The following is a 195,693-nucleotide window of genomic DNA, read 5'->3' on the forward strand; positions in this document are numbered from 1 at the left end:
ATGGAAAGATGGCTCTCCAGCTGGGCGCGCAGGCCGCCTACCGCCTGCAGCACCAGCGGAAGCTGGTCTTCCGGCGTCATCCGCAGGCCACGATGGAACGACGACTCCACACCGGCGCTGTCGAGCCGTTCCTGAATCTGCGGACGTGCCCCGAACACCACCACCAGACGTACGCCCAGACTGCTCAGCAAGGCGATGTCGTGAATGATGTTGATAAAGTTGTCGTGGGCAATGGCATCGCCGCCAATGGTCAGCACCACCGTGCGCCCGCGATGGGCATTGATGTACGGGGATGAGTGGCGGAATCCGTGCAGCCAGTCGTTGGATTTCAATCGTCTCTCCTGATGACCTGTCTGTTACAGGCAGAACTGTTGGATCAATCCCCTGAGGATCTTCACGGTAGGCTCCAGCTGCGACAGTTCCAGAAACTCGTCGGGCTGGTGCGCCTGGTCAATCGAGCCCGGCCCCATCACCAGGGTTTCCAGACCCAGCCGCTGCAGCCAGGGCGCCTCGGTGGCGAAGGCGACCGCATGGGCCGTGTGCCCGGTCAGTTTCTCGCAGGCACGCACCAGTTCCGCATCGGCCGGCGTCTCGAACGGCGGTACGCCATCGAACAGGGGCTCGAACGCCATGGTCAGTTCGCGCCGCGCGGCCACCGGCTGAATCTTGTTCAGAATGGCCTGGCGCAGACTGTCCATATCCATGCCCGGCAGCGGTCGCAGATCGAAGTGCAGCTCACAGCGGGCACAGATGCGGTTGGGATTATCGCCACCGTGGATGCACCCCAGGTTCAGCGTCGGCACCTGCACCGCGAAATTGGGGTTCTGGTATTGTTCCTGCCAGGCGGCGCGCAGCGCCAGCAATTCGCCAAGGGCTTCGTGCATCCCTTCCATGGCATTGCGGCCCAGCGCCGGATCGGAGGAATGACCGGACTGACCCTCAAAGGCCAGTCGCTCCATCATGATGCCCTTGTGCATACGCACCGGTTTCAGCCCGGTCGGCTCGCCGATCACCGCATAGCGGGCTTTCGGTCGCCCGGCTTCCGCCAGCGCCCGGGCACCGTTCATCGAGCTTTCCTCATCCGCGGTGGCCAGAATGATCAACGGTTGCTTGAGCGGTTGGCCGGCAAACGCCCGCGCCGCCTCTATGGCCAGCGGGAAGAAGCCTTTCATGTCGCAGGTACCCAGCCCGTACCAGCGGTTGTCCCGCTCGGTCAGGGTGAAGGGGTCGCTTTGCCAGCGCTTGTCGTCGAACGGCACCGTGTCGGTGTGCCCCGACAGCACCAGTCCGCCCGGGCCGCTGCCCAGGGTGGCAATCAGATTGTATTTGCCCGGCATGTCGGGCACCGGCATCGTTTCAATGGCAAATCCCAATGGCTCCAGCCAGCCGGCCAGGGTCTGCACCACCGCTTCGTTGCTGTGGTCCCATTCCGGCGTGGCACTGCTGATGGAAGGCAGGGAGATGAGCCTGGCCAGCATGTCGCGGATGCCCGGCACGCTCCCGGTGTTCGTTGTCTCAGACATAACACGCTTCCCCGATCCGCTGTGGGATCAACGGGCCTGGCCGCGCCGCCAGACCTCCAGTGACTCAATGGCGCGAATAACGATGGGGTAGGCAACTTCTCCGCCACCCACCACGCGGGCAATTTCCAGTGTCGTTTCCCCCACACTGGCCAGCCGGCCCTCCACCACATTACCGTTCGACAGGGTCACCTTCACGGTGTGCCCCGCCCAGCGAGCGGCGTCCGCCACCTCCCCGGGGTACCAGCCGGCGACCGGACGGCCTTCGCCTTCCGGGACCACGGGCTGAACCGCCTCGCCGGCAACGTCGGGCTCCGGGGGAGCCACCGCCCTCAGGTAAACATCGGGCACGGTCTGCCCATTGTAGCTGACCTGCAGCATGCCCGGCGCGGGCTGCTCTGCCTGGTGCACCGGAACACCCATCACCGGGCGCGAGGGGTTGAGCGCCAGCGTCACTTCGCCCCCCTCGGTCAGCCACTGGCGGTAGAGCGCCAGCAATTGATCGCTGGCCTCGAAACCACGGGCGTTCAGGCCCTGACGAAAGGCCTGCATCACGATGGCGGTCCACTGCTCGGTGGTCACTGCCGATTCCCGGGCACAATAGGCCGCAATTCTGCGCATCAGGCCGCCGTCCCGCAGCGTGACCCGGGCCGGGCCGTCCGCCGTCTGCGCCAGCGCACCCGGATTCAGCAAGTCCAGCCGCGCCCCCGGCCAGCTAACCTCGAGACTGCCAGCGCGGTCGGTGGTGACCTCCAGATACAATTGATCAGGCTGCTGGTGAATCAGTACCTCACCGGCAATACCCTCTATGCCCATCCGCATCAGGTCGCCGCTGCCCAGCTGCTGCCGGTGATCCGGACCGCACACCGGCACAAACAGCGCCTCACTGGTGTTGCCGGCGGCGGTCACCCAGTTGCGGAACATGGTGGCTTCCAGAACGAGCGCAAGCTGCTCGCCCCGCACTGTCCAGGCCGGCGGCAGGTTGCCCGGGTCGATCAGTGCCATCAGCAGATTCACCGGTGAACCGGCATCAAAGCTTACGCGACCGGCTTCCAGCGGCCCCGCCAAGCGGAAATCCTGGTAACTGGCGCCGCTGAGCAGCAACCGGCCTTCAATGCCGGAACTGATGGTGCCGCGCTCAATCACCCCCAGGTGCTCAAACGCTTCCCGTGCTTCGGCCAGGCGCTGATCCGCCAGCCACCAGACCGCCGCCTTGAACAGCAGCCAGCCGAACACTACCACCACAACCACAAAGCTCAGCAGGCGTTTCATCAATACATCCTCTTGCCCGGCAGCCAGCGTATGCCCGGCCGGGCTACCTCTTCGAAATTCGCGGCAGCACCCGATCAGTTACGGGAAATCAGAGTGCCAACACCCTCATCGGTGAATATCTCAAGCAGGGTGGCGTGGGCAACCCGACCGTCGATGATGTGTGACGTACGCACGCCGTTTTCCACCGCACTGAGGGCACAGCGAATCTTCGGCAGCATACCGCCGTGGATGGTGCCGTCTTCGATGAGGTCGTTGACCTGCTTGGCGGTCAGGCCGGTCAGCACCTTGTCGTCCTTGCTTTTCAGGCCGGACACGTTGGTCAGCAGGATCAGCTTTTCCGCCTTCATGGCCTCGGCCACCTTCCCGGCGACCAGATCGGCGTTGATGTTGTAGGACGCGCCATCCGGGCCCACCCCGATGGGGGCAATTACCGGAATCACGTTGCTGCGGGTCAGCATGTCGATGACTTCGACGTTCACGCTGGCCACCTCGCCCACGTGGCCGATGTCGATGATCTCCGGCCGCTCCAGTTCCGGGGAGCGGTCAAACACCTCCAGCTTGCGGGCGCGGATCAGATTGGCGTCTTTGCCGGTCAACCCGACCGCGGTGCCGCCCTGGGCATTGATCAGCGAGACGATTTCCTTGTTGACCTGGCCGCCGAGCACCATTTCCACTACATCCATGGTCTCGCTGTCGGTCACCCGCATGCCGTTGACGAAGCGGGACTGGATGTTCAGGCGTTCCAGCAGGCCGCCGATCTGCGGGCCGCCGCCGTGCACCACGATCGGATTGATACCCACCAGTTTCATCAGCACCACATCGCGGGCGAAACTGCTTTTGAGTTCCTCGTTTTCCATGGCGTTGCCGCCGTATTTGATGACCACGGTTTTTCCGGTAAAGCGCTGAATGTAGGGCAAGCCCTTACTCAGTACCGACGCCACCTGCATTGCTGTTTCACGATCCAGTGCCATGTTGCTGCCTTTGCCTTTCCAAACGGTCTGTGTGCGTAATTTCGACGATGTTACTGCCAAGCCGGCGCCATCATAAGCGGGCGATCAGAAGTCGGCCACCAGATCCGGCGCCACCTTCATCAACTGGTCCCGGAACACCTGTTTGATGCGCTCCAGCGCCTCTTCGGTTTCTCCCTCGAATCTCAGCACCAGTACCGGCGTGGTGTTCGACGCCCGGCACAGCCCCCAGCCATCGGCGTAATCCACACGGATACCGTCGATGGTGCTGATACTGCCATCGCCGAACTCACCTTCCCGGCCCAGACGCTCCACCAGCTCGAACTTGGTTTCCTCGGTCACGTCCACGTTCAGCTCCGGGGTGCTGATGTCTTCCGGGAAGTCTTCAAACACCTCATCGCTGTGACGGTCTTCAATGCCCAGAATTTCCAGCAGCCGGGCCGCGGAATAGAGACCATCATCAAAGCCATACCAGCGCTCGCCGAAGAAGATGTGGCCACTCATTTCCCCGGCCAGCAGGGCGCCGGTTTCTTTCATCTTGGCCTTCATCAGCGAGTGCCCGGTCTTCCACATGATGGGCCGGCCGCCGGCTTCGGAAATCACCCCCGCGAGGCGGCGGCTGCACTTGACGTCATAGAGTACATCCGCGCCCGGGTTGCGGGACACCACATCGCGGGCAAAGAGCATCAGCAGGCGGTCCGGCCAGATGATCTTGCCACTGTTGGTCACCACTCCGAGGCGGTCGCCGTCGCCATCGAACGCCAGGCCCAGATCGGCCTTTTCGGCCTGCACCCGGGCAATCAGGTCGGTCAGGTTGTCCGGCTTGCCAGGGTCCGGATGGTGATTGGGGAAATCACCGTCCACCTCGCAGTATAATGGAATCACCTCACAGCCCAGCTCTTCCACCAGCATCGGCGCCAGCTCGCCCGCAATGCCGTTACCCGCATCCAGCACCACCTTCAGCGGAGCCGCCACCGCAATATCGCCAACGATGCGGTCAAGATAGGCGCGGCGCACATCCTCTGAGGACTGAGCACCCTGACCGCTGGCCAGATCGCCGGTGCGGATGCGTTGCAACAGTTTCTGTATCGCCTCACCGGACAGGGTCTCCCCGCCCAGCATGATCTTCAGGCCGTTGTAATTGGCCGGGTTATGGCTGCCGGTCACCATCACACCGGAGCCGGTCTGCAACTGGTGGGTGGCGAAGTACAGCACCGGCGTGGGCACCGCGCCCACATGAATCACATCACAACCGGTGGCCATGATGCCGCGCGCCAGCGCATCGGCCAGACCCGGGCTGGAATGGCGACCATCGTAACCAATGCAGAGGCGGTCAACGCCCCGCGCCGCGGCCTCACTGCCAATGGCGCGGCCAATTTCACAGACGATTTCTTCGGACAGGGTTTCCCCAACGATGCCACGAATGTCGTAGGCCCGGAAGATACCGGCGGGCACCTCCACGCTCGGGGCAGCCACTTCTTCCACGGCCGGAGAGGACGCAGCGGCGGAACCGTCATCGCCGGCACCTGAGCCGAAGCCGAGCACGTCGTCGTCACCATCGAGCATGTCGATGTCCAGCATGTCTTTTTCCTGAAACAACGGCTCCTCCGCCGTCGGCGCCGCCGGTTTGGCCGAAGCCGCCGCAGGCCGTGCCGTCTCCGCCGCCTTGGACACTCGCTTGTCCACCACCTGGGACAGGCGCTGGAGCACCTCGCCGGTGGCGGCCACCACGTCCCACTTGAGAGCCGGCAGCTTGATCCGCTCACCACTGAACACCTTGTGCGCCCATTGGGTCAGGGTGGTGACGTCCTGACGGATACTGCGCTGGGCACCGCCGAGCAGCACCCACACCATAATGGCCGCCACCAGCACCGGCGCCAGCACCAGAATCAACGCCAGCGTTCCGTTGACCACCGGGGCCGGCGGCGACGCCGGCGTGTAGCTGACCGACCAGTCCGGCGCATTGAGCGCCCGCTCGACCGCCGTGCCATTGGCGCTGCCGCTGCTGACCACCACCCGCGACGACCCACCCACGGTCTGCACCAGTGCGGCCTGCCCGCTCAGTTCTGCGTTGTTCACCGACAGCAGGGGGCGCAGCTGCGTGGCATCGAACACCACCAGCATGCTACCGGTCATGGCGCGGCTGTCGGGGTTGCGTACTGGCGCGGCGAGCTGGAAATACCATTGCCCCTCCCGCGGAAACGCATCCGGATGCAGTGAGCGGCCGCCTTCCGCCCGCCGGGCCAGGTCGAGGCCGGCAAAACCCAGTATGCCGGCGTTTCCGGCACTGCGGGGAATGTCACCGTAAGGGAACAGGTAGACCGCCTCGATGCCCGGCAGCGCGGCAGCCAGCTCCTCGCGCACCGCGTCGATGTCTGCCGGGTTGGTCAGCGCCTCACGCACATGGCGCTGCGCCGCCAGCCCTGACACCGCCGCTTGCAGCAGACCGAGATGCTGATTCAGCCGGCTGACCACCGCATCCGCTTCCAGCGACGCCTGCAGCTCTGCGCGACGGGATTCCGCGGGCCCGGCAATCAGAAAATGGATGAGCGCCGCCGCCAGCACACCGGCGAGCAGAACCACCGCCGCCTGGGCGGTGGCCACCGATCCGAGGTTTTTCAGGCGTGGACCATTGGCTGACTTGTTCGGCTTCTGTTTTCCCGCCGGCTTTTTTTCCGGCTTGTCTGCAACAACCTCATCCGATTTCTTCTTTTTACCCAGCTTCATGAGTCCATCCTGCACTTATAATTTTTTCCGGGGCAATGAATTACCAGCCAAGTATAGACGCCCGCCAGTTTTTCCGCGTTTACAGTCTGTTACCCGTTTAGCGGGTGCCGGTTGACCCAAAACCACCCGCACCCCGGTCACTGGCATCAAAGCTGTCCACCACTTCAAAATCCGCCTGCACCACCGGCACCAGCACCAGCTGGACCAGGCGTTCGCCGATATCAATGGTGAACTCGCTCTGCCCCCGGTTCCAGCAGGACACCATCAGCTCGCCCTGGTAATCGGAGTCAATCAGCCCCACCAGGTTGCCGAGCACGATGCCGTGCTTGTGGCCAAGCCCGCTGCGGGGCAGGATGACCGCCGCCAGGGATGGGTCCGCAATGTGGATGGACAGCCCGGTGCGGATCAGCTCGGTGTCGCCCGGCTTCAGGGTCAGCGGCTGGTCCAGGCAGGCGTGCAGGTCCAGGCCGGCCGAGCCTTCGGTGGCGTAGTGCGGAAACGCGATGGTGTCACCGATTCTGGCGTCCAGAATGCGGACCTGAAGAGTTTTACGTGTCATGCAAAGTCCTGTCAGAAGGGTTGAGTGAAGCGAGCGCTCAGGAAAGCTGTTCGGCGATCAGGGCCACCAGCCGGCTGGCAATGCCGGTTTTGCTCTCTGGCCCGATAGACTGCTCTCCGTCGCGCCAGAATACGGTCACCGCGTTACAATCGCTGTTGAAGCCGAGCCCGGGCACCGAAACGTCGTTGGCGACGATCATATTGAGCCGCTTGCGCTGCATCTTGTCCCGGGCGTAACGCTCGACATCCGCGGTTTCCGCCGCAAAGCCCACGGTAAAGGGTGCGTCCGTGCGCGCCGCGATGGTCGCCAGGGTATCGGGATTGCGCACCAGCGCCAGAGTCATGTCTTCGCTGGTCTTCTTGATCTTGTCGTCGGCGCAGGCCTGCGGTCGGTAATCGGCCACCGCCGCGGTGGCGATAAATATGTCACACCCGGAGTCTACGGCACGACTGGCTTCGGTCAGCATATCCTCTGCCGTCACCACCGGCCGCACCGACACCCCAATTGGCGCAGCAAGGGCCACCGGGCCGCTGACCAGCACCACCTCGGCACCCGCCGACCTCGCCGCGGCGGCCAGCGCGTAGCCCATTTTGCCGGAGCTGTGATTGCTGATGTAGCGCACTGGATCAATCGGTTCGCGGGTGGGCCCTGCGGTGATCACCACGCGCTTGCCCGACAAGGGCCCGGCGCGATCACCGGCAATACGTTCAAACAGCACTTGCGGCTCCAGCATGCGCCCCGGCCCGGTGTCGCCACAGGCCTGGGCTCCCTGATCCGGACCCCAGAGGCGGATTTGTGGATCCTCAGCCAGTAACCCGATGTTGCGCCGGGTACGATGATTGTTCCACATCGCCTGATTCATCGCCGGTGCCAGCGCAATGGGCGATTCGGTGGCGCAGCACACGGTGGTCAGCAGGTCGTCCGCCATGCCGTTGGCCAGACGGGCAATAAAGTCCGCCGATGCCGGCGCGACGACGATCAGGTCGGCCCACTTGGCCAGTTCGATGTGCCCCATGCCCAACTCGGCCTCCGGGTCCAGCAGAGACGTCCGCACCGCTTCGCCGCTCAACGCCTGAAACGTCAGCGGGGTGACGAACGCTTCCGCCCCCCGGGTCATCACCACCCGTACCTCATGCCCGGCCTTTTTCAGCAGCCGTACCAGCTCCGCGCTTTTGTAGGCAGCAATGCCGCCGGTGATGCCCAGCAGAATTCGTTGTGGGGCCATACCCGCTCCGTACCCGATAGATATAAAAGAGTTATAAGATACCACGGCAAACGCCTGCCGACAGCCCGCAGCTCGTGGTAGACTTTCGGCCGGATTTCAGTGGCCTGCGCAGGACGCGCCGACACCCCGTTTACAGACAGCAAGGATGCAACCATGACCACCCCCTCCTGGCCTACCGACGAGCGGCCGCGGGAGCGACTGCTGGCCCACGGCGCCGGCAGCCTGTCCGACGCCGAGCTGCTGGCGATTTTCCTGCGCACCGGCACCGCCGGCATGCCGGTAATGGCCCTGGCCCGCCATCTGATCGACACCTTCGGGGGTCTGCGCGGGCTGATGACCGCCTCGCAACGACAATTCTGTGAGGTCAAAGGCCTCGGCACTGCCAAGTACGCCCAGGTCCAGGCCGCCATGGAGATGGCCCAGCGGGTGATGGACGAGCCCCTGCGCCAGGGCGACCCGCTGCGCTCTCCGGCAGACACCCGCCGCTTCCTGTGCAGCCGCCTCGGCACCTACCCCCACGAGGTGTTTGCCGGCCTGTTCCTGGACAACCGCCACCGGGTGATCCAGTACCGGGAGTTATTCCGCGGCACCATTGATGGCGCGGCGGTGTACCCCCGGGAGGTGGTGCGTCAGGCGCTGGAGGACAACGCCGCCGCGGTGATTTTTGCCCACAACCACCCGTCCGGGGTGGCGGAACCCAGCCAGGCCGACATCTCCCTCACCCGTCGCCTGAAAGAAGCCCTCGGGCTGGTGGATATCAGGGTTCTTGACCATATGGTTGTCGGCCACGGTGAGGTAATATCCCTGGCTGAACGGGGGCTGATGTAGCCGACGCTGGGCCAGAACCAAAAAACTGGCCAAATTCCCAACAATTTTTTGCGTTGGGGGGCCAGTTCTGGTATAAAAGCGTCCCTTTCTGGCGGCGTCTGGCGAGCAGCTTGCTATTCGTGGCGCAAGCAGCGACAACCAGAAGCGCGATTAAACGAATTCGTATATCAAGACCATTGCTCAGGTCGGAGGCAAGTATGTCCAGAGTTTGTCAGGTTACCGGTAAGCGTCCGGTCACCGGTAACAACGTATCCCACGCGATGAACCACACTCGTCGTCGCTTTCTGCCGAATCTGCAGAACCACCGCTTCTGGGTTGAATCAGAGAAGCGTTTCGTGAAGCTGCGCGTTTCCACCAAGGGCATGCGCATCATCGATAAAAAAGGCATTGACGCTGTGCTGGCCGATCTTCGTGCCCGCGGCGAGAAATTTTAAGGAGCCGCATCATGCGCGAGAAAATCAAGCTGGTTTCATCAGCAGGTACTGGTCACTTCTACACGACCAACAAGAACAAGCGTAACACCCCGGAAAAGATCGAGATCAAAAAGTACGATCCGGTTGTCCGTAAGCACGTTGCGTACAAGGAAGCCAAGATCAAGTAATTGATCTGGCGACCTGCAAAAAACCCGGCCTTGAGCCGGGTTTTTTTTGTGCCTTCCATAATGACCTCAAAAGGTCTCCAGATACCCTTTGGGCAACGCCACGTCCATGGCAATCGGCAAGTGATCGGACATCGGGTAGCTCACCACTTCCGAGCGGCGGATTTCCAAGCTGGGGCTGACGAGAATGTGATCCAGCGCTTTTTCCGGTCGCCAGCTGGGGAAGCTGTGGGCGGTGTCCGGCAGCGGGATCAGGTCGGTTTCTTTCAAGGGGGTCTGGGTCAGCAGCTCTTCGGCGTGATTGTTCATGTCACCCATCAACACCACGTGCTGGTAATCGCTGATCAGCTCGCGGATGTAGCCCAGCTGTCGCTGCTGGGCGGCGCGGCTCAGGGCCAGATGCATCATCACCAGCACCAGCGGGTCATCTTCGGAGCCGTAGCGGGCAATAATGGCACCGCGCCCCGGGAACAGCCCCGGCAACTTGTGCTCGGTCACATCCAGCGGCCGGTAACGGCTCAGCAGCCCGTTGCTGTGCTGGGCAATCTGGCCAAGGTTGCGATTGAGCTGCTGGTACCAGTAGGGAATGCCGGCGGCCTCGGCCAGGTACTGGACCTGATTGATGTAGCCGCTGCGAAGACTGCCACCGTCGCATTCCTGCAGGGCCACCACGTCGTAGTTGCGCAACAGGGTGGAGATGCGATCCAGATTCTCGATTCGATTGCGGTGCGGCAGGAAATGCTGCCAGCTGCGGGTCAGGTAGTGTCGGTAGGACGACGTGCTGATGCCCACCTGAATATTGAACGTCAGCAGCCGGATGTGCCGGTGCGGCTCAAACTCGGGTACATGCTCGCTGCCGGAGGAACAGCTCCCCCGGGGCTCTCTGGCGGGACGCAGGATCCCGTCCAGCTGCTTGCGAATGTGTCTGTACATAATTGCCAGCCCACCCGACTGTGACGCGTCTTCCCCTGCGGTTGCAGGCTCGGTTATTCGGCGGCGCCGCGCTCCTGCTCAACCAGGTAGTCCACCACTTCCAGCACTTCTTCATGGCCGCCGGCCATCGAGGCGCTGACGGTGTATTTGCCGTTTACCAGCATGGTTGGCGTACCGGTGATGCGCGCCCCGCGAATCTTTGCCTGAGCCTTCTGCATCCGGGCGTTGACCCCGAAACTATTGTAGTTCTTCAGGAAGGCCTCGCCATCGACCCCATGACCGCTGACGAATTCCGCCAGCGCCTCACCGGAGTTCAGCGGCCGACGTTCGCCAGCCAGGGCATCGAACAGCGCGTCGTGAACCTTGTCCAGCTCGCCCATGGCCTGCAGCGCATAGAACGCCTTGGCATGCGGCTCCCAGGACTGCCCCAGGGCTGCCGGAATCTGAACATAGTCGATGTCCTCAGGCAGATCCTCGGCCCAGGACTCTACCAGGGGCTTGAAATTGTAGCAGTGGGGACAGCCATACCAGAAGACTTCGGCCACTTCGATGGCTTCGCTGTTGTCGGTACGGACCGGTGAACTGAGCTCCCGATAATGGGTACCTTCCTGCCACTCAGCGCCGCTTGCCTGACCGGCAATGGCAAAGGCCGCAACGAACGTGACAGCAGTACTCAGACTTCTCAACATCGGCAATCTCCGTTATTTGAAGGTTGTTTCTGGAACTGATTATGACCCAGCGTGCGCAAAAAGTTCCACCAGCGCCAGATTAAAGCGGGGCAAGACACAAAAAACCCCGCTCGAGGCGGGGCTTTTAAACCGGCAGAGTGCCGATCAGTTCAGGCCGGAAATGTAGTTGGCTACCGCCTCGATTTCCGAATCGGTCAGCTTGGCCGCTACATCCATCATGATGGCAGCGTTCTGGCCGGTGTTGCGCTCACCGTCGCGATACGCCTTGAGCTGCTTGGTCACGTACTCGGCATTCTGGCCACCGAGACGCGGATAACCCGCCGGCTCGTTGCCCTTGCCCTGCGGGTTGTGGCAACCGGCGCAGGCCGGGACACCGGAGGCCAGGTTACCACCGCGATACAGCGCTGCCCCCTCGTCAATCAGATCCGGATTGGCCTGCTGGACGCCCATGTTCTGCTCGTCGAAATAGGCCGCAAGATCCTGCAGATCGTCATCGGACATGTTGTCGAGCAGGCCAGTCATTTCAGCAATCTGACGATCGCCCTCCTTGATGGCCACCAGCTGGCGATAGAGGTACTTCTCACCCAGTCCGGACAATTTCGGGTAGGCGCCCATGATCGGCTTGGCACCGCCCTCTCCGTGGCAACTTGCACACACGGCTGCATTCGCTTCGCCTGCTTCAGGATCTCCCGCCCCGTGCGCCATCGCTGTGAGGCCAACGCCGAGAACAACTCCTGCGATCAATTTTTTCATGCTCGCTCCGCTTCTCTCATCCAAAGTATTCTTCGTTATGCAGCCGGCAGGCACTGGCCCAGACAGGCACAAAACCGGGGCTGTTCAGCAGCATCGCTCAGCGTGCTGCCCGGAATTGGTGTAGCATTATACATTAATCCCTGATAACTGAAATCCAATAGGAAATCCAACCGCCGTGCCATCCGACCTGACCCCAAAGCCCATCTCTTTCAACAGTGCGCGGTTCCTGATCAGCGCCTCAAAGCTGGAAGAATGCCCCCCTGACGCCGGTGCCGAAGTGGCGTTCGCCGGCCGCTCCAACGCCGGTAAATCCAGCGCGATCAATTCCATCACCGCCAATGGCAAACTGGCCCGGACCAGCAAGACCCCCGGTCGCACCCGGCTGATCAACTTCTTCACCCTCAACCGCGAACATTGCCGGATGGTGGATCTGCCGGGTTACGGTTACGCCAAGGTCTCCCGCGACATGAAAGACGACTGGCAGAAACATCTGGGTCATTACCTCAACGATCGCCGCTGCCTGCGGGGCCTGGTGCTGGTGATGGACATCCGCCATCCGCTGACCGATTTCGACCAAATGATGGTGGAATGGTGCGAGCATAACAACCTGCCGCTGATGATTCTGGCCACCAAGGCCGACAAACTGAAGTTCGGCCAGGCCAAAACCGCCATGATGGGCATCGCGCGCAAGCTTGAGGACTTCAGCTGCGTTCACCATCTGATCATGTTTTCGGCAACGTCGAAACGCGGGGTGGATGAGTGCCGCGCCGCTCTCAACGCCTGGCTGGAGGATGGGCAAGCCCCGGTTGCGGAGCAGTAGGCCATAAAAAACCGGCTTGCCAAGAGACAAGCCGGTGAAACGTCAGGGTTTGCGACGTGCTAAAACCTGAGAACTCACTCAGGGTGACACCAGGGATGTCCGGATCCCCAGCGTCACAGGTAAGACCCGCCTGACACACAAAAGTTCCCAGCGGGCGATCAATTTTTAACCATTCCTGCCTTCATGCCCACAACCGGCTCGGCACCCGCGGTTTCCGGCAACTTCGGACGGTACTTTTCCCGCAGTGCCATCACCCGCTCGCGATACGCCGGAGTCAGATAGGGAATCTCCAGGGTCAGCACCTGATAGATACCCTGCTTGAGCTCGGTAAGCGTCAGATTCGCCGACTCTTCGCTGGCATGAGCGGTTTTCAGAAACGCCATCCAGTTGGTGATCACCAGCCACACGTTGAGGGACATGGCGGCCCGCAACTCGTCCGGCTGGGGCTCGATGATGCCCGCCTCCGCCAGTTTCTCGAAGATGCGACTGATGGCGTCCAGACAACGGTTGGTGAATTCCCGGTAGTCCTGCCGCAGCCGGCGATCGCCATCGAGCAGGTATTCCAGATCCCGGTGAAAGAAGCGGTAGCTCCACAGGCCGTCGAACACCGACTCCAGATAGAAGGTCATGTCGTCCAGCGTCAGCGGCCGGTCTTCGGGAATATCCAGGTAGTAGTCCACCAGCTTTTCGTATTCGAGGAAGATCTCGTAGATGATGTCCGATTTGTTGCGGAAGTGGTAATAGAGGTTGCCCGGGGAGATCGCCAGGTGCGCGGCAATGTGATTGGTGGTGACCGTCCGCTCACCCCGCTCATTGAACAGCTCCAGGCTGGATAACAGAATCTTGTCTCGGGTTTTCATAGGTTCGGCGTGGCCTTATTGTTGGAAACGTCGTCTGGTGAACGGCGGATGGCCTGATTCGCCATTCAGCTTTTCTTGACTCACTAGAGTATATACTCTAATAATAGCCTCAAGCGCAAATTGGGCATTTTTTCACCGCCCAGCAACGTCGCCACTCGATAACAACAGCGCATCCGGCACGCAGCCCGGGGCCGCAAGGAGAGGAATCATGGGAGCCACCGTCGTCCAGCTCACCGAAAGCAAGAAGCAGATCCAGCACACCCATCGCGTATTTGAAGACCAGAAGAAGGCCTTCCGCAATAACCCGATGCCGTCACTGACCGAGCGCCAGGAAAACCTCAAGCGACTGAAGCGGGCGCTGCTGAGCCATCAGGATCAGCTGACCGACGCCATCGACCGGGACTTCAGCTGCCGCTCCCGGGACGAGTCCCTGATTGCCGAAGTCATGCCCTCGATTCAGGGCATCAATTACACCCTGAAAAGCCTGGGCGGCTGGATGAAGCCATCGAAGCGCCATGTGTCGGTGCTGTTCCAGCCCGCCAGCAACAAGGTGCATTACCAGCCCAAAGGCGTAGTTGGGGTGATAGTGCCCTGGAACTACCCGCTGTACCTGGCGGTGGGCCCGCTGGTGGCCTCACTGGCCGCCGGCAACCGAACCATGATCAAGATGTCCGAATTTACCCCGCACACCTCGGCCCTGTTCAAGGACATCATCGAGTCCACGTTCCCGGAAGATCTGGTGTCCGTCATCCTCGGTGAGGCCGACGTCGCCGCCGATTTCTCCGGCCGGCCGTTCGATCACCTGCTGTTCACCGGCTCCACGTCGGTCGGCAAGCTGGTCATGAAGGCGGCCGCCGAGAATCTTACCCCGGTCACCCTGGAGCTTGGCGGCAAGTCACCGGCCATTGTCTCCGCCGACGTGCCGATGGAAGACGCCGCCCAGCGCATTGCCTTCGGCAAGGCGTTCAACGCCGGCCAGACCTGCGTGGCGCCGGATTACGTGCTGTGCCCGGCGGACCGGGTGCAGGCGTTTGTCGACGAGTTCCGTACGCGCTTCAGCGAGATGTACCCCAGCCTGCGGGACAACGATGATTTCACCGCCATCATCAACGAACGCCAGTATGACCGCCTGCAGGGGTATCTGGCCGACGCCCGCGAGAAAGGCGCCGAAGTCATCGAGATCAACCCCGCACGGGAGAATCTGTCCGACGGCACCCGCAAGATTCCGCTGACGCTGGTGCTCAACACCACCCCGGACATGAAACTCATGCAGGACGAGATTTTCGGACCGATCCTGCCGGTGGTCAGTTACGGCAGCCTGGACGAGGCCATTCACTACATCAACGATCGCCCGCGGCCGCTGGCGTTGTACTATTTCGGTTACGACAAAGCCCTGCAGCAGCATGTGGTGGATGCCACCCATTCCGGCGGCATGTGCATCAACGATGCGCTCATGCACGTGGCTCAGGACGACCTGCCCTTCGGCGGCATTGGCGACTCGGGCATGGGCCATTACCATGGCAAGGAGGGCTTCCTGACCTTCTCCCATCACCGCGCCATTTTCTCCAAACAGAAATTCAACAGCGGCAAGTACGTGTATGCACCCCATGGCACCGCCGCCCATAAAATGGTCTATAAGCTGTTCATTCGCTGATGCAGCCGGGAACCGGGCTTGATCCCGGTTCCGCTGCGTTCCGCCAACGACAATAAAAAAGGCGATGCCGATATGACCCAGATTCCGCCATCAGAGGCCGGAAACAGCACCGACATGGACCGGCGCAGCTTCCTGCGCACGGGCCTGGGTGGCACCCTGTTCCTCGGCACCGTCAGTCTAGGCGCCAACCTCAGTGGCTGCGCCACCGCGCCCGCCGGGCGCCTGAGCGCGGTGGGCACCCGCATGGATGCCAGTTACCGCTTCCAGTTTCTGACCGCTGACGACATTACGCTGTTCGAGGCGCTGCTGCCGGCCATCATCGGCCCCGCGTTGACGGAGGAACCGGTGCAGCGGAATCAGGCCATCGCCGGCACCATTGAACGCATCGATCAGGGCATCGTGCAGTTCGGGCCGGCCAACCAGGCCGAACTGCGACGATTGTTCAACCTGCTCAATTTCGGACTCACGCGGGTGACCATTGCCCGCGTCTGGTCGTCATGGCCCAACGTCACCACGGCCGAAGCCGACGCCTTCCTGCAGCGCTGGCGCACCAGCGGTATCGGGCTGTTCAACAACGGCTACATTGCGCTGACCAAGATCAGCAATGTGGCGTTCTACGGCGCCCCGGCGCACTGGCATCTCTCGGGCTACCCGGGGCCACCCGCCTGGGCAATGAAGGCCCTGCCACAGTTCGAAAACGCCTGACACTGACCCTGCTGATGACCGGAGCCAACCATGTCGTTAACTGATCGTATTGCCCAGGGTCTCGAATCCGGCTGGCGCGTCACCGACGCCAGCACCCTGACCGCGAACCAGACCCACGAAGCGGATGTGGTTATCATCGGCACCGGGGCCGGCGGCGGCACCACCGCGGAAATTCTCGCCCGTGCCGGGCTGTCGGTGATTCTGGTGGAAGAAGGGCGATTGTACTACCAGAAAGATTTCAAGATGGATGAGCTGAGCGCCTACGCCTCGCTCTATCAGGAAGGCATGAGCCGGGTCACCCGCGACGGCGCCATCGCCATTTTGCAGGGCCGGTGCGTGGGCGGATCCACCACCGTTAACTGGACCTCCAGCTTCCGCACTCCGGAACCCACGCTCAATTACTGGGCTGACCGCTTTGGCCTGGAATCACTGCGACCGGAGGCGATGAAACCCTGGTTCGACGGCCGCGAGCAACGCCACACCATCGCACCCTGGCTGACGGATCCCAACGTCAACAACGACGTTCTGCGCCGGGGCTGTGAGCAGCTGGGCTATTCCTGGCAGGTGATTCCCCGCAACGTCAAAGGCTGCTGGAACCTGGGCTACTGCGGCGTGGGCTGCCCCACCAACGCCAAACAGGGCGCGCTGACCACCACCATTCCCGCCGCCCTCGATAACAACGCCCGCCTGTTCCACGGCCTGCGGGCCGACCGGCTGGTGATGAAGCAGGACCGGATTGATCACCTTGTGGCCTCGGCGATGTCCGCCGACAGCGTCACCCCGTCAGGCGTGACCGTTACCCTCAGGGCGCGGCACTTTGTGGTCGCCGCCAGCGCCATCGGCTCGCCCGGCCTGTTGCTGCGCTCGGAATTGCCGGACCCACACCAGCGGGTCGGCAAACGTTCGTTTATCCACCCGGTCAACGCCACCGTGGCGCGCATGCCGGAGCAGGTCGATCCTTTCTACGGCGCGCCCCAGTCGATCTATTCGGACGAGTTCAATTTCCGCGAGGGTGTGGACGGGCCAGCGGGCTACAAACTGGAAGTGCCGCCCCTGCACCCGGCCATGTCCGCCGGCGTGGTACCGGGCCACGGTGAGGGGCAGCTCAACAACCTCAAACAGCTGCCCTGGATGCAGTCGGTGATCGCCCTGCTGCGCGACGGCTTCCACGCGGACAGCCCCGGCGGCACCGTCAGCCTGCGGGACGATGGCAGCCCGGTGCTGGATTACCCGGTTACCGACTACCTGTGGCAGGGTCTGCGCAGGGCTTTCCACACCATGGCGGAGATCCAGTTCGCCGCCGGTGCGAAACAGGTGCGGCTGATGCACCTGGATTCGCCCTGGTTTGATCGCTGGGCCGACGCCAGAGCGGCGATCGATTCCCTGCCGATGGAGCTGCACCGGGTGCGGCTGTTCACCGCGCACCAGATGGGCGGCTGCGGCATGGGGGAAGACCCCCGCAACGCCGTGGTCAACGGGTTTGGCGAGCACCACCACGTCAGTAATCTGAGCATTCACGACGCCTCCATCTTCCCCACCAGCATCGGTGCCAACCCGCAGCTGTCGGTTTATGCGCTGGCGGCCCGGAACAGCACACGGCTGGCCAGCCGGCTCAAAAGCTGACAAAGGCGCGGGTGCCCGAGTATCCTATAGGCCTGTTACTCAAGGAGCAGTGCATGCCTAAAGTCATTTACCCGGGCACCTTTGACCCCATTACCAATGGTCACACCGACCTGATCGAGCGGGCCGGCCGCATGTTCGACGAGATCGTGGTGGCTGTCGCCTACAACCCCAAGAAACAACCGCTACTGAACCTGGAGGAACGCTGCGAGCTGGTCCGCCAGGCCACCGCCCACGTTCCCAATGTCAGCGTGACCGGCTTCAGCAATCTGTTGGCGGAGTTTGTGCGGGAGCAGAAGGCGTCGGTGATTCTGCGGGGTCTGCGTGCGGTGTCGGATTTCGAGTACGAGTTCCAGCTGGCCGACATGAACCGCCGCCTGGCGCCGGAAGTGGAAAGCGTGTTTCTGACACCCGCCAACCACCTGTCCTACATATCGTCCACCCTGATCCGGGAGATTGCGTCTCTCGGCGGCGACGTCTCGGAATTCGTCGACCCCGCCGTTGAGACCGCCCTGAAGCAGAAGTTCCAGCAATCCTGAGGACACGCCCGATGGCCCTGATGATTACCGATGAGTGCATCAACTGCGATGTCTGTGAACCGGAATGCCCGAACGATGCGATTGCGCCGGGGGACGAGATCTACGTGATCGATCCGAACCGGTGTACCGAGTGCGTGGGGCATTTTGACGAGCCCCAGTGCCAGCAGGTATGCCCGGTGGATTGCATCCCGCTGGATCCGCAACGACCGGAAACCGAGGCGCAGCTACTGGACAAATACCACCGCCTGACCGGCGACTGACGAATCGCTCAGAGCAGTGGCGGTAAGGGAATGATCACCCCGTTGACGTCCAGTGCCATGTCCTCCAGCCGCGCATTCAGGTTGAGCCGGTCGCCCTGCTCAACCAGCATACCCTGCTTGATCAGCGGCGCCAGTTGCAGCCTCAGGGCCGGGTAGTTCTCAGCCAGGGCCACCGGCAGGCTGAATGCCACCTGCCCGGTCAGCCGTTGCATGACCATCAGCATTTGCGAGCGCTCCTCTTCCGACAGGGCCGGATGGCCAATCATCGCCTGGCCGCTGATTTCACCCTCGGGGGTCATCACCCGCAGATCGGCAAAACCGAACTCGAACCCGTGCGCCGCCAGCCCGAGCAGTGCCTCGTTGAGCCGGCCCATGCTGGCCATCTGTTGCTCAAACGCCGCCGGCGAGCCGCCCTGATCCATCGCGGCTACCTGCAGATCGGTTAGTGCCCCGGTCAGCTCACTCCAGCTGCCCACATGCAGGTCACGCATCACAAATTCCAGCCGATGGGGCCCGAACGCCTCATCACCAGCGATCACTGTCTCCAGCGTCGCCACGGTTTCGCCGCTCACCCGGCTGTCATGGTCACCGGCCCAGGTCCGGCTGCTCATATTGAAGCTCTCGAAGCGCAGCGGCGGCTGGCCAGGCGCCGCGACTTCCAACGACCCGAGTACCGCTTCGCCCTCGCCAGTCCAGACTTCCCCACTGAGATGACTCAGGCTCTGCTCCAACCGCAGCTCGTCCAGCGTGAGGGTCATGTCCGGGCCCGCCACGGTCATGCCGGGCCACACCAGGGTGATATCAGCCTCGCGGCCGGCGTCGCCGATATCCGCCCGCGCGAAACCGCCGGACAGACTCAGCGACTGGCCGGTTTGCGCGTCCGCAACCGACACTGCCGGCACGGTCAGCTCGACGATGGCGGTGCCCCACAACCGGGTTTCCAGGGTCAGCCGCGGCTTTTCCTCGGTAAACAATCGGCCGGCGGCCTCCGGCAGCCCATCCACTGCGGAAAACTCCAGCAGGCTGCCGGTCACTCCGTGGGAAACCCGGGCCTGGTAGTCAAACTGCACGGGTTCTTCTGCGGCCGGGTCGTCAACCACCAGCGTGCCCTCGACGCGGCCGCCTAGATAGCCCCGCTGGTAGTCACCGGTTTCCAGCCGCACAAACGGCTGGGACGCGTTCACTTCCGCGGTCACCTGATGCCACTGCTTCTCGGTGACCATGCCCACCGCCCAGGGTGCGGCGATCGCGACCGCCAGTATCACGCCACCAGCGACCAGTCCTGTCTTGTTCAATAGTGTTCTCCGTTACCGCCTGCTGTTTATTGTCCGGTCAGCCGATCAAGCAGCACCAGCTGGGATGCCAGCCGGTCCTCGCCTTCCGCCGGCTGATTCTGCAGGTAACTGCCATCGGGCTGCAAGATCCACGCCTGGCAGTTGTCCGCCAGATAGGTATCCAGATCCTCACGGACGCGGGCAACCAGGTGCGGGTCCTCAAGGGGGAACGCCGTCTCAATGCGGCTCAGCAGGTTCCGCTCCATGCCGTCGGCGCTTGAGCAATAGACATCCGGGCGGCCGTTATTGCCGAAATAGTAGACCCGGGTATGCTCCAGAAAACGACCGATGATCGAGCGCACCCGGATGTTATCGGACAGGCCCGGCACCTCCGGCCTCAGGCAGCAGATGCCGCGAATGATGAGGTCGATTTTCACCCCCGCCTGGGACGCCCGGTACAGCGCCTTGATCAGCTGGGGCTCGGTCAGCGCGTTGAACTTGAGGATGATCCGGCCTTTGCGGCCGTACTCCGCCTCGCGGTCGATCAGGCTCAGCAACCGGGTGTGCAGGGTAAACGGCGCATGAAACAGCTTCTTGATCTTCAGCGCCTTACCCATGCCGGTGAGCTGCTGGAACAGCTTGTTGACGTCGTCGCCGATGGATTCGTCACAGGTCATGAAGCTGTAATCGGTATACAACCGGGCATTGCCAGCGTGATAGTTACCGGTGCCCAGGTGCACGTAGCGGCGCAGCCGGCCTTCCTCACGGCGCACGATCAGGATCATCTTGGCATGGGTTTTGTAACCCACCACCCCGTAGACCACGATCACGCCCGCTTCTTGCAGGCGACTGGCCAGCTCCAGGTTTTCCGCCTCGCTGAACCGCGCCCGCAATTCGATCACCGCCGTGACCTCCTTGCCCCGTCGCGCGGCGTCCGCCAGCGCCTCGACAATCTCCGAATCGGCGCCGGTGCGGTACAGGGTCTGGCGAATCGCCAGCACCTGGGGATCTTTCGCCGCCTGGCGCAGCAAATCCACCACCGGACTGAAATTTTCATAGGGGTGCAGCAGCAGGATCGGCCGTTTGCGGATGGAATCGAACATCGAGTCCTTGCTGCGGATCTGCCGCGGGATGGAGGGAGAAAATCCCGAGTAGGTCAGATCCGGCCGATCCACCAGGCCGCCGACAGCCATCAGACGGGTCAGGTTCACCGGGCCATGCACCTGATACAGGTCGCGTTCGGTCAGTCCGAACTCCTGCAGCAGGAACTGCACCAGTTCCTCCGGGCAGTTGTCCGCCACCTCCAGCCGCACGCCGTCGCCGAATCGGCGGCTGAGCAGCTCGCCCCGCAGCGCCGAGGCCAGGTCCTCAAGGTCGTCCTCCAGCTCCAGGTCGGCGTTACGGGTCAGACGGAACTGGTAGCAGCCCTTGACCTCCATCCCCGGGAACAGCTCGTCGGCGTGGGCGTGGATCATTGACGACAGAAACACCAGATTTTCGCCGCCCTCACAGACATCGTCCGGCAGACGCACCAGCCGCGGCAGTGACCGCGGCGCCGGCACAATGGCCATGCCGGTTTCGCGACCAAACGCATCCTTGCCATCCAGCTCGACGATGAAGTTGAGACTCTTGTTGACCAGCCGCGGGAACGGGTGCGAGGGGTCCAGACCGATGGGACTGACCACCGGCAGAATCTCCTCCTCGAAATAACGGCGAACCCACTCCGCCTGGGCCGGCGTCCATTCCCGCCGGCGCACAAAGTGAATGTTTTCCTGCTCCATCTCCGGAATCAGTACATTATTGAGGATGTCGTACTGTTCCCGAATGTACTCGTGGGCCACCCGGCTGATCTCCGACAACGCCTGCTCTGGCATCATGCCGTCGGAGCCGACGGTCTCGCGGCCGTACTTCATCTGCTGGCGCAGACCGGCCACGCGAATCTCGAAGAACTCGTCCATGTTGCTGCTGAAAATACAGCAGAAAATCAGGCGGTTGATCAGTGGATGCGTGGTGTCCAGCGCCTGCTTCAACACCCGGTAGTTGAACTGCAGCTGGCTCAGTTCGCGATTGAAAAAATTCTCGCTGGCGCCCAGGTCAACGCCCTGCCCTGCAGGCGGCACCTCGACCGGAGCCGGCACGCTCTGATCGTCCACAACCTGCAGTTCGTTGGCTGATTCGGTAGTCATGACTCACTGATTCCAGATAATTGACTGTGCCAGGCTGCGGGCCCGGCGCTGTGGACCTTGGTCCGGTTACGGATTGTTCGTGTTCTGGCGGCCACCGGCGCGAGCGCGCATCAATCTCGCCGCCCTCACCGCGAAATAGGTCAGGATGGCATCGGCGCCGGCGCGGCGCATGGCCATCAGGCTCTCCATCATCACCGCGTCACCGTCGAGCCAACCTTTCTCAGCAGCGGCCATGTGCATGGCGTATTCGCCGCTGACCTGGTAAACGAAGGTGGGCACCTGCAACTCGTGCTTGATTCGATAGACAATGTCCAGATACGGCATGCCGGGCTTGATCATCACCATATCGGCGCCTTCCGCCAGATCCACAGCCACTTCATGGACCGCTTCATCGCTGTTGGCCGGGTCCATCTGATAGGTCGCCTTGTTGCCCTTGCCGAGGTTGCCGGCGGAGCCGACCGCGTCGCGGAAGGGGCCGTAATAGCTCGACGCATACTTGGCAGAATAGGCCAGAATGCGAGTGTTCACATAGCCGGCGGCTTCCAGTGCATCGCGGATGGCACCGACCCGACCGTCCATCATGTCGGACGGCGCTACAACATCGGCGCCGGCATCGGCGTGGGACAGCGCCTGATTGATCAGCGCTTCAACCGTGACATCGTTCAGCACGTAGCCGTCGTTGTCGATAATGCCGTCCTGACCGTGGGTGGTGAACGGGTCCAGCGCCACATCAGTGATCACCCCGAGCTCCGGAAAGGCTTTTTTCAGCGCCCGCACGGCACGCTGCGCCAGCCCGTCGGAATTCCAGGCGCCGGAGCCGGACAGGTTCTTGTCTTCGGCTGGCACCACCGGAAACAGCGCTACCGCCGGAATGCCCAGCTCCACCAATTCCGCCGCCTGTTCGACCAGCAGATCAATGCTCAGCCGGTCCACGCCCGGCATCGACGGCACCGCTTCGCGTTGCCCCTGCCCTTCCAGCACAAACACCGGATAGATGAGATTATCCGGACCAAGCTGATGCTCGCGCACCAGACGCCGGGAAAAATCACTGGCGCGGTTACGGCGCAGGCGGGTGGCAGGGAAAGCACGACTGGTGGCTGAACGCACGAAACACCTCCTGGGGCGAGAAAGAATCAATGCCCATCATACACTCCCGCGCGCGTGGTGGGCACGCAGCCGGCGCCAAAGGCCCCATCGATCGCCACATAGCCTGGCATCGCCATGTGACAAGCAGATTACCGCAGGGAATCCAGCGCTTCGGCCCGCACCCGTTCCGACCCGGTAAAATGGCGCTCCCGCAGATCCTCGATCGCCGCTGCCCGTTCGGGTCCGGCCAGGCCGGCGCCTTCCAGCTCGCTGCGGGCTTCGCGATAGGCTTGCCAGCGCCGCTCCCAGTCACGCTGGCGGGCATCCACCGCGGCCAGCCGCTGGGCAGCCTCAGTGCCGAATCGGGCCTCGCGCCAGGCCGCCAGCGCCTGGGGGTCGTCCGCCAACTCTTGCTTCGCCTGCTGATAGTCCACGAATTGGCGGGTATCCGCGCGTGCGCGCCGCAGCGGCTCAGGCAATGCCTGCTCGGCGCGGGCCAGCGCCTGGGCCCGTTGGTCATCGCTCAACGTCGGATCTGCGGCAATGCGCCGTTGACTGATCTGGAAGCGGTCGATGGCTTCCTCACTGGCGAAAAACGCCTCGGCGGTGTCGGCATCCAGCCAGGTCCGGCGCAGGGCGCGGATCTCTTCCATCCGACGCTGCATTTCCTCCGGCCCGAGGGCCCCGGTATCGCCGTACGACGCTTCCAGGTCGCCCAGTGCCAGCTTGTAATCCAGGTAGTTGCCAAGAATCCCCAGGGCCTCGGAGCGGGCCGGCTCCGGCAGCTGCTGCAGCTGCTGTTCGATCCGCGCCACCAGGGTCGGCAGCGGTTCCTCTCCCAGCGCCGAAAGGTAATATTCAAACAGTTGGCGCAGGTGCGGGGTAGGTATCAGGCTGCCCGTGGTATCGACCCGATCCCACCCTGTGGGAATCGCGGTGCCCTGCAGCGACGCCGGCAGCGTGTCGGCAACCTCCGCCTCCGCACCACGCCCCACCCATTGTGAGGGACGCCCGGTAGTCGCCACGGCCGCTGCTCGTGCCTCTTCCTGCATCGCCTCATCCGCCGCAGACGGCGGTGATTCGGAGCCGTGGTTTACCAGCCAAACGCCGGCCAGTACTGCTATGATCACCAGCACACCCGTTGCGAGCTTCAATAAGATGTTCATAATCTGAGGATTCTTGTTGGGATTGCAAAGCGGCTTGCCATCAAAAACTGGCAATGGAAGGAAGCAGAATAGACCAATGGCTCAAGGCCCGCTGAGACAGCGTTCAAAAACAGGCCTGCCCCGCTCCGGGGCAGGCCAGACAGATCAGTGGGATCGGTTGTTGAAACCAACCTCAACCTTGCGGGAGGGGTCGGCGCGAAACGCCGTATTCACTTCCTGGATGGTTCCACCCTGGCTGAGAAACGCTTCGATGTCTGCCTGCAACTGTGCGCGAACCCGGGCACGGCCTGCAACGGAGTGGTTATCTTCACTGTCGTTGCTCCAGCTTCCGGATTGCTCCAGATTGCTTTCGTCGAATTCACTCACGGCCTCAATCTCCATCAACGAAAACAACATGTCGAGCGCGCCGAGCCCGGCACGGGCGGGCCGCTCTGCATCGACAACATCGGGTCATCCGGGTTGCCTTGGCGTCTTTATAATCCGCTTTTTCGGACAACGCTATTTCAGCCAGAATACTTTTTTGTAACTTTTTGTAATCGAAAATAAGATACTGACTTTAAAGTATAAAATCGCCATACAGCCAGCCACCCTCTGGTTGACACAAGAAATGAATAGTGATTCACTACTTCAAAGGAGCCAACATGGCCTACCGGGAAACGGAGAAGATGCGCAAGCGGAAGGCGGAAGCCCGCCAGCGTATTCTTACCTGCGCCTATCAGTGCGTTGCCCAGAGCGGGTTTCGCAGCGCCAGGGTGACCACCATTGCAGCGCTTGCCGGCCTCGCGACAGGAACGATTTACCGCCATTTCGAGTCGAAAGAAGACCTGTTCGCGGAGATCTTCCGGCTCGCCACCCAGCGCGAGGTGGACAAAGTTGCCGAGGCGCTGGCCACCGAAGGTGACGCCACTGTGCGGCTGGAAGCCGCCCTGCGCCAGTTCGCGGAACGGGCGTTGCGGGGACCGGTCATGGCCTGGTCACTGATTGCCGAACCGGCGGACCCGAAGGTGGAAGAGGAACGACTGGCGTACCGAAAGGCCTACGCGCGGCTGTTTGAAACCGCCATCAGTGAAGGCATGGAAGAAAGCTGTATCCCGCAACAGGACGCCCGCCAGAGCAGTACCTGCTTGGTCGGCGCCATTGCGGAGAGCCTGGTTGGGCCGCTGTCGCCAGCGCAGGCGGGTAGCCAACCGGAAGCGAAACACCACAACAATGATCCGCTGGTCGACTCCATCATACGCTTTTGCATGCAGGGGTTGACCGGCACCAGGAGGTAACATGAACGCCCGTCAGCCCGCGCCCCCTTCCGCCTCGGCAGAGGTATCCAACAACAACACCCGGGGAGCGGACCCGTACCTGGCGGTCACCCACGAGGTGACCAACCAGCCGCCGGCACTGGAAGACTACAACCTGTACGACCAGGACCACGCTTTGAAGGAGGCGGTGACGCGGGAAGGCGGCGAAGCGGCCACGAAAGGGCTCAGCGCTTTCGGCGCTCTGGCGGGCGCGCGCGAAACCATCGAGCTGGGCTTCCGCGCCAACGAAAACAAACCGGTCTTCAGCACCCACGACCGCTTCGGACATCGCATCGACCAGGTGGACTTTCATCCCGCCTATCATCAGCTGATGACCATCGCCATAGAGCACGGCCTGCACAGCAGCCCCTGGACCAATCCCGGGGCGGGCGCCCAGGTCAACCGTGCGGCAAAATACTACATGCACTCCCAGGTGGAAGCGGCCCATTGCTGCCCCATCACCATGACGTTCGCCGCCATCCCGTCCATCCGCAAACAGCCGGAGCTGGCGGCCCTGTGGGAAGACCGCATCCTCGCCAATGAATACGACCCCCGTAACCTGCCTGATGGCCAGAAAACCTCGGTCACCATCGGCATGGCGATGACCGAAAAACAGGGCGGCAGCGACGTGCGCGCCAATAGCACGCGAGCCTACCCGGTGGGCGCCGAAGGCCCCGGCCAGCCCTATGAACTGGTCGGCCACAAATGGTTCGTGTCCGCGCCCATGTGCGATGCCTTCCTGGTGCTGGCCCAGACCACCAATGGCCTGTCCTGCTTCCTGATGCCGCGCTGGCGCCCGGACGGCAGCAAGAATCCCTGGCAGATCCAGCGCCTGAAAAACAAGATGGGCAACGTCGCCAACGCCTCCAGCGAAGCCGAACTGCGCGGCGCCCTGGCCTGGATGGCGGGCGAGGAAGGCCGCGGCGTTCCCACCATCATCGAAATGGTGGCCATGACCCGCTTCGACTGCATGATCGGCAGCTCCGCCGGCATGCGCCAGGCCGTGGCCCAGGCCACCCACCACTGCCGCCACCGCAGCGCCTTCGGCCACCGCCTCAGCGAACAGCCGCTGATGCAGAACGTGCTGGCCGACCTGGCCCTGGAAAGCGAAGCCGCGCTGGCCTACACCCTGCGCATCGCCCGTGCCCTGGACAACCAGCACCTGGAACACGAACGCCTGCTGGCCCGTCTGGCCACTCCGGTGGGCAAATACTGGATCTGCAAGCGCGCCCCCAACCACGCCTACGAGGCCATGGAGTGCATCGGCGGCAGCGGCGTGATGGAAGACTGCATCATGCCGCGCCTGTTCCGCGAATCCCCGGTCAACGCGATCTGGGAAGGCAGCGGTAACGTCCAGTGCCTCGACACACTGCGCGCCATCCAGAAAGAACCGGAGACCCTCGACGCCTTCTTCCGCGAAGTGGCCGAAGCCCGCGGCACCGACGCCCGCTTCGACCGATTCGTGGCGCAACTGCAGAACGACTTCGCCGACATCAGTGATTTCCAGTACCGCGCCCGCAACCTGGTCGACCGCCTGGCCCTGGCCATGCAGGCCAGCCTGCTGCTGCGCGGCTCTGACGCTGCCGTGGCCGACGCCTTCTGCGCGTCCCGCCTGCAGTCCGGCGGCGGCCTCAACTATGGCAACTTACCCTCCGGCACCGACGCCGCGGCCATTATCAAACGGGCAACGCCTGTAGTAGGCTGACGGTAATGTTCGCCGCATTGCCGAGGCACTCGACTTTGCGGACTACAACTGAATCGTTCGCGAACCGGCGGGGGATGGCTTTCCAAAACTGTGCGGAGCCATGGATGGCGGAGCCCAAGCGCCCCATGGATGGGCCGAAGGAGCGTGTTTTGGAAAGCCATCCCCCGTCGGTTCCAGCACCGAAGCCGAACCAAACATGTCAGAAGCACTCAGAAAGCTACTCAACCAGGCGGGCCCATCGCCGGTGATCACCCCCCACGTGGGCGTACTCACCCTGCACTTCCAGCTTTACGGCTGCGAGGATCTCAAGGCCAAACGCAAAGTCTTCACCACCCTGAAAGCCGTCTGGGGCCGCGAATCCGACCTGGCGGTCGCCGAAACCGCCGACCTTGACGCGCTCGACTGCGCCACTTGGACCATCGCCGCTCTCGGCAGCTCGGCGCAGCAGATCACCCAGCGACTCGACCAGGTGGAAAAAGCCATTCAGGAGCGAGTGGATGCTGCCATACTGGATGTACACCGGGAGATCCTCTGAGCACCGCGGGCGGCCTGTGGCCTAACCACGCAGCAGGTCGTATACTACGCAACCTCCACACAAGAGGGTGGCCAACAGGCCAGCTCCCGGGCCAGAAAGGAGGCCCGAACGCCCGGGTGGACATCGGGCTGGACGAATTCTTCACCGTCGGATGTAGTTGTCCGGCTGTATCCGCCAGGCATCCGGAACCGGCCAGGCGGATGACCACCGAGTAAAAGCGTGTGTCGCCTATGACCGGAAAGAAAAAATCCGCCCAGGCCTCAGTAGAGGCCATGTATCGGGTATTTACGGTGCCAGAAGCACCAGAATCAACCCTGAGCCGGATTGACCAGAACATCTCCCGCAATCTTGCAGGCTTCCTGCAGGAGCACATCGTCGCGGTAGAGCGGGACCTGTCGGAAGTCGAAAAAGACTTTTCCGACTACGCCATTCCCGAAAAGCCCGTGTTTGTCTCCGAGCAGGCCCAGTTCCTGCTCGACAAGCTGGTGGCCAACTCCGTGCATACGGCATCCCCCAGCTTTATCGGCCACATGACCTCGGCGCTGCCGTATTTCATGCTGCCGCTGTCGAAAATCATGATCGCCCTCAACCAGAACCTGGTGAAGACCGAAACCTCCAAGGCCTTCACGCCCATGGAGCGCCAGGTACTGGGGATGATCCACCGCCTGGTGTACAACCAGGATGGCGCCTTCTACCGCAAATGGATGCACGATCCACGCTATGCCCTGGGTGCCATGTGCTCCGGTGGCACCGTCGCCAACCTGACCGCGCTGTGGGTTGCCCGCAACCGCGCCTTCCCCGCCGAAGGCAGCTTCCGCGGCATCCACCAGGAAGGCCTGTTCCGGGCCCTGCGTTACTACGGCCACGAGGGCGCGGCGATTCTGGTCTCCCGCCGCGGGCACTATTCCCTGCGCAAGGCCGCTGACGTGCTCGGCCTGGGGCGGGAATTCCTGGTGCCGGTGGATACCGACGACGACAACCGCATCAACACCGACGCCCTGCGCGACAAGTGCCTGGAACTGCAGAAACAGAAGATCAAAGTGATGGCCATCTGCGGCATTGCCGGCACCACCGAAACCGGCAACGTCGACCCCCTGGACGCCATGGCCGACATCGCCCGGGAATTCGGCGCCCATTTCCATGTTGACGCCGCCTGGGGCGGGCCGACACTGTTCTCCCGCGCCCACCGCGGCCTGTTGCGGGGCATCGAACAGGCGGACTCGGTCACCTTCGACGCCCATAAACAGCTGTACGTGCCCATGGGCGTGGGTCTGGTAGTGTTTCGCGACCCCAGCCTTGCCAGCGCCGTGGAGCACCATGCCCAGTACATCATCCGTAAGGGCTCGCGGGATCTGGGCAGCACCACCCTGGAAGGCTCACGCCCGGGCATGTCCATGCTGATCCACTCGGGCCTGAAAATCCTGGCACGGGAAGGCTACGAGATCCTGATCGACCAGGGCATCGACAAGGCCCAGACCTTCGCCGACCTGATCAATGCCCATCCGGATTTCGAGTTGGTGACCAAACCAGAACTGAACATTCTGACCTACCGTTACTGCCCGCCGGAAGTGCAGCAGGCGCTGGCACTGGCCAATGAACTGCAGGCGGAAAAACTGAACGCCTGCCTCAACCGCATCACCAAGTTCATCCAGAAAACCCAACGGGAGCGCGGTAAGGCATTCGTCTCGCGGACCCGGCTGGAACCGGCCCGTTATTTCCACTTCCCCTGCATCGTGTTTCGAGTGGTGTTAGCTAACCCGTTAACCACACGGGAGATCCTGGAGGATATTCTCGCGGAACAGCGGGAGCTGGCGATGACCGAGGAAGGGGTTCAGGACGAGATTTCGATTCTGCACCAGATGGCCGATGCCGTACTGAAGCAGCATCAACTTGGCGTGCGTCAGGCCTGAGATTTGCGGACTTTGCAGTGAGCAAGGGGCGGGAACAGGCTCCCAAAACCGTGCGGAGCCATGGATGGCGGAGCCGAGCGTACAGGGACGTATTCACAGCGTGTTTTGGGAGCCTGTTCCCGCCCCTTGCGGTCCCCGGCTCCATCAAGACTTAATACAAAGCCTCTTCGTCATCCAGCACTTCGTGCAGGATATCCAGAAACATGTGATCCGCCTCACTCCAGTTCTCCGGGATACGGATCGTGGTGTTGGCGCTGATCTCGCGGGCAATCACCTCATTGGCGTTGTGCTCATTGCGGTGCTTGCGGGCGATTTCCACGGATTTGACCGCGATGGTCGGATCACTCAATACCTTCTTGATGAACACGCGCAGCTCATCAATCATGCGGGCCTGACGGCTTTCGGCAGACGAACTCATCACTTACTCCCGGGTCATTGGACGTTCAGGGCACACCCCTTCACATCAGGATAGTATGGCGAATTCAGCGGGCTGCAACCAGCCCGGGATGATGCTGCCCGGTCCGCCAGCGAACGGGGCAACGACCGGCGTTACATCAACAGACCACGCAGGGTGAAGAACAGCGTCGCCGCCATCAGCGCGGAGGCAGGCACCGTGATGATCCACGCCGCCACGATGCGGGTCAGGTGAGAGCGTTTGACCATTTCTTCGCGGTAGATCTTCTTCAGACGCTTGCGCTCGCTCTTTGACAAGGGCACCTGCTGCTTCTTCTTTTTCGCCTGCTTGAGCAGATTTTCCATTTCTTCCACGGACGCGTTGCGGAAATCGTCGAGGAATGGGCGCAGGCGCTCCTGCTCGGCCGGGTCGTGGTGCTCCATGATCTTGTGGAGCTGGGTGGCGTAGTTGGATTTCAGATACTCCCGCAGGAAGCCAACGCCGAACACACCGCCGATCGCAATGTGGGTAGAGCTGACCGGCAGGCCCAATTGGGAAGCAATGATCACCGTCAGCGCGGCCGACAGCGCGATACAGAAGGCCCGGGTTTTATCCAGCTCGGTGATTTCGCTGCCGACAGTCTTGATCAGGCGGGGACCAAACAGCATCAGACCCACCGCCAGGCCCAGGGCACCCACCAGCATGACCCACAGCGGAATAGCGGCCGCGGTCACCACCGCGCCAGCGGAAAGGGCATCGTTAATGGCGGCCAGCGGACCAATGGCGTTGGCCACATCGTTGGCGCCGTGGGCGAAGCTCAGCAGCGCGGCAGCGAAGATCAGCGGCCAGGTAAACAGCGTGTTTACTCCGGCGGCGCTGTTTTCCATGGTGGCCGCGCGACGCCCTACGGAAATGCGCATGACCACGAATACCACCGCCGCAACGGCCAGTCCCACCAACGAGGCGCCCAGGAAGTCCACTTCGATGATTTTCTTGACGCCCTTGACCATCAGATAGGTGCCGAACGCCCACGCCATGATGGCCACCAGCCAGGGCACGAAGGTGCGTGCGGCCGGTATCAGGTTCTGGCGATAGAGCACGGTTTTCTTGATGGCGTAGAGGAAGAGCGCGGCCAGCACGCCGCCCATCACCGGCGAAATCACCCAACTGGCGACAATCTTGGCCATCACGCCCCAGTCGGCGATGCCCCAGCCACCGGCGGCAATGCCCGCCCCCAGTACACCCCCGACGATGGAGTGGGTAGTGGACACCGGCGCCCCCATCCAGGTGGCCAGGTTGAGCCACAGAGCCCCGGCCAGCAGCGCAGCGGTCATCAGCCACACGAACGCGTTGACGTCGTCCAGGCGATCCGCTGCAATGATGCCGCCTTTGATGGTGGAGACCACATCGCCCCCGGCAATAATGGCCCCGCCGGCCTCGAACACGGCGGCGATCAGCACCGCACCGCCCAGCGACAGTGCCCCGGACCCGACGGCCGGGCCGACGTTGTTGGCGACGTCGTTGGCACCAATGTTGATCGCCATGTAACCGCCGATCACCGCGGCGGCCATCAACAGCATGCTGTTGGGCATGCCACTGCTGAGCTGGCCGACCACCAGCCAGATGCCCAGCAGGAACAGAAAGCTGAAGCCAACGCGGTAACGTTCGGTGGAGGGACTGGTCAGGAGAGTGTCAAGAAATCCGCTTTTCGGGGCCATAACAGATCAGGTCTCATCGATGCTGAATGTGTTGCAACGTATTGCGCCTTCCCTGGGGTAGTCTACACTGCGCGGCAACTATAATTTTTTTGCCACAAAATTGAAACAATTGACCAATATTCCCGCCAGTTGATCAAGATCGCGGAAACCCGTGCAAACACCGGTTATAGTCCCGCATAATCGCCATAAAGAGCGTCAAAAATACAAGAATAGCAACCAGGGCCTGCATGACCGAACTGAACCGCCCCGTCCCCCGAGCCTCGATGGACACTGAAGATGCCCGCACTGCGCGGCTCCTAACCTGGCTGTCGCTGATGGCCATCCTGGCCCTCATCGGGCTGGGCGCCAAGGCCTGGTATGCCGACCATCACACCCACGCCTGGGTGCTCTGGGCCTTCTCGGTGCCGATGCTGGCCAACATGGCCTGGTTCGCCCGCACCGGCAATCAGGCCGTGCAGAAAAGCGGGATGATTCTCGTGGTGGGCCTACTGTTCGCCTATCTCATGGCCTCGGGCGGTGAAAGCAACACCGGGCCGCTGTGGTTCTACGTGTTTCCGCCCTTGCTCTTCTACCTCACCGACCTGAAAACCGGAACCGCGATACTGCTTTTCTGCTACCTGATTGTGGTGGTGGTCTTCCAGCATCCGAACCTGCCACTGGTCAGCACTGAATACTCCACGGATTTCAAGATCCGCTTCTTCGCCACCCTGACCTTCGAGTCGCTGTTCTGCTTCGTGCTGGAAGCCGGCCGGCTGAAGGCCCGCAGCGAGCTGATGGCGATGGCTCGCAGCCACGAACAGGCGGCCCGTACCGACGACCTGACCGGCCTGGCCAACCGCCGTGACATGCAGTCCCGGCTGATTGTCGAGTATTCACGCCACCAACGGACGGGGCATCATTTTTCCATCATTCTGATCGATCTCGACCTGTTCAAGGTTATCAATGACCGCTATGGCCATGATGCTGGCGATGAGGCACTGAAAGCCTTTGCCGTGCTAATGCAGGGAGTGATCCGCCAGACCGACGTCGCTGCCCGCTGGGGTGGCGAGGAGTTCCTGATCCTGCTGCCGGACACATCGCTGCTGCAGGCGCTCACCCTGGCGGAACGACTGCGCGCCGAAGTGGCCCGCACGGAGTTCGTGTTCGCCGATCAACGGCTGCCGATTTCCATCAGCGCCGGTGTCTGCTCTATTGCCAAGGCCGGCTCGGTCAACGAACTGCTGAAACAGGCTGACGTTCAGCTTTATAACGCCAAGGAAGGCGGCCGAAACCGCATTGCGCCCCGCGTGCGCAGCCTCGAGGACACCAGCGCCGGCAGCGCTCCCGCCCGGCCTTGAGACGGGCCTGCCCAGCGGCTATGATCTGACGCCTCAACGAACGGTGGCGGTTCGCCGCCGAACGGACAACGACAGGGGCTGATATGGCGGCGATGCGAATACTGGTGGGCAGCGTTTACGGAGGTGCTCTGCTAACGGCACGGGCGATCAAGCAGGCGCTGGAGAACGAAGGGCATTCAGTGACCGTGCTGGAGAACCCGGTGCTAGATGATATTACCGGCAACAACGATGCGCTGCTGGTGTGCACCTCCACCACCGGCCAGGGGGAGGTGCCACCGAACCTGCTGCCGTTCTATCTGTCGCTGCGGGAACAGTTGCCGCAGCAGCCGGGCCGGCCGTTCGGCGTGATTGTGCTGGGCGACAGCTCCTACGGGGATACCTTTTGCGGTGCCGGTGAACTGCTGGAGGAGGCCCTCTACGAAACGGCCGCCCGTAAGGTCGGCGACACGCTGCAAATCGATGCCCTGGAAACCCTCGATCCCGAGCAGGAAGCGCTGCCCTGGGTTCGCCAGTGGGTCGCCGCTCTGTAACCGAGTTCGCAGACTGGGTAACGCTCTGCAAATATCCGGTTTACGGCCTTGAGCGGCAACCGGCGCGGGGCCATACTGCAGGAAACAAACATAACAAGTTCGGTATTTCGTGCGCCATATTGCTCTGTTTTTCGCCCTGATGGGCGCAATGATCACCATGGCCCCCTACGGGCACGCGGATTCAACGGCGTCATCCCGGTTGCCACAGCCGCCCATTGCCTTCCTGAAAGCGCCGGCTGACGCAGATCTGTCCGCCCTGCTGAAACGCCCCGACTGGCAAACACTGGCGGAAGACACCCCCAACTTCGGCTATGTCACCGATAATTTCTGGTACCGCCTGCCTCTGGACAACCATCCGCGTCAGCAGGTGCTGGAAATCAGCTATCCGCAACTGGACGACGTGTCGTTCTATTTGTTGGCCAACGGCACACCCATCAAGAAAGTGGTCACCGGGGATCACCTTGCCTTCTCCGAACGACCGCTGTACCACCCCAGTTTTCTCATTCCCTACACCGTGGAACCGGGGGTGGATTATGAAATCGTGTTGTCGGTGCAGACCAACGGCGCCCACCAGGTGCCGATCCGGCTGTGGGAGCAGAACGCCCTGTTCGATGCGCTGACCACAGAAGACCGTCTGCACAGCCTGTACTACGGCATCCTGATCACCACCATCTTCTTCAACCTGTTCATCTTCCTGACGCTGCGCGAAGCCACCTACCTGTTCTACGTGCTCTCCACGTTCGGCTATCTGTTCCTGCTGGCGGCCCTGCGCGGGGTGACCTACCAGGTGTTCTGGCCCGAGAGCCCGTGGCTGCAGAACCAGACCATGCTGATGGCGGTGCCCGTCGCCCTGCTGTTTGCCCTGCTGTTTGCCCGCTCCTTCCTGCGACTGAGGGACCGCGCGCCGCGCACGGACATGCTGCTCAAAGGCATTATCGGGCTCAGCCTGGCGGCGGTGCTCGGCACCTTCGTGCTGGACTTCAACACCTCGATCAAATCCTCGGTGGCGCTGGCGTTATCCGGATTTCTGGTGCTGACCGTCATCGGCCCGGTGCAGTGGGTCAAGCGCAACCCCCAGGCCGGCTACTACACCGTCGCCTGGGCCTTGCTGATCATTGGCACCATGCTGACCGCCGCCAACAAATACGGCCTGCTGCCGACCAACTGGCTGACTAGCTACGGCATGCAGGTGGGCTCTGGCCTGGAGGCCATCCTGCTGACCATCGCCCTGGCCAAGCGACTGTATAACGAGCGGGAAGAGAAACTGCATGCGCGGGAGGCGGAACTGCGGGCAATGGCCGCGCGGCGCTCAGCGGAACTGCGATTTATGGATCAGGCCCTCCACAATCCATTGACCGGCCTGCCCAATCGCACCAGTTTCGAGATGATGATCAACGACCTGATCACCCGGGTGCCGGACCGCCGCTATGCCATCGCGGTGATCCATCTAAGCAACCTGCAGGCGATTACCAAGACCCTCGGCCATCGCAACACCGACCGGCTGATCGAGCTGGCCTCGGCGCGCTTCAACAGCATTGTGCGGGAACTGCCCGGCATCCTGCCCATCGAGACCACCGAGCAGCGCTCGGTGTACCTGGCGTCCCTGGAGCCGGCCACCTTTGGCTTTGTGGTGGACGCCAGCCTGATCGGCGCGGCGCCGCGGGCCATTGTGCAGGGGCTGGAGGAGCTGCGCGAGCCGGTGGATTATCTGGGCATGCAACTGCCACTGGACCCGCAGATCGGTACCGCGATATACCCAGAGCATGCGCAGGACACCAACTCGCTGATCCGTCGCGCGCACATCGCCCAGGGATCTGACGAAGCCCGCGACCGTGGCCTGGCCTATTATCAGCCCACCCGGGATTCCTACAGCGCCGACCGGCTGACGCTGGTTTCCGAGTTGCGCAAGGCACTGCAGAACGGTGAGCTTGAGCTGCACCTGCAGCCCAAGCTGGCGCTGACAACGCGAACCATCGTCGGGGTAGAGGCCCTGATTCGCTGGCCGCAGCGCAAAATCCCCATCCGCGCCGATGTGCTGATCGGCATTGCCGAACAGACCGGCCTGATCAAGCCCCTGACCCGCTGGGTGCTGGAGCAGTCCCTGGAGATCCGCAGCCGCCTGGTGGAACAGGGCTGGCCGCTGGATATTTCCGTGAACATCTCACCGAACAACCTGCGGGAGCCGGATTTTCCCATGTTCGTGCAGCGGCTGATGAACAGTCACCACAACCACCGCGGCGCGATCACCCTGGAAGTCACCGAAACGTCCATGATGCAGGACCCCGCCAATTCACTGAAGGCACTGAATTCCCTGCATTCCGCCGGCATTCCCCTTTCCATCGACGACTTCGGTTCTGGCTATTCGTCGCTGTCGTATATCAAGCAGCTGCCGGCCAACGAGATCAAGATCGACCGCTCGCTGATCACCGATATCGGGACCCATCACGGCGACCGCGTGATCGTGCAGACCACCATCGACATGTGTCATTCCCTCGGTTACAAGGTGGTGGCCGAGGGGGTTGAGGACGACAACACGGCGGAGCTGCTGGAAGGCATGGGCTGCGACATGATTCAGGGCTACCTGCTGACCCCGCCCCTGCCCTTCGATGAACTGGTGACCTGGCTGTCGAACCAGAGCGGCGCCGGCGTTACCCGCAAGATCGTATGACCCCACCGCCGTTGCCCACCGCAGCGGAGCGCGCTTTGCCTAGCGGGCGCGGTTGCGGATCAGGGCTTCCTGGGTGGTGGACGCCACCAGGCCGCCTTGCTGATTGAAGAAGTTGCCACGGTTGAAGCCGCGGCCTCCGGAAGCGCTGGGGCTGTCCTTGTCGTACAGAAGCCATTCATCCATGCGAAAGTCCCGATGGAACCAGATCGCGTGGTCGAGGCTGGCCACCTGCATGTCCTTGCTCATGAAAGTCACGCCGTGGGGATTGAGGGACGTGCCGAGAAACGAAAAGTCCGACGCATAGGTCAGCAGGCAGCGGTGCAGCACCGGATCGTCCGGCAGGTGGCCCTGGGTCTTGAACCAGCTTTGCTTGTGGGGTGGGCGGGGTTCCGGCTTGAACGGATTGACCGGATCAACCGGGCGAATCTCGATCGGGCGTTCGCGGGTCAGGGTATCCCGCAGATGCTCCGGTACATGAGGGGCCAGCAATTCGCCGTATTCCTGTTCCGATTTCAGCGTGTCCGGATCCGGGGCCGCGGGCATCTCCAGCTGATGCTCGAAACCCTGCTCGTCCACCTGAAACGATACCGAACCGGTGAGGATCTCCTTGCCATCCTGACGCGCAATCACCCGGCGCACGGAAAAACTGCCACCGTCCCGCACCCGCTGCACTTCGTAGTCAATGGGCATGCTGTGGTTGCCGGGGCGCAGAAAATAGGCATGAAGGGAGTGGGGCAGCCGGCCTTCCACGGTGCGGCTGGCGGCCATCAGGCCCTGACCCAGCACCTGGCCGCCAAACACATGGGGAAATCCCAGGTCTTCGCTGTCACCCTGAAAATGGTCGTCTCCGATAGGCGACAGATCCAGAAGATCCACCAGCTTCCTGGTTATTTCAAGCATGCCCGCTCCTGTTAGTTCGTTAGCTCACGAATGAATTTCTACCCGAAGCCGGGCATTTTCGCAATCTTTCAGTCGTGGATGGGGGGCACTTCTTTGGACAACGCCTGCTTCTCAACCGCGAAGCGACCGGTCACCGCAAATCCCAGAACCGTGCCATCCGGCGCCTTGAACAGCGCCCGCACATCGCTGCCTTCCTGTTCCACTTCCCACTGACCGTCGGCATCCGAGGGCGGTGGACAGACAGACGTCGGGCAACAGGGCGTCTTGATCATGACCGGCATGGTGCCATAAGCCACTTCCGTGCGCTCACCGATCAGGGTTCTCGCCAGGGCCCGGGCGCAGGCCATCAGCGGCAGCACATACAGCAACACATGGCCGTCCACCTCGGCGCAGTCCCCCAGTGCAAACACGTCGGCCGCGGAGGTTTCCAGCGCGCGATTGACCACGATGCCACGGTCGGTGGCAATGCCCGCAGCGTGGGCCAGCCCGGTTCGTGGCCGCAGGCCCACGGCAGAGATCACCAGATCCGCCGCCAGAGTCTCGCCATTGGCCAGCGTCAGGCGCACACCGTCGCCGTCACGATCGATACGATCAACCACCGTCTCAAGGTGGAAGCGCACGCCCAGTTCCGCCAACTCCGTCTTCACCGCTTCCGCCGCCGGCCGGGGCAGCAGGCCGGGCATCAGGGTGTCCGAGGGCGCAATCACATCCACTTCAACGTCGCCGTTGCGCAGGTCGTTGGCGAATTCGCAACCGATCAGACCGGCACCCATGATCGCGACACGCTTTTTGCCCACGAGCGCCTCGCGAAACGCGCGATAGTCCATCAGGTCATTGATGGAATACACGAACTCCTGGCCATCGCCTTCGATGTTGAGACGGATCACATCCGCACCCCACGCCAGCACCAGCTTGCTGTAGCGCAGACGCTCGTCGCCAATGATCAGCTCGTGGGCATCGGCATCAATCCCGGTGACGGTGGTGAAGGTGCGCAACTCCAGATTGAGCTGATCGGTCATGGCATCGGCGCTGGCCTGAGCCAGCTCTTCCGCGCCCTTGCCTTTGGTGAATCCGGTGGACAGCATCGGCTTGGAATAACTGAAGCCGTCGTCAGCGGTGACCATGACAATGGCAATGTCTTTGTCCTGCTTGCGGATCTCCCGCGCCAGCGAGTAACCCGACAGCCCCGTCCCGACAATGACGATGGGTGCTTCTGTTGTCATTCCTGTTCTCCGTGTGTGCTTGTTCAGGGGGATGGCCGGCAATCAGCCAATCTCGATCATTTCAAAGTCTTCCTTGCCGACACCACAGTCGGGGCAAACCCAGTCTTCCGGCACATCTTCCCACTTGGTGCCAGGCTCTATGCCGTCTTCCGGCCAGCCCTCGGCTTCGTCATAGATCAGGCCACACACAACACACTGCCACTTCTTCATACTCTCTCTCCGCAAATGGTTCGGCGCAATATTAATTGTCCAACAATATTGCACGCAAGTTTTTCGGGTAATGACGGCATATAATTCAAATCGGGCCACCATCATACCCACCCCTCCCGAATTGACCAATGCCACTCAGGACGGTCAGCCGGGGGTATTTCTGCCAATAGCCACAATTACCCATGGCGAGAGCGCCGGCATGCCCCTCCCCTATGGCGCCCTCCTCCGGTATAATCGCCGGTTTTACGACAGGATCCGACCGCTATGACCGATACCGTCGCCGAGATGAACCAGGTAATGAATGACGCCGATTGCCTGGTTGATGAACAGCAGGTCCAGGTTGCCATTCGCACCCTCGCAGACGACATCACCCACCGCCTCCGGGACAGCAACCCCCTGCTGTTCTGCGTGATGAACGGCGGGCTCATCCTGACCGGCCAACTGCTGCCGATGCTAAAGTTTCCGGTACAGGCGGAGTACCTGCACGCTACCCGGTACCGTCAGGAAACCACCGGCGGCATTCTGGAATGGAAACTGCGCCCGGAAGCGGACATGCAAGACCGCACCATCCTGATTGTTGATGACATTCTCGATGAAGGCACCACCCTGTGCGCCATTGCCGACTACTGCCTGGCTCACGGAGCCCGGGAAGTGCTGACCGCAGTCCTGGTGGACAAACAACACGACCGCAAGGCCCGCCCGGATCTGAAAGCCGACTTCACCGGCCTGACGGTGGAAGACCGCTTCCTGTTCGGGTTTGGCATGGACTACAAAGGCTACTGGCGCAACGCTCCCGGTATTTATGCCGTTAAAGGGCTTTAACGCGCCGGAAACCGGTGCTCGCCTGCCGCAACCGCAGGTCGCGCTGGCGATTCCGCCTACCGACTGGTACCGCTCCCTGGCGGCCGCCGCATTGCGTGACAACACGGTGCGCGGCCCCGCCCGTTTCTGGCTGCAGGCCGAAGGCTCGCTGACCCGGGAACTGCAGCTGCGCTGCACCCACTCTTTCCACGTCGACGTGATTCGCGAAGGCTTCTCAAGGCCCAGCCGGGAAGAAGCACTGAGCCTGAACCTTCCCGAACGCCAACTGGCGTGGATTCGTGAAGTACACCTGTGCGGCGATGGCGAGCCCTGGGTACTGGCCCGCACCATTATCCCGCTGGCAACCCTTCAAGGCACCGGCCGGCGCCTGCGGCATCTGGGGCGGCGGCCACTGGGGGCCTGGCTGTTCAGCAACCCCAACTGGCAGCGCGGCGACTTCGAAACCGGCATCTGTCAGCCCCGCCACCCGGCACAACCCCCGGTTGCCCGCCGCTCGCGCTTTCATAACGGCGACAAGGCCCTGCTGGTGGGGGAATACTTCCTGCCCCGCTTCTGTCACTGACAGCGTCCTTTAACCGACCGGCACCCACTGGCTATAATCCCCGCACGGATTCACGCCAGACACCGCCAACCGGACCAAGCCCTATGCTGCAGAACGCCATGCCCGACCACCTCCAGACCCGCCTGGCCGATTACGGCCGCCTGTTGCGACTGGACCGCCCCATCGGCAGCCTGCTCCTGCTCTGGCCCACCTACTGGGCACTGTGGCTGGCCGCCGACGGCGCTCCCGGCATCGGCAACCTGGTCATCTTCACCCTCGGCGTCTTCCTGATGCGCGCCGCCGGCTGTGCCATCAACGACTTCGCCGACCGCAAGGTCGACCGCCACGTCAAACGCACCAAGGACCGACCGCTCACCTCCGGCCGCATCGCCGCCTGGGAAGCCATCGCCCTGTTCCTTGGCCTGGCGCTGGTGTCCTTCCTCATGGTGGTGCTGTTCACCAACCCGTTGACCCTGTACCTGTCTTTCGGCGGCGTGATCCTGGCGTTCATCTACCCCTTCATGAAACGCTACACCCACCTCCCCCAGCTGTTCCTCGGCGCCGCCTTCTCCTGGGCCATCCCCATGGCGTGGGCGGCCGAAGCCAACGACCTCACCCAACTGACCTGGCTGCTGTTCACCGCCAACGTGCTGTGGACGGTGGCCTATGACACCTTCTACGCCATGGTCGACCGCGACGACGACCTGAAAATCGGCATCAAATCCACCGCCATCCTGCTCGGCGACGCCGACCTCGCCGTCATCGGCTTCCTCCAGGCCCTGGTGGTGGTGATCCTGATCATGGTGGGTAACCAGGCAGACCTGGGCGTTGCCTATTACCTCGGCGTCCTTGCCATGGCCTGCCTGTTCATCTACCAGCAGTACCTGGCCCGATTCCGCGAGCGTGAAGCCTGTTTCAAAGCGTTTCTGAATAACAATTGGGCAGGGTTTGCGGTGTTTACCGGGCTGGTTATCGACCTCCTCATTCCCTAATACGAGGAAGGCCCGCACAGAGTCCGCGTGCCGGAGGTAGCCGGGCCTTCCCAAACCCTGCATTGCCAAGGATGGCAATGCGGAGCCCCCAGGGACGGGTTCACGGCGTGTTTGGGAAGGCCCGGCTACCTCCTGCACATACTCCGATGGCAAAACAATTGTGTCATATACTTGTAACACTACGGCGTTGTAATAAGGCAGCAACAAACCAAGGTCTGATACAGGTTAATGCCCATGACTGGAAAAACTGTCCTGATCGTCGATGACGAGGCCCCGATCCGCGAAATGATCGCCGTGGCCCTGGAAATGGCGGATTACGACTACCTGGAGGCAGCGGACGCCCTCGAAGCGCATGCCCTGATTGTCGACAAACACCCCGACCTCGTCCTGCTGGACTGGATGCTGCCCGGCACCAGCGGCGTAGAGCTGGCCCGCCGCCTCAAGAAAGAGGAAGCGACCGCCGACATACCCATCATCATGCTCACCGCCAAAGTCGAGGAAGACAACAAGATCCAGGGGCTGGAAGTCGGCGCCGACGACTACATCACCAAACCCTTCTCACCACGGGAACTGGTGGCACGCCTGAAAGCCGTACTACGCCGCGCGACACCGCCGGGCGTCGACACCCCGATCGAAGTCGACGGCCTCACCCTCGACCCCATCGGCCACCGGGTAACCACCGACAAGGGCGCGCTCAGCATGGGCCCCACCGAATACCGACTGCTGCAGTTTTTCATGACTCACCAGGAACGGGTATATACTCGATCGCAACTGCTGGATCAGGTCTGGGGTGGCAACGTTTACGTAGAAGAACGAACCGTAGACGTACACATTCGCCGACTGCGAAAAGCCCTGGGGGAAGGCTACGACCATCTGATCCAGACGGTGCGTGGTGCCGGTTACCGCTTCTCGACAAGAGCGGCGTAAGCGGCGGACGCCCGGGCGTCAATCCAACGTTAAGGCTGCGCAATGCAACATAACTGGTCACGATACCTTCGTCTGATCATCGGATTCCTGATCGGCTGCACGGCGGCGGGGGCCTTCTTCGGCTACCCGCTTTACGGCCTCACCATCGGCCTCATCGCCTATCTGTGGTGGACCCTGGTGCAGGCCCGGCGGCTCTACCACTGGCTCGGCAACCCCAGCGCCACCAGCGAGGCTCCGCAAAGCGTGGGTTTGTGGGGCGACATCTTCGACGGCCTGCACAAGCTGCACCAGAACCATCTGCGCCAGCAGGATCGGTTGCGCGCCCGCATCAACCGGGTGCAGGAATCCACCAACGCGATGCGCGACGGCGTCATCATGACGGATGCCAAAGGCACCATGGAGTGGTGGAACGGGTCGGCCGAACACCTTCTGGGATTCCGCCGCAACACCGATCGCGGTCAGTACATTCACAACCTGATCCGCACGCCTGCTTTCAAAGCCTATTTCGACGCCCGCGATTACCGCGAGCCGCTGGACATCCATTCGCCGGCCAAACCCCACATCCACCTGCAGATACAGATCAGCCTGTTCGGCGATGACGACCGCCTGATTGTCGCCAAGGACGTGACCCGGCTCTATCAACTGGAACAGATGCGCCGCGATTTTGTCGGCAACGTCTCCCACGAGATGCGCACGCCGCTGACCGTCATCAGCGGCTACCTGGAAACCCTGGTGGACAACGCCGACGACCTGCCCCCGAAATGGCGGCGCGCCATCTCCACCATGGCGCAGCAGTCCTCCCGCATGGAGGCGCTGATCACCGATCTCATCCTGTTGTCAAAAATCGAGACCGGCGAACAGACCGTGAACGACACCGTAACCGATGTCGAAGCGCTGATCCGCCAGATCTGCCACGACGCCAGTGCCCTCAGTGGCGACAAGCAGCACGAGTTCAGTGTGCAGATCACCGACCAGCGACTGCTGAAGGGGGATGAAAGCCAGCTACGCAGCGCGTTCTCCAACCTGATATTCAACGCCGTGAAGTACACCCCGGCGAAGGGACACATCACCGTCACCTGGAGCGCCAATCGCGACGGCGCTCACCTGTCGGTCAGGGACACCGGCATCGGCATCGACCCGGTGCACATTCCGCGGCTGACCGAGCGCTTCTACCGCGCGGACCCCAGCCGGCACAAGGATACCGGCGGTACCGGGCTGGGCCTGGCGATCGTCAAGCATGTGTTGCTGAACCACGACGGCAATCTGGAGATCAAGAGCTGGATCGGGGATGGCAGCGAGTTTATCTGCCATTTCCCCCGGGAGCGGCTGGTGGAACGGGCACCGGAGACGGTGGCCTGATCAGCGCCCGGCGCGGAACCGGGCCACGAAGCGGGACAGATCCTCGAGCTTTTTCGGGTCTTCATCAACAAAGCGGATAGTCACGCTGACGAAATCCGTGTCCTGACGCTTGTCGACCGCCTGCAACTGGTGGACATAGCCGTTGAGTCGCGCCATCTGACCTTCTGCAATCTCGATATCCACCACCGCCTGATCGAGAATGCCGGGAAAATCCTGATCACGACGGGCGATGACCCGCACTTCGGTCAGGTTGATATCCTTGACCACCGAGTTGAGTGTGCTGTCGGCAAAACGTACCGAGGCCACACTCATCGCCCCGCGGGCAGCCGCTTTCGGCTCCGGCTTCGCCGCCGTGGCGCCGAGCAGCGGCGAGGCGGCCGGCCCGGCATTACGGGCGGGCGCTTCGGGCGCCGGCGCCCGCTTCTGGGTCAGCAACGCCGCCGATTCCTTGAACGCATCGGCAGGCCCATCCATGGATTTACCGCTGCGGTCCATGACGTCTTTCAGCCGGCGCCCCATCACCTTGATGATTTTCTTGCTGAGCCCGTCGGGGCTGAAGGGTTTGCCCAGATACTCCGACACGCCCTCTTTCACCGCTTCCACCACGTGGTCCTTGTCGCCGCGGCTGGTGATCATGATAAACGGCACTTTCTCGTACTGGGACTGCTGGCGCATCCACTGCAACAGCTCAAGGCCGGACATTTCCGGCATCTCCCAGTCACACAGGATAAGATCAAAGGTGGTGCGGGACATCAGCGACTGGGCCCGCCGCCCGTTCTGGGCGTCGGTGGTCTCAATAACGGGAAAACGCTGGCGCACCGTGCGCTTCACCAGATCCCGTACAAAGCTGGCATCGTCAACCACCAGCGCCTTCAGCATTGCCATGTTGTTTTTTACCTTTATGCTAGCCAACCCGGACGTGTCACGGTGAAACTATAGAACAAAGCCGACCCGGGAAAACCCCGGCGCTACAAAAAGACCACAATTCGCTGCGAACGGGGAACCGGCGGGTTAAGGAATTGTCACGGTTACTGACCCAAACCGGTGTTTCCGTTCGTAGAAAAAACGCTACCATGGGTCTGCCTAAGCCATCACGACACCCCACCCATCGTCTCTACGCCGAGGTTTTGCGTGCACAACAAACAATCAGGGATTCACTGCGGACAACGGATTTTCCAACGCCTTGCCCTCACTGCCGGCCTGCTGTCGCTTGCCCTGCCGGCGGCGCACGCCGACAGTTCTGGCGACGGATTTCGCCAATGCGTTGATCGGCTCAAGCACCAGGCCATTGAGGCCGGTGTCAGCGAGCAGACCGCCAGTACGGTGCTGGCAGAGGTCGAACACCTCGACCGGGTGATCGAACTGGACCGCCGCCAACCGGAATTTACCACCACCTTCGCCGACTACCTCAATCGCCGGGTCAATGACGATCGCGTGGGCAAGGGCCGCGAGTTGCTGCAGGAACACCAGGATCTGTTAAAGCGGGTGACGCGCGAAACCGGCGTGCCGGCCCCTTATCTGGTGGCCTTCTGGGGGCTGGAAACCAACTTCGGCTCCTATTTCGGCAAGATGCCGGTGCCCAGCTCTCTGGCCACCCTGGCCTGTGATCCCCGCCGCAGCAGCTTCTTCACCGAGCAGCTGACGGCAGCACTGCGGATTATCGATGAAGGCGCCATCACCCCCGCCCAGATGGAAGGCTCCTGGGCCGGCGCCATGGGCCATGTGCAGTTCATGCCAACGGTGTTTCTCCGCCACGCGGTCGACGGCGATGGCGACGGCAAACGGGACCTGTGGAACAGCCTGCCGGATGCCATGATGTCGGCCGGCAATTTCCTCCAGGACCTGGGCTGGGACCCGGATTACCGCTGGGGGCGGGAAGTGCTGCTGCCAGCGAACTTCGATTACGCCCTGGCCGACGGCCGCCGATTAGGCCTGGCGGAGTGGAACCGTCTGGGGGTGACGGACGCCTTCGGCAACCCCCTGGCCGATGAACCCATCCAGGCAGCGCTGGTGGTGCCCTCCGGGCATCGTGGGCCGGCCTTCCTGGCTTACCACAACTTCAACGTGATCATGGGCTGGAACCGTTCGGAGTTCTACGCCATCGCGGTGGGCCACCTGGCGGACCGCATCGCCGGCGCCGGCATGCTGCAGAACCCGCCGCCGGAGGATCAGCCCAACCTGTCCCGGGATCACATCCTCGCGCTGCAACAGTCGCTCAACGACCAGGGCTTCGACAGCGGCGAACCCGACGGCATCATGGGCCCGGCCACCCGCGCGGCCATTCGCGACTATCAGGAAGCGAACCGGCGGGTCGCCGACGGTTATCCGTCGGAGGAGATTCTCAACGCCCTGACCGGCAAGCAGCAAGACTAGGCCCAACCGACCATGGACTCGATAACACAGGCCGCCCTCGGGGCAACCATCGCCGGCGCGGTAACCGGCAAATCGCTGGGGCGCTCGGCGCTGCTAGCCGGAGCGGTGCTGGGCACCCTGCCGGACCTGGATGTGGTGATCGATTACGGCACCGCGGTGGCCAACTTCACCCAGCACCGGGGCTTCAGCCATTCGCTGCTGATCCTGGTGCCGCTGTCGTTTCTGCTGGCCTGGGGGTTGTGGCGCTGGAAGCCGCAGGTCAGCTACCCCCGCTGGCTGTTGATGACGGGACTGGTGCTGGTCACCCACCCGTTGCTGGACGCCTTTACCACCTACGGCACCCAGCTGTTCTGGCCCTTCGGCCCTCCTGTGGCGCTGCACAGCATCTTCATCATCGACCCGCTGTACACGCTGCCACTGCTGCTGGCCCTTGTGTTTTTCCTGTTCCGCCCGGCCAGACCCACGGCGCTGCTGGCAGGGCTCGCCATCTCATCCCTGTACCTGGGCTGGACGCTGGCAGCGCAACAAATTATATCCAGCCGGGTGCAGCCGGTGCTGGCCGAGGCCGGCCTGGCAGACGCACCCCGCATGGTGCAACCGATGCCCTTCAACACCATCCTGTGGCGGGTCACCGTGGTTACCGAGAACCGCCGGGTGGAAACGGTCACCGGCTTTCTCGACGGCAACACGCCGCTCAATCTCGAGGAGTTTCCCCGCAACCCCGCGCTGGCACAGCAGGCGCGGACCTTACCGGAGAGCCAGCGCCTGGAATGGTTTACCGGCGGTTTTCTCCATTACGACCGGGTGGATGACCTGCTGACCGCCACGGACATTCGCCTCGGGGTTCCGGGCGCGCACCCCTTCACGTTTGTTCTGGCCCGGGACAATGGCCAGGGGCTGGAACCGGGGCTCAGTTACCAGCAGGATCGCCCGGCCATTCGCGCGGAACTGCTCGGCGCCCTCTGGGCCCGGATGACCGGCTCCGCGCCAGTACTCTGTCTCGCCAGCCTGGAACTGCCGCCGCCGGGGGAGCGCTGTTCCTGACCATGCGCCTTGATCAGTTTATCGCCACCACCTCCCCGCTGTCCCGCAAGGAGGCAAAGCGGGCCATCGCCGGCGGCCGCGTGGGTGTTGACGGCCAGCCCTGCCGCCATGCAGCGACCCATATCGACGACAGCGCCCGGGTCACCCTTGACGGCGGCGTCCTTACCCTTGCGGGCGAGCGTTACCTGATGTTGAACAAACCGGTGGGCGTGGTCAGCGCCACCACCGACAGCGACCACCCGACCGTGCTCGACCTGTTACCTGGGGACATCGGACGGGGGCTGCACATTGCCGGGCGGCTGGATGCAGACACCACCGGCCTGGTGCTGCTGACCACCGACGGCCAGTGGTCCCATCGTGTCACCTCGCCCCGGGTCCGATGCCCCAAGACGTACCGGGTAACCCTCAGCGAGCCCCTCTCAGACGGTGCGCTGCACGCGCTTGAGGCGGGAGTAACACTGCGCCATGAGCCGAGGCCGACGAAGCCGGCGGAGATCCGGCGGCTCGCCGACCGTGAGATCGAGCTGACCATCGTGGAGGGGCGGTACCATCAGGTGAAGCGGATGCTGGCGGCGGTGGGCAATCATGTCGACGCGCTCCACCGTCAGAGCATCGGCCCCATCACCCTGGACCCGGGCCTGGCGACGGGGGAGTTCCGCGAACTCACCAGGAGCGAGATCGACAGCGTGGCCTGAGCGGCGGCCTGCTCAGGTACGCTCGAATTTCTGGGCCTTGAGGTTCTTGCGCACCGCGCCAGCCTCGAATACTTCACCATTCATTGCGATGTACACCCCGGCAGGCAATAACCGAACCGCGGCCCAGGCGAAGCCCAGGTTGAACAGGGCGTCGCTGCGGCGCATGCGGGCCGGCTGCATCGCCCCCAGCAGCACAATGGTCTTGTCCGTCACCGCAGACAGCACCTGGGCCGTTTCCGCCATGGTGTCGGTACCGTGGGTAATGAGGATCTGGCGGGCGTCAGAGGCGGTCACCGCATCGAGGATCGACCGCCGATCGGTGTCGGTCATTTCCAGGCTGTCCTTGCGCATCAGACCGTTGATGACATAGCCGTCGTGAATATTGGATTCGGCCAGCAACTCCGGCAGCGGCGAATCGCCGATTTCAAACTCGCTGTTGGCATCGAAATACACCTTGTCGAAGGTGCCACCGGTGGTGAAAATCTGGATCATGGATGCTCTCCCCTATTGGCCTGACCGCCATCCGCGTAGATCGCGTTTTTCTTCTGCTCGTAGGCCTTCGCAGCCGCCGCAACCCGTCCGGTTGCCCCGGTGTCGAGCCAGTTGCGGATACGACCCGCGTCCCCCATCGGCGAGCGGGTGCCGAGGGAATCCAGCAACACCGTGACCACCGGTTTGCCATTCATACGGGATACCATCACCAGGCAGCGGCCGGCTTCCGACAGGTAGCCGGTCTTGCTCAGGGTCACGCCCCAGCTGTCCCGATGCACCAGCACGTTGGTGTTGCCATAGGACAGACTGTAACGGGGCTGGCGAAAGCGAGCGGTGAAGTAACGGGTGGTGGAATAATCGCCAATCTGCGGGTGCCGCGACGCCGCGTTCACCAGCTTGATCAGGTCCGCGGCCGTGGAGGTATTGCGCGCCGACAACCCGGTCGGGTCCACGAAGCGGGTGTTGGTCATGCCCAACGCCAGCGCCTTGGCGTTCATCGCCTGCACGAAGGCATCGAAACCGCCGGGATGCTGTCGCGCCAGGGTATAGGCGGCGAAGTTTTCTGACGACATCAGCGCGATTCGCAGCATGTCCGAGCGCCGTAACTCGGAACCAACCCGTATGCGGGTGTAGGCATTGGCGGCAGCCGGGATGTGGCGCTTGCGGAACGTCAGCCATTCATTCATTGGCGCGCCGGATTCCAGCACCACCAGCGCCGTCATCAGTTTGGTGATGGAGGCAATGGGGACAATACGGTCGGCGTTTTTGCCCAGCACCAGACTGTCCTCTCCGGCATGGGCAATGGCCGCATTGACCGAAGCCAGCTGCACCACGCCCTCATTGCCGGCCTGGCCCGCGTTCTGCCCGCCAGTCCCGTGGGCATACACCTGGCTCATGGCCGTACTCAGAAACATCAATATCAGGCCAGTGACAGTGGTGCGGATCATCAAACAACCTCGGGCTTCTTTTCTCTGGGGGTTCTCATTTGCCGGCTACTATACCAGCGAATGCGGGCCAGCGAAGCGCCTGGGCCCGCCAGCCACCATTACCGCTCTGTCAGATTAGCGGTGTGCGCCCCGCTTCGTGCCTGCCGTCACAGTTTCCACCCCGGCGTTTTAAACAGGAAATGCAAAAAACTATAAAATGCAGTAAAATTACTTTAAATACATAATGTTACACAAGATTTCAGAGTGTTGTTTTTGTGTAACAGGCCAACCCGGCTTTCTGACAACCCCAGGACTATTCCCTGAATGGACGCGCCTGCGAACCCGACATCTCCTGCTGACCGCCGCTGCGCCCGTGGCTGGCGAGCGCTGGCCGGACTGGCCCGGCGCTGGATGCCTATCAGCCTGCTGTTGTTCGGACTGGTTTACGGGCTCGCCGCCACCATGATCAGCTCGGAGTCGACGGCACTCGATCCCCGTCACGGTCTGCCGACCCTGCCATCCGCCGCCGAAGCCGGCGACATCCGTACCGAATTCAGCCTGCAACCACTGGCGCAGGTTCTCGACCCCGCGGACGCAACGGCCACCCAATGGACCGCCACACCCGAAGGCTATAGCGGTCTGGGCTACCTCGACCAGCCAGCCACGTTCCGCTTCACCCTGGAAAACAGCACGGCGGAACCGATCCGCAGACTGCTGGTGGTGTCCGCGCCGTTTCTTGATCGCATTGTGCCGGCGATGATAACGCCCGCTGGTACCCTCGACCGGTTACCCGCCATGGGGGATCTCTACCCCTTCCAACACCGTCTGTTTGAACTGCCCCAGTGGATATGGCCGGTGACGCTGGCGCCCGGGGTCACCACCTTCCTGTTTGAAGTGGAGAATTCCGGCCCCACCCTGTTGCCGGTGTCGGTGCATGAACCGGAAACCCTGCTCGGTCATACCGCCTTCACCCTGGCGTGGAAAGCGTTCATCGGTGGGCTGTTGGCGTTCGCCCTGCTGTTCAACATCAGCATTGTGACCATGCTGCGCCGCCCCGGGCTCGCCTGGCTCAGCGTGTTCATGGTGGGCGTGATGCATAGCCAGCTGGCGATGGATGGTTTCGGGCTCTGGTTTCTGTGGTCAGCGTGGCCCCTGGTCAACAATCTGCTCAGCGTCAGTCTGCCGCTGTGCCTGATCGCCCTGTGCCAATTCACGCCGCACTTCCTGACCATTTCCCGCCGCACCACCTCGGTACTCAACGGCCTCAGTCTGGCGGCTTTTGTGATCCTGATCGCCTCACCACTGGGATTACCCTACCCGGGGCAGGGCACACTGCTGATTCTGTCGGTGCTGACCGGGGTATTCATTCTCACCGTGATATGTATCCAGCTGCAACGGCACGTGTACGCCCGCTATTACGGGCTGGCGATACTGGTCCTTCTGGTCGGCTCGGCGGTGTCGTCGCTGCGTACCGTGGGCTGGGTGCCGGTCAACGGCCTGACGGACTCGGCGTTCTTCCTGGGCGCCGCGCTGGCCTCACTGATTCTGACCACCGGAGCCGGCCGGCTGCTGCTGGAAGAGCGGAAACGCCGGTTGAGCGCCGATGTGCGCGCCCGCCAGGAGGAACAGCTGCGTTCGAGAATCGAAAAAGACTACGACCGCCTGCTGAAAACCCACCGGGTTACCGGCAAACCCAACCGCGCCATGCTTGAGGAGGCCCTCGAAACCCTCGATCAGGCGCAAACGCCCTATACGCTGTGCATCGTGCGCCTGCAGCGCTTTAACGAAATCGAACAGGCGCTGGGCTACCGCACCGCCGAGGAACTGCTGAAGAGCTATCTGCGCCAGCTGAACAGCTTTCTCAAGCGCTCGTTCGGCGCCCAGCTGGTGATGATCAACGGCTACGCCCTCGCCAGTATCGATACCGTCAACCACGCGTTCGCGCTGCATCGGGACGACAACAGTGCCAGCGGAAACCAGGCCCTCGACGACGTGATGGCATGGCTCGGGCAACACTTCCGGGAAGGGCGATTTTCCTTCTCCTGGAGCCCCTCGGTCGGCGTCGCCCACGCTCCGGAACACGGGCCGGATGCCGCTGGTATCCTGTCGTCCGCCGGTTTTGCCTCGCTCAATGGCGACGCTCTGCTGAGCGAATACGATCCTTCAATCGCGGAATGGCAATACCGCCAGCAGATTCTGATGCTGGATGTGGAAGATGCCCTTGCCAATGACCACATGTGGCTGGAATACCAGCCCAAGTTCAACATTCGCGACGGTGGGGTCAGCTCGGTGGAGGCGCTGATTCGCTGGCAGCATCCGGAGTTCGGTCGGGTGCCACCGGACCACTGGATCCCGCTGGCGGAACAGGTCGGTGTGATACATCCGGTCACCCTGTGGGTCCTCGACCGCGCCTGCAGCGACTACCAGCGCCTGGTGGCGCATCACGGTGCGGCGATCGCCATTGCGGTGAATATTTCCGCCAAGGACCTGGCCCACCCGGGCTTTGAACAGGAGGTGCTCGACATCACCCAGCACTACCGCATGCGCCCCGGCGACCTGATTCTGGAAATCACCGAAACCGCGATGATGGCGGATCCGGAGTCTGCCCGGGCGATGATTCACACGCTCAGCAGTCAGGGCTTCCGCATTGCCCTGGACGACTTCGGCACCGGTCACTCCTCACTCGGCACGCTGGCCACGTTTGAGCTGGACGAGCTCAAGATTGACCGCAGCTTTCTCAGCGACATCCTCGAGCACCCCACCCGCCAACGCATCTTCCGCGCAACGCTGGAGCTGGGCGAAGCGCTGGATCTCGACATGGTGATAGAAGGCGTGGAAACCGAGGCGGTCGCCCTGTGGCTACAGCAGTTCCCCGGCCTGCATGGCCAGGGCTTCTACTGGGGGCGACCCGCCCGGCTCACGGCAGATCCGTCACCGCACCGAGAGACGCAGAGCTGACCGTGCGGGCGTACTTGGCAAGCACACCCCGGGTAAAGCGGGGCTCGGGCGCCTGCCAGGCCTTTTGGCGACGTGCCAGTTCCTGATCAGACACCTCCAGTTCAATGCGGTTGCTGACCGCATCAATGGTAATCGTGTCGCCGTCTTCCACCAGCGCAATGGGCCCGCCCTCGGCCGCTTCGGGCGTGACGTGACCCACCACAAAACCATGACTGCCGCCGGAAAAACGGCCATCGGTGATCAGCGCCACGTCGTTGCCCAGGCCCTTGCCCATGATCGCCGAGGTGGGGCTGAGCATCTCGCGCATACCGGGTCCGCCTTTCGGACCTTCATAACGAATCACCAGCACGTCGCCAGCCACCACCGTGCCATCGAGGATGCGCGCCTGCGCCTCCTCTTCGGAGTGAAACACCCGCGCGCGGCCGGTGAAATGGGTACCCTCTTTGCCGGTGATCTTTGCAACCGCCCCGGTGGGCGCCAGGTTGCCGAACAGAATCCGCAGGTGGCTGTCGGCCTTGATGGGATTGTCGAAGGCGTGGATGATGTCCTGCCCTTGCGGGTACGGTGCGACCTCCGCCAGATTGTCTGCCAAGGTCTGCCCGGTGACGGTCAGGCAGTCGCCGTGCAACAGCCCACGTTCCAGCAGCATTTTCATCAGCGGCTGGATACCACCGATGGCCACCAGTTCGGACATCATGTAATGGCCGCTGGGGCGCAAATCCGCCAGCACCGGCACCCGTTTACCGATCTCCACAAAATCGTCCAGCGACAGCTCCACCCCAACGGTACTGGCCATGGCCAGCAGGTGCAGCACCGCATTGGTGGACCCACCCAGGGCAATCACCACGGTGATGGCGTTCTCGAACGCCTCGCGGGTCATCACATCCGAGGGCTTGATGTCCTTCTCCAGCAGATGCAGAACCGCCGCCCCGGCGGCCCGGCAATCTTCGGCCTTGGAATCAGAGACCGCATTCTGCGCCGAGCTGCCCGGCAGGCTCATGCCCATGGCCTCGATGGCTGAGGCCATGGTATTGGCGGTGTACATGCCACCGCAGGAACCCGGCCCTGGAATCGCCGTTTCTTCGATCTGTTTCACCTCGATCAGGTCGAGATCGCCGCGGGCATGGGCGCCCACCGCCTCGAACACCGAGATAATGTCGGTGTGGTTCTCGCCAGGCATGATGGTACCGCCGTAGACAAACACCGACGGCCGGTTCAGCCGCGCCAGCCCCATGATGCAGCCGGGCATGTTCTTGTCGCAGCCCCCGATGGCCACCAGACCATCAAAGCCTTCACAGCCGGCGGTGGTTTCGATGGAATCAGCGATCACCTCGCGGGATACCAGGGAATACTTCATACCCTCGGTGCCATTGGCGATGCCATCGGACACGGTGATGGTGTTGAAGATCAGCGCCTTGCCACCGGCTCCGTCGGCACCGGCCGCAGACTCTTCGGCCAGCCGGTTGATGTGCATGTTGCAGGGTGTGAGGTTGCTCCAGGTCGAGGCGATGCCCACCTGGGGCTTGCGGAAATCCTCATCGGTGAAGCCCACGGCGCGAAGCATGGCGCGACTGGCGGATTTGCCAATGCCATCCACCACCGGGGCGGAATGCTGACGACGCTTGTCTTCGGTCATCGGTCTCTCCTTGCTGATCGATTAAAGTTCGAATCAGATTGTCAGAAAAACCGCCGCACAACAACGCCTTCAGGTGCGGATCAGCGCATAGTCCCTGAGGTTCAGGGACGCCATCTGCCGTGCGTACTGGGTGGCAAAACCCGGGTACATGGTGGCGTTGAAGCCCTCCTCGGTGAGATACCAGCTCTTGCAGCCGGAATTCCAGTTGGTCTTCGCCAGCCGCTTCTGGATCTCCCGGTTGTGACGGGCCTGAACATGGAGTTTTACGTCCAGCGCCTTGATCTCCAGCGACCGCAGCACCCGCACCGCCTTGAGGATGTACTCGATCTGCGACTCCATATACACCAGTGCCGAGTTATGCCCCGGCCCGGAATTGGGGCCAAAGGTCATGTGCAGGTTGGGGTAACCGGACACATTGATGCTCTTGTACGCCTGCGCCCCCCGCTGCCATTCGCTCCCCAGCTCGCGACCGTCCACACCTCTGACCGGAAACGGCGTACCGGCGTTGCTGATATCGAACCCGGTGGCGAACACAATGCAGTCGAACTGGTGCTCAATGCCCTCGGCCGTTCGAATGCCGTTCTCACTGATCTTCGCAATCGGCCAGGTGATGAGCTCGCAGTTATCTTTCTGCAAGGCGGGGTAGTAGTCACTGGACATCAGCACCCGCTTGCACCCGATGCGGAAATCCGGCTTCAGTTGACGCCGCATCCATGGGTCTTTCACCTGAGCGTTCAGGTGCGCCTCCGCCACCTTCTCCACCACCCGCGTCAGCGGCGAGTTCCACACGATGCCCAGCGCCACCGACTCATGGCCCAGGTACAGCGCCTTGCGCACCGCCGCCTGACTGGCCGGCACCTTGCGGAACAACACCCGGTTCCAGTCCGGCGTGGCAAAATCCGGCTTCGGCAGCACCCAGCCCGGTGTGCGTTGGAACACCTTCAGCTTCGCCGCCTGCCGGACCAACTCCGGCACAATCTGCACCGCGCTGGCCCCGGTACCAATCACCGCCACCCGCTTGCCAGTGAAATCGTAATCGTGATCCCAGCGGGCGCTGTGCACCGTTTTGCCCTTGAACGAATCAATACCCTCAATCTTTGGAAGCCCGGGGTTAGACAACGGCCCCTGCGCCATCACCACCGAGCGCCCACGAAACGTCTCACCCGCCGCCGTCGACGCGGTCCAGACACCTTCCCGCTCGTTATACTCAAGCCCGGTCACATCCTGATTGAAACGCACCAGCCGCCGCAGGTTGAACGAGTCCGCGAGGTAATGAACATACTGGAGAATCTCCCCGCTACCGGAAAAACTCCGCGACCAGTCCGGGTTCGGTGCAAACGAAAAGGAATACAGGTTGGACGGAATATCACAGGCCGCGCCCGGGTAGGTGTTATCCCGCCAGGTACCGCCGATCTCATCCGCCCGCTCCAGAATCACCAGATCACGGATACCGTCCTGCTGAAGCCGCAGCGCCGTCCCAAGCCCGCCGAAACCGGCGCCGACAATCAACACTTCATGAACATGGCTATCCTGCGTAACCGGATCAGCAGACGCTTTCCGAGTCGTTTTTTTCCTGCTCGGAGCGGTTTTGGATTTATTTACAACTGTCGTCATAGAACTCTCTCAATTTCAACAAAGCGGCCCCTCACCAAGGCCGAAAGGCGAGGGATGGGGGTTCCTTTTCTGCAGGGACAAAGGTGTCTGAGCGCAGCGAGTTCTTTTCCCGAAAGAAAAGGAACCCCCATCCGTCGCCTCACTCCACAACCGAGGGCAACAGGGTCAGGCCGTAGTGCGCCAGGTCAAACCACGAACCCAGGTCGGCACCGGCCCCACCACCCGGCTGGGGATATACCCCGTCAGCTTCACCAGCGCATCCACCGGCACGTGATACGGATGCGAGCGGTTCACCACCATCTTCCCGTGCTGACTGATGATCTGGAACCACGGGTTCCGCCGGCCTTCCTCGGTGCGCCCTCCGATGCGCTCGTACTTGTTCATCGCCTCATACAGGCGCTCTTCCTTCAGCCCCATGGCCACAATGTTGTCCCGCATCTTGTTCAGCAGCGGCGCGTAGGCCAGCACCCCGAGGATCAGTTTGGGATTGGCCACCGTGCCGATCGTCTTCACCGCCAACTGGTGCAGCCGGCCGCGGCCCAGCATCTCCATGACGTGGAAATCCACCCCCAGGTGACGGGCCTCATCGGCGTTGATCTTCTCGAACACCTCGTGGCACAGCGGATCGTCCACCTCTTCCAGCAGGAACTTCAGCAAGGCGCCGTCCAGGGCGATTTCCAGCATCGGGATCACCGACCCCGGCACCTCCAGCGGCATGTCATCACTGTAACGGTCCAGCCACTCAATGGTCAGCCGCAAATTGATGTTCGGCTCCGGCAGCTCGTCACCGTCCAGCATGCCCCACCGCCGCATCAGCGCCATTTCGGCGTTGGCGTGGCGCTGCTCTTCGGCGTGAAAGTAGGTGTAGATCTCCCGCAACGTATCCGTCGGCGCCTTTTTCGCCATCGCCGCGAAACCGCGGGCTCCCACGTGCTCAATCCACATCAGGTCGGACATGAACGCCTTCAGCTTGGGCCATTGCTCCGCGCTGATCCGGTCCGCACCCGGTGCGTCCCAGTCAATGTCCGCCAGCGCCCACTGGCTGCCCTTGATTTTTTCCAGCATCTTGTCGAGATCGATATTCGCCATAACGTCATTACCCTTTAGAGTTGGTGGGGACCGGCTGTTCAGGTCAGGCGGCTGGCGCCGAAACGGTTGATCAACCCGGTACCCAGCGCGTAGGTCCGGGGAATCAGGCGCTTGGCCCGCCAGATCAGACGGGCGTCGAACTGCGGCATGACGTACAGATCGCCCCGATCCAGCGCCGCGAAGGCATCGTTGACCACCCGCTCCGGCGACATACCGAAGCGGTCCATCAAGCGGTCGAAGAGTTTTGAGGACTCGCCCACGATGCGGCCGTTGGCGTTGATGTTGGTCTTCACCAAGGTGGGACATAGCGCGGTCACGGAAACGCCGGAGCCCGCCAGTTCCGCGGCCATGGTCTCAGTCAGCGCGAGTGCCCCGGCTTTGGTGACGTTGTAGGGGCCCATCAGGGGCGCTGCCGAGAAGCTGGCGGTGGAGGCCACGTTGATGATGCCGCCACGCCCCAGTTGCCGGAGCCGGGGCGTGCCCTGAAGATCCGCAACATTCCCACCATGAGCTACATCATGATCCATGGTGGTATTTACTCGGTGGTTCGACACCTGTGCGACCCGGCACCGCCCATCGGCTTCGATGAACTGGCCGAGGGGCTGGCGGATATGGTGGGGCATTACACCGAGCGGGAGATGGCGCTGGTTGCACCGTAATGGTGCCTGGCCGGTAACCGATATCGAAAATTACGATTTGCCATGGCTGATACCAGCCCCTACCATCGTGCACCCTTTTGGTGCTCTGGAAGCTGAATCACACGTCATGGGACAGAGAAACGAACGACTGCGCTGGCAACTGGTGTCCGGGCTGCTGACCGCCCTGCATCTGGAGCGGCTTACCGAGCGATACAGCCGACGGTCCGTGATGGCGGGCTTCAGCCTGGTCAACGGCGGCCTCAGCATTGCGCTGGTCTCCTTTGTCGCACTGGTGACTCAGGAAGCGTTTATTTTCCCGTCCCTCGGCGCAACCGCGTTCATCCTGTTTCATGTGCCGTTGGCGGAGCCGGCCTCCCCCCGCAACACCCTGTGCGGTCATTTCGTCGGGGCCGCCATGGGGTTGCTGAGCCTGTATGTGTTTGGCCTGCAGAATCAGCCCTCTGCTTTCCTGAACGGGGTTGATCTGGCGCGGGTCGGTGCGGCGGCGCTTTCCCTGGGGCTGACCGGATGCCTGATGGTGCTGTTCCGGGTGGCGCACCCGCCGGCAGGCGCGACGGCACTGATCGTGTCACTGGGGCTGATGCCCGATCCGGCGCAATTGCCGATTCTGATGGCCGGTGTCTTGCTGCTGCTGGTGCATGCCTTCGTGATGAACCGGTTGTCCGGCATTCCCTATCCGCTGTGGTCAGCGGCGAAAGCGACGCCCGTCACCGGAGCGGTTTCCCGGCCCTGACCGGCGCGCCGCCCGGTCAGCTGCCAATGATCACGGTGCCACTGCCAATGGTGACACCGCCGCAGGAAATGGCGCTGCCGGTGACCGCGGCGGGAATGCCGTTGATCACCACGGTGGCGGAGCCGGCGGCAATGGCGCGCGGGTGCGGCGGGTGTTTGGGCTTGGAGTGCATGGCCAGCGGGTCGCCGACTCGCGCCACCGGCTTGCCATCCACCAGCACATCCGGCGAGCCCGCGATCACCGGTGTGGGAGGAAAACCCTCGTGGTCGGTGCCGATGTCGCCCAGTAATACAATCGCTTTACTCATTCCCTGACTTCCTTTTCTTCCGTGACAGTCCGTAGTCGTGAGGGGCTATCTTAAAGCCAATGCGCGGCCATGCCAAACGACCAGGTCTCACCGGCCACCGATTGGCTCGCGGATGACCTGCGTCAAAAGCGCCCGGGGCGGCATCTTCTACACTGCCTGTCATCCCATCGCGCCATGGAGGCTCGCCATGTCTTCACCCAGTCACCCGGACTTTGACCTCTGGCACCAGGGCTACGGCGTTATTCGCCATTCCCCGACCACCTGCATCCGCGCCAAGGCACTGGCAGAGCAGTTGGTGGCCGACGGCCAGCAGCCGGATACCGCCACGGTGTTCCGCAAGCTCATGGCGCTGGACCGCCTGACCAGTGCGGGGTTATGGCTGGTCGCCCACATGACCTACGCCAACCGGGTCGACATCGGCGGCCAGCCGCTGACGGCGCGGGACTTCAAGCTTCACCCCGAGGGCCACACCGGCGGCGCGCTCAATATGGTGCCCGCCTACGCCGCCTACCTGGCCCTGAACAACCTGACCGGGCAGACCCGCAGCTGGCTCATGGGCCAGGGCCATTGCGTGGCCGCCATCGACGCACTCAATGTACTGACCGGCAATCTGCACCCGGAGCAGCACAACCGCTACCGGGGCCCGGATGGCCTGTCGGCGCTGGTGTCGGACTTCTACAGCTATCGCCAGCGGCCCGATGGTGGCATGGCGGCGCCTTTGGGCAGCCATGTAAATCCGCACACCGCCGGCGGTATCATGGAAGGCGGTTACCTCGGCTTTGCGGAACTGCAGTACGCCCATATGCCACTGCCCGGGGAGTCGCTGGTTGCCTTCCTGTCTGACGGCGCGGCCGAGGAGCAACGGGGCAGCGACTGGATTCCCCGCTGGTGGCGGGCAGAAGATTGCGGCACGGTGATGCCGGTGATGATTGCCAACGGCCGTCGCATCGAACAGCGCACAGAATTGGGCACCCGCGCCGGACTGGAGCGCTTCGAGGAACATCTGGTGGACCGCGGCTTTGCGCCAGTGCGCTTTGATGGCCGCGACCCCGCCGCCTTTGTGTGTGCGCTGTATGACATGGAGAAAACACTGGCCGCCAACGGTCGCCGGGCGGTGGCCGGGGAACAGAGCTACCCGGTTCGGGTGCCCTACGGCATTGCCGAGACGCTCAAGGGTTTTGGCTTTTACGGCGCCGGCGCAAACGCTGCCCATAACCTGCCACTGCCCGGCAGCCCGCGCGTGGATGCCAGGGCCCGCGAGCTGTTCCAGCAACATGCTGACAGGCTCTGGGTGGCGCCGGACGAACTGGCAACCTGCATCGCCCGGCTGAATCTGCACGATAGCCAACAGCGACCGCTGGAACGGGACCATGCCCTGGCCTGTCGCAATCCGGCAGAGCCGGTCATGTCGCAACTGCTGCAGGCCAGCGGCCCCTGCTCCCCGATGCAGGCCGTCGACGACTTCTTTACCGCCCTGGTTATCGCCAATCCCGGCTTGCGGGCCAGGGTGGGCAACCCGGACGAACTCGCCAGCAACCGACTCCACAAGGTGCTGGATCAGCTCAAACACCGGGTCAACGATCCGGAGAGCGACCAGGAATCGGTGCTGGGGCGGGTGATCACCGCGCTCAATGAAGAAGCGGTGGTATCGGCCTGCCTTGGCAACAAGGCAGGACTGAACCTGGTGGCCAGTTACGAGGCCTTTTGCGTAAAAATGCTGGGGGCCATCCGCCAGGAGCTGATTTTCGCCCGCCACCAGCGGGAGGTGGATCGCCCGCCCCGCTGGCTGGGCTTTCCGGTGATCGCCACCTCCCATACCTGGGAGAACGGCAAGAACGAACAGTCCCACCAGGACACCACCTTCTGTGAAGCCCTGCTGGGGGAAATGAACGACGTGTCGCGGGTGGTGTTTCCCGCCGATTACAACAGCACACTGGCGGTGCTGCCGGGCATCTATCAGGGCCGCGGCACCTTGACCTGCATGGTGATTCCCAAACGGGAACGCCCGTGCGTGTTCAATGATACCGAGGCCCGGGCGCTGGCCCGCAACGGTGCCCTGGTAGTGGACGAAGACACCTCCAACGGCGAACCGGTGCTGCTGATTGCCAACGGCGCCTACCAGTTGTCAGAGCTGATGCGCGCCTGTGAACGGCTGCGTGAAACCGGCACACCGTTCCGCCTGGTGTACCTGCAGGAGCCGGCGCGGTTTCGCCAGCCCCGGGATATCCACGAAGCTAACGCCTGTCTGTCCGAGTTTGAACGGGAGCGACTGTTTCCATTTCGTCTTCACCGCCGCGTGGCCCTGACCCACATGCGACCGGAGGTGTTTCGTGGCCATCTTCACCCTCTCTTCCCGGAGCCGCGCCATTCCCGGGTGCTGGGTTACCTCAATCGCGGCGGCACGCTGGATGAGGCCGGCATGCTGTTCGCCAACCGCTGCTCCTGGGCCCATGCGCTGTTAGCCTGCGCCCTGGTCATGGAAAAGCCGCCCGGCGAGTGGCTGTCCAGTGCCGAACTTGCAGCGGTGGAAGGTCGCGGCGACCCCGGTGTGGTTACCCGCGCGCCGGGCTAGGGGTGCCATGATTGGAGCCAGCTCGCCACGCCCGCAGGGCCGTTTCCAGCTCGAGAATCAGCAACACCGCCACCCCTGCCGCAACCGCAAACAGCAACTGCTCCGGGGCCAGTGGCGCGCTGCCGAACGTGCGGTGAGCCAGCGGCAGGTAGGTGAAAGCCAGCTGCAGTATGACCACACCGGCGACCGCCAGCAGCACCACCGGCGTGCCCAGGACACCCCGCAGCGTGATGGAGGGTGAATCGAGGTAGCGCACGGCAAACAGGTAGAACACCTCCATCGTCACCAGGGTGTTAACCGCCAGCGTGCGGGCGGTGGCTTCATCTCCGCTGTAATCCATCGCCCACACCCAGGCGGCAAAGATACCGCCCAGAAACAGCAGCGAGACAAACACCACCCGCCACACCACGAACCCCGCCAGCAGCGGCTCTTCCCGCGGGCGTGGGGTACGCTTCATCACCCCGGGCTCCGGCGGCTCGAACGCCAGGGTCATCGCCAGCACCACGGAACTGACCAGGTTGACCCAGAGAATCTGCAAGGCAGTAATGGGGAGCGTCAGCCCCAGCAACAGGGCGATAATCAGGCTGATGGATTCACCGCCGTTGATCGGCAGCATGAACGCAATGCCTTTCTTGAGGTTGGCGTAAACGGTTCGCCCCTCGCGAACAGCGGCGGCAATGCTGGCGAAATTGTCATCCAGCAACACCATCGCAGCGGCTTCCCGCGCGGCTTCGGAACCCTTGACGCCCATGGCGATGCCCACGTCCGCCCGCTTCAGGGCCGGGGCATCGTTCACGCCGTCGCCGGTCATCGCCACCACACCGTGACGGGCCTGCAGCGCTTCCACCAGCCGCAGCTTGTGTTCCGGGCTGGTGCGGGCAAACACGTCCACCTCGCTGGCCAGCGCCATCAGATCCTGGTCGCTGACGGCGTCCAGTTCGCGCCCGGTAACCACTCGGCTGGCGTTTTCCAGCCCCAGTCTGACGGCAATGGCGGCTGCGGTCAGGGCGTGGTCACCGGTGATCATTTTCACGCGGATGCCGGCGTCGTGACAGTCGCGGATGGCGTGGATGGCTTCCTGCCGTGGTGGATCCAGCAGCGCCACCAGGCCCAGCAATTCCAGACCGTCGCCAACCTCTTCCACCGCCAGGGTGTTCTGGCCGCCATCCACCGGCTTGCGGGCCAGGGCAAGCACCCGCAAGCCGCCGGAGGCCAGGTCGGCAATCACGTTCTCCCAACCCTGGCGCGCCAGCGCCGCGGTGCTGCCATCGGCGCTGACAACGCGATGACACATGTCCAGAAGCCGTTCCGGCGCCCCTTTCACGTACACCACCGTGTGGCCGTGGTGATCGTGGTTCAGGGTGGCCATGAAACGGTGCTGGGTATCGAAGGGGATTTCGTCCAGCCTTGGCCAGTCCCGTTCGCTCTGTTCCAGTGGGAACTCCGCCTTGTGCGCGAACACTTTGAGCGCGCCTTCCATGGGATCGCCGGCCACGGTGGTTTCGCCCCCGGCGTGGCGGATGTGGGCGTCGTTGCACAGGGCCGCCGCCCGCGCCAGTTCCGCCAACGCCGGCGATGCCGTGGTCTCTCCCGCGGGGGTACTCACCCGGCCCTCCAGCGCGTAACCTTCGCCACTGACCTCCAGGCGCACGCCATCCACGACCACCGCGGTCACCATCATCTCGTTGCGAGTCAGCGTGCCGGTCTTGTCGGAACAAATCACCGATACCGCGCCCAGAGTTTCGATCACCGGCATTCGCCGCACCACCACATGGCGGCTGGCCATGCGCCGCACCCCGATGGCCAGGGTAATGGTGAGAATCGCCGGCAGGCCTTCGGGAATTGCCGCCACCGTCAGGCCCACCACCGCCATAAACAACTCCGCCCGCGGCAGCCCGCTGAAATACAGGCCACCGGCGAAAATGCCCAGCCCGGCCAGAACAATCAGCACCGACAGGTAGCGGGCAAAGCGGTCGATCTGCACCAGCAGCGGTGTTTTCAAGGTGGTGGTTTCCTGCAGCAGACCGGAAATACGACCGATCTCGCTGTCCGGTCCGGTGCGAACCACCACACCGCGGGCGGTTCCGGTGGCCACCATGGTGCCGGCAAAGGCGAGACTGAACTGGTCCCCGAGTCCGGCATCAGCGGGCACGGGTTCAGTCGCTTTGTCCACCGACTCGGACTCGCCAGTGAGTATCGCCTCCTCGATCTTGAGGTTGTGGCAACGCTCCAGACGCAGGTCCGCCGGCACACGGTCGCCAGGCTCCAGCAACACCGTGTCTCCAGGCACCAGGTCGGCCGCGTCAATGCGGTGCTGGCCATCTTCCCGTACCACCAGCGCTTTCGGCGCCAGCATGTGGCGGATCGCCGCGAGCGCCTGTTCCGCCCGCCCCTCCTGAACGAATCCGACCAGGGTCTGGACCGCCACCACCGCCAGAATCACGGTGGTATCCACCCAGTGCCCGAGAAAGGCGGTGATGGTCGCTGCCGTCATCAGCACGTAGATCAGGAAATTTCGCAGCTGGCGCAGCAGCCTCGCCAGCGGGCCTCGCCGCACGGGCTCCGGCAACCGGTTATGGCCCCAGCGCAGCAGCCGTTCACTCGCGGCGGCGCCAGACAGCGGCACATCGGCGTCGAGGCTCTGGCGAACCTCGGCAACGGTCAAGGCGTGCCAGCCAAGCCCTGGTGGTGAGTCAGTCGGCTTTGACGACGACCGATGGATAGTGAATGGCAGTGGCATGGGCCGGCTCCGTGGCGACGTTACCGCTCCCATTAGAACCCGGCCAGTGCCTGGCCGGATTGCTGCAGGTCAAGAACAGAGCCTTGCGGCAAAAGGTGGGGAGCCGCCCTCGGGCGATTACCACAGCGGGAGGGCGAACAGCGACACTCCGGTCAGTTCACGAACACCGGGCCAAAGCCCATGTTCCACAGCAGCACCGAACCCACCCGGGTGGATACCAGAATGACCAGCGCCACCGTGAGCAGGGCACCGCCATACATCACCGCCCGGTCTTTCTCGATCCCCATGACAATGGGCAGGCCATCGAACATCAGCCAGGCGCCGTAGCAGGCCGCCAGCAGGAACACCACAGCGTTGAACCAGGGTACCGGATACAGCAGCGCGAACCCCGCCAGGAACAGCGGCGTGCAGGAATAGGAGGCCAGCGCAATACCGTTGGAGGGCACCGGCTCCTCCACCGCGCCGTAGGTTTTCGCCATCCAGTTGATGGCGAATCCAAGCGCGAACACGCCGACCAGCATCGCCAGATAGGTCAGCACACTGAGTTGCACGGCGCTGATTTCCGTCAGTTTTATCAGCCGATCATTGCCAACGGTCCAGCCAAAATGCGCCGTCGAGATATAAGCGCAGATCGGGGCGATGGCAGCCAGTACCAGCACGTACGCCACGTAGAGACGGCGGGGTGGTGCATGTTCGCGGCGGATCGACGCCCATTCTTCGTCGGGATGGGTAAACAGACCGAATGCATGAGACAGGAGCATTGCCGTTCTCCTTTATTCTTTGTGGACTTCTAGCAATTACGCTTCCTATAAAAAGCTAGATCAGAACGGCAAAAAGCTCCAGTGGCACTCAGGCGGTGCGGGGGTCGGTTGCAGCCACCCAGGGTTGCTCACGGTGATGGTCGCGGAACGACAGCAGGCTTTCCACACCCTCGAAGTTCACCAGGCTGCGGAAATCCAGCCAGTCCACCAGGCAATAGAGGCAGATTGCCGGATAATTCCACTCTTCAAACTGGCCGTCATCGACCATCGCCGCGAGCGTCCGCAGGGTGGTCATGATGCGTTCACGCTGCAGGTTGAAAAACATCACATCGGCGCTGGTGTCCAGCCCGGAACGTTCAGACAGCAACAGGGTGACGGCCGAATCGTTGGCGGCGTCGATCAGAGTGAGCTGATTCTGCTGGTTCCAGGTCAGTGGGTCCCGGCCCTGCTTGGCACTGACGTAGCGGGCGATGATCCGCGAGTCGTAGATGTCCTGGCCGTCGTCCTCCAGCATGGGAATTTTCAGGGCCGGATTGTTGCGGCGCAGTTCGTCACGGCCTTCGCCATAGATATCGAGATTGACGAATTCGTGAGGTTCCTCATCCAGCAGAATGCGAATGCGGCGAACGTAGGGCGAGGTCGTCGAACCAATCAGTTTCATGTGCTCTCCTGTCATCAACAGTTATGTTTCCAGCAGGCTCTGCGGATCCGTGTAGGCGTATCCGGTAGCCTCCGCCACTTCGCTGTGGGTAATCTTTCCCTGGCAGACATTCAGGCCATGGCGCAGGTGCGGGTTGGCCTTGAGCGCGGCGACGATCCCCTGATTGGCAAGCGCCGCGATGAACGGCAGCGTGACGTTGTTCAGCGCCAGCGTAGACGTTCGGGCCACAGCTCCGGGCATGTTGGCTACGCAGTAATGTACCACGCCATCCACCGTGAAGGTGGGGGCATCGTGTGTGGTTGGTTTCGAGGTTTCGGTGCATCCGCCCTGATCGATGGCCACATCCACGATCACACTGCCCTCGGGCATGCGCGCCACCATGTCCCGGGTCACCAGTTTCGGCGCGGACGCGCCGGGAATCAATACGCCGCCGATCACCAGATCGGACTCGATCACCGAGCGCTCCAGGGTATCCGTGGTGGAAAACAGCGTGCAGATGCGGTTGCCGTATAACTGATCCAGCTCCCGCAACACCGCCATGTTGCGATCCAGCACGGTCACCTGGGCTCCCAGGCCCACGGCCATGGCGACGGCATTCTGCCCCACCACGCCGCCACCGATCACCGTCACCCGCGCTGGCGGGACTCCAGGCACTCCACCCAGCAGTACGCCCCGACCACCCATGTTCTTTTCAAGGCAATGGGCACCGGCCTGAATGGCCATGCGCCCGGCCACCTCTGACATGGGGGCCAGCAGCGGCAGCCGCCCGTGATCGTCGGTCACCGTCTCATAGGCAATGCAGGTGGCACCGGATTTCACCAGATCGTCGGTCTGCGGCTGATCCGGGGCCAGATGTAGGTAGGTAAACAGGGTGTGTCCGGCGTTAAGCAATGCACGCTCCTCCGGCTGCGGCTCTTTCACTTTGACGATCAGCGCCGCGCTGGCGAACACGGAAGGGCCATCGTCCGCCAGGATTGCCCCGGCCGCGCGGTACAACTCGTCGGTAAAGCCTATGGCGGCACCGGCGCCACGCTCCACAATCACCTCATGACCACAGGACACCAGTTCCCGCACCGCGGCGGGGGTCATCCCCACCCGGTACTCGTGATTCTTCACTTCCCTCGGTACGCCGATTTTCATCTGCACTCCCTCTTGTGACGCCACGGCAGCAGGCGCAAACAATGCGCCACCTGACAAAGTGTAGTAAAAAGGTCTAAGTTAGGATGACCCGATCGGAAGCATCGGTTGAGCCGCGTGGTCCGTAAGTTCATGACGTCACCTCAACCGTTACACAAGGAGCAGGAACGCTGATGAAAGCACTGATACCCAGCCTTTGCGCAACCACCCTCACACTGTCACTCGCCAGCACACAGGTTATCGCCGAAATGCAGACAGAAACCGTTGAATACACCGTGGACGGCTCCACCTTCACTGGCTACCTCGCCTGGGACGATGAAGCCGAGGGCGAACGCCCGGGCGTGCTGGTGGTACACGAGTGGTGGGGGCACAACGAGTTTGCCCGGGAACAGGCCGAACGCCTGGCCGCGTCCGGCTACAGCGCGCTCGCACTGGACATGTACGGTGAGGGCAAAGTGGCTGACCACCCGGAAGACGCCCAGAAGTTCATGAAAGAAGCCACCAGCGACCCGGATAAGGTCAAGGCACGCTTCATGGCCGCGATGGAATTGCTGCAGAATCACGACAGCGTCGACAGCGACCGCATTGCCGCCCAGGGCTATTGCTTCGGTGGCGCCGTGGTACTGAACATGGCGCGGCTGGGCGTCGATCTGGACGGCGTGGTCAGCTACCACGGCGCCCTGGGCAGCCCGATTCAGGCCGAAGCGGGTAAGGTGAAGGCGCGGGTGCAGGTCTATACCGGCGGAGCGGACCAGATGGTGCCCTCAGAGCAGGTCGCCGGGCTGGTCCGTGAAATGCAGGATGCGGAGGTGGACCTGACCCTGGTGTCCTTCCCCGGCGTTCTGCACTCGTTCACCAACCCCGAGGCAGACCGCATCGCCAGTGAATTCGACATGCCGGTCGGTTACGATCAGGCTGCTGCCGAGCGGTCGTGGAACGGTACCCTGCGCTTCTACGACGAGATCTTTGCGGAGTAATCCGGCCACCGTCAGAGGGCGCTCTCGATGGTGCCCCTGACCTCCCCCATCAGTTCTTCCACGGTCCGGCCGGCGGTGGCCACCGGCGGGTGGATGATGACGTCGATCAGCCCCGGGGAAAACGCCGCCGTGCCTTTGGGCAGCCGGTCGTGAGAGCCGCGAATGGTGACCGGGAGAATCGGTAAACCGCCATCCCGGGCAATCACAAAGCCCCCTTTCTTGAACGGCAACAGCTGCCCGTCGCGCGAGCGGGTGCCCTCCGGAAACAGCAGAATGCCGGTGCCATCCGGTAGCTGGGCCACCCCGCGTTTGATGCTTGAGAGGGCGTCACTGCCCTTTGAGCGGTCAATAAACAGGTTGCGTGAGGTTTCCAGCGCCAGCCCGAACAGCGGTACCTTGCGCAGCTCCTTCTTGATGACCCAGCGGTATTGCAGCCCCAACGCCAGCACCAGCGCAGGCGGATCAAAATAGGAGGCGTGGTTGCTGAGGATAACGTAGCGCTGCCCCGGCACAATATGCTCGCGGCCGGTCACGTTCAGGCGGATACCGGTGAGCTTGAGAATCGCCCAGGCAAACACCTGGGTACCCCGAAAGGCGGCATCGCCCCGTTTGCCCAACAGCGCCGCAGCGACGATGGGCAGGAACAACACCAGTGTGAGCAACGAGGCCCAGAACAGAATCCAGATCGATTTCGCGGTTTGCAGCATGATGGGAGACCCTAATTAAGCACCCAGCGCCCTGACAGTCAGGCACAAAAAAAGGCAGCCGAAGCTGCCTTTTTGGGCGGTTACCCTCTGTTATTTACAGAGCAGTAACGTTCTCCGCCTGAGGACCTTTCTGGCCCTGGGTAACGGTGAACTCAACCTGCTGGCCTTCTGCCAGAGTCTTGAAACCGCTGCCCTGAATAGCGCTGTAGTGAACAAAAACGTCCGGGCCGCCTTCACGAGTGATAAAGCCAAAGCCTTTTGCTTCGTTGAAGAACTTAACAGTACCGGTAGTAGTAGACATACTAAAATTTCCTGAAATCAATCATATTATCTGCTGCCAGGCACCCTAGTGGTGCGGGGTCAGCGTGTTACGGAAAAACAGAAATCGCGGAATCAAAAACAGGACGGTCACTACTAACAGCGGAGGTACGTCATATTCATGAAATGCTTTACTAATCTTTCCTACGCAAACCACTCTACTCCTGATTTCCGGGATTGCCAAGGGTATTTTCAGGAATTTGTGTAGGTAAAGTTACCGATCAGCCTTTGAGCAGGCCAAAGGTGTAAATTCCCAGTGCTGTCATGAGGATGGAACCAACGACATGGGCCAGCACACCGGCGATCGCCATGCTCCATTTACCTTCCTGGAGAGCAGCAAACATTTCCAGCGAAAAGGTGGAAAACGTGGTCAGCGCGCCGCAAAGTCCGGTAATGGCAAACAACCGCCACTCCGGAGCCAGACTGCTGCCGTCCATGAAAAACCCGATCAGCAGCCCCACCAGCCAGCCCCCCGCCAGGTTCGCCACCAGCGTACCCAGGGGAATGGCGTGATAACTGGCGTTGAGCCACAGACCGAGTGCCCAGCGCAGGTTGGCGCCGATCACGGCGCCAACACTCACTGCTAGAAACGACAGCCACATAGTCAGCGGCGCGCCCGTTTACGCGGGGTTGTGGTCAATGACCGTTTCCTTGTTGCGGGCGAACTCGTCGAACGGGAAGTCGTCCACCGTCAGCATTTCCAGTACCACCGATTCATACTGACGCATAAAGTCGGCCTCTTCCTTGCTGAAGACACCCGCCTCCAGTGCCGCCTCGAAGCGTTCCTCCGGATGCAGCGCGGTCATCGGCAGTTCCCCCTTGGCATACGCCTTGGTGGCTTTACGGTACAGCTGCTCGGCTTTGTCGTAGTCCTTGAGCAAACCGTTGTACTGAGCCAGCGGGTTTTCCAGCCCGCCCTCGCCGGCTGTGGTCCAGGTACTGGCCGTCAGCTTGCTGCGAATGGCGGTGTCGGTGGAAATGGCGCGAGCCAGTTTGCGCGACAGATCATCGTGGGGTGCGTCCCAGCGACGACCCAGCGGCATAGTCACCGCGCGCAGGGCCAGGGCAACCGGACGGTTCGGCAGGTTCTGCAGGAACTCATCCAGCGCGCTCTCGGTGCGGTTCAGCAGCAGCGCAAGACTGTACTCCATCACCTCTTTCTCGCCTTCCACCGGCTGGGTCTCGTGCCAGTTCTTCAGCACCATGGACGCCAGATAGAGATTGGAAAGCATGTCGCCCAGACGCGCAGAAATCAGCTCGCGCATTTTCAGTTCGCTGCCCAGGGTGGTCATGGCGGCATCGCCGCACAGACCGAAGGCGGCACTGAAGCGCGCAACCGCCTGAGCGTAACGGCGGCTGGCGCTGTCAAACGGCACATCGGCGCGGCCAAGCCCCAGCGCCTGGGTAAAGGCGCGGGCAGCGTTGCCGAAGATCAGCCCGGCGTGACCGAAGAACGCGTCGTCGAAGGCATCGATATCGTCGCTGTCTTTCGCCGCCAGCTCCTTGAGCACGTAGGGATGACAGCGAATGGCCCCCTGACCAAAGATCATCAGGCTGCGGGTCATGATGTTGGCGCCTTCCACGGTGATCGACACCGCAGCACCACTGAAGCCGATGCCCAGGTAGTTGCGCGGGCCAAGGGTCACGGTCTTGCCACCGTGAACATCCATCGCGTCCGTCAGCACGCCACGCTGGAATTCGGTGAGGTGGTACTTGAGGATCGCCGACGGCACCGCCGGCTTCTCGCCCTTATCAATCATGTTGGCGGTGTGGTTGACCGCCGCCTGGGTGATGTAGGTCTTCGCGGCGATACGTGCCAGCGGCTCCTGCACCCCTTCCATATCGGCCACCGGGGTATTGAACTGACGACGGATGCGGGTGAAGCCACCGGCTGTACCTGCGGCATACGCCGCGGCGCCGGCCGCGCCGGACGGCAGGGTGATACAGCGGCCCACCGACAGGCATTCCACCAGCATGCGCCAGCCCTCACCGGCCATTTCCTGGCCACCGATAATGTAATCCAGCGGGATAAACACGTCCTTACCGTTGATCGGCCCGTTCATGAACGGGGTACCGATGGGGCAGTGCCGGCGACCAATTTCCATACCCTTGGTGTCGCGGGGGATCAGTGCGCAGGTAATACCGTAATCTTCCTTGTCGCCCAGCAGCCCGTCCGGGTCAAACATGCGGAAGGCCAACCCGACCACCGTGGCGATCGGCGCCAGGGTGATCCAGCGCTTCTCGAAGTTGAGGCGAATGCCGACCACTTCCTTGCCGTCCACCTCCTGCTTGCAGACGATCCCGGTGTCCGGCAGCGACGTGGCATCCGACCCAGCACGCGGGCCGGTGAGGCCGAAACAGGGGATCTCGCGGCCGTCGGCCAGACGCGGCAGGTAATGGTTTTTCTGCTCTTCCGTACCGTACTTGACCAGCAGCTCGCCGGGGCCGAGGGAGTTGGGCACGCCCACGGTGACCATCAGCATTTCGTTAGCGGCGAGCTTCTGCAGCACCGCAGTCTGGGCCTTGGCCGAGAAGCCAAGACCACCGTATTCCTTCGGAATGATCATGCCGAAGAACTTTTCTTTCTTCAGATGATCCCACAGCTCCTTCGGCAGATCGGCGCGCTCAACGGCCAGGTCCCAGGCGTTGCACATGGAAATGGCCTGCACGCACTGGTTGTCGACAAACGCCTGCTCCTCTTCGGTCAGCCCGGTGTTGCGGTTGATCAGCAGGTTGTGCCAGTCCGGCTGGCCGGTGAACAGCTCACCATCCCAACCCACGGTTCCTGCCTCAAGAGCGACTTTTTCAGTTTCCGAGACTTTCGGCGCCACTTTCTTGAACATGGCGAACACCCGGGGCGTCAGCCAGGACTTACGGAATCCGGGCAGCCCGGCGGCGGCGGTCACCGCGGCGCCGATGAACAGAATCAGCGCGAGGGTGCCGGAGGCGAACAGCAGTGACGCCAGACCCACCACCACCATGACGCCGATGGCCGGTTTGGCACCCGATTCACGGCGCATCACGATCAACAGACCGACCACCGCGATCAAAAGCAGAATGAAAGTCATCATAGGTTCTCTCTGTCATCCATGGATTGAATATCGAAGACTACATTTCGTTACGTTCAAAGTACCTGATCAGATGATCCCTGACCAGTAACCACATCATGATCAGGCAGTTACAATGACCCGGATGCCCTCCAATGCGAGGCTGGCCTGCTCAATAGCCGACTGCGCCGCCGCGAACTGATCGCGGAAGAAGCCGATTTCCTCGTCCCGGATGGCCGGATTCACCTGCTTCAGTGCTTCCAGGCGGCGGATCTCTGGCTCGAACACCTGCCGCAGCTGATCCAGGGCGCGCTCCCGCATCGGCTCCAGATGAGGCTCCGCCAGCCGTTCGGCATGATCCACCATGGTTTCCACCTGAGGCCGCACCTGGGGCACTACCGCCTGGGCAGTGCGGCGTCGGATATTGGAGCACAGGTCGTTGAGGCGATCGTGGGGCAAGGCCGCAGACAGATCACGGCCGTTCACGTCCACCAGCAGCCGCAGTGGCGACACCGGCAGGTAACGGGACAGCTGCAGCGCTTCCGGCGCCGGGCAGTGTACGGTGAACAACGCCTCCAGTAGCAGGGTGCCGGCGGGCAACGCCTTCACCGACAGGCTGGCCAGGGCGGCCTTGCCGAGGCCGGAACTGGTGACCGAGTCCATCACCCCGGTCACCAGCGGGTGCTCCCAGCTCATGAAGGCCAGGTCTTCCCGCTCCAGTGCCTGTTGTCGGCTCCAGGTGACCGTCAGTCCGTCCTCGGGCAAATCCGACACGTGGCCAGCATGGTAATGTTCCCCGGGTCGAAGCACATCCGCGTGTTCGGAATGGTCCTCCACCTCAACACCGAGGATGTCGAACGCTTCCATCATGTAGTCGCGAACCTCGGCGGAGCCCTCCTCCGTTTCGATCTGGCGGATCAGGTCGGTCGCCACATCGGGGCGACAGGAGTTCATTTCGATCAGCGCATCACGGCCGTTCTGCAGTAAGGTGCGCAGGCGGTCAGCCTCCGCTGTGGATGCCTGCAGCAAGGCGTCCAGCCCGGCAAGCTCACCCTCTGCCACCTGTTGCCACTGGGCCTGCACCTTCTCCTGCACCGCCACCCCGACGGAGCAGCTCTCGCTGAAGGCGTTGAGGCCCTCGTGGAACCAGCGGAACTGGGCTTCCTGGACGGTGCCCTGCAGATAGGGAATGTGAATATCAATGGTGTCGGACTGACCGATGCGGTCCAGCCGCCCGATGCGCTGCTCGAGCAGGTCGGGGTTGGCGGGCAAATCGAACAACACCAGATGATGGGCGAACTGGAAATTGCGGCCTTCACTGCCAATTTCCGAACAGATCAGCGCCTGGGCACCCTGCTCGGTGTCCGAGAAATAGGCCGCAGCCCGGTCACGCTCGATCAGGCTCAGGTGCTCGTGGAACGCGGCGCTGCGGATACCGGCCCGCAACTGCAGATAACTTTCGAGCGCCATGGCGGTGCTGGCGTGGGCACAGATCACCACCACCTTGGCCGGCTTCAGGCTGGCCAGGGCTTTCTCCAGCCAGGCCACCCGGGGGTCTTCTGCCAGCCACTGCTCCTCATCAAGGACCCGCTCCGGCGCCAGGTTGTCGAGGCCGAAACGGTAAGGCTGGTAGCTCTCGGGACAGGGCAGCGGCACTGGCAGCGCCCGACGTTCGGGAAAGCCCTGTATCGCCGCCCGGGTATTGCGGAACAACACGCGCCCGGTGCCATGCCGATCAAGCAGGGCATCAATGATGGCCTGCTGCGGCTCAGCGGCTTTTTCCAGTACCGCCAGCTCATCACCGAGCCAGTTTTTCAGGGCGGCGCGATCGTTCGCCGTCAGGCCGTCACTGTCATCCTGCAGGCGGCGCACCACGGCATTGATGGCTTCGTACTGTTGCTCCTCCTCGCGGAAGGCCTCGAGATCATGAAACCGGGCGGGATCGAGCAGCCGCAATCGGGCGAAATGACTGGCCACACCCACCTGTTCCGGTGTCGCTGTCAACAGCAGCAGCCCGTGGCTGGAGGCCGACAGCTCTTCCACCAGCTGGTATTGCGGGCTGGCCTGTTCCGGACTCCAGGCCAGATGATGGGCCTCATCGACCACCATCAGGTCCCAGCCAGCCGCCACCGCATCTTTTTGCGCCTGCGGACTCGACATCAGAAAATCGAGGCTGCACAGCACCAGCTGATCACTCTCAAACGGATTGCTTGCGTAGGAGTCTCCGAACACCTTGTTCATCAGGGCGTCGACGTCGTCCTCACTCTCCGCCAGCGCGTCGTAGCGGCCCTGGTCAATAATGGAGAAGCGCAGGTTGAAGCGCCGCAGCATTTCCACCAGCCATTGATGGATCAGCGAATCCGGCACCACGATCAGCGCCCGTCTGGCGCGGCCGGTGTGCAGCTGGTAATGCAGGATCAGGCCCGCTTCTATGGTCTTGCCCAGCCCCACTTCGTCCGCCAGAAGCACCCGCGGGGCATGGCGACGGGCGACCTCATGGGCAATATAGATCTGATGGGGTAAATGCTGGGTGCGGGCGCCGATCAGGCCCTGGGCCGAGGAGGCCCGCAAGCGCTCCTGATGCTGCAGGGTCGCCACCCGCAGGCGAAAGGCGCCATTACGATCAAACTGGCCGGCGAACAGGCGCTGGTGGGGGGCCGAAAAATTCACCGAGCTGCTCAGTTTGACCTCGGAAATCTGCTGGAGAGTGTCGTTGTCGTCGGCACTGACTTCGGCGTGATACATCAGCACGCCACCGAGCTCCTCCACCGCCCGGACCGTGTATCGCTCACCGTCGAAGGTCTCGATCTCCTCACCGATCTGGTAAATGATACGGGACAGGGGGGCGTTATCGATGGCGTAGGTGCGCTCCTCGTCTGCCGCCGGGAAACCCAGCGTTACTCGTCGGCCCGAGATATCGGTGACAATTCCGAGCCCGAGGCCGGCGTCGCTGTGGCTGACCCAACGCTGGCCGATGACAAAATCCGATGCGTCCAAGAAACCTCCGTCGCATTTTAGTTCAGGGTAGCTGTAAATTCGTTGCTGTCGTGCCGGTCACGACGGCAGCTGTTTGAGATCCGCGCCATTCTCACGCACCCAGTAAGCAGCCGCGCCACACACCGCCGCCGGCACCACCACCAGATTCAGCACCGGCACCATGGCAGCCAGTGCCACCGGCAGGCCGAAACCGAAGGCAGACAGCCGGGTATCGCCCAGCAGCCGGCGCAGTGCGGGAAAACTGACTTTGTGGTTGTCCGCCGGGTAATCCACGTACTGCAGCGCCATCATCCAGCAGTTGAAGAGAAACCACAGAACCGCGGCCACCAGGTTTACTACGGGAATCAGACCAATGATCAACAAACCAATGGCGCGGGGCAGGTAATAAAGAATCTTCTGCACTTCGCGCCAGAGTACGCGGGGGATATCCCGCACGATCTGCCCCCAGCTATCGTCGGTACTGACCTCCTGGCCGGTCAGGTGCTTCTCGGTCAGCTCCGCCAGATAACCGTAGAACGGGGCGCCGATCAGATTGGCCAGAATCACAAAACCATAGGCCAGCATCAGCAGGATCACCACGCCGTAGAGAATCCAGAACAGCCAGTCCAGGCTCTGCAACCAGGCCCAATCCGGCAGCCAGCCCATGGCTGCGGCAATCATGGCGGCGAACAGTTCCGCGAGAAAATAGAACAGCAGACCGAACAGCAGGACGTTGATCACCAGGGGAATGATGACAAACAAGCGCAGGCCCGGTTGGCGAATCAACCGGAACCCTTCACCGAGGTAACCCAGGCCACGAAAAAAGTTTCCCTTCAACATAGGTGGCAGTACCTCCGTTTCGATGACAGTGACGGGGCGCAAAGCATATCATGTTGCCACTGCCACCACAGCCCGATAGCTACCGGATTCCCCTGATGGACGCACTGAAAAGCCAGCTTGATCAGATTCTCGACTGCCAACCACTTTGGCGGGTGGGCGTACTGATCTCGGTGACGGGCATTCTTTACCTGGCCACCACCAGCACGCCCTATCCACTGCCGGCCTCCGCCAATGACAAGATCAATCACCTGGTGGCGTTCGCGGAACTGACCGTGGTGGCGCGGCTGGCCTGGCCGCGGATCAACCCGCTCCGGCTAGTGCCGGCCGTGCTGGGTTTCGGATTGCTGATTGAGGTCATCCAGTCGCAACTGCCCCACCGGGATTTCTCCCTGGCCGATGTGACCGCCGATGCCGCAGGCATGGCCATTGGCCTGCTGCCGTGGCCCGGGCTCAGGGGCAGAGCGAAGTCACGACATCGCTCCAAAAACCGGATGTGAGCATTTCGCCCGAAACTGTGTGAGATATTTCCCACACGATATGTGCGACTTTTCTGTAACATTTTGTAAGCGGCGCGACGAGGCTGACCGCCGCATTTTGTAACCAACTGTTTTTAAAGACACCGCAATTGTAAACCGACGGGAACACCGGAACTGACACATTTCCGACACCGGCAGGTCACATCAGGCTTGCTATAGTGAAGGTGTCAGGGATGACAGGGAAAAGGACGACGCACTGGATGCACCCCGGCAACGGATGCAGGGAGAGGCAAGGACACAGGGACGCCTCGCTTAAAGGATAATATTCGGATTGCCGGCTCGGACGCTGGCACCATGGAGTGGCACAAGGACAACGCAACACGGCAGTTGCAGACATCGCAAGGACGCGACGACCTGTTCCGAAAAGGGCAGCCTACGGGTTGCCCTTTATTTTTTTGTGTTTACGGATTCCCCGCCACCCGATAGATTCTGACCTGATTGAACTCTTCGAATTCATTGAGATCCGGCCAGGTCCTGCCTTCGATAACCGTGAGCCGATGGTACTGGTCATCCCCCAGGTCTTTGACCCGCGAATCCGCCAACAACACTTCCGGGGCCGCGGCCCTGAACGCCTGCAGCAACGGTCGGTTTTCCGGGTCGTACAGCACATCCGCCGCCACGACCAGATCAATGGGCTCAGGGCGTTGATGCCAGTCCCCGCACAGGGTGACGGTGACCCCATTCAATTGGGCATTGGCGGCGACGGCATCCAGCGCCGCCGGATCAATATCGCAGGCAATGGCTTCAGCGGCCCCGGCCATGGCCGCGGCGATCGCCACAACCCCGGAACCGGCGCCAAAATCCAGCACCCGCTTGCCTGCCACCTGCTCGGGATGCGACAGGATCCACTGGGCCAGTACCTGGCCGCTGGCCCAGCAGAACGACCAGTAGGCCGGCTCACCCACCACCGCCTGGGCTTCGTCATGGCTCAACGGCCCCTCCAGCACCGACGGATCGAACAGATGAAGGCCGATATCAGGACACCCGCGCGGGTGGGTGACCGCAACACGGCCGCGGCTGAGGGTCTTCTGCAAATGCTGATTGAGTCGGCTCTGGTACATCACGTCTCCGGCGGTGCCCGCAAACGAGCATAAAAACAGTCTCTTCGTTATACTGCAACCTCATTTTTTCCAGTAATCCGACACCCCGATGGCCTCCAGACCCGACACCGAAGACTACCTGTCCCTGTTCCTCAACGACGTGCCGCTGATGGACGTGCGGGCCCCTGTGGAATTTACCAGGGGCAGCTTCCCGACCGCCGAGAATGCGCCACTGATGAACGACGAGGAGCGTCATCGGGTGGGCATCTGCTACAAGGAAAAGGGCCAGGACCGCGCCATTGAACTGGGCCATCAGCTGGTGGCAGGCGACATCAAGGCGCACCGCATCGAGGCGTGGAAACGCTTCGTTGCCACTCACCCCGACGGCTATCTGTTCTGCTTCCGGGGCGGCCTGCGGTCACGCCTGACCCAGCAGTGGATTCGCGATGCCGGCATCGACTATCCGCTGGTCAAGGGCGGTTACAAGGCGCTGCGCCGGTTCCTCATCGACAGCCTGGAATCGCTGATAGCCTCCTCGGACTTCCGGATTCTCAGTGGCCGCACCGGCACCGGTAAGACCCGCGTCCTGCAGCAATTACCCAACCCGGTGGATCTTGAGGGGCTGGCCAATCACCGCGGGTCCAGTTTCGGTCGCCAGGTAACGCCGCAACCGTCCCAGATCGACTTCGAGAATCGCCTGGCAGTGGCCATGCTCAAGGCCACCCATCACGCGGGCGGGCCGATTTACCTGGAAGACGAGAGCCGCCTGGTGGGGCGCTGCGCCCTGCCGGAAACTCTGAAGCAGCGCATGTCGGAAGTACCGCTGATGGTACTGGAGCAACCGATGGCAGAACGCATCGCCATCATCCGGGAGGACTATGTGGAAAGCATGCTGGCCGACTACACCGCCCGGGACGGCGACGAGGCCGGCTGGCTCAACTTCCACGACTACCTGCTCAGCGCCCTGGACCGCATCCGCAAGCGCCTGGGCGGTGAACGCCACCGGGAGCTGCGGACGATGATGACCGCCGCCCTCGAAGAGCAACAGCGCAGCGGTGACACCCGTCTTCACGACGCCTGGATTCGCGCGCTACTGGAAAACTACTACGACCCGATGTACGACTACCAGCTCAGCCAGAAACAGGGCCGGGTGGTGGTCCAGGGGGCTCCCGACGTCATCGTCGATTGGGCCAATCGGTCACGGAATTCGTAACAACGGCCCGACGGGCTTACCAGCAAGTTGCAATCTGCGCCGGTTTCGGCTTTGCTGTAACCACGTTCACCAAGCCATTCAATCGATAATCTGATCAAGAACAAGGAGTCACCCGATGGAAGAGTTGTTCGGAGAGAGCGGGCGCGCGTCCGAATTCGTCGACCAGGGCATCGCCCTGGTCATGGCTTACGCCCCCAAGGTCGTTCTCGCCATCATCACACTGGTGGTCGGCCTCTGGCTGATCAACCGCTTTATCGGCGTTCTCGACAAAAAACTCGGGGAAAAAGACCCGACCCTCAATAAGTTCCTGTGCGGCCTGATCGGCGCCGTTCTCAAGATTCTGCTGGTGATCTCCGCCGCCTCGATGGTCGGCATCGCCACCACCTCGTTCATCGCGGTGATCGGTGCCGCCGGTCTGGCCATTGGCCTGGCCTTGCAGGGCAGCCTGGCGAACTTTGCCGGGGGGGTGCTGATTCTGATCTTCAAACCGTTCAAGGTGGGTGACACCATTGAGGCCGAGGGCTTCCTTGGCGCCGTGGCGGAAATCAGCATTCTTTACACCGTGGTCAACACCTTCGACAACCGCCGCATTGTGATCCCCAACGGCAGTCTATCCAACGCCACGCTGGTGAACGTCAGCATCTACGACAAGCGCCGTTGCGACATGACCTTCGGCATTGGGTACAACGACGACATCGACGCCGCCAAGGCCATCTGCCAGCGCCTGTTCGAGGAGGATGACCGGTCGCTGATGGACCCGCCACCGCGCATCTGTGTTGGCGGGCTGGGTGACAACTCCGTCGACATCATGTTCCGCGCCTGGGTGGCCACCGACGATCTGTGGCCCTACTACTGGGACATGCAGGAAAAAGTGAAGAAGGCGTTCGATGCCGAAGGCATCAGCATTCCCTTCCCGCAGCGCGATGTGCACCTGTACACCCACGGGGAATCGGGACAGACGTCTCAATAAACCGGTTACCGGCTCGCATTCTGTGCAACCTCAACTAAGCTGACGTTAATGGCGCCTGCCGGCCTTACCGGCGGGCGCCAGGCCACCGGGGCCAGGCTCAGCGCAATCACCGGCCCCCGCCCCGCTGTCATTGCTGGTAGGAGGTTGTCACTATGCCGGTACAGCAGTTGAAGGACTTTCTCGATCAGGCAGGCCTGGAATACATGTGCCTGTCCCATCCCACGGCGTTCACCGCCCAACAACTAGCCCATCACGTTAAAATTGCCGGCGACCGGGTGGTGAAAACCGTCATCATCGAGCTCGATGGCAAGATGGCCATGCTGGTGATGCCAGCCACCTGGCGCATTCGCTGGGACCGGCTTTCCGGCATTCTGGACACCGATTTTGTCGACCTCGCCGACGAGCAGGAATTCCAGGACCGCTTTCCCGATTGCGAAGTGGGCGCTATGCCCCCCTTTGGCAACCTCTTTGGCATGTCGGTTTATTGCGCGGAGTCACTGACCGAGCAACCGGAACTGGCGTTCGCCGCCGGCAGCCACACCGAATCGGTGCATATGAAAACCGCCGATTTCCTGAACCTGGTGCAGCCCATGGTGCTGAATCAGGGTTTTGTGAAACCGGGCGCGCAGAAACCGGCCTGGCTTGCCAAGCGGCGTCAGCGACCGGACGAGCTGGCCGACACCAGGGTATCGAGTCTGGCCGGTTACTGAAGCGGGCTGCTTGTCTGAAATCCTCCATCGCGTAAACTGGGGATCTCAGACAGGAACCCGTTATGACTCAAGCTTTTGACATGGTTGTGGTCGGTGCCGGCATGGTGGGTGCCGCCCTGGCCAGCGGACTTGGCCAGAATGGCTTTCGGGTTGCGCTGGTGGACAAGCAGAACGCCCCGCAGTTCGACGCAGAGGCGGCGCCGGATATCCGGGTGTCGGCGCTCAGTGCCGGCAGCGAACGCTACCTGCAACAGCTGGGGGCGTGGTCCCCGATCCTCGACCTGCGTGCCACGGTGTACCGTCGCCTTGCGGTGTGGGATGCCGCCCGCCACCCGCTCAGCAACCTGATTCCCCGTACTGCCACCGAGGTGCTGTTCAACGCCGCGGACCTGTCCGCCACCCACCTCGGCCACTCCGCCACCCACCTCGGCCACATTGTCGAAAACCGGATTACCCAACAGGCGTTATGGCAGTGCGCCGAAGCCCAGCCATCGGTAACGCTGCTGCCCGGCACCGGCGTGACGGCGCTGGAAAGCGCAGAGACCCATGCCACGGTGACTCTGGACAATGGCGACACCCTGACCTGCCAGCTGGTTATCGGCGCCGACGGCGCCCAGTCGCGGGTACGGGACCTGGCGGGCATTGGCGTGACCCGGGACCAGTATGCGCAACAGGCCATGGTCGTCTCTGTTCGTTACCGCGGCGAGGCGCAGGACATCACCTGGCAGGCCTTCCATCCGTCCGGGCCACGGGCATTTTTGCCGTTGCACAGCGCCGGCGATGCCCACCCCGGGGAAAGCTGGGCGTCCCTGGTCTGGTACGATGCGCCGGAGACCCTGGCGCGGCTGAAAACGCTGGATCACGAAGCGCTGTTGGCAGAAATCCAGAAGGGGTTTCCCGCGGATCTGCCGCCATTGACCCACATCGACGCCCGCGCCAGCTTCCCCATCGCCCGCCAACACGCCAAACACTACCATCACCGTCGCGTCGTACTGGTCGGGGACGCCGCCCACACCATCAACCCGCTGGCGGGCCAGGGCGTCAACCTCGGCTTTCAGGACGCCGCCTGCCTGCAGGCCATGCTCCGTGAAGCCCGGCGCAGCGGCGCGGACCTCGCGGACCGGCAATGGCTGGACCGCTACGAGCAGCAACGCCGCCCGGCCAATCGCCGCATGATGCTGGCCATGGACGCGTTCTATTACCTGTTCAGCAATCGCATCCCGCCGGTGCACCTGCTGCGCAACCTCGGCCTCGGGGCCGCCCGCGCCCTGCCCTTCGCCCGCAATCGGGTGGCGCGATACGCCATGGGCATAGACGAGGAACTGCCGGCGATTCTCAAACAGATCACTTCCCGGTTGCCGGGGCTGAATCAGCTCTGACTCCGGCACACCAACACAGCAAGGAGCCACCATGTCAGAAACGATTTTCACCAAGATCATCAACCGCGAGATCCCGGCGGACATCCTTTACGAGGACGACATCAGCCTCGCTTTCAGTGATATCAATCCCCAGGCGCCGGTGCACTTTCTGGTGATCCCGAAAAAACCCATCGCGACGATCAACGACCTTACCGAAGCGGATCGGGAGCTTGTGGGGCACCTGTACCTGGTGGCCGCAAAGATCGCCAAAGAGAAGGGTTTCGCGGACGACGGCTATCGCGTGGTGATGAACTGCGGCGAGAATTCGGGGCAGACGGTGTTTCACATCCACCTGCATGTGCTGGCCGGCAAGCCTCTGGGGTGGCCGCCTTATACGGACAAAATGAAGCAGGTCTGATTCTTTTGTGGGTTGTTCCGGCGTTTGACCTTGGGGGCGGCAAGCGGATTGGTCCTGCTATTTGGGACACGCTCAAGGCATCCATGCGCGCTTAGCTTTGGCCATCCATGGCCAAAGATAGTCCCAAATAGCAGGACCAACCCACTTGCTCGAACTGGGTGCCCATCCATCAAAGTAATTTGCGGTGCTTCAGTGGAAGCAGGCGGAAGCTACTCAAAGTTCCGGTTGGCCGGTGTGTGGTTCGGCTTTCCGGGACTATCTTTCGCCATGGATGGCGAAAGATAAGCGACCAGGGATGGCTTGAGCGTGTCCCGGAAAGCCGAACCACACACCGGCCCTCCCCCCAAGCCTAAAAAACAAGATCAGCGGCCGACGACTTTCTCAGCCTCTTCCACCGGCGTATGTCGAACGTCCTCGCCCTTGACCATGAAGATCACGTTCTCGGCAATGTTGCAGGCGTGATCGCCCACTCGCTCGAGGGCTCGAAGCACCCACATCACTGACATGCAGCGGGAGATGTTACGGGTGTCTTCCATCATGAACGTCAGCAAAGTGCGCGTGGCCGCCTGGTATTCTTCGTCCACCCGTTTGTCTTCTTTCATGATCCGCAACGCCTGCTGTGAATCCAGACGGGCAAAGGCGTCCAGGGCATCGTGCAGCATGCTCAGCACATGGTTGCCGATGTGGCGGACTTCCACGTAGCCGCGGGGGGCCTGACCTTCCTCGTTGAGCTTGATGGCGAACTTGGCGATTTTCTTCGCTTCGTCCCCGACCCGCTCCAGATCCGCCACCATCTTGATGACCGAGATCACCAGCCGGAGATCCCGGGCAGTGGGCTGACGGCGGGCGATGATCAGGGTCGCCTCTTCGTCGATGTCCATTTCCATCTGGTCGACTTTCTTATCACCGGCGCGCACTTCGTCTGCCAGGTGACCATCGTTATCCACCAGTGCCTGGATGGCCCGGTCTACCTGGGCTTCCACCATACCGCCCATTTTCAGGAACTCGGTTTTGAGCTCCATCAGTTCGTCGTTGAACTTGTGGGAAATGTGGTCGCCGTACACATCGTCCTTTTTGGTTGGCATAACTCTGTTCTCCAATATTCTGCAATAACCGGATCAGCCGAAACGACCGGTGATGTAGGATTCCGTCAGCTCGTGCTCGGGCGAGGTGAAAACCTTGGTGGTTTCGTTCACTTCCACCAGATGCCCCAGATGGAAATACGCGGTGCGGTGAGACACCCGCGCGGCCTGCTGCATGGAATGGGTTACGATCACGATGGTGTAGGTCTCCGACATTTCGGAGATCAGCTCTTCCACCTTCGCGGTCGCAATCGGGTCCAGTGCCGAACACGGCTCGTCCATCAGGATCACTTCCGGGCTGACCGCGATCGCACGCGCAATGCACAGGCGCTGCTGCTGACCACCGGACATGCCGGTGGCGGTCGCATCCAGACGGTCCTTCACTTCATCCCACAGGCCGGCCTTGCGCAGGCTGTTCTCGACAATCTCATCGAGATCCGATTTGCGGTTGGCCAGGCCGTGAATGCGTGGGCCGTAGGCCACGTTGTCGTAAATGGACTTCGGGAACGGGTTCGGTTTCTGGAACACCATTCCGACGCGGGCGCGCAGCTCCACCACGTCTTTCTTCGAGTGGTAGATGTCCTCGTCATCCAGCATCAGCTGACCTTTGACGCGGCAGATATCGATGCTGTCGTTCATGCGGTTGAGGCAGCGCAGGAAGGTGGACTTGCCGCAGCCGGACGGGCCGATGAACGAGATCACCTCGTTGCGGGCAATGTCCAGACTGATGTCCTTGATGGCGCGATCCTCGCCGTAGAACACCTCCACGTTGCGGAGCTTGAACTTGGGGTCGTCGGCGTAGGGGACGCCGACGGTTTTGCCCTCTTCCACCTTGATGTCTTCCCGGCGGGTTTCTGCCTCCGGCTCCTGGGCACTCATCACGGTCTCATCCGAGTTGTCAGCTGCACGGGAAATCGACTCGTTCATATTCATAACTTTCTCCTTTACCACCGGCGCTCAAGACGCTTTCGAAGCCAGATGGCCAATGCATTCATACTGATCATAAAGGCAAGCAGCACCATGATGCCGGCCGACGCCAGCTCAACGAAGCCCTGCTCGGAACTGCTTGCCCAAAGGTAAATCTGTACCGGCAGTACCGTCGCGGAACTGAAGAATCCGTCCGGCACATCGACGATAAACGCCACCATACCGATCAACAGCAGCGGTGCGGTTTCACCCAGCGCCTGCGCCATGCCGATGATGGAGCCGGTCAGCATGCCAGGCATCGCCAGGGGCACTACGTGGTGAAGCACCACCTGCATCTTCGAGGCGCCGATGCCCTCGGCGGCCTCGCGAATGGACGGCGGCACGCTCTTGATGGCGGCACGGCTGGAAATGATGATGGTTGGCAGGGTCATCAGGGCCAGCACCAGACCGCCCACCACCGGCACCGACCTTGGCATGCCGAACAGCCCGATAAACACCGCGAGACCCAGCAGACCGAAGATGATCGAGGGCACAGCGGCCAGGTTGTTGATATTGACCTCGATGAAGTCAGTGATCCGGTTCTGGGGCGCGAACTCCTCCAGGTAAATCGCCGCCGCGATGCCCATCGGAAACGAGATCGCCAGGGTGACCAGCATAGTCAGCAGCGAGCCCACGATGGCGCCGAGAATGCCGGCATTACCCGGCTCCCGCGAGTCGCCACGGCTGAACAACACGTCGTTGAAACTGGTATCAATAACGCCTTTCTCCACCAGCTCATCCACCCAGCCCTGCTGGCGCTCTGACAGACGAATGCTGTAGCTGGGATTGTCCGCGTGTTTCACATACACCGACACCGTGTCGTGCGCGAGAAACTCCATGGTCTGGGTGGTGTTGAGCAGCTCCGGATTTTTCTCGAGCAACCTGCGGACCTCACTGGGCGCGTAGCTGCCCACCATCCGCGCCAACTCGCGCCGGGCAGAACCGCCCTCGGCCTCCGGGAAGTGAGTCTGCAGTGCAGCGATGATTGGCGCAGAGAAATCCGCCATGGAGATCTGATCCTTGTCCGTCGGATCGTCGAGATACATGGCATCCGAGTTCAGCGGCACGTCCAGGGTGATGGTGGTTTTCACGAACCCAGTGTGGCCCTTGCCGATGATATCGGCGAACAGGATGAACAGAGACGCGAGCGCAATGAAGATCGCCAGAATGCCGTACAGGCGGAACCGGCGCTCCTTGCGATACCGGCGTTTCAGGGACTGACGGACTATCTCCGCCTGAGAACGTTGATCAGTCATACTGTTCCCTATATTTGCGAACAATCTTGAGTGCAATGACGTTGAGCAGCAACGTGACCACGAACAGCATCATGCCCAGCGCGAAGGCGGACAGGGTCTTGGCGCTGTCGAATTCCTGGTCACCCACCAGCAGTGTGGCGATCTGAACCGTCACCGTAGTGACCGAATCCAGCGGATTTGCGGTCAGATTCGCCGCCAGGCCTGCGGCCATGACCACAATCATGGTTTCACCAATCGCCCGCGAAGCCGCCAGCAGAATACCCCCGATGATGCCGGGCAATGCGGCTGGGAAGATCACGTTCTTCATGGTTTCAGACTGGGTAGCCCCCAACGCGAGGGAGCCGTCGCGAAGCGTCTGGGGAACGGCGTTGATCACGTCATCTGACAGCGATGAAACAAACGGAATGATCATAACGCCCATCACCAGCCCAGCCGCAAGGGCGCTCTGGGAAGAAGCTTCCAGGCCGATCATCTCCGCCAGATCGCGGATAAACGGTGCCACCGTCAGTGCTGCGAAGAAGCCGTACACAACCGTCGGCACCCCGGCGAGCATTTCCATTAACGGCTTCACCGTCGCGCGCACGCGCTTGGTGGCGTACTCCGAGAGGTAAATTGCCGAAAGCAGCCCCACCGGCACCGCCACCAGCAGCGCGATGGCCGATATCAACAGCGTGCCGGTAAACAGCGGGATCATACCGAAAGCGCCATCAGACCCTACCTGATCAGCGCGCAGGGCAGTCTGGGGACTCCAGGACGTACCGAACAAAAACTCGGTGATCGGCACCCGGCCAAAAAAACGAACGGTTTCAAAAATGACCGAGAACACGATGCCCACGGTCGTTAGCACCGCTACGGCGGCACACACAAAGAAAATTCGACGAAGGGTTCTCTCGACGCTTTCCCGGGCGTTGATATGGGGCGCAACACGGGACCACGCAAACGCAGCGCCCAGAACCGCTATCAGCAGAACAAGAATCGCTTTAAAGGTTCGGCTTTGCTCCCGCAGGGTCTCCAGCAGGCCTGCAGCGCCTGCAATGTGCTCGGGCACGAAGTCGGGATTCAGTTTGCCCGCGGCCACGTTACTGATCTGGGAGAGAATCAGGCTGGCCTGCCCTGCTGACTCGGGCCAGACATCCTGAGGCAACGAGGCGATCACAATGCCCTGAATGACTTTGCCTTCAAAACCGGCCCACGCGGCCAGTACAACAAGCGCAGGAATGGCGGACCAGAGTGCTGCCCTCGCCGCGTAATAGAAAGGAAGCGCCTTCAGGTTCCGGATTCCACCAAGCGGTGCTGCAACCGCCCTGGATCGCATGAATGCGAGTCCATAGGCAACCACCGCAAGAACCAGAACAAGGGGCAAAAGATTAGCCGTCTGCATAACAGTCTCTGTCGTGTTGGCGTGTTAATTCGCTAGGGGCATCTATTTTGCCAGCATACTGGCCATAAATATTGCTCTGAACGCAATAAAAGGAACGCGGACCCAGGCCCGCGTTCCTTTTCGTCTTCCCTGACGTTACTCCTCAATAATCTTACAGTTCCTGGCCAGTCATCGGCTCCAGATCTTTTACACGCTTGGCCGTTGCCATGCGCTGCTCACGCGGGAGCGGGATCAGGCCCACGTCAACCAGGTAACCGTTGTCGCCCCAGGTACCTTCGCTGGTGAACTCAGCTACGTATTCCTGGATACCCGGAACCACACCAACGTGTGCTTTCTTGATGTAGAACCACAGGGAGCGGGCAACCGGGTACTCATCACCGGAAATGGACTCGGGCGTCGGCTCAACACCGTCGATGGTGGCGGCCTGGATCTGGCCCCGGTTTTCCATCAGGAAGCTGTAACCAAAGATACCCAGAGTTTCCGGATCCTGTACCAGACGCTGAACGATCAGGTTGTCGTTTTCACCGGCTTCAACAAAGGGACCGTCCTCACGAATGCTGTGACACACACTCTTGAACTTGTCTTCGTTGGCATCTTCCATCGCAGCAATCATTTCGAACTGCTTGCAACCGCCTTCCATCGCCAGCTCAACAAACGCGTCGCGGGTACCGGAAGTCGGAGGGGGCCCCATGACGCTGATTTCCATATCCGGCAGGCTGGAATCGATTTCGCTCCAGTTCTGGTACGGGTTGGCAACCAGCTCGTTACCACCATCCGGGTTCGGAACGTCTTTCGCCAGTGCCAGGAACACGTGCTTCAGGCTCAGATCGATCTTTTCGCCCTCGCTGGAGTTAGCCATAACGATGCCGTCAGCGCCGATACGTACTTCAGTGATTTCCTTAACGCCGTTGGCCTGGCAGTTCTCGAATTCGCTGATCTTCATGCGACGTGACGCGTTGGTGATGTCCGGGTGCTGAGTACCCACACCTTCGCAGAACAGCTTCAGACCGCCGCCGGAGCCGGTGGACTCAAGCTTCGGAGTCGGGAAATCGGTGTTACGACCAAAACGCTCGGCAACCACGGTGGCGAACGGGTAAACGGTCGAGGAACCTACAATGTTGATGGTGTCACGGGCCATGGCCGGCGTGGATACGGCGGCGATGCTGCCCGCCAATGCTACGGTTGTAAGGGCCGTTTTCAGTTTAATCACGCTGAGTCTCCATTTTTCATTTGGACTTTTTTAGTCGGGTTGGCTTTACCGATGAGTGAAGACTACCGAGGCTCTATGACAACTTTGTTACAGCTACTGAAATATAGATTACCGGGTGCAAATTTTCTTGCAGACTGCCGGCGGGCCGTTAACATGCGGGTATAACAATTGGCAGTACTATAATAAGGCAGGTTCCATGACAGCGTTCGACGATGACAAGCCCACCCCTAAAGGCGAACTGACCCTTCAGATTGTTCCCCTCCCCTCCGACACCAACGCCAATGGCGATGTCTTCGCCGGCTGGCTGGTCAAACAGATGGACATTGCCGCCGCCACCATGGCCGGCCGGATTTCCCACGGGCGCAACGCCACCGTGGCCATGGACCGGATGGAGTTTCTGTCGCCGTTACGGGTGGGGTCCCAGGTCGGCTGCTATTGCGAACTGGTGGATATTGGCCGCAGTTCGATGAAGATCAAGGTGGAAGTCTGGACGCTCGACCGGGCGGCGAGACACCCCCGCAAGGTCACCGAAGGGCTGTTCGTGTACGTGGCCATTGATGAGCATGGCCGCATCCGGGAAGTACCGGAACAGGCCTGATGGCGGCATCCTCATGAGGCGTTGGCGGGCTGTTCTGCTTCTGGCCCTGCTGTGCTGGGCATCGCCAGCGCTGGCAGACCGGGTCCTTGTTGCGGCGGCCTCGGGGCTGAAATTTGCCATGGACGAGATACTTGCCCAATTCCGGGAGCGCCACTTCGGAGAGGCGATTGCCGTGGTGTATGGGTCATCCGGCAAGTTCAGTACCCAGATCGCCCAGGGAGCCCCCTACGACCTGTACTTTTCCGCCGATATCGCTTATCCCGAAAGACTCGCGGCCCAGGGGTTCGCCGCGTCCCCGGTCACCACCTATGCGACGGGCCGGATCGTGCTCTGGAGTGCCACACACGACGCCCGGGCGCTGCGGCTGGAGGATCTGACCCAGCCGGACATCCGCCGGGTCGCCATCGCCAACCCTCAGCACGCGCCCTATGGCGCCCGCGCTAAGGAAGCACTGCAAGGTGCTGGCGTGTGGGAGCAGTTGACCGGCAAACTGGTGCTTGGCAGCAATATCTCCCAGGCCGCGCAGTTTGTGGAAACGGGCAATGCCGACGCCGGTATCCTGGCGCTGTCACTGGCGCTGAATCCTCGCCTGTCGGCCGCCGGCAGCCACTGGCTGATCCCCGAGAGCCTGCACCGTCCGCTGGAGCAGGCCTTCATCGTCACCCGGCACGGAGCTGACAAGCGTCTGGCCTGGCAGTTCGCCGACTTCATCGCCACCGACAAAGCCCAGGCCATCCTCGCCCGCTACGGCTTTGCCGACTAGCAGGCCTCCAGCGGGGCGTAGGCCAGCACCAGCCACTTGGCGCCCTCGTCGAAATTGACCTGCACACGGGTGTGATGCCCCGTGCCCTCGCTGTTCATGACAATGCCCTCGCCAAACTTGGGGTGCCGCACCCGCTGCCCCAGGCTGAACCCGGATTGCGCCGCGGAGTCCTGGCTGAACAGGCTTTCGTTGGGGCGCTCCATCATCATCGGGCGGCTGACCGTGTTGCGAAGACGCACTTCCTGGATGCAGTCGCCGGGAATCTCCCGCACGAATCGGGACAGGGCGTTGAACTTTTCCTGGCCGTACAAACGCCGGGATTCCGCGTAAGTGAGCACCAGCTTTTTCATCGCCCGGGTTATCCCGACGTACGCCAGGCGGCGCTCCTCTTCCATCCGCCCGGGCTCTTCCAGCGACATGCTATGGGGGAACAGGCCTTCCTCCACGCCGGCCAGGAACACCAGCGGGAACTCCAAGCCCTTGGCCGAATGCAGGGTCATCAGCTGAACGCTGTCCTCGTGGGACTCGGCCTGGGACTCACCCGCGTCCAGGGCCGCCTGGGCGATGAATTCCGCCAGCGGATCCACGCCTTCTTCCACCTCAAAATCCGACAGCGCGTTCACCAGTTCTTCCAGGTTCTCCACCCGGGCCTGTCCCTTCTCGCCTTTTTCGCTGGCGTGATAGTCCTTCAGCCCACTGGCCTCGATGACCTGCTTCATCAATCCATGCAGGGAGGCGTCGTCGGCCATTTCGGCCAGGTCATTGATGATCTGCATGAACGACTGCAGGCCGGTTTTGGCGCGGCCTTTCATGAGCCCCGCGTCCAGCAGCCGCTCGGCCGCCTCCCACAGGGAAATGCTCTGGCCGGTGGCCACTTCCCGCAGTTCCGCCAGACTCTTGGCACCGATGCCCCGCGTCGGGATGTTCACCACCCGCTCGAACGCGGCGTCGTCGCGGCGGTAATGCACCAGGCGCAGGTACGCCAGTGCGTTGCGAATCTCCTGGCGGTCGTAGAACCGCAAGCCACCGTAGACCCGGTAGGGGATGCCCTGGCGCATCAGGGATTCTTCCAGCACCCGGGACTGGGCGTTGGAGCGGTACAGAATGGCGGATTCGCTGCGCAGATTACCGTCCTGCACCCAACTGGAGATGGTGTCGGCGATGTAGTTGGCTTCGTCCTGCTCGTTGAAGGCCGCATACAGGCTGATGGGCTCGCCATCCGGCCCGTCGGTCCACAGCTCCTTGCCAAGACGGCCCTGGTTGTTGGCAATCACCGAGTTGGCCGCTTTCAGGATCAGCTGAGTGGAGCGGTAATTCTGCTCCAGCCGCACCAGCCGGGCATTGGGAAAATCCCGCTGGTACTGCTGGATATTTTCAATTTTCGCGCCGCGCCAGCCGTAGATGGACTGGTCGTCGTCCCCCACCACGGTCAGTGGCACCCGGTTGCTGGCCAGCACCTGAAGCCAGGCGTACTGAATGGTGTTGGTGTCCTGGAACTCGTCCACCAGAATATGCTGGAAACGACTCTGGTAGTGAGCCAGAAGCTCCGGCCGGTGCAGCCACAGCTCGTGAGAGCGCAACAGCAGTTCGCCAAAGTCCACCAGCCCGCTTTGCTGGCACAGTTTTTCGTACTGGCGGTACACCGTCAGCATGGTGGAGGTGAACTGATCCCCCGGGTTCTCCTGAATATGATCCGCCCTCAGCCCTTCGTCTTTCTGACTGTTGATGAACCACTGCGCCTGTTTTGGCGGCCAGCGGCTCTCATCAATCTGCAGTTCCCGCATCACCCGCTTGATCAGCCGCAGCTGGTCGTCGCTGTCCAGCACCTGAAAATTCTCCGGCAGGCCCGCGTCCTGCCAGTGTGAACGCAGCAGGCGGTGGGCAATGCCGTGAAACGTGCCGAACCACAATCCCCGGGCCGGAATGTCCATCATCTGCTCGATGCGGTAGCGCATCTCCCGTGCGGCCTTGTTGGTGAAAGTTACCGCCAGAATCCCGGTGGGTGGCACCCGGTCCACCTGCATCAGCCACGCGATCCGATGCACCAGCACCCGGGTCTTGCCACTGCCGGCGCCAGCCAGCACCAGCAGGTGGTCATTCTGGGCGGTCACGGCCTCGCGCTGGGCGTCATTGAGGGCGTCGATAATGTGGGAGACATCCATAGGAGATTAGCTTCATCACTGGTTAAATTTACAGGCATTGTATCAGGCCAGGCCAACGACGTCCTTGGTGCCCCGGCCGTAATCAGAAACACCTATATTGCACGAAATTTCAACAACTGCATTCAAGATGACGGCATTTACGCCGATACACCGCTTAACATACTGACACATTAAATCTGTGTCAGGTTTCCCGCTAACGACCTAGAATGCCGCCAAATTTCAGCCTCCGTCTGGCAGGCAGGGACCTTACGCATGCTTTCATCTCTGAAGATCTCTCACAAACTGGCGCTGCTGGTTACCGTAGCAATTGCCGCCTTCGTGATCAGCCAGAGCTTCTCCATCACTACGGAACGTGGTAACTCCGAGCGCCTCAGGGAAGTTCGAGACCAGCTTTATCCGTCCCTGGAGCTTTCCACGATCAACCGAGGCCTCCTGCAGCTGATCGAAAATCAAGTCAGCAGTGCGGTCACCACCGGTGACGATCAGCAGCTGGCAGCCACCCGCGAGCAACGGGATGAGATTGCCAGCAACCTCGAAAAAATTGCAGCCCTCAATCCCGGTCTGAAGGAAAAGGCGGCGGCGCTGCGGACGGCCCTGAACACCTACTACGCCAATGCCACCCGCATGGCCAAGGCGATCATTGAAGGTACTGCCGATTTCGGTCGCATAGGCCAGGACGCTGCCGCCAACGCCGACCGGCTGGAAAAGCTGCGCGCTGACCTGGATCAGATGCGCAACACCATGGAGGCCCAGCTGACCGATGCCATCGATGACACCATTGCTGCGTCCAGCGAAGCCGGCACCCTGTCATTGATTATTCTTGTCGTGGCTCTGCTGGTACTGGTGGTGTTGAGCCTGGTGATCGGGAAATCCATCTCCCGCAGTCTGGAGCAGATTATCCGTTCCCTGAGAAACATGGCCTCTGGGGAGGGCGACCTGACCTCACGTATTACCTACGACGGCAAGGACGAACTCCGCGAGCTGGTTAACCAGTTCAACCTGTTCGTTGAAAAACTGCACAAGTCGTTCGCCACCATCCAGCACGACATCGGTGAACTCAACGGCGTTGCCTCCCATCTTGCCGGCACCAGCCAGACCAACCTGCAACGAATCAGCCAACAGGCGCAGGCGATTTCCTCCACCCGAAATTCCGTGGAAGAGCTGGTCAAGAGTGTTGAAGAGGTGGCGGGATTTGCCTCATCCGCGTCTGATCAGACCCAGGACGCGGCGAAATCCGCCACCGCGGGCCAGCACAAGGTCAACGGCAACATCACCACGATTAACAAGCTGATGGCCGAGATCGAGAAAACCGCGGGCCTGGTCAATCAGTTTGATGACTTCTCGGTGAAAGTGGGTGGCCTTCTGAACACCATCCAGACCGTGGCCGAACAGACAAACCTGCTGGCCCTGAACGCTGCGATTGAAGCCGCCCGGGCCGGCGAACACGGTCGCGGCTTTGCCGTGGTGGCAGACGAGGTTCGTGGCCTGGCGGTGCGTACCCACAAGGCGACCGAAGAGATCCAAGGGGTTATCTCCGAGCTTTCCAAGCTGTCGGGCGATGCCGTTGCCTCCATGCAGGGCAGCGTCGGCATGGCCCGCCAGGGCGTGGAGGCCACCACCGAGTCCGGTGAAGTACTGAGCCAGATCCTCGACAGCGTTCAGCAGATCAGCGAGCTGAATGAGCAAATCGCCGCCGCCACCTACGAGCAGAGCACCACCTTCGGGGAGGTCACCGGCCACATGGGAGACATGCACCGCAACGCTGAAGCGGTGATGGAAAGTACCGATGAACTGGACAACGTAAGCCGCAAAATCCAGGACGTCAGTAATGGATTGCAGAGCGTCGCCGGCCAGTTCCGCGTTTAAAGCCCAACCAAAGAGTAAGGATTTTACTGATGAAGAGATTTTTCTCAGTCGCGCCGCTGGCACTGGCCATCGCGACTGCGCCGACCATGGCTCAAGAGAGCACCGAAGACACTCTGGAGCGCATGCAGCAGCAGCTGAACTCCATGCAGCAGCAGCTCAACTCGGCGAAAGATACCGGTGTGCGCTTTAACGGCTTTTTCAGCACCGGCTACGCCCGTGCCAGTAACGACGCCGGTTACGCCGGATTCACCGAAGAGTCCGAAGTGAACGACCTGAGCCTGTTCGCACTGCAGGGCACCTTCGATGTCACCCCGAAAAGCCAGGTGGTCATGCAACTGGTCGGCCGCGGTGTCGACGACTGGGAGCCCCAGGTTGAATGGGCATACCTGAGCCACCGCCCCACCAACAACCTGCAAGTTCGTGCCGGCAAGATGCGCATCCCGTTCTTCATGTACTCGGATTCACTGGAAGTGGGTTACGCCCAGCCCTGGGTGCGTCCGCCCCAGAGCGTCTACGGCCCCATTGCGGTCACCAGCTATGTGGGTGCCGATGCCAGCTACAACTGGAACTTCGACAATTCGTCGCTGAACGCCAATTTCTTCACCGGCTTCACCGACGAAGATGGCAACTCCGGCGACGTACAGCTGCGCAACATTGCCGGCCTGAACCTGACATGGACCGACTATATCTGGACGTTCCGGGGTGTCGCCGCGACTGCCGAGGCAACGATTGATGCCACACGTCTGGGCGCGCTGGCAGCGCAGAGCGGCATTCAGCTGCCGGCGGGGACCACTCAGCTGGCGGATGGCGAGCGCGGTAACTTCTTTGGTCTTGGCGCCAGCTACGACGACGGCAGCTGGCAGATCATTGCCGAGGTGACTCGCGTCGAGCTGGACGGCAAATTCGCCGATACAGATTCGGCTTACCTGTCCGTCGGCCACCGTTTTGGCAGCTGGACTCCGTATGTCGCCACCGGCTGGACCGAGAGCAAGGATGACGATGAGCGTACCGGCGCGTTTATTCCCGGCGCGGTACCTGAGTCTATCCTCAACTACCAGCGCAACGAATACAGCGTAGGCACCCGCTGGGATATTACCCCGGGCGTTGCCATCAAAGCCGACGTCACCCATGTGCGCGGCCTCGACAAGGGCTTTGGCAACCTCAATACCGCGTACATGCTGACCAGCGACACCGACAGCACCAACGTCTACACCCTCAAGATCGACTCGGCATTCTAAGGAGGCCCCATGACAAAGCTAAGCCTGATTTTCGTGGCCAGCTTGCTGGCGAGCCCTCTGGCCGCGGCCGATGTGGTGGTGATTGGACACCCCGCGGGTCCGGACAGCATCAGCGCCAACGAGGTGCGGGATCTGTACCTGAACCGCAGCAAAGCGCTGCCCGACGGCCAGAGTGCCAGCCCCTATGAACTGCCCGAGGGCAACGGCGCCCGTGCCGAGTTTCACAGCAAGGTCACCGGCCGCAACGATGCCCAGTTGAAGGCGTTCTGGTCACAGCAGGTGTTCACCGGCCGCGGCCAGCCACCTGAGGAAGCCGGTAGTCCGGCCGCCATGAAAGCCCAGGTGTCTTCCACCCCCGGAGGCATTGGCTACATCGACGAGGCCGACGTTGACTCCACCGTGAAGGTTCTTCTGAAACCCTGAGAACCGGTGCGTGCATGAAAAAAGGCGAGCCACGGCTCGCCTTTTTTCGTCACGATTGCTGTAGCAATGCCCCGTCAGAAACCTCTGGGCACCGTCTGCGCCTCAACAAACTCGAACAGGCCTTCCAGCCCACCCTCGCGGCCAATGCCAGACGCTTTCATGCCACCAAACGGCGCCTCGGGCGTCGGGCCTGTGCCGGTGTTCCAGCCCACATGGCCAAATCGCAGCCCGGCAGCAACGCGCTGGGCGCGCTCGGCGTCGTTGGTGAAGACGTAGGACGCCAGACCAAACTCGGTGTCGTTGCCGGCGTCGATAACCTCCTCTTCGGTACGGAACAGGGCCATGGGCACCAGCGGACCAAAGGTTTCCTCGCGGTAGCAGCACATCTCCCGGTTAACGTCGGTGATGACGGTTGGCGGGAAGAACAGGTGGCCATCGCCAAGGTCCTCCGGTTTCTTGCCGGCAACCAGTGACGCACCGTTCGCCAGTGCATCCTCCAGATGCCGTTTCACCTTGTCGAAGCCGGCCTTGTTAATCAGCGGCCCGAGATCCACATCCTCTTTCAGGCCGTCACCAACGGTCATGCGGTTGACCCGCTCCGCCAGTTTCTCGCCGAACGCCTCGGCCACTTTCTCATGCACGAAAATCCGGTTGGCGCAGACGCAGGTCTGGCCGCCGCCACGGAATTTGTTGGCGATCAGGTTGTCCGCGGCCGAATCCAGGTCGGCGTCGTCAAATACGATGAATGGCGCGTTGCCACCCAGTTCCAGGGCCAGTTTCTTCACCTGTTCGGCGGTGTCCACCACCAGTTTGCGACCCACTTCGGTGGAACCGGTAAAGCTCAGCATTGGCACATCCGGGCTCTCACACAGCACCTTGCCAATCACGCTGGCCTTGCCCATCACCAGATTGACCATGCCATCGGGCATATCCACGTGCTTGTCGATCAGGCTGAACAGGGCAATCATCGTCAGTGGGGTTTCGCTGGCCGGTTTGATCACCGACGGACAGCCAGCCGCAAGGGCAGCGGACAACTTCTTGGCGATCATGCCGATGGGAAAGTTCCAGGGCGTGATCAGCCCCGCCACGCCAATCGGACGGTAGTGCACCGTCCAGGTACAGTCTTTGGGCTTTTCGGTCAGGGTGTGAGCGTCCAGTGCCTGGATGTGCTTCGAGCAGTAATCGAAGAAGCCGGCGGCGTAGTCCACTTCACCCTGGGCTTCTTTCAGCGGCTTGCCGTGCTCCATGCACAGGATACGGCCCACCTCTTCCTTGTTGTTTTTCAACGCGTCGCGGATGCCCTCCAGCCATTTCCGGCGGGTTTCCAGCGTGTAGGGGCTGGTCAGGCGCAGCGCCGATTTACCCGCCGCCACGGCGGCCACTACGTCCGCCTCGGGCATGGAGGGAACCTTGGCAATAACCTCACCCGTCGCCGGGTTGTAGACGTCAAAGGTGTTGCCCTGGGAAGAATCGGTCCAGCGACCTCCGATATAGCCAGTCAGCTTTTCAAGCAGGGGTGACTCGATCATCTCGGCTCCTTTCAATGGTGAGAGGTTGTTGATCAGCGATGAAAAAGGGCGTTTGCATCTCACAGATATGCCTTCCATAGTGGATGCAGAAGTACGGGCTGTAAAGTCAGACCAGGGTGTTTTGACCAGCCGGTCTGACTGCTTATACTCGAAGAATGACTTTTTCAGGAGGCCGGTAGATGAAAGCATTTTTCCACCCAGCTCAGGACCAGCACATTCCGAAGACGTACTTCACCCGTGGGCAGATGCGTCAGCCCCAGGAAGTGCCTGATCGCACCGGGCAGATGCTCGACGGCCTCAAAGCCATGGGCATTCCGGTGCTGCAGCCTGCGGACCAGGGCGCGGCGCCGATTTCGAAGGTGCACGATCTGGGGTATCTGCGGTTTCTCGAGTCCGCCCACCGGCGCTGGATGGAGATCCCCGAGGATTGGGGCGAGGAGGTGATGTCCAACATCTTCGTGCGCTCGCCCAACGCCATGAAAGGCATTCTGGCCGAGGCGGCGCGCTACCTGGCCGATGGCAGCTGCCCCATCGGCGCCAATACCTGGAGTGCCGCCTACTGGTCCGCCCAGACCGCCCTCGGCGCCGCCGATGCGCTGATTGCCGGTGAACGCACCTCCTACGCGGTCTGTCGCCCCCCGGGCCACCACGCCCGCAAGGACGCCGCCGGTGGCTTCTGCTACCTGAATAACGCCGCCATTGCCGCCGAGCACATGAAAAGCCGGTTTCCACGGATCGTGATCCTCGATACCGACATGCACCACGGACAGGGCATTCAAGAGATTTTCTACGATCGCAGTGACGTGCTGTACATCTCGATCCACGGCGATCCCACCAACTTCTACCCGGTGGTCAGCGGCTTTGAGGACGAGCGCGGCGAGGGTGAGGGTTACGGGTACAACATCAATATGCCGATGGCTCATGGTTCATCGGAAGAGGATTTCTTCCGCAAACTGGATGAAGCGGTCGCCGCGATCCGGCTGTTCCAGCCGGACGCACTGGTTTTGACGCTGGGCTTTGACATCTACAAGGACGACCCGCAGGCCAAGGTCTCGGTGTCCTCGGAGGGGTTTGCACGGCTCGGCAATCACCTTCGCCAGACCGGCCTGCCCACCCTGGTGGTGCAGGAAGGCGGCTATGACCTGGAGACCCTGAGCGCCAACGTCCAGCAGTTTTTCAAGGGCCTGCAGGGCTGACGCCGCACTCCACTCAGGACGCCGGGGCGTACACCTTGATGTTGGTGTGGCCCTCGGCTTTCAGGTGGCCGGCGTGCATGCGGCTCATGGTGCCGCGATCACAGTACAGCAGGTACTGTTTTTCCGCCGGCAGCGTCCCGATGTGCTGGTTCAGCTCGTAGAACGGAATCTGCATGACCCGGTTGTTGGTCATTCTCAGCGGTGACTGTTCACCCTCGGCGGGGTGGCGAACGTCAATGATGATGTCGTCCACCTCCGGTGTGTGCACCAGCTCCACGTCTTCCGGCGTGGTGGTGGTTTCCAGCAGCTTCGGCACCGGCGTGTCCTCGCGGCGGTCAATCGCCTGCTGCAGCACTTCCGCATCCATCTGCGCCTCGTCCTCTTCCACCCGATGCAGCCTGGCCCGGGTTGCGGGCTTCTGGGAAATCACCCCGCAATACTCCGGCATGGTGCGGGCGTAGGGCTCGGTGCCGATCTCCCGGGCAATGCGGATGATCGATTCCTTGTCCATACTCACCAGCGGGCGCAACACCACTTCGTCACTGGCGCGATCCACCACATTGAGGTTGGTCAGGGTCTGGCTCGACACCTGCGCCACCGCATCGCCCGTCACCAGGCCGATCGCATTGTTCTGCTGAGCAATGGCGGAGGCGGCCTTCAGCATCTGGCGCTTGAGCACCACGCCCCAGTGACGGTGGCTGACAGTACGCATGATCTCGCTGACCACGCCGTCGAATGGCACGGAAATGAACTTCGCCCCGTGGGACGAGCCGTAACGCTCCCAGATGTAGTGCACCACCTGACGCACCCCCACCTCATGGGCGGTGCCACCGAGATTGAAAAACAGGAAGTGGCTGCGCAGACCCCGCCGCATCATCAGGTAAGCGGCCACCGAGGAATCGTAGCCGCCGGAAACCAGGGTCATAACGGTTTCCACGCTGCCCAGCGGGTAGCCGCCCAGGCCGCGGTGTTTGCGATGGGCGATATGGTAACTGTCGTCGTTCACCTCGATGCGTACTTCCACCTGCGGCGATTTCAGGTTGACCCCGGCCGGGCTCGAGGCCTGCATCAGCGCCGCGCCCACCTCGCGCTCCAGATCAATGGAACGGAAACCCTGGTCCCCATGACGGCGGACCCGCACCGCGAAGGTTTTACCGCGGATGCGCTCAGCAAAGGCAGCAACCGCCCTGTCCGCCACATCGTTCATGCTGACAAACGGGAACACCCCGATTTCCTGAATGGTGGAAATGCCCGGCACCCGCAGCAGTTCGTTAATCACCACACCCGACAGCCCGCGGCCTTCCGGCACCTCGACGTCGACACGGTCCCAGCTGCCCTCAACGCGAATGTCCGCGTCCAGGCGCGCCAGTATCTTGCGCACGTTCTGGCGCAGGTGGCGCATCTGCTGACGACGTACAGGTTTGCTTTTGATGGCTACTTCCGGGGCGGGACGTATAAGGAGTTTCATAAATCGGAATTTTGTCGGGTGGCGTATTGAGTAGAATGCGCTTAGTCTAACGTTTTTAGCGGGGGCCTCAAAATCAGGCATTGCCGAAACAGGATGTTGACCGGCGGGCAACCCGCCCCAGACTTCGTCCCTGCGTAACGTTCAGGAGTTCTACTGTTCATGACCGAACCGACCATCAATGCCCTGGTGTCTCCCGAGGGCAGCCTGGAAATTCTATCCAACGACGAAGTCAACCGACTGAAAGACCGGAGCGAGGGCGGTCTTTATCGATTATTTCGTCAGTGCGCTCTGGCGGTGCTGAACACCGGCGTTGAAACCGATGACTGCAAGACGCTGATGGAAGCCCATGCGGATTTCGACGTGCGCCTGGTACCACAGCCACGGGGCCTGAAACTGGAGCTGGTGAACGCACCCGCCCACGCCTTTGTCGACGGCGAAATGCTGCGCGCCATCCGCGAACACCTGTTTTCGGTACTGAGGGACATTATTTATTCCTACTCGATCCCCCAGTCAGCAGCGGGTTTCCGCCGCGATGATCCGGAGGACATCACCAACCTGATCTTTCACATCCTGCGTAACGCCCGGGTGCTGCAGGCCGGGCGGCAGCCGGATCTGGTGGTGTGCTGGGGCGGTCACTCCATCAATCAGCGGGAATATCAGTACAGCAAGGAAGTCGGCCACCAGCTGGGCCTGCGCGGACTGAGCATCTGCACCGGTTGCGGCCCCGGCGCCATGAAAGGCCCGATGAAAGGCGCCACCATCGGTCACGCCAAGCAACGGGTGAAAAATGGCCGCTACATCGGCCTGACCGAACCGGGCATTATCGGCGCGGAGGCACCGAACCCGATCGTCAATGAACTGGTGATCATGCCGGACATCGAAAAGCGCCTGGAGGCATTCGTTCGCACCGGCCACGGTGTCATTGTCTTCCCCGGGGGCGTGGGTACCGCGGAGGAAATCCTGTACCTGCTGGGCATCCTGCTGCACCCGGACAACGCTGACCTGCCGTTCCCGGTGGTGTTCACCGGGCAGCAGGAGAATGCCGAATACTTCGAGATGATCGACAGCTTCATCCGCAATGCGCTGGGAGACGAGGCCGCCAGCAAGTACGAAATCATCATCGATGACCCGGAACGGGTGGCGCAGACCATGAAACAGGGAATGAAGGACGTCGAAACCTTCCGCCGCGCCATGCAGGATGCTTACTACTTTAACTGGATGCTGAAGATCGATCCGGTGTTCCAACTGCCCTTCGAACCGAATCACGACAACATGCGCGCTCTGGAGCTGCACCGTGACCAGCCTGTGCATCTGATTGCGGCGAATCTACGCAAGGCGTTCAGCGGCATTGTGGCGGGCAATGTGAAGGAGAGCGGCATTCGCCAGGTGCAGGAAAAAGGGCCCTTCGAAATTGCCGGCGACCCCAGCCTGATCAAACCGCTGGAAGCCATGCTGGAGCAGTTTGTCGCCCAGGATCGCATGAAACTGCCGGGCTCGAGCGCCTATAAACCCAGCTACCGGATCGTCAGCGGGGCCTGAGCCCCGCTGTTCCGGCTACGGTGGCGTCGGCCGTTTACTGGCCGCCTGCGGGCAGGCTGGCGTAGTACGCCGCCAGGTTGGCAATGTCCTCATCGCTCAGCGCCATCGCCTGGCCCTGCATGATCGCAGCCTGGCCACCGGAACGCTGCTTGTTCTTGTAGGCTTTCAGAGCCGAAACCAGATACTGCTCGTTCTGTCCCGCCAGGTTGGGGTAACCCGGAATCGCGGCAATACCGTTCTTGCCGTGGCACGCTGCGCATACAGCCGCCTTGGCTTTGCCCGCTTCTGCATCAGCCGCCGCAACAACGGCGGGCGCCGTGGCGCCAAGTGCAAACAGAGCGGCAATGGTATAGTGTTTCAAGCTCATTGGTTTTACCCTCTCATCGTTTTGATTTACGGCGTCCGACAACCCCGTGCCAGACATCAAACTGCGTGAACTTATAGCACAGTGCCTTTGAACCACCAATGCGTTATGTCAAGGCAATGCGGAGACCCGACTATGCCCATCAAGGTCCAAGAACTCGAGTGCCTGGAAGGCCGGATCGGCCTGCTCACCCTGGACTCGCCCGCCACCCTCAACGCCCTGTCCGGCGACATGATCGATACCGCGCAACAGACGCTGGATGCCTGGGCCGACGACGACCGCATTGCCCTGGTGGTGCTTCAGGGAGCCGGCGACCGCGCATTCTGCGCCGGCGGCGACATCCGTCAGTTGTACGACGCGATGGCCAACGCCGATGAGTCGGTGCCGGCAGCGGACTTTTTCGCCCGCGAGTACCGGCTGGATTATGCCCTGCACCGCTTCCCCAAACCGGTGGTGGGCATCGGCCACGGAGTGGTGATGGGCGGCGGTCTGGGGCTGCTGACCGGCTGCCGCTACCGGCTGATCACCCCGGACGTCACCATGGCAATGCCGGAAGTGGCGATCGGGCTGTTTCCGGATGTCGGCTCCAGCTGGTTCCTGAATCGGCTGCCGGGGCGGCTGGGGCTGTTCATGGGATTGACCGGCTGCCGCCTGAATGCCTCGGATGCCATCCGCGTAGGTTTGGCGGATATGGCCATTCGCCCGGAAGACCGCGCCACCCTGCTCGACCGTCTGCAGAGTGAGCGCTGGACCGGCGGCGCGGCGGCCAACGACAATCGTCTGTTCCGCCTGCTCAATCAGCTCAGTGCCGTGGATTACCGGGCTCTGGACGCCAGCATGCTGGCTGCCCACGAGCAGGCCATCGCCAGACTGGGGGCCGGCGATGACCTGCCGGCCATTGTCGATCGGCTGATCTCGGCCGACATCAGCAGCGAATGGTGGCAGGCGGCGGTCGACACCCTCAAAACCGGGTGCCCGGTGTCCATGTGGCTGGTGTGGACGCAGTTGAAGCGGGCCCAGCAGATGTCGCTCAAGGACGTGTTCCGCATGGAGCTGGCGATGGCGTCAGAATGCACACGCCGGCCGGATTTGCAGGAAGGCATTCGGGCGCGGCTGATCGACCGAGATCAGAACCCGCAATGGTCGTTCTCCATACTGGAAGACGTGCCGGACGCCGTGATTGAGGCTCATTTCCAGCCGGAGTGGGACGACGCCACCGATCCAATGCAGCTGGACTGAACCAGCGCGGCGGTTTACGTGGCTAGAGTTCAGCGCCCGCCTGGATCAGCAGCATTTCCAGATCCCGGTTGCCGTTCTCCCGGGCCACGTCGAGCGCGGTCACGCCGCGCTCGGAACGGTAGTTAACGTCGGCACCGGCGGCCAGCAGCATTTCTGCAGTCAGCATGTCGCCACTGTCGACAATGTGCATCAACAGCGAGCGGCCATCCTGACTGACATTGACGTTGGCGCCGGCGGCCAGCAACACCTTGACCACGGACAGATGGCCGTTCCCCGCCGCGCGGATCACCGGGGTCGAACCTGCGGCATCCGTCGCGTTCACCCGCGCTCCGGCTGACAGAAGTAACTGGACCAGCCGCCGGCTGCCGTTCTCGGCGGCCACCATCAACGCGGTTTCGCCGTTGCTGCCGGCGCGTTCCGGATTGGCACCCTCCGACAGCAGATACCAGGCGATGCGATCCTGGTTTTCCGTCACCGCCACGGTCAGCGGGGTGCCCGCCTCGGTCACGGTGTTCAATGAAGCGCCGTCAGCCGCCAGAGCCTGCACCCGCTCCAGATCGCCGGCCCGCACCGCCGCCACCATCGGGGTGTCAGCAACACTGGCCTCGCGGGCCGACAGGTTGATGGGCTGCTGCGGATCGGAAGCACAGCCGCCGACAAACAGGGTCAGTGTCAGCAATACGAACAATACGGGAGAGGTGATGCCGGTTCCCTTGGCCATGATGAGGTCTCTGGTGGTGTTTTTTGACGGTATTCTGCTCAGGTCCGGGCAGGAATTAAATCGAGCGGGTCACAAGTTACGGGAGTCACGCAGAATGTTGCCGGCCATCTGACGCAATCGCCGCTCACCGTCTTTCTGTCCATCACACAGACCGGCACCCTGCACCTGCGCCCAGGGCCAGGCCTGCAGCACACAACGCAGCCACAGTTCACTGTCTGCCGCCTGCGCGAGCACACGGGCCGCGGCGGGGCTGAGAGTCACTTTGCGCAACACCGGCACCGTCAGCTCGAAGCCCCGATAGCCCGCGGCAAAGCTGTCCAGATCGCGGCGATCGTCTTCTCCCGGGGCCTGCGCCTGTGTCAGCTCCGCGGTCAGCAGGCGCAGCAGAGCCGGCTCCATCTGCTGCCAGTACAGCGGCACCAGGGTCAGCCAGTGCTCCGCCAGGCGCTGGCGCACCCTGAACGCCACGGTCTCGCCACGGTCGGAGACGGCCCGCAGCATCTGCACCGGGTACTCGCCGGTGCTGGTTTCCCGGCTCAGGCCCGGGCGCGCCAGCGTCAGACCGGCCCGCTGCCAGAACCGCAGCAGGGGCTCATTGCCACCGAAACTGGTCCCGACACCGTCGTATCCCGCGTTGACGGCGTGGGTGCAGGCCGCCTCCACCAGACGCTTTCCGAACCCGCGGGCGCGACACTGCTCACTGACAGCAACCCGCACCACCCGTAACCAGGTGCAGCTGGCCGCTTCTGCGAACCCGCTGTGATTGGCCAGGGACTGGGCCAGCAGATGCCCGCGGATACGGCGCTGGCCCCGCATCACCTGTTCCGCCAGTGCCGGTTCCAGGCCGCCTTCGCGGGCGGCCCAGAGTATGCCCGCCAGCTTGCCGTCAACGGTCAGCCGCCAGCTCACCGCGCGGGGATCATCCAGCCACTGGCGCAGATCCGCCGGGGTGGTGCGATAGTGGGCGTTGACCAGCAGGCCGAACGCCTCGGATAGTTCCTGTTCACTGGCGCTCGCCGGGCTCCAGCGCTCGACGGTGACCTCGCCGCCCTCCGGTTCCGCCTGCGGGGCGTCGGCATTCAGCAAAAACAGGTCGGCGATCAAGGGCTCCAGCGGATCGGCCGCCGACCAGCGGATCGGAGCCTTGAGCGTTATCTGCCGCCACTGGGGCGTGCGGGTGTCGAGTACCTGGCGGAAGCGAATGGCAAACCCACGGCCCGAACCTTCATAGCCGTGTACCGTGGAAGCAAACACCACCCGGGGCCAACCGCCGAGGATTCGCGCCAGGCGCTCCACCGGCAGCGCCGCCGCTTCGTCCACCAGCACCAGTTCCGCCTCCGGCGCCTGCGCCAGCAGTTGCTCCGGCGGCAGATAGCTCAGCCGGCCGCCGTCAGCCAAGTGCAGCTCGCCCGGGAGATCCCCTTCGCACACGGCCTCGCCGGCAGCCACGCGGGCATGGTGAAACAGGGTTTCCACGGATTCCGCGCTGGGGGCGGTGACCACCACATGACGTCGCCCCTGTTGCAGCAAACGCACCGCCGCCATACCCAGGGCCGCCGACTTGCCCCGCCCCCGGTCGGCGGTGATCACCAGCGGACGTCGCCGGCGACCCAGTCCGGTGCGCACAATCGCCTCAATGGCCCGTTGCTGATCGACAGTCTGGGCCACTTCAAATGGCTGCCCCGCCTCGTTCAGCGCCGGCAACTCGGTTGTCTCATCCCGGGCCGGGTTGACCCGGATGACCGAGGGCGATGCCGCGAGAATCGTCGCGAGCCGGGTGGCAAAGGCATGCGAATTACTGCCGTCGAGGCCGGTTCTGGGGTAATCGGGATCGTCGAAGGTGGGCCATTGCGACAACGGCGGCATCAGCCAGAACCACAGGCCGCCTGCTTTGAGCGTGCCAGCCAGCGCCGCGAGACTGTCCGGCGGGTTGCCCTGCCAGCCGTCCCAGACCACCACGTCCAGTTCCCGCCCAAGCCACTGGCGGGCCTTGCGGGGTGGCAGCACCGCCAACCGTGGATCAGGGACAGCCGCGGGGGCGCCCGTCCACACCCCGCTCCGTAGGGTCAGCGCCGGCAGCCGGTGCCGCAGCCAGTCAATCGCGCCGGCCTGCTCACCTTCCAGCAACACAAGGCGGCGTTCGCCTCGCGCCGCCAACTGCAACTGAAGCTGGCGCCAGGCGCTGATATCCGCTGCCCGGGGGGCGGGGGTCGCCATCAGCTGAGGTCGGTGCCATGGACTTTAAGGTCCGCCAGAGCGCACTTGTCCAGTGCCGCTTGATGGGTTGCCCGCAACCGCACCCGCGGCGCACAGCCAGCCTCGAACGCTTCCTGCCAGCGGGCGGCGCACAGGCACCAGCTGTCGCCGGCCTTGAGACCGGGAAATCCGAACTCCGGCCTGGGCGTGCTGAGTTCGTTGCCGCGGGCTTTCGAGAAGGCAAGGAAGTCCTCGGTGACCACGGCACACACCGTGTGGGAGCCGACATCGTCGGGGCCGGTGTTGCAGCAGCCGTCGCGGTAAAAGCCGGTCACCGGATCGGTGCCACAGGCCTCCAGCGTTTCGCCGAGTACGTTGATGGATTCCTCAAACTGCATGGATGTGTCCTTTTTGCTTTATAGTGCCAACCAGGCAACCGCATGCTACAGAAGATACAACGCTCCCTGTAGCCCCATGTACCCGGAACCCGCACCTCCATTATGGCAAATTCCAGATCGCAGCGTTCAGGCGATGCGCCCCGTGTCTTGCTGCTGTCGGGCTACGACGCGACCAGCCATCAACGCTGGCGGGAGCAGCTCACCGCCCTGTTGCCAGAGTATGCCTGGCATACGCTGACGCTGCCCCCGCGATTTTTTCGCTGGCGTATCCGCGGTAACCCGCTGAGCTGGCTGAATGAGCCGGCCTTTCGCGAATCCTGGGATCTGGTGGTTGCCACCTCCATGGTCGACCTCGCCTCGCTGCGCAGTTTTCATCCGCAATTGACGAAAACGCCCTGCCTGCTTTATATGCACGAAAACCAGTTCGCCTTCCCGGTATCCGGAACGCAGGCCGCCAGTGTCGATCCGCAAATGGTGAATCTGTACAGCGCCATCTCCGCCGACCGCGTCGTTTACAACAGCGCCTGGAACCGTGACAGCTTTCTCGACGGTGCCCGGGACTTCCTCGACAAGATGCCCGACGGTGTGCCCGGGGGCCTGATCGAGGCGCTGCGGGAAAAGTCCGAGGTGATCCCGGTACCGATTGAAGACCGGCTGTTTACCGAGCCGGCGGCGGCGACAAACTGGGCCTGCCCCCATCTGCTGTGGAATCACCGCTGGGAATACGACAAAGGGCCGGAGCGGCTGCTGAAACTCCTGCAGGCGCTGGACCGGCGCTCGGTTCCGTTTCGCCTGAGCGTTGTCGGTGAGCGCTTCCGCAGCCATCCGCCAGCGTTTGAGCAAATCCGCGAGCAGTTCGCAGGCCATCTGGAGCACTGGGGGTTTCTGCCGCGCCGTGCGGATTATGACCGGCTGTTGGCCGAGGCCGACGTCGTGCTCTCGACGGCACTCCACGATTTCCAGGGGCTGTCGATGCTCGAAGCCATGGCGTCCGGCTGCCTGCCGCTGGCCCCGGATCGCCTGGCCTACCGTGAGTATGTACCGGATCGTTGCCGCTATGACAGCGACCCTCAGAACGCGGAAGCGGAGGGCGAAGCCGCCGCAGCCTGCCTCCAAGGCCTGCTACAGAGCCAGCCGCCCCGATGCCCGCCAACTCCCTGGCGGGCGTCAGCGCTGGCCGACGCCTACCGGGCACTGTTTGACCACATGCTGCGGCCGGTACAATAACGCTCATGCCTTATATGCCTGATCATCCCGAGCACACCAATGCTGCGCAGCTGCCGGATTTTCTCACCGAGGAGCAACGCGCCATCATCACCGCCGGCTACGAGCACTCGGTGATTACCGCCGTGGCCGGCAGTGGCAAAACCTCCACCCTGGCCTGGCGTATCCGTTATCTGCTGCAACAGGGCCACGACCCGGATCGCATGCTGGTGCTGATGTTCAACCGCAGTGCGCGGGTGGATTTCGAGCGCAAGCTGCGGGACGTCACCCGCAACCTGGGGCTGGCGACACCGGAGATCCGCACTTATCACGCCATGGGTCTGCGGCTGTACAAGCGGTTCGTGCGCGAAGGCTATCTGCCGGGGTTCTCCGACAAGATCCTGACCGAGCAGGAGATCAGCTTTCAGGCCTGGCTGCTGACCCGACGGCTGGCGCCGGAAGATCTGGCCGATGAGATTCGCCGCAACAAGAAGGACTTTGTGGAAACGGCAACCGGCTTTATTGATCGGGTGAAAACTACCTTGTCACCGGCCGAGGTGGTGTTTGAAGAACTCGGTTATTCCGACAAGCACCGATACCTGATCGACCTGTTCCACAGTTTCGAGCAATGGCGCAAAAGCCAGGGGCGGATCAGCTACGCGGACATGCTCTACGAGCCGGTGATGGCGATTCACCAGAACCCGCCATTGCAGCGCCTGGTGGCCAACAAGATGGACCTGATTCTGGTGGACGAATATCAGGACACCAACGAGATCCAGCACCTGCTGCTCCGCTATGTGGCCGGCGAACGGGCGCGGGTCACCGTGGTGGGTGACCCCGACCAGACCATTTATGAGTTCCGCGGCGCGCGGCCGGAATTCATCCTCAAGCGCTTCAGTGACGAGTTCGAGAGCCCGCTGGAACAGACCCTGAGCTACAGCTTCCGCTACGGCCACCGGGTGGCCCTGCTGGCGAACCATCTGATCTGTCACAACACCGGGCGCAAGGATGTGCTTTGCCACGCCCACCCCTCCACACCGGACACCGGCATTACCCTGCACGAATCCGAGCACGACGACGAAACCGTGGTGCAACTGCTGCATCAGCAGCCCGCCGAGGCGCTGGCCAACACCGCCATTCTGTTCCGGGTCTGGAGCCAGAGCGTGCCGATCGAGCTGAAGCTGCTGTCGCGGCAGATTCCCTACCGCATCGACGCCGGCAAAGGGGCCCTGTTCAGCCGCGAGGTTCAGGCGGTCACCGCCCTGCTGACGGTGATTGCCGGCAAGCTGGGCAACCTGCCAGTGGAGGATCGGCTGGACACGGCCCGCCAGTTATTGCGGTTCCCCCATGTCGGGTTAAAAGAACCGGAACTGGAGCAGCTGGCAGGCTTTCTGGCCGGGTTCGACCATGACTGGCACCAGCGCCTGCTGGCGATGGATTTCGACGCCCTGGCTCCCATGGCGGCCCGCAAGCTGCGCAAACTGGGTGAGGTGCTGGCGCGTCTGCGCGGCTACAGCGGGCCGGTCAGCAATGCCATCAGCGTGTACGCCGAACACACCGATCTGTACGAGGGTATTCGCAGCCTGGCGCTGACCCACGAGGCGGCCGATGAACGCATCGACACCGTCGATGGCTTCCGCGCTTACCTCAGCGGCCTGAAGGTGGACGCCGCGGCTGCCCTGGCGCACCTGAAGACCCTGAAACAGCAGGCCGGTGAGCGGGCCGGCCACGGCGTGCTGCTGTCGACCATCCACCGCACCAAGGGCCTGGAGTGGCCGGTGGTGATTCTGCCGGGCCTTCAGGAAAAATACCTGCCCTACACCCCCCGGCCACAGGACAACCCACGGGCCTTTCTGGAAAGTGAGCGACGGCTGCTTTATGTGGCGATGACCCGCACCCGACAGCAACTGCACCTGATCACCCGCCCTGCCGGCTCTGCGCGACACCTCGAGGGCGATCTCGGCCGCAGCCGGTTTGTCGACGAACTCTGTTACGACCTGTCTGCCGCACTGGGGGAATGGCTCGACCAGCGCTCTGCAACCGACTCGCCGATTTTTTGCTCTGAACAGCCACTGACGCCGGTGGCACATCGCTACGCCGGGCGTGAAGACGTGGTACTGGAAGGGCAGGAGGCCGCCAACAGCACTGGAAGCGGACCGCTGTGGGCCAACCCGCGGCTCAGCCACGCCATTTTCGGTGCCGGCACCGTCACCAGCGAGGACGAAAGCGCGTTCGAAGTGCGTTTCGATTCCGGGGAAGCCCTGAACTTCAGCAAGAAAAGCGCCCACCTCTACTTCACCCCGGTGCCCTGATCACTACGCTTTGCCATGATGGCCCCAGGCGTACAATCACCTATCCGGTATTTGCCGGTTTTTCTTTGTTTTTTTTGAATCCATCCCGTAAATTGCCCGTAAGTCTGCAGTAACGACAACACCGAAAAAGTGGTAAACAACTACAACCGAACAGGAGGTTCAGCATGAACATCATGCGCCCACTTACCGTAGCCGCCCTGGCTGCGTCCCTTGCCACCCCAGCCCTTGCCGATCGTGTACAGAGCATCTACCTCAACCCGTTCGCCGGCTATCAGCTGTTTGACGACAAGCGCGATCTGAGTGAAACCGGAACGTTTGGCGTGGGCGCTGAGTACCGTTTCCTGCCCAACTGGTCGGTTGAGGCGGTGTTCTCTCGCGCCGACGCGGATCGGAAATACCGGCCGGGCTCCTCGGACTTTGAAGAATTCCGCCTTGACGGCACCTACTATTTTGCCGGTCAGGACGAAGCCTGGAACCCATACCTGTCTCTGGGTGCCGGCCATGCCGATTTCGGCGATGACGTGCTGGCGGTACAGACCGCGGGTTCCGACCACGATGAAACCCGCGTTAACGTGGGCGCCGGCGTGCGTTACAACGTGACCGACACCGTCTCCATCCGCGGTGACCTGCGCGAATTCCATGGCATCGACGAGAGCACCTTTGACACCATGGTGTCGCTGGGCCTGAGCTTTGCCTTTAATCGCACGCAGTCTGATCCCGAGCCGGCCGACGCCGATGGTGACGGCGTGCCTGACAGCCGCGACCAGTGCCCGGGCACTGCGGCAGGTGCCAGCGTCGACAGCACCGGCTGTGAACGCGATGCCGACAACGACGGCGTGGTCGACAGCCGCGATAACTGCCCCAACACGCCGGCCGGCGCCAGGGTGAACAGCAGCGGCTGCGAACTGGACAGTGACAACGACGGCGTGGTCAACACCATGGATCTGTGTCCGGGCACCGCAGCGGGTGCCGAGGTGGACGAGACCGGTTGTGAAGGCGTGACCGAAACGGTCGAGACCATTGAGCTGCGCGTTCAGTTCCCCAACAACAGCTCCGTGATCGGCAACGCCTACGATGAGGAAATCCGCCGGGTGGCCGACTTCATGGCCGAATACCCGGAAACCACGGTGGAAATTGCCGGTCATTCAGACAGCACCGGTGATGCGGAGTACAACCGCTTCCTGTCACAGCGTCGTGCCGAAGCCGTGGCCGATCGCCTGACCCAGTCGCTGGGTGTGGCTGAAGACCGCGTCAGTGCCACCGGCTACGGGGAATCCGAGCCGATTGCCAGCAACGACACCGCCGCCGGCCGTGCCGAAAACCGTCGCGTCGAGGCCCGCATTCAGGTCAGCCGCTGATTCTCCAGCGCGCTACCCTGATTGAAAAGGCGCCTTCGGGCGCCTTTTTTTCTGGACCAGGAGTTTGTCATGGGCCGTCTTTTATCACTGCTGTTGCTGCTGTCCCTGCCTGCGGTTCTGCCGGCGCAGGTCTATCGCTGCAGCACCGACAGCGGCACCCGCTTTGCCGATCAGCCCTGCGGCGACAACGCTGAAACCATCACCATCCGCGACAATCGCATTGGCGGCAGTTTCGCGGACAACCTGCCTGAGACCGAACCCCCCTCCATCGACGCCGACAATGATCAACAGGCGGCGCGCCCGCAGGAGGAAACGACCTGTCGTTTTATCAACTCGACCGATCTGCGCACCTACCTGAGCCGCAATCAGGTGGTGAAAGGAATGACTAAAGATCATGTGCTGAGAGCCTTCGGACGCCCCCCGGAAACCTACCCGACGCCTCAGGAGACCTGGGTCTACCAGACCAGATACTATGGCGCGCTCTACGAGCTCACCTACGTGTACTTCAAGGATGGCTGTGTTGAGCGGGTGGATTACCGCAAACCCTGATCGCGTCCACCAGCAGGTTGCGGGGCGTGAGCGCGCGCTCGCAGAAGGTACCCAGCTTCACCTCATAGCCCTGCTCTTCAAGGAACAGCGCGTAATCCAGCACCATCCAAAGTTCCAGTGGCCGGCGGAACAGATGGCGCACCAACTCATGGCGACGGACCTGGGCAAAACGCCGCTCACCATGCCGCTGCCAACGGGCAAAGTCGGTTTCAGCCGGCAGGCTCAGGCCTTTTTTTCCGGCCGCCCAGCGACAGAATCCTTCGAAGTCTCCGCCCGCCAGATGAGCCGGGTGAGAGGGCACCGGCAGGTAGTCATCAACCTCCCGCAGTTCACGCTGCAAGCCATCGAACCCCAGGCGCCAGCAGCTGACCTGCGCGGTCTGCGACCGTACCCGCGCCGGCGCCGTGACGGTCTCCTGAACCGCCAGCCGTAACTCCGCGCGCTGGAGGTTGAGGGCCTCCTCGCAGCCGTTCACCCGGTCTGAGAGCGGCTGGTAGAATTCGGTTGCGGTCAGGTGATAACAACAGGGAGAGAAACTGACCCGAGACAGGCCGTCTTCGCTGGCCCTGCGGATCAAGCGACGGTGCAGATCACCACAGGCGTGCAGCGCCACACCGTGAGAGTCGGGAGCCAACCTGAGATCGGCGGCCATGACGTCCTGGCTTCGCAGCGTGACCCGGTCCTGATACTGACGAGCCAGGCGATTGCCGTCGACTACCAGCGACTCGTCCCATTCCAGCCCGGTGACCTGGGACGGGCAGCGGGCCGCCAGGGTTCGGGCCAGATGTCCTTTGCCGCAGCACCAATCGATCACCGGTTCGCTCAGGGGCAGGAGCGCCGCGGTGAAGGCGCCGGCCTGCAGGCGTTTGCGCCCGGGCATGTCCGTGGCGCGGGTCTCTGGCAGGGTGCTCGCCGCCACCGCGGTCGCCCCTTCGGTCATGGTCGGCAGCGACACCAGGGCGTGTCGCTCGGCCAGCGATGGTAGCCATCCGCTCAGGCATTGCGCCAGCCGCCCAGGGTTATCTTCAAAACCATCACAGTCGTGATCGCTGAAACTGGCCACCACACCGGCAAGCTCGGGGTAACGCTCCGTCCAGCCGGGACGCGGTTCCATGAACGGCGCTGGCCGCCACAGCGGCTGGTGCACCTGCAGCCACCGATTGAGCCGCTGCCAGTGGCTGTAAACACTTTCTGCGCTCTGGTGTAAACTCGCCGCCGGAGGTAACGTCATGCAACTGGCCTTTGTACTTGTTGAACCCAAGGTTCCGGAAAATGTCGGAGCGGCTGCCCGCGCCCTGTGCACCATGGGCTTTGGCGAGCTGTGGCTGGTCAATTCGGACCTGCACACCCGGCCCGAGGCCCACTGGCTTGCCCACGGCAGCGATCACATTCTGGAGAACGCGCGCATTTTCCCCAATCTGGCGGCGGTAAGAAACTCCGTAGACCTGCTGATGGGCACGTCGGCCAAACCGCGGCACCAACGGCAGGACTGGCACGAGCCCGCCCGTTTGCGTGACGTACTGGCCAGCAAAGGCGCTTCGGTTGCCACGGCCGCTCTGGTGTTCGGAAGGGAAGACCGGGGCCTGTCCAATGAGGAGCTGGCGCTGTGCGACCTGCTGACCGGCATCCCGATGAAAGTGCCTTATCCCTCGTTGAATCTTGCGCAAGCGGTCATGCTGTACGCCTGGGAGATGTCCGGGCTGTCCGTCACCGCAACGACCGATGCCACCGGCGCGCAGGATGGCGCACGGCTCGGGGCGCTCCGTCAGCGGCTGGAAGCCCTGTTACCGGAACTGGACACACCGGCTGAGGGTAAATTGTTCCAGTGGGTTTTTCAGCGGCTGCCGTTGCTCTCCGGCCGGGATGTCGGCTTTGTTCACACGCTGTGCGGTAATGTGGAGCGCGCCATCACCCGCAGCAAGCGCCCGCCAGACAAGCCCTGAGCCCGGCCGATTATTCCGCGAATCGACCGGGGCGGAAGGCATCCAGGCAGACCGCCGGTTCCTCCCCGTCAATAACCTGGGCAATCACATCGGCGCTGGCGGCGGAGAGCGTCCAGCCGAAGGTGCCGTGACCGGTATTCAGGTAGAGATTGTCCCGCGGTCCCCGGCCAATGATGGCAGGGCCGTCCGGGGTCATCGGGCGGAAGCCGGTCCAGGCTTCGGCGGCGTCCAGGTCGGCGCAGCCGGGAAATCTCGATTCCACCGATTTGCGGATGGTGGCCAGCCTTGCCGCGGGGATATCCCGGTTGAAGTCGGCAAGCTCCACGAACCCGGTGGCCCGCAGGCGGTTGCCGAGGCGGGTGGACACCACTTTGAAGTTGTCATCGTGGATGGTCGACGTCGGGGCGCGCTGCGGGTCCTTGAGTGGAACCGTCAGGCTGTATCCCTTGACCGGGTAAATCGGCAGCGCCAGCCCCAGCGGTTTGACCAGATGATTTGACCAGCACCCGGCGCTGATCACAAAAGCATCGGCCTTCAGGGTTTCCAGGCCGCCATCCCCGGTTCGCAGGGTGATGGCTTTCACCCGCTTGGCATCCGCCAGCAATGCCTCAGCTTCCACGTTATAACGGAGAACCACACCCTGCGCCTCACAGGCCCGGGCCAGCTCCCGGGAAAACAGGTGGCAGTCACCGGTGCCGTCGGTGTCAAAACTCAGCGCTCCGTAAAGCGGGCCGTCGCCGACCATTCCGGGCTCGGCTTGCCGTACCTGCTCGGGGCTCAGCAGGCGGGCCGGAATCCCGAGCTCGGCAAGAAGCTCACAGGTAGCGCGGTAGGTGTCCATGGCCTCCGGTGTGCTGGCCAGGTGCAGCAGGCCCTGGTGCGCACCGTCGAAGGCCAGGCCCAGCTCGCTTTCCAGAGCCAGAAACCGTTCCCGGCTGTGTATACCCAGGCGCAGCATGGCCCGGCGGTTCAGACCAAAAAGACCCGGTGACCAGGCGTAGCGCAGGGTCGCGAACATGAAATTGAGGGTTTCCAGCGAGGGCGGCATCCGCAACTTCAGCGGTCCATCCTGTTTGAAAATCCAGGGCAGCGCCTTGAACACCATGGCGTGGTCCGCCCAGGGATAGACCACGCCGTATGAGCGCTGGGCGGCATTGCCTTTGCTGGTTTCGTTTCCGGCGATGTCATGGCGTTCCAGCACCGTGACCTGATGGCCCCGGCGGTTGAGCTCATAGGCGGTGGTTATACCCACCACGCCGCCACCGACAACAATAATGTGCATGCGCCTCTCCGTTACCTCCCACAACTGCCCTCTGACAGCCTGCCCGCGGGCAAATGGCTGCGCGGCTATTACCGCCATGCAGGTCAACAATCGCACGAACTGTTAAACTGACGGCACCAAACTTTCAGGATAGCAGCCAAACCTCTGGTTGCGATGGAGCGTTGTGAGCCGCAATGAGCAAGAAACGTCGTGAGATTCCCGTTTTCGATCTTCCGATCATCGAGACCCACTGTCATCTGGATTACCTCAAGGATCGTCCGTTAGCAGAGACGCTGGCCGAAGCCCAGCGGGTCAATATCGAGAAAGTGATCACCATAGCGGTGTCTCCTGACAACCTCGCCCGCGTCCGCGAGCTCAGCCAGATTGCGCCGTGGGTCTATGGTACCCAGGGTATCCACCCTCACGACGCGGAAAGCTACTCTGACGAGGTGGAAGCAGAGATTCGCGCTCACGCCGGTGACGAAAAGATCGTCGCGGTGGGCGAAATCGGCCTGGACTACTTCTACGACAACGCCGACCGTGACGTACAGCGCCAGGTGTTCCGTCGCCAGTTGCAGATCGCCTGCGACAGCGACCGCCCGGTGGTGATCCACAGTCGCGAAGCCGATGAAGACACCATTGCCATCCTGGGGGAGTTCGAGGCCACGCTGAAACGCCGCGGGGTTATCCACAGCTTTACGTCCGGCCCCGGTCTGGCCCGGTACGCGCTGGATCAGGGCTGGTGCCTGGGCTTCAACGGCATCACCACATTCAACAAGGCAGAAAATGTGCGGGATATTGTGCGGTTGGCACCCATTGAGCAGATTCTGCTGGAGACCGACTCGCCGTTTCTGACCCCGGTGCCCTATCGCGGCCGGGAAAATGCGCCCTTCTACATCCCCTTTGTGGCGGAGAAAATCGCAGAAGTGAAAGACCTGCCGCTGGAGCAGGTGCTACGGCAGACTTACGCCAACAGCCTGCGAACCTTCTTCGGTTAAGCTTCGATGCCGGTGGTTTCGAACAGGCAATAGCCGTTTCTGCCGCCTTGCTTGGCACGGTACATTGCCTGATCGGCCTGCCTCAGTAGCTGGTCGCCATCCAGCTCCACGGTCTGGGGATACAGCGCCACGCCAATGCTGGCCGACACCTCGACCAGGTGATCCGCCACCCACACCGGCTCGGCAATGTCCGCCAGCAGCCGTTTCAGCAGATTCTCCAGGCTGGCGCGATCCTCCACGTTGACGATGATGGCCGCAAATTCGTCACCCCCCAGCCTGGCCAGAGTGTCTTCTTCCCTCAGGGTGGAGCGCATGCGGCTGGCAACCTCCACCAGCAAGTCGTCGCCCGCACTGTGCCCGAACGCATCGTTCACCGGCTTGAAGTGATCCAGATCGATATAGACGACCGCGAGATGGTCGTTCTGGCGCCGGGCCTGGGCCATCGTCTGCTGTAGCCGGTCGGCAAACAGCGAGCGGTTGGAGAGCCCGGTCAGCGCATCATAGTGTGCCATGGTCCGCAGCTGGTCTTCCTGTTTCTTGATGGCACTGATATCACTGTAGATGCCCACAAAGTGGGTGACGTTGCCCTGCTCGTCATAAACGGCGCTCATGGTCAGGGCAAGGTTGAGGGGGGGGCCATCGGATCGCTTCCATTCGAACTCGCCCGACCAGAACCCGCGTTCCCGGGTGGCCTGGAGAACCCCCGACCCTTCTTCCAGCGGCAATGGCGGCAACCGTCCCGCAGTCTGTGCGCGAGTGCGGCCGGTCATTGCGCCATAGGCGGTATTCACCTCAACCACCATGCCATGCTCGTCGGTAATCACGATGGCTTCGCCCACATGATCGAAAACGCTGGCAGCCAGCCGTTGTCGCTTTTCGGCCTGCTTTCGCCGGGTAATGTCATAGAGCGCGCACAGCAGCACATGCTCGTTCTCGCCGCCCCCGTCGATCGGCGCCAGCGTCATTTCCACCCATAGCTCTGAGGTGTCGGCCCGCTGAAACAGCCATTCGCCAGTTTCAACCGCGCCGCGGTGGACCCGGTTCATCGTGTCGGAAATTTTCCCCGTGGAGCTCAGACCATCGGGCTGCAATGACGGCAGAAACGACGCTACCGATTTGTTCGTCAGCGACGCCCAGGACTCGTAACGTAGCAATTCCACCGCCGCGCGGTTGGTATAGAGGAACTTGCCGTCGCGGATCATCACCATTGGTTGCGGCCAGCTCAGGATAAGCCGTCGCAGTCGCCGTTGCGACGTGGCAAGCTGACGTTTCTTGCGGCCCAGCCAGAGAGACGATGCCAGCAACAGCGTCATCAGCACGGCAATGGCAATCACCCACAGCCGGTACTGATGAAACGCGTCCAGCCAGGTAAGCTGAGGGGCCTGATCGTAGGGCGCTACCCGGATATCCCGCGCCAGCTGCTCCACCGACTGATAGTCCGCCGGCGGTGCAAACCCCGCGATGCCCGCGGCTCGGGCCGCCGGATCGTTCCGATTCAATGAAAACAGCGCCGCAGCAACGCGCCGGACAAGGCGCTGGTCCACGTGGGGCAACGCCACCAGAGGCCATTCCGGATAGAGTCGGGTCGAAACCCGGAAAGGAAAACCGGTCAGATTCTGCGGATTCAGCACCTTGAGCTGATCGCCCAGGCGGGGGTTTTCCGTCAACATGTCCTCGATAATGCCGGTGCGGATGAAACCCGCCGCCACGTCACCGTCCACCACCGCACGAACCACCCGGTCGTGACTGCCCAGCAATTTGATGCGACTGCCCCGGCGGACGTCGATGCCCGCCTCCTTCAGCTCCAGCAACTGGCTCTGATATCCCCCCAGAAAATGAATGCCGGGGCTGGCAATCATCTGCCCGGCCAGGTCTGTCAGCTCATTAAGATCGTCGCGCTGGCTGCGGGTAATAATCACGCCCCCGACACTCGCCGTGCTGGTGGCCCCGGACCGTCTTAGCACGGTGGCCAGCACGCCGGTGACGCTACGCTCACTGCGGATCACCAGAAAATGGCTGGGGTTAGTCAGAAACAGGTCGAGCTGGTTTGCCGCCAGCGCACGATTCATATCCTCCTGGCCGAGCACCTGAAGCCGCACAGTCAGCCCGGTTTTCTCACTCAGGTACTCCGCCAGCGGCTGGTATTTGCTCATCACGATGTCGACGGGGCGATAGGCAAAGACGCCAAGGGTCAGTTCATCCGCGGCCAGGGCAAGGGGGGCCTTCACCGCCATACTCAGCCCCAGCATCAGCAACAGGAGGAGGCGTTTCACACCGGACTCCGCGGCAGGAAGGAGGCATTGCACAAGCGGTCAAGATCCACCGGTTGCGCCATCAGGCCTTCTTTGAGCAACAGCGCCTGGAGATTTCCCGCCGCCTTGTCGACCTGTCCCTCAGGGGCCAGGTAGCGCTGGTTGGTGGAGAGATCCGGGAGGGTGACCGTTCCCAGCGCGTGGCGTACCGCTTCCGGGGTAACCTCCTGGCGGGTGGCCACCCGATAGACTGCGTCGTGAAAATTCCGTACCAGATGGTTCAGCCCCTTGAAATGCGACACCAGCAGGGACCTCAGGGCACCTTTTCGCTGGCTGATGCGGTCGCGGCGGACCACCAGCACATCGAAGATGGTTTCCGGCAGGGAACGGCTGTCAAATAACCGTTTCGCCCCCAGGGATTCCAGCACAGAGGCCATGGGTTCGTAGCTGACCGAGGCGTCAATCTCATTGCGTCGCCAGGCCTGCGCATGCTGGTCAACCGGCAGATCAATCTCCTCAATATCCGCACGCGTCAGCCCCGCTTCCTCAAGCACCTTCAACAGCATGACCGCCGACACCGCCTGCAGCTCGACGGCCACTCGCCGCCCTTTCAGGTCCCTCAGGCCGGTAATCTCGGGCCTGACCATGACGGCGTCTGCCCCGGCGGAGACGTTCATCACCGCAATCACCGTCAGCGGTACGCCCTGGGATGACACCCGCAGCGCCTCGTCCAGAGTCATACCGCCAGCATCCAGGCTGCCATTGAGCAGCCCGGTAATGGTCTCGGATCCGGACGCCGTGCGCGTGAGCGCCACCGAATCACCCAGCCAGCCAAATTCTTTGGCCACGAACAGGGGTTCGTATCCAATCCAGTGGATCATTCCGACCCGCAACGGCGTTTCCCGCGCGCACCCCGGAATCACGGCACCGGCGAGGGAGGCGGAAGCCAGAAGACCCATAAATTGGCGACGGTGCATGGAGCGGGCTCCGAAAAGCGGCTGAATTCCAGTGGATTTCCTACCTCATTATGGGTGGGGATTCCCCAGTGCGCCACCGCTATCATTCTGTTCCTGTTCAGAATTCGTTTATTGCCAGGAACAGGCCCATCAATACCGGCGAGAGAAATGACAGTACGAAGCCCGAGGCGATGGCCACCGGCACGCAGGCCAACCCGCCACTGCTGCGGATGACCGGCAAGGTGAAATCCATGGCGGTGGCGCCGCCGTAACCGATGGCCATGGCCGGACGGCGGCCGATGAGCAGGGGGATGATCGCCAGGGCGATGATTTCCCGGATGACATCGTTGAGAAACGCCACACCGCCCCAGGCGGGTCCGAGCGCATCGCCCACCACAATGCCGGACAGTGAGTACCAGCCAAACCCTGACGCCAGCGCCAGGGTGTGCTGCCAGGGCAAGGCGAATAACGGGGCAAGGGCCAAGCCGGCCAGCAGTGAACTGCCAGCCATGGCCAGGGCGATGCCCAGCCCCTGCCGGTTCATCAGCAACTTGCGCAGTGACAGGCCGGCATTGCGGAGCTGGATACCGATCAGAAACAACAGCAGCATCAATGACCAGGTCGCCAGGGCTTCCGCCATCGGCAGGGCGGGGAGCAGGAAATAGCCGGCAAGACCTCCGGCGGCCACCGCCGCCAGCGGTTTCAGGCCAGCCAGAAACAGGCGCTGGTATCCGGGGCGGGGTGCGCTGTCATCCCCGGTCACCGTCATCGGCTGCCAGTGATGAAACAGCCACAGGCCTGCCAGATTGGCCAGCAGCAGTGCCACCACCAGAGTGGCCACTTGAATGGCCATATCCCCCAGTTGCTCGGCCAACCCCTCCATCTGCCCGAGGCCCAGCCCCAGCAGGGCGAGAATAAAGTAGACCAGCGCTTCCACGGTGTAATGAATCGCGGTCATCACGCCCCGGTTGTGCAACGGCAGCGCAAAGCCTACGAATAACGGGGCAAGAATCAGCAGGGCGCCGGTCAGCATGGTGTCCTCGAAACAGAGTGGGCAGGGGGCAATCAGCCGATGGGTTCGTACTGATCAGGATCAAACAGATAGCGGGCATCGATGGCCATGCTGTCGGTGCGGAGGCTGCGGGCCAGCCGCTGCGCCATGACCGACCAGACCACATGGTCTGCAGGCCGGGGATCGTAGTCGTCTTCCAGAAGCGCACCGGCAATGGCGCGGAGCACCGCTTCCGCCCGACCGACGCTGTGGTAGGGTCCCTGACAACGCTGCTTCTGCGGCTGGCCGGCGTCGGTACCCGTCAGTGCCACCACCGCCCAGGTGCTTTCGCCCACCTGCTTCACATACAGCTCAACCCGCCGTTCTTCGCGCACCAGCACCAGTGCCCGCAACGGCGCGCGGCCATGGAAGTAATGAAGTTTCACCGTCATACCCAGGGACCGTCAGTGCAGCGCATCGTCACCCCGATCCTGCACCAGCACCCAGGGCGCCACTACCACCGCCCACAACTCGGTGTTGGCGTCGTACCAGGCGCGGGCGCGCTCCGGGGACACATCGCCAATGCGGTTCTCTGCCATCCAGCGCTGGAACTGACCCGCATTGTCCGCCGCCAGTTCCGCGGCGACATCCAGCAGGTCCAGATCGGGTTCCACCCGCACCACGTGACCGCGGGCGTAATAGGTCTGCAGGTCATGCCAGCCGATCCGCGAGGTTTCCAGGTTCAGTTTTGCAAGCAGTTCGTCCCGGGACGAGGTAGACGACATGGTGATGCCTCGGCAACGTCAGTGTTTCTGTGTTGCCTTCAGCTTACCATCATCCGGCGGACTTCAGCATCTCCCTCACCACGTAATGCAAGATACCGCCATGGCGGAAGTAGGTCGCCTCGTTAGCGGTGTCGATCCGTGATGTCAGCTCACAGGTTTCGGTACCGCCGTCCTTGTAGGTCACCGTCATGGTGAGCGTCTGACCCGGGGTGATGTCTCCGGACAGCCCCTCGATGCTGATGGTTTCCTCGCCGGTCAGCTTGAGGCTCTTACGGTCAGTGCCTTCGGGGAACTGCAGCGGCATTACCCCCATTCCGATCAGGTTGGAGCGGTGAATGCGCTCGTAGGACTCGGCCACGACCGCACGAACCCCGAGCAGCCGGGTGCCTTTGGCGGCCCAGTCCCGGCTGGAGCCGGTGCCATACTCTTTTCCGGCTATCACCACCAGCGGCGTGCCCTGCTCCTGGTACTTCATGGCGGCGTCATAAATCGCCATCTGCTCGCCGCTGGGCACGTGCTTGGTAAAGCCGCCTTCCACGCCGTCGAGCATCTCGTTGCGGATGCGAACGTTGGCGAAGGTGCCGCGCATCATCACCTCGTGGTTGCCGCGGCGCGATCCGTACGAGTTGAAATCCCCCGGTTTTACCCCGTGTGCCTGCAGGTACTTACCGGCGGGGGTGTCTGGCTTGAAGGAACCGGCCGGTGAGATATGGTCGGTGGTGACCGAATCCCCCAGCAACGCCAGTATATTGGCATCCTTAATGTCGTCGATGGGCTCGGGGTCTTCTCCCATGCCCTCGAAAAAGGGCGGATGCTGGATGTAAGTGGATTTGTCCGACCACTCGTAGACCTTGCTCTCCGGCACCTTGATCGCCTGCCAGGTAGCGTCACCGTCAAAGACTTCCGCGTATTCGGTGCGGAACATGTCCGTTTTGACCTTCTCCACCGCCTCGGCGATTTCCTGCTGGCTCGGCCAGAGGTCTTTCAGGTAGACCGGGTTGCCATCCGTATCGGTGCCCAGCGGATCTGTGGACAGGTCCAGACGCACGTTACCGGCCAGCGCATAGGCCACCACCAACGGCGGCGACGCCAGCCAGTTGGTCTTCACCAGCGGATGCACCCGGCCCTCGAAGTTGCGGTTACCGGACAGCACCGAGGCCACCGTCAGGTTGCCATCGCTGATGGCTTTTTCCACCGCCTCCGGCAGCGGGCCGGAATTACCGATGCAGGTGGTGCAGCCATAACCCACCAGGTTAAAGCCCAGTTTGTTCAGGTCATCCTGGAAACCGCCCACACGCAGGTAATCGGTCACCACCTTGGATCCCGGCGCCAGCGAGGTTTTCACCCAGGGTTTGGTCTGCAGCCCCTTCGCCACGGCTTTCTGGGCGATCAGGCCAGCGGCCATCATGACGCTGGGGTTGGAGGTGTTGGTGCAGGAAGTGATCGCCGCGATCACCACGGCGCCCGGGTCCAGGCGGGTTTTCTCGCCGTTCATTTCCATCGGCTGGCTGGCGTGGTGCTCGTAGCTGTCCTGCACGCCAACGGCAGTCTGGCCGCCTTCTGACTCCAGCTTGTCCTCCCGGGTCGGGGCCGGTCCTTCCGCGGTTTCCATCAGCAGCTCAAAGGCGGCTTTCATGTTCTTCAGGGCAACCCGGTCCTGCGGGCGCTTCGGCCCTGCCAGGCTGGCCTCCACATCGCCCATATCCAGTTCCAGACTATCGGTGTAGACCGGTTCCTGACCCGGCTGACGCCAGAGCCCCTGAGCCTTGGCGTAGGCCTCCACAAGTTCCAGCTGGGCATCGTCGCGCCCGGTCAGCTGCATGTATTTGATGGTCTGCTCGTCCACCGGGAAGAAGCCGCAGGTGGCGCCGTACTCCGGTGCCATGTTGGCGATGGTGGCACGGTCGGCCACCGGCATGTCTTTGAGGCCATCGCCGTAGAATTCCACGAACTTGCCAACCACACCCTTCTTACGCAGCATTTCGGTGACGGTGAGCACCAGATCGGTGGCGGTGATGCCTTCACGCAGCTTGCCGGTAATCTTGAAGCCCACCACTTCCGGAATCAGCATGGACACCGGCTGGCCCAGCATGGCGGCTTCGGCCTCGATGCCGCCCACGCCCCAGCCGAGAATACCGAGACCGTTGATCATGGTGGTGTGGGAGTCGGTGCCCACCAGGGTGTCCGGGTAGGCGATGGTCTTCCCGCCCTGCTCTTTCTGCCACACCGTCTTGCCCAGATACTCCAAGTTGACCTGGTGGCAGATACCGGTGCCGGGCGGCACCACGCGGAAGTTATCGAACGCCTGCTGACCCCAGCGCAGGAACTCGTAGCGTTCCTGGTTGCGCTCCATCTCGATCGCGACGTTGTCCTTGAACGACGAGGCATCGCCGAACTTGTCCACCATCACCGAGTGGTCGATCACCAGGTCAACCGGTGACAGCGGATTGATCATCGCCGGATCCTTGCCGGCCGCCTTGACTGCCTCACGCATGGCGGCGAGATCCACCACGCCGGGCACCCCGGTGAAATCCTGCATCAGCACCCGCGCCGGACGGAACTGGATCTCGGTATCGGAGCGGCGCTCCTTCAGCCATTGCACCATGGCGTCCATGTGGCTGCGTTCAACGGTGACGTCGTCCTCGTTGCGCAGCAGGTTTTCCATCAGCACTTTCAGGGAAAACGGCAGCCGGTCCAGATCACCCAGGGTTTCCGCGGCCTTTGGCAGACTGTAGTAATGGAAGGTTTTGCCGCCGGCATCAAGGCTCGACAAGGTATTGAGACTGTCTTTGCTAAGCTGTTCGCTGGACATGTGGTGCCTCCTTGTTCTTTGGAATCCAGTGTATCCGGAAGGCTGGGAGACGGTTGCCGCGTGGCGTTCCGGCAAGGCTCCGCGATGGCCCGTAAGCGTCACGAATTCATTACGGTTTTTGAAGTTACTAATAACTATTGCACCGATTGGTCAGAGTTCAACCCAAGCACGGTGAATGTTCGGTATAGGCCCGGGAAATACTGTGTTACAACAGGCAAACAATTCCTACGGCGAACCGAGCGATAGGTCGCTACTATAATAATTGCCACCGACAGGTATTCCCTGGCCGGCATTCGTTCGTATGGTGCCTCCCCGTTGATCCATTGCAGAGGTGGGTTTTGTCGTTGCTGTCCGCATTTTTCATTGTCTCTGATACCTCGCCGTCACAGCGGGTGTCCGGCGAGTACGATCCCTGGCTGGTGGCCCTCTCTCTGCTGATTGCGGTCGGTGCCTCTTATATGGCGTTGACCCTCGCCAGCACTGCACGCCGCAGTGGCACACCGTTTATGGAACGGTTACACCTGGCCAGCGGCGCGGTGGCTTTGGGGTTCGGCATCTGGTCCATGCACTTTATCGGTATGCTGGCGTTCGAAATGCCGGCCCAGGTGAGTTACCTGCCGGGCCTGACCATGTTATCGGCGCTGCCCAGCCTGCTGGCCTCCTGGGTCACACTCAGCCTGCTCGGTCGCCATCAGCTCACCGGATTCCGACTGGTCAGCGGCGGTGTGGCCGTGGGCGCGGGCATCGGCACCATGCACTATCTGGGCATGGCGGCGATGGAAACCGGGCCTACCCTGCGTTACCAACCCGGCTTGTTTGTGCTGTCCCTGGTGGTCGCGGTGCTGCTGGGCACCCTGGCCCTGTGGATAAGTTTTGGCCTGCGCCAGAAAACCCGACTCCGTGGCTTCCAGCGCCGTTTGCTGGCGGGCCTGGTGATGGGGCTGGCCATCGCAGGGATGCATTACACCGCCATGGAAGCGGCGCAGTTTATCGGCACAGCGGACCCCACGCTCTCCCCCGGTGACACTCGCCAGACCACCCTTGCCCTGGTGGTGGCGTTGATCACCGTCGCCCTCAGCCTTATGGCAGCCGGGGTCAATGCCATCGCCCGCTATCGGGCACTGTTCCGTCGCAGCGAAGAAACCGCCAGCGAGCTGCAGACCGTGATTGATGCGGCGGTGGATGGCATCGTCAAGATATCGGATCGCGGGGTGGTGCTGTCGTTCAATGAGTCCGCCGAGCGGATGCTTGGTTACACCGCCGCGGAAGTGGTGGGCCGCAATGTCAGCATGCTGATGCCCAATCCTCATCGCGATGCCCACGATGGCTACCTGAAAAACTACCTGCGTACCGGTGAACGCAAGATCATCGGTTCCGGCCGTGAGGTCTGGGCGCTGCACAAAGACGGACACCAGTTCCCGGTTCGCCTGGCCATTGGCGAATCCCGGCTCGGCGGCGTCAGCACTTTTGTCGGCTTTCTGACCGACATTTCCGAGCGCTACCGCATGGAGACGGACCTGCGTCAGGCCAAGGATGCGGCGGAAGCGGCCGCCGCCGCCAAAACCGCCTTCCTGGCGAACATGAGCCACGAAATCCGCACCCCGATGAACGCCATCATCGGCTTCACCGAGCTGGTGCTGGACACGCCGTTGAGCGAACCGCAAGTCCGGCATCTGGGCATCGTCCGCAACTCGGCCAGGTCGCTGCTGGCGCTGCTGAACGATATTCTTGATACCGCCAAGCTGGACAGCGGTCGAACCGAGCTGGAAATCCGTGACTTCAGCCTGCGTTCCGTGTGCGAGCAGATCCTGGCCACGCAATCTCTGAACGCGACCCGCAAGGGCCTGCAGCTTGAGCTCGATTACCGGGTGTCCGAGTTTTTCAAAGGCGACCCCCTTCGCATCCAGCAGGTGGTGCTGAACCTGGTCAGCAACGCCGTCAAATTCACCAACGCCGGCAGAGTGACTCTGGGGGTGGAGCAGTCGACACCGGATGACGTGGTGATCACCGTCGCGGACACCGGCATTGGCATTCCCGCGGATCGCATCGGCAGTATCTTCGAGCCCTTCACCCAGGCCGACTCCAGCATGACCCGCCGGTTTGGCGGCACCGGCCTGGGCACCACCATCGCGCGTCAGCTCACCGAACTGATGGGCGGGCAAATCTCGGTCACCAGCAGCCCCGGAGAGGGCAGCACCTTCCGGGTTGTCCTGCCATTGCCGGCGGGCGCGGCGGTCAGCGCTGACGGAAACACGGATCTGGAAACCGACCTGCCACCGCTGGCCGTGCTGGTGGCCGATGACGTGCCGCAGAACCTGGAGCTGCTGTCGACGCTGCTGACTCAGCGGGGCCACTCGGTAGTCACTGCCAGTAACGGCCGGGAAGCGCTGGCGCAGTGTGAGACCCGACGCTTCGATGTGGTGCTGATGGATGTGCAGATGCCGGAGATGAACGGACACGAGGCGACCCGGGCTCTGCGCCACCTTGAAACCGAACACCACTGGCCACCGACACCGGTTATCGCGATGACCGCCAGTGTGCTGGAAGAGGATCGGCGCGCGGCGATCGAGGCCGGCATGGACGGATTTGCCACCAAGCCCATCAACCTGCCGGAGCTGTCGGCCGAGATTGGGCGGCTGCTGGGGATCGACGTCGCCCGCGCCAGCCGGCCAGGGGCCAGCGACAATCCGCTCATTGATGAGCAAACCGTGGCGACGCTCTGGCCCGATACCGCTGAGCATCGGGAGGCGGCGAAACGTTTCCTGCAAGCGCCCGAGAACCAGCCAGACACCCTCAACCTGGACTCTGACCCGGACAGCCGCGGCGCTCAGGCCCACCGCCTGCGGGGCGTTGCCGCCAACCTCGGGTTTTCCGCCCTGGCCTCAGCGCTGGCGGAGATGGAGCGGGCCCTGCGACAGGACGGTACGGTCAGTGCCCGCCAATGGCAGACCCTGCTCGACCAATTCCAGGCCGCGACGGACTGGACGATCGCCGGCGCCGACCCGCGCGAGGCCGGCCAGGCCGCACCTCCGGCCGCCGGACCCACAACGCTCGCGGCCCTCGATGCGCTGATCACCCAGTTGCAACAGGGCGAAATTCCCGAACAGGCGTTCCGGCGGTTGCAGACCGCTTTGCCCGAGCACTGTGCCGCACCCGCTGCACAGGCACTCGACAACTTTGAACCGGAGAAAGCCGCCGAAATTCTTGCGGTCTACCGGCAGACCCTCGCGGAGTCAGAATGCTGAACACGAACAAGACACTGCTGCTGGTGGACGACGAACCCGCCAACCTTCAGGTGCTGAGAAACATCCTGTCGGATCATTACCGGCTGCTGTTCGCCCGTGACGGTGAACGGGCGCTGGAGCTGGCGCGCCAGGAACGGCCGGATCTTATCCTGCTGGATGTGATGATGCCCGGCCTGTCGGGGTATGACGTTTGCGAAGCGCTGAAACAGCACGACAGCACCGCCGGCATTCCGGTGATCTTCGTGACCGCGCTGGCCGCCGCCGAGGATGAAGCCCGGGGCTTTGATCTCGGCGCCGTGGATTACATCACCAAGCCGGTGAGCGCACCTATTGTCCGCGCCAGAGTGAGGAATCACCTGTCCCTGGTGCGGGTGGACGAACTGGTACAGACCCGGCTTGCGGTGGTCCAGCGCCTGGGCCGGGCAGCGGAATACAAAGACAACGAAACCGGCCTGCACGTCATTCGCATGAGCCATTTCTCGCGCCTGATTGCGCTGGAAGCCGGCATGGGCGAGGCCTGGGCCGACACCCTGCTCAACGCTGCGCCCATGCACGACGTGGGCAAGATCGGCATTCCCGATGCCATCCTGCAGAAACCCGGCAAGCTGGACGCCGCCGAATGGGCAGTCATGCAGAGCCACGCGGAAATTGGTGCGGAGATCATCGGGGCCGACGGTTCGGAGCTGCTGAACATGGCGCGGGAGGTGGCCCTCTCCCACCATGAGAAATGGGATGGCAGTGGCTACCCCCGCGGTCTGCAAGGCGAAGCCATTCCCATTGCCGCGCGCATCGTGGCGCTGGCCGACGTTTTCGATGCGTTGACCAGTGAGCGGCCCTACAAGAAGGCCTGGAGCGTGGACGATGCCGTCGCCCTGATCCGGGACCAGAGCGGCCACCACTTCGATCCACGCCTGGTGGACGCCTTTCTGCGCTGCCTGCCCGCGATCCTGGAGGTGCGGGAGCGCTGGCATGAGTGAGCCGCAGCGCGGGCGGGTTGCTCAACTGAGCTGGTGGTCGCCGTAGAGCTGCGCGTATAGCCCGTCGCGGCGAATCAGCTCATCGTGATGCCCCTCTTCGATAATGCGACCGTCCTCAAACACGCAGGCGCGATCGGCCTTTCTCACCGCGCTCAGGCGGTGGGCGATGATCAGCGTGGTGCGCTGGCTGAGGAATTCATCCAGCGCCTCGTGAAGCCGGTGCTCGGTGTACGAATCCAGTGCCGAGGTGGCCTCATCAAGAATGACAATGGACGGCTCTGACAGCACCATGCGGGCAATCGCCAGACGCTGGCGCTGGCCGCCGGAGAGCCGCACGCCCTGCCGGCCAATCATGGTATCCAGTTGCTGCGGCATGGCGGCAATGGTGTCATCCAGCTGAGCGATGGCCAGCGCCTGCCAGAGCGCGTGGTCCGGCTTGTCCCGCCCCAATGTGAGGTTCTGCCGCACCGAATCGTTGAACAGCGCCGGGTGCTGCAATACGGTGGCAACATGCTCCCGCAAGCATGGAAGACCGATGCGCTGCACCGGCACACCATCAATCAAAACCTCCCCCTGCTGCGGCGTGTACATACCCAGAATAAGCTGCACCAGGGTGGATTTGCCGCCGCCACTGGCGCCGACCACCGCTACCTTTTCCCCCGCCGCCAGATGTAGATTGATGCCCCGCAGCACCGGTTCATCCCCATAGCGGAAATGAATATCCCGCAGCGTCAGGCTGACCGTATGCCGATCGCGGAACGGATTCTCCAGCGCCGGGTAACGGGGCTCCTCGTCCAGTTCCAGCAAACGGTTGATGCGGCCCAGCGCGGCGTTGGCGGCAAACCAGGCGTACTGCATGTTGAGCATTTCCTGCACCGGGGTGAGCATGAACCAGAGATACCCGAAGATCGCGAACATCATGCCGATGCTGAGATCGCTGAACAGCACCGTGACCATCGCCGCGGCGCGAAAGGCATCCACCCCGAACTGAAACAGCCCAAAGCTGGCGCGGGAGGCGGCATCGCTGCGCCACTCGAACTGGATGGCATGATCACGGACGTTTCGGGCCCGGCCGATGAGCTGACGCAGGTAATGCTGCTCGCGGTTCGCGGCCCGCAACTGATGAATGGCGTCAAGGGTTTCGGTCAGGTCGCCCTGAAAATCCTCGTAGGCACTGTTTTCCCGGCGCTTGAGGTCCTTGACCCGCTTGCCGATCAGAATGGTGGCAAAGATCACCAGGGGATTGAGCAGCAGAATCAGCAGCGCCAGCTGCCAGTGCACCCACAGCAGCACCACGGCCGTGCCCGCCACGGTCAGGCTGGCGACCAGGAAGCGGCTGATGGTGCTGCCGAGGAACTGGTCGATGGTGTCCAGATCGGTGATGAAGTGGCTGCTGATGGCCCCCGAACCCCGGGTTTCGTACTCCGCCATGGCCACCCGTTGCAAGCGCCCCAGCAGGCGGGAGCGGATGCGAAACACCACGTCCTTGGAAATCTTGGAGAATTCCCGCGATTGCAGCACGTTGAACGCCAACGCCGACAAGCGCAGCAGGAAGGCCGCCAGCACCATCAGAGCAATATAGACCACCGGTTGCTGCCAACCCGCGGGTAATAGCTGGTTGAGGACCGGGAGCACCGGCCCGCTCTCCTCCAGCAGCACCTCATCCACCAACACCGGTAACAGCAGGGGCACCGGCACACTCATCAGGGTGGCCAGGATCGCCAGCAGGTTGGCACGAACCAGCCGCGGCTTGTGCTTCAGCGCCAGTGCCAGAATGCCCCGCCAGTGGTAATGGGCCGGATGGGTGGCGGATGTCGGCTCGACCGTGCCCGACTGTGCCGAATGATGTGCCAAATGGCCTCCCGGTTCTTGGATCTGATCTCTGCCATACGTGCCAGGCAGCACAATAGTCTACCTGCCACGTTGTGGCCGGGGCAGGGGTTCTGTCATTATTGACGCCCGATTCTCTGACGGACCAGACCCAGGCTCACTGTGAAACACGATTGTCATTACCACCCCGGCGACGCCGCCAAGTGGCACTGCGGCGAATGCCAGGTGCATTACTGCACCCGCTGCATGCCCGATGCCGATAACCGCAAGCGCCACGCCCTTTGTCCCCGTTGCAGCCGCGCCATGCGCTATCTCGGCGCCGCCACCGAGGTGGTCCCGTTCTGGAACCGGCTGGGTGCCTTTTTCCGTTACCCGTTTCATACCGACCCGCTGATCGTTATCGCCATCTGCACGCTGGTGCCACTGCTGGTAAAGCCCAACATTGTCGGCATCGTGATCACGCTGGTGCTGGCGCTGGCATTGCTCAAATACACCTACGACGTCATCCGCCACACCGCCGAAGGCCATATGAAACCACCCCCGGTCTCGGCGGCGTTCACCGGCGGCGGCTTCGACATTGTTTTCCTGCAGTTGCTCGTGTTTGTGCTGATGGGCGGCCTGGTGGGCGCAGCGGCGATGATCGGCGGCGGCCTGTTGATGATGCTGGCGCTGGCCTTTGTCATCCTTGCCCTGCCGGCCAGCATCATGGTGCTGGCCATGGAGCGCTCGGTGGGTGCGGCGGTGAATCCGATGAACCTGGCCGTGCTGATCTCACGGATCGGCAGCCCCTATTTCCTGCTGTACGGTTACCTGATCCTGCTGACACTGGCCTCCGGCGCAGCCCAGGATTTCGCGGTGAATCACTTTCCCCTGTGGTTCTCCCAGCCGCTGGCGGGCTTTCTCAACAGTACCTTTACCCTGATCCTGTTTCACATGCTGGGCTACCTGCTGTTCCAGTACCAGGAAGAGCTTGGCTTTGCCAGCGACCTGCAGGACGGCGATGAGCCCGGCGAGGTTCAGCATCGGGACCGCAGCGCCCGCTTTGACGCCGACATCGACATGAACCTCAAGGACGGCAACTACGACCGGGTGCAGTCGATGCTCAAGGAAGCCCTGAAAAAAGACCCCCAGAATCCCCAGCGCCTCGGCCAGCTGTTCCAGCTGCTGAGCGCTCGCAACGACACCGCCGACCTTTACCGTTACCATCCCCGCCTGCTGGGCTGGCTGGCGGCCCGCAATGACGGCGATAGCGTTGCGACACTGCTAAACAGCCTGGAAAACGTGGAACCGGGCTTTCGCCTCGACGACCCTGAGCTGGCCGTGCTTTGCGCCCGCACCCTGTACCAGCGCGGCCACTACAAAGCGGTGCTGAAGCTTCTGCAGGATTTCCACAAGCGCTTCCCGGACAGCCAGGAACTGGCGCCGGCCTATCTGCTGGTGGCGCAAGCGCTGGCCAATGGCCTGAACCAGTGGGAAAAAGCCACGGCGTTTCTCAACTTCATCCAGAAGCGCTGTAGCAATCACCCGCTGCATGAACAGATCGACGCTTATCGGAATCAGGCAGAAAATCGCGAGCCACTGAAGGGGCCGAAGGCGTCGTTTGTGGTTCAGGAGTAAGGCACTTGGTTAGCAGGGCTTTCCAAAACACGCTGTGAATACATCCCTGTACGCTCCGCTCCGCCATCCATGGCTCCGCAGGGTTTTGGAAAGCCCTGCCAACCAAGCGCCCCGGACTTCTCAGCCAGCCTGCAACATTTGTTTGTAATGACGCGCTTTTGGCGTCATCTGGCGCTTTTCAAATTCCTCCGCCAGCAGCCGACAGGCTTCGGTGGTCAGCAGTTCATCACCGCAGCTGCGCAGGCGTTCAAACGCTTTTTCTGCGGCTTTCAGGTCGTCGTGGCGAAGGCTGGTGAACAGCACGCGGTTGTGATCCTCCGCCGCCAGCGGTGCATAACCCTCGCCCTTGCCCAGGTACTCCCGCCAGACTTCGATCAGGCGCTCTGGCTGCTTGCGGGTCAGGGTCTCGTTCATCAGTTCGCGGGTACGCTCCCGGTAAAGCGGCAAATCCGGTCGTAGTTTGGCCAGTTGATACAAATGTTCAAGCAGCACCAGGCGCTCGGGGTGCCTTTGCCAGAGCGCCTCGAACTGGCGTTGCGCCACCTCGAACTCCATGCGACCAAGGCTGCCCATGGCCTGGGCGTAGGCGGTGGTGAATCGCTCGTCCTGCTCTTCCACCTCCGGCTCGAAAAACGTGTCACGCACCTGGAACACGCTTTTGCCCAGCAGCCATACCAGCCCCGCACCGGCCACCAGCCCGCCGGCGTGAGCCATGTAGGCAATGCCGGTGGCGCCGGCAAACCAGTAATCGTAGATCTCTTTGCCCAGCCAGACCGGCAACAACGCCAGTGCTGGCGCCCGGAAATAGTTGAAGTAGACGCCGACAAAATAGAAAAAACGGATCTTCTGCAGGCCGTAGATGGCCACATACATGCCCATCAGCCCGGAAATTGACCCGGATGCGCCCACCAGTGGTATCGGGCTTCCAACGGAAAACGCGGTAAATACCAGCCCGGACAAGGCACCGCAAAGCAGGTAAGCAAGCAAATACTTACCGGGCCCCAACGCTTTCTCCACCGTAAAGCCGAGCAGGAACAGGAACACCAGGTTACCGATGATGTGACCCCAGCCCCCATGCAGGAACTGGTAGGTGATCAGGTCGGACAGTGACAGCTCCGCCGGCACCAGGCCCAGCTGATTGGCACTGAGCCGGTCCATGTAGCTGTCCTGGATGACGCCCCGCTGTTCGGCCCAACGCTGCCGGTCGGCGGGCGCCCACAACAGTTCGCGGTTCTGCTGCATGTAATGGTAGAACTCGGGGTCCATCAGCAGGCTCACCGCCACCCACACGGAATCGTCGGAAGCCCGCAATTCCTGGAAATCCTGCAGCTCCAGGATGCGTTCGGACTCGCCTTCGAAGCGGATCTGCCGTTGCAGGTAATCCTCGTAGACCGGCGCCTCCAGTTCGATGAGGCCGGACTCCAGGTAGGCCTCGATGGCGCCTTCAAGCTTGCGGCTGTCATCCCCCTGGTAGAACAGGAAAACCAGCAGGCAGGTCATGATCAGGCCCAGGGTGACCCAGGGCGGGCGGCGCCAGTTGACGGCGTTTTCAGCAGGAATAATCAGCATGGGCGGTCACAATTCATCACAATTCGTCCCTGAAAAAGTGCTTTTTACCACAGCGGGGCCAGCTTTTCGCGCTCTAATGGCTGACAGGGTGATTCGGAAAGGCCAGTGTCATACCAGCTTCACATAAATGTCATTCAATCATGACTGCCGGCAAACCGTGAATCACCCGCTATCGACCATTCGCCAATTGCCGTTGTTGCCGCCTGCGCCAATAGTAGTCGGCAACAACAAGAAACCGGATACCGGAAACAAGGAAACTGACATGACCGTACTCGTACTGGACAACCCGGAAATGCTGGCCAGAGCCGCAATAGAGGCGGGCCAGTTGCTGTCTGCGACGGCAGCAAGCGAAATCCGCAAGCCGCACCGGATGCGTTTCCACTATGGTTTCAACAAACACACTCTGGATCAGCAGGGCATGGACATCTTGCGTCAGCACGCCGCCTACCTGCGGCAACAACCGGGTGTTCGGGTGCACATCCACGGCCATGCGGACAATTTCGGGTCAGAGGACTACAACCGCTTCCTGTCCCGGCTGCGGGCCAGTGCCGCCGCCCGCGTGCTGATGGAGGAAGGCGTCAGGGAATCCCGCATCACCACCTCCGGCTGGGGCAGCGACCGGCCACTGGCGCGCCCGGAAGACCGGGCGGCGAACCGCCGCCTTGAGCTGGAATACATCACCCAGGAAATGGCCGCGGCGCTGTAGGCGCCGACGGCTCTACCCGTAGACCTGGTAAACGTTCGCCAGCAGCAGGATGGCGGCAACCAGGATTGCAAGCCAGGTCAGCACGACCCCCAGGATACGGGCCTTGTGAGGCCCGCCGCGGCCATTGATCATGCCCCAGGCGTGCAGTATCCGCCCCACCACCAGCGCCATGCCGGTCCAGTAAATCAGGCTGGCCGCCACGCCATTGAGCTCCGCCAGACCCAGCATGATCAGGCACAGCGGTGCGTACTCCACCAGGTTGGCCTGGGCACGCACGGTGGCGTGGAACTCACGATCGTCAGTCACCCCCAGACCTTTGCGGTACTTCAGCCGGAAACGCACCACCTGGAACGACAGGACCAGTAACAGTAAGCCGGTAACTGCGGCGAAGATCGCCGTGACGGGTACAATCATGGTCAGGCCTTCTTGATCGCGCTGACGATCGCCAGCAACAGCACCGCGCCCACTGTCGCGGTCACCAGTTCACCCACCGCGCCCTGGGCGGCAAGGCCGAGCAGGCGGAAGACGAAACCACCCAGGAACGACCCGACAATACCGATACCGATGTTGGCCAGTACACCAAAGCCGCGCCCCTTCATGATCAGCCCGGCCAGCCAGCCGGCGACACCACCAATAATCAGAAACAGAATCAGATTCATAACACGCATCTCCCTGCCGTTCGGACGAATAATTCAGACCCGGAAAGACTGCCCTGTTTTCCGTTCTGCTTCAAGCACATCCGAATCAGGGCCGGGTCAGGCCATGGCGGCGATGGCGGCTTCCATCTCACGACGGCAGCGCGCCATCAGTTCGGGAATGTCGTCGCTGGTAAGGTGCGCGGTCTCGATGGGCGGCAGGATCCGGATCGACACCGGCTCCCGGCGCCCGGTCCAGCCGAGGGTGCCGTCCTGATACTGGCGGGCACAGACCATGGTGATGGGGGCGCCGGAAGCAACAGCGGCATGGAAGGCGCCTTTCTTGAACTTCTGCAGGCCGAGTCCGCGGCTGCGGGTGCCCTCAGGAAACACCCACAGGCTCTTGCGATCGCGGGCGATGGCGTCGCTGGTGGCCTGCATCACCGCGATGGCCTTGTGTGAGCGGGCGCGGTTGAGAATCACGTTGCCACCGAGCCAGAACACCTGGCCGAAAAATGGCAGCCACACCAGCGACGACTTGCCCACGGTCACGGTCCGCGGCGGCAGCAGGTCCCCCATCACGAACAGGTCATCGTTGTGCTGGTGGTTGGCAATCATCACCGTGGGGCGGTCCAGCGGCACGTGTTCCCGCCCACTCAAAGGGCGCTCCATACCCAGCAGAAAACGCCCGACTCTGGCCACCGCAAACCCCAGTAACCGGTTATTGTCAGGATTGAAGGGACGGGCCAGATACAGAGCCAAGGCAAAAAAACAGATAACCGGCACACTCAGCCAGGCCAGGAATTTTCTCAGAACACCCATGCAACACGAACTCACTGATTAAATTGGCGCACAAGTGTAAGCCAAACCTACAGCCCGGCAACAGTATCGATTTGTACCTGTTCGTTACCTGCCACGGCCGCCGGCTCAGGGTCCGAGGTCGCCTCGACCACGTAGCGCAAGGGCCCGTCGGAATCGAGGCTGTCGAAGGGGTAGCAGGTCACCAGTAGCAGGGTATCGTCCGCCAGCTGGCCGGTGTCGATCTGCTCGTAACGGCTATCGACAACGCGAATCGTCTCGACCCGATAGCGATACCAGTTGCCGGAGCGCGTTTGCAGTTTCAGCTGGCTGCCGGCCTGCAGATGACGCAGCCCGGTGAAATGGGTGTCCCGGTGGCCGGCGATGATCACCGGACCGGAACCCGCGGCATTGCCCAGAACCTGTCCCGGCCCGAACGCCAGGCTCTCACCGTGGGCGCCGTCCAGCACGAGCATCGACTGGCCCAGATCCGGCAGCGCCAACCGCGCCACCGGCCAGGTGTCCGCCCATGGCCACGGCCGGGCCTCGGACTGCCGCGCCTGACTTTCTGCCCAGGCCAGTTCCAGCAACTCCTGGGCCACCAGCGCCTTGAATGGAATCCACAAGCCCACAGCCAGCACGGCGGCGAAGACCATGGTCAACAACCCCAGCAAACGGCTCATGGGAATACCCTCCTGTGCAGCATCCAGGCGGCAGCCGAGAACATCAGGCCGAGCAGTCCCAGGGCAATCAGCAGCGGCGACACCGTCGCTGTTTGGGGATACCGCAACAAGGTGTTGCTGCTTCGCGCCGGCAACAGGGTGGGTACGTGGTCGGTTTTCAGCGGCTTCGACGTTGCCCGCACCGGCGTCTGGTCCACCGCCACAAAACTGGTGAAACGGGTGACCAGCTGGTGGGCCAGCGCCAGCTCGATAACCTGCTGCTGTTGGTCGTCAACCTGGCCCGACAATCCCTGATCCATCAGGCTGTCGATCTTCTCACGCCCCCAGTGGCGGTGCAGACCGCTGCCCTGGGCGGCGCGTGACAGTTCCAGTTCGGTGCGCCAGCGTTTGCCATCCGGCATGCGACCGGACATTTCCAGGCTGCCCTGTGGGCGAACACCCCGGATCACCTGCACCAGCGGCTCGCCGGCAAACAGGTCTCCGGGCCTGGCCGGGTAGGCTTCGACATTATCCGCCGATGGCGGAACGGCCACGGCGATGTCCGTCAGTACCGGGGCCCGCATCTTGGCAAACAGATCGTCCAGTGGTCCGCTCACCCCGGCGGTGTCGCTGATCGCGGTATAGCTGCCACGCCCGTACCGGGCCGCCTCCCGCATGAAATGCATGTTCGGGGCCGAGCCGATGCCGACGGTGAACAACCGTTGATCACCCAGTTGCTGGTGGATCTGCGCGAACAGCGCATTCTCATTGCCCACCGCGCCGTCGGTAATAAACACCACCTGACGCACATGGTCGCCCGCCGCTTCACCCGTCCTGGCTTCGTCGTTCAGCGCCAGGCTCAGTGCCGGCGCCATTTCGGTACCGCCATTGGCCTCCAGCCCCTCCACGTAGCGTCGGGCCCGGGCCAGGTTGCGGCCGTTGGCGGGCACTGCCTGCATGAACAGGGCGTGGGTCTGGCTGTTGAACTGAATGACGTTAAAGCGATCCGCCGGCGACAGCGTGCCCAGCCCCCGCAACAACGAGCTGCGCGCCTGAGCGATGGGCGCGCCCGCCATGGAGCCGGACGTATCGATCACGAACACCAGTTCGCGGGGCAGGGACTGATCAGGCGTGACGCCCGGCACCAGCAGCGCCAGAAGATAATCCTCCCCCTGCCACCGCTCGTGGAACACCGCCGCAGACGGCGCCTGCCCCCGCTCCGGCGCCCAGCGCACCACCAGATCCCGGTCCATCGGCACGGTCTGCTGCTCCGGTTCGACCCACAGGCGGTTGCCGTCACGCCGACTGGTCAGTGCGTGACTGGGGCTGCTAACGAGTGCTAACGGCATGCCCGCCTGGATGTCGAGACGGATCGAGGCGCGATGGCTTCCCGCCGGCACGTCCTCCGCCAACACGGTGAACGGGCTGATGGCGTCGGCATCCGGCACCTGGCGGGTGGGGCTGGCCCAGCCGCCCTGCCATTGCCGCGGCGCATCGGTGAGCGGTGCTCCGGGCATGTACCGCGGAGTGAGCGTGGTGGGCAGACGCAGTTCGAACTCGCCAGACTGGTAGCGCACGGTCTCCTGGTAACTGAGCTCCACGGTGACGGTTTCACCCGGCGGAATATTGGCAACGTGGGTGGTAAACAGGTTGGGGCGCTGCCGATCCACCCGGGCGGCGTGTTTGCCGTCTTTTTTGGCCTCCTCGTAGCGACGTTTGGCCTCCTGCTTCTCGCGCACTTCGCCGACAATGACCCGCTCCCCCACGCGCAGGGTCATGCCATAAACGCTGGCCTTCTCCGGCAGCGGGAACACAAACACCCCTTCGCGCCAGTGCTCGCTGGCGTTGCGGAAACTCTGGGTAAGCCGGGTATCGGCCATCAGCCCGCTGATCCGGACCTGATAATCGGTGCTGAGCAGCGTGGCCTGGGCCTGTCGCTGCCCTGCGGCATCGACCAGCTCCAGCGTGCCGGCGCCCGCTTCGTCGGCTGTCGGCGGCTGCGCCGCGTCGGCGTACAGAGGGTGCACAAACAACAGCAGCAGCATTGCCAGCCACAGGGACACCCCTTCGCAGCAGCGCCTCACGCGGGTTTGGCTCAGTCGGGGTTTGCGGCATTCCAGTCGTAGCAGGGTCGTTGGTAGCATCATCGGGCATCCTTTCTTTTTCGCAGCCAATCGGGCCGGGTTATCGTGGATGCTGCTATTTCAACCTGGCGAACCGACGCGCAGGTGGCGGAATCTGGCCATCGTGCGGTAAAAAAATGATGAATTGTGGCAAACCCCGCGGTTGGCCTTGTGCTGGCCCGACAGCGTGGTTAGCCTTGTTCTGGCCTTCCAGCATGATTAAATAGAGCCTGTCATTCACCGGAACCCAGCTATCCATGAAACGACACATCGCCCTGATTGAAGACGAGCCGGCCATCCGGGAAAACTACCGGGATGCGTTCGAACGTCGCGGTTTCCGCGTCTCGGCCTACGGCGACCGCAAGACCGCCTACCAGGCGCTGCGCACCGCCCTGCCCGATCTGGCCATCATTGATGTTGGCCTGGGCGACGAGCCGGAAGGCGGATTCACCCTGTGCCAGGATTTGCGTCTGCTGTCGGCGACCGTGCCCATCATCTTCCTGACCGCACGGGACAGTGACATTGATTCGGTGCACGGCCTGCGCCTGGGAGCGGACGATTACGTCACCAAGGACATGAGCCTGGACCATTTGCTGGCGCGGGTGACCGCCCTGCTGCGCCGCGCCGATGCCTGGGCGGAAGCCCTGAAAAAACCGGACGAAGTACTTCAGCGCGGCAAGCTGACCCTGAACGTGGACCGCATGACCGCCGACTGGCAGGACCAGCCGGTGGATCTCACGGTGACCGAATTCTGGATGCTGCACGCGCTGGTCCGGCACCCCGGCCATGTGCGCAGCCGCGACCAGCTGATGGAGGCCGCCAGCACCGTGCTTGATGACAACACGGTGACCTCCCACATCAAACGCATCCGCCGTAAATTCCAGCAACTGGACAGTGCCTTTGACGGCATACAGACCGCCTACGGCATGGGCTATCGCTGGAATGCCCATGAGGTTTAGGTCTTGAACCTCAAGCGCCAGCTGTTCCTTGCCAGCCTGCTGATGCTGCTGATTCCCTGGGCCGGGCTGCAGTTCGTCCTGGAACTGGACGAAGCGTTACGCACACAGGCCGCGGAGCAGGTGCAGGAACAAGCCAGGCGCATGGCACAAACCACCGGCGATCTGCTGATCGGCACCGACGTGGTCGAGCAGGGTACGCCGGTGATCTATGCACAGCCGGTCGATCAGCCGCCACGGCTTGACGGGTACGGTGACGACTGGCCGGGGTACGATGAGGAACTGTCCCATCAGCAATGGCAGGCGCTGCCTGCGACAACGGAAAACTCGGCCCTGCGCTGGCAGGCGGTCACCGATCAGCGCCATTTGTATCTGCTGGTACGGGTGCAACGCCCGGACATCACCTACTTTGATCCCGGTTCGCCTGCCCGCCTCCATGACCGGCTGCGGCTGATCCAGCAGACGAATGGTGAGGTCTCGGAACGGCTGATCCGCACCCCCGCGCCCGGCAGCCTTTACGCCTCAATCCCCGGGCAGGACGACGAACCGGATTATCGGGTAACCGGTCGCTGGGAAACCGTGGAACAGGGTTATCAACTGGAACTGCAGCTGCCGTTACCGCCACGGGGCAGCCGTCTGGGCCTGGTGGCCGAGTGGCCGCAGGACGGCGGCTATGGTTCCGCCGGCACAGAGCTTGACCCGCCTCCGGTGGTGGTCAGGCGCCTGCCCGCCGTGGAACGGGAGCTGGCCAGCCAGTTGGCCGGCGGCCAGCATCTGCAGGTTGTGGAACCCGATGGCTGGGTGATCGCCCGGCAAACGCTGGCGAGCCGCAACCGGCGACCGGAATTCGATACCTTGAGCCCGTTGCAGGTAGTGGAACAGATCGCGCTCAACGGCCTGCGGGCGCTGGTCCGGTTTTATCAGCCCGAGCCGCAGCCCGTGGACAACACCGCCAACCTGCTGGACCCGCACACACTGCCGCAGCAGGGGTTGGTGCGCCACCGCGATGGCGAAACCCTGCTGATGGTGACGCAACCGGTGTTCAATGGCCGCACGCTGGTGCTGGAACAATCGCTGAACCAGTTATTGGCGTTGTCCGGTAACGCTCTGGGTTCGGTCATCGCGCGCAGCACGCTGCTGGTGGTGGCCTTGATGCTGATACTGCTGGGCTACGTCAGCTGGTTGTCGTGGCGGATCACCCGGCTGCAGCGGGCGGTGAGCGCCAGCGTAGATGACGACGGGCGCATCGTCGGCACCCTGCCGCCAACCCGTGCCCGCGACGAGCTCGGCCAGCTGCACCAGCATTTCGGGCAGATGGTCAATCGCCTGCACGGATACAATGATTACCTGGAAAGCTTTTCCCGCCGCCTTTCCCACGAGTTGAAAACGCCGGTGGCGGTGGTGCGGTCGTCGCTGGACAACCTGCGGCACGCCGACTCCGCCCAGGACCGGGACAGCTACATTGCGCGCGCCGCCTCGGCGACCGATCGGCTGAGCCAGATTCTCAATGGCATGAGCGAGGCGGCCAGACTGGAACAAAGCTTTGACCACGCCGAGAAAGAGCACTTCGACCTGGCGGAGGTCCTGGCTCAGGCCACCCGCGCCTATCAGGAGCTGGACCGCACGCACCGGATTAGCTATCAGGGGCCGCCCGCTGGCGCCCCGATGAATGGCTCTCCCGAGCTGATCGTGCAATTGCTGGACAAACTGGTGGATAACGCCCGCGATTTCACCCCCGCCGACGGGCGGATTCAGGTCACCCTCGCGGTCTCCGCCCGCTGGCTGGATCTGAGCGTGTTCAACGAAGGTTCGCAATTACCGGACCGTCCCGGCTCGGACATCTTCGCGCCGTTCATTTCCCACCGAAACCGGTCCCAGGATGGCCACCTCGGCCAGGGGCTGCTGATCGTGCGGCTGATCACCGAGCATCACGGCGGGCGGGTGCGGGCAGACAATGACACCGATGGTGTGCGTTTTACCGTCTCCCTGCCCCGTCAATCCTGAGCATTCGCCCCGACGTGGCGGAAAAACTGCTGGGCGGTTCGGCCATTGCGCACGCCCTTGGCGGTGGCAAACCGAACCGCCTCGCGGTGGAGTTCGGCGCGGTCGGCAACCTCCGGAAACAGCGCATCGACCGCCTGCAGATACACGTCCTGGGCGAACGGATAGAACGACAGCTGCAACCCGAACCGATCCGCCAGCGACACCTGCTCCTCGATCGCTTCGGCCGGGTGCAACTCACCGTCTCGCATCTGACTTTTCAGGTTGTCGGCCATAAACTCCGGCATCAGGTGCCGGCGATTGGAGGTCGCATAAACACGGACGTTCTCCGGCGGTAATTCCAAAGACCCTTCCAGCACGCTTTTCAACGCTTTGTAGCTGGATTCGCCGACATCAAACGACAGGTCATCGCAGAAAATCACGAAGCGGAACGGCAGCTCGCAGATGTCATCCACAATTTCCGGAAGGTTCACCAGATCGTCCTTGTCCACCTCAATCATCCGCAGGCCGCTGTCCCGATAGCGGTTCAGTAACGCCTTGATCAGCGACGACTTGCCGGTACCCCTGGCACCCCAGAGCAACGCGTTGTTGGACGGTTCGCCGGCCAGGAAGCGCTCGGTGTTGCGGGCCAGCGCCTGCTGCTGACGCTCGATACCCGTCAACGCCTGCCACTGTATCGGATCGAGCCGCCGGATGACCCGAAGACCGGATCGGTGACGGCGCCACACCGCCGCCGGTGTGGTCGCCCAATCGATGTTTGTTGCCTGCATTTTACCTCCGCGCGGTTGCTCTCTGGCTGACCGATGGTTCACCGTTGAGGAGACTTTACCCGATCCGCAGCCGTGTGACGTCCCGCTGTACAGGAAAATCCCGAACGGGGCGTCTACACTGACGATTCAGGATACCAAGGATTGCGAATAGCCCGATGAGCGCCTCCCTCCCCCAGCGCCACCGCCCAACGGATATGGGCCACACAGTATCCGCCATGGTGTTGTTGCTTCTGATGCTGGTCAGTCCACTGGTCACGGCCGAAGACGCCGATACCGTCTCCATTGGCATCGTTTCCGACAATAAACCCTACTCATCGATCAGCGGGCGGGAAGCCACCGGCTTTTCGATCGACGTGCTCCACGAGGTCGAACGCCACGCCGGGCTCAAGTTCAATTTCCGCGCCGGCAGCTGGCCGGAAATCTACAACGCCTTCCTCAATGGCGAACTCGATGCCATCGACGGTATCTCCTACAGTGAGGAACGGGCCGAAGAGATTCTGTTCACCCCGCCTTACCACGTTCGCCAGACCTACCTGATGCATGACCGCGAGCGCCCGGTTGGCGACATCGAGTCGCTGGACCAGCTCCGCCCGCTGAAAGTGGGCGTGGTCGACAACATTTACTACCGCGACCTGCTCATCGATAACGACATCGATCTGAACACCTACGATTCGCTGCCGAGCCTGATCCGTGCCCTGGCGTTTGGCTGGGTTGACGTGATAATTGGCCCGGAGCTGACACTGAACTATTACGCCAATATCGCGGGCTTCCGCTTTCTCGAGGTCGCCGGCCCGGCGCCGCTCGGCACCCTGTCTCAGGAGGATTTCCGTATCGGCGTGCTGAAGTCGAACGAGGCCCTGTTCGAACGGCTGCGCACGGGACTGCAGGCGGTGCCCAGGGCGCGCATCAATGAGCTGCTGGAGCGCTGGCAGCAATTCGGCGGCGCCCGCGTCGCCGAGCCGGAGGGTTTCGCCCTCAGCACCCTGGACCGGGTTTACGTGCAGCAACTCGGACCGATTCGCGTAGGGATCATGCGGGACTATGCACCGTTCAGTTTCGAAGATGGCGGAAGACTGCAGGGCCTGACGGTTGATGTGCTGAACCGGGTAACGGACCTCACCGGCCTGCAGGTCATCCCCATCAGCGGTCAGTGGACCGAACTGTTCGAGCTGTTCCGCCAGGGTGACATCGACGTCATGGCCAACATGTCGAGGAATGAAGAACGGCAGGCCTATACCCTGTTCACCGAACCCTACCACATCATTCCCAATGTGGCGTTTACCCGCCGGGAAGAGCTTTTTTTCCGCTCCCTGAGTGACGTGGAAGGGCTGAGTGTGGGCTTCGGTGCCGGCATTTACTACGCTGCTGCACTCAAGGAAAAGCTGGGCGACTATGCCCAGCCCTTCGCCTCCCAGCGTGCGATGTTCGAGGCCCTGGCCGACGGCACGGTGGATGTTGCTCTCGCGGCATTGCCAAATGGCAACTACTGGGTGCGGGAGCTGGGCATCACCGGCAGCCGCATTGCCGGCGAATTATCCATCGGCGACGTGGCCGGCGAAGACCTGCGCTTTGGCATCCGCCCGACCATGACGCCACTGGTGGACATATTCAATCAGGCGCTGGCCGCCATCAGCCCCACGGAAAAGCGCACCATCGAGGACCGCTGGCTGGGTGCCGCGTTTAACAATCCTGCCGACCAGCCCGGCCGCATCAACCTGACGGAACAGGAGCAGGAGTGGCTGCGTCAACGGGAACGGCAACTCACCCTGTGCGTGGATCCTGACTGGCTGCCGCTTGAAGGTATCGATGCCCAGGGTCGCCATATCGGTGTGTCGGCGGAGCTGTTCCGGCTGTTCTCAGAGCGATCAGGCATACTGTTTGACGTCTACCCGGCGGACGACTGGCAAACGGCGGTCGACGCCGCCCGTGAACGACGCTGCGACCTGTTCTCACTGGCCATGAAAACCCCCATGCGCTCACGCTACATGAGTTTCACCGATCCCTACCTGACCATTCCCAACGTGGTGATCGGGCGTATCGAGGCTCCGTTCATCGAGAACCTGCAGGATCTCAGAGGGCAACCGGTGGGCATTGTGGGCGACTACGCCTTTGCGGAATTGCTGCGGCAACGGCAACCGGCCGTTGAGCTGGTGGAAGTCGAGAATGAACACGAGGGCCTCCGGTTGCTGCAGGAGGGGGAACTGGGCGGATATGTTACAACGCTGGCCACAGCCAGCCATTATATGCAGGAACTGGGACTGGCTGACCTCAAGGTCATTGGGCGCATCCCCCTCGATTGGTCCCTGTCCGTAGCCACCCGGAATGACGAACCGGTGTTGCTGGACATCATGCAGAAGCTGGTCGCCAGCCTCACCACGGCAGAACGGAAGCGTCTCGATGACCAGTGGCGAACTCTGCAGCTGGAACAGAAAGTAGACTACGCCCTGGTGTGGCAGCTCATGCTGGTTGCCATCATCATTCTTGCGCTATTGTTTTACTGGAATCGCCAGCTGGGCCGGCTGAACCGGGAGCTGGCCGAGGCCAACGCGTCGCTGGCCCACCTGAGCGTCACCGATGACCTGACCCAACTCGGCAATCGCGCCTATTTTGATCGGGAATTGAGCCACAGCCTGCAATGGTGCCAACGCCATCAGGCCGGGTTTGCGGTGGCCATGGTGGATGCGGATCACTTCAAGCGGATCAACGATACCTTTGGTCACGAGACCGGCGACATCTGCCTGAAAGCCCTGGCGGATAGCATGCGCTCGCACTTCCGCCGGGAAACCGACCGGATCGCGCGTTTTGGCGGGGAAGAATTTGTGGTGTTCACCACCTATAAAGATGAGAGCGACATGATCGACCGGCTGGACAGTTTCCGCGAGGCGGTTGCCAACACCCGCGACGTCTGTACCGACAACGACGTAACCCTCACCATCAGTATCGGGCTGGCCATTGGTATTCCCGGAGCCGGTACGGTTCCCACGGACTTCCTTCGAATGGCGGATCAGGCGCTTTACCTTGCCAAGCAGAATGGTCGCAACCGTCTTGAGGTCAAGAAGTTTCCGCCCCGGACGGAATAATGGATAACCCAAGTTTTCGCAGGGCAGAACGCAACAGGGGCTCCGCGCGTGATGCGCCGGAGCCCCTGTTGCACTTAGTCAGGCTTCGTCAGGCTTCTTAGAACTGGAAGCGCAGACCGACACGCCCTGTGTCAAAATCCGGACCGTCGTTGGTCACCTGGCCGTTGAAATCGTCCTCGTCGATATCGACATTGTAACGATCATACTCGGCGAACGCTGTCAGATGCTGTGTCACGCGGAAATCCACACCGGCACCGACGAATGGATTCACTTCGTCGTAGGTCTCGTCTTCGTCAAACGCCTCGACATCGAATGCGGATGCGAACGCGCCGGCCTTAGCGTATACACCAAAGCTGTCGGTCAGCGGCAGACGCCCGATCAGGCCGAGACCCACACCCTTTAGCTTGCCTTCAACATCGTCCTCGCCGAAGTTGCCAAAATCGATGTAGTCCGCTTCCAGTGCAAAAAACTTGTTGAACTGATAACCGACAGACGCGCCCAGCAGGTCGTTCTCATCCTCGAATTCACCACCATGGGACTTGTACCCACCATAACTGCCGCTGATGAAGAAACCGGAACTATCGCGAGCCGTGCTGTCCTGGGCCCAGGCTGCCGGAGCAGCGAGTACAGCTGAAGTCAGAAACGTGGCACATGCAAATTTCGCTTTAACGTTCATACACTTTCATCCTCGTGAGTTCAGAAATCCATTCAAGTCAGACAGCAACCGAGAAAAGTTACGCTCAGTTACATGACTCCAGCGTACCTGTTTGAATTCACTCAGGGGGTTAAACCTCCACTAACATTCGTTCATGCAACGTTCATGTAGCTTTTCTAACGGATCAGAAAGTCAGGTTATTGAAAAACCTGAAGAAGGGTTGAGGCGTTATTCAGCGCTATCGTCCTTCGGCTCGGGAGGGGGTGTGTCCGGGGGACGTGCGTTCTCTTTCATCAGCGTCATGCCCCCCTGCAGCAAGAGGGATTTCAGGCGGGGGTCGTTCTGTTCCGCCACACCGAGTGCAAAGGCCGCCAGCGCCGCTTCCAGCGGATTTTGCTGAATCAGTTTGCGCAGCGACTCGATCAGGGACCCCGAGCCGGCCGAGGAGGTTTTGGAGGAACCGCTTTTCGACGGCGTACGAACCAGGAGATGGAAAAACAGCGCAAGAACCAGCAGGCACCCGAACCCGGCCACCGCCATCGCCGACGGTTCTCCAATGATCGGGGTCAGCGCCAGCGTGGCGGCGTTAACCAGAAAGTAAAAACCGGTAATCAGCAGCGCCGTCAGTAAAACCAGTGCCAGCATAAAGCCAAGAATGGCGGCAACGGTTTTACGGACGGCGCTCTGAATCTTCGGGGAATCAAGCATCATCAGCGATCAAGCAGGCGCCCCACCAGAATCCCGGCAAGAAACATGATCAGTATGCTGAGAAACGGCCGCTCCTCGATCTGATGCTCCACGTCATGGACCGCTTTCGAGCCGGCATCACGGGCGCGGTTCAGGGCCTCATCACTGCGCTTGCGCACGTTATCCAGTGCCTCGCGGCTTTCCCGCCGGATCTCGTCACGCAGGCTGCTGATGTTGTTCTTCTGCCCTTCACTTACGGATTTCGTGAGTTTGGCGAGATCTTCCCGCAGCAGCTGAAGATCCTCTTTCACCCGGGTGTAATCGTCCTGTGCGGATTTAGCTTCCATTTTCTGCCTCCTGTCAGTTTGACACTGCGTTTACGGCAATCCGATGATCAGAGTAATCGCTCCGCCCGGTTCGTGACGGACGGGCAAGAACCCTTTAAACGTAGCACAAGGTGGCTAAAGCGGCATGACGTTTACTTAATCGGACGTTAAAGCACCTGACGGCGGCTCGTCTGCCCGCACCCGCAGAAAACTGGCAAAGCGGGGCAACCCGGTGCTGGTATACCCGAAGTGCCGGTAAGTCACCACCGAGCCCAGAGGGGGCGGATTGAGGCGTTCTGCATCGCTCAGGCCACTGCCAAGTCGCAACCGGCGACCGTCCGCCAGCTTCACCAGTAGCGCGCCGAGGGCACCCTGATACTTGCCGTTCCCTGGCAGGTGACCCACCACAACGGCTTCGGCGTCGTCATGGCGCTTCACCTTGAGCAGAGCATCGGAGCGCCCGTGTTCATGACCGCTGGCCCCATGCCGCAGCATCAGCCCCTCGCCGCCATTGGCGACAACCTTATCCAGTTCTGCCATGAGTTCAGCGTGCCCGGACACCCGCCACTGCGGCACCACACTTACAAAGGGGGACGGCGAAGCACCAAGCAGGCTGCGCATCTGATCGATCCGCTCCGTGAAGGGGAGGTCACTGGCGGGCACATCAAACACCATGAAACGTATTTGCCGCCATTGTCTGTCGTCGGGCACCAGGCGACGGACTGCTCCGGACAACTCGTCGAACCGCCCGCGTCCCATCCAGAGCTCGCCATCCAACGGCTCGCTGGGCAGCCCCCGGGTAAACCACGGCGGCGCCCTGAACACATTGCCCTTCCGGGAGAGGAAACGAGTACCGTCCCAGTACGCCCGCACACCGTCGTATTTTTCGCTGACCCAGTATTCGTCGAGGGCGACACTCCGCTCGTAAACGCCGGCCAACGTCAGCGGCGGCGGGGCCCCGTAGCTGACAGACGCCAACAACAGTGCCGTTACGGTCAGCAGCCAGCCGGCTGGCCCGCGAAACAGAAAACCCATAGCAGATCCTTTGCTTTTGTCCGGGGCGGTGGTCAGCTACCGCAGGCTTCCGACACTTTCTGACGGTAACGCTGGCGGATTGCCTCATTCTCCGATTCGCTCACGAATACCCGCTCGCCCTTTTCGTTGAGGTTGTAGAAAGTGGAGATGCTGGCCATGTGCTTGAGGCGGGCCTGATACTTCCGGCACAACTCAGCCTGTTTCTGCGCTTCCCGGCGCTCTCGCTGCTCAACCGCCTGCCGCTCCTCGCGCTCAAGCTGCTGCTCGTTCAGAAACTCGGTCATCTTCTGATGACGCTGCTGCGCTGTCGGATCCCGCTGTGGCGGTGCTGCGTTGATCTTCACTTCGCGGGAAGAGGCCTTGGAAGGCGGACGATCGCCAAAGTGGACCTGGCCGTTGGCATCTACCCATTTGTAGACACCGGCGTGAGCAATCAGGGGGAAAAAACACAGAATCAGGGCGATTCTTACTGCTGTCATGTTGAAGTCCTTTTCGTCTACTGGTTCAGGGTGTCTTTTCTATTCTTGCGGGCCTTGGCCGCGTAGTGCACCTCGCCCCCGAACAAAAGATTGCCACCCTGTAAATCCGACCCTACCTCGGATTTTCGCCGGAGCCAAGAGTTAGCATCCACCGCTCGCTCTCAGGTTGCCACCGGCATCGGGCTCAATGCCAATATCTGGCCGTCTTGAATGGTACGACGAACTTTCTCAATCTATGGTCATGGTCAGTCTCGAGCATCCAACAGTCGGTTTTAACGCCAGGAGTGGTTAACTAATGCCGTCTGATTTTTCCGCTTGAAGGCGTCGTAATCCTCTTCGTTCATATTCCGCCAGTGATAAGGGTCACGTCCCGTTTTCTCGTCGTGGGCGCGGGTGGTTGGGTCCAGGTAGCGGTAGGCTTCGAACAGGGGGATGTCTGGAAGTGGTTTGGTCACATCCATGTACTGGCGAATCAGATCCCAGTAGGCCAGTACGTCTTCGCGGTTGGTGGTGGCCGCCAGAAGCTGGTTCATGGGCAAAGCCCATTCCTGGGTTTTGTGCACCAGCACCAGTCGGTACCAGATGTTGCCCTGATGATCCGGCAGGCTCAGCAGGTAACCATCCCATTCGTGAAACGGGGCCTGACCCCGTATTTCGCCGGACTGCCCCTCTTTTTCGGGATCCTTGAACAGCGTTACCATGCCGGTGCGGCGGTTAAGCTCCCAGAGGGGGCCCTTAATATCCTGGTAAACGAGCTTGGGGTATTTTTTCTCAAGGAGGCGGCCCAGGCCCCAACAGAGGAGCATGGGCGAAAAAAAGAACTGGAGCGTGGGGAGAACTGCGTCTGAAAAATAATGAGAGAACGAGACGTCGGCAGGTTCCATAAACCACATGACCACCCACACGAATACGAATATGGGAAACAAGATATAAAATGTTAATCGCCCCCCATGCTGCATCCACAATAGCGCCCAGCTTAGCTTGGGGAGGGTGGCATAGCGCAAACACTCTTCATCCAGGCGACCATGATAGGTGTGCCTTTCTTGAAGTTCAGCAACACCTTTCCGTTTCTCGATTTCTTCATATTCCCGGAGCTGTTGCGGGTGCCAGGTCTCTAGAAGTCCAGGGGGAATTAACCCAGACGACGCTCCCTTGGATAGCGGCGAACCCATGGTCCAGCTTTTGCGAAAGAGAGCACTTTGTTGGTTGTTCTCCTTTGGCTCCGGCGCCTTACGATTGCTGCGATAGGCTGTAGGAGCGTAGCCAGAAGTCTCTAGGGTGGCGTTCACGTAGCTTCCTCTACTTTTTTATGGGTTTGCTCATCCGCCCAGAACAGTTGTTCCGTCTCACTGAAGTCTGGCTCTCCGTGTTCAGCCTGATCGAAGGTGGTGGCCTCTTGCAGCTCCGGCGCAGGAAATACCAGGTTGCGGTGGGCCTGACCAAAATCATGGGTGGCTTGCCACTGCGCCTTAACTTTCACGTCGCTGGTTATGACAGATTTGCCACTCCAGGAGTGCTCTGTCGTTTCTCTAGGCGATAGGGCCAAATAAAAGACCTTACCATTGGGAAGGGGTTGCTCCAGCAGTACCTCCGGTGAATCCGGGAATAGCCTCCTTTGAGTTCTCTGACCACGGCGTGAGAATTTGCGTGTAATTCGCTCTGTGCGCATGGCAACGGTCAGTGTGGCGGCGTCCAGTATTGCTGAGAGATTATTTTCCACTCGTACCGCGGTATTAATGTTTGCAATATCGCTGGCCCGCCAGGAATCCAGTGAATAGCCCTGCTCTGTAAGCCTTGCATGCATGTTATTGACTTTTTCGATGGTGATGCGGGGCCTTGCCAATAGGTCTACAAGCCGATAATACGTCTCCTCTGGGCTTCCATCCAGGTGAGGGTAAGCATTATCTTGCTCCGCTCCAAAGGGTCCTCGCTTCAACCAATCCACCAGAGGTGGGTCGTCCACTACGGCTGCCAGCAGGCTGGCACCGATGGTAACGGTTACACCAGCAAGCACCCAGCCCCATGGCCCCAACCCCAACAGGATGGGAGCTACTCCGGCTTCCGCCATTTTGGTCATCATAAGGCCGCCCATCACCATCATGCCGCCACCAATGGCTGAAACCCCATAAGCCGCCGCGGCATCGAGATCGCCAGTATCCCACTCGTACGTCATATCCAGCAGGGAAACGGTGATGGTCAGTCCGGCGGTGACAAGGCCACCAAGCACTCTACGACTCACTATGCCTGGCAAAGCATCAGCCAACCTGGTGGATGCTCTTCCAACGATTTCTGCGTTGATAGTAAAGGCAGTTCTGCTAAGGCTTGCGCTTGAGCTTTTCCAAATACCGACATCTTTGCTCAGCCGCTCAGCCGCTATAGTTCCGGCAAAAAGCAAATCAAGCGCCGCGCTCGCCATCCCGAAACCTGCTCGGGTTCGCCCTTTTTGTGCCCCTACACTTTGCAACAGGCGAAATTCACTCCAAACGTTATGCGCCTCAAAAATCAACACCAAATAGGGCACCCGCACTCGATCCAAAAACTCGTCCAAACGCTCCATACGACGCAGATCCCGTTGTGCCTTGACTACCTCCGAGCTTTCCGGTGCGGCGTATACCTGCATACGCCGAGCTTCATCGGTATCGGCCAAGTCCGGGACGTTTGACTTACGGGTGCTTGCAAGGGGAGTTCCGTCGGCGTTCAGATACTCACCATAGAAGCGCTTGTGGCCATTGGTTCTATGGACATACTCCCGGTCTGCTTTGGTCAAGCCCATGTCCAGGCCTGAAACGGGATCACGCAGCCCAAGAATGATCCAGCCTTCCGGAACCGCATTGCGGGCAACCAGCTTAACGCTGCCAAGCAATGACGGGTCGCGGGCTTTGGCCATACGCAGAAGGGGGCCATATAGCCGGCTATCGAGTACGTACGCATGGGATTTCAGCCGGTTAGCAAGGGATCGGACATTCTTATCGATTCCGTCCAGGATTGCGTCGATGCCGGCCATCCAGCGTTTCGTTTGTGAGGACAGGTCTATGTCATCGAATTTTGCAACCCCGGCCAGTACTGCGGCTGTCAGGGTCTGTACTGCATCCTGTTCCGGCTGCTCGTCCGATAGCTTTTTCAGGTCCTCGGGACGGCAGCGGCCATCGCCGCACTCCCCTCTGGTTCCACTTTCTTCAACAGAGCCGGAACTGTCGGCCATGTCTGAGGGAAACAGCATGCAATGCAGTGGTTCTTCACTGCCGTCTTCAACAATTTTCAGGACGAGGTGATTGGCATCTCGAACCTGGGATTCATTGGCTACTTCCACCCGGGCGAGATGGTCAAGGCTGCCGGGATCCATAGCCAGGATCTGGAAAATATCCCCTGTACAGGCGAATCCCTCGATATAGTCAGCTCCAGAGAGATTGAACAGATCGGCCATGGCAGCCTGGTTGACAGATTGCCCCATCAGGCTGGCCAGTTGTGTCTGTGCCATAGCCAGCTCCTCGCGAGCCAGTTGGCGTTGGGCAGTGAACAGGTGGGCATGCAAAGGACCGAAGCGGCTGGTGTCAATCTCCTTGAAATGGCGATGCAGACCATTTTCCTGTCCACCCAGACGTTCAGGCCCCATCAGCCGGTACACCAACTGAGCACTGTCACCATGGGGCTTCTGCTCAATGGCCTCAAGGAGGCTATTCATAAACCGGCGGGCCTCTGATCCTGAGGCCAGCCGATGTCGAATAGCAAAAAGGCGGTCCTCCAAAACAACACCGGCGTGATGATTAGCTTTTGCAGAAGCCAGCGCATCTTCCGCGCTGGCAAGTGACTGCCATAACTCTGTATTGGCCTCCTCAGAATCCCGATCAGCCAGAAAAGCATCTACGCGAGCAGCAGGGGTTCCACGCAAGGGGCAGTCTCGATAACAGGCTGCTTCCCAGGCTTCATCCGCTGATTCGCCACCTGCATTAAAATCCTGCACCTCCCTCGCCGCTTGTTCAAACAAGTTGCTGGCATAGGTGCCAGACAGATCGTAAATCTGCTTCCAGGGCCGGCGTAGGCGTTGCTCAAGCTCCGGTTCACGTAGCCGCATCTCCGGGAAGGCGGAAAGAGACACCAATTGCCCTGGAGTGGCCGTCTGGAGGGGAGAGTATTGAGATGCCACCTGAGGCTCAGGGCCGCTAAGAGACTGGCACCTTGCTTGCCGGGCTGCGTTGTTCAGTTCCAGATAGGTAAGTTGTCGGGCCGAAAGCTGCACCTCCGAGAAAGCCAGTTGAAACTCGCCCATGATGGAGGTGTTCATTTCGCATACGGGTAACCAGATGCTCGGCTGTGGCTTGCCCACAACGCTACGCCGATCACTTTTAACGCCCGGCACACCTGGTTCCCGATAATCCATCAAGCGTACGTCACAGAACTCAAGGGTTCCTGCGTCACTGTTACGGACCTCAAGCTCTCTCCACAGCGTGCCGTTGCGAAAGATATAAATAAAGCCAGGCCTTACCGGCACAGCACTATCTGAATCCCTGCCAGGCTCCGGATCCGGGTCATTCAGCAGCGTTAGTGGAACGACAGGCCAGATTCGATTCCATTGACCCTCTGGTTGGCGGGGAGTGCTTGCCACCCCGCTGAAAAGAGGAATGCGGATGGGGCTCCCTTCTTCAGCCTCTATATCAAGCCATACGTTCCCGGAAGGTTGGCCCTTCCAGGGCCAGACATGAAGCGCAGAAACATCCAGCTTCTCCGTCTCAGCCTGATTTTCCAACTGCTCTTGCTGTTCGCGATTGGAGGTGTCAAACAGACGAAAACGCGGGCCCTCTGGGCAATCTTTTCCCATCACCTCAATAATCAGGGTTTCACCCTCACAGGCAGGGCCGCAATTCCCGGTTTCATTGCTTGAGTTATTTTCAGACATCCCTGTCATTCCTTTCTCCTAAATGCCGTGCATTCATGACGGGCCACTCATGGCATTTATCGCCCGCCACTGATGTTCGTCCAGTGTTGCCACCGGAGACATGGAAAAGGGTTTCGGATTATCCGTAATCCGCCAGCGTTTTGATCCGGCTTCGTCAACCCAATAAATCACCCGCTCAATCACATCGGCCCCAGGTGCGCTAGCGGGAGACAACTGGTGCCATATCCGGGCATCGTAAAATCTCAGGAGCCCTTTTCGCTGGCCGTCGAAACGCACTATCAAGCGAGCCCTCAACCAATCGGCGACCATATCCTGCCCGGCTGAGGATTCCAGGATCAGTCCGCTCAAGCTCTCTTCCTTCAAACCTTGCAATGCCCATTGATATCCGGCGCTATCCTGTCGCGCTTCCAACAAAATGGGACCTTCTTCGCGATAAGCATGCCAGTCGGTATCGGAAAATAAATAGAGCCACTCAGGGCTCTCTGAGATTTCGTAAAGTTTCTGTAGCAGGAGCTTCGGATTCAGTGACTCCAGCACAAGATAACGCGTTTTATTGTTGCCCATAAAAGATGCCCTCTCCGCCTAAGCCTGCTGTGCTTTCCCGCACGGACAGTTACTCAAAGGACAGGAACCATCCGGCTGCTCCTGACATTGCTCCACCACGGCAGACCGCTTCATTCGTGCCTGTTTCAGGCGATGGGCAACCACGGGTTTGGGCTCCGCATTTGCCCGCTGACCCACATCCGCAATCTCCACAGGCGCAACCGCCCCACCATTCTTCTCCACCAACCCAGGCATCTCCGGCACCTTCACCTTCTGCCCACTGCCCTTTCCCGGTGAACCACCGGCATTCATCTTGATCGCCGCGCCACCCATGGCCACGCCGCTGGGGTCGATCTTCACGAAGCTGCCGCCGGCTTTGAGGGTGATTTCGGCGCCGGCTTCGATCACACATTTCTGGCCGGCTTTGATGTGCAGCTCGGTACCGGCGTCGCTGAGCCAGGCGGTGCCGGCTTTCAGGTGCAGGGTGCCGGTGACGTTGAAGCTGTGGTCCTTGCCCGTCTGCTCGCGTTTTTCGCCGTCCACGGTGTTGTGGTCGTTGCCCTTGATATGGCTGAAGGCGTTCTTTTCGACCGTGCGGTGGCTGTCGTTCCTGATGACTTCCGTGCGGTTGTGTTCGGTCAGCAGGTCCAGGTCTTTCTGGGCGTGGAGGTAGATCTGTTCTTTGTCGGCTTCATCTTCAAACCGCAGTTCGTTGCTGCCCTCGCCCTTGTGGGTCTGGGTTTTTAATGTGGTTCTTGTCTTGTGTTGCGGCAGCGCGTACGGCGGGGTGTTGGTGGCGTGGTAGGTACGGCCGGTGATGATCGGCTGGTCGGGGTCACCGTCCAGAAAGGACACGATGACTTCGTGGCCGATTCTCGGCAATGCCATAAAGCCGTACTGGCCACCGGCCCAGCCCTGGCTGACTCGCAGCCAGGCGCTGCTGTGTTCGTCGTTCTTTGAGTAGCGGTCCCACGGGAACCGCACTTTCACCCGGCCGTGTTCGTCGCAGTGGATTTCTTCGCCTTCGGGGCCGGTGACGATGGCCATCTGCGGGCCGTCCATCAGCGGGCGATGCTCGATCTGCGGGCGCCAGGGGCGGTCGGCGTGCACGGCGCTGAACCGGTTGCTGTAACTGGTGGGGTCCGAACCGCCCTCTTCTTCCAGAGCTTGAGGCTGTTTGCCGGTGTGGACAATGCCGGTGAGCAGCCATTCCCGGTTCAGGGGCTCGCTGTCGTGGTCGGTGAGGGCCACTTTGGCACCGGAGGTGAAGTCGGCGCGGTTGCTTTCCCCGCTGGCGGTGCTGGCGTCGTTGCGCAGGGCGTCCAGCCGGGCGTCGGTGAAGGGCTGGCCGCTGGCGTCGGCCTTGAAGCGGCCGGGGTATTGGTAGTTCTGGTAATCGTCGCGGTGGTTGAGGTCGGCACCGGCGCTTTCGTGCATCAGCGCGTAGGCAGGGTTCTTGAAGGTGTAGTCCTTCATGGCCACGGAGCTGGTGCGCACCCGTTCCTGGTAGGCGAAGCGGAAGACGCAAGATTTTTTGGCGCTGCCGCCGGCTTTGGCGTTGTATTCCACGGGGGCCAGCTTCGGGGCGTCGCCGTGGTGATCGGCGAGGATCAGGGCGGGTTGCTCGCTGCCATCGACGGCACCGTGCTGGTAGCGGTAGTGCCAGCCTTCCTCGGCGGCCAGGCGTTCGACAAAGGCCAGGTCGCTTTCCCGGTGCTGGACGCAGTATTCCCGCTCTTCGGGGCTGCGTTTGAGATCAAACACGGTATCGACGATGCCGCGCTCTTCCAGCAGGGTGCGCACGATGGCGTCGGTGGTCTGGGCTTGAAAGATGCGGCTGTTGTGCATCAGGCCCAAGCGCCACAAGGCTGGCTGGAAGACCACGTCGTAGCGGGTGCGGCGGTGGCCGCTGTCGCCGCGGGCGAATTCGCTGGCTACGCCGGTGAAGCGGCGTAGCGGCACGCCGTCCTGCCACACCACCAGATCCACGGGTTGCTCCAGTACATCCGCGGCAGACGCCGACGGGTCGGTGCTGGCCAGCGCCAGTGCGCCGTGAAAAAGTCCGGAAAGGCGCTCGGTCAGCTCGAAGCCGACAACCGAGAAATGATCAGAGGAAAATTCGCCAATGGTGGCGGTGAACTGCAGTCCGCTTGCCTGGGGCATGTCTTCGGTCCCTGAAGAATGTGGTGCTGTCTACGCTCGTTTAAAGTGCCGCCTGTCACCATCCTGTGGCAGGCGGCCGCTAGTCTAATACAGACTGTGTGGGATCTGATACCCCGCAAGGAGCTGCTGTGTGAACGGGTTGGTATTACTGGCGGCGTGGAGGCGATATCGCATCTGCCCGTCGTCCACTTCGAACTTCACGTCCACCGCGCTGCTGCTGACGCCGGTGATGTCGGCCCGGTCGAGCAACCGGAACAGCGCCCAGGGGCCATTTTCCGACAGACTGCGGGGTGACCGGTTAATCTGGGTTGGCACCAGAGTAATGCGGCTTTCCACGCTGTCACGCAGGGTGTTCGGCCACACCAGCGGAATACTCTGACGCGGGCCATGGCTGAACTCCACCAGCTGGCCATCCACGTTTACCACGCTGCGGCGTTTGTTCGAAGACAGGTTCAAGGGCTCCAGTGCAAACTCCACATCAAGCGAGCCGCCACGGGTGAAGAATGCCCGGCGAATGCTCTCGGCCCTGGCCAGCGCCGCCTTGACGTCGCTGCGCACCAGTCCGGCGCGACGGGAGTCACCCAGATGCTCGGGATGGTCCTCAAGGAACAGTTTCAGGTTGTCCTGGTAAAAGGTATCCAGCACACCCTCCGGCGCAAAGAAGCGTTCGAAGTCCTGCAACGCGGCATCACGCCCGGCGGCCGGGCTGAACGGATAGTGTCGCGCCAGTGCCTGCTGGAACGGCTGGTAGACTTCCCGATACCACTGGCGCTCCAGTTGCGCCACGGCCCGATCCAGCACCACTCGCCAGCTTTCCGCGGCCAGTTTGTTGAGCATGCGATCCAGCGGCGCAGGCTGATTGTCTGCCAGCCGCTGCAAGGTGAAAATGGGGTCCGCACCCTGCAGCCCCATACGGGCACGGGCCGCCTGCAACGCCGCTTTACCGCTGTCCGGGGCTTCCTGGATGCCCCGCATGTATTCGTGCAGATCCCCCAGCACCACCATCAGCTGCTCCAGATCGCTCGGGTTGTCACCCTGTTTGCGATCCAGCTGGTTGAAGCCGGCAAACTGACGGTCGATCTCCTGGATCATGGCAAAATGGCTCGACTGCTCCAGCACTTTGCGGGCGGCTTCCGCGCTTGCACTGTCATCGTCACTCCCACCGCCGCTGGACGCCGGAACCAGACGGGTGTGGTAGGTGACCTGCCCCAACAATTGCTGCAGTGGCTGGTGACCGCTGGTCAGGCTTTCGAGTATCCGAACCCCGTGGTTCAGGTCCGCGAAACTCTGAACATCCACACGGCTCAGCGCCTGGCGCCAGGCTTCGGCATAATGCTCGGCGTACAGTGCCTGAAGATCCGCGGTGAGCTTCGCCTCATCGGCTTTACTGAAATCGACGTCGTCGCGACGACCCAGCACCCAGGCGTCCACCAGCGCCAGTTCGGTCACGTCATCAGATTTGCGCAGAAACCAGGAGTTGAGCCCGTCGCGGGTAAGCAGCGCGGGAATCACCAGCGGGTCGGCCTCAACGTTATCCTCCATCGGCTGGCCGCGCTCATCGAGCGTGGTGAACACCGTTCCGAAGGCCGGTCCGGACGCCCTGGTCAGATCAAGCGGGGAGCCGAACTCCCGCGCGGCTTCCTGTTCCAGATCCTCATAAACCCGCTCGGTGGTGGCAATACGGCCCAGCTCGTGCTGAGCCCACTGCACGCTGCTGCGGAAAGGCGCCAGCGCCATATCGGCTGTGGCGTCACCCTGGCGGACCTGGTCGGCCAGATCCGTGTGCGCCATGGCGTAATCCAGGTGGCTGCGTAACCGTTGCTGCAGATCCCGCTGGCCCGGGAACCTGCTCTGCCAGAATTCGTCCATGTAACTGGTGACGATGTCGGTACGCCGGCCACTGGCGTCGTACAGCATGCGCAGTACGCGCAGGTGATCCAGACGCTCGGAGCCCTGATCGGGTGCCTTGGCCATTTCCCCCATCACACCCAGCATCAGCGCCGGCAGATACTGATAGGCCAGCATGTCCAGGTAGGAGGCCTCCACTTCCGGCCCCACCTGATGCCCCTGGTAAAGCCCCATATCCTTCACGACGGGCCAGCTCTCCCGGTAATCGCCGAACGCCAGGGTTGCCTCCCGCAGCTCGTCCAGCGGCTGGAGCAGATTGCTACCGGTGGTGTCCGGCTCGTACCCGATGGGCCGCCAGTTATCGATGAAGCTGCGAACCCGCTGCTCGACCGCCGTTGCAGCTTCCGCATTCTTGATGAAATAGTGCTGCCAGCCGGCCGTCATGCCCAGCCCGGCGGAGATTGCCACGACGGCGGCCACCGCCACCCGGCGCCGGCGACTGCGCACCACCCGGCGGTTATCGCCGGCCAGCCCGGACTCGCGATACACCACGTCTGGAAACAGGCCACGGGTGAACAGGCTCGCCGATTGCCCGCTACGCTGGGCCGGCTGAATCGGACCGGAAAGCTGGTAATTGGCGGCGGCGGCGGAAACAAACGCATCTTCCGGCACGCCCTCCTGAAGTACTGACGTGAAATAGGTGCCACGAACCAGCGCCGGCGTCGAGAAGGCGTCCTCGGACAACAGATCGGCGAGGAACTGCTCCAGTACCGGCTTCAGGCCCGCCATCTGACGGCTGAAGGAATACACCGACGCCCGCTCTTCCGCCTCGCGGGTGGCCGCCATCACATCCGGCAGGCGCCGGTTCAGTTGTTCAACCATCGCGCCGTAGCGCTCGGCGAATTCCGCCAGCCAGTCATCGCCCTCCAGCTGCGCTTCCAGCGGGAAGGTAAACCCCAGCGGCTGCTCCCGTTCGGCCTTGGTCAGAGTCCGCATGAACGGCGCGAAACCATACAGCAGATCCAGTTTGGTGAAGCTCACATACACCGGCAGCCGCGACCCGAGCGTCTCCATCAGTTCCCGCAGGCGGGTTCTCAACAGAATGGCCTGGGCTTTGCGCTGCTGTTCACTGCCGGTACTGAGGCGGGCGAGATCCACGGTCAGCACCACGCCGTTCAGCGGGCGCTGGGGGCGGTTGCGCTCCAGCCACTGGATGAAGTGCTGCCACAGCCGCTGCTGCAGTTCGGAACTGGCCCCCTCACCCTGGTTCTGGCTCAGCAGTTCGCCGTCCGGATCAATCAACACGCCGTCATCGCCAATCCACCACTCGAAACCCAGCGGATTACGGTCGGTACGGGCATTGCGAGTCACGTTGGTCAGCGTGTACGTCTGACCCGAGCGCTGTATCAGGCTGGTTTTTCCCGCCTCCTCAAGGCCCATCACCAGATACCAGGGCAGTCGGTAAAGCCCTTTGCGACCGGGAAGATTGCTCTTCAGCGCCTGCAGCTGACGGTCCAGCAGCCGGCCCTGCCGACGTTCCAGTGGCAGGATCGGGTCTTCTTCCTCCCGCTGCTCGTCCTTCTTCGCTGCGTTGATCTTTCCCAGTTTCCTCGCCAGCATGGCGCCCCAGATCATGGCCACCACCAGCACCACCCCGAGCGTCACCAGTGCCCGCATCTGCCAGGCGACCAGTGGCTGCTCGCCGCCGATCTCCAGGCGAGGCCCCAACCACCAGGTGGCCACCAACAGCACGATAACCCCGAGCGCCAGGGTTACCGGCGCCGCACTGCGCAGGTAGGGAAGAATTCGTCGACCGATGAGTAATGCTTGTCTCCACATGGCATCCATTCCTGATAAAAGGTGTACTAAAGGCAAAATCCGTTAAACCAGTTTTTCGAGCCTGGCCACCAGTCCCGGTTCCCAGTCTTCCAGGGTCAGGCCCCGGGTCTGCTGATGCAGATCCTGAATCTGCTGGCTGGCCAGGGCTTTCAGCCCGCTGTCCTTGAGCAGCCGGGCGCTGGCGAAGCGCCAGTAAAAACGCTCGCGCGGCTCCCGGGCGCCGGCAAGGCCGTCTTCCATCAATTGCATCGCTGTGGCCAACCCTTTGCCGCCAGCCACATCACGGGCCTGGTCGTAGGCCTGCTCCCAGGGACTGGCGCCGGCGGCAGAGCCTGCAGCAGCCGGTGCCGCCTGCATCCAGTCTGCGGCCTCGGCAGACAGAAAGGGCGTGCCATCATTAAATGTCATGTCCGCCACCTGGGGCAGACGCTCAACAAAGGCCATCAGCGAGGCGCGAATCGCTTCGCCACAGGCCGCATACCCAAGCGCTTCCGCAATACGGGCACTGAGCCAGTGGCCATCGAGCCAGAACGGGCTGACCGACAGGCTTTGTTCGACGCGCTTCCACAGTTCAGGATCCGGGGCCTTCTCGAGGGTCTCCCGATACTCCGCCACCCGATCCGCGCTCACCGCCGCCAGGTCGGTTTTCACGCCATCACGGGACGGTGGGACGCCGGTAATGCTGTGCCAGATCGCATGGCGGCGCAGTTGATAGCCGAGCGCCGAACCCGGGTCGGTGTCCACCAGCAGATCCGCCACCTTGAGCAGGCTCTGTCGTGTCGCTCGCTCGTTGGCGGGGTCCAGGGTCAGTTCCCCCAGAGCCGCCGAAGTGGTGCCGGTTCCGCTCGCGCTGGCCGCCGGGGCCGTGGGCACAGCTGCGGGCGGCTTCTCCACGGCGGGCCCGGTGTCCACCTGTGCCGGCAGTTTCTCCAGTGCACGCTTCAGGTCAAACAGTCCGTCGTCCGCCAGCTCGTGATCCGCCGCCTGCTCAAGTAACTGTCCGATCAGTGTCAGGCAATAGCCACGGCCATCGCCGACGCCACCATCAAACGACAGCGAACTCACTTCCTTACCGGCGCGCTGCAGCATCTGGGTGAACATCATCTTGCGTGCCCGTTTGCCCTTGTCCCCCGGGTACGGCCAGGCGTTTGGCCACCAGGTATCGAGCACCCGATGGAGCAGGAAAAACGACAGCGCAAACCGCTCGCCGTTGCCGCCCCGCTGCAGGCTCAGCATCAAGAACCCAAGCACTTTCAGGTCCTTGCTTTGGTCGGACAACAGGCGCAGCGATTCGCTTTCCACTTTATGCCAGTCGATGTCGCCATGGGCCAGCGAGCCCACCTTCATGATCTCGTTGTCCAGAAACTCCAGCGTCACATCATCGCCCAGCGGTTCACCTACATCGGATTCACCGCTGATCGGCGTCAGTACCTGTTCCACATACGGATGCTGTTCAACCACTTGCATTAGAAAACCTGCCTTGCCATGTATCGGTTTTGCGTTACCAGCCACACTCGGCCCGCAATGGGCGAATCGCTTCGCGGAAGCCCGCGAGATCGAACATCAGGCCATCTACCCGGCCATCTGACGAACGGATGCGAGCATCCCCCTGACCGCTCAGCGCCTTGGCAACCCGGATCGCGGGCAAACCGCGTCCGCCGCTGAGCACAAAGCCGTTATCACGGACACGCCAGAGATCTTCACCGGCGCCAAATCCCACCCGAATGCGCTCCCGGTCCAGCGGCTCCGGCAGCATCAGGGTCAGCTCGGTGATGTTGTTGTGGCATTGCAGCGCCAGCACCGGGCGTGGCGGCTGGGCACCCAGCGCGGCCAGGGTGACCAGGTGGCCGGCGCGGTCGCCGGTGTTGCGGTACAGCGGTCCATCGCCTGGCTGCCGCGACTGCTCCTGTGAGTAAACCTGTATCCAGCGCTGCGGGCGCGGTTCTTCTGGCGGCCGGGCAGACATCTGAGCCGCCACCGGAGTTTCGAAAACCGCATCGAAGCAGGCCAGGCGCTCCAGGCGTTGCGACTCCTGGGTGCACTGGCGGGCAGCATCGAGCTGGCCGGCCGCGACCGGGGCACTCAGTACAGCAGCCAGGAGAGCTGCCAGAGCGGGCGACAATCCGGAAGAAATACGCAGGGTCATACGTCAGCCACCTGATACTTCAGACATTTATGGGCCAGCGTGCGCTTCGGCAGGCCGAGACTTTCAGCCGCCTGTGCACGATTGCCGTCGTATTGGCGAAGCCGCTCACGGATCACCGCGGCTTCGAATGCCTGGGAGGCGGCTTTGAGATCCCGGATATCCTCGGCCACCGGCACGCCCGCAATGCCGGTCGCGCCGGCTTCCGTGTAGACAGCGCCAGCCGGCTCGGCAAACAGGTCGTCCAGGCGCAGAACCTCGGGCTGAATGTCATCGCCCACCGGCGTTTGCAGGCACGCGAGTTCGACGATGTTGCGCAGCTCCCGTACGTTGCCCGGAAAGGCGTAACCGGCCAGCGCATTCAACGCGTGGCTGCTGATGCCCATGGGACCGGCACCTTCGCGCGCCTGATAATGGGCAATAAAGTGGCGGCACAGCGGCTCCAGGTCCTGGGGGCGCTCCCGCAATGGCGTAACCCGCAGCGGGAACTGGCTCAGACGGTAGAACAGGTCGCGACGGAAGCGCCCCTCCTCTATGCCTTGCTGAAGCGGCTGATGGGTAGCCGCCACCAGACGGAAATCCGAGTGCTGCTCCTGCTGCGCACCGAGCGGGCGGAACTGGCGACTTTCCAGTACCCGCAGCAGTTTGGACTGCAGCGCCATCGGCATATCGCCAATCTCATCCAGAAACAGGGTGCCGCCATCGGCCTGGGCCAGCAGGCCTTCCTTGGCTTTGTCTGCGCCGGAAAACGCGCCTTTGGTGTGGCCGAACAGTTCGCTCTCCAGCAGGGTGTCGGGAATGGCGGCACAGTTCACCACCACCAGAGGGCCATTGGCACGGTCAGAGAATTCGTGGATACCTTTGGCGACCAGATCCTTGCCACAGCCGGTTTCCCCCTGCACCAGCACCGCAAGCTGGCTGCCGGCGGCACGGATGATCTGGCCGCGCAGGTGAGTCATCTCGGCAGACGTGCCGACCAGGCTGCCGGCCAGTTGCTGGCAACGCTGGCGCACGGTTTCCGCATCGTGCAGATGGTCCAGTGAGCGCTTGAGCAGACGGCGCTGCCAGACCTGGTCCCGGTTCTGGAGCAGGCTGACCCATTGGTGGGTGAGCAGTTGCTTCAGGCCCTGGTAAAGCGGCATGGCGGTAATGCCGTCCCACTCGGGCTCGTCGTGGCAGAGCACGAGGATGCCGAGGGTTCGGCCGTCGTCGCCGCTGATCGGTTCGAGCCAGAACGACCGCGGGCGGTTGCTGGCATCCAGCAGGGCCTGAAAACCGCTGTGGTCGAGGCGGTAGCTGGCGGCGCGACTCAGTTCCCGGGCTTTTCCACTTTGCAGCACGTGGGCAAAGGGGTGGCTGAAATCGGCACAGTCGAATTCGCCGAGTTCGTCCAGCTCGGCGCAATGGAGGGTGCGGCCGCTCAGGTCGAGTTCCAGCGACCAGCAGCGGGCAAGGCCGAAGGCGTTTGTCAGCTGTCGGGTGGCGGTTTTCAGTAAATCCGGCAGGTTATCCTGTCGGATCAATGCGACCGCCAGGTCGATGCCGGTGTGCAGTTCCATCTGCATCCGTCCCATTTTTCTATTCCCTATCGGGCTGTTATGGAGTTTGCCGACCGCGCAACCTGCGGGGTGGCTCTCCAAAACACGCTGTGAATACATCCTTGTACGCTCCGCTCCGCCATCCATGGCTCCGCAGGGTTTTGGAGAGCCACCCCGCAGGCTACGCTGCGTTTCAGTTACCTTAGGCAACGGTTCCTACGAATCGATTTTCGTCTACGCCGAGAGTCACTGTGTTCACAGACTCTCGCGCCGCGAGCTTCTCTAACAGCGCCAGCGATACTGGTGGCAACAACTCGCCTTCAATGATCGACTCCAGCATCCTGGCGCCATTCTCGCTTCTGGTCGCCCGGCTGCGGATGACTTCCACCAACCCATCTTCCAGCACCACGTCGGTGTGGTAGCGGTTGCTGATCTGGTCCGCCAGACGCTGGAGCTTGTCGCCGACGATGCGGTTCAGGGTGTCGTCGCCCAATGGCAGGTAGGGCACCACTTCCATCCGGGCCAGCAGGGCCGGTTTGAAGAAGTTGGCCAGTTCCGGGTAGAGAGCTTCCTCAATGTTCTCCGGTTCGTCAGCATGGTGGACGATGGTCTGGTAGCCGAGGTTGGAGGTGAGGAAGAACACCACGTTCTTGCAGTCGATCAGGCGGCCTTCGCCGTCCGCCAGCTCGCCCTTGTCGAAGGCCTGGTAGAACAGGTTGAGTACCTCCGGGTGGGCTTTTTCGACTTCGTCGAGCAACACCACGGAATAGGGTTTCTGGCGGATGGCTTCGGTGAGGATGCCGCCTTCGCCGAAACCCACGTAGCCCGGCGGCGAGCCGATCAGGCGGGAGACGGTGTGTTTCTCCTGGTACTCGGACATGTTGATGGTGGTGAGGAACTGACGACCGCCGTAGAGCAGCTCGGACAGTTGCACCACGGTTTCGGTTTTGCCGACGCCGCTGGGGCCCACCAACAGGAACGCGCCCATGGGGCGGCCCGGGCGACGAAGGTCGGCGCGGGCGGTAAGCAGATGCTGGTGCAGGCAGTCAATGGCGGTGTCCTGGCCTTTGATATGAGCCTGCAGGTACGCCGGCAGATGGGTGATCTTTTCCAGCTCGTCGGTGGTCATGCGGTTGACCGGGATGCCGGTCCAGTCGGCGATGACTTCGGCCACCTGGCGGGCGTCCACGCGGGCGTGAACCAGGGGCTCATCGGCTTGCAGTTCCGCAAGTTCCTGCTCGATGGCGGCGGCTTCGCTTTTCAGATCCGGTCGCTCTTCCGCACTTTTCTCTACCAACTCAGCGTCGGTTTCTGCCGCCGTTACTTCTTCCGGCTCACCCGTCAGCATCTGTTCACGGATTTCCACCAGTCGGGCCACCAGCTCGCGCTGGTCGTTCCAGCTTTGTTCCAGCGCTGCCGACTCGTCTTGCAGCGCGGCGAAGCGGGTATCCAGTTCGCTTTCCCGCTCGGCGTCCACCGCCTGGCCCAGCGTATGCTCGCGGGTCAGCAGCTCCTGCTCCATGGCCATCTGATGCAGTTCGCTGCGCACGTGGCTCAAGCGGCGCGGCGGCGTGCTGAGGTTCAGGCTGACCCGGGCGCAGGCGGTGTCCAGTACGTCGATGGCTTTGTCCGGCAGCTGGCGTCCGGCCAGGTAACGGGCAGACATTTCAGCGGCGGCCTTCAGGGCGCTGTCTGCAATCAGCACTTTGTGGGCTTTCTCGTAAACCGTGCGCAGGCCACGGAGGATGTGAACCGCTTCGCCCGGTGTGGGTTCATCCAGCGCCACCGGCTGGAAGCGACGGCTCAGGGCCGGGTCTTTCTCGAAGTATTTCTTGTACTCGCGCCAGGTGGTGGCGGCGATGGTGCGCAGCTCGCCACGGGCCAGGGCCGGCTTCAGCAGGTTGGCGGCGTCAGAGCCGCCCTCGCTGTTGCCCGCTCCGATAAGAGTATGGGCTTCGTCGATGAACAGGATGATCGGGGTGGCGGAGCCTTTGACCGCTTCGATCACGCCTTTGAGGCGTTTTTCGAATTCGCCTTTGACCGACGCCCCGGCCTGCAGCGCGCCCATGTCCAGGGTCCACAGCTCCACACCAGTCAGCCGTTCCGGTACATCGCCGTTGACGATGCGCAGGGCCAGACCTTCCACCACGGCGCTTTTGCCGACGCCGGCGTCCCCCACCACGATGGGGTTGTTCTTGCGGCGGCGGCAGAGGATGTCGATCATCTGATCGATTTCGCCATCGCGGCACACTACCGGGTCGAGCTTGCTCTCCCGCGCCAGTTTGGTGAAGTCGGTGGCGTAGCGCTTGAGCGGGTCCAGATCGGTGGTAGCCGCCGGCTGGCCGCCATCCTTTTCCTTCAGTTGCGGGCGCTCAACGGAGCCTTCGGTGACCCGGTCGAACTGCTTGCGCAGGTGCTCGCGGTTGATCTCGACCAGAGCCTTGCTCACCTGCGGCATCAAATAGCGGTCGGCGTTCAGCAGCAGGGCCAGGAAAATAGCGCCGGAGCGCAGATCCTGATGCCCGAACTCGGTGGAGGCCAGCAACCAGGCGTCCTGCAGCAGGTCGACCAGCAACGGCGAAAACGACGGATAGGGCTCGGCGGTGCGGGTTTCGCCGTTCAGGCTGTCGCCCAGCAACGGTTGCAACTGCTGATGGTTGATGCCGGCATGCTCGAGGATCTGGCGCACGTCGGAAAACGGGGTTTCCAGCAGTTTGAACAGCAGGTGGGCCGGGGTGATTTCCGCGCCCTGGCGGCTGATACAAAGGGCCGCAGAGGATTCCAGAGCCTGGCGTGTAATGTCGTTGAGGCGCCCGATCAGCGCCGGCAGTTCTACCCGAATCACAGTGATATCCTTATTTCGGTAGTTGTTCCAGAACGCTGAGCACATCCCTGATGCGTTCGTTCAGCGCCATGTTGTAGAGCGAATAAATTCCGGCCATGGCCAGGGCAAACAGCCCGCCAATGCCCCAGATCGGCAATCCGCTGCGCAGGCGGTTGCGGGCGGGAGTGACATTGCCCAGCGCGTCCGACAGGGGTTGTTCCTCGTCGGATTCCCGCAGGCCCTTGAGCTGCTCGTGCAGGCCGCGAATGATCTGCTCGTACTCCTCGCGGCCGTTGGTCATGACCTTGTAACGGCCCTCAAACCCCAGGCACAGGCACAGGTAGATGAACGCCAGCATCTCGCGGTAACGCTGGGGCTCCTGCTCCATGCGGGAAAGGATGGCAAATACCTTTTCACCACCCCAGGTTTCGTTGTGGAAACGTGACAGCAGCGAATGCTGCGACCAGATGCTGTGGGCGCCCCAGTCAGTGCCCAGCACCGCTTCGTCGATGAAGGCGCAGAGCACGTAACGGTAGGCCACGACCGTGGGCCGTTCAAAGCCCTGCTCCACCAGTTCCCGGTCAATGGCGGCCACTTCATCCACCACCTGACGATACAGGGTCTCCACCTCGCGGAAATTCGCCAGCCGGCGTACGCGAATCACCAGTCCCAGCAGCGGTGTGGCGGCATCGATCAGACGGTTGTCTTCCGAACCTCGCAGCTGGAACTGCTCATTGGCAAACTCGTGGCCTGCCGGGCGACCCGCCTCACTGCGGTCCGCAAACATCAAATCACTGAACGCACTGCGACCGGTTTCCGTGTTGCCATTGGGTGAATCCATCACCTGTGCATCTGCCATGATTTAACTCCTGATTGCCCAGAACTGCATTTCCATTCCCGGGAAGCTGCCAGCCACATGGAAGGCAAACCCGCTGGCGTTGTCGAGCATCTGCCAGGCCTGGCTCTGGTCGTCCAGGCGGAAGTACACGAAGCCGGCGTGATACGGCAACTGACGGGGGGCCACCGGCAGAGCCGACAGCGGAACGCCCGGCAACTGCAGACTGATCAGATCGCGGATCTTCTCCACCGACGCCACCTTGCACTGCTGGGAGAACTGCTTGCGCAGATCGTCCAGCGGCATATCGGCCTTGACCGCCAGAATGAACTCCGCGCTGCCGACCAGCTGGGTGTCCGATATCGGCGCCACCGTCAGGCCGTACTGGCGCTCCTGAAGCTGGATCGCCAGTGCCCGCGGCTCCAGTACCGTGCTCAGCGACTGGCGCAACACCTGCATCAGCGGCGTGAACGAATCCTCCGGCAGATCGTGATCATAGGCGCTGTATTCCCGCGGCAGGCGGTTTTCATCGGTGAAGGTCACCAGTTCGCCGCAAAGTTCCAGCAGCGCCTCGTACAGGCGCTCCGGGTGCAGCTGGCGCAGCCGCGCCAGATGCATGAAGCGCGGGTGCGCGCGGTTCAGCATCTGCAGCAGCATGAAATCCGCCACGTCCGCAACGCCGCCCTGCCCCGGCGCGCCAACCCGTTCGGCGATGTTGCGGGCACGTTCTTTCATCAGCCCGGCCATCTCACCCACAAACCGTTGCAGGCGGGGTGCCGCCCGCACACTGAGCATGGTGGGCAGGAAGCTCGGGTCCATCACCAGACTGCCGTCCGGGCGCTTCTCCAAGATCCGGCCGATCGCCAGCGCGGCGTAGGCGCTGCGGTCTTCCCGTTCCAGCATCAGTCGCGGCGCTACGCGGGCCACATCAATGGCGTGGGCATCGCCATCGATGGAGTGCAGGTCGCGAATTTCTTCGCTGTGGGCGCGAAAACGCCCGGACACGGCGGCTTCCGGCCACTCCACTTCCGCCAGCGCCTCGCTGCCCAGCGGCAGCGCCAGATAGACCACCTGGTTGGCGACGGACGCGTCGGTGATTTCCAGCGGCTCCGGCATCACGTCGTCCTGCGGCAGACTGAAGCGGGTGCCGTCCGGGAACAGTCCGCGGGCGTGAACCAGGCCAATGCGACCGAAGCTCAGGTATTCGTCGTTCAGCGCCAGATCGCTGAAACCGTACAGGTAGTCAGACACCGCCAGTGCCCGCTCGTTGATCTGGTGTTCCAGGTACCGTTGCTGTTGCTGGAAGTGCTGCGGCTTGATAAACAGGCCGTCACTCCAGACTACGCGATTCATGACAGCCATCAGGATTCGTCCGAACGTCTGAGTTTCACTTCCCGCTCCCGCAGGTTGACCAGCAGGTGGTATCGGCCGCCCATGGGATCCACCTTGACCACTTTCTTCCACTGGGAGAGGTTGGGGTAGGCGTAGAATGCGATGATGCCAATGAACCGCGTGTCCTTATCGATCTCGAACGGCTCGATAAAACGGAACTGACCGGGTACCAGGGAGTAGTCATCGTGATCGATGTAGTTCTGCCCGAGGGAATCCTCCAGATCACTCAGCAGCTGGTCGAAATCGCCGGCCATGAGCATAGAGCTGTCACGCATTTCGATCACCTGGAAGGCGATCGGCGTCGGTGCCAGCGATTCGTTCGGGTTCACATTGGGTTCCGCCAGCATGGTCAGGTCCACGCGGCTGGGCAGGTCTTCCGGGTAGCCCACCGGAATATCGGGATCCCAGAGCACCTTGGCGGTTTTCGACACGGCGTTGTAAGGGGTGCTGCACCCCACCAGTATCAGAACAGCAGCCAGTAACATCCCTATACTGTACTTCACGATACATCCTCCCTCTGTAATTGACGCAAATGCTGGTCGTAAGCCTGATCGAACACCTCCTGAAAGAGGCGCTCAAAACCCTGCTGACGACTGGATTTCAGTTCACGGTAATAGTGCTCGTACATACCCCAGGCCCAGCGGCCCTCGTCTTCGTGTTGCTGCAGACCGCGGCGGTAGCCGTGAAAGCGGCGCAGCAGGGCCTCCGGTGAGAAGGCATGAAGAATGGCTTCCAGCCCCTCGCTGATGGCTTGCCGGGTGGCCAGCTGGTGGTGTCGCAGGCTCTGCAGGCTCTCGCTGACCGCCGCCGGCGCGGAAAGGTGTACCGGACTGCGCTCGCTGGCGAACAGCGTCTGCACGGTACCCTGGTAGTCCTGTCCCAGCCGCAATGGGTTGTCCTCAATCGGCTGCAACCGTGTGCGCAGCGCCTGGTGCCGGCTGTCCTCCCCCTGGTGCAGGGCCAGCAGGCCTTCCACCGTCGCTTTCAGAGTCTGGCCCGCCTCTTCCAGGAACAGGCGCATCTCGTCGCTGTCGGCGAACCCGGGGTCCGCCGCCATACCACGGAGCAGCGGTGCGCCGCTGATGTGCTGACGGCTTTGGTCTGCCGCTTCGTCCCGGGGTACTGCGGTGTTCTGTTCTGCCATTGTGTTGCGCTCTCCCTGCCTGACCGGTAAGCCGATCGCGCCATCGCGATGCTCCCGGTATTGATCGGTCACCTCTCCCCTGGCCGCAAACCATTCCGGCCGATCCGCCAGCAACGCCCTATCCTCAGCGGATTCCCGGGCTTGCGGGTGCGATGCTTTCTGCTCCTGCCAATGGTCTAGTGGATCGTCACTGACCGCTTCCCCGGCTACCGGTGCCAGCCCGCTCAGGGGTTCATGGCCTTCCCCGTCCAGTGGCTGAGGCTCGGGCCGCAGCAACTCGCTTTCCTCTGCATTGACCAGGGTGCGATCTTCGCCCTGGCCCTGCGCGAGGGGGTCGCCCACGGCGCGCTGTCCGCCACCGAGTTCGGCGCGGATGGCGTAGCGACCGATACTGATCACGTCGCCACTTTTCAGCCGTGCCCGCCGGCCCCGGCCCAACGGCTGGCTGGCGCTGTTGATGTAGGTGCGGCCACTGCGGTCGATCAGGCAGAACCCACCATCGATGTACCGGACTTCCGCGTGACCGGGGGTTGCGCCGGTGCGGTGCGCGGAGAGCTGCCAGGTATCGCTGGTGGCCGTGCCAATGGAGCCGCCGGCGGTGGAGAATTCATGCTCCGGCAACAGGCCACTGCCAACGGCGGTGGGGTTGCTGATCTGCAGCCTCAAAGACTGTCGCGTTTCCATGTTCTGTGTCCTTGCTCGGTCATCAGCGACGAATCTGCAGGCGAACCGCCGGCAGCTTTCGGGCCTTTTCAGGCGTTACAAACGAGTTCCAGCCCAGGCGCACCTCGGCCCCGGTCTGCATCGGCTTCACATCCTTGGGCCGCATTTGCAGCTCCAGGTCATAGGCCAGTTGTTCCCGGGTGGTAAATTCCACCAGTTTCACCAGCCGCTGGTGGTCTTTGCCGTTGGGCAGGAAATCCGCAAAGCGCTGGCGGTCGAGATTGCGAATGCGCAGGATGAACTTGCCGCTGCGGTCGCGTACGCCCGCCCCGACTAAGGTGTCCTGCCCCAGCGCCGCGTTGGCGCGCCCCAATTGGGTCTGCTGGTCCCGAGGAATGGACATCCGGCGCAGCACCCACTGCTCAATGCTGACGTCTTCCAGATCGAAACAGTGGGCCACGATGCCACTCACCACATCCGGCGACCGGCTGCGCCCGGCCATCAGCCCCGCGTAGGCCAGCATTTTCGACCAGTTGACGGGCGTGGCGTCCCGCAGGCGACGATCACCCAGACCCGCCAGCGCAAAGATGTGTTCGGAAAATCCGTCCGAGGCTCCGGGACGGAAGCGCACGTAATAGCGGTACTTGCGCCACGAGCGGTGAAACAGGGTCACCAGCCGGTGATTGAAAAAGTCCAGAAAGTGACGGCGAATCCCCAGTTCCTGACCGGCTTCCCAGGCCAGATCTTCCAGATAGTAGCCCGGCAGCGGCGACTGCGAGCCGTGCAGGCCCAGGAAGCTCACTTCCATCTGATAGGGCGCGTGCTCGTGCTCCGGCGAGAACGCGGAAACCACATCGCTGCCCGGGAACCCCAGCCCGGCCGAGGCCGAAAAGCGGATACGTTCACGGCGGGGCTGATCGTCCTGGGTCCGTTCCAGGTCGTCACCGTGGTGCCGGTGAATCAGATCCACCAGCTGGAAAAAGCTGTAGCGCCGCGCATTGCCCAGAACGGGTTGCAGCTCGGCTACATCAGCGGCTGCTGACCTTGCTGTAACGTCCATGTGTACCGTTCCTGATTGTCTGTATTCACCACTTCCAGTTGGTGAAAGGCGTTAATGCTCGCGTAGAGCGCGAAAAACTGACTCAGCACCGTGCCGAACAGGTACAGATCGCCTTCCGAGGCGAACGCGGTCTGGTCCAGTTTCAGTACCGAGCGAATGCCGCGCACCGGCAGGCCCCGCACCATGCGATCCACCGGCGAGGTTTCGATGCCGGCAATACCGGACAGCCGCTTCTGGGACACCCGCTCCGCCTGCCGATCCACCAGCGCGCGGAAGTCGTACACCCGCAGCACCGTGCGCAGGGCGTCCACATCCAGCATCGACAGGTAGTTCAGCGACAGGTTGGAAATCAGTGTCCACAGCAGGCTGCCGTCCAGAGTCGGGCGCAGCGTGGCGGTGGGCCGAGTGATGTTGCTGAAGGTGGCGAACGCCGGCGTGCTTTCCGTCGCCATGCAGATCTCGCCCACCGCCAGCTGGCTCGGCAACTGCCGGTTGGTGCAAGTGAGGGTCAGGGAAATGGCCTCCTGACGGCTCATGCACTCGGACTCGTCTCCGCGCACAAACGACATGTAATGATCAAAGCCGTCACCACGAACGCTGTCCCGCGCTCGCACCCGGTAATACAGCGCGGTGCGGCCACGATCCCGCTCCACTTCGTGCTGGAAGCTTTCGAAGGCGGTGTAGATACGGGGCTCACCGCGCCCGGAACGGCCTTCCAGCCAGCCTTCCACCTGCTCGATGCTGAACACTTCGAAATGGTCCGGCGAGCGGCTGGACGGTGAAATCCGGTACTCGGTCTGGCGGCCGTTCAGGTCCACCGGCTCGCCTTCGTGGGTGAACAGATTCACCGCCGGAGTGCAGTAGAGCTGAAAATTGTCTTCCCGCACCTTGGCGTCCGGCGGCAGGATGCGGCTGAAATGGAAACGCAGGCTGATCTCATCCGCCTGTACCGGTGGCAGCCGACGCGCCAGGCCGTGAATGTCCACGAAGCGGAAGGCTTCGGGAAAACTGAGGTATTCCTGCAGGATGCGATAGCCCGGGTAGGCGTTCTTCGGGTACGGCAGCAGGGCTTCGTCGTTGCCGAAGCCGACCGGCTGCAGCAGCGAGGCCGGCAGGCTGTAGACCGAATCGCCGACCACCAGTTCGATGCGCTCCAGGTAGTGATTGAGCCACAGGAACAGGGTTTCGGCGATGTGGCTTTCGCCGCCAAGGTAGAACCGCAAACTGTCCATGCCCAGTGCCGACAGTGGCTGGTCGGTATGCAGGGCCAGGTCCACGGTTACGGAGGAGACTTCCCGCGAATGTTCCGCGTGGGCCGCGGCAACACTGACCGGATACACGTCCACGGCGCGACAGGTGCGGAAACGGCACTGGGTCTGGCGCGTGGCATCGCCTAAAGGCCGGCTTTTGATTTCGGTGTGTCGGTCTACCCGCTGGCGTTCGCTGATGGCGTGCAGCTGCGGATCAAAACGCATAATGGTGCAGCTGGGCACCGGCCGCAGGTAATTGGGCCACAGCATGTTCAGCAGCGAATGGGTAATTTCGGGGAATTCGTCTTCGACTTTTTCCCGCAGCTTTCCAGTCAGGAAGGCAAAGCCTTCCAGTAGGCGTTCCACATCCGGATCGGTGCTCTGCTCAGAAAGAAACCGGGTCAGTTGAGGATGCGCATCGGCAAACTCCCGGCCCTGCAATCTGAGAAAACTGAGTTCATCCCTGTAAAACCGATTCAACTTCATAAAGACCACTGCACCAATGTCTGACCAAGGGGAATGGCGATACCTTTTCTGTAGGGAAGAAAGGTGTCTGAGCGAAGCGAGTTCTTTTTCCCGTAAGAAAAGGTATCGCTGTTCCCCGCTGACTCCGAGCGGGCGGGCCCACTCTCATCCTTGTCTGCTTACTACATACCGGTGACAGACAGTTCACATCACTCGGTAGTAGCGCTTGTCATCCAAAACCAGGTCAATCGTGGTTCTGTCATCGCTTCCTGCAATGTTCAGATATACCGTCACCTGGAACTTCAATTGCAGCGGGTCCGGACCCGGTGGCAAGGCCACCACATCCACCCGCTTTACCCTGGGTTCAAACTTCTCAATGCACTGTCGGATCGCGCCGCGGATCTGAACGCTCAGATCGTGGGTGCCAAGCGTGGCGTCGTTGAAATCCAGCAAGCCCAGATCCGGTACGCTGGCGCTGTTGCCCGGGTGGGCATTCAGCAGGCGGACCAGGTGGCGCTTGATGGATTCAACAACGTGGGTCACTTCCCCGATGCTCTGGCCAGCCGGTGCGGCCGCCTGCTCCAGTCGTTCGAACAGGCTGCCGCCACTGGCCTGCGATCCGTCGCTGGCCGGGTGTTGGAACACGGATTAATCCTTGTCCAGCCGGCCAACCAGTGACAGTTCGAAGTTGGCGCCCATGTACTTGAAGTGGGGGCGCACGGCCAGGGACACCTGGTACCAGCCCGGATCGCCTTCCACGTCGGAGACGGTCACCTGCGCGGCGCGCAGGGGGCGACGGCTGCGTACGTCCGCCGGCGGGTTTTCCTGGTCGGCCACGTACTGACGAATCCAGGTGTTCAGTTCCCGCTCAAGGTCCTGACGCTCTTTCCAGGAGCCGATCTGCTCGCGCTGCAGCACTTTGATGTAGTGCGCCAGGCGGTTCACGATCATCATGTAAGGCAGTTGCGTACCCAGCTTGTAGTTGGTCTCCGCTTCCTTGCCTTCCTTGGTGTTCGGGAACTGCTTCGGCTTCTGCACCGAGTTGGCGGAGAAGAACGCCGCGTTGTCGCTGCCCTTACGCATGGTCAGGGCGATGAAACCCTCGTCGGCCATTTCGTACTCGCGACGGTCGGTGATCAGCACTTCGGTCGGAATCTTGGCTTCCAACTGGCCGAAGGATTCGAACAGGTGCACCGGCAGGTCTTCCACCGCGCCACCGCTTTGCGGACCGATGATGTTCGGGCACCAGCGGTACTTGGCGAAGCTTTCGGTCAGGCGGGTGGCCAGCAGGTAGGCGGTGTTGCCCCACAGGTAGTGCTCGTGGTCAGCGGATACGTCTTCCTTGTAGTTGAAGCTGCGCACCGGGTTTTCGGTGGGGTCGTAAGGCACCCGCAGCAGGAAGCGTGGCGACGTCAGGCCCAGGTAGCGGGCGTCTTCGGATTCCCGCAGGGAGCGCCACTTGGCGTATTTCGGGCCTTCGAAAACGGCCTTCAGTTCCTTGATCGCCGGCAGTTCCTGGTAGCTGTCGACGCCGAAGAACGACGGTGCCACGGAGGACAGGAACGGCGCGTGGGCCATCGCACCGACGGACGACACATACTGCAGCAGTTTCATGTCCGGGGTGGACGGGGTGAACGCGTAGTTACCCACCACCGCGCCGACCGGCTCGCCGCCGAACTGGCCGTATTCGGTGGAATAGATGTGCTGGTAGAAGCCGGTCTGGGTAACGTCCGGCGCGAACTCGAAGTCTTCCAGCAGCTCGGTTTTGGTGGCGTGGAGGATGTCCACCTTGATGTTCTCGCGGAAGTCGGTGCGATCGACCATCAGCTTCAGGCCACGCCAGGAGGACTCCAGCTCCTGCAGCTTGGGCGCGTGCAGGATTTCGTCCATCTGGGCGCTGATCTTGCGATCCAGCTCAACCACCATCTGGTCCACCAGCGCCTTGTTGACCGGCTGGCCTTTTTCTTCGCTATTGAGCAGGTTGGCGATGAACGTCGCCACCCCTTTGCGCGCTACGTCGTAGCCCTCATCGGCCGGCGCCATACGGCTGTTGGCCATGACCTGGTCCAGCAAGGACCCTTCTGCTACGGATTCGGAGGCAGCAGATTGCTGCACAGCAGTATCAGACATACCACATCCCTTCAGTACGTTTTGAATTGAGTCGGAAATCGTCAGCGAGTGTTTGCTTACTCGCTGCCCGCTGTGGCCAGGTCCAGTTCGGCCAGCAGCTTGCCCCGGGCGTCTTCGTTATCCAGCAGCTCCTGCAGCTTGGAACGGAAGGACGGCACGTTACCCAGCGGGCCCTTGAGGGCTACCAGCGCTTCGCGCAGCTCGATCAGCTTGTTCAGCTCCGGCACCTGGCGGGCAATGCTGTCAGGGGAGAAATCGTCCAGGGTCTGGAACTCGAGGTTGACCGGCAGATCGTCGGCGTTGTCTTCCAGCTTGTTGGATACGGACGTGGTCAGGCTCAGACCGGCCTCTTTCATCACCGAACGGAAGTTGTTCTTGTCGACGGAAATGGCCTTGCGATCTTCGATGGGGGTTTCTTCGGGCTGTCCCTTGAAATCGCCAACCACGAACATTTTCAGCGGCAGTTCGGTTTCAGCCTGCTGGTCGCCGGTGGCGGGGACGTACTTGATGTTGATGCGCTCTTTAGGCGCGACGGAACCGTCTTTTGAAGACATGCGCTTGCTCCCTGTGCAAATCATTTGCAATTGTTCAATCCCTTGTGCGAGCCATCCTGGACCGCAACGAGCCGAACCTTACACAGGATTCACGAACCACTCAAGCAAAAAGTGGCCAGCGTGTGGCCAAACTGTGCGGCCGGGCAAAGTTTTGCCAGGGCAGATCAGTCAATGACGGCCGGCACCGGTCTGGCTATACTCGGCCAGACCGTCAATAACGGACGCACCTCCAACAAAACAAGGAACCCAAGATGAGTGACCTGAAAGCGCAATTCGATGAAGCGGTGAATTACATTCAGACCGCTGAGGGCGACTTCAAACCGTCCAATGAAATGAAGCTGGAGTTCTACGCGCTGTACAAACAGGCAACCGAAGGCGATGTCAGCGGCAAGCGCCCCGGCATGATGGATTTCGTCGGCCGTGCCAAGTACGACGCCTGGGCCGAGCTCAAGGGTACCTCCAGCGAAGAAGCCATGCAGAAGTACATCGACAAGCTGAATTCGGTGAAATAACCCCGATGCCGGGGTCCGGCCGCCCCTGCTGCGGCCCGATCTGACCCCGGCACCCATTGCGCCCGGAAAATTTTGCGACGTTCAAACGATTGTCATAAGATGCGCGCACCATAACAACAACGATACATTCCGGAACCCTCATCATGAACATTACCGAAGCGCTGGAACAATCCCAGCCAGGCCTTGTTGGCCGCGTTAACGATGCCATCCGCAAACACCAGCTCAACCAGCGGGCTGAGCAGACCTACCTGCACTGGATTTCCCGGTTCGTGCTGTTTCACGGCCTGAAAGATCCTGACCATCTGGCACCCGACGACTGCCAGCTGTTCCTCTGCTATCTGAAAGACCGTATCAAACTGTCACGGGCACGACTGAACCAGGCCAGCCAGGCGCTGAACTTCTTCTTCGAAGACGTGTTGGGGAAAGCTACGGCAGAACAGATCGTTGCCGCTTAACGCTCGATCATGTTGATGTTCTGCGCTTCGTAAGTGCGGTTTTCCGGCGGCCGGATCATGTAGTTGTTGCTGTGGGTCTGGCCGGGAATCTGTTTCGGATTGCTGAAGCGGAATTCCACCGGAATCTCATAGCGCCCCAGGTCGGTGCGCGGATCACGGGGCTGTAACGCGAGCGGGTCCAGATAGAAGTCCTCATCGGTGCGGGGTTGCACCGGCACGCCGGCCGCGGGCGCTTCCAGCCCGCCCTCGATCACCGTATTGGCGAGGGTTTCTTCTTCAATGGAACGGAAGGGAATGGTCTCTACGGTGGATCGCTCGCGGTAGTCGAATGCGCCGGCCTCGTCATCACCGGCTGCAACGCTCTGCGCGGTTGCCGTCAGGGGAAGCCATGTGACAACCAGTGCAATGCCACCAGCCGTTTTCCAGAATGTGCGTGCGTCCATACCATCTGCCTTTGGATGACATGCCGGTTGTGGGTCCGTCAGAACTTGCTGCCAGCATGCCAAAAACTGATCAATCTGCCAAATTTTGATCAGTCTATCGCCAAAGACGACAAAAAACCCGGTCAGTCGTCAGGTTTGTGACGGTTTTCACTAGTCGGCTGCCGGCGTCTCATACCGAATCGCGGTAATAACCACCGCCTGCCACCCGTCCGGCGTACGCACGCTGACCTCGTCATCAAGGCGCTTGCCGATCAGCGCCCGCGCCATGGGAGAGTCCACGCTGAGGTAGCCGCGCGTCAGATCGAACTCATCCGGCCCCACCAGCCGGTAGTTTTGTTCGCGACCGTCTTCGTGCTCGATGGTGACCCAGGCGCCAAAAAACACCTTGTTGCGGTCGTCGGGTAACCGATCCACCACCGTCAGCTCGTCCAGGCGCTTGCTGAGGAAGCGAACGCGGCGGTCAATTTCCCGCAGCTGCTTTTTGCCGTAGATGTACTCGGCGTTCTCCGAGCGGTCGCCCAGTGCAGCGGCTTCGCGCACGGCCTGGGTGACCTCCGGGCGCTTCTCCTTCCACAGGTAACGCAGTTCTTCGCGCAGCGCCTGTTCGCCTTGCGGCGTGATGTACCGGGCTCGCCGTGGTGGGGCAGATTGCTGTTTCATGGGGTGCTGTGCCGTCCGTTCAGGGGTGGATTCGACGGGCATAAAAAAACCCCGTCAAAACGGGGTAAGGCTAGCGCTGTGCTGGAGGGGGAAGCAAGCGGTTATTACCGCCGGCTTCCAAGTCTACAGTTTCCATTATGCACAGCGGGGATTACACCAGGCTGTCCGAGCTATTACGTTTTGGTCAGGGAACCCCCGTCAGCGGATCAGATTAGGTTGCGCACTCTAGAGATTCGGCATAGCGTTCATGCCCAGCACTCACGATCTTCCTTAAGAACACAACGGGGAACCCGCATGAACACCCAGAAACTGATGAACACCGCCCTGAGCGGCCTGGACGCCCTCGGTTACCGACTTGACCAGTACGGCATCACCGGTCGCCTGAATCGCCATAACCTGGCGGCATTTCTGATGGTTGAGCAAAAGCATCTGGAAGGCGAGTGGGACAGCATTCAGGCGAAAATCGATCGCCGCCGGTCCCAGGTGGAAGGCCTCTTCACCTTCGTGGAATCCCGCACCGATGCGGTTCTGCGTCCGGTGATGGATCGCGTTAACCGCTTCCGTGGTGTCTCCGGGCACTGACTGGCGCGTCAGCGTCAGGCCCCGGAGGTTTCCGACGGGGAGCTTTTCGGCTCCCCGTTTCCGGCACCGCCTGGGGCATCCGACGGGGCCGCCCGGATCCGTTTTTTCTCGACGATGTAGGCCGGCATTCGGATCGTAACCGTCAGCCCGGGGAACTCTTTACCGGGGTAGTGATCCGACAGCTCAATCTTGCCCTGATGAATTTCCGCCACTGCACTGACCAGGCTCAGGCCCAGGCCATTACCCGGTAGTGAGCGGCTCTTGCCCACCCGATAGAAACGCTGGAACACCTGTTCTTTCTCGTCATCCGGAATACCGATGCCACTGTCGCTGACTTCAAACAGCGAGTCCGTGCCTTCGCGGCGTACCGCCACCCGGATAACGCCTTTTTCCGGGGTGTACTTGATGGCGTTATCGATCAGGTTACTGACCATCTGGAACAGCAGATCCCGGTCGCCCTCGATCATCACCTGCTTATCCAGCGCCTGCTCGAACACCTGCTCCTTGTCTTCGGAGAGCGCCTCGTAAAGCTCACAGGCATCGCTGACCAGCTCATCCAGGGAGACCGGCTTCATGTCTGCCGAGTTGCCCCGGGTTTCCAGCCGCGCAATCCGCAACAGGGCGTTGAAGGTGGCCAGCAGCTGATCGGCTTCCGCCACGGCACGGCCAGCCTGCTCCCGGGCCTCGTCGTTGTCCACCGACAGCAACGTGTTCTCCAGCTGATTGCGAAGGCGCGTCAGCGGCGTTCTCAGGTCGTGGGCGATGCTGTCTGAGACGTGGCGAATGCCTTCCATCAGGTACACGATGCGGTCCAGCATCCGGTTGAGGTTTTCCGCCAGCTGGTCGAAATCGTCCTCGGTACCCCGGGTGGGAATCCGCAGGGACAGATGCCCGTTCATGATACGGCGGGAGGTGTTGTTGATCACTTCAATACGCTTGGTGGTACTGCGGCTCATCAAAAAGCCGCCGAGCAACGCCAGGGCCAGCGTAATGCCCATTCCCCAGTTGATGGCGGTTTCGATCACCCGCTTGAGATTGGTGAGTTCATCCACATCACGGCCGACCAGCAGGCGCAGGCCACCCTGAACCTCAAAAATGCGGGCACGTGCCAGGCGCTCCGGCCCCTGCCAGCCCACGGATTCATTGAGGGTGAAATTGATCCAGCCGCTTTCCGAACGCGCCCCTTCCGGCCAGGTCTCCACGTTGCCGGCCAGCTTGAGGAAGTCGTCGGTGGTCAGCAGGTAGATGGATTTGGCGTTGGGGTCACGGGCAACCCGCTCGCGGATAATGGTGATCAGACCATTGATGCCGCGACCGCGGTATTGCTCCGCGAGGCCGGCGATTTCGGCCTCTATGGTCTGGTCTGTCTGGGCGGTCATGAACCCGGCGGTGCGCCAGTAAATGAACGCCAGCAGCAGAAACACCGAGGTGGCGAACACCACCATGTACAGCAGTGCCAGTTGAAACGATGACGTCCGGAGCTGACTAAGCAGTTTCACGCAGCATGTACCCTGCACCCCGAATCGTCTGCAGCAACGGAGTCTCGAATTCCTTGTCGATCTTGGCTCTCAGCCGGCTGATATGCACGTCAATCACGTTGGTCTGGGGATCGAAATGATAATCCCAGACTTTCTCCAGCAGCATGGTCCGTGTCACCACCTGGCCAGCGTTGCGCATCAGGTATTCCAGCAGCCGGAATTCCCGTGGCTGCACATCAATGCTCTGACCGGCCCGCCGCACGGTACGCGCCAGCAGGTCCATCTCGAGATCCGCTACCCGCAGCACGGTCTCGGTCTCGGCGGACTGACGGTTACGGCGCACCAGCGACTCGATTCGCGCCAGCAGCTCGGTGAACGAAAACGGCTTGGTGAGGTAATCGTCGCCGCCGCCGCGCAGGCCTTCTACCCGGTCGTCGACGTCGCCCAGTGCGCTGAGAATCAGCACCGGCACCTGGTTACCGGTGGCCCGCACCGTCTTGATGATGGCCAATCCGTCCATGCCCGGCAGCATTCGATCGACGATCATAATGTCGTAATCCTCGCTCGCCGCCATCATCATGCCTTCTTTGCCGTCGGCGGCGTGGTCAACCACGAAGTCCGATTCCTTCAACCCTTTGACAAGGTAGTTTGCTACATCCTGATCGTCTTCTATTACCAGCGCTTTCACCGGTTGTCCTCCCGATAGCGGATTACTTGTTAACCATTACATTACAAACAGGGTACGAAGAAGTTTGAGAGGCGGCCAGTTACGATCTTGTAAGAGGGTGTCGCCTATGGCGACGGTCATTGCGGGTGGTGAAACCAGCCCAGACTCTCGGTGGTACTGCCCGCGGGCCGGTATTCGGCACTCAGCCACCCGGAATAGCCCATGGCATCCAGCGCATCGAAAACATTCGAAAAGTTAATCTCGCCGGTGCCGGGCTCGTGCCGGCCCGGGTTATCGGCGAACTGGATGTGGCCGATCCACGGCAGCAGGCATTCCATGGTGCGGATCAGGTCCCCTTCCATGATCTGCATGTGATACAGGTCATACTGCAGGCGCACGTTGTCGGCATCCACTTCTTCGATCAGGCGAATGACCTGCGCCGAGGTGTCCAGAAAGAAGCCCGGCATGTCCACCCGCGAATTGATCGCCTCCAGGCACAGGGTGATGCCCTCGGGCGCCAGCTGCTCGGCGGCCCAGCGCACGTTGTCGACCAGCGTCTGCCAGGCCAGATCCTCATCCAGATCCGCCGGGCGCAGGCCCGCCAGACAGTTCAACTGGCGGCATTCCAGCACCCGCGCGTAAGCCAGGGCCCTGGCGACGCCCTCGCGGAACTCATCCACCCGGTCCGGCAGGCAGGCAATGCCCCGCTCCCCGGCCTCCCAGTCACCGGGGGGCAGATTGAACAGCACCTGGGTCAGCCCGTTTTTCCGCAGCGCCTGCTGCAGGTCTTCCGCCGGCCAGGAGTAGGGAAACAGATATTCCACCCCGGTGAACCCCGCCTTGTGGGCCTGACCGAAGCGCTCCAGAAAGGGCACCTCGGTGAACAGCATCGACAGATTGGCAGCAAACCTGGGCATGTCAGTTTCCTTTCGGTCCTTTTGATCGCAACGCTTTTGACCCCAGCAGCGCCCCGTTGACGTGCTCGAGCTCCAGCAACAGGCCACTGTGATCGACATCGCTGTGACCGTTGGCAATCAGCGACAGGTACTCGTTATGAACCTGTTGCGACAACGGCAGTGTCAGGCCTTCGGCACGGGCCTCGTCCAGAATCATCCGCAGATCCTTGAGCTGAATCCGCGCCGGCGCGCCGGGGGCAAAATCCCGGTCAATCATCCGCTGGCCGTGCAGCTCCAGAATTCGGCTGCCGGCAAAACCGCCCATCAGCGCCTCGCGCACGGCCGCGGGGTCTGCCCCGCCCTTCGCCGCCAGCAGCAGCGCTTCGGACACCGCACCGATGGTGATACCAACAATAGCCTGATTGGCCAGTTTCGCCAGTTGGCCGGAGCCCACCGGACCGATCCGGGTGCATTTACCCAGCACCTCAAACACCGGCCGCGCCCGATCCACATCCTGCTCCGAGCCACCGGCCATGATGCTCAAGCGGGCCTCCGCCGCGCCCACCGTGCCGCCGGACACCGGCGCATCCACATACCCAGCGCCGCGCTCGGCCGCCAGCTCAGCGTGGCGGCGGGCCACGGACGGCTGAATGGAGCTCATATCAATCAGCAGGGCGCCATCTTTCAGCGCCGCAATCGCACCCTGATTCACCAGCACCTGCTCCACCACATCGCTGTTTTCCAACATGGTGATGACAACGTCTGCGTCCTGCACCGCCTGGTCCGGAGATTCGGCAATAGTTGCCTGATCCTGGAAGGGGGCGCACTTACTTGCCGTACGGTTCCAGAGCGTCATTGCAAAGCCCGCATCCAGAAGATTCCGGGTCATCGGCGAACCCATGAGGCCAATGCCCAGAAAGGCGATGCGGAGGTCCTGGTGAGCCATCGTATTATTCCTCTTCTAAAAACAAAAACGCCACCCGCTTTTTACAGCGTGGTGGCGTTCGAAAAGCCCGGGGAGCGGCGGCGTCAGGCCGCTTCAACCATGCTGGCCCGGATCTTCTTCATGGCGTTCTTTTCCAGCTGGCGAATGCGCTCGGCTGACACACCGTATTTGTCCGCCAGTTCGTGCAGGGTCGACTTGCTCTCGGTCAGCCAGCGTTCGCGCAGGATGTCCTGGCTGCGCTCGTCGAGGTGTTCAAGGGCCTGCATCAGACGACCGTTGGAATCTTCCGTCCAGTCGGCGTTCTCGAGCTGCACCGAAGGATCGCTGCGACGATCTTCCAGATAATGCGCCGGGGCCTGGTAGGCGTTGTCGTCGTCATCGTCCATCGGGCCATCGAAGGCGGTGTCCTGGGAGGCAAGACGGCCTTCCATTTCCCGCACCACTCTGGGCTCTACCCCCAGATCCGCCGCTACGGCATTGAGCTCGTCATGGCTGAGCCACGCCAGCCGCTTTTTCTGGCTGCGCAGGTTGAAGAACAGCTTACGCTGGGCCTTGGTGGTGGCCACTTTCACGATGCGCCAGTTGCGCAGGATGAACTCGTGAATCTCAGCCTTGATCCAGTGTACCGCGAAGGACACAAGACGCACGCCGTATTCCGGGTTGAAGCGTTTGACCGCTTTCATCAGCCCGACGTTGCCTTCCTGAATCAGGTCGGCCTGGGCCAGCCCGTAGCCGGAATAACTGCGAGCGATGTGAATCACAAACCGCAGATGTGAGAGTACCAGCTGGCGAGCGGCGTCAACGTCGTCTTCGTAATGAAGGCGTTCGGCAAGCTCGCGTTCTTCATCAGCCGTCAGTACCGGAATCCTGCTCGCAGCCTGGATGTAGGACTCGAGGTTGGCACCCGGAACCAGTCTGTCAATCAGCTGTAAACTCGTACCCATGCTTGTATCCTCCGACCTTGGCGGCCACTAAATATACCAATTGATATTTAAACCGCCAAGACCTTGATAAGTTCCTGATCTTTTCCAGTAACCCATTACAAAACAACAATCTGGAAAAAATCTCGCTGTTCCCGTTACGCTCAAAACACTACGCCGTTGAGGTCACGCTTTTCAATACGGTTTTCCCGTAACCCCGGATCAGCCCCCGGCGATTTCGCCCGGCTCAATGGCATCCAGATGGCGCTTCACCGCAACCCAGGCACCCAGCCAGCCTAACAGCATCGCCACGATTAGCAACGCGAGCGCGCCGTCGAAGGTCAGGCCGTTGAGTGAAAAGTCACTGCGATACAGGCCCGCCAGCCGCTCCACCGGCCCGCTGAGCCACCACAGTGATATCTGCAGCAGCAGCCAGGCCACCACGCCTCCACCCAGGCCGAACCAGGCGCCGGTGTACAGGAACGGGCGGCGCACGAACGCATCGGTGCCACCAACCATTTTAGCCACAAGAATTTCATCGCGCCGGTTTTCGATGGCCAGACGCACGGTGTTACCAATCACCAGCACCACCGCCGCTGCCAGCAGCAACGCCAGCGCCCAGACCGCACGGGCAAGCAGGTCCGTCATCGCGTTGAGGCGCTGAAGCCAGCCCAGGTCCACCTGCACCCGGTCGACGCCCGTCATCCCTTCCAGCCTCATGACCAGCGCTTCCACGCCGCCGGGGGTGCGGGAGGCTTCGTCCGGGGTCACCAGCAGCGTGTGCGGCAACGGATTCCCCTCGAGGTAATCCAGCGCATCCTCAAGCCCCGACGACGAGCGGAATTCCGCCAGCGCCTGTTGCTTGTCGATCAGCTCCACCTCGAGCACGCGGCTGTCGGCTTCGGCCTCGGCCCGTAGCGCGTTCGCGCTCTCCAGAGTCACGCTTTCTTTAAGATAGGCCGTAATGCGCGCGCTGCTCTCCCAGCCGGCGCTCACGCCCTGAAGGCTGGTCAGCAACAGCAGCAGCGCCACCGGCAACGCCAGCGCCACCCCCATCACCGCCCAGGTCATCATGCTGGCGATGGGCGTGCGCCAGAGCCGCTCCGCACTGTCGCGGGCGACCTTGCGATGGTGAACCAGATAGCTCTCGGCCTGCTGCTGCAGCGGCGAACGGGACTGGTTGGCGCCCTTGCGCTTCCGGGGTTCAGCGGCCATGACCACCTCCGGCGATCAGCTGGCCGTGGTCGAGAGTCAGGGTGCGTCGCTGCATATCGTTGATCAGGGCAATGTCGTGACTGGCAATCAGCACCGTCACGCCGACCTGACTGAACTGGGAAAACAGGTGCATGATGTCGGCCGACAGCTCCGGGTCGAGGTTACCGGTCGGCTCATCCGCCAGCAGTACCGGCGGTTTGTTGACCACCGCCCGGGCAATGCCCACCCGTTGCTGCTCCCCGCCGGACAGCTGCAGCGGGTTCATCTTTTCCTTGCTCAGCAACCCGACCTTATCGAGCGCGGCGCGCACCCGCCGGCCAATGTCCCGCGTCGGCACACCCATCACCTCCAGCGGCATGGCGACGTTGTCGAACACCGTGCGATCGAACAGCAACTGGTGATTCTGGAACACCACACCGATATGCCGGCGGATATAGGGAATCTGGCGCCTGGGCAGGGTATTGAGCACCTGACCACCCACCACCACTTCGCCGGCGCTGGGGCGCTCCATCACCATGATCAGCTTGAGCAGGGTACTTTTACCGGCGCCGGAATGGCCGGTCAGAAACGCCATCTCGCCCCGGGCCAGGCTGAAGTTCACCTGGCGCAGGGCGGTGTGGTCGCTGTCGTAGCGTTTGGTGACCTGACGGAATTCGATCATCGGCCGGTACTGCAGTTACTGGTCGTCAAACAGGGCATCCACAAAGGTTTCGGCATCAAAGCTGCGCAGGTCGTCCACCTGCTCGCCCACGCCAATAAAGCGAATGGGCAACTGCAACTGGCGAGCGATAGCGAACACAATACCACCCTTGGCGGTGCCGTCCAGTTTGGTCAGGGTAATGCCGCTGACGCCCACCGCCTGCTGGAACACCTGGGCCTGGCTCAGCGCGTTCTGGCCGGTGCCGGCATCCAGCACCAGCATCACTTCGTGGGGCGCGGAGTCGTCGAGCTTTTTCATCACCCGCACAACCTTCTCGAGCTCGTTCATCAGGTTGTCTTTGTTCTGCAGACGACCGGCGGTATCGGCGATCACCACGTCGACCTCGCGGGACTGGGCAGACTGGATGGCGTCGAAAATCACCGAGGCACTGTCAGCACCGGTGTGCTGGGCCACCACCGGCACGTTGTTGCGCTCGCCCCAGACCTGCAGCTGTTCAACCGCAGCGGCGCGGAAGGTGTCGCCGGCGGCTAGCATCACCGACTTGCCCTCGGTCTGGAACTTCTTGGTGAGCTTGCCAATGGTGGTGGTTTTGCCCACACCATTTACGCCCACCATCAGAATCACGTAGGGCTTCTTGCCGGTGTTCAGCTCCAGCGGCTTGGTCACGCCCGCCAGCAGCCCGTGCAGTTCATCGCGAAGCGCCTGGCGCAGCGCGGCGCCATCTTTGAGCTGGTTGCGCTCCAGCTTGTCGGTCAGCGACTCGATGATCTCAGAGGTGGCCGTTACGCCCACATCGGCCATCAGCAGGGTGGTTTCGATCTCCTCGAGCAGGTCCTCGTCAATCTTCTTGCCCACGGCAAACAGATCCGACAGACCGGACGACAGCGTGGCGCGGGTTTTTCCCAGGCCCTTGCGAATACGTTCGAAAACGCTGACCGCCGGTTCTTCGGCGACCGGTTCCGGGGCTTGCTCCGGCACCAGTGCTTCCGGCTGCGGAGCGGCAGGCTCCGCGGGTTCGGCCACCGCCGGTTCGGCTGCCTCTTCTTTCGACGGCGCCTCCGCCTGGGGGGCAACCGGCTCAGCGCCCGGCTGGGGTTCCGGCTTCTTCTGCGGAACCGGTTTCGGGCGGGGAACCCGCTTCCGGTTCCCGGCCAGATCCAGCGCAAAAATGAAAACGAGAAGGGCCAGAAGGCCGATTGCAATCCACTCTGCGGTCATACTCATACCATCAATTGAAAATGGGCGGGAAAAAGAAAGGCGATAGTCTAGCAGACTGTCGCGGGGAATTGGGGCGGTTCACCCGTCGGTCCTGCGGATGGCGACCGGCGGATTTTCCGTTACCATAGCGCCAACCACCAGACAGCGGCAGGCAGCATGGGCCAGAAACCGAAACACCCCAACGGCAAGAAACACCCGCGCCACGCATCGGCCAGACCCGGTAGCGGCAGCGGCGGCGAACTGCGCCTCATCGGCGGCGACTGGCGCAGCCGCAAACTGCGCTTCCCCGACGACGGCGGCGTGCGCCCCACCCCGGCCCGCACCCGCGAAACCCTGTTCAACTGGCTGAACTACCACCTGGCCGGGCGCCGCTGCCTCGACCTCTTCGCAGGCTCCGGGGCCCTCGGCCTCGAAGCCCTGTCCCGCGGCGCCGGCGCCACCGTTTTCGTCGACCACACGCCGACATTGGCCCAGGCCCTGCGCAGCAACCTGAGGTTATTAAAATCAGATAACGGGGAAGTGATCTGCCAGAGCGTGGATGCCTTTCTGGGCCAGCCACCGGCCACCCCTTTCGACATTCTGTTCATGGACCCGCCCTTCCGCCAGGGCTGGCTGGAAAAGCTGATACCACTGATCGCGGATAATGGCTGGGTCAGGCCCGGCGGCTGGGTCTACGTGGAGCACGAAAGCGAGCGGTCAACGCCTCAGACTCCGCCGAACTGGTCCCTGCACCGGCAGAAGTCCGCCGGCCAGGTGACCTATTGCCTGTTCCGGGTCGGGGAACCCGGAGACATCTGAGGAAGGTTTACACCGAAGGGCGCAGGGAATAGGCCCGCAGGTGCGCCGCAAAGTCTTCCAGGTAACGAATGCCGCTGGCCTCCGCCTCTTTGCACCACTCCATCAGCGCCTGCATCTTTTCCTGGGGCTTCACGCCACGCTTGCGCCACAGTTCCTGCAGCTCATGGCTCATCTCGTAGATCTGGCGCAGCACCGCGTTGCGCTCAAGCACCGTTTCCAGGTGCTCCTGCTCTTTGGGCTTGATCAGCGACACTTCACGGGACAGCAATTGCTTGAGCTTGCGATAGCGCGGACGAATCTCATCGTCCATCAGCGACTTCTGCTGACGCAGCACCGGCTCCATCACCCGCTTGCGGTACTGGCGCATGATATCAAAACGGTTGTTGGCGATGGCCTGAACGGTTTCCACGTCCACGTCCTGTTTGCCCGGCACGTAGTGGGCAATGGGCTTGAAGCCCTTGGGCTTGGCCAGGCCAAACAGCTGGAACAGGCGAATGTAACCCCAGCCGATGTCCACTTCGAACCAGCGGCGGGACAGCTTGGAGGAATTCGGATAGGTGTGGTGATTGTTGTGCAGTTCCTCACCACCGATCAGGATGCCCCACGGCGAAATATTGCGGGCGTTGTCCGCACACTCGAAGTTGCGATACCCCATCCAGTGGCCAATGCCATTGACCACACCGGCCGCCCACACCGGAATCCACATCATCTGAACCGCCCAGATCCAGATGCCGTGCACACCGAACAACAGCAGGTCAATCACGGCCAACAGGGCAATGCCCAGCATCTTGTAGCGGCTGTATACGTTACGCTCGATCCAGTCTTCCGGGGTGCGCTGGCCGTAACGTTCCAGAGTTTCCGGCGTGGCGGACTCGGCATAAAGCTCGGCGCCCTCGAACAGCACCTTACGGATGCCAAGAACCACCGGGCTGTGGGGATCTTCCTCGGTTTCGCACTTGGCGTGGTGCTTGCGATGGATCGCGGTCCATTCCTTGGTGTTCTGGGCCGTGGTCAGCCACAGCCAAAAACGGAAGAAATGCTTCAGAACCGGGTGCAGATCCAGCGAGTTGTGCGCTGAATGGCGATGCAGATACAGCGTTACACTTACGATGGTGACGTGGGTCATGCCCAGGGCAACCAGAATCAGCTGCATCACCGAAAGGTCAAGGAGACCGTTAAACCACATACTCAATCCTCAATAAAATCGTGGCTGACCGGCGGTGGCCGGCGAACCTTACCGGGCACTTTAGCGTACAGATGTAAGCCCCAACAACTGCATTTGGACGAAAATTTGTTACTGATTACACTTATCCGGTTTCAGATCGTCCCCGCCCCAGCTGACCGGAGAGAGCCCCTTGCCCGAATTACCCGAAGTTGAAACCACCCGCCGCGGCATCGCGCCCCACTGCGAGGGCCACACCATCCAGCGGGTGACCATTCGTAACCGCAGTCTGCGCTGGCCCATCCCCCGGGAGCTGGACGACAACCTGACCGGCGCCACCATCCACAGCGTGGAACGCCGCGCCAAGTACCTTCTGTTGCGGGTCGATAACGGCAGCGCCATCGTGCACCTGGGCATGTCTGGCAGCCTGCGGGTGATCACCGACGACGCCCCGCTGATGACCCACGACCATGTGGAGCTGGAACTGGACAGCGGCGTGCGCCTGCGGTTCAACGACCCCCGCCGGTTCGGCTGCTGGCTGTGGTCCGTCGCACCGGACCAGCACCCGCTGCTGGCCAGCCTGGGGCCGGAGCCGCTGGCGCCGGAATTCACCGGTGCGCTGCTGTTCCGCCTGTCGCGGGGCAAACAGACGCCGGTAAAATCCTTCATCATGGACAACCACGTGGTGGTGGGGGTGGGCAACATTTACGCCAACGAAGCGCTGTTCAAAGCCGGCATTCATCCCGGGCGCAAGGCCGGGCGCATCAGCCTGGACCGCTACAACCACCTGGTGGCCGCCATTCGTGAAACCCTGAGCGCGGCCATTCTGATGGGCGGCACCACGCTGAGGGATTTCGTCAACAGCGAAGGCAAGCCGGGGTACTTTGCCCAGTCCCTGCTGGTGTATGGCCGCGCCAGCCTGCCCTGCGAGGAATGCGGCGCACCGCTGAAGGAAATCCGCATGAACCAGCGCTCCACGGTTTACTGTGGTCGCTGCCAGCGCTGAAGCACTCTGAAACAGAAAAATCGTTTGAAAATGAGCAAATATGATTCATAGTTAACAGAGTATCCATATATGTAGGCTACAATTGCCATACATGAGACATGGCCTGCGGCCCGGTGACCCTAACGCCGACGGACAGGACAGACAGGCAAGATTCAGGAGACACAAGCAATGACCGGCAAGATTTCTCGCGCAGTATTGACCACCCTGGCAGTTTGCCTGATGACGTTCTCCTCTCTGGGCCATGCCCGGGCCGTCGACGAAAAGCCTTCCGCCCTGGCGATGACCGGTGACGCGCTGTTCGTGCGCCCGGCCCTGCTGGCAACCACCATTGTCGGCAGCGCGGTCTACCTGGTGTCGCTGCCGTTTTCCGCCCTTGGCGGCAACGCCGGTGAAGCCGGTGAAGTGCTGGTGGTGGGCCCCGCCAAAGCCACCTTCGTACGCTGCCTGGGTTGCAGCCGCACCGGCCGCAAGCCCGACACCGTAGACCAAAGCAGCAACTGATCCGTAATTTCCCCGCTTGCCAAAACCCGGCGGATTCGGCAGCCTGAAGTGACACTCACTTCAGGCTGTTTTCGTTTATGGTGAACTGGTCTTCCCTCAACACCGTGTTCCTCGATATGGACGGAACGCTGCTGGACCTGCATTTCGATAACCACTTCTGGCTCGAACACCTGCCGGCGCGCTATGCCGAGCATTACGACCTCAGCCCCGACGAAGCCCGTAACACCATTGTTCCGATGATCATGGCCGAACGCGGCACCCTGCAGTGGTACTGCACCGACTACTGGAGCGACCGCCTGCAGCTGGACATTACCGGCCTGAAAGCGGAAGTGGGCGACCGCATCGGGTACCGCCCCTTCGTGACCGAATTTCTCGACGCCGTTCGCGACGCCGGCCTGCGCTCGGTGATCGTCACCAACTGCCACCCGGACCCGCTGGCCCTGAAACTGCAGCACACCGGGCTGAACCACCGCGTGGATGACATCATTTCCAGCCACGACCTGGGCAAACCCAAGGAAGACCCCCAGTTCTGGCGCGATCTGGCGCAGCGGGAGCCGTACCGGCCAGAGCACACCCTGATGGTGGACGACAGCTTCCCGGTACTGGAAAGCGCCCGTGCCGCCGGCATCGCCCAGTGCCTGGCCATTCTGGCCCCGGACAGCCAGCAAGAGGCGCGGGAAAGGCACCCGGACATTCCCTCGATTCACCACTTCAGTGAAATCCTGCCCGCCCTGCGCCAGCGACAGCCTCTGCCATCGGGCGGATGAGCCGGTTATAATATGACCATACGCTCATCAGGTGAGGAGACATGACGGCAACCAGCAACACCGACGACCAGCGAGTTCGCCTCGACAAATGGCTGTGGGCCGCGCGGTTCTACAAGACCCGCTCCCTGGCCAAGGAAGCCATCGAAGGCGGCAAGGTTCACTACAACAGCCAGCGCTGCAAACCCGGAAGGCTGGTGGAAACCGGCGCCAGGCTCACCCTCAGGCTGGGCTGGCAGGAACGCATCGTTGTTGTCGACGACATCAGCGACCGCCGCCGCGGCGCCCCGGAAGCCCAGAAGCTCTACCACGAAACCGATGACAGCGTGAAACGCCGCGAGGAACTGGCGTGGCAGCGCAAAACCATGCAAGCGGCGCAACTGCCCCCGGCCCGGCGGCCCTCCAAGAAAGACCGTCGGGACATCCAGCGGTTCCGGGAACAGAACAACATCTGATTCCCGGCAGCACCGGCAACGCCCGCAAACCCGTTTTCTCAGTGCCCCTTTATCACATTATTATTTTCAGGAGACATCACCATGGCATCCCGGGACCAGTTCCAGCGATTTATCTTCGAGCACAGCCAGGTGCGTGGCGCCTGGGTGCAGCTGGGCGAGAGCTACCAGGAAATTGTCAGCCAGGCCCCCTACCCGGACACCGTGCGCCAGCTCCTGGGCGAGTCGCTGGTGGCCAGCGTACTGATGAGCAGCACCCTCAAGTTCGAAGGCACCCTGTCATTGCAGGCCCAGGGCGAAGGCCCGCTGCGCACGCTGATGGCCGAATGCAGCCACGACCGCAAAATCCGCGGCCTGGCCCGCTTTGACGAACACGCGGTGATGGAAGAAACCTTCCACAACCTGCTGGGCGATGGCCGCATGGCCATCACCATCACCCCCGACCAGGGCCAGCGCTATCAGGGCGTGGTGCCGCGGGAAGCCGACACCCTGGCCGGCTGCCTGGAAGAGTACTTCGAGCGCTCGGAACAGCTGGCCACCAGCCTGATCATCTTCGCCAACGAAACCACCTGCGCCGGCCTGCTGCTGCAGCGCCTGCCCGGCACCAGCGACAACGACGAAGACCTGTGGGACCGCATCAACCACCTGGCCCGCACCGTGGAAGCCGACGAACTGCTGGAGCTGGACAGCGAAACCCTGCTGCACCGGCTGTTCCACGAGGAAACCGTGCGGGTGTTCGACGCCGAACCGGTGGCCTTCCGCTGCAGCTGCTCGCGGGAACGCACCCTCGGCGCGCTGGAAGCCATCGGCCGCGACGAGTGCTACAGCATCCTCGACGAGCAGGGCTCCATCGAGATGGACTGCCAGTTCTGTCACGCCCACTATCGCTTCGATAGGAATGATATTGATCATCTTTTCACCGGCCATACGCTACACTGAGGTCACTGTGAATCCGCCCGGAAGCCTGATTTGACGGGGCTTTCCGGGCTGTCGTTTTTTACCGGCGTCTCTGGCATAATAGCGCGCCTGAATTGACCCGATTGCTCAGTTTTCCGCCAGTTCCGGAGGCGGCCGAGCAATCACGAAGACACCCTGAGGGCGAGGTCGAAGTGAGCAACACTTATAATGATCTGAGTTCAGCACGACTGGTCGAGCTGGCACTGGAAAGACGCGAAGGCCAACTGGCCGCCAACGGTTCACTGGTTGTTCGCACCGGCGAACGCACAGGCCGTTCACCCATGGACCGCTTCATCGTCGAAGAGCCGAGCACGGCCGACGATATCCAGTGGGGGCCGATTAACCGTCCGTTCGACGCTGACAAGTTCGATGCCCTGTGGGATCGCGTGGAAGCCTACATCACCGAGAAAGACCGGTTCGTGTCCAGCGTGCACGTCGGCGCTGACCCGGAGCATTACCTGCCGGTGAAAATGACCACCGAAACCGCCTGGCAGAACCTGTTTGGCCGCAACCTGTTCATCCGCCCGGACAGCTACAACCCGGCCGACAAGCAGGAGTGGCAGATCCTCAACGCCGCCAACTTCCAATGCGTGCCCGAGCGTGACGGCACCAACAGCGACGGCTGCGTGATTATCAACTTCGCCAAGCGCAAAGTACTGCTGGCCGGCATGCACTACGCCGGTGAAATGAAAAAGGCCATGTTCTCGGTACAGAACTTCCTGCTGCCCGAGAAAGACGTACTGCCGATGCACTGCTCCGCCAACGTCGGCGAAGACGGCGAAACCTGCCTGTTCTTCGGCCTGTCCGGTACCGGCAAGACCACCCTGTCGGCCGACCCCGAGCGTTTCCTGATCGGTGACGACGAGCACGGCTGGGGCCCCGGCACCGTGTTCAACATCGAAGGCGGCTGCTACGCCAAGTGCATCGACCTGAGCCAGAAGAACGAGCCGATCATCTGGGACGCCATCCGCTTTGGCGCCATCGTCGAGAACGTGATGATCGACGAAGACACCCGCGAGCCGGACTACACCGACGTGTCCCTCACCGAGAACTCACGCTGCGCCTACCCGCTGGAGCACGTTGAGAAGCGCGTACTGGAAAACCGCGCCGGCGAGCCCTCGCACATTGTGTTCCTGACCTGCGACATGACCGGCGTACTGCCGCCCGTGTCCATCCTGAGCAAGGAAGCCGCGGCCTACCACTTCCTGAGTGGCTACACCGCGCTGGTGGGTTCCACCGAAATGGGCTCTTCCTCCAAGCTGAAGTCCACCTTCTCCACCTGCTTCGGCGCACCGTTCTTCCCGCGCCCGGCCGGCGTATACGCCGAGCTGCTGATGAAGCGCATGGACGAGTTCGGCAGCAAGGTGTTCCTGGTCAACACCGGCTGGACCGGCGGCTCCTACGGCGTGGGCGAGCGTTTCAGCATTCCCACCACCCGCGGCATCATCAGCGCCATCCAGAATGGCGACCTGGACGACGCCGAAACCGAGCACCTGCCGTCGCTGAATCTGCAGGTACCGGTGAACGTACCTGGCGTGGACAACAACCTGCTGAACCCGCGCAACACCTGGGCCAACAAGGAAGACTACGACGCCAAGGCCGCCGAACTGATCGGCCAGTTCGTAGAGAACTTCAAGAAGTTCGATGTGTCTGACGCGATCGTGGCGGCTGGCCCCAAGCTGTAAGCCAGCCCCGCTGAAAAAAGCGCCCTGCCTCCTTGAGCACGGCGCTTTTTTTGTGCCTATTAGGAAGACAGAACCGCGGTAAAACCAGGAAAAATGATCATTGCGACCATGAACTCGGACTATTTATGGAATTCCGTTAATTTCGCAATTAAATCAATAAACTGCAATGGTGCTCCAAAACGTGGATAGTCATCATAGTGATCGTTTTTGTTTGGGAACGGGATCAGGATTATGGGTGGAAGTTGTTGACCTTAGGGGATTTTCTACCTAGTTTTGGGGGATTGTTGAATTGAGATATGAGTCAGGGGCAAAGTGATCATTCAGACTCATATACAAATGTTATACAGATGAAAACCAAAGGAGAACACCGTGGGAACCAGCAAGCAATCGCTCCTGAAGCTCAGCGCTATCATAGAGCAGCATTCGGCAAATCAAACGGATATGCCATTTCGCAACATGTTCGCTACTGCTTGCTATCTCTCCGTGATTGGCGAGGAGCAAGCAGCTCGAAAGCAAATGAAGAGCCTTTTCGACTGGTTAGGGTGGGATAACCGGAGAACCTATTTCAGCGCCATACTTGATTCTTTATCGGAATTTGCCCCGAAGTACGCATCTGAAATAGCTGCCAATCAGGAAATTAACAAAATCTTTTACAAAGTCGAGACGCCAGGTAGTTTAGCGTCAGAATCGATAGAAAATGTATAACCAGTGCAGGCACGGCGACGCCCACTACATTGCGCCTTCGGCTCCATTCCGCGGGCGCGCATGCTGCAAGCGTTATGTTTTCGGATAGTGAAGTTGGCAGGCGGAATTGCGTTACGCTCTGCGAACTCAGGATATATTGAAAGGCGCTGTATCTTTTATTCCTTATTCAAGTTGAGGACAGCCTATGAACGAAGCACAGAAGCAAGCCCTAGTGTGGGGTGGGATCATATTTTTGGTCGTGCTCTTGTTTCCGCCACATGAGGCAATTTACATGGATGGAACCTCATATCGGTTTTTGTTTAGCGAACCGAACAGTGCGTATGAGATGGCTGCGGGTAAGTGGATTATGTATTTAGTTATTGTCGCTGGAGTAACATTTGGTATCGTCTCGAAGGCAGGTTCGCAAGATTCTGATTGATCTGCATCCAATTGCCTCGGTGCTAAAAAACATAACCAGGTCAGGCACGGCGACGCCTACTATATTGCGGCTTCGCCTCCATTCCGTAGCCGCGCATGCTGACTGGCGTTATGTGATGTTCCTTAAGTCTGATTTCAGTATAATTCGAATGAAAACATAAAAATGTACTTGCTAACGTGGTGTTATTTATGAAGGTTTTTGACGTAAACGAAGTGGAAATAGGTTCATTTGATGGTGTTACGGTAAAAAGCTTAAAAGGAAATGTTTTGTACCGGGTTTTGGACGGAGATGTTTATGTTCCAGTTGTGTATGAGCAGGCTGATCTCGAAAGGTTTAATAAAGGAATGCTTTCTTGTATTGGGGAGGTAAAAGGTAATGTTGCTTACACGCACGGTGAAGTAATTATTTTTAAATTTAAATGATTTTCGGTAAAGGCAAGAATTAAAGGTTCAAAAAATGTTAAATTTTGTTAGATATTTCATGTTTGCTTCTTTTTTTGTTTTTCCGGCATCGGTATTAGCTGAATTTACGTCGAGAGAAGCACAGTTAGTTAGAGATTTAATCGAATATTGTGATGCTCATCAGAAGCTAATCCCTTTAGTTTTAAAGTTTAAGGATAAAGGATATACAAAGGAGGCTATACTGAGTGGTACTAGCAAGCCATTGAAAAATGAATGGGAGTTTTTGGTTGAATTGGCCTTCGAATTAAATGCAACCTCACAAAGTAAAGACCTTTTTTCGGAAACAGTGAAAGAAAAGTGTTTTGATAAGGGCTTAAATCAACTTGTTCGTGGTTTAATAAATTGATTTGTCATTGAACGGTTTTCACATAACAAAGCCAGGCACGGCGACGTCTACTACATTGCGGCTTCGCCTCCATTTCGTAGCCGCGCATGCTGGCGGCGTTATATCCGAATGAAAAATTATGCTCCGGTGTAAGAGTTGTAGCACAAAGCTAGTCAAGGCGGGCACCGTCAAGCTCAATGGTGCCCCGTACGTGGGCTATCCCTTTGGGGCTTTTACATGGACCGGCGATAGCCGAAGCCAGCGCTCTCTCTTATTACTCGTTCTCAGCGTTGCGCTCGGTGCCATTTTTCAAAACGTCTTGAGTGTAGCTGGAGTGCTCGTTTGTTTGGGGTATCACATACTTGTTGTCAACGATCCCAAGCAGCTTTACAAATGCCCATCCTGTCCAAAAATCTATGTCGGGCATGGGTTGTTAGAGTATCGCCGGGATGACGACTTATATATCTGATATAACCAAGCCAGTCACGGCGACGTCTACTACATTGCGGCTTCGCCTCCATTCCGTAGCCGCGCGTGCTGAGCGGCGTTATGTGGCAGATCGTGAAGGGATTTGAGTGACGGAAAAGTTGACCGAAGCGAAGGAAAAGCTTTTAAGCACGGAGTATCCGCGTTGGCGCAATCTGCTGTCTTGCGCGATTCTCGTGCTTCTCACCACGGGTATTGTTTCGGGTTGGTGGTATGCCTATTACACCGCCTCTGACATAGAGTGCCACAAAGGTATTCTGTATTTCTCAGCTGTGTGGCTGGCGGTGCAATGGGTCGTCATTGGCTATTTATACCGCTATCAAAATATTCCCGCGTTTGCTCGCGGTGCGATCAAGTTGCTGATATTGCTTGGTAATGTATGGTTTGGACTTTTCATTTTTTCGCTACAATCGTGTGCCCAGTAGTCCAAGCACATAACCAGTGCAGGCACGGCGACGCCCACTACATTGCGCCTTCGGCTCCATTTCGTGGGCGCGCATGCTGCAAGCGTTAAAAATGGGGAAGTAATCATGAAATTTATGCAGCTCCTGCTTGTACTGGCGTTCACGATTTTCGCCACGGCAGCTTACGGCATCACTCCGGCCAAGGAACGGGATATCGAAAAGCTACTTGATTTAATGGGCAACGCGTCAATTGCTGAGGAATTGGCGAATGGCCTAGTCACGATGGCCATTTCACAGGAAAAAGATCGCTACCCTGACATGCCAAAAGATGTAGAGCATGCAATATCGGACGTTATCTACAATGTGGTTCACGAAAATTCTCGATATTTAGACTCGAAAATTATTCCAATCTATGACAAATATTATACTCATGAAGATATCAAGAATCTCATACAATTTTTCAAAACACAGACCGGCAAAAAGTACGCTTCCGTTCTGAGTCCAATGGCACAAGAGTTTATTCCTATTGCGCAAGAATGGGGTCGGAAAATAGGGCCAATTGCAGCGGAACGCGTAGCAGAAAAATTGAACGATTTGGGCTATGAGTAACTAATAGGATTCATATATGAAGACTGTATTTCGAGTTTTGTCCTTCATAAGCTGGATTTGTTTGATAATTTTTGTCGGGGTATATGGGTTAAACCTGTTATTCGGCAACCTTGAGGTCTTCAAGAGCTGGACAATTTATACAATAGTTGCCCATCTAATTGTCGGTGGCACTTTGCTTGGCGCAGCGTTGATATTCCGAAAACTTTCGAGACGGTGAGTGTGCCTCGGGCCAAGAATTTTTAACCATGCCAGTCACGGCGACGGTTACTGCATTGCGGCTTCGCCTCCATTCCGTAACCGCGCGTGCTGTTGGCGTTAGAGGACGAACATGAATCCGTGGCCACAGGTTAAGCATCTGTTTGAAGTCGATGATGGAATGCTTCCAGATATCTACGTTGAAAATCTGGCCAACGAAGAAATTGTCTCTATTTACGAGTGGGTTATGAGTCAGTGTGCAGTGGCACATTCCCCCACTCTGTGGAGTAGGGAACAGCAAATGGACATCCCAATTCAAGATGTTCAATACCCAGCAAGGCAATTCATTGAAGGAAAGGTTGATACATTCAGACATTGCTTAGCGGGATTGAAGATCGAAGGCATTCTGCTTCCAGAGCTTTCGGTCAGCGTCGAAGAGGGTGGGGTATCCTTTGATTATAGACCCGGTGAAGGCTGGAATGAGGAGACCGTATTCGCGCTGTTCAAGTTCTTGCGTGCGCTGAAGGAGCGTGTTCCTCGTGCGCGCATATTTCAAGCAGATGAAGGATGCTACTCGTCGCCAAATTCCGAATTTTCGGAGGCGCTGGCTCGCTTTTGAGTCTGCCCTCTCTAACAAGTTGCTGCACACGGATAAATTACTCGCTGCGCTCCCAATTTACCGGTGAGCAAAGCGTTAGCACTTTATGAATCATCTCGAACAATGGCAAGCCCCCGATATCCTAGACGCCTGACAGCTGCTTAAAATACTGCTTTTCGAAGTCCACGGGAGACAGTCCTCCGTTGTTGCCGTGCCGGCGTACCGGGTTATAGAACATTTCGATGTAATCG

General features: G+C 61.6%; 176 protein-coding genes (1 of these 176 only partly in view). 73 read left to right on the plus strand and 103 right to left on the minus strand.

The genetic code is table 11. The features are described from left to right. The 7 genes from argA to coaBC form a co-directional block, all read right to left on the minus strand. Nucleotides 1–332, minus strand: the beginning of a protein-coding gene (gene argA, locus DYI22_RS07690; RefSeq protein ID WP_213477472.1) for an amino-acid N-acetyltransferase. The gene continues 976 nt to the left of window position 1, outside the view; only the first 332 of its 1,308 coding nucleotides appear in the window; it begins with the start codon at nt 330–332; the stop codon falls past the left edge of the window. 24 nt (nt 333–356) lie between these two features. Then, nucleotides 357–1,523, minus strand: a complete 1,167-nt coding sequence (gene argE, locus DYI22_RS07695) for an acetylornithine deacetylase (protein ID WP_213477473.1) — start codon at nt 1,521–1,523, stop codon at nt 357–359. Nucleotides 1,524–1,550: 27 nt separating this feature from the next. Then, nucleotides 1,551–2,792, minus strand: coding sequence for an acetylornithine deacetylase (locus DYI22_RS07700; protein WP_213477474.1), 1,242 nt, complete (start codon nt 2,790–2,792; stop codon nt 1,551–1,553). A 74-nt stretch (nt 2,793–2,866) separates the two neighbouring features. Next, on the minus strand, nt 2,867–3,763 hold the full coding sequence (gene argB, locus DYI22_RS07705) for an acetylglutamate kinase (RefSeq protein ID WP_213477475.1): 897 nt from the start codon (nt 3,761–3,763) through the stop codon (nt 2,867–2,869). A gap of 84 nt (nt 3,764–3,847) precedes the next feature. Next, a complete protein-coding gene (locus tag DYI22_RS17465; protein WP_228300884.1) occupies nt 3,848–6,487 on the minus strand; it encodes a phosphomannomutase/phosphoglucomutase in 2,640 nt (879 codons plus the stop codon). Between the two features lie 97 nt (nt 6,488–6,584). Beyond that, nucleotides 6,585–7,046 carry a dUTP diphosphatase gene (gene dut, locus DYI22_RS07715; RefSeq protein ID WP_213477476.1) on the minus strand — a complete coding sequence of 154 codons (462 nt, stop codon included), beginning with the start codon at nt 7,044–7,046 and terminating at the stop codon, nt 6,585–6,587. Nucleotides 7,047–7,083: 37 nt separating this feature from the next. Beyond that, complete coding sequence (gene coaBC, locus DYI22_RS07720) at nt 7,084–8,271, minus strand: bifunctional phosphopantothenoylcysteine decarboxylase/phosphopantothenate--cysteine ligase CoaBC (protein WP_213477477.1); 1,188 nt, start codon at nt 8,269–8,271, stop codon at nt 7,084–7,086. Nucleotides 8,272–8,424: 153 nt separating this feature from the next. Here coaBC and radC point away from each other — a divergent pair, with 153 nt between their 5' ends. The 3 genes from radC (at nt 8,425) to rpmG (ending at nt 9,700) form a co-directional block, all read left to right on the plus strand. Next, a complete protein-coding gene (radC, locus tag DYI22_RS07725; protein ID WP_213477478.1) occupies nt 8,425–9,099 on the plus strand; it encodes a RadC family protein in 675 nt (224 codons plus the stop codon). Nucleotides 9,100–9,296: 197 nt separating this feature from the next. After that, a complete protein-coding gene (gene rpmB / locus DYI22_RS07730; protein WP_114335425.1) occupies nt 9,297–9,533 on the plus strand; it encodes a 50S ribosomal protein L28 in 237 nt (78 codons plus the stop codon). An 11-nt stretch (nt 9,534–9,544) separates the two neighbouring features. Continuing rightward, a complete protein-coding gene (rpmG, locus tag DYI22_RS07735) occupies nt 9,545–9,700 on the plus strand; it encodes a 50S ribosomal protein L33 (protein ID WP_007153739.1) in 156 nt (51 codons plus the stop codon). Between the two features lie 66 nt (nt 9,701–9,766). Here rpmG and DYI22_RS07740 read toward each other — a convergent pair whose 3' ends face one another. The 3 genes from DYI22_RS07740 to DYI22_RS07750 all read right to left on the minus strand — a co-directional run bounded on the left by DYI22_RS07740 (nt 9,767) and on the right by DYI22_RS07750 (nt 12,072). Beyond that, nucleotides 9,767–10,630: an endonuclease/exonuclease/phosphatase family protein gene (locus DYI22_RS07740; protein ID WP_213477479.1), complete on the minus strand. Its 864-nt coding sequence runs from the start codon at nt 10,628–10,630 to the stop codon at nt 9,767–9,769. Nucleotides 10,631–10,683: 53 nt separating this feature from the next. Then, nucleotides 10,684–11,319 carry a thiol:disulfide interchange protein DsbA/DsbL gene (locus DYI22_RS07745; protein ID WP_213477480.1) on the minus strand — a complete coding sequence of 212 codons (636 nt, stop codon included), beginning with the start codon at nt 11,317–11,319 and terminating at the stop codon, nt 10,684–10,686. Nucleotides 11,320–11,463: 144 nt separating this feature from the next. After that, on the minus strand, nt 11,464–12,072 hold the full coding sequence (locus tag DYI22_RS07750) for a c-type cytochrome (protein ID WP_213477481.1): 609 nt from the start codon (nt 12,070–12,072) through the stop codon (nt 11,464–11,466). Nucleotides 12,073–12,247: 175 nt separating this feature from the next. Here DYI22_RS07750 and yihA point away from each other — a divergent pair, with 175 nt between their 5' ends. Next, nucleotides 12,248–12,892: a ribosome biogenesis GTP-binding protein YihA/YsxC gene (yihA, locus tag DYI22_RS07755; RefSeq protein ID WP_213477482.1), complete on the plus strand. Its 645-nt coding sequence runs from the start codon at nt 12,248–12,250 to the stop codon at nt 12,890–12,892. 158 nt (nt 12,893–13,050) lie between these two features. On the opposite strand, the gene DYI22_RS07760 is transcribed toward yihA, so the two are convergent. Then, the gene (locus DYI22_RS07760; RefSeq protein WP_213477483.1) at nt 13,051–13,752 is read right to left on the minus strand and encodes a TetR/AcrR family transcriptional regulator; all 702 of its coding nucleotides are present in this window, start codon (nt 13,750–13,752) and stop codon (nt 13,051–13,053) included. A 208-nt stretch (nt 13,753–13,960) separates the two neighbouring features. Here DYI22_RS07760 and DYI22_RS07765 point away from each other — a divergent pair, with 208 nt between their 5' ends. Genes DYI22_RS07765 through DYI22_RS07785 form a run of 5 tightly spaced genes read left to right on the plus strand, consistent with a single transcriptional unit; the run spans nt 13,961 to nt 18,530 of the window. After that, nucleotides 13,961–15,406 carry a coniferyl aldehyde dehydrogenase gene (locus DYI22_RS07765; protein WP_213477484.1) on the plus strand — a complete coding sequence of 482 codons (1,446 nt, stop codon included), beginning with the start codon at nt 13,961–13,963 and terminating at the stop codon, nt 15,404–15,406. A gap of 18 nt (nt 15,407–15,424) precedes the next feature. After that, on the plus strand, nt 15,425–16,111 hold the full coding sequence (locus DYI22_RS07770) for a hypothetical protein (RefSeq protein ID WP_228300885.1): 687 nt from the start codon (nt 15,425–15,427) through the stop codon (nt 16,109–16,111). A 30-nt stretch (nt 16,112–16,141) separates the two neighbouring features. Continuing rightward, nucleotides 16,142–17,734 carry a GMC family oxidoreductase gene (locus tag DYI22_RS07775; RefSeq protein ID WP_213477485.1) on the plus strand — a complete coding sequence of 531 codons (1,593 nt, stop codon included), beginning with the start codon at nt 16,142–16,144 and terminating at the stop codon, nt 17,732–17,734. Nucleotides 17,735–17,787: 53 nt separating this feature from the next. Continuing rightward, nucleotides 17,788–18,270 (plus strand): pantetheine-phosphate adenylyltransferase, encoded by a 483-nt coding sequence (gene coaD / locus DYI22_RS07780; protein WP_213477486.1) that lies wholly within the window; start codon nt 17,788–17,790, stop codon nt 18,268–18,270. An 11-nt stretch (nt 18,271–18,281) separates the two neighbouring features. Then, nucleotides 18,282–18,530 carry a YfhL family 4Fe-4S dicluster ferredoxin gene (locus DYI22_RS07785; protein ID WP_213477487.1) on the plus strand — a complete coding sequence of 83 codons (249 nt, stop codon included), beginning with the start codon at nt 18,282–18,284 and terminating at the stop codon, nt 18,528–18,530. Between the two features lie 8 nt (nt 18,531–18,538). Here DYI22_RS07785 and DYI22_RS07790 read toward each other — a convergent pair whose 3' ends face one another. The 5 genes from DYI22_RS07790 to DYI22_RS07810 all read right to left on the minus strand — a co-directional run bounded on the left by DYI22_RS07790 (nt 18,539) and on the right by DYI22_RS07810 (nt 24,608). Then, a complete protein-coding gene (locus tag DYI22_RS07790; protein WP_228300886.1) occupies nt 18,539–19,825 on the minus strand; it encodes a DUF945 family protein in 1,287 nt (428 codons plus the stop codon). A 26-nt stretch (nt 19,826–19,851) separates the two neighbouring features. Then, the gene (gene ppk1, locus DYI22_RS07795) at nt 19,852–21,990 is read right to left on the minus strand and encodes a polyphosphate kinase 1 (RefSeq protein ID WP_213477488.1); all 2,139 of its coding nucleotides are present in this window, start codon (nt 21,988–21,990) and stop codon (nt 19,852–19,854) included. A gap of 66 nt (nt 21,991–22,056) precedes the next feature. After that, on the minus strand, nt 22,057–23,097 hold the full coding sequence (gene hemB, locus DYI22_RS07800; protein ID WP_213477489.1) for a porphobilinogen synthase: 1,041 nt from the start codon (nt 23,095–23,097) through the stop codon (nt 22,057–22,059). Between the two features lie 128 nt (nt 23,098–23,225). Beyond that, entirely contained in the window at nt 23,226–24,242 is a 1,017-nt protein-coding gene (locus DYI22_RS07805; RefSeq protein WP_213477490.1) for a lipase secretion chaperone, read from the minus strand. 144 nt (nt 24,243–24,386) lie between these two features. After that, on the minus strand, nt 24,387–24,608 hold the full coding sequence (locus DYI22_RS07810) for a hypothetical protein (protein WP_213477491.1): 222 nt from the start codon (nt 24,606–24,608) through the stop codon (nt 24,387–24,389). A gap of 275 nt (nt 24,609–24,883) precedes the next feature. On the opposite strand from DYI22_RS07810, the gene DYI22_RS07815 reads away from it, so the two are divergent. The 4 genes from DYI22_RS07815 (at nt 24,884) to panP (ending at nt 29,684) form a co-directional block, all read left to right on the plus strand. Beyond that, entirely contained in the window at nt 24,884–25,516 is a 633-nt protein-coding gene (locus DYI22_RS07815; protein ID WP_213477492.1) for a TetR/AcrR family transcriptional regulator, read from the plus strand. Nucleotide 25,517: 1 nt separating this feature from the next. Next, nucleotides 25,518–27,239 carry an acyl-CoA dehydrogenase family protein gene (locus DYI22_RS07820; protein ID WP_213477493.1) on the plus strand — a complete coding sequence of 574 codons (1,722 nt, stop codon included), beginning with the start codon at nt 25,518–25,520 and terminating at the stop codon, nt 27,237–27,239. Between the two features lie 196 nt (nt 27,240–27,435). Then, entirely contained in the window at nt 27,436–27,774 is a 339-nt protein-coding gene (locus DYI22_RS07825; protein WP_213477494.1) for a DUF503 domain-containing protein, read from the plus strand. Nucleotides 27,775–28,004: 230 nt separating this feature from the next. Next, entirely contained in the window at nt 28,005–29,684 is a 1,680-nt protein-coding gene (panP, locus tag DYI22_RS07830) for a pyridoxal-dependent aspartate 1-decarboxylase PanP (RefSeq protein ID WP_213477495.1), read from the plus strand. A 151-nt stretch (nt 29,685–29,835) separates the two neighbouring features. Here panP and DYI22_RS07835 read toward each other — a convergent pair whose 3' ends face one another. Next, nucleotides 29,836–30,102, minus strand: coding sequence for a hypothetical protein (locus DYI22_RS07835; protein ID WP_213477496.1), 267 nt, complete (start codon nt 30,100–30,102; stop codon nt 29,836–29,838). Between the two features lie 131 nt (nt 30,103–30,233). Continuing rightward, nucleotides 30,234–31,796, minus strand: a complete 1,563-nt coding sequence (locus DYI22_RS07840) for an inorganic phosphate transporter (RefSeq protein WP_213477497.1) — start codon at nt 31,794–31,796, stop codon at nt 30,234–30,236. Between the two features lie 263 nt (nt 31,797–32,059). On the opposite strand from DYI22_RS07840, the gene DYI22_RS07845 reads away from it, so the two are divergent. The 3 genes from DYI22_RS07845 to DYI22_RS07855 all read left to right on the plus strand — a co-directional run bounded on the left by DYI22_RS07845 (nt 32,060) and on the right by DYI22_RS07855 (nt 36,331). Further along, on the plus strand, nt 32,060–33,133 hold the full coding sequence (locus tag DYI22_RS07845) for a GGDEF domain-containing protein (protein WP_228300888.1): 1,074 nt from the start codon (nt 32,060–32,062) through the stop codon (nt 33,131–33,133). 83 nt (nt 33,134–33,216) lie between these two features. Beyond that, nucleotides 33,217–33,663, plus strand: a complete 447-nt coding sequence (locus DYI22_RS07850; protein WP_213477499.1) for a flavodoxin — start codon at nt 33,217–33,219, stop codon at nt 33,661–33,663. Between the two features lie 109 nt (nt 33,664–33,772). Next, on the plus strand, nt 33,773–36,331 hold the full coding sequence (locus DYI22_RS07855; protein ID WP_323132892.1) for an EAL domain-containing protein: 2,559 nt from the start codon (nt 33,773–33,775) through the stop codon (nt 36,329–36,331). 39 nt (nt 36,332–36,370) lie between these two features. Here DYI22_RS07855 and DYI22_RS07860 read toward each other — a convergent pair whose 3' ends face one another. The 3 genes from DYI22_RS07860 to DYI22_RS07870 all read right to left on the minus strand — a co-directional run bounded on the left by DYI22_RS07860 (nt 36,371) and on the right by DYI22_RS07870 (nt 38,664). Further along, nucleotides 36,371–37,231 (minus strand): acyl-CoA thioesterase, encoded by an 861-nt coding sequence (locus tag DYI22_RS07860; RefSeq protein ID WP_213477500.1) that lies wholly within the window; start codon nt 37,229–37,231, stop codon nt 36,371–36,373. 68 nt (nt 37,232–37,299) lie between these two features. After that, on the minus strand, nt 37,300–38,454 hold the full coding sequence (locus DYI22_RS07865; protein WP_213477501.1) for an NAD(P)/FAD-dependent oxidoreductase: 1,155 nt from the start codon (nt 38,452–38,454) through the stop codon (nt 37,300–37,302). Between the two features lie 42 nt (nt 38,455–38,496). Next, entirely contained in the window at nt 38,497–38,664 is a 168-nt protein-coding gene (locus DYI22_RS07870) for a rubredoxin (protein ID WP_008173532.1), read from the minus strand. A 264-nt stretch (nt 38,665–38,928) separates the two neighbouring features. Here DYI22_RS07870 and DYI22_RS07875 point away from each other — a divergent pair, with 264 nt between their 5' ends. The 5 genes from DYI22_RS07875 to phoR all read left to right on the plus strand — a co-directional run bounded on the left by DYI22_RS07875 (nt 38,929) and on the right by phoR (nt 43,305). After that, nucleotides 38,929–39,486: a hypoxanthine-guanine phosphoribosyltransferase gene (locus DYI22_RS07875; RefSeq protein WP_213477502.1), complete on the plus strand. Its 558-nt coding sequence runs from the start codon at nt 38,929–38,931 to the stop codon at nt 39,484–39,486. Further along, nucleotides 39,467–40,048, plus strand: coding sequence for a chorismate--pyruvate lyase family protein (locus tag DYI22_RS07880; RefSeq protein ID WP_213477503.1), 582 nt, complete (start codon nt 39,467–39,469; stop codon nt 40,046–40,048). Before DYI22_RS07875 ends, DYI22_RS07880 begins: the two co-directional genes overlap by 20 nt. Nucleotides 40,049–40,131: 83 nt before the next feature. Next, complete coding sequence (ubiA, locus tag DYI22_RS07885; RefSeq protein WP_213477504.1) at nt 40,132–41,019, plus strand: 4-hydroxybenzoate octaprenyltransferase; 888 nt, start codon at nt 40,132–40,134, stop codon at nt 41,017–41,019. A gap of 234 nt (nt 41,020–41,253) precedes the next feature. Continuing rightward, the gene (gene phoB, locus DYI22_RS07890; protein WP_213477505.1) at nt 41,254–41,946 is read left to right on the plus strand and encodes a phosphate regulon transcriptional regulator PhoB; all 693 of its coding nucleotides are present in this window, start codon (nt 41,254–41,256) and stop codon (nt 41,944–41,946) included. Between the two features lie 42 nt (nt 41,947–41,988). Next, nucleotides 41,989–43,305 carry a phosphate regulon sensor histidine kinase PhoR gene (phoR, locus tag DYI22_RS07895; protein WP_213477506.1) on the plus strand — a complete coding sequence of 439 codons (1,317 nt, stop codon included), beginning with the start codon at nt 41,989–41,991 and terminating at the stop codon, nt 43,303–43,305. Here the strand turns inward: phoR and DYI22_RS07900 are convergent, their stop codons facing one another. Continuing rightward, entirely contained in the window at nt 43,306–44,190 is an 885-nt protein-coding gene (locus tag DYI22_RS07900) for a response regulator (protein ID WP_213477507.1), read from the minus strand. Nucleotides 44,191–44,436: 246 nt separating this feature from the next. On the opposite strand from DYI22_RS07900, the gene DYI22_RS07905 reads away from it, so the two are divergent. From DYI22_RS07905 to DYI22_RS07915, 3 genes are read left to right on the plus strand one after another with little or no spacing between them, the layout of a single operon-like run. Next, nucleotides 44,437–45,678 (plus strand): lytic murein transglycosylase, encoded by a 1,242-nt coding sequence (locus DYI22_RS07905; RefSeq protein ID WP_416234570.1) that lies wholly within the window; start codon nt 44,437–44,439, stop codon nt 45,676–45,678. Between the two features lie 12 nt (nt 45,679–45,690). Next, on the plus strand, nt 45,691–46,722 hold the full coding sequence (locus tag DYI22_RS07910; RefSeq protein WP_213477508.1) for a metal-dependent hydrolase: 1,032 nt from the start codon (nt 45,691–45,693) through the stop codon (nt 46,720–46,722). A gap of 2 nt (nt 46,723–46,724) precedes the next feature. Continuing rightward, entirely contained in the window at nt 46,725–47,417 is a 693-nt protein-coding gene (locus tag DYI22_RS07915; RefSeq protein WP_213477509.1) for a pseudouridine synthase, read from the plus strand. Between the two features lie 12 nt (nt 47,418–47,429). On the opposite strand, the gene DYI22_RS07920 is transcribed toward DYI22_RS07915, so the two are convergent. Together DYI22_RS07920 and pbpG are read right to left on the minus strand one after the other, a co-directional pair. Further along, on the minus strand, nt 47,430–47,909 hold the full coding sequence (locus DYI22_RS07920) for an asparaginase domain-containing protein (RefSeq protein ID WP_213477510.1): 480 nt from the start codon (nt 47,907–47,909) through the stop codon (nt 47,430–47,432). After that, entirely contained in the window at nt 47,906–48,856 is a 951-nt protein-coding gene (gene pbpG / locus DYI22_RS07925; RefSeq protein ID WP_213477511.1) for a D-alanyl-D-alanine endopeptidase, read from the minus strand. The genes DYI22_RS07920 and pbpG overlap by 4 nt, the downstream gene beginning before the upstream one ends. Before the next feature lie 303 nt (nt 48,857–49,159). Between pbpG and DYI22_RS07930 the strand changes: the two genes are divergently transcribed. Beyond that, a complete protein-coding gene (locus tag DYI22_RS07930; protein WP_228300889.1) occupies nt 49,160–51,793 on the plus strand; it encodes an EAL domain-containing protein in 2,634 nt (877 codons plus the stop codon). On the opposite strand, the gene ilvD is transcribed toward DYI22_RS07930, so the two are convergent. From ilvD to DYI22_RS07950, 4 genes are all read right to left on the minus strand, one after another. Beyond that, nucleotides 51,753–53,429, minus strand: coding sequence for a dihydroxy-acid dehydratase (gene ilvD, locus DYI22_RS07935; RefSeq protein ID WP_213477512.1), 1,677 nt, complete (start codon nt 53,427–53,429; stop codon nt 51,753–51,755). The two genes, DYI22_RS07930 and ilvD, sit on opposite strands and share 41 nt — an antisense overlap. A gap of 69 nt (nt 53,430–53,498) precedes the next feature. Beyond that, nucleotides 53,499–54,941 carry a flavin-containing monooxygenase gene (locus tag DYI22_RS07940; protein ID WP_213477513.1) on the minus strand — a complete coding sequence of 481 codons (1,443 nt, stop codon included), beginning with the start codon at nt 54,939–54,941 and terminating at the stop codon, nt 53,499–53,501. Nucleotides 54,942–55,208: 267 nt separating this feature from the next. Beyond that, nucleotides 55,209–56,132, minus strand: coding sequence for a ferritin-like domain-containing protein (locus tag DYI22_RS07945; RefSeq protein WP_213477514.1), 924 nt, complete (start codon nt 56,130–56,132; stop codon nt 55,209–55,211). A gap of 38 nt (nt 56,133–56,170) precedes the next feature. After that, a complete protein-coding gene (locus DYI22_RS07950) occupies nt 56,171–56,659 on the minus strand; it encodes an SDR family NAD(P)-dependent oxidoreductase (RefSeq protein ID WP_228300891.1) in 489 nt (162 codons plus the stop codon). On the opposite strand from DYI22_RS07950, the gene DYI22_RS07955 reads away from it, so the two are divergent. Together DYI22_RS07955 and DYI22_RS07960 are read left to right on the plus strand one after the other, a co-directional pair. Beyond that, nucleotides 56,651–56,791, plus strand: a complete 141-nt coding sequence (locus DYI22_RS07955) for a hypothetical protein (RefSeq protein WP_213477515.1) — start codon at nt 56,651–56,653, stop codon at nt 56,789–56,791. The genes DYI22_RS07950 and DYI22_RS07955 overlap by 9 nt on opposite strands. Before the next feature lie 106 nt (nt 56,792–56,897). Further along, a complete protein-coding gene (locus tag DYI22_RS07960; protein WP_213477516.1) occupies nt 56,898–57,524 on the plus strand; it encodes an HPP family protein in 627 nt (208 codons plus the stop codon). Nucleotides 57,525–57,540: 16 nt separating this feature from the next. Here DYI22_RS07960 and DYI22_RS07965 read toward each other — a convergent pair whose 3' ends face one another. Continuing rightward, the gene (locus tag DYI22_RS07965) at nt 57,541–57,831 is read right to left on the minus strand and encodes a type VI secretion system PAAR protein (RefSeq protein WP_213477517.1); all 291 of its coding nucleotides are present in this window, start codon (nt 57,829–57,831) and stop codon (nt 57,541–57,543) included. A gap of 187 nt (nt 57,832–58,018) precedes the next feature. On the opposite strand from DYI22_RS07965, the gene DYI22_RS07970 reads away from it, so the two are divergent. Next, on the plus strand, nt 58,019–60,403 hold the full coding sequence (locus DYI22_RS07970; RefSeq protein ID WP_213477518.1) for a xylulose 5-phosphate 3-epimerase: 2,385 nt from the start codon (nt 58,019–58,021) through the stop codon (nt 60,401–60,403). Here DYI22_RS07970 and DYI22_RS07975 read toward each other — a convergent pair. The 4 genes from DYI22_RS07975 to ald all read right to left on the minus strand — a co-directional run bounded on the left by DYI22_RS07975 (nt 60,384) and on the right by ald (nt 65,705). Beyond that, on the minus strand, nt 60,384–63,143 hold the full coding sequence (locus DYI22_RS07975) for a cation-translocating P-type ATPase (protein WP_213477519.1): 2,760 nt from the start codon (nt 63,141–63,143) through the stop codon (nt 60,384–60,386). The genes DYI22_RS07970 and DYI22_RS07975 overlap by 20 nt on opposite strands. Nucleotides 63,144–63,295: 152 nt before the next feature. Then, nucleotides 63,296–63,904, minus strand: a complete 609-nt coding sequence (locus tag DYI22_RS07980; RefSeq protein WP_213477520.1) for a Yip1 family protein — start codon at nt 63,902–63,904, stop codon at nt 63,296–63,298. A gap of 88 nt (nt 63,905–63,992) precedes the next feature. After that, entirely contained in the window at nt 63,993–64,565 is a 573-nt protein-coding gene (locus DYI22_RS07985; RefSeq protein WP_213477521.1) for a glutathione S-transferase N-terminal domain-containing protein, read from the minus strand. Between the two features lie 21 nt (nt 64,566–64,586). Then, nucleotides 64,587–65,705 carry an alanine dehydrogenase gene (ald, locus tag DYI22_RS07990; protein WP_213477522.1) on the minus strand — a complete coding sequence of 373 codons (1,119 nt, stop codon included), beginning with the start codon at nt 65,703–65,705 and terminating at the stop codon, nt 64,587–64,589. Nucleotides 65,706–65,875: 170 nt separating this feature from the next. Between ald and DYI22_RS07995 the strand changes: the two genes are divergently transcribed. Next, nucleotides 65,876–66,679 carry a dienelactone hydrolase family protein gene (locus DYI22_RS07995; RefSeq protein WP_213477523.1) on the plus strand — a complete coding sequence of 268 codons (804 nt, stop codon included), beginning with the start codon at nt 65,876–65,878 and terminating at the stop codon, nt 66,677–66,679. 11 nt (nt 66,680–66,690) lie between these two features. Here the strand turns inward: DYI22_RS07995 and DYI22_RS08000 are convergent, their stop codons facing one another. The 6 genes from DYI22_RS08000 to cysZ form a co-directional block, all read right to left on the minus strand. Continuing rightward, nucleotides 66,691–67,386 carry a lysophospholipid acyltransferase family protein gene (locus DYI22_RS08000; protein ID WP_213477524.1) on the minus strand — a complete coding sequence of 232 codons (696 nt, stop codon included), beginning with the start codon at nt 67,384–67,386 and terminating at the stop codon, nt 66,691–66,693. A 94-nt stretch (nt 67,387–67,480) separates the two neighbouring features. Continuing rightward, a complete protein-coding gene (locus DYI22_RS08005) occupies nt 67,481–67,687 on the minus strand; it encodes a cold-shock protein (protein ID WP_041340064.1) in 207 nt (68 codons plus the stop codon). Nucleotides 67,688–67,925: 238 nt separating this feature from the next. Continuing rightward, the gene (gene crcB / locus DYI22_RS08010) at nt 67,926–68,306 is read right to left on the minus strand and encodes a fluoride efflux transporter CrcB (RefSeq protein ID WP_213477525.1); all 381 of its coding nucleotides are present in this window, start codon (nt 68,304–68,306) and stop codon (nt 67,926–67,928) included. An 18-nt stretch (nt 68,307–68,324) separates the two neighbouring features. Then, nucleotides 68,325–70,772 carry an acyl-CoA dehydrogenase gene (locus tag DYI22_RS08015; RefSeq protein WP_228300913.1) on the minus strand — a complete coding sequence of 816 codons (2,448 nt, stop codon included), beginning with the start codon at nt 70,770–70,772 and terminating at the stop codon, nt 68,325–68,327. Nucleotides 70,773–70,874: 102 nt separating this feature from the next. Further along, nucleotides 70,875–73,748: an RNA polymerase-associated protein RapA gene (gene rapA, locus DYI22_RS08020; protein ID WP_213477527.1), complete on the minus strand. Its 2,874-nt coding sequence runs from the start codon at nt 73,746–73,748 to the stop codon at nt 70,875–70,877. A 57-nt stretch (nt 73,749–73,805) separates the two neighbouring features. Beyond that, a complete protein-coding gene (cysZ, locus tag DYI22_RS08025; protein ID WP_213477528.1) occupies nt 73,806–74,567 on the minus strand; it encodes a sulfate transporter CysZ in 762 nt (253 codons plus the stop codon). A 95-nt stretch (nt 74,568–74,662) separates the two neighbouring features. On the opposite strand from cysZ, the gene DYI22_RS08030 reads away from it, so the two are divergent. After that, entirely contained in the window at nt 74,663–75,064 is a 402-nt protein-coding gene (locus tag DYI22_RS08030) for a VanZ family protein (protein ID WP_213477529.1), read from the plus strand. Between the two features lie 440 nt (nt 75,065–75,504). Here the strand turns inward: DYI22_RS08030 and DYI22_RS08035 are convergent, their stop codons facing one another. Then, nucleotides 75,505–76,164, minus strand: coding sequence for a class I SAM-dependent methyltransferase (locus DYI22_RS08035; RefSeq protein WP_213477530.1), 660 nt, complete (start codon nt 76,162–76,164; stop codon nt 75,505–75,507). An 88-nt stretch (nt 76,165–76,252) separates the two neighbouring features. Here DYI22_RS08035 and mnmH point away from each other — a divergent pair, with 88 nt between their 5' ends. The 5 genes from mnmH to DYI22_RS08060 all read left to right on the plus strand — a co-directional run bounded on the left by mnmH (nt 76,253) and on the right by DYI22_RS08060 (nt 80,812). After that, a complete protein-coding gene (mnmH, locus tag DYI22_RS08040; protein WP_213477531.1) occupies nt 76,253–77,356 on the plus strand; it encodes a tRNA 2-selenouridine(34) synthase MnmH in 1,104 nt (367 codons plus the stop codon). A gap of 115 nt (nt 77,357–77,471) precedes the next feature. After that, nucleotides 77,472–78,326: a mechanosensitive ion channel family protein gene (locus tag DYI22_RS08045; protein ID WP_213477532.1), complete on the plus strand. Its 855-nt coding sequence runs from the start codon at nt 77,472–77,474 to the stop codon at nt 78,324–78,326. Between the two features lie 152 nt (nt 78,327–78,478). After that, nucleotides 78,479–79,036 carry an aminoacyl-tRNA deacylase gene (locus DYI22_RS08050; protein WP_213477533.1) on the plus strand — a complete coding sequence of 186 codons (558 nt, stop codon included), beginning with the start codon at nt 78,479–78,481 and terminating at the stop codon, nt 79,034–79,036. Nucleotides 79,037–79,098: 62 nt separating this feature from the next. After that, complete coding sequence (locus DYI22_RS08055; protein WP_213477534.1) at nt 79,099–80,415, plus strand: FAD-dependent monooxygenase; 1,317 nt, start codon at nt 79,099–79,101, stop codon at nt 80,413–80,415. Between the two features lie 31 nt (nt 80,416–80,446). Then, entirely contained in the window at nt 80,447–80,812 is a 366-nt protein-coding gene (locus DYI22_RS08060; RefSeq protein ID WP_213477535.1) for a histidine triad nucleotide-binding protein, read from the plus strand. A 362-nt stretch (nt 80,813–81,174) separates the two neighbouring features. Here DYI22_RS08060 and phoU read toward each other — a convergent pair whose 3' ends face one another. The 5 genes from phoU to DYI22_RS08085 all read right to left on the minus strand — a co-directional run bounded on the left by phoU (nt 81,175) and on the right by DYI22_RS08085 (nt 86,707). Then, complete coding sequence (gene phoU, locus DYI22_RS08065) at nt 81,175–81,897, minus strand: phosphate signaling complex protein PhoU (protein ID WP_213477536.1); 723 nt, start codon at nt 81,895–81,897, stop codon at nt 81,175–81,177. A 33-nt stretch (nt 81,898–81,930) separates the two neighbouring features. Further along, on the minus strand, nt 81,931–82,773 hold the full coding sequence (pstB, locus tag DYI22_RS08070; RefSeq protein WP_416234577.1) for a phosphate ABC transporter ATP-binding protein PstB: 843 nt from the start codon (nt 82,771–82,773) through the stop codon (nt 81,931–81,933). Nucleotides 82,774–82,838: 65 nt separating this feature from the next. Further along, entirely contained in the window at nt 82,839–84,116 is a 1,278-nt protein-coding gene (gene pstA, locus DYI22_RS08075) for a phosphate ABC transporter permease PstA (RefSeq protein WP_213477538.1), read from the minus strand. Then, entirely contained in the window at nt 84,109–85,497 is a 1,389-nt protein-coding gene (gene pstC / locus DYI22_RS08080; protein WP_213477539.1) for a phosphate ABC transporter permease subunit PstC, read from the minus strand. The genes pstA and pstC overlap by 8 nt, the downstream gene beginning before the upstream one ends. A gap of 151 nt (nt 85,498–85,648) precedes the next feature. Further along, nucleotides 85,649–86,707, minus strand: a complete 1,059-nt coding sequence (locus tag DYI22_RS08085; RefSeq protein ID WP_213477540.1) for a substrate-binding domain-containing protein — start codon at nt 86,705–86,707, stop codon at nt 85,649–85,651. Nucleotides 86,708–86,903: 196 nt separating this feature from the next. Between DYI22_RS08085 and DYI22_RS08090 the strand changes: the two genes are divergently transcribed. Continuing rightward, nucleotides 86,904–87,305, plus strand: coding sequence for an acyl-CoA thioesterase (locus DYI22_RS08090; RefSeq protein WP_213477541.1), 402 nt, complete (start codon nt 86,904–86,906; stop codon nt 87,303–87,305). A 13-nt stretch (nt 87,306–87,318) separates the two neighbouring features. Continuing rightward, nucleotides 87,319–88,068, plus strand: coding sequence for a molybdate ABC transporter substrate-binding protein (gene modA, locus DYI22_RS08095; protein ID WP_213477542.1), 750 nt, complete (start codon nt 87,319–87,321; stop codon nt 88,066–88,068). Here modA and uvrD read toward each other — a convergent pair. Further along, the gene (gene uvrD, locus DYI22_RS08100) at nt 88,065–90,230 is read right to left on the minus strand and encodes a DNA helicase II (RefSeq protein WP_213477543.1); all 2,166 of its coding nucleotides are present in this window, start codon (nt 90,228–90,230) and stop codon (nt 88,065–88,067) included. The genes modA and uvrD overlap by 4 nt on opposite strands. Before the next feature lie 252 nt (nt 90,231–90,482). On the opposite strand from uvrD, the gene DYI22_RS08105 reads away from it, so the two are divergent. Genes DYI22_RS08105 through DYI22_RS08115 form a run of 3 tightly spaced genes read left to right on the plus strand, consistent with a single transcriptional unit; the run spans nt 90,483 to nt 93,757 of the window. After that, nucleotides 90,483–92,096 (plus strand): methyl-accepting chemotaxis protein, encoded by a 1,614-nt coding sequence (locus tag DYI22_RS08105; protein ID WP_213477544.1) that lies wholly within the window; start codon nt 90,483–90,485, stop codon nt 92,094–92,096. Between the two features lie 29 nt (nt 92,097–92,125). Further along, complete coding sequence (locus DYI22_RS08110) at nt 92,126–93,334, plus strand: hypothetical protein (RefSeq protein ID WP_213477545.1); 1,209 nt, start codon at nt 92,126–92,128, stop codon at nt 93,332–93,334. A gap of 9 nt (nt 93,335–93,343) precedes the next feature. Continuing rightward, entirely contained in the window at nt 93,344–93,757 is a 414-nt protein-coding gene (locus tag DYI22_RS08115) for a phosphate ABC transporter substrate-binding protein (protein WP_213477546.1), read from the plus strand. Nucleotides 93,758–93,831: 74 nt separating this feature from the next. Here the strand turns inward: DYI22_RS08115 and DYI22_RS08120 are convergent, their stop codons facing one another. Beyond that, nucleotides 93,832–95,286: an NAD-dependent succinate-semialdehyde dehydrogenase gene (locus DYI22_RS08120; RefSeq protein WP_213477547.1), complete on the minus strand. Its 1,455-nt coding sequence runs from the start codon at nt 95,284–95,286 to the stop codon at nt 93,832–93,834. Between the two features lie 179 nt (nt 95,287–95,465). Between DYI22_RS08120 and DYI22_RS08125 the strand changes: the two genes are divergently transcribed. Further along, nucleotides 95,466–96,482: a histone deacetylase family protein gene (locus DYI22_RS08125; protein ID WP_213477548.1), complete on the plus strand. Its 1,017-nt coding sequence runs from the start codon at nt 95,466–95,468 to the stop codon at nt 96,480–96,482. 13 nt (nt 96,483–96,495) lie between these two features. Here DYI22_RS08125 and thiI read toward each other — a convergent pair whose 3' ends face one another. Next, nucleotides 96,496–97,950, minus strand: a complete 1,455-nt coding sequence (gene thiI, locus DYI22_RS08130) for a tRNA uracil 4-sulfurtransferase ThiI (protein WP_213477549.1) — start codon at nt 97,948–97,950, stop codon at nt 96,496–96,498. A gap of 159 nt (nt 97,951–98,109) precedes the next feature. Between thiI and ppnN the strand changes: the two genes are divergently transcribed. Then, nucleotides 98,110–99,489, plus strand: a complete 1,380-nt coding sequence (gene ppnN, locus DYI22_RS08135; protein ID WP_213477550.1) for a nucleotide 5'-monophosphate nucleosidase PpnN — start codon at nt 98,110–98,112, stop codon at nt 99,487–99,489. A gap of 34 nt (nt 99,490–99,523) precedes the next feature. On the opposite strand, the gene DYI22_RS08140 is transcribed toward ppnN, so the two are convergent. Further along, entirely contained in the window at nt 99,524–99,856 is a 333-nt protein-coding gene (locus DYI22_RS08140; protein WP_213477551.1) for a c-type cytochrome, read from the minus strand. Nucleotides 99,857–99,988: 132 nt separating this feature from the next. Here DYI22_RS08140 and DYI22_RS08145 point away from each other — a divergent pair, with 132 nt between their 5' ends. Beyond that, the gene (locus DYI22_RS08145; RefSeq protein ID WP_213477552.1) at nt 99,989–101,092 is read left to right on the plus strand and encodes an enoyl-CoA hydratase/isomerase family protein; all 1,104 of its coding nucleotides are present in this window, start codon (nt 99,989–99,991) and stop codon (nt 101,090–101,092) included. A gap of 22 nt (nt 101,093–101,114) precedes the next feature. Here DYI22_RS08145 and DYI22_RS08150 read toward each other — a convergent pair whose 3' ends face one another. From DYI22_RS08150 to DYI22_RS08160, 3 genes are all read right to left on the minus strand, one after another. Then, nucleotides 101,115–101,813 carry an ankyrin repeat domain-containing protein gene (locus tag DYI22_RS08150; protein WP_213477553.1) on the minus strand — a complete coding sequence of 233 codons (699 nt, stop codon included), beginning with the start codon at nt 101,811–101,813 and terminating at the stop codon, nt 101,115–101,117. 69 nt (nt 101,814–101,882) lie between these two features. Beyond that, nucleotides 101,883–104,030: a tRNA(Met) cytidine acetyltransferase TmcA gene (locus tag DYI22_RS08155; protein ID WP_213477554.1), complete on the minus strand. Its 2,148-nt coding sequence runs from the start codon at nt 104,028–104,030 to the stop codon at nt 101,883–101,885. Next, nucleotides 104,030–104,407, minus strand: coding sequence for a DUF2237 family protein (locus tag DYI22_RS08160; protein WP_213477555.1), 378 nt, complete (start codon nt 104,405–104,407; stop codon nt 104,030–104,032). Before DYI22_RS08160 ends, DYI22_RS08155 begins: the two co-directional genes overlap by 1 nt. Before the next feature lie 102 nt (nt 104,408–104,509). Here DYI22_RS08160 and DYI22_RS08165 point away from each other — a divergent pair, with 102 nt between their 5' ends. The 4 genes from DYI22_RS08165 (at nt 104,510) to DYI22_RS08180 (ending at nt 109,829) form a co-directional block, all read left to right on the plus strand. Further along, entirely contained in the window at nt 104,510–105,634 is a 1,125-nt protein-coding gene (locus tag DYI22_RS08165) for a tRNA-queuosine alpha-mannosyltransferase domain-containing protein (protein WP_213477556.1), read from the plus strand. A 5-nt stretch (nt 105,635–105,639) separates the two neighbouring features. Further along, on the plus strand, nt 105,640–107,922 hold the full coding sequence (locus tag DYI22_RS08170) for an ATP-dependent helicase (protein WP_213477557.1): 2,283 nt from the start codon (nt 105,640–105,642) through the stop codon (nt 107,920–107,922). A 164-nt stretch (nt 107,923–108,086) separates the two neighbouring features. Then, the gene (locus DYI22_RS08175; protein WP_213477558.1) at nt 108,087–109,280 is read left to right on the plus strand and encodes an OmpA family protein; all 1,194 of its coding nucleotides are present in this window, start codon (nt 108,087–108,089) and stop codon (nt 109,278–109,280) included. Nucleotides 109,281–109,349: 69 nt separating this feature from the next. Next, nucleotides 109,350–109,829 (plus strand): hypothetical protein, encoded by a 480-nt coding sequence (locus DYI22_RS08180; protein WP_213477559.1) that lies wholly within the window; start codon nt 109,350–109,352, stop codon nt 109,827–109,829. Here DYI22_RS08180 and DYI22_RS08185 read toward each other — a convergent pair. Further along, a complete protein-coding gene (locus DYI22_RS08185; protein ID WP_213477560.1) occupies nt 109,786–111,060 on the minus strand; it encodes a methyltransferase in 1,275 nt (424 codons plus the stop codon). The genes DYI22_RS08180 and DYI22_RS08185 overlap by 44 nt on opposite strands. Between DYI22_RS08185 and DYI22_RS08190 the strand changes: the two genes are divergently transcribed. After that, complete coding sequence (locus DYI22_RS08190; RefSeq protein ID WP_213477561.1) at nt 111,059–111,772, plus strand: tRNA/rRNA methyltransferase; 714 nt, start codon at nt 111,059–111,061, stop codon at nt 111,770–111,772. The genes DYI22_RS08185 and DYI22_RS08190 overlap by 2 nt on opposite strands. Nucleotides 111,773–111,782: 10 nt before the next feature. Here the strand turns inward: DYI22_RS08190 and DYI22_RS08195 are convergent, their stop codons facing one another. Beyond that, nucleotides 111,783–113,132 carry a D-amino acid dehydrogenase gene (locus tag DYI22_RS08195; RefSeq protein ID WP_323132893.1) on the minus strand — a complete coding sequence of 450 codons (1,350 nt, stop codon included), beginning with the start codon at nt 113,130–113,132 and terminating at the stop codon, nt 111,783–111,785. Between the two features lie 95 nt (nt 113,133–113,227). Between DYI22_RS08195 and DYI22_RS08200 the strand changes: the two genes are divergently transcribed. Then, nucleotides 113,228–114,031, plus strand: a complete 804-nt coding sequence (locus DYI22_RS08200) for a TatD family hydrolase (protein ID WP_213477563.1) — start codon at nt 113,228–113,230, stop codon at nt 114,029–114,031. On the opposite strand, the gene DYI22_RS08205 is transcribed toward DYI22_RS08200, so the two are convergent. The 6 genes from DYI22_RS08205 to acnA all read right to left on the minus strand — a co-directional run bounded on the left by DYI22_RS08205 (nt 114,028) and on the right by acnA (nt 121,827). After that, a complete protein-coding gene (locus DYI22_RS08205; protein WP_323132894.1) occupies nt 114,028–116,304 on the minus strand; it encodes a diguanylate cyclase domain-containing protein in 2,277 nt (758 codons plus the stop codon). The genes DYI22_RS08200 and DYI22_RS08205 overlap by 4 nt on opposite strands. Continuing rightward, a complete protein-coding gene (locus tag DYI22_RS08210; protein ID WP_213477564.1) occupies nt 116,301–117,260 on the minus strand; it encodes an ABC transporter substrate-binding protein in 960 nt (319 codons plus the stop codon). Before DYI22_RS08210 ends, DYI22_RS08205 begins: the two co-directional genes overlap by 4 nt. Nucleotides 117,261–117,357: 97 nt before the next feature. Beyond that, entirely contained in the window at nt 117,358–118,272 is a 915-nt protein-coding gene (locus DYI22_RS08215) for a lysine exporter LysO family protein (RefSeq protein WP_213477565.1), read from the minus strand. 32 nt (nt 118,273–118,304) lie between these two features. Continuing rightward, the gene (locus tag DYI22_RS08220) at nt 118,305–118,682 is read right to left on the minus strand and encodes a hypothetical protein (protein ID WP_228300892.1); all 378 of its coding nucleotides are present in this window, start codon (nt 118,680–118,682) and stop codon (nt 118,305–118,307) included. A 12-nt stretch (nt 118,683–118,694) separates the two neighbouring features. Further along, a complete protein-coding gene (locus DYI22_RS08225; RefSeq protein ID WP_213477566.1) occupies nt 118,695–119,015 on the minus strand; it encodes a DUF2288 domain-containing protein in 321 nt (106 codons plus the stop codon). 49 nt (nt 119,016–119,064) lie between these two features. Further along, nucleotides 119,065–121,827: an aconitate hydratase AcnA gene (acnA, locus tag DYI22_RS08230; RefSeq protein ID WP_213477567.1), complete on the minus strand. Its 2,763-nt coding sequence runs from the start codon at nt 121,825–121,827 to the stop codon at nt 119,065–119,067. 338 nt (nt 121,828–122,165) lie between these two features. On the opposite strand from acnA, the gene DYI22_RS08235 reads away from it, so the two are divergent. Both DYI22_RS08235 and DYI22_RS08240 read left to right on the plus strand, forming a co-directional pair. Then, complete coding sequence (locus tag DYI22_RS08235) at nt 122,166–125,072, plus strand: MHYT domain-containing protein (protein WP_213477568.1); 2,907 nt, start codon at nt 122,166–122,168, stop codon at nt 125,070–125,072. Next, nucleotides 125,066–126,049 carry an HD-GYP domain-containing protein gene (locus tag DYI22_RS08240; protein ID WP_213477569.1) on the plus strand — a complete coding sequence of 328 codons (984 nt, stop codon included), beginning with the start codon at nt 125,066–125,068 and terminating at the stop codon, nt 126,047–126,049. Before DYI22_RS08235 ends, DYI22_RS08240 begins: the two co-directional genes overlap by 7 nt. A 21-nt stretch (nt 126,050–126,070) precedes the next feature. On the opposite strand, the gene DYI22_RS08245 is transcribed toward DYI22_RS08240, so the two are convergent. After that, the gene (locus tag DYI22_RS08245) at nt 126,071–127,825 is read right to left on the minus strand and encodes an ABC transporter ATP-binding protein (RefSeq protein ID WP_323132897.1); all 1,755 of its coding nucleotides are present in this window, start codon (nt 127,823–127,825) and stop codon (nt 126,071–126,073) included. A 216-nt stretch (nt 127,826–128,041) separates the two neighbouring features. Between DYI22_RS08245 and DYI22_RS08250 the strand changes: the two genes are divergently transcribed. Beyond that, the gene (locus tag DYI22_RS08250) at nt 128,042–129,496 is read left to right on the plus strand and encodes a hypothetical protein (RefSeq protein WP_213477571.1); all 1,455 of its coding nucleotides are present in this window, start codon (nt 128,042–128,044) and stop codon (nt 129,494–129,496) included. Nucleotides 129,497–129,616: 120 nt separating this feature from the next. On the opposite strand, the gene DYI22_RS08255 is transcribed toward DYI22_RS08250, so the two are convergent. Continuing rightward, on the minus strand, nt 129,617–131,065 hold the full coding sequence (locus tag DYI22_RS08255; RefSeq protein ID WP_213477572.1) for a rhomboid family intramembrane serine protease: 1,449 nt from the start codon (nt 131,063–131,065) through the stop codon (nt 129,617–129,619). A 262-nt stretch (nt 131,066–131,327) separates the two neighbouring features. Between DYI22_RS08255 and DYI22_RS08260 the strand changes: the two genes are divergently transcribed. Continuing rightward, nucleotides 131,328–131,771 (plus strand): OmpA family protein, encoded by a 444-nt coding sequence (locus DYI22_RS08260; protein WP_213477573.1) that lies wholly within the window; start codon nt 131,328–131,330, stop codon nt 131,769–131,771. A gap of 12 nt (nt 131,772–131,783) precedes the next feature. Here the strand turns inward: DYI22_RS08260 and DYI22_RS08265 are convergent, their stop codons facing one another. The 5 genes from DYI22_RS08265 to DYI22_RS08285 form a co-directional block, all read right to left on the minus strand. Further along, entirely contained in the window at nt 131,784–132,185 is a 402-nt protein-coding gene (locus DYI22_RS08265) for an MAPEG family protein (RefSeq protein ID WP_213477574.1), read from the minus strand. A 2-nt stretch (nt 132,186–132,187) separates the two neighbouring features. Continuing rightward, nucleotides 132,188–132,430 carry a GlsB/YeaQ/YmgE family stress response membrane protein gene (locus tag DYI22_RS08270; protein ID WP_213477575.1) on the minus strand — a complete coding sequence of 81 codons (243 nt, stop codon included), beginning with the start codon at nt 132,428–132,430 and terminating at the stop codon, nt 132,188–132,190. A gap of 96 nt (nt 132,431–132,526) precedes the next feature. Beyond that, nucleotides 132,527–133,228, minus strand: coding sequence for a lysophospholipid acyltransferase family protein (locus DYI22_RS08275; protein WP_213477576.1), 702 nt, complete (start codon nt 133,226–133,228; stop codon nt 132,527–132,529). A 47-nt stretch (nt 133,229–133,275) separates the two neighbouring features. After that, nucleotides 133,276–133,887 carry a class GN sortase gene (locus DYI22_RS08280; protein WP_213477577.1) on the minus strand — a complete coding sequence of 204 codons (612 nt, stop codon included), beginning with the start codon at nt 133,885–133,887 and terminating at the stop codon, nt 133,276–133,278. After that, nucleotides 133,884–136,013 carry a marine proteobacterial sortase target protein gene (locus DYI22_RS08285; protein WP_213477578.1) on the minus strand — a complete coding sequence of 710 codons (2,130 nt, stop codon included), beginning with the start codon at nt 136,011–136,013 and terminating at the stop codon, nt 133,884–133,886. The genes DYI22_RS08280 and DYI22_RS08285 overlap by 4 nt, the downstream gene beginning before the upstream one ends. Nucleotides 136,014–136,246: 233 nt before the next feature. On the opposite strand from DYI22_RS08285, the gene pdsR reads away from it, so the two are divergent. Both pdsR and DYI22_RS08295 read left to right on the plus strand, forming a co-directional pair. Further along, on the plus strand, nt 136,247–136,948 hold the full coding sequence (pdsR, locus tag DYI22_RS08290; RefSeq protein WP_213477579.1) for a proteobacterial dedicated sortase system response regulator: 702 nt from the start codon (nt 136,247–136,249) through the stop codon (nt 136,946–136,948). Nucleotides 136,949–136,951: 3 nt separating this feature from the next. Then, complete coding sequence (locus DYI22_RS08295) at nt 136,952–138,949, plus strand: ATP-binding protein (protein ID WP_213477580.1); 1,998 nt, start codon at nt 136,952–136,954, stop codon at nt 138,947–138,949. On the opposite strand, the gene DYI22_RS08300 is transcribed toward DYI22_RS08295, so the two are convergent. Next, complete coding sequence (locus DYI22_RS08300) at nt 138,940–139,716, minus strand: ATP-binding protein (RefSeq protein WP_213477581.1); 777 nt, start codon at nt 139,714–139,716, stop codon at nt 138,940–138,942. The genes DYI22_RS08295 and DYI22_RS08300 overlap by 10 nt on opposite strands. A gap of 155 nt (nt 139,717–139,871) precedes the next feature. On the opposite strand from DYI22_RS08300, the gene DYI22_RS08305 reads away from it, so the two are divergent. After that, a complete protein-coding gene (locus DYI22_RS08305; RefSeq protein WP_228300893.1) occupies nt 139,872–142,796 on the plus strand; it encodes a transporter substrate-binding domain-containing protein in 2,925 nt (974 codons plus the stop codon). Nucleotides 142,797–142,893: 97 nt separating this feature from the next. Here DYI22_RS08305 and DYI22_RS08310 read toward each other — a convergent pair whose 3' ends face one another. From DYI22_RS08310 to tssB, 23 genes are all read right to left on the minus strand, one after another. Then, a complete protein-coding gene (locus tag DYI22_RS08310) occupies nt 142,894–143,472 on the minus strand; it encodes an outer membrane protein (RefSeq protein WP_213477582.1) in 579 nt (192 codons plus the stop codon). A 207-nt stretch (nt 143,473–143,679) separates the two neighbouring features. Next, nucleotides 143,680–144,162 carry a hypothetical protein gene (locus tag DYI22_RS08315; RefSeq protein WP_213477583.1) on the minus strand — a complete coding sequence of 161 codons (483 nt, stop codon included), beginning with the start codon at nt 144,160–144,162 and terminating at the stop codon, nt 143,680–143,682. Then, entirely contained in the window at nt 144,162–144,485 is a 324-nt protein-coding gene (locus tag DYI22_RS08320; protein WP_213477584.1) for a DUF883 family protein, read from the minus strand. The genes DYI22_RS08315 and DYI22_RS08320 overlap by 1 nt, the downstream gene beginning before the upstream one ends. A 135-nt stretch (nt 144,486–144,620) precedes the next feature. Continuing rightward, nucleotides 144,621–145,499 carry a DNA ligase gene (locus DYI22_RS08325; protein ID WP_213477585.1) on the minus strand — a complete coding sequence of 293 codons (879 nt, stop codon included), beginning with the start codon at nt 145,497–145,499 and terminating at the stop codon, nt 144,621–144,623. A 32-nt stretch (nt 145,500–145,531) separates the two neighbouring features. Further along, complete coding sequence (locus tag DYI22_RS08330; RefSeq protein ID WP_213477586.1) at nt 145,532–145,978, minus strand: DUF4124 domain-containing protein; 447 nt, start codon at nt 145,976–145,978, stop codon at nt 145,532–145,534. Nucleotides 145,979–146,250: 272 nt separating this feature from the next. Further along, the gene (locus DYI22_RS08335; RefSeq protein ID WP_213477587.1) at nt 146,251–147,267 is read right to left on the minus strand and encodes a hypothetical protein; all 1,017 of its coding nucleotides are present in this window, start codon (nt 147,265–147,267) and stop codon (nt 146,251–146,253) included. Continuing rightward, on the minus strand, nt 147,264–150,872 hold the full coding sequence (locus DYI22_RS08340; protein WP_213477588.1) for a hypothetical protein: 3,609 nt from the start codon (nt 150,870–150,872) through the stop codon (nt 147,264–147,266). The genes DYI22_RS08335 and DYI22_RS08340 overlap by 4 nt, the downstream gene beginning before the upstream one ends. 33 nt (nt 150,873–150,905) lie before the next feature. After that, the gene (locus tag DYI22_RS08345; RefSeq protein ID WP_213477589.1) at nt 150,906–151,436 is read right to left on the minus strand and encodes a DUF4123 domain-containing protein; all 531 of its coding nucleotides are present in this window, start codon (nt 151,434–151,436) and stop codon (nt 150,906–150,908) included. An 18-nt stretch (nt 151,437–151,454) separates the two neighbouring features. Continuing rightward, complete coding sequence (locus DYI22_RS08350) at nt 151,455–153,578, minus strand: type VI secretion system Vgr family protein (RefSeq protein ID WP_213477590.1); 2,124 nt, start codon at nt 153,576–153,578, stop codon at nt 151,455–151,457. A gap of 84 nt (nt 153,579–153,662) precedes the next feature. Continuing rightward, complete coding sequence (gene tssM / locus DYI22_RS08355; protein WP_213477591.1) at nt 153,663–157,274, minus strand: type VI secretion system membrane subunit TssM; 3,612 nt, start codon at nt 157,272–157,274, stop codon at nt 153,663–153,665. A 33-nt stretch (nt 157,275–157,307) separates the two neighbouring features. After that, complete coding sequence (gene tssA, locus DYI22_RS08360) at nt 157,308–158,732, minus strand: type VI secretion system protein TssA (RefSeq protein WP_213477592.1); 1,425 nt, start codon at nt 158,730–158,732, stop codon at nt 157,308–157,310. A 34-nt stretch (nt 158,733–158,766) separates the two neighbouring features. Continuing rightward, the gene (gene vasI / locus DYI22_RS08365; protein ID WP_213477593.1) at nt 158,767–159,411 is read right to left on the minus strand and encodes a type VI secretion system-associated protein VasI; all 645 of its coding nucleotides are present in this window, start codon (nt 159,409–159,411) and stop codon (nt 158,767–158,769) included. Further along, nucleotides 159,408–160,973, minus strand: coding sequence for a sigma 54-interacting transcriptional regulator (locus tag DYI22_RS08370; protein WP_213477648.1), 1,566 nt, complete (start codon nt 160,971–160,973; stop codon nt 159,408–159,410). Before DYI22_RS08370 ends, vasI begins: the two co-directional genes overlap by 4 nt. A gap of 175 nt (nt 160,974–161,148) precedes the next feature. Beyond that, nucleotides 161,149–163,836: a type VI secretion system ATPase TssH gene (tssH, locus tag DYI22_RS08375; protein WP_228300894.1), complete on the minus strand. Its 2,688-nt coding sequence runs from the start codon at nt 163,834–163,836 to the stop codon at nt 161,149–161,151. Beyond that, complete coding sequence (gene icmH / locus DYI22_RS08380; protein ID WP_213477595.1) at nt 163,802–164,629, minus strand: type IVB secretion system protein IcmH/DotU; 828 nt, start codon at nt 164,627–164,629, stop codon at nt 163,802–163,804. The genes tssH and icmH overlap by 35 nt, the downstream gene beginning before the upstream one ends. Before the next feature lie 3 nt (nt 164,630–164,632). After that, entirely contained in the window at nt 164,633–165,967 is a 1,335-nt protein-coding gene (tssK, locus tag DYI22_RS08385) for a type VI secretion system baseplate subunit TssK (protein ID WP_213477596.1), read from the minus strand. After that, a complete protein-coding gene (tssJ, locus tag DYI22_RS08390; RefSeq protein WP_213477649.1) occupies nt 165,967–166,482 on the minus strand; it encodes a type VI secretion system lipoprotein TssJ in 516 nt (171 codons plus the stop codon). Before tssJ ends, tssK begins: the two co-directional genes overlap by 1 nt. A gap of 14 nt (nt 166,483–166,496) precedes the next feature. Next, nucleotides 166,497–167,825, minus strand: a complete 1,329-nt coding sequence (gene tagH / locus DYI22_RS08395) for a type VI secretion system-associated FHA domain protein TagH (RefSeq protein ID WP_213477597.1) — start codon at nt 167,823–167,825, stop codon at nt 166,497–166,499. 22 nt (nt 167,826–167,847) lie between these two features. Next, nucleotides 167,848–168,864, minus strand: a complete 1,017-nt coding sequence (tssG, locus tag DYI22_RS08400) for a type VI secretion system baseplate subunit TssG (RefSeq protein WP_213477598.1) — start codon at nt 168,862–168,864, stop codon at nt 167,848–167,850. Then, entirely contained in the window at nt 168,828–170,600 is a 1,773-nt protein-coding gene (gene tssF / locus DYI22_RS08405; RefSeq protein ID WP_213477599.1) for a type VI secretion system baseplate subunit TssF, read from the minus strand. Before tssF ends, tssG begins: the two co-directional genes overlap by 37 nt. Nucleotides 170,601–170,783: 183 nt before the next feature. Next, complete coding sequence (gene tssE / locus DYI22_RS08410; protein ID WP_213477600.1) at nt 170,784–171,224, minus strand: type VI secretion system baseplate subunit TssE; 441 nt, start codon at nt 171,222–171,224, stop codon at nt 170,784–170,786. Between the two features lie 3 nt (nt 171,225–171,227). After that, nucleotides 171,228–172,709, minus strand: coding sequence for a type VI secretion system contractile sheath large subunit (gene tssC / locus DYI22_RS08415; protein ID WP_213477601.1), 1,482 nt, complete (start codon nt 172,707–172,709; stop codon nt 171,228–171,230). A gap of 56 nt (nt 172,710–172,765) precedes the next feature. Next, nucleotides 172,766–173,263, minus strand: a complete 498-nt coding sequence (tssB, locus tag DYI22_RS08420; protein WP_213477602.1) for a type VI secretion system contractile sheath small subunit — start codon at nt 173,261–173,263, stop codon at nt 172,766–172,768. A gap of 251 nt (nt 173,264–173,514) precedes the next feature. On the opposite strand from tssB, the gene DYI22_RS08425 reads away from it, so the two are divergent. Both DYI22_RS08425 and DYI22_RS08430 read left to right on the plus strand, forming a co-directional pair. Beyond that, nucleotides 173,515–173,775, plus strand: coding sequence for an acyl-CoA-binding protein (locus DYI22_RS08425; RefSeq protein ID WP_213477603.1), 261 nt, complete (start codon nt 173,515–173,517; stop codon nt 173,773–173,775). A gap of 143 nt (nt 173,776–173,918) precedes the next feature. Beyond that, nucleotides 173,919–174,230, plus strand: coding sequence for a site-specific integrase (locus DYI22_RS08430; RefSeq protein WP_213477604.1), 312 nt, complete (start codon nt 173,919–173,921; stop codon nt 174,228–174,230). Here DYI22_RS08430 and DYI22_RS08435 read toward each other — a convergent pair. Then, entirely contained in the window at nt 174,227–174,673 is a 447-nt protein-coding gene (locus DYI22_RS08435) for a hypothetical protein (protein WP_228300895.1), read from the minus strand. The two genes, DYI22_RS08430 and DYI22_RS08435, sit on opposite strands and share 4 nt — an antisense overlap. Nucleotides 174,674–174,823: 150 nt before the next feature. Next, the gene (gene greB, locus DYI22_RS08440; RefSeq protein ID WP_213477605.1) at nt 174,824–175,333 is read right to left on the minus strand and encodes a transcription elongation factor GreB; all 510 of its coding nucleotides are present in this window, start codon (nt 175,331–175,333) and stop codon (nt 174,824–174,826) included. Between the two features lie 294 nt (nt 175,334–175,627). Between greB and DYI22_RS08445 the strand changes: the two genes are divergently transcribed. Next, nucleotides 175,628–175,915: a hypothetical protein gene (locus tag DYI22_RS08445; protein ID WP_213477606.1), complete on the plus strand. Its 288-nt coding sequence runs from the start codon at nt 175,628–175,630 to the stop codon at nt 175,913–175,915. 14 nt (nt 175,916–175,929) lie between these two features. Here the strand turns inward: DYI22_RS08445 and DYI22_RS08450 are convergent, their stop codons facing one another. The 8 genes from DYI22_RS08450 to ftsY all read right to left on the minus strand — a co-directional run bounded on the left by DYI22_RS08450 (nt 175,930) and on the right by ftsY (nt 183,916). Further along, a complete protein-coding gene (locus DYI22_RS08450) occupies nt 175,930–177,414 on the minus strand; it encodes a HAMP domain-containing sensor histidine kinase (RefSeq protein ID WP_213477607.1) in 1,485 nt (494 codons plus the stop codon). Beyond that, nucleotides 177,401–178,081 carry a winged helix-turn-helix domain-containing protein gene (locus DYI22_RS08455; protein WP_213477608.1) on the minus strand — a complete coding sequence of 227 codons (681 nt, stop codon included), beginning with the start codon at nt 178,079–178,081 and terminating at the stop codon, nt 177,401–177,403. The genes DYI22_RS08450 and DYI22_RS08455 overlap by 14 nt, the downstream gene beginning before the upstream one ends. Before the next feature lie 116 nt (nt 178,082–178,197). Next, nucleotides 178,198–178,977 carry a hydroxypyruvate isomerase gene (hyi, locus tag DYI22_RS08460; RefSeq protein ID WP_213477609.1) on the minus strand — a complete coding sequence of 260 codons (780 nt, stop codon included), beginning with the start codon at nt 178,975–178,977 and terminating at the stop codon, nt 178,198–178,200. Nucleotide 178,978: 1 nt separating this feature from the next. Beyond that, entirely contained in the window at nt 178,979–179,902 is a 924-nt protein-coding gene (locus DYI22_RS08465; protein WP_213477610.1) for an NAD(P)-dependent oxidoreductase, read from the minus strand. 83 nt (nt 179,903–179,985) lie between these two features. Further along, nucleotides 179,986–180,846, minus strand: a complete 861-nt coding sequence (gene rpoH, locus DYI22_RS08470; RefSeq protein WP_213477611.1) for an RNA polymerase sigma factor RpoH — start codon at nt 180,844–180,846, stop codon at nt 179,986–179,988. 198 nt (nt 180,847–181,044) lie between these two features. Next, nucleotides 181,045–182,037, minus strand: a complete 993-nt coding sequence (ftsX, locus tag DYI22_RS08475; protein ID WP_213477612.1) for a permease-like cell division protein FtsX — start codon at nt 182,035–182,037, stop codon at nt 181,045–181,047. Beyond that, complete coding sequence (gene ftsE, locus DYI22_RS08480; protein WP_213477613.1) at nt 182,027–182,698, minus strand: cell division ATP-binding protein FtsE; 672 nt, start codon at nt 182,696–182,698, stop codon at nt 182,027–182,029. The genes ftsX and ftsE overlap by 11 nt, the downstream gene beginning before the upstream one ends. A gap of 15 nt (nt 182,699–182,713) precedes the next feature. Next, the gene (ftsY, locus tag DYI22_RS08485; protein WP_213477614.1) at nt 182,714–183,916 is read right to left on the minus strand and encodes a signal recognition particle-docking protein FtsY; all 1,203 of its coding nucleotides are present in this window, start codon (nt 183,914–183,916) and stop codon (nt 182,714–182,716) included. Between the two features lie 156 nt (nt 183,917–184,072). On the opposite strand from ftsY, the gene rsmD reads away from it, so the two are divergent. Beyond that, nucleotides 184,073–184,714, plus strand: a complete 642-nt coding sequence (gene rsmD, locus DYI22_RS08490) for a 16S rRNA (guanine(966)-N(2))-methyltransferase RsmD (protein WP_213477615.1) — start codon at nt 184,073–184,075, stop codon at nt 184,712–184,714. 7 nt (nt 184,715–184,721) lie between these two features. Here rsmD and DYI22_RS08495 read toward each other — a convergent pair whose 3' ends face one another. Further along, nucleotides 184,722–185,900 carry a fatty acid desaturase gene (locus DYI22_RS08495; RefSeq protein ID WP_213477616.1) on the minus strand — a complete coding sequence of 393 codons (1,179 nt, stop codon included), beginning with the start codon at nt 185,898–185,900 and terminating at the stop codon, nt 184,722–184,724. Between the two features lie 169 nt (nt 185,901–186,069). Between DYI22_RS08495 and mutM the strand changes: the two genes are divergently transcribed. The 13 genes from mutM to DYI22_RS08560 all read left to right on the plus strand — a co-directional run bounded on the left by mutM (nt 186,070) and on the right by DYI22_RS08560 (nt 195,463). Then, on the plus strand, nt 186,070–186,882 hold the full coding sequence (gene mutM / locus DYI22_RS08500; RefSeq protein ID WP_213477617.1) for a bifunctional DNA-formamidopyrimidine glycosylase/DNA-(apurinic or apyrimidinic site) lyase: 813 nt from the start codon (nt 186,070–186,072) through the stop codon (nt 186,880–186,882). A 168-nt stretch (nt 186,883–187,050) separates the two neighbouring features. Then, nucleotides 187,051–187,383: a hypothetical protein gene (locus tag DYI22_RS08505; protein WP_213477618.1), complete on the plus strand. Its 333-nt coding sequence runs from the start codon at nt 187,051–187,053 to the stop codon at nt 187,381–187,383. Nucleotides 187,384–187,460: 77 nt separating this feature from the next. Then, complete coding sequence (gene yrfG / locus DYI22_RS08510; protein WP_213477619.1) at nt 187,461–188,150, plus strand: GMP/IMP nucleotidase; 690 nt, start codon at nt 187,461–187,463, stop codon at nt 188,148–188,150. 41 nt (nt 188,151–188,191) lie between these two features. Further along, nucleotides 188,192–188,602 (plus strand): ribosome-associated heat shock protein Hsp15, encoded by a 411-nt coding sequence (hslR, locus tag DYI22_RS08515; RefSeq protein ID WP_213477620.1) that lies wholly within the window; start codon nt 188,192–188,194, stop codon nt 188,600–188,602. An 81-nt stretch (nt 188,603–188,683) separates the two neighbouring features. Further along, nucleotides 188,684–189,538 carry an Hsp33 family molecular chaperone HslO gene (hslO, locus tag DYI22_RS08520; RefSeq protein ID WP_213477621.1) on the plus strand — a complete coding sequence of 285 codons (855 nt, stop codon included), beginning with the start codon at nt 188,684–188,686 and terminating at the stop codon, nt 189,536–189,538. Between the two features lie 170 nt (nt 189,539–189,708). Further along, nucleotides 189,709–191,241 carry a phosphoenolpyruvate carboxykinase gene (locus DYI22_RS08525; RefSeq protein ID WP_213477622.1) on the plus strand — a complete coding sequence of 511 codons (1,533 nt, stop codon included), beginning with the start codon at nt 189,709–189,711 and terminating at the stop codon, nt 191,239–191,241. 369 nt (nt 191,242–191,610) lie between these two features. Then, nucleotides 191,611–191,946, plus strand: coding sequence for a hypothetical protein (locus DYI22_RS08530; protein WP_213477623.1), 336 nt, complete (start codon nt 191,611–191,613; stop codon nt 191,944–191,946). A 184-nt stretch (nt 191,947–192,130) separates the two neighbouring features. Then, entirely contained in the window at nt 192,131–192,364 is a 234-nt protein-coding gene (locus DYI22_RS08535; protein WP_213477624.1) for a hypothetical protein, read from the plus strand. A 188-nt stretch (nt 192,365–192,552) separates the two neighbouring features. Further along, nucleotides 192,553–192,786, plus strand: a complete 234-nt coding sequence (locus tag DYI22_RS08540; protein WP_213477625.1) for a hypothetical protein — start codon at nt 192,553–192,555, stop codon at nt 192,784–192,786. Nucleotides 192,787–192,820: 34 nt separating this feature from the next. After that, entirely contained in the window at nt 192,821–193,171 is a 351-nt protein-coding gene (locus DYI22_RS08545; RefSeq protein ID WP_213477626.1) for a hypothetical protein, read from the plus strand. A gap of 554 nt (nt 193,172–193,725) precedes the next feature. Further along, nucleotides 193,726–194,061, plus strand: coding sequence for a hypothetical protein (locus DYI22_RS08550; protein ID WP_213477627.1), 336 nt, complete (start codon nt 193,726–193,728; stop codon nt 194,059–194,061). A 105-nt stretch (nt 194,062–194,166) separates the two neighbouring features. Then, the gene (locus DYI22_RS08555; protein ID WP_138435701.1) at nt 194,167–194,649 is read left to right on the plus strand and encodes a DUF2059 domain-containing protein; all 483 of its coding nucleotides are present in this window, start codon (nt 194,167–194,169) and stop codon (nt 194,647–194,649) included. A 328-nt stretch (nt 194,650–194,977) separates the two neighbouring features. Further along, nucleotides 194,978–195,463: a hypothetical protein gene (locus DYI22_RS08560; RefSeq protein ID WP_213477628.1), complete on the plus strand. Its 486-nt coding sequence runs from the start codon at nt 194,978–194,980 to the stop codon at nt 195,461–195,463. Between the two features lie 121 nt (nt 195,464–195,584). Here the strand turns inward: DYI22_RS08560 and DYI22_RS08565 are convergent. After that, nucleotides 195,585–195,693: IS3 family transposase (locus tag DYI22_RS08565; protein ID WP_213477651.1), on the minus strand; the 109-nt coding region annotated here is incomplete at its 5' end.

Origin of the sequence: Marinobacter lipolyticus, from assembly GCF_018424605.1 — a bacterium.
In the GTDB taxonomy this organism is placed as follows: domain Bacteria; phylum Pseudomonadota; class Gammaproteobacteria; order Pseudomonadales; family Oleiphilaceae; genus Marinobacter; species Marinobacter lipolyticus_B.

Coding starts and splice junctions, on each gene's coding strand:
- thiI (WP_213477549.1), bottom strand. CDS start 97,950: ATGAAACTCCTTATACGTCCCGCCCCGGAAGTAGCCATCAAAAGCAAA.
- DYI22_RS08090 (WP_213477541.1), top strand. CDS start 86,904: ATGACAGCGTTCGACGATGACAAGCCCACCCCTAAAGGCGAACTGACC.
- DYI22_RS08165 (WP_213477556.1), top strand. CDS start 104,510: ATGGCAAATTCCAGATCGCAGCGTTCAGGCGATGCGCCCCGTGTCTTG.
- DYI22_RS08170 (WP_213477557.1), top strand. CDS start 105,640: ATGCCTTATATGCCTGATCATCCCGAGCACACCAATGCTGCGCAGCTG.
- DYI22_RS08210 (WP_213477564.1), bottom strand. CDS start 117,260: ATGCACCGTCGCCAATTTATGGGTCTTCTGGCTTCCGCCTCCCTCGCC.
- DYI22_RS08265 (WP_213477574.1), bottom strand. CDS start 132,185: ATGATTGTACCCGTCACGGCGATCTTCGCCGCAGTTACCGGCTTACTG.
- hslR (WP_213477620.1), top strand. CDS start 188,192: ATGACGGCAACCAGCAACACCGACGACCAGCGAGTTCGCCTCGACAAA.
- ppnN (WP_213477550.1), top strand. CDS start 98,110: ATGACCGAACCGACCATCAATGCCCTGGTGTCTCCCGAGGGCAGCCTG.
- DYI22_RS07850 (WP_213477499.1), top strand. CDS start 33,217: ATGGCGGCGATGCGAATACTGGTGGGCAGCGTTTACGGAGGTGCTCTG.
- DYI22_RS08220 (WP_228300892.1), bottom strand. CDS start 118,682: ATGACGGTGAAACTTCATTACTTCCATGGCCGCGCGCCGTTGCGGGCA.
- DYI22_RS08255 (WP_213477572.1), bottom strand. CDS start 131,065: ATGCTGATTATTCCTGCTGAAAACGCCGTCAACTGGCGCCGCCCGCCC.
- yrfG (WP_213477619.1), top strand. CDS start 187,461: ATGGTGAACTGGTCTTCCCTCAACACCGTGTTCCTCGATATGGACGGA.
- acnA (WP_213477567.1), bottom strand. CDS start 121,827: ATGTCCAGCGAACAGCTTAGCAAAGACAGTCTCAATACCTTGTCGAGC.
- DYI22_RS07825 (WP_213477494.1), top strand. CDS start 27,436: ATGTCAGAAGCACTCAGAAAGCTACTCAACCAGGCGGGCCCATCGCCG.
- DYI22_RS07950 (WP_228300891.1), bottom strand. CDS start 56,659: ATGGATCATGATGTAGCTCATGGTGGGAATGTTGCGGATCTTCAGGGC.
- modA (WP_213477542.1), top strand. CDS start 87,319: ATGAGGCGTTGGCGGGCTGTTCTGCTTCTGGCCCTGCTGTGCTGGGCA.
- DYI22_RS08000 (WP_213477524.1), bottom strand. CDS start 67,386: ATGCTGCAAACCGCGAAATCGATCTGGATTCTGTTCTGGGCCTCGTTG.
- DYI22_RS07945 (WP_213477514.1), bottom strand. CDS start 56,132: ATGGCGAATATCGATCTCGACAAGATGCTGGAAAAAATCAAGGGCAGC.
- icmH (WP_213477595.1), bottom strand. CDS start 164,629: ATGGCAGATGCACAGGTGATGGATTCACCCAATGGCAACACGGAAACC.
- DYI22_RS07965 (WP_213477517.1), bottom strand. CDS start 57,831: ATGAGTAAAGCGATTGTATTACTGGGCGACATCGGCACCGACCACGAG.
- rpmB (WP_114335425.1), top strand. CDS start 9,297: ATGTCCAGAGTTTGTCAGGTTACCGGTAAGCGTCCGGTCACCGGTAAC.
- DYI22_RS08340 (WP_213477588.1), bottom strand. CDS start 150,872: ATGTCTGAAAATAACTCAAGCAATGAAACCGGGAATTGCGGCCCTGCC.
- DYI22_RS08260 (WP_213477573.1), top strand. CDS start 131,328: ATGACCGTACTCGTACTGGACAACCCGGAAATGCTGGCCAGAGCCGCA.
- DYI22_RS08445 (WP_213477606.1), top strand. CDS start 175,628: ATGAACACCCAGAAACTGATGAACACCGCCCTGAGCGGCCTGGACGCC.
- pstC (WP_213477539.1), bottom strand. CDS start 85,497: ATGCAGACGGCTAATCTTTTGCCCCTTGTTCTGGTTCTTGCGGTGGTT.
- DYI22_RS08310 (WP_213477582.1), bottom strand. CDS start 143,472: ATGAACGTTAAAGCGAAATTTGCATGTGCCACGTTTCTGACTTCAGCT.
- DYI22_RS07880 (WP_213477503.1), top strand. CDS start 39,467: ATGCCGTTAAAGGGCTTTAACGCGCCGGAAACCGGTGCTCGCCTGCCG.
- tssF (WP_213477599.1), bottom strand. CDS start 170,600: ATGAAGTTGAATCGGTTTTACAGGGATGAACTCAGTTTTCTCAGATTG.
- ppk1 (WP_213477488.1), bottom strand. CDS start 21,990: ATGACTACCGAATCAGCCAACGAACTGCAGGTTGTGGACGATCAGAGC.
- DYI22_RS08545 (WP_213477626.1), top strand. CDS start 192,821: ATGTTAAATTTTGTTAGATATTTCATGTTTGCTTCTTTTTTTGTTTTT.
- DYI22_RS08350 (WP_213477590.1), bottom strand. CDS start 153,578: ATGCCCCAGGCAAGCGGACTGCAGTTCACCGCCACCATTGGCGAATTT.
- DYI22_RS07760 (WP_213477483.1), bottom strand. CDS start 13,752: ATGAAAACCCGAGACAAGATTCTGTTATCCAGCCTGGAGCTGTTCAAT.
- DYI22_RS08330 (WP_213477586.1), bottom strand. CDS start 145,978: ATGACAGCAGTAAGAATCGCCCTGATTCTGTGTTTTTTCCCCCTGATT.
- pstB (WP_416234577.1), bottom strand. CDS start 82,773: ATGAGTGCCCAGGAGCCGGAGGCAGAAACCCGCCGGGAAGACATCAAG.
- DYI22_RS08225 (WP_213477566.1), bottom strand. CDS start 119,015: ATGTCGTCTACCTCGTCCCGGGACGAACTGCTTGCAAAACTGAACCTG.
- DYI22_RS07915 (WP_213477509.1), top strand. CDS start 46,725: ATGCGCCTTGATCAGTTTATCGCCACCACCTCCCCGCTGTCCCGCAAG.
- ftsY (WP_213477614.1), bottom strand. CDS start 183,916: ATGACCGCAGAGTGGATTGCAATCGGCCTTCTGGCCCTTCTCGTTTTC.
- ilvD (WP_213477512.1), bottom strand. CDS start 53,429: ATGACCGAAGACAAGCGTCGTCAGCATTCCGCCCCGGTGGTGGATGGC.
- DYI22_RS07845 (WP_228300888.1), top strand. CDS start 32,060: ATGGACACTGAAGATGCCCGCACTGCGCGGCTCCTAACCTGGCTGTCG.
- DYI22_RS08435 (WP_228300895.1), bottom strand. CDS start 174,673: ATGGACGCACGCACATTCTGGAAAACGGCTGGTGGCATTGCACTGGTT.
- DYI22_RS08430 (WP_213477604.1), top strand. CDS start 173,919: ATGAACATTACCGAAGCGCTGGAACAATCCCAGCCAGGCCTTGTTGGC.
- pbpG (WP_213477511.1), bottom strand. CDS start 48,856: ATGATCCGCACCACTGTCACTGGCCTGATATTGATGTTTCTGAGTACG.
- DYI22_RS08005 (WP_041340064.1), bottom strand. CDS start 67,687: ATGTCTACTACTACCGGTACTGTTAAGTTCTTCAACGAAGCAAAAGGC.
- DYI22_RS08305 (WP_228300893.1), top strand. CDS start 139,872: ATGAGCGCCTCCCTCCCCCAGCGCCACCGCCCAACGGATATGGGCCAC.
- panP (WP_213477495.1), top strand. CDS start 28,005: ATGACCGGAAAGAAAAAATCCGCCCAGGCCTCAGTAGAGGCCATGTAT.
- DYI22_RS08270 (WP_213477575.1), bottom strand. CDS start 132,430: ATGAATCTGATTCTGTTTCTGATTATTGGTGGTGTCGCCGGCTGGCTG.
- DYI22_RS08325 (WP_213477585.1), bottom strand. CDS start 145,499: ATGGGTTTTCTGTTTCGCGGGCCAGCCGGCTGGCTGCTGACCGTAACG.
- DYI22_RS07835 (WP_213477496.1), bottom strand. CDS start 30,102: ATGAGTTCGTCTGCCGAAAGCCGTCAGGCCCGCATGATTGATGAGCTG.
- DYI22_RS08505 (WP_213477618.1), top strand. CDS start 187,051: ATGACCGGCAAGATTTCTCGCGCAGTATTGACCACCCTGGCAGTTTGC.
- DYI22_RS17465 (WP_228300884.1), bottom strand. CDS start 6,487: ATGAAGCTGGGTAAAAAGAAGAAATCGGATGAGGTTGTTGCAGACAAG.
- coaD (WP_213477486.1), top strand. CDS start 17,788: ATGCCTAAAGTCATTTACCCGGGCACCTTTGACCCCATTACCAATGGT.
- DYI22_RS07765 (WP_213477484.1), top strand. CDS start 13,961: ATGGGAGCCACCGTCGTCCAGCTCACCGAAAGCAAGAAGCAGATCCAG.
- DYI22_RS08560 (WP_213477628.1), top strand. CDS start 194,978: ATGAATCCGTGGCCACAGGTTAAGCATCTGTTTGAAGTCGATGATGGA.
- DYI22_RS08535 (WP_213477624.1), top strand. CDS start 192,131: ATGAACGAAGCACAGAAGCAAGCCCTAGTGTGGGGTGGGATCATATTT.
- tssH (WP_228300894.1), bottom strand. CDS start 163,836: ATGTGCTCAGCGTTCTGGAACAACTACCGAAATAAGGATATCACTGTG.
- phoR (WP_213477506.1), top strand. CDS start 41,989: ATGCAACATAACTGGTCACGATACCTTCGTCTGATCATCGGATTCCTG.
- DYI22_RS08140 (WP_213477551.1), bottom strand. CDS start 99,856: ATGAGCTTGAAACACTATACCATTGCCGCTCTGTTTGCACTTGGCGCC.
- DYI22_RS08115 (WP_213477546.1), top strand. CDS start 93,344: ATGACAAAGCTAAGCCTGATTTTCGTGGCCAGCTTGCTGGCGAGCCCT.
- DYI22_RS07750 (WP_213477481.1), bottom strand. CDS start 12,072: ATGAAAAAATTGATCGCAGGAGTTGTTCTCGGCGTTGGCCTCACAGCG.
- pdsR (WP_213477579.1), top strand. CDS start 136,247: ATGAAACGACACATCGCCCTGATTGAAGACGAGCCGGCCATCCGGGAA.
- DYI22_RS08155 (WP_213477554.1), bottom strand. CDS start 104,030: ATGGCGACCCCCGCCCCCCGGGCAGCGGATATCAGCGCCTGGCGCCAG.
- DYI22_RS07975 (WP_213477519.1), bottom strand. CDS start 63,143: ATGCCACTGCCATTCACTATCCATCGGTCGTCGTCAAAGCCGACTGAC.
- DYI22_RS07840 (WP_213477497.1), bottom strand. CDS start 31,796: ATGGCCCCGAAAAGCGGATTTCTTGACACTCTCCTGACCAGTCCCTCC.
- DYI22_RS08370 (WP_213477648.1), bottom strand. CDS start 160,973: ATGCAGATGGAACTGCACACCGGCATCGACCTGGCGGTCGCATTGATC.
- DYI22_RS08275 (WP_213477576.1), bottom strand. CDS start 133,228: ATGGGTGTTCTGAGAAAATTCCTGGCCTGGCTGAGTGTGCCGGTTATC.
- DYI22_RS08185 (WP_213477560.1), bottom strand. CDS start 111,060: ATGACGTTACCTCCGGCGGCGAGTTTACACCAGAGCGCAGAAAGTGTT.
- DYI22_RS08015 (WP_228300913.1), bottom strand. CDS start 70,772: ATGACTTTCATTCTGCTTTTGATCGCGGTGGTCGGTCTGTTGATCGTG.
- DYI22_RS07985 (WP_213477521.1), bottom strand. CDS start 64,565: ATGAAACTGATTGGTTCGACGACCTCGCCCTACGTTCGCCGCATTCGC.
- dut (WP_213477476.1), bottom strand. CDS start 7,046: ATGACACGTAAAACTCTTCAGGTCCGCATTCTGGACGCCAGAATCGGT.
- tssB (WP_213477602.1), bottom strand. CDS start 173,263: ATGTCTTCAAAAGACGGTTCCGTCGCGCCTAAAGAGCGCATCAACATC.
- DYI22_RS08190 (WP_213477561.1), top strand. CDS start 111,059: ATGCAACTGGCCTTTGTACTTGTTGAACCCAAGGTTCCGGAAAATGTC.
- phoB (WP_213477505.1), top strand. CDS start 41,254: ATGACTGGAAAAACTGTCCTGATCGTCGATGACGAGGCCCCGATCCGC.
- DYI22_RS08280 (WP_213477577.1), bottom strand. CDS start 133,887: ATGAGCCGTTTGCTGGGGTTGTTGACCATGGTCTTCGCCGCCGTGCTG.
- mnmH (WP_213477531.1), top strand. CDS start 76,253: ATGGCCTCCAGACCCGACACCGAAGACTACCTGTCCCTGTTCCTCAAC.
- DYI22_RS07740 (WP_213477479.1), bottom strand. CDS start 10,630: ATGTACAGACACATTCGCAAGCAGCTGGACGGGATCCTGCGTCCCGCC.
- DYI22_RS07960 (WP_213477516.1), top strand. CDS start 56,898: ATGGGACAGAGAAACGAACGACTGCGCTGGCAACTGGTGTCCGGGCTG.
- DYI22_RS08200 (WP_213477563.1), top strand. CDS start 113,228: ATGAGCAAGAAACGTCGTGAGATTCCCGTTTTCGATCTTCCGATCATC.
- tssA (WP_213477592.1), bottom strand. CDS start 158,732: ATGCAAGTGGTTGAACAGCATCCGTATGTGGAACAGGTACTGACGCCG.
- argE (WP_213477473.1), bottom strand. CDS start 1,523: ATGTCTGAGACAACGAACACCGGGAGCGTGCCGGGCATCCGCGACATG.
- ftsE (WP_213477613.1), bottom strand. CDS start 182,698: ATGATCGAATTCCGTCAGGTCACCAAACGCTACGACAGCGACCACACC.
- argB (WP_213477475.1), bottom strand. CDS start 3,763: ATGGCACTGGATCGTGAAACAGCAATGCAGGTGGCGTCGGTACTGAGT.
- phoU (WP_213477536.1), bottom strand. CDS start 81,897: ATGCCAACCAAAAAGGACGATGTGTACGGCGACCACATTTCCCACAAG.
- tssG (WP_213477598.1), bottom strand. CDS start 168,864: ATGGACGTTACAGCAAGGTCAGCAGCCGCTGATGTAGCCGAGCTGCAA.
- DYI22_RS08110 (WP_213477545.1), top strand. CDS start 92,126: ATGAAGAGATTTTTCTCAGTCGCGCCGCTGGCACTGGCCATCGCGACT.
- rpoH (WP_213477611.1), bottom strand. CDS start 180,846: ATGGGTACGAGTTTACAGCTGATTGACAGACTGGTTCCGGGTGCCAAC.
- DYI22_RS07900 (WP_213477507.1), bottom strand. CDS start 44,190: ATGGCAATGCTGAAGGCGCTGGTGGTTGACGATGCCAGCTTTGTACGG.
- DYI22_RS08055 (WP_213477534.1), top strand. CDS start 79,099: ATGACTCAAGCTTTTGACATGGTTGTGGTCGGTGCCGGCATGGTGGGT.
- DYI22_RS08555 (WP_138435701.1), top strand. CDS start 194,167: ATGAAATTTATGCAGCTCCTGCTTGTACTGGCGTTCACGATTTTCGCC.
- DYI22_RS07745 (WP_213477480.1), bottom strand. CDS start 11,319: ATGTTGAGAAGTCTGAGTACTGCTGTCACGTTCGTTGCGGCCTTTGCC.
- DYI22_RS08495 (WP_213477616.1), bottom strand. CDS start 185,900: ATGTGGTTTAACGGTCTCCTTGACCTTTCGGTGATGCAGCTGATTCTG.
- DYI22_RS07955 (WP_213477515.1), top strand. CDS start 56,651: ATGATCCATGGTGGTATTTACTCGGTGGTTCGACACCTGTGCGACCCG.
- radC (WP_213477478.1), top strand. CDS start 8,425: ATGACCACCCCCTCCTGGCCTACCGACGAGCGGCCGCGGGAGCGACTG.
- greB (WP_213477605.1), bottom strand. CDS start 175,333: ATGAAACAGCAATCTGCCCCACCACGGCGAGCCCGGTACATCACGCCG.
- DYI22_RS07865 (WP_213477501.1), bottom strand. CDS start 38,454: ATGACAACAGAAGCACCCATCGTCATTGTCGGGACGGGGCTGTCGGGT.
- DYI22_RS08315 (WP_213477583.1), bottom strand. CDS start 144,162: ATGATGCTTGATTCCCCGAAGATTCAGAGCGCCGTCCGTAAAACCGTT.
- ftsX (WP_213477612.1), bottom strand. CDS start 182,037: ATGGCCGCTGAACCCCGGAAGCGCAAGGGCGCCAACCAGTCCCGTTCG.
- cysZ (WP_213477528.1), bottom strand. CDS start 74,567: ATGTTGAAGGGAAACTTTTTTCGTGGCCTGGGTTACCTCGGTGAAGGG.
- DYI22_RS08465 (WP_213477610.1), bottom strand. CDS start 179,902: ATGGCTCACCAGGACCTCCGCATCGCCTTTCTGGGCATTGGCCTCATG.
- DYI22_RS07970 (WP_213477518.1), top strand. CDS start 58,019: ATGTCTTCACCCAGTCACCCGGACTTTGACCTCTGGCACCAGGGCTAC.
- DYI22_RS08050 (WP_213477533.1), top strand. CDS start 78,479: ATGCCGGTACAGCAGTTGAAGGACTTTCTCGATCAGGCAGGCCTGGAA.
- DYI22_RS08105 (WP_213477544.1), top strand. CDS start 90,483: ATGCTTTCATCTCTGAAGATCTCTCACAAACTGGCGCTGCTGGTTACC.
- DYI22_RS07815 (WP_213477492.1), top strand. CDS start 24,884: ATGGCCTACCGGGAAACGGAGAAGATGCGCAAGCGGAAGGCGGAAGCC.
- DYI22_RS07980 (WP_213477520.1), bottom strand. CDS start 63,904: ATGCTCCTGTCTCATGCATTCGGTCTGTTTACCCATCCCGACGAAGAA.
- DYI22_RS08240 (WP_213477569.1), top strand. CDS start 125,066: ATGCTGAACACGAACAAGACACTGCTGCTGGTGGACGACGAACCCGCC.
- tssC (WP_213477601.1), bottom strand. CDS start 172,709: ATGTCTGATACTGCTGTGCAGCAATCTGCTGCCTCCGAATCCGTAGCA.
- DYI22_RS08125 (WP_213477548.1), top strand. CDS start 95,466: ATGAAAGCATTTTTCCACCCAGCTCAGGACCAGCACATTCCGAAGACG.
- vasI (WP_213477593.1), bottom strand. CDS start 159,411: ATGACCCTGCGTATTTCTTCCGGATTGTCGCCCGCTCTGGCAGCTCTC.
- DYI22_RS08035 (WP_213477530.1), bottom strand. CDS start 76,164: ATGTACCAGAGCCGACTCAATCAGCATTTGCAGAAGACCCTCAGCCGC.
- DYI22_RS08150 (WP_213477553.1), bottom strand. CDS start 101,813: ATGGCCAAGGGAACCGGCATCACCTCTCCCGTATTGTTCGTATTGCTG.
- DYI22_RS08540 (WP_213477625.1), top strand. CDS start 192,553: ATGAAGGTTTTTGACGTAAACGAAGTGGAAATAGGTTCATTTGATGGT.
- DYI22_RS08175 (WP_213477558.1), top strand. CDS start 108,087: ATGAACATCATGCGCCCACTTACCGTAGCCGCCCTGGCTGCGTCCCTT.
- ald (WP_213477522.1), bottom strand. CDS start 65,705: ATGAAAATCGGCGTACCGAGGGAAGTGAAGAATCACGAGTACCGGGTG.
- DYI22_RS08060 (WP_213477535.1), top strand. CDS start 80,447: ATGTCAGAAACGATTTTCACCAAGATCATCAACCGCGAGATCCCGGCG.
- pstA (WP_213477538.1), bottom strand. CDS start 84,116: ATGACTGATCAACGTTCTCAGGCGGAGATAGTCCGTCAGTCCCTGAAA.
- tssK (WP_213477596.1), bottom strand. CDS start 165,967: ATGGCTGTCATGAATCGCGTAGTCTGGAGTGACGGCCTGTTTATCAAG.
- tssM (WP_213477591.1), bottom strand. CDS start 157,274: ATGGATGCCATGTGGAGACAAGCATTACTCATCGGTCGACGAATTCTT.
- DYI22_RS07920 (WP_213477510.1), bottom strand. CDS start 47,909: ATGATCCAGATTTTCACCACCGGTGGCACCTTCGACAAGGTGTATTTC.
- hyi (WP_213477609.1), bottom strand. CDS start 178,977: ATGCCCAGGTTTGCTGCCAATCTGTCGATGCTGTTCACCGAGGTGCCC.
- DYI22_RS08300 (WP_213477581.1), bottom strand. CDS start 139,716: ATGCAGGCAACAAACATCGATTGGGCGACCACACCGGCGGCGGTGTGG.
- rsmD (WP_213477615.1), top strand. CDS start 184,073: ATGGGCCAGAAACCGAAACACCCCAACGGCAAGAAACACCCGCGCCAC.
- DYI22_RS08160 (WP_213477555.1), bottom strand. CDS start 104,407: ATGCAGTTTGAGGAATCCATCAACGTACTCGGCGAAACGCTGGAGGCC.
- DYI22_RS08145 (WP_213477552.1), top strand. CDS start 99,989: ATGCCCATCAAGGTCCAAGAACTCGAGTGCCTGGAAGGCCGGATCGGC.
- DYI22_RS08425 (WP_213477603.1), top strand. CDS start 173,515: ATGAGTGACCTGAAAGCGCAATTCGATGAAGCGGTGAATTACATTCAG.
- DYI22_RS07860 (WP_213477500.1), bottom strand. CDS start 37,231: ATGCTTGAAATAACCAGGAAGCTGGTGGATCTTCTGGATCTGTCGCCT.
- DYI22_RS08180 (WP_213477559.1), top strand. CDS start 109,350: ATGGGCCGTCTTTTATCACTGCTGTTGCTGCTGTCCCTGCCTGCGGTT.
- DYI22_RS07870 (WP_008173532.1), bottom strand. CDS start 38,664: ATGAAGAAGTGGCAGTGTGTTGTGTGTGGCCTGATCTATGACGAAGCC.
- DYI22_RS07700 (WP_213477474.1), bottom strand. CDS start 2,792: ATGAAACGCCTGCTGAGCTTTGTGGTTGTGGTGGTAGTGTTCGGCTGG.
- DYI22_RS07785 (WP_213477487.1), top strand. CDS start 18,282: ATGGCCCTGATGATTACCGATGAGTGCATCAACTGCGATGTCTGTGAA.
- DYI22_RS07910 (WP_213477508.1), top strand. CDS start 45,691: ATGGACTCGATAACACAGGCCGCCCTCGGGGCAACCATCGCCGGCGCG.
- rpmG (WP_007153739.1), top strand. CDS start 9,545: ATGCGCGAGAAAATCAAGCTGGTTTCATCAGCAGGTACTGGTCACTTC.
- crcB (WP_213477525.1), bottom strand. CDS start 68,306: ATGTGGCTGTCGTTTCTAGCAGTGAGTGTTGGCGCCGTGATCGGCGCC.
- DYI22_RS08345 (WP_213477589.1), bottom strand. CDS start 151,436: ATGGGCAACAATAAAACGCGTTATCTTGTGCTGGAGTCACTGAATCCG.
- DYI22_RS07995 (WP_213477523.1), top strand. CDS start 65,876: ATGAAAGCACTGATACCCAGCCTTTGCGCAACCACCCTCACACTGTCA.
- DYI22_RS08120 (WP_213477547.1), bottom strand. CDS start 95,286: ATGATCGAGTCACCCCTGCTTGAAAAGCTGACTGGCTATATCGGAGGT.
- DYI22_RS07805 (WP_213477490.1), bottom strand. CDS start 24,242: ATGAACATCTTATTGAAGCTCGCAACGGGTGTGCTGGTGATCATAGCA.
- DYI22_RS08045 (WP_213477532.1), top strand. CDS start 77,472: ATGGAAGAGTTGTTCGGAGAGAGCGGGCGCGCGTCCGAATTCGTCGAC.
- DYI22_RS08215 (WP_213477565.1), bottom strand. CDS start 118,272: ATGCTGACCGGCGCCCTGCTGATTCTTGCCCCGTTATTCGTAGGCTTT.
- DYI22_RS08285 (WP_213477578.1), bottom strand. CDS start 136,013: ATGATGCTACCAACGACCCTGCTACGACTGGAATGCCGCAAACCCCGA.
- DYI22_RS07930 (WP_228300889.1), top strand. CDS start 49,160: ATGGACGCGCCTGCGAACCCGACATCTCCTGCTGACCGCCGCTGCGCC.
- uvrD (WP_213477543.1), bottom strand. CDS start 90,230: ATGGATGTCTCCCACATTATCGACGCCCTCAATGACGCCCAGCGCGAG.
- coaBC (WP_213477477.1), bottom strand. CDS start 8,271: ATGGCCCCACAACGAATTCTGCTGGGCATCACCGGCGGCATTGCTGCC.
- DYI22_RS07875 (WP_213477502.1), top strand. CDS start 38,929: ATGACCGATACCGTCGCCGAGATGAACCAGGTAATGAATGACGCCGAT.
- DYI22_RS08320 (WP_213477584.1), bottom strand. CDS start 144,485: ATGGAAGCTAAATCCGCACAGGACGATTACACCCGGGTGAAAGAGGAT.
- tagH (WP_213477597.1), bottom strand. CDS start 167,825: ATGGAAACGCGACAGTCTTTGAGGCTGCAGATCAGCAACCCCACCGCC.
- DYI22_RS08195 (WP_323132893.1), bottom strand. CDS start 113,132: ATGGCGGTAATAGCCGCGCAGCCATTTGCCCGCGGGCAGGCTGTCAGA.
- DYI22_RS07775 (WP_213477485.1), top strand. CDS start 16,142: ATGTCGTTAACTGATCGTATTGCCCAGGGTCTCGAATCCGGCTGGCGC.
- tssJ (WP_213477649.1), bottom strand. CDS start 166,482: ATGTTACTGGCTGCTGTTCTGATACTGGTGGGGTGCAGCACCCCTTAC.
- DYI22_RS08030 (WP_213477529.1), top strand. CDS start 74,663: ATGGACGCACTGAAAAGCCAGCTTGATCAGATTCTCGACTGCCAACCA.
- hslO (WP_213477621.1), top strand. CDS start 188,684: ATGGCATCCCGGGACCAGTTCCAGCGATTTATCTTCGAGCACAGCCAG.
- DYI22_RS07820 (WP_213477493.1), top strand. CDS start 25,518: ATGAACGCCCGTCAGCCCGCGCCCCCTTCCGCCTCGGCAGAGGTATCC.
- ubiA (WP_213477504.1), top strand. CDS start 40,132: ATGCTGCAGAACGCCATGCCCGACCACCTCCAGACCCGCCTGGCCGAT.